190 protein-coding genes, 17 tRNA genes, 3 rRNA genes, 1 pseudogene, 2 riboswitches and 1 other annotated feature (2 of these 214 running past the window's edge) are annotated in these 230,686 nt (G+C 44.1%); of the genes and pseudogenes, 160 read left to right on the top strand and 51 right to left on the bottom strand.

The window, feature by feature from the left end:
- Nucleotides 1-591: the 3' portion of a transglutaminase domain-containing protein gene (locus MKY99_RS26530; RefSeq protein ID WP_339243509.1), read on the top strand. 549 nt of this gene lie to the left of the window's left edge; 591 of the gene's 1,140 nt are visible here — the last part of the coding sequence; the start codon falls outside the window, past its left edge; it ends in the stop codon at nt 589-591.
- A gap of 76 nt (nt 592-667) precedes the next feature.
- Here the strand turns inward: MKY99_RS26530 and MKY99_RS26525 are convergent, their stop codons facing one another.
- Nucleotides 668-2,146, bottom strand: a complete 1,479-nt coding sequence (locus MKY99_RS26525) for an amino acid permease (RefSeq protein ID WP_042131059.1) — start codon at nt 2,144-2,146, stop codon at nt 668-670.
- A 201-nt stretch (nt 2,147-2,347) separates the two neighbouring features.
- Nucleotides 2,348-2,553, bottom strand: a riboswitch (Lysine riboswitch).
- Between the two features lie 103 nt (nt 2,554-2,656).
- On the bottom strand, nt 2,657-3,793 hold the full coding sequence (locus tag MKY99_RS26520; protein WP_076300664.1) for a virulence factor: 1,137 nt from the start codon (nt 3,791-3,793) through the stop codon (nt 2,657-2,659).
- 243 nt (nt 3,794-4,036) lie between these two features.
- Here MKY99_RS26520 and MKY99_RS26515 point away from each other — a divergent pair, with 243 nt between their 5' ends.
- From MKY99_RS26515 to MKY99_RS26505, 3 genes are all read left to right on the top strand, one after another.
- Entirely contained in the window at nt 4,037-5,002 is a 966-nt protein-coding gene (locus MKY99_RS26515; protein ID WP_339267237.1) for an MBL fold metallo-hydrolase, read from the top strand.
- 156 nt (nt 5,003-5,158) lie between these two features.
- Nucleotides 5,159-6,784 carry an ATP-binding cassette domain-containing protein gene (locus tag MKY99_RS26510; RefSeq protein WP_042131056.1) on the top strand — a complete coding sequence of 542 codons (1,626 nt, stop codon included), beginning with the start codon at nt 5,159-5,161 and terminating at the stop codon, nt 6,782-6,784.
- Nucleotides 6,785-6,899: 115 nt separating this feature from the next.
- The gene (locus MKY99_RS26505) at nt 6,900-7,508 is read left to right on the top strand and encodes a histidine phosphatase family protein (RefSeq protein ID WP_339267235.1); all 609 of its coding nucleotides are present in this window, start codon (nt 6,900-6,902) and stop codon (nt 7,506-7,508) included.
- 82 nt (nt 7,509-7,590) lie between these two features.
- On the opposite strand, the gene MKY99_RS26500 is transcribed toward MKY99_RS26505, so the two are convergent.
- Complete coding sequence (locus tag MKY99_RS26500; RefSeq protein ID WP_042191867.1) at nt 7,591-7,776, bottom strand: hypothetical protein; 186 nt, start codon at nt 7,774-7,776, stop codon at nt 7,591-7,593.
- A gap of 124 nt (nt 7,777-7,900) precedes the next feature.
- Between MKY99_RS26500 and MKY99_RS26495 the strand changes: the two genes are divergently transcribed.
- Nucleotides 7,901-8,770: a cation diffusion facilitator family transporter gene (locus tag MKY99_RS26495; protein ID WP_042191865.1), complete on the top strand. Its 870-nt coding sequence runs from the start codon at nt 7,901-7,903 to the stop codon at nt 8,768-8,770.
- A gap of 201 nt (nt 8,771-8,971) precedes the next feature.
- Nucleotides 8,972-10,048 (top strand): SH3 domain-containing C40 family peptidase, encoded by a 1,077-nt coding sequence (locus MKY99_RS26490; RefSeq protein ID WP_076285484.1) that lies wholly within the window; start codon nt 8,972-8,974, stop codon nt 10,046-10,048.
- 236 nt (nt 10,049-10,284) lie between these two features.
- Here the strand turns inward: MKY99_RS26490 and MKY99_RS26485 are convergent, their stop codons facing one another.
- The gene (locus MKY99_RS26485) at nt 10,285-10,659 is read right to left on the bottom strand and encodes a hypothetical protein (protein ID WP_042191861.1); all 375 of its coding nucleotides are present in this window, start codon (nt 10,657-10,659) and stop codon (nt 10,285-10,287) included.
- Nucleotides 10,660-10,785: 126 nt separating this feature from the next.
- On the bottom strand, nt 10,786-10,953 hold the full coding sequence (locus tag MKY99_RS26480; RefSeq protein ID WP_042131050.1) for a DUF1328 family protein: 168 nt from the start codon (nt 10,951-10,953) through the stop codon (nt 10,786-10,788).
- A gap of 188 nt (nt 10,954-11,141) precedes the next feature.
- On the opposite strand from MKY99_RS26480, the gene MKY99_RS26475 reads away from it, so the two are divergent.
- The 9 genes from MKY99_RS26475 to MKY99_RS26435 all read left to right on the top strand — a co-directional run bounded on the left by MKY99_RS26475 (nt 11,142) and on the right by MKY99_RS26435 (nt 21,628).
- Nucleotides 11,142-11,648 (top strand): DUF948 domain-containing protein, encoded by a 507-nt coding sequence (locus MKY99_RS26475; RefSeq protein WP_076285482.1) that lies wholly within the window; start codon nt 11,142-11,144, stop codon nt 11,646-11,648.
- Between the two features lie 60 nt (nt 11,649-11,708).
- The gene (locus tag MKY99_RS26470) at nt 11,709-12,233 is read left to right on the top strand and encodes a hypothetical protein (RefSeq protein WP_076300663.1); all 525 of its coding nucleotides are present in this window, start codon (nt 11,709-11,711) and stop codon (nt 12,231-12,233) included.
- 235 nt (nt 12,234-12,468) lie between these two features.
- Entirely contained in the window at nt 12,469-13,641 is a 1,173-nt protein-coding gene (locus tag MKY99_RS26465; RefSeq protein ID WP_076285480.1) for a fused response regulator/phosphatase, read from the top strand.
- Nucleotides 13,638-17,306, top strand: a complete 3,669-nt coding sequence (locus MKY99_RS26460; protein ID WP_339267232.1) for a response regulator — start codon at nt 13,638-13,640, stop codon at nt 17,304-17,306. The genes MKY99_RS26465 and MKY99_RS26460 overlap by 4 nt, the downstream gene beginning before the upstream one ends.
- An 87-nt stretch (nt 17,307-17,393) precedes the next feature.
- Nucleotides 17,394-18,260, top strand: coding sequence for a protein-glutamate O-methyltransferase CheR (locus tag MKY99_RS26455; protein ID WP_076300661.1), 867 nt, complete (start codon nt 17,394-17,396; stop codon nt 18,258-18,260).
- Nucleotides 18,261-18,281: 21 nt separating this feature from the next.
- Nucleotides 18,282-19,952 carry a response regulator gene (locus tag MKY99_RS26450; RefSeq protein WP_339267230.1) on the top strand — a complete coding sequence of 557 codons (1,671 nt, stop codon included), beginning with the start codon at nt 18,282-18,284 and terminating at the stop codon, nt 19,950-19,952.
- A gap of 99 nt (nt 19,953-20,051) precedes the next feature.
- Nucleotides 20,052-20,390, top strand: a complete 339-nt coding sequence (locus MKY99_RS26445) for an STAS domain-containing protein (RefSeq protein ID WP_042131044.1) — start codon at nt 20,052-20,054, stop codon at nt 20,388-20,390.
- Between the two features lie 18 nt (nt 20,391-20,408).
- Nucleotides 20,409-20,861, top strand: coding sequence for an anti-sigma B factor RsbW (gene rsbW / locus MKY99_RS26440; protein ID WP_042191848.1), 453 nt, complete (start codon nt 20,409-20,411; stop codon nt 20,859-20,861).
- Complete coding sequence (locus MKY99_RS26435) at nt 20,858-21,628, top strand: sigma-70 family RNA polymerase sigma factor (RefSeq protein WP_042131042.1); 771 nt, start codon at nt 20,858-20,860, stop codon at nt 21,626-21,628. The genes rsbW and MKY99_RS26435 overlap by 4 nt, the downstream gene beginning before the upstream one ends.
- Before the next feature lie 208 nt (nt 21,629-21,836).
- Here MKY99_RS26435 and MKY99_RS26430 read toward each other — a convergent pair whose 3' ends face one another.
- From MKY99_RS26430 to MKY99_RS26420, 3 genes are all read right to left on the bottom strand, one after another.
- Nucleotides 21,837-22,169 carry a DUF5665 domain-containing protein gene (locus tag MKY99_RS26430; protein WP_042191847.1) on the bottom strand — a complete coding sequence of 111 codons (333 nt, stop codon included), beginning with the start codon at nt 22,167-22,169 and terminating at the stop codon, nt 21,837-21,839.
- Between the two features lie 149 nt (nt 22,170-22,318).
- Nucleotides 22,319-22,828 (bottom strand): YtxH domain-containing protein, encoded by a 510-nt coding sequence (locus MKY99_RS26425; protein WP_076285477.1) that lies wholly within the window; start codon nt 22,826-22,828, stop codon nt 22,319-22,321.
- 106 nt (nt 22,829-22,934) lie between these two features.
- Nucleotides 22,935-24,695, bottom strand: a complete 1,761-nt coding sequence (locus tag MKY99_RS26420) for a glycoside hydrolase family 13 protein (protein ID WP_339267226.1) — start codon at nt 24,693-24,695, stop codon at nt 22,935-22,937.
- Nucleotides 24,696-25,148: 453 nt separating this feature from the next.
- Here MKY99_RS26420 and MKY99_RS26415 point away from each other — a divergent pair, with 453 nt between their 5' ends.
- The 4 genes from MKY99_RS26415 (at nt 25,149) to MKY99_RS26400 (ending at nt 30,012) form a co-directional block, all read left to right on the top strand.
- On the top strand, nt 25,149-26,483 hold the full coding sequence (locus MKY99_RS26415; protein ID WP_339267224.1) for a maltose ABC transporter substrate-binding protein: 1,335 nt from the start codon (nt 25,149-25,151) through the stop codon (nt 26,481-26,483).
- Nucleotides 26,484-26,502: 19 nt separating this feature from the next.
- The gene (locus MKY99_RS26410; RefSeq protein WP_339267222.1) at nt 26,503-27,810 is read left to right on the top strand and encodes an ABC transporter permease subunit; all 1,308 of its coding nucleotides are present in this window, start codon (nt 26,503-26,505) and stop codon (nt 27,808-27,810) included.
- Nucleotides 27,807-28,643, top strand: coding sequence for a sugar ABC transporter permease (locus MKY99_RS26405; RefSeq protein WP_042131038.1), 837 nt, complete (start codon nt 27,807-27,809; stop codon nt 28,641-28,643). Before MKY99_RS26410 ends, MKY99_RS26405 begins: the two co-directional genes overlap by 4 nt.
- Before the next feature lie 364 nt (nt 28,644-29,007).
- On the top strand, nt 29,008-30,012 hold the full coding sequence (locus MKY99_RS26400; protein ID WP_339267221.1) for an asparaginase: 1,005 nt from the start codon (nt 29,008-29,010) through the stop codon (nt 30,010-30,012).
- A 77-nt stretch (nt 30,013-30,089) separates the two neighbouring features.
- On the opposite strand, the gene MKY99_RS26395 is transcribed toward MKY99_RS26400, so the two are convergent.
- Complete coding sequence (locus tag MKY99_RS26395) at nt 30,090-30,314, bottom strand: DUF1128 domain-containing protein (protein WP_042191840.1); 225 nt, start codon at nt 30,312-30,314, stop codon at nt 30,090-30,092.
- 145 nt (nt 30,315-30,459) lie between these two features.
- Between MKY99_RS26395 and yyaC the strand changes: the two genes are divergently transcribed.
- The 6 genes from yyaC (at nt 30,460) to MKY99_RS26365 (ending at nt 37,376) form a co-directional block, all read left to right on the top strand.
- Nucleotides 30,460-30,987: a spore protease YyaC gene (yyaC, locus tag MKY99_RS26390; protein WP_339267219.1), complete on the top strand. Its 528-nt coding sequence runs from the start codon at nt 30,460-30,462 to the stop codon at nt 30,985-30,987.
- A 90-nt stretch (nt 30,988-31,077) separates the two neighbouring features.
- Complete coding sequence (locus MKY99_RS26385; RefSeq protein WP_042191837.1) at nt 31,078-31,884, top strand: alpha/beta hydrolase; 807 nt, start codon at nt 31,078-31,080, stop codon at nt 31,882-31,884.
- Between the two features lie 302 nt (nt 31,885-32,186).
- Nucleotides 32,187-32,858 (top strand): DUF6483 family protein, encoded by a 672-nt coding sequence (locus MKY99_RS26380; protein WP_339267217.1) that lies wholly within the window; start codon nt 32,187-32,189, stop codon nt 32,856-32,858.
- Nucleotides 32,858-33,664 (top strand): PhzF family phenazine biosynthesis protein, encoded by an 807-nt coding sequence (locus MKY99_RS26375; protein WP_339267215.1) that lies wholly within the window; start codon nt 32,858-32,860, stop codon nt 33,662-33,664. Before MKY99_RS26380 ends, MKY99_RS26375 begins: the two co-directional genes overlap by 1 nt.
- 85 nt (nt 33,665-33,749) lie before the next feature.
- On the top strand, nt 33,750-34,940 hold the full coding sequence (locus MKY99_RS26370) for an SAM-dependent methyltransferase (RefSeq protein ID WP_339267213.1): 1,191 nt from the start codon (nt 33,750-33,752) through the stop codon (nt 34,938-34,940).
- Nucleotides 34,941-35,183: 243 nt separating this feature from the next.
- Nucleotides 35,184-37,376: an O-antigen ligase family protein gene (locus MKY99_RS26365; protein ID WP_339267211.1), complete on the top strand. Its 2,193-nt coding sequence runs from the start codon at nt 35,184-35,186 to the stop codon at nt 37,374-37,376.
- Here MKY99_RS26365 and MKY99_RS26360 read toward each other — a convergent pair.
- Both MKY99_RS26360 and MKY99_RS26355 read right to left on the bottom strand, forming a co-directional pair.
- Nucleotides 37,365-38,018, bottom strand: a complete 654-nt coding sequence (locus MKY99_RS26360; protein ID WP_076285470.1) for an SdpI family protein — start codon at nt 38,016-38,018, stop codon at nt 37,365-37,367. The two genes, MKY99_RS26365 and MKY99_RS26360, sit on opposite strands and share 12 nt — an antisense overlap.
- Before the next feature lie 2 nt (nt 38,019-38,020).
- Nucleotides 38,021-38,356, bottom strand: coding sequence for an autorepressor SdpR family transcription factor (locus MKY99_RS26355; protein ID WP_076285584.1), 336 nt, complete (start codon nt 38,354-38,356; stop codon nt 38,021-38,023).
- Nucleotides 38,357-38,573: 217 nt separating this feature from the next.
- On the opposite strand from MKY99_RS26355, the gene MKY99_RS26350 reads away from it, so the two are divergent.
- The 19 genes from MKY99_RS26350 to MKY99_RS26260 all read left to right on the top strand — a co-directional run bounded on the left by MKY99_RS26350 (nt 38,574) and on the right by MKY99_RS26260 (nt 54,141).
- Nucleotides 38,574-39,332, top strand: coding sequence for an SDR family oxidoreductase (locus MKY99_RS26350; RefSeq protein ID WP_339267209.1), 759 nt, complete (start codon nt 38,574-38,576; stop codon nt 39,330-39,332).
- 357 nt (nt 39,333-39,689) lie between these two features.
- Nucleotides 39,690-40,304, top strand: coding sequence for a DedA family protein (locus tag MKY99_RS26345; RefSeq protein ID WP_042191826.1), 615 nt, complete (start codon nt 39,690-39,692; stop codon nt 40,302-40,304).
- Nucleotides 40,301-40,867 carry a thioredoxin family protein gene (locus tag MKY99_RS26340; protein WP_042191823.1) on the top strand — a complete coding sequence of 189 codons (567 nt, stop codon included), beginning with the start codon at nt 40,301-40,303 and terminating at the stop codon, nt 40,865-40,867. Before MKY99_RS26345 ends, MKY99_RS26340 begins: the two co-directional genes overlap by 4 nt.
- Nucleotide 40,868: 1 nt before the next feature.
- Complete coding sequence (locus MKY99_RS26335; protein WP_060625706.1) at nt 40,869-41,501, top strand: MBL fold metallo-hydrolase; 633 nt, start codon at nt 40,869-40,871, stop codon at nt 41,499-41,501.
- A 186-nt stretch (nt 41,502-41,687) separates the two neighbouring features.
- Nucleotides 41,688-42,011: a hypothetical protein gene (locus MKY99_RS26330; protein WP_339267206.1), complete on the top strand. Its 324-nt coding sequence runs from the start codon at nt 41,688-41,690 to the stop codon at nt 42,009-42,011.
- 75 nt (nt 42,012-42,086) lie between these two features.
- The gene (gene sigY / locus MKY99_RS26325) at nt 42,087-42,632 is read left to right on the top strand and encodes an RNA polymerase sigma factor SigY (RefSeq protein ID WP_339267204.1); all 546 of its coding nucleotides are present in this window, start codon (nt 42,087-42,089) and stop codon (nt 42,630-42,632) included.
- Complete coding sequence (locus MKY99_RS26320; RefSeq protein ID WP_339267202.1) at nt 42,619-42,954, top strand: YxlC family protein; 336 nt, start codon at nt 42,619-42,621, stop codon at nt 42,952-42,954. The genes sigY and MKY99_RS26320 overlap by 14 nt, the downstream gene beginning before the upstream one ends.
- Nucleotides 42,951-43,166, top strand: a complete 216-nt coding sequence (locus tag MKY99_RS26315) for a hypothetical protein (protein ID WP_339267200.1) — start codon at nt 42,951-42,953, stop codon at nt 43,164-43,166. Before MKY99_RS26320 ends, MKY99_RS26315 begins: the two co-directional genes overlap by 4 nt.
- A gap of 52 nt (nt 43,167-43,218) precedes the next feature.
- Entirely contained in the window at nt 43,219-43,410 is a 192-nt protein-coding gene (locus MKY99_RS26310) for a PLDc N-terminal domain-containing protein (protein WP_036680175.1), read from the top strand.
- On the top strand, nt 43,410-44,324 hold the full coding sequence (locus MKY99_RS26305) for an ABC transporter ATP-binding protein (protein WP_339267198.1): 915 nt from the start codon (nt 43,410-43,412) through the stop codon (nt 44,322-44,324). Before MKY99_RS26310 ends, MKY99_RS26305 begins: the two co-directional genes overlap by 1 nt.
- On the top strand, nt 44,321-45,091 hold the full coding sequence (locus MKY99_RS26300; protein ID WP_339267196.1) for an ABC transporter permease subunit: 771 nt from the start codon (nt 44,321-44,323) through the stop codon (nt 45,089-45,091). The genes MKY99_RS26305 and MKY99_RS26300 overlap by 4 nt, the downstream gene beginning before the upstream one ends.
- 243 nt (nt 45,092-45,334) lie before the next feature.
- Nucleotides 45,335-45,718 (top strand): hypothetical protein, encoded by a 384-nt coding sequence (locus MKY99_RS26295; protein WP_042131017.1) that lies wholly within the window; start codon nt 45,335-45,337, stop codon nt 45,716-45,718.
- 122 nt (nt 45,719-45,840) lie between these two features.
- Nucleotides 45,841-46,128 carry an Asp-tRNA(Asn)/Glu-tRNA(Gln) amidotransferase subunit GatC gene (gene gatC, locus MKY99_RS26290; RefSeq protein WP_042131015.1) on the top strand — a complete coding sequence of 96 codons (288 nt, stop codon included), beginning with the start codon at nt 45,841-45,843 and terminating at the stop codon, nt 46,126-46,128.
- 27 nt (nt 46,129-46,155) lie between these two features.
- Nucleotides 46,156-47,613 (top strand): Asp-tRNA(Asn)/Glu-tRNA(Gln) amidotransferase subunit GatA, encoded by a 1,458-nt coding sequence (gene gatA / locus MKY99_RS26285; RefSeq protein ID WP_339267193.1) that lies wholly within the window; start codon nt 46,156-46,158, stop codon nt 47,611-47,613.
- 23 nt (nt 47,614-47,636) lie between these two features.
- Nucleotides 47,637-49,070, top strand: a complete 1,434-nt coding sequence (gatB, locus tag MKY99_RS26280; RefSeq protein ID WP_339267191.1) for an Asp-tRNA(Asn)/Glu-tRNA(Gln) amidotransferase subunit GatB — start codon at nt 47,637-47,639, stop codon at nt 49,068-49,070.
- A gap of 122 nt (nt 49,071-49,192) precedes the next feature.
- On the top strand, nt 49,193-49,663 hold the full coding sequence (locus tag MKY99_RS26275) for a GNAT family N-acetyltransferase (RefSeq protein ID WP_339267189.1): 471 nt from the start codon (nt 49,193-49,195) through the stop codon (nt 49,661-49,663).
- Nucleotides 49,664-49,709: 46 nt separating this feature from the next.
- On the top strand, nt 49,710-51,620 hold the full coding sequence (locus tag MKY99_RS26270) for a DUF4097 family beta strand repeat-containing protein (RefSeq protein ID WP_339267187.1): 1,911 nt from the start codon (nt 49,710-49,712) through the stop codon (nt 51,618-51,620).
- Nucleotides 51,621-51,746: 126 nt separating this feature from the next.
- Complete coding sequence (locus MKY99_RS26265; RefSeq protein WP_042191799.1) at nt 51,747-52,178, top strand: Fur family transcriptional regulator; 432 nt, start codon at nt 51,747-51,749, stop codon at nt 52,176-52,178.
- 241 nt (nt 52,179-52,419) lie between these two features.
- The gene (locus MKY99_RS26260; RefSeq protein ID WP_339267185.1) at nt 52,420-54,141 is read left to right on the top strand and encodes a glycosyl hydrolase family 18 protein; all 1,722 of its coding nucleotides are present in this window, start codon (nt 52,420-52,422) and stop codon (nt 54,139-54,141) included.
- Between the two features lie 115 nt (nt 54,142-54,256).
- Here MKY99_RS26260 and MKY99_RS26255 read toward each other — a convergent pair whose 3' ends face one another.
- Nucleotides 54,257-54,622: a DUF2614 family zinc ribbon-containing protein gene (locus MKY99_RS26255; protein WP_076285462.1), complete on the bottom strand. Its 366-nt coding sequence runs from the start codon at nt 54,620-54,622 to the stop codon at nt 54,257-54,259.
- A 127-nt stretch (nt 54,623-54,749) separates the two neighbouring features.
- On the opposite strand from MKY99_RS26255, the gene MKY99_RS26250 reads away from it, so the two are divergent.
- The 21 genes from MKY99_RS26250 to MKY99_RS26150 all read left to right on the top strand — a co-directional run bounded on the left by MKY99_RS26250 (nt 54,750) and on the right by MKY99_RS26150 (nt 62,584).
- Nucleotides 54,750-55,628 (top strand): nucleotidyltransferase-like protein, encoded by an 879-nt coding sequence (locus MKY99_RS26250; protein WP_042191792.1) that lies wholly within the window; start codon nt 54,750-54,752, stop codon nt 55,626-55,628.
- A gap of 428 nt (nt 55,629-56,056) precedes the next feature.
- Nucleotides 56,057-57,614: ribosomal RNA gene (locus tag MKY99_RS26245) — 16S ribosomal RNA — on the top strand.
- Between the two features lie 233 nt (nt 57,615-57,847).
- Nucleotides 57,848-60,776 (top strand): 23S ribosomal RNA (locus tag MKY99_RS26240).
- A gap of 75 nt (nt 60,777-60,851) precedes the next feature.
- Nucleotides 60,852-60,968 (top strand): 5S ribosomal RNA (gene rrf / locus MKY99_RS26235).
- Together the 16S, 23S and 5S rRNA genes with 17 tRNA genes alongside form the textbook arrangement of a ribosomal RNA operon.
- Before the next feature lie 58 nt (nt 60,969-61,026).
- Nucleotides 61,027-61,103 (top strand) — tRNA-Ile (locus MKY99_RS26230).
- 3 nt (nt 61,104-61,106) lie between these two features.
- Nucleotides 61,107-61,182 (top strand) — tRNA-Asn (locus MKY99_RS26225).
- Between the two features lie 5 nt (nt 61,183-61,187).
- A tRNA-Ser gene (locus MKY99_RS26220) sits at nt 61,188-61,280 on the top strand.
- Nucleotides 61,281-61,296: 16 nt separating this feature from the next.
- Nucleotides 61,297-61,368, top strand: a tRNA-Glu gene (locus tag MKY99_RS26215).
- Between the two features lie 6 nt (nt 61,369-61,374).
- Nucleotides 61,375-61,450 (top strand) — tRNA-Val (locus MKY99_RS26210).
- A gap of 17 nt (nt 61,451-61,467) precedes the next feature.
- Nucleotides 61,468-61,544 (top strand) — tRNA-Met (locus tag MKY99_RS26205).
- Nucleotides 61,545-61,570: 26 nt separating this feature from the next.
- Nucleotides 61,571-61,648: transfer RNA gene (locus MKY99_RS26200), tRNA-Asp, on the top strand.
- 10 nt (nt 61,649-61,658) lie between these two features.
- Nucleotides 61,659-61,734 (top strand) — tRNA-Phe (locus tag MKY99_RS26195).
- Nucleotides 61,735-61,754: 20 nt separating this feature from the next.
- A tRNA-Thr gene (locus MKY99_RS26190) sits at nt 61,755-61,830 on the top strand.
- 5 nt (nt 61,831-61,835) lie between these two features.
- A tRNA-Tyr gene (locus MKY99_RS26185) sits at nt 61,836-61,921 on the top strand.
- An 8-nt stretch (nt 61,922-61,929) separates the two neighbouring features.
- Nucleotides 61,930-62,003 (top strand) — tRNA-Trp (locus MKY99_RS26180).
- Nucleotides 62,004-62,039: 36 nt separating this feature from the next.
- A tRNA-His gene (locus MKY99_RS26175) sits at nt 62,040-62,115 on the top strand.
- A 40-nt stretch (nt 62,116-62,155) separates the two neighbouring features.
- Nucleotides 62,156-62,228, top strand: a tRNA-His gene (locus MKY99_RS26170).
- A 21-nt stretch (nt 62,229-62,249) separates the two neighbouring features.
- A tRNA-Gln gene (locus tag MKY99_RS26165) sits at nt 62,250-62,324 on the top strand.
- A 6-nt stretch (nt 62,325-62,330) separates the two neighbouring features.
- Nucleotides 62,331-62,405: transfer RNA gene (locus MKY99_RS26160), tRNA-Gly, on the top strand.
- A gap of 12 nt (nt 62,406-62,417) precedes the next feature.
- Nucleotides 62,418-62,491: transfer RNA gene (locus MKY99_RS26155), tRNA-Cys, on the top strand.
- Nucleotides 62,492-62,505: 14 nt separating this feature from the next.
- Nucleotides 62,506-62,584: transfer RNA gene (locus MKY99_RS26150), tRNA-Leu, on the top strand.
- Nucleotides 62,585-62,717: 133 nt separating this feature from the next.
- On the opposite strand, the gene MKY99_RS26145 is transcribed toward MKY99_RS26150, so the two are convergent.
- Entirely contained in the window at nt 62,718-63,470 is a 753-nt protein-coding gene (locus tag MKY99_RS26145; protein ID WP_339267183.1) for an AraC family transcriptional regulator, read from the bottom strand.
- A gap of 323 nt (nt 63,471-63,793) precedes the next feature.
- Between MKY99_RS26145 and MKY99_RS26140 the strand changes: the two genes are divergently transcribed.
- From MKY99_RS26140 to MKY99_RS26030, 23 genes are all read left to right on the top strand, one after another.
- On the top strand, nt 63,794-64,933 hold the full coding sequence (locus MKY99_RS26140) for a BMP family ABC transporter substrate-binding protein (protein ID WP_339267182.1): 1,140 nt from the start codon (nt 63,794-63,796) through the stop codon (nt 64,931-64,933).
- A 102-nt stretch (nt 64,934-65,035) separates the two neighbouring features.
- A complete protein-coding gene (locus MKY99_RS26135) occupies nt 65,036-66,598 on the top strand; it encodes an ABC transporter ATP-binding protein (protein ID WP_339267180.1) in 1,563 nt (520 codons plus the stop codon).
- The gene (locus tag MKY99_RS26130) at nt 66,591-67,637 is read left to right on the top strand and encodes an ABC transporter permease (RefSeq protein ID WP_042131006.1); all 1,047 of its coding nucleotides are present in this window, start codon (nt 66,591-66,593) and stop codon (nt 67,635-67,637) included. The genes MKY99_RS26135 and MKY99_RS26130 overlap by 8 nt, the downstream gene beginning before the upstream one ends.
- On the top strand, nt 67,634-68,572 hold the full coding sequence (locus MKY99_RS26125) for an ABC transporter permease (protein ID WP_042131005.1): 939 nt from the start codon (nt 67,634-67,636) through the stop codon (nt 68,570-68,572). The genes MKY99_RS26130 and MKY99_RS26125 overlap by 4 nt, the downstream gene beginning before the upstream one ends.
- A gap of 44 nt (nt 68,573-68,616) precedes the next feature.
- The gene (locus tag MKY99_RS26120) at nt 68,617-69,570 is read left to right on the top strand and encodes a nucleoside hydrolase (RefSeq protein ID WP_076285325.1); all 954 of its coding nucleotides are present in this window, start codon (nt 68,617-68,619) and stop codon (nt 69,568-69,570) included.
- Nucleotides 69,571-69,573: 3 nt separating this feature from the next.
- Entirely contained in the window at nt 69,574-70,971 is a 1,398-nt protein-coding gene (locus tag MKY99_RS26115) for an ADP-ribosylglycohydrolase family protein (RefSeq protein WP_339267176.1), read from the top strand.
- Nucleotides 70,972-71,345: 374 nt separating this feature from the next.
- Nucleotides 71,346-72,107, top strand: a complete 762-nt coding sequence (locus tag MKY99_RS26110) for an ATP-binding cassette domain-containing protein (protein ID WP_076285323.1) — start codon at nt 71,346-71,348, stop codon at nt 72,105-72,107.
- Entirely contained in the window at nt 72,100-72,762 is a 663-nt protein-coding gene (locus MKY99_RS26105) for a methionine ABC transporter permease (RefSeq protein ID WP_339267174.1), read from the top strand. The genes MKY99_RS26110 and MKY99_RS26105 overlap by 8 nt, the downstream gene beginning before the upstream one ends.
- Nucleotides 72,763-72,833: 71 nt before the next feature.
- Nucleotides 72,834-73,661, top strand: a complete 828-nt coding sequence (locus MKY99_RS26100; RefSeq protein WP_042191777.1) for a MetQ/NlpA family ABC transporter substrate-binding protein — start codon at nt 72,834-72,836, stop codon at nt 73,659-73,661.
- A gap of 184 nt (nt 73,662-73,845) precedes the next feature.
- Complete coding sequence (locus MKY99_RS26095) at nt 73,846-74,520, top strand: ABC transporter ATP-binding protein (protein ID WP_042191775.1); 675 nt, start codon at nt 73,846-73,848, stop codon at nt 74,518-74,520.
- Nucleotides 74,520-77,018 (top strand): ABC transporter permease, encoded by a 2,499-nt coding sequence (locus tag MKY99_RS26090; protein ID WP_339267171.1) that lies wholly within the window; start codon nt 74,520-74,522, stop codon nt 77,016-77,018. The genes MKY99_RS26095 and MKY99_RS26090 overlap by 1 nt, the downstream gene beginning before the upstream one ends.
- Nucleotides 77,019-77,083: 65 nt before the next feature.
- A complete protein-coding gene (locus MKY99_RS26085; protein WP_339267169.1) occupies nt 77,084-77,545 on the top strand; it encodes a response regulator transcription factor in 462 nt (153 codons plus the stop codon).
- The gene (locus tag MKY99_RS26080) at nt 77,539-77,958 is read left to right on the top strand and encodes a response regulator transcription factor (RefSeq protein ID WP_339267167.1); all 420 of its coding nucleotides are present in this window, start codon (nt 77,539-77,541) and stop codon (nt 77,956-77,958) included. The genes MKY99_RS26085 and MKY99_RS26080 overlap by 7 nt, the downstream gene beginning before the upstream one ends.
- A 2-nt stretch (nt 77,959-77,960) precedes the next feature.
- Nucleotides 77,961-78,986 carry a HAMP domain-containing sensor histidine kinase gene (locus MKY99_RS26075; protein WP_339267165.1) on the top strand — a complete coding sequence of 342 codons (1,026 nt, stop codon included), beginning with the start codon at nt 77,961-77,963 and terminating at the stop codon, nt 78,984-78,986.
- A gap of 226 nt (nt 78,987-79,212) precedes the next feature.
- Nucleotides 79,213-79,515, top strand: coding sequence for a hypothetical protein (locus tag MKY99_RS26070; RefSeq protein ID WP_042191767.1), 303 nt, complete (start codon nt 79,213-79,215; stop codon nt 79,513-79,515).
- A gap of 44 nt (nt 79,516-79,559) precedes the next feature.
- Nucleotides 79,560-80,237 carry a PspA/IM30 family protein gene (locus MKY99_RS26065; protein WP_042130994.1) on the top strand — a complete coding sequence of 226 codons (678 nt, stop codon included), beginning with the start codon at nt 79,560-79,562 and terminating at the stop codon, nt 80,235-80,237.
- A 4-nt stretch (nt 80,238-80,241) separates the two neighbouring features.
- On the top strand, nt 80,242-80,709 hold the full coding sequence (locus MKY99_RS26060; RefSeq protein ID WP_042194525.1) for a PspC domain-containing protein: 468 nt from the start codon (nt 80,242-80,244) through the stop codon (nt 80,707-80,709).
- Between the two features lie 3 nt (nt 80,710-80,712).
- Nucleotides 80,713-81,417 carry a PspA/IM30 family protein gene (locus tag MKY99_RS26055; RefSeq protein WP_042191765.1) on the top strand — a complete coding sequence of 235 codons (705 nt, stop codon included), beginning with the start codon at nt 80,713-80,715 and terminating at the stop codon, nt 81,415-81,417.
- Between the two features lie 31 nt (nt 81,418-81,448).
- A complete protein-coding gene (locus tag MKY99_RS26050) occupies nt 81,449-81,607 on the top strand; it encodes a hypothetical protein (protein ID WP_339267162.1) in 159 nt (52 codons plus the stop codon).
- Nucleotides 81,586-82,233, top strand: a complete 648-nt coding sequence (liaF, locus tag MKY99_RS26045; RefSeq protein ID WP_042191763.1) for a cell wall-active antibiotics response protein LiaF — start codon at nt 81,586-81,588, stop codon at nt 82,231-82,233. Before MKY99_RS26050 ends, liaF begins: the two co-directional genes overlap by 22 nt.
- Nucleotides 82,234-82,263: 30 nt before the next feature.
- Nucleotides 82,264-83,298 (top strand): sensor histidine kinase, encoded by a 1,035-nt coding sequence (locus tag MKY99_RS26040; RefSeq protein WP_042191761.1) that lies wholly within the window; start codon nt 82,264-82,266, stop codon nt 83,296-83,298.
- 18 nt (nt 83,299-83,316) lie between these two features.
- Nucleotides 83,317-83,970: a response regulator transcription factor gene (locus tag MKY99_RS26035; protein ID WP_179085807.1), complete on the top strand. Its 654-nt coding sequence runs from the start codon at nt 83,317-83,319 to the stop codon at nt 83,968-83,970.
- Between the two features lie 162 nt (nt 83,971-84,132).
- A complete protein-coding gene (locus tag MKY99_RS26030) occupies nt 84,133-84,945 on the top strand; it encodes a YwmB family TATA-box binding protein (RefSeq protein WP_339267159.1) in 813 nt (270 codons plus the stop codon).
- 18 nt (nt 84,946-84,963) lie between these two features.
- Here the strand turns inward: MKY99_RS26030 and MKY99_RS26025 are convergent, their stop codons facing one another.
- Genes MKY99_RS26025 through MKY99_RS26015 form a run of 3 tightly spaced genes read right to left on the bottom strand, consistent with a single transcriptional unit; the run spans nt 84,964 to nt 88,642 of the window.
- On the bottom strand, nt 84,964-86,091 hold the full coding sequence (locus MKY99_RS26025; RefSeq protein WP_339267157.1) for a Ger(x)C family spore germination protein: 1,128 nt from the start codon (nt 86,089-86,091) through the stop codon (nt 84,964-84,966).
- Nucleotides 86,088-87,182 (bottom strand): GerAB/ArcD/ProY family transporter, encoded by a 1,095-nt coding sequence (locus tag MKY99_RS26020; RefSeq protein WP_339267155.1) that lies wholly within the window; start codon nt 87,180-87,182, stop codon nt 86,088-86,090. The genes MKY99_RS26025 and MKY99_RS26020 overlap by 4 nt, the downstream gene beginning before the upstream one ends.
- 32 nt (nt 87,183-87,214) lie before the next feature.
- Nucleotides 87,215-88,642 (bottom strand): spore germination protein, encoded by a 1,428-nt coding sequence (locus MKY99_RS26015; protein WP_042191753.1) that lies wholly within the window; start codon nt 88,640-88,642, stop codon nt 87,215-87,217.
- Between the two features lie 352 nt (nt 88,643-88,994).
- On the opposite strand from MKY99_RS26015, the gene zwf reads away from it, so the two are divergent.
- Nucleotides 88,995-90,545, top strand: a complete 1,551-nt coding sequence (gene zwf, locus MKY99_RS26010) for a glucose-6-phosphate dehydrogenase (protein WP_042191750.1) — start codon at nt 88,995-88,997, stop codon at nt 90,543-90,545.
- Nucleotides 90,546-91,582: 1,037 nt separating this feature from the next.
- Complete coding sequence (locus MKY99_RS26005; protein WP_042191749.1) at nt 91,583-93,181, top strand: peptide chain release factor 3; 1,599 nt, start codon at nt 91,583-91,585, stop codon at nt 93,179-93,181.
- Nucleotides 93,182-93,279: 98 nt separating this feature from the next.
- Here the strand turns inward: MKY99_RS26005 and MKY99_RS26000 are convergent, their stop codons facing one another.
- Nucleotides 93,280-93,516 (bottom strand): small acid-soluble spore protein SspI, encoded by a 237-nt coding sequence (locus tag MKY99_RS26000; RefSeq protein WP_042191747.1) that lies wholly within the window; start codon nt 93,514-93,516, stop codon nt 93,280-93,282.
- Between the two features lie 136 nt (nt 93,517-93,652).
- Here MKY99_RS26000 and MKY99_RS25995 point away from each other — a divergent pair, with 136 nt between their 5' ends.
- Both MKY99_RS25995 and MKY99_RS25990 read left to right on the top strand, forming a co-directional pair.
- Complete coding sequence (locus tag MKY99_RS25995; RefSeq protein ID WP_076285312.1) at nt 93,653-94,312, top strand: TrkA family potassium uptake protein; 660 nt, start codon at nt 93,653-93,655, stop codon at nt 94,310-94,312.
- A gap of 260 nt (nt 94,313-94,572) precedes the next feature.
- Nucleotides 94,573-95,361 carry an RNA methyltransferase gene (locus MKY99_RS25990; RefSeq protein WP_339267151.1) on the top strand — a complete coding sequence of 263 codons (789 nt, stop codon included), beginning with the start codon at nt 94,573-94,575 and terminating at the stop codon, nt 95,359-95,361.
- 71 nt (nt 95,362-95,432) lie between these two features.
- On the opposite strand, the gene MKY99_RS25985 is transcribed toward MKY99_RS25990, so the two are convergent.
- From MKY99_RS25985 to MKY99_RS25960, 6 genes are all read right to left on the bottom strand, one after another.
- The gene (locus MKY99_RS25985; protein ID WP_339267149.1) at nt 95,433-97,193 is read right to left on the bottom strand and encodes an ABC transporter ATP-binding protein; all 1,761 of its coding nucleotides are present in this window, start codon (nt 97,191-97,193) and stop codon (nt 95,433-95,435) included.
- A complete protein-coding gene (locus MKY99_RS25980; RefSeq protein WP_339267148.1) occupies nt 97,193-98,950 on the bottom strand; it encodes an ABC transporter ATP-binding protein in 1,758 nt (585 codons plus the stop codon). The genes MKY99_RS25985 and MKY99_RS25980 overlap by 1 nt, the downstream gene beginning before the upstream one ends.
- 167 nt (nt 98,951-99,117) lie before the next feature.
- A complete protein-coding gene (locus tag MKY99_RS25975; RefSeq protein WP_339267146.1) occupies nt 99,118-99,603 on the bottom strand; it encodes a GNAT family N-acetyltransferase in 486 nt (161 codons plus the stop codon).
- The gene (locus tag MKY99_RS25970; RefSeq protein ID WP_339267144.1) at nt 99,600-100,679 is read right to left on the bottom strand and encodes a HAMP domain-containing sensor histidine kinase; all 1,080 of its coding nucleotides are present in this window, start codon (nt 100,677-100,679) and stop codon (nt 99,600-99,602) included. Before MKY99_RS25970 ends, MKY99_RS25975 begins: the two co-directional genes overlap by 4 nt.
- A complete protein-coding gene (locus MKY99_RS25965; protein ID WP_042191734.1) occupies nt 100,676-101,347 on the bottom strand; it encodes a response regulator transcription factor in 672 nt (223 codons plus the stop codon). Before MKY99_RS25965 ends, MKY99_RS25970 begins: the two co-directional genes overlap by 4 nt.
- Before the next feature lie 94 nt (nt 101,348-101,441).
- Nucleotides 101,442-102,410, bottom strand: coding sequence for a LacI family DNA-binding transcriptional regulator (locus tag MKY99_RS25960; protein ID WP_339267142.1), 969 nt, complete (start codon nt 102,408-102,410; stop codon nt 101,442-101,444).
- A gap of 113 nt (nt 102,411-102,523) precedes the next feature.
- On the opposite strand from MKY99_RS25960, the gene ascB reads away from it, so the two are divergent.
- The 21 genes from ascB to MKY99_RS25855 all read left to right on the top strand — a co-directional run bounded on the left by ascB (nt 102,524) and on the right by MKY99_RS25855 (nt 130,914).
- Complete coding sequence (gene ascB, locus MKY99_RS25955) at nt 102,524-103,936, top strand: 6-phospho-beta-glucosidase (RefSeq protein WP_339267140.1); 1,413 nt, start codon at nt 102,524-102,526, stop codon at nt 103,934-103,936.
- A gap of 312 nt (nt 103,937-104,248) precedes the next feature.
- The gene (locus MKY99_RS25950) at nt 104,249-105,271 is read left to right on the top strand and encodes an iron-siderophore ABC transporter substrate-binding protein (protein ID WP_339267138.1); all 1,023 of its coding nucleotides are present in this window, start codon (nt 104,249-104,251) and stop codon (nt 105,269-105,271) included.
- Nucleotides 105,268-107,337, top strand: a complete 2,070-nt coding sequence (locus MKY99_RS25945; protein ID WP_339267135.1) for an iron ABC transporter permease — start codon at nt 105,268-105,270, stop codon at nt 107,335-107,337. Before MKY99_RS25950 ends, MKY99_RS25945 begins: the two co-directional genes overlap by 4 nt.
- Before the next feature lie 190 nt (nt 107,338-107,527).
- Complete coding sequence (locus tag MKY99_RS25940; RefSeq protein WP_339267133.1) at nt 107,528-110,191, top strand: copper amine oxidase N-terminal domain-containing protein; 2,664 nt, start codon at nt 107,528-107,530, stop codon at nt 110,189-110,191.
- Between the two features lie 243 nt (nt 110,192-110,434).
- Entirely contained in the window at nt 110,435-111,361 is a 927-nt protein-coding gene (locus tag MKY99_RS25935) for a DMT family transporter (protein ID WP_339267131.1), read from the top strand.
- Nucleotides 111,362-111,520: 159 nt separating this feature from the next.
- A complete protein-coding gene (locus MKY99_RS25930; protein WP_339267129.1) occupies nt 111,521-112,309 on the top strand; it encodes an isocitrate lyase/phosphoenolpyruvate mutase family protein in 789 nt (262 codons plus the stop codon).
- Between the two features lie 7 nt (nt 112,310-112,316).
- Entirely contained in the window at nt 112,317-113,381 is a 1,065-nt protein-coding gene (locus MKY99_RS25925; protein WP_339267127.1) for a trifunctional transcriptional activator/DNA repair protein Ada/methylated-DNA--[protein]-cysteine S-methyltransferase, read from the top strand.
- A 193-nt stretch (nt 113,382-113,574) separates the two neighbouring features.
- On the top strand, nt 113,575-115,104 hold the full coding sequence (locus MKY99_RS25920) for a response regulator (RefSeq protein WP_339271799.1): 1,530 nt from the start codon (nt 113,575-113,577) through the stop codon (nt 115,102-115,104).
- 28 nt (nt 115,105-115,132) lie between these two features.
- Complete coding sequence (locus tag MKY99_RS25915; protein ID WP_339267125.1) at nt 115,133-116,938, top strand: histidine kinase; 1,806 nt, start codon at nt 115,133-115,135, stop codon at nt 116,936-116,938.
- Between the two features lie 15 nt (nt 116,939-116,953).
- On the top strand, nt 116,954-118,492 hold the full coding sequence (locus MKY99_RS25910) for a response regulator (protein ID WP_339267123.1): 1,539 nt from the start codon (nt 116,954-116,956) through the stop codon (nt 118,490-118,492).
- A 115-nt stretch (nt 118,493-118,607) separates the two neighbouring features.
- Nucleotides 118,608-120,311 carry a sugar ABC transporter substrate-binding protein gene (locus MKY99_RS25905; protein WP_042191712.1) on the top strand — a complete coding sequence of 568 codons (1,704 nt, stop codon included), beginning with the start codon at nt 118,608-118,610 and terminating at the stop codon, nt 120,309-120,311.
- 84 nt (nt 120,312-120,395) lie between these two features.
- Complete coding sequence (locus tag MKY99_RS25900; RefSeq protein ID WP_042191710.1) at nt 120,396-121,364, top strand: ABC transporter permease subunit; 969 nt, start codon at nt 120,396-120,398, stop codon at nt 121,362-121,364.
- Between the two features lie 59 nt (nt 121,365-121,423).
- Complete coding sequence (locus MKY99_RS25895) at nt 121,424-122,326, top strand: carbohydrate ABC transporter permease (RefSeq protein ID WP_143759544.1); 903 nt, start codon at nt 121,424-121,426, stop codon at nt 122,324-122,326.
- 47 nt (nt 122,327-122,373) lie between these two features.
- A complete protein-coding gene (locus MKY99_RS25890) occupies nt 122,374-123,906 on the top strand; it encodes a glycoside hydrolase family 43 protein (RefSeq protein ID WP_339267120.1) in 1,533 nt (510 codons plus the stop codon).
- 28 nt (nt 123,907-123,934) lie between these two features.
- A complete protein-coding gene (locus MKY99_RS25885) occupies nt 123,935-124,954 on the top strand; it encodes an endo-1,4-beta-xylanase (RefSeq protein WP_339267118.1) in 1,020 nt (339 codons plus the stop codon).
- 111 nt (nt 124,955-125,065) lie between these two features.
- Complete coding sequence (locus MKY99_RS25880; RefSeq protein ID WP_339267117.1) at nt 125,066-125,860, top strand: Nif3-like dinuclear metal center hexameric protein; 795 nt, start codon at nt 125,066-125,068, stop codon at nt 125,858-125,860.
- Nucleotides 125,861-125,944: 84 nt separating this feature from the next.
- Nucleotides 125,945-126,118 (top strand): hypothetical protein, encoded by a 174-nt coding sequence (locus MKY99_RS25875; protein WP_170880375.1) that lies wholly within the window; start codon nt 125,945-125,947, stop codon nt 126,116-126,118.
- A 221-nt stretch (nt 126,119-126,339) separates the two neighbouring features.
- A riboswitch (cyclic di-AMP (ydaO/yuaA leader) is annotated at nt 126,340-126,524 on the top strand.
- 106 nt (nt 126,525-126,630) lie between these two features.
- Nucleotides 126,631-127,440 carry an alpha/beta hydrolase gene (locus MKY99_RS25870; RefSeq protein ID WP_042191701.1) on the top strand — a complete coding sequence of 270 codons (810 nt, stop codon included), beginning with the start codon at nt 126,631-126,633 and terminating at the stop codon, nt 127,438-127,440.
- A gap of 156 nt (nt 127,441-127,596) precedes the next feature.
- Nucleotides 127,597-128,655: a selenide, water dikinase SelD gene (gene selD, locus MKY99_RS25865; protein WP_149645078.1), complete on the top strand. Its 1,059-nt coding sequence runs from the start codon at nt 127,597-127,599 to the stop codon at nt 128,653-128,655.
- Between the two features lie 57 nt (nt 128,656-128,712).
- Nucleotides 128,713-129,750, top strand: coding sequence for a tRNA 2-selenouridine(34) synthase MnmH (gene mnmH / locus MKY99_RS25860; protein ID WP_076285291.1), 1,038 nt, complete (start codon nt 128,713-128,715; stop codon nt 129,748-129,750).
- Between the two features lie 51 nt (nt 129,751-129,801).
- Complete coding sequence (locus MKY99_RS25855; protein ID WP_076285290.1) at nt 129,802-130,914, top strand: cysteine desulfurase family protein; 1,113 nt, start codon at nt 129,802-129,804, stop codon at nt 130,912-130,914.
- Between the two features lie 140 nt (nt 130,915-131,054).
- Here MKY99_RS25855 and MKY99_RS25850 read toward each other — a convergent pair whose 3' ends face one another.
- Both MKY99_RS25850 and MKY99_RS25845 read right to left on the bottom strand, forming a co-directional pair.
- A complete protein-coding gene (locus MKY99_RS25850) occupies nt 131,055-132,965 on the bottom strand; it encodes an exosporium glycoprotein BclB-related protein (RefSeq protein WP_339267112.1) in 1,911 nt (636 codons plus the stop codon).
- A 239-nt stretch (nt 132,966-133,204) separates the two neighbouring features.
- Complete coding sequence (locus MKY99_RS25845) at nt 133,205-135,439, bottom strand: AraC family transcriptional regulator (protein WP_339267110.1); 2,235 nt, start codon at nt 135,437-135,439, stop codon at nt 133,205-133,207.
- Nucleotides 135,440-135,939: 500 nt separating this feature from the next.
- Here MKY99_RS25845 and MKY99_RS25840 point away from each other — a divergent pair, with 500 nt between their 5' ends.
- The 3 genes from MKY99_RS25840 to MKY99_RS25830 all read left to right on the top strand — a co-directional run bounded on the left by MKY99_RS25840 (nt 135,940) and on the right by MKY99_RS25830 (nt 139,400).
- Entirely contained in the window at nt 135,940-136,818 is an 879-nt protein-coding gene (locus MKY99_RS25840) for an ABC transporter permease subunit (protein ID WP_143759548.1), read from the top strand.
- Nucleotides 136,819-136,829: 11 nt separating this feature from the next.
- A complete protein-coding gene (locus MKY99_RS25835) occupies nt 136,830-137,723 on the top strand; it encodes a carbohydrate ABC transporter permease (RefSeq protein WP_042191692.1) in 894 nt (297 codons plus the stop codon).
- A gap of 69 nt (nt 137,724-137,792) precedes the next feature.
- Complete coding sequence (locus MKY99_RS25830) at nt 137,793-139,400, top strand: extracellular solute-binding protein (RefSeq protein ID WP_339271796.1); 1,608 nt, start codon at nt 137,793-137,795, stop codon at nt 139,398-139,400.
- A gap of 71 nt (nt 139,401-139,471) precedes the next feature.
- Here MKY99_RS25830 and MKY99_RS25825 read toward each other — a convergent pair whose 3' ends face one another.
- The gene (locus MKY99_RS25825) at nt 139,472-140,353 is read right to left on the bottom strand and encodes an AraC family transcriptional regulator (protein WP_339267108.1); all 882 of its coding nucleotides are present in this window, start codon (nt 140,351-140,353) and stop codon (nt 139,472-139,474) included.
- Nucleotides 140,354-140,513: 160 nt separating this feature from the next.
- Here MKY99_RS25825 and MKY99_RS25820 point away from each other — a divergent pair, with 160 nt between their 5' ends.
- From MKY99_RS25820 to MKY99_RS25805, 4 genes are all read left to right on the top strand, one after another.
- The gene (locus MKY99_RS25820; RefSeq protein ID WP_042191684.1) at nt 140,514-141,911 is read left to right on the top strand and encodes an MATE family efflux transporter; all 1,398 of its coding nucleotides are present in this window, start codon (nt 140,514-140,516) and stop codon (nt 141,909-141,911) included.
- 522 nt (nt 141,912-142,433) lie between these two features.
- Complete coding sequence (locus tag MKY99_RS25815; RefSeq protein ID WP_339267106.1) at nt 142,434-143,102, top strand: hypothetical protein; 669 nt, start codon at nt 142,434-142,436, stop codon at nt 143,100-143,102.
- Nucleotides 143,103-143,234: 132 nt separating this feature from the next.
- The gene (locus MKY99_RS25810) at nt 143,235-144,245 is read left to right on the top strand and encodes a ketoacyl-ACP synthase III (protein ID WP_339267104.1); all 1,011 of its coding nucleotides are present in this window, start codon (nt 143,235-143,237) and stop codon (nt 144,243-144,245) included.
- A gap of 463 nt (nt 144,246-144,708) precedes the next feature.
- Nucleotides 144,709-152,229, top strand: coding sequence for an S-layer homology domain-containing protein (locus MKY99_RS25805; protein ID WP_339267102.1), 7,521 nt, complete (start codon nt 144,709-144,711; stop codon nt 152,227-152,229).
- Between the two features lie 114 nt (nt 152,230-152,343).
- Here MKY99_RS25805 and MKY99_RS25800 read toward each other — a convergent pair whose 3' ends face one another.
- Entirely contained in the window at nt 152,344-153,360 is a 1,017-nt protein-coding gene (locus MKY99_RS25800; RefSeq protein WP_076285281.1) for a LacI family DNA-binding transcriptional regulator, read from the bottom strand.
- 308 nt (nt 153,361-153,668) lie between these two features.
- Between MKY99_RS25800 and MKY99_RS25795 the strand changes: the two genes are divergently transcribed.
- Complete coding sequence (locus MKY99_RS25795; RefSeq protein ID WP_339267099.1) at nt 153,669-158,564, top strand: carbohydrate binding domain-containing protein; 4,896 nt, start codon at nt 153,669-153,671, stop codon at nt 158,562-158,564.
- Between the two features lie 59 nt (nt 158,565-158,623).
- Here MKY99_RS25795 and MKY99_RS25790 read toward each other — a convergent pair whose 3' ends face one another.
- Nucleotides 158,624-159,184, bottom strand: coding sequence for a transcriptional regulator (locus MKY99_RS25790; RefSeq protein WP_042191677.1), 561 nt, complete (start codon nt 159,182-159,184; stop codon nt 158,624-158,626).
- Between the two features lie 259 nt (nt 159,185-159,443).
- On the opposite strand from MKY99_RS25790, the gene MKY99_RS25785 reads away from it, so the two are divergent.
- The 8 genes from MKY99_RS25785 (at nt 159,444) to MKY99_RS25750 (ending at nt 167,913) form a co-directional block, all read left to right on the top strand.
- Nucleotides 159,444-160,640, top strand: coding sequence for a glycine betaine/L-proline ABC transporter ATP-binding protein (locus MKY99_RS25785; protein ID WP_042191675.1), 1,197 nt, complete (start codon nt 159,444-159,446; stop codon nt 160,638-160,640).
- A complete protein-coding gene (locus MKY99_RS25780) occupies nt 160,640-161,473 on the top strand; it encodes a proline/glycine betaine ABC transporter permease (protein ID WP_042191673.1) in 834 nt (277 codons plus the stop codon). The genes MKY99_RS25785 and MKY99_RS25780 overlap by 1 nt, the downstream gene beginning before the upstream one ends.
- A gap of 15 nt (nt 161,474-161,488) precedes the next feature.
- The gene (locus MKY99_RS25775; protein WP_042191671.1) at nt 161,489-162,358 is read left to right on the top strand and encodes a glycine betaine ABC transporter substrate-binding protein; all 870 of its coding nucleotides are present in this window, start codon (nt 161,489-161,491) and stop codon (nt 162,356-162,358) included.
- A gap of 264 nt (nt 162,359-162,622) precedes the next feature.
- Complete coding sequence (locus MKY99_RS25770; protein ID WP_076285278.1) at nt 162,623-163,234, top strand: VTT domain-containing protein; 612 nt, start codon at nt 162,623-162,625, stop codon at nt 163,232-163,234.
- A 367-nt stretch (nt 163,235-163,601) separates the two neighbouring features.
- Nucleotides 163,602-164,462: a sporulation protein YunB gene (gene yunB / locus MKY99_RS25765; protein ID WP_042191667.1), complete on the top strand. Its 861-nt coding sequence runs from the start codon at nt 163,602-163,604 to the stop codon at nt 164,460-164,462.
- A 69-nt stretch (nt 164,463-164,531) separates the two neighbouring features.
- Nucleotides 164,532-165,986, top strand: coding sequence for a hypothetical protein (locus MKY99_RS25760; RefSeq protein ID WP_339267095.1), 1,455 nt, complete (start codon nt 164,532-164,534; stop codon nt 165,984-165,986).
- Nucleotides 165,983-167,185 (top strand): hypothetical protein, encoded by a 1,203-nt coding sequence (locus tag MKY99_RS25755; protein WP_339267093.1) that lies wholly within the window; start codon nt 165,983-165,985, stop codon nt 167,183-167,185. The genes MKY99_RS25760 and MKY99_RS25755 overlap by 4 nt, the downstream gene beginning before the upstream one ends.
- A complete protein-coding gene (locus tag MKY99_RS25750; protein ID WP_149645025.1) occupies nt 167,182-167,913 on the top strand; it encodes a glycosyltransferase in 732 nt (243 codons plus the stop codon). The genes MKY99_RS25755 and MKY99_RS25750 overlap by 4 nt, the downstream gene beginning before the upstream one ends.
- A gap of 26 nt (nt 167,914-167,939) precedes the next feature.
- On the opposite strand, the gene MKY99_RS25745 is transcribed toward MKY99_RS25750, so the two are convergent.
- The 4 genes from MKY99_RS25745 to MKY99_RS25730 form a co-directional block, all read right to left on the bottom strand.
- Nucleotides 167,940-169,889, bottom strand: coding sequence for a glycosyltransferase (locus MKY99_RS25745; protein WP_339267088.1), 1,950 nt, complete (start codon nt 169,887-169,889; stop codon nt 167,940-167,942).
- Between the two features lie 14 nt (nt 169,890-169,903).
- Entirely contained in the window at nt 169,904-171,325 is a 1,422-nt protein-coding gene (locus MKY99_RS25740; protein ID WP_339267086.1) for a glycosyltransferase, read from the bottom strand.
- Nucleotides 171,322-173,364, bottom strand: a complete 2,043-nt coding sequence (locus tag MKY99_RS25735) for a glycosyltransferase (RefSeq protein WP_339267084.1) — start codon at nt 173,362-173,364, stop codon at nt 171,322-171,324. The genes MKY99_RS25740 and MKY99_RS25735 overlap by 4 nt, the downstream gene beginning before the upstream one ends.
- A 153-nt stretch (nt 173,365-173,517) precedes the next feature.
- Nucleotides 173,518-175,137 (bottom strand): DUF6385 domain-containing protein, encoded by a 1,620-nt coding sequence (locus MKY99_RS25730; protein ID WP_339267082.1) that lies wholly within the window; start codon nt 175,135-175,137, stop codon nt 173,518-173,520.
- Between the two features lie 481 nt (nt 175,138-175,618).
- On the opposite strand from MKY99_RS25730, the gene MKY99_RS25725 reads away from it, so the two are divergent.
- The 4 genes from MKY99_RS25725 to MKY99_RS25710 all read left to right on the top strand — a co-directional run bounded on the left by MKY99_RS25725 (nt 175,619) and on the right by MKY99_RS25710 (nt 180,781).
- The gene (locus MKY99_RS25725; protein ID WP_042191654.1) at nt 175,619-176,155 is read left to right on the top strand and encodes a hypothetical protein; all 537 of its coding nucleotides are present in this window, start codon (nt 175,619-175,621) and stop codon (nt 176,153-176,155) included.
- Between the two features lie 18 nt (nt 176,156-176,173).
- Nucleotides 176,174-176,755 (top strand): hypothetical protein, encoded by a 582-nt coding sequence (locus MKY99_RS25720; RefSeq protein WP_339267080.1) that lies wholly within the window; start codon nt 176,174-176,176, stop codon nt 176,753-176,755.
- Nucleotides 176,756-176,873: 118 nt separating this feature from the next.
- The gene (locus tag MKY99_RS25715; protein ID WP_081383011.1) at nt 176,874-177,572 is read left to right on the top strand and encodes an alpha/beta fold hydrolase; all 699 of its coding nucleotides are present in this window, start codon (nt 176,874-176,876) and stop codon (nt 177,570-177,572) included.
- Nucleotides 177,573-177,835: 263 nt separating this feature from the next.
- Nucleotides 177,836-180,781 (top strand): carbohydrate binding domain-containing protein, encoded by a 2,946-nt coding sequence (locus tag MKY99_RS25710; RefSeq protein WP_339267077.1) that lies wholly within the window; start codon nt 177,836-177,838, stop codon nt 180,779-180,781.
- Between the two features lie 125 nt (nt 180,782-180,906).
- Here MKY99_RS25710 and MKY99_RS25705 read toward each other — a convergent pair whose 3' ends face one another.
- Nucleotides 180,907-181,938, bottom strand: coding sequence for a LacI family DNA-binding transcriptional regulator (locus tag MKY99_RS25705; RefSeq protein WP_076285269.1), 1,032 nt, complete (start codon nt 181,936-181,938; stop codon nt 180,907-180,909).
- Nucleotides 181,939-182,059: 121 nt separating this feature from the next.
- Between MKY99_RS25705 and MKY99_RS25700 the strand changes: the two genes are divergently transcribed.
- The gene (locus MKY99_RS25700; protein WP_339267075.1) at nt 182,060-183,760 is read left to right on the top strand and encodes an alpha amylase N-terminal ig-like domain-containing protein; all 1,701 of its coding nucleotides are present in this window, start codon (nt 182,060-182,062) and stop codon (nt 183,758-183,760) included.
- Nucleotides 183,761-183,929: 169 nt separating this feature from the next.
- Here the strand turns inward: MKY99_RS25700 and MKY99_RS25695 are convergent, their stop codons facing one another.
- On the bottom strand, nt 183,930-185,042 hold the full coding sequence (locus MKY99_RS25695; RefSeq protein ID WP_339267073.1) for a M23 family metallopeptidase: 1,113 nt from the start codon (nt 185,040-185,042) through the stop codon (nt 183,930-183,932).
- 255 nt (nt 185,043-185,297) lie between these two features.
- Here MKY99_RS25695 and lipA point away from each other — a divergent pair, with 255 nt between their 5' ends.
- Both lipA and MKY99_RS25685 read left to right on the top strand, forming a co-directional pair.
- Nucleotides 185,298-186,203 carry a lipoyl synthase gene (lipA, locus tag MKY99_RS25690; protein WP_042191639.1) on the top strand — a complete coding sequence of 302 codons (906 nt, stop codon included), beginning with the start codon at nt 185,298-185,300 and terminating at the stop codon, nt 186,201-186,203.
- 339 nt (nt 186,204-186,542) lie between these two features.
- Entirely contained in the window at nt 186,543-187,193 is a 651-nt protein-coding gene (locus MKY99_RS25685) for a YutD family protein (RefSeq protein WP_149645015.1), read from the top strand.
- A gap of 126 nt (nt 187,194-187,319) precedes the next feature.
- On the opposite strand, the gene MKY99_RS25680 is transcribed toward MKY99_RS25685, so the two are convergent.
- The 4 genes from MKY99_RS25680 to ylbJ form a co-directional block, all read right to left on the bottom strand.
- Nucleotides 187,320-188,759, bottom strand: coding sequence for a S41 family peptidase (locus MKY99_RS25680; RefSeq protein ID WP_339267069.1), 1,440 nt, complete (start codon nt 188,757-188,759; stop codon nt 187,320-187,322).
- Between the two features lie 20 nt (nt 188,760-188,779).
- Nucleotides 188,780-189,964, bottom strand: coding sequence for a stalk domain-containing protein (locus MKY99_RS25675; RefSeq protein ID WP_339267067.1), 1,185 nt, complete (start codon nt 189,962-189,964; stop codon nt 188,780-188,782).
- Between the two features lie 157 nt (nt 189,965-190,121).
- Nucleotides 190,122-190,925, bottom strand: a complete 804-nt coding sequence (locus MKY99_RS25670) for an NAD kinase (RefSeq protein WP_042191633.1) — start codon at nt 190,923-190,925, stop codon at nt 190,122-190,124.
- Between the two features lie 76 nt (nt 190,926-191,001).
- On the bottom strand, nt 191,002-192,264 hold the full coding sequence (gene ylbJ / locus MKY99_RS25665) for a sporulation integral membrane protein YlbJ (RefSeq protein ID WP_339267065.1): 1,263 nt from the start codon (nt 192,262-192,264) through the stop codon (nt 191,002-191,004).
- 412 nt (nt 192,265-192,676) lie between these two features.
- Between ylbJ and MKY99_RS25660 the strand changes: the two genes are divergently transcribed.
- Both MKY99_RS25660 and MKY99_RS25655 read left to right on the top strand, forming a co-directional pair.
- Nucleotides 192,677-193,060, top strand: a complete 384-nt coding sequence (locus MKY99_RS25660) for a globin (protein WP_042191628.1) — start codon at nt 192,677-192,679, stop codon at nt 193,058-193,060.
- A gap of 36 nt (nt 193,061-193,096) precedes the next feature.
- Nucleotides 193,097-193,807 carry a DUF2225 domain-containing protein gene (locus MKY99_RS25655; RefSeq protein ID WP_076285264.1) on the top strand — a complete coding sequence of 237 codons (711 nt, stop codon included), beginning with the start codon at nt 193,097-193,099 and terminating at the stop codon, nt 193,805-193,807.
- Nucleotides 193,808-193,899: 92 nt separating this feature from the next.
- Here the strand turns inward: MKY99_RS25655 and MKY99_RS25650 are convergent, their stop codons facing one another.
- The gene (locus tag MKY99_RS25650; RefSeq protein ID WP_042130921.1) at nt 193,900-194,130 is read right to left on the bottom strand and encodes a hypothetical protein; all 231 of its coding nucleotides are present in this window, start codon (nt 194,128-194,130) and stop codon (nt 193,900-193,902) included.
- Entirely contained in the window at nt 194,127-194,318 is a 192-nt protein-coding gene (locus tag MKY99_RS25645; RefSeq protein WP_042130920.1) for a YycC family protein, read from the bottom strand. Before MKY99_RS25645 ends, MKY99_RS25650 begins: the two co-directional genes overlap by 4 nt.
- Before the next feature lie 118 nt (nt 194,319-194,436).
- On the opposite strand from MKY99_RS25645, the gene MKY99_RS25640 reads away from it, so the two are divergent.
- Complete coding sequence (locus tag MKY99_RS25640) at nt 194,437-196,236, top strand: M3 family oligoendopeptidase (protein WP_339267064.1); 1,800 nt, start codon at nt 194,437-194,439, stop codon at nt 196,234-196,236.
- A gap of 361 nt (nt 196,237-196,597) precedes the next feature.
- On the top strand, nt 196,598-197,008 hold the full coding sequence (locus MKY99_RS25635; protein WP_094873297.1) for an O-methyltransferase: 411 nt from the start codon (nt 196,598-196,600) through the stop codon (nt 197,006-197,008).
- Between the two features lie 148 nt (nt 197,009-197,156).
- Here MKY99_RS25635 and MKY99_RS25630 read toward each other — a convergent pair whose 3' ends face one another.
- Nucleotides 197,157-197,387 (bottom strand): alpha/beta-type small acid-soluble spore protein, encoded by a 231-nt coding sequence (locus tag MKY99_RS25630; protein ID WP_042130917.1) that lies wholly within the window; start codon nt 197,385-197,387, stop codon nt 197,157-197,159.
- Nucleotides 197,388-197,589: 202 nt separating this feature from the next.
- The gene (locus tag MKY99_RS25625) at nt 197,590-198,564 is read right to left on the bottom strand and encodes an aldose 1-epimerase (RefSeq protein ID WP_076300354.1); all 975 of its coding nucleotides are present in this window, start codon (nt 198,562-198,564) and stop codon (nt 197,590-197,592) included.
- A gap of 134 nt (nt 198,565-198,698) precedes the next feature.
- Nucleotides 198,699-198,936 (top strand) — a binding site (T-box leader).
- Nucleotides 198,937-198,997: 61 nt separating this feature from the next.
- Between MKY99_RS25625 and trpS the strand changes: the two genes are divergently transcribed.
- Nucleotides 198,998-199,984, top strand: coding sequence for a tryptophan--tRNA ligase (gene trpS / locus MKY99_RS25620; RefSeq protein WP_339267063.1), 987 nt, complete (start codon nt 198,998-199,000; stop codon nt 199,982-199,984).
- Nucleotide 199,985: 1 nt separating this feature from the next.
- Here trpS and MKY99_RS25615 read toward each other — a convergent pair whose 3' ends face one another.
- Both MKY99_RS25615 and MKY99_RS25610 read right to left on the bottom strand, forming a co-directional pair.
- Nucleotides 199,986-200,174 carry a hypothetical protein gene (locus MKY99_RS25615; protein ID WP_042130914.1) on the bottom strand — a complete coding sequence of 63 codons (189 nt, stop codon included), beginning with the start codon at nt 200,172-200,174 and terminating at the stop codon, nt 199,986-199,988.
- 108 nt (nt 200,175-200,282) lie between these two features.
- Nucleotides 200,283-201,284 (bottom strand): metal-dependent hydrolase, encoded by a 1,002-nt coding sequence (locus tag MKY99_RS25610; protein WP_339267061.1) that lies wholly within the window; start codon nt 201,282-201,284, stop codon nt 200,283-200,285.
- A 242-nt stretch (nt 201,285-201,526) separates the two neighbouring features.
- Here MKY99_RS25610 and cyoE point away from each other — a divergent pair, with 242 nt between their 5' ends.
- Nucleotides 201,527-202,459 carry a heme o synthase gene (gene cyoE / locus MKY99_RS25605; RefSeq protein ID WP_042191612.1) on the top strand — a complete coding sequence of 311 codons (933 nt, stop codon included), beginning with the start codon at nt 201,527-201,529 and terminating at the stop codon, nt 202,457-202,459.
- A gap of 17 nt (nt 202,460-202,476) precedes the next feature.
- Nucleotides 202,477-203,100 carry an SCO family protein gene (locus tag MKY99_RS25600; RefSeq protein ID WP_305953490.1) on the top strand — a complete coding sequence of 208 codons (624 nt, stop codon included), beginning with the start codon at nt 202,477-202,479 and terminating at the stop codon, nt 203,098-203,100.
- A gap of 125 nt (nt 203,101-203,225) precedes the next feature.
- Here MKY99_RS25600 and MKY99_RS25595 read toward each other — a convergent pair whose 3' ends face one another.
- Both MKY99_RS25595 and MKY99_RS25590 read right to left on the bottom strand, forming a co-directional pair.
- Complete coding sequence (locus MKY99_RS25595; protein ID WP_076285257.1) at nt 203,226-203,573, bottom strand: DNA primase; 348 nt, start codon at nt 203,571-203,573, stop codon at nt 203,226-203,228.
- Nucleotides 203,574-203,704: 131 nt separating this feature from the next.
- Nucleotides 203,705-204,892, bottom strand: a complete 1,188-nt coding sequence (locus MKY99_RS25590; protein ID WP_076285256.1) for an MFS transporter — start codon at nt 204,890-204,892, stop codon at nt 203,705-203,707.
- 270 nt (nt 204,893-205,162) lie between these two features.
- On the opposite strand from MKY99_RS25590, the gene MKY99_RS25585 reads away from it, so the two are divergent.
- Entirely contained in the window at nt 205,163-205,600 is a 438-nt protein-coding gene (locus MKY99_RS25585; protein WP_042191604.1) for a hypothetical protein, read from the top strand.
- A 61-nt stretch (nt 205,601-205,661) separates the two neighbouring features.
- The gene (locus MKY99_RS25580; protein ID WP_339267057.1) at nt 205,662-206,819 is read left to right on the top strand and encodes a transglutaminase-like domain-containing protein; all 1,158 of its coding nucleotides are present in this window, start codon (nt 205,662-205,664) and stop codon (nt 206,817-206,819) included.
- Between the two features lie 550 nt (nt 206,820-207,369).
- Here MKY99_RS25580 and MKY99_RS25575 read toward each other — a convergent pair.
- Together MKY99_RS25575 and MKY99_RS25570 are read right to left on the bottom strand one after the other, a co-directional pair.
- Nucleotides 207,370-207,642: an IS3 family transposase gene (locus MKY99_RS25575; RefSeq protein WP_339271793.1), complete on the bottom strand. Its 273-nt coding sequence runs from the start codon at nt 207,640-207,642 to the stop codon at nt 207,370-207,372.
- 1,083 nt (nt 207,643-208,725) lie between these two features.
- Nucleotides 208,726-209,118, bottom strand: a complete 393-nt coding sequence (locus tag MKY99_RS25570; RefSeq protein ID WP_339267056.1) for a hypothetical protein — start codon at nt 209,116-209,118, stop codon at nt 208,726-208,728.
- A gap of 233 nt (nt 209,119-209,351) precedes the next feature.
- Between MKY99_RS25570 and MKY99_RS25565 the strand changes: the two genes are divergently transcribed.
- The 7 genes from MKY99_RS25565 to MKY99_RS25535 all read left to right on the top strand — a co-directional run bounded on the left by MKY99_RS25565 (nt 209,352) and on the right by MKY99_RS25535 (nt 216,940).
- Nucleotides 209,352-209,513, top strand: a complete 162-nt coding sequence (locus MKY99_RS25565; protein WP_339267054.1) for a hypothetical protein — start codon at nt 209,352-209,354, stop codon at nt 209,511-209,513.
- Nucleotides 209,514-210,604: 1,091 nt separating this feature from the next.
- Nucleotides 210,605-210,754: a hypothetical protein gene (locus tag MKY99_RS25560; RefSeq protein ID WP_339267052.1), complete on the top strand. Its 150-nt coding sequence runs from the start codon at nt 210,605-210,607 to the stop codon at nt 210,752-210,754.
- A gap of 840 nt (nt 210,755-211,594) precedes the next feature.
- Nucleotides 211,595-211,735, top strand: a complete 141-nt coding sequence (locus MKY99_RS25555; protein WP_339267050.1) for a hypothetical protein — start codon at nt 211,595-211,597, stop codon at nt 211,733-211,735.
- A 187-nt stretch (nt 211,736-211,922) separates the two neighbouring features.
- Nucleotides 211,923-214,124 (top strand): glycoside hydrolase domain-containing protein, encoded by a 2,202-nt coding sequence (locus MKY99_RS25550; RefSeq protein WP_339267048.1) that lies wholly within the window; start codon nt 211,923-211,925, stop codon nt 214,122-214,124.
- A 21-nt stretch (nt 214,125-214,145) separates the two neighbouring features.
- Nucleotides 214,146-214,490: a hypothetical protein gene (locus MKY99_RS25545; RefSeq protein WP_339267046.1), complete on the top strand. Its 345-nt coding sequence runs from the start codon at nt 214,146-214,148 to the stop codon at nt 214,488-214,490.
- A 1,899-nt stretch (nt 214,491-216,389) separates the two neighbouring features.
- Nucleotides 216,390-216,764 (top strand): hypothetical protein, encoded by a 375-nt coding sequence (locus tag MKY99_RS25540; protein ID WP_339267044.1) that lies wholly within the window; start codon nt 216,390-216,392, stop codon nt 216,762-216,764.
- Nucleotides 216,765-216,766: 2 nt separating this feature from the next.
- A complete protein-coding gene (locus MKY99_RS25535) occupies nt 216,767-216,940 on the top strand; it encodes a hypothetical protein (RefSeq protein WP_339267042.1) in 174 nt (57 codons plus the stop codon).
- On the opposite strand, the gene MKY99_RS25530 is transcribed toward MKY99_RS25535, so the two are convergent.
- The 3 genes and pseudogenes from MKY99_RS25530 to MKY99_RS25520 all read right to left on the bottom strand — a co-directional run bounded on the left by MKY99_RS25530 (nt 216,930) and on the right by MKY99_RS25520 (nt 220,727).
- Nucleotides 216,930-217,238 carry a hypothetical protein gene (locus MKY99_RS25530; protein ID WP_339267040.1) on the bottom strand — a complete coding sequence of 103 codons (309 nt, stop codon included), beginning with the start codon at nt 217,236-217,238 and terminating at the stop codon, nt 216,930-216,932. The genes MKY99_RS25535 and MKY99_RS25530 overlap by 11 nt on opposite strands.
- A 311-nt stretch (nt 217,239-217,549) precedes the next feature.
- A pseudogene (locus MKY99_RS25525) lies at nt 217,550-217,983 on the bottom strand (transposase); the annotation flags it as partial.
- A gap of 1,970 nt (nt 217,984-219,953) precedes the next feature.
- Nucleotides 219,954-220,727 carry a hypothetical protein gene (locus MKY99_RS25520; RefSeq protein ID WP_339267039.1) on the bottom strand — a complete coding sequence of 258 codons (774 nt, stop codon included), beginning with the start codon at nt 220,725-220,727 and terminating at the stop codon, nt 219,954-219,956.
- Nucleotides 220,728-221,780: 1,053 nt separating this feature from the next.
- On the opposite strand from MKY99_RS25520, the gene MKY99_RS25515 reads away from it, so the two are divergent.
- The 8 genes from MKY99_RS25515 to MKY99_RS25480 form a co-directional block, all read left to right on the top strand.
- Nucleotides 221,781-221,972, top strand: coding sequence for a hypothetical protein (locus MKY99_RS25515; protein WP_339267037.1), 192 nt, complete (start codon nt 221,781-221,783; stop codon nt 221,970-221,972).
- Between the two features lie 1,877 nt (nt 221,973-223,849).
- Entirely contained in the window at nt 223,850-225,949 is a 2,100-nt protein-coding gene (locus MKY99_RS25510) for a penicillin-binding transpeptidase domain-containing protein (RefSeq protein ID WP_339271791.1), read from the top strand.
- Between the two features lie 76 nt (nt 225,950-226,025).
- On the top strand, nt 226,026-226,781 hold the full coding sequence (locus MKY99_RS25505; protein ID WP_076285252.1) for a Cof-type HAD-IIB family hydrolase: 756 nt from the start codon (nt 226,026-226,028) through the stop codon (nt 226,779-226,781).
- Nucleotides 226,782-226,817: 36 nt separating this feature from the next.
- Nucleotides 226,818-227,303 (top strand): DUF456 family protein, encoded by a 486-nt coding sequence (locus tag MKY99_RS25500; protein WP_076285251.1) that lies wholly within the window; start codon nt 226,818-226,820, stop codon nt 227,301-227,303.
- 27 nt (nt 227,304-227,330) lie between these two features.
- Nucleotides 227,331-228,959, top strand: coding sequence for a polysaccharide biosynthesis protein (locus MKY99_RS25495; protein ID WP_042191597.1), 1,629 nt, complete (start codon nt 227,331-227,333; stop codon nt 228,957-228,959).
- Nucleotides 228,960-229,037: 78 nt separating this feature from the next.
- On the top strand, nt 229,038-229,382 hold the full coding sequence (locus tag MKY99_RS25490; protein ID WP_042194485.1) for a thioredoxin family protein: 345 nt from the start codon (nt 229,038-229,040) through the stop codon (nt 229,380-229,382).
- Nucleotides 229,383-229,471: 89 nt separating this feature from the next.
- On the top strand, nt 229,472-230,449 hold the full coding sequence (locus MKY99_RS25485) for a heme A synthase (protein WP_042191594.1): 978 nt from the start codon (nt 229,472-229,474) through the stop codon (nt 230,447-230,449).
- A gap of 109 nt (nt 230,450-230,558) precedes the next feature.
- Nucleotides 230,559-230,686, top strand: partial view of a Cthe_2314 family HEPN domain-containing protein gene (locus MKY99_RS25480; protein WP_042191592.1) — the beginning only. The gene runs 607 nt beyond the window's last position; only the first 128 of its 735 coding nucleotides appear in the window; its start codon is at nt 230,559-230,561; its stop codon lies off the right edge, out of view.

Raw genomic sequence — 230,686 nt, 5'->3', positions numbered from 1 at the left:
CAAGGGTATTCGCTGTTGACCTATAAGCTGTTAAAGGAGGCTGGATTCACGAATAAAATCGTTGAGGGTACAGCCAAACAGCCTGGAGGACGTAGCCAGTTGCATGCCTGGAATCTTGTGCTGTTAGATGGACGGTGGTATCATCTCGACACGACTTGGGATGACCCGACACCTGATAAAGCAGGTGTGGTTAGCACTGCATACTACTTGAGAACGGATGCGCAGATGCGTCAGGACCATAGCTGGACGAAGTCTTATCCGGCAGCTTCTGTAGGTTATCATAAGACCTTGTCTGCGCTTGTGGAGCGTGGAGGACAGAATGCGGCTGTCTATAAACAGCTTCAGAAGGATCTCAATTATGAGCTATATGCCGAGGAGCTAATTGTACGTTCGGTAGGAGATCTGACTCGGCTAGCGAATAAGGCAATTGCCTCCGGTGAGGTGTCTATATTATTCCGTTATCAAGGGAGTGGGACCAAGCTTAAGAACGACCTGCAGGAGCTATATAAGCTTGGACTAGAGGATGTATCTTACTCCAGTTCTGCTTTTGACAATACGGGCGATCTCAAAGTGTTTGTGACCTGGGAATAGAAGGATAACAAAAAAGGACATCCCATAAGCCTAAGTGGCTACGGGACGTCCTTTTTTGTTTTTTACCGGGTCTATTTTATTCTGGGTGAGTACTTAGGTCGCATTTATCCAAAGGAATAATATTACTCTTCCGGAACCAGCGATAGCCTACCCAGATCAAGACAAACAGCGGCAAGCTGATATAGGAAACGGCGATACCATACCAGTCGATATTTCCACCTGAGAAGGCGCCCATATTCTGACCGAGGATAGCTACAATACAAAGTCCTAAAGCAAAGATAGGTCCGAATGGGAACCATCTAGCTCGGTAAGGTAGTTCATCTAGCGAATGCCCTTGTGCTATAAAAGCACGTCTGAAACGGTAATGGCAGACCGCAATACCCAACCAGTTAATAAATCCGCACATACCAGAGGCGTTCAGTAGCCAGTTATATACGGCACCGTCACCAAAGAATGAAGCGAGAAAGGCGAGCATTCCGACAGCCGTAGTTACTAGCAAAGCGCCAACAGGGACACCACGGCGATTGAGCTTACCCAGTGCGCGCGGAGCCATGCCATCCTTAGCCATTGCATACAGGACACGGGTGGAAGCATACATTCCAGAGTTCCCTGCCGACAGTACAGAGCTGAGAATGACGGCATTCATTACGGATGCAGCAATTGCAAGCCCGGCTTTATTGAACACGATCGTAAACGGACTGACTCCGATGTCATCGATGCCTCCACGCAGAAGATCTGGATTCGTATAAGGAATCAACATTCCGATTACAAATATAGCAAGGATATAAAAGATTAATATACGCCAGAATACTTGGCGGATTGCAATTGGGACGTTGCGGCGTGGGTTCTCGCTCTCACCAGCAGCAACGCCGATTAGCTCGGTACCCTGGAAGGAGAATCCGGCTGCCATAAAGACCCCGACGAAGGCGAAGAAGCCACCGTGGAAGGAGCTGCCCCCGATTTGGAAGTTACTGAAGCCTACGGCTTCTCCACCCATAATGCCGAATATCATGAGGACACCGACAACGAGGAAGGCGATAACGGTAATGATTTTGATAATGGCAAACCAATATTCTGATTCCCCGTAGCCACGAGCAGATAGGAAATTAAGGCCGAACATCAGCAGTAGGAACACCAGACTCCAGAGAAAGGAAGGGCTGTCCGGGAACCAATATTTAATGATGACGGTAGCCGCTGATAGCTCTGCTGCAATCGTAACCGCCCAGTTATACCAGAAGTTCCAGCCGATGGCGAAGCCAAAGGCGGGGCTGACGAAACGAGTGCCGTAGGTACTGAAGGACCCGGAGTCCGGTAAATAGGTGGCGAGCTCCCCAAGACTAGTCATGAGAAAATAAACCATTACACCCACAGCCGTATAAGCTAGAAGCGCTCCACCAGGTCCTGCTGAAGCGATCGCGCCGCCACTGGCTAGAAACAGACCCGTACCAATAGATCCGCCAAGCGCGATCATGGTCAAATGTCTTGCTTTGAACGATTTTTTTAGCGCAGGCTGATTTATGTTGCCTTGCGCTGGGTTTTGCTGATTGCCCTGCATGAATATGACACTCCTTATGATCTAATCTTACTGTTCATGAACGGGGAGTGCTGAGCTGCTGACTCCCGCAAGGCGGGAGGTATACTTCGTGATTTCCAGAAGGTTATGGATGACTGTACGAAACATACAAATTCTGTAAACGCAAAGAAGCCGCAAACTATGTCTGCGGCTTCCATCTATACAGCTCCGCATCATACTCCCTGTGAAGATAGCGCAACACACTGCAGTCTGCTACTTACGCAGGCTGTACAATGTGACAGTTCCGTGCCTTTCGGCAACGGCCCCAGCCTGCACCGCTGTAAGAGCTACAGCGCAAGCTTCGGCGGATATTCCTTTCGGCGTGATTCATAGACGGCTCTAACGTCTCCACACGCGTACTCTTTATATCCGCGACCTCTACCTCATCTTAGTATGACGAGGCTATCTTTACTTCATTCATTTATAAACAACAGGAATTAGTATAAAGCAAGTTTACTTCTCAAAGCAATGACAAAATCAGGTACTTCCATGTTAATTACGACGGCGTTCTGACATCTGCTGCCATACGGTGCCTGCTGCGGCTTCACCTGAGGCGATACGCTCCAAAGCCATCTTGGCCTGAAGGCCAACCTCGAACTCTGGATCATCCGCTGCAAGTGTGAGCGCATCTTGAGCTTCGGATGTGCCAACTTCATAAAGAAAACGAGCTGCGCGCCAGCGGACAAGCTTGCTCTTATCCGTTAGTGCCGCCGTCATCACTGGCGTGGCGGCAGGATCGCCGATGTCGGACAGCGTATCGCCAGCCGTACGTCTTACGGCTGGCGCGCTGTCTGCCATCGCCTCATAGAGCAGCTCCATCGCTTCGGGCGTGCGAAGGTCGCCCAGATACACGACCGCAAGCCTGCGAATATGCAGCTTGGAATCGTGTAGCGCCGCCTTAAGCTCCGGCAGGAGCTCCGCCGTCGGCGTAAGATCCTCTAGCGCGGCGTAGCGCACGCGCCAATCCTCATGCTTCAGGTCTCGCAGCAGCTCATCCTGTGTGCGAGTTCGTCTCTGCTCGACGAACTCACCTTCGGCTCCGTGCGCAATGGCTTGCTGCACGAGGGAGTCGAGGCGTTCCTGCGGATACGCTGCCTCGATCTCTTGCTCGACCTCGCGCGCAATGTCCGCGGGCTCGCCATAACGCACGCCGTAATCGGTGAGCTTGCGCTCTTTGATCATCACGGCGCTAGCCACATCCATAACCGCTTTAGTAAAGCGGTTAGCTAAGGATATGCGCTCTTCATTCGCGCCCGTTTTGACGCGGATTTGCATCGGAATTCCGCGGAATAATTGGACGAAGACTTGCGCTTCCCCAAAATGAGCACCGGCATTCTCGTCAGCTAGGCTCCAATCTCCAGTTACACCTTCGCTGTTAGCGAAGCGGCTTTGAACTTCTCTTAGAATGGCTGCCCAATCGGCATTGCCTTTGCGCTCAAGTGCTGCGAAGTCAGCAGCATGATAAATGCTAATAACGCCCGGTATCGTTAACATTTCACGTGCCCAAGCAGGTGCGGAACGCTCACTTTCTGGAGTATAGGTTCTGCGAATTCCGGGTTCTAAACTTTCGTCCAAATGTAGCTTCATCGTATTTGGACTTGGAGTCGGTTCAATAAAAGTAATCTTCATACGTAGCTCCCCCTTGAACGGTATATGCACCGCCATACTTTATACACATATTATCTCATTTCTGGTGTGAAACCAAAAGAACTCTTCTATTATTTCGCTAAAGTCTGCAATTGTGAGGAATAAAAGGGCGAACCTTTACCATGCTATTTGTATATTTTGCAAAATACGCTGCTGTTCAATATAGTTGTAGTATATTCGCTAAAGCTAGGGTTGCTCGGTAAACTTCTGTAGAAGAGGTGTTGTATGCCTAAAACTCGTTACCATAACGTCGATAATGTAAGTACCGATAAATCATTAAAGGAATTTCGCCAGTGGCGTGAGGAGCGTCGTCGCAAGAAGAAGGACTATTCATATGTTGTACCGAATACGCCGCCCAGATTATCTTATCTGTCTGAGAATCGATTGGCGTCTACCATTACGTGGATTGGGCATTCAACATTTTTCCTTCAATATGAAGGGATGAATATCATTACAGATCCCATCTGGGCGAGAAGGCTGGGCTTTGAGAAAAGACTGGGACAACCTGGGATTCCACTTAGCGAAGTGCCACCGATTGACCTGATTCTGATTTCGCACTCTCATTATGACCATTTGCATATTGCCTCTATCCGCAAATTATATCGGGCAGGGACAACGCTTGTAGTTCCTGTTGGTCTGAAGCGAAAAATGCTTCGCAAAGGGTTCCACAACTGTGTGGAAATGGAATGGTGGCAGGAGATTAAGCTAGGTAAGATCAAGCTTAGTTTTGTGCCTACCCAGCACTGGACGCGGAGAACGCCATGGGATACGAATACTTCTCATTGGGGTGGGTACATCTTGGAGCCCGCTGATTCCGGAAATCAGAAGTCTTCTCCGAATCTTTATTTCGCTGGGGACAGCGGTTATTTTCCTGGCTTTAAGGAGATCGGAAGTCGTTATAAGATCGATATCGCGCTTATGCCGATTGGGGCCTATGAACCGGAATGGTTCATGACCTCTCAGCATGTAAATCCTGAGGAAGCCATTCAAGCTTTCCTAGATGTAGGGGCGGAGACCATGATTCCGATGCATTACGGTACCTTCAGACTTGCTGATGATACCGCCCGGGAAGCACTGGATCGCATGGAGAACGCCCGAGTTAAACATGCGATTTCGGAGGAAAGAATTCGTACACTCGGTTATGGAGAAACACTGGTTGTACAAAAGGAGAATCGCACATCTGGGGAATAATTGAAAAAATTCCTCCTTAAAAGTTGTCGCCGTAAAACAGTTGGAATAAGTTTCGTAGGAGTGAGATCAGCTTAAATGCCTATTTCACGGGATTTTTGCACTGATTTTATGCTATAATGAGCCGAAACCCTAAAGTGAAAAGGATGGTAATGCGTAATGATTAGCACAAGCGGCGTAACACTCCGCTACGGAAAACGCGCTCTCTTCGAAGATGTAAACATAAAATTCACCCCTGGTAACTGCTATGGTTTGATTGGTGCCAATGGTGCTGGTAAATCAACCTTTCTGAAAATTCTGTCTGGGGAGATTGAAGCGAACACGGGTGATGTTCATATAACACCAGGTGAACGCCTTGCAGTTCTGAAGCAGAATCATTTCGAGTACGATGAATTCCCAGTACTTGAAACAGTAATTATGGGTCACACTCGTCTTTATGAAATCATGAAAGAAAAGGACGCGCTTTATGCGAAGTCTGATTTCACGGAAGCAGATGGTCTGCGTGCCGGTGAGCTTGAAGGCGAATTTGCAGAACTTAATGGCTGGGATGCAGAGCCAGATGCGGCGGCTATGCTGATCGGTCTTGGCATTATGCGTGAACTGCATGATAAGAAAATGGCCGAACTGAGCGGCAATGAGAAGGTACGGGTACTCTTGGCACAAGCCCTGTTTGGCCGTCCAAACAACCTCCTGCTCGATGAGCCTACCAACCACTTGGATCTAGAATCGATTGGCTGGTTAGAGAACTTCCTCATGGATTATGAAGGTACTGTTATCGTCGTATCCCATGACCGTCACTTCCTGAACAAAGTATGTACGCATATTGCGGATATTGATTTTGGCAAAATCCAGATGTACGTTGGTAACTACGACTTCTGGTACGAGTCCAGTCAGCTTGCTCAAGCTTTACAGCGTGATTCGAACAAGAAGAAGGAAGATAAGATCAAGGAACTGCAAGCCTTTATTCAGCGTTTCTCGGCCAATGCTTCCAAGTCTAAACAGGCGACTTCTCGTAAGAAACAACTCGAGAAAATTACGTTGGATGACATTCGTCCATCTAACCGTAAATATCCGTTCCTCAACTTCAAACCTGAACGTGAAGCAGGTAAGCAGCTTCTGACGATCAGCGGATTGACCAAATCGGTTGAAGGTGAGAAGGTTCTTGATGAAATCAGCTTTGTAGTTAACAAAGGTGATAAGATTGCTTTCGTGGGTCCTTACTCCCAGCCTAAATCACTTCTATTTGATGTGATCATGGGTGAGCAGGAAGCGGATGCGGGTGAATATGCGTGGGGCGTCACTACAACTCAAGCTTATTTCCCAAAAGACAACTCCAGCTATTTCGATGGTGTGGACTTGAATCTCGTAGAATGGCTGCGTCAGTATTCTAAAGATCAGGATGAGACGTTCCTGCGTGGATTCCTTGGACGGATGCTGTTCGCTGGAGAAGAAGCACTGAAGAAAGCGAGTGTATTGTCCGGGGGCGAGAAGGTTCGCTGTATGTTGGCGAAGATGATGCTGAACGGTGCGAACGTACTTGTATTCGATGAGCCTACCAATCACTTGGATCTGGAATCCATTACGGCACTGAATAACGGACTGATCGATTTCGACGGGACTATTCTCTTTACTTCCCATGACCATCAGTTCATCCAAACGATAGCTAACCGTATCATCGAGATCACACCTACAGGTGTAATTGATCGCACGATGACTTACGATGAGTATTTAGAGAATCCTGAAATTAAGGAAATGCGCCAACGCATGTATCCTGTAGAAGTATAATATTTACTTTCCGTTATGCGGAAGGAACCCGTTAAGCAGCTACTCTAATCCTAATAGGATTAGGGTAGCTGTCTTTATAATTTCGATTTTGAAAAGGTCACGGTAGGTGGAGCATGTGGACAGAACTATTTTTATTATGAGGCATGGGGAGACCGAGTTTAATACGCAAGGTCGTTACCAAGGCCAATTGGATTCACCTCTGACTGAGCATGGAATGGATCAAGTCAGACAAATGGGTAGGCTGCTTCGTTATTCGGTGGAGCATCCCTCCGAATGGAAGGTGATTTCAAGTCCACTTGGGAGAGCGCTGCAAAGCACACAAATTTTGTGTGAAATCTTAGGTTATGATTTCAATAAAATAGAAACGGATTCTAGGTTAAGTGAAGTTTCCGTTGGTTCTTGGTCAGGGCTAACGCTCAAGGAAATTGAGCAGGGCTGGCCAAATAGTCTTGAAGATACGAGTATGTATGATTGGTATTTTCGTTCACCAGATGGAGAGAGCTATGAAGCGGTTCAGGAGCGTGTCACAGACTGGCTGGATAGCTTGTCCTCCACTCCGCGGGTCATTGCGGTTACACATGGATTAACAAGTAGAATTCTACGGGGAGTATACGCGGGGCTTGCAAGACAGGAAGCCTTATCACTTGAGGTTTCCCAAAGCGCATGTTTTCAGTTGTCTAATTGTACAATAAAGAGAATCAGTTATGAATTTGATGAGTTCTAGCCCATCCTTTAAGGCAGGCGAACGCATAAAAGGCTGCGTTGTCCCTGAGGGATGCGCAGCCTTTTATGTTTATAAAATAGTACTAGGACCCGCCGGTACGACGGCGTTGGTTGTTAGGCTTTTTGTTATTCTGACTTTTTAGTGGTTTAGCGGATCCGGCCTGAAAAGTTGATCCAGGTTTGGAGGAAGATTGTTGTTTCTTCTGCTCCAGCTTTTGCCGGATAGCTTCAGCTAAATTGATTTTTCCTTTTTCATTGTTTTCGCTCATTATGATAACCTCCTTTGAAGCAAGTCCTTCACTTTATTCTAATTGTTTTTAAATGCTGCTACAAGGGCAAGAATAATTGAAAGAATTCTTTTCTAACAAGACTGAAAACGAGGAGATAGCCAAAATGGTTGATATTTACGAAGATATACGTAAAGGCGAGCGGGGCGCTTGGGTTAGCATAGCGGCTTACCTCATTTTATCGACTTTCAAGCTGGTTAGCGGTTATCTATTCGCCTCTAGTGCATTGGTCGCGGACGGAGTCAATAATTTAACTGACATCGTAGCATCTGCAGCCGTGTTGGTTGGTCTAAAGATTTCGCGGAAGCCACCTGACTCTGACCATGCTTATGGACATTTTCGGGCAGAGACAGTAGCTGCATTGTTGGCTTCTTTTATTATGGCGGTAGTAGGTATTCAAGTGATTGTGGAGGCGGTGCGGTCCTTTTTCGATCGTGCAAAGGAAACCCCGCAGCTATGGTCTGCTGGTGTGGCTCTAGTGTGTGCAGTAGCAATGATGGGAGTATACATATACAACAAAAGGCTGGCTAAGCAGATAAATAGTAGTGCACTCATGGCAGCGGCGAAAGATAATTTTTCCGATGCTATGGTTAGTATAGGTGCTGCTGTTGGGATTGTAGGTGCTCAGTTCGGACTGCCATGGATTGATTCTGCGGCGGCAGTAGTTGTCGGACTGATTATCTCTAAGACGGCATGGGATATTTTTCGTGACTCGACCTACCGGCTTACGGATGGCTTTGATGAAGATAGATTGATGGATCTACGTAGTACGATTGCTCGAACACCGGGAGTAGAGGGGATTAAAGATGTGAAGGCACGGGTTCATGGGAATCATGTACACGTGGATGTTGTAGTGGAGGTAGACGCGAATATTACAGTGGTGGAAGGTCATAGGATCAGTGACTCCATTGAAGAGAGAATGAGCAAGCTACATAATATTATGAATGTACAGGTGCATGTGGAACCTAAAGATTAAATTTGAAAAATTCTATTTTAAGGAAAAAACAAACATATTTAAGGAGGATTCAAGACTTTAGTCCTGTATTTTACCATAAAGTGGCATGATTATATGTGCAATTTGGAGCATGTTCCAAATCCCGGGCAAGCCTATAATGAGGGCATAAAGGAATGTAGTTCACACCTTTGTTGAAATCTCATCATGGTATTGGGGGAACGTATGATTAAATCACATAAGCAATTAACAGCATCCTTATTGGTTTCAGCTGCAATTGTTGCAGGTTTAGGAGTATCTGCTCCTGGAAATGCAGCAGCAGCCTCAAGTCCATCAAATTCAGTTATGGCAGCAGCAGCCGGTCAAACAGCGGTCATCGAGGCAAGTGTTCGCCTTCGCAGTACACCTTCTACAAGTGGAGAAGTAGTGAAGTATTTGCAAAAAGGAGATCAAGTGCAGATTGTGGCACAACCGAATAGCTATTGGTATCAGGTGAAAGCAGCGGATGGATCCGTAGGCTATACTAGTACAGATGATAAGTATATCAGCGTAAATTCATCTTCAGTAGGTACACCAACAGCACCATCAGCACAAACGGGAACCATAAAATACGGAGTGAATCTTCGAACTGCGCCTTCTACAAGCGGAAAAGTACTGAGACTTCTGAAGAAGGGGGAACAAGTACAGCTTCTGGCACAGCCGAACAGCTCCTGGTATCAAATTCAAACCTCTGATGGTAGCATTGGATATATAAGTTCAAGTGATCAATATACTTCGTTCGCTAATAATGGGGGGACTGGGACGGTAACGCCGACACCAACGCCGCCAGCACCAGTACCACCTATTTCTACACCTGGGGCTTCTGCCCAAATCGAGAGCGTAATCTCAGCAGGTATGGGCTATCTGGGTACACCTTATGAGTTTGGTTCCAGCAGATATGATACAAGCACCTTCGATTGTTCTGATTTTATCCGGCAAATTTTCATGGATGCTGTGAATTTGAAACTGCCTGCTGATTCCCGTCAACAGGGAGATTGGGTGAAATCGAATAGTACGGTAGTTACGTCTACTTCCGGTTTGAAACGCGGCGATCTAATGTTCTTTATGGATTATAAAGGAAACTCCGCTTCAGCGTATGAAGGGATCGACAAATCTAAGGCAAGAATATCGCATGTTGCTATGTATCTAGGAGATGGACAAGTTCTCCATACGTATTCCGTAGCTTCAGGCGGGGTGAAAGTAGATAAATTAAGCGCTTCTTGGACGAATCGTTTCCTCTTCGGGGGATCGGTCATCCGATAATTATATAGGTATACAGAAGCGGCAGCATCGCATGTTTGTGACGGGTGAACAAAGGCGGCGTAAGCGCAAAAGCTACCCCCTCAGTAGAATGATCTACTGAGGGGGTAGCTTTTTGTAAATATAAGAATTTATATGTTCCGTTCTATAAATTATCCTTATATTTCTCGCTTAAACACTTGCCGTCCTTATAGGGACGCCGAAGACGTTTATGCTTGTTATCATCTTTTCTGTACTAATTACATAATTACATTGGCAGCAACAGGAACCTTTACCCACGCTTTTCCTAGCCAAGTGTAGATTTCTCTCCATTCATTGCCCCAAGTATCCGTAATCACTTCACCTGTGGTATCAAGCGTTTGAGCGCTAAGCCAGCCTGCAGGAATCATACTGCCAACTGAAAAGTGGAAAGCTGTTTTTTCGGTTAGAACAATTTGTGGTGTGGCTGGAGTAATATCCGATGGGGTAATGATCGTTTCAAAAGATGTTGTGTAAGTGCTTCCAGTTCCGGGCGTAGAATCTGTAGTTGTCCCTGTTACCTCAGCGGCTGATGCTGTAGCTGCTATTGAAGCCATAAGTCCCAAGGCAAGTGTAATGCTGGCGAATTTTTTCATGTTAAGTTCCTCCTCATTATGATCTAACTTCAAAACTTTTTCTTATTTTCTCAAGTGACATCTGTGTGGGAATGACCTATACTTTCTGCATGATGAATAAGATATATGGATAGATATGGGAGGAGGCTACATCGATCTACCTCTGCGTCCCGTGAAGAGGGAAACAACAAACAGAACCAAGAATACGAAGAATAGTATCTTTGCAAGACCAGCAGCGGCTGCTACAAGATTGAAGAAACCAAAGATACCAGCGATTACAGCTACAACTAGCAGAATTGCGGACCATTTTAACATTACATATCACCTATCCTTTTTTTGATTTGTAGTCATTGTATAAACGGGGACTTTGATTCTGAAACAAAGGGGAGCAGGGAATTTTGACAACGCTCGACAGATTGTTTCGGCATATGGTAGTAGGGGTAACTATGCAGTATACAAGGCTGATTAGCCACTATTTATGAGATTTGGAAGGGGTTATGAATATGATCATTGAACTTAGTGTAGCTCTCGTTGCTATCGCATTCGCAATACTTGTTTTCTTTCTAATTAAGACTTTGCAGTCAGCGAAGCAATCTCTCGACAAAGTAAGCCAGACCTTGGTGGAAGTGCAGAAGACGATGGATGAACTGACTTATGAAGTGAAGACTACAGTCAGACATGCAAATGAAATTACCGCTGATGTACAGAATAAAATTCAGAAGATTGATCCTGTTATAGATTCTGTGAAAAATTTGGGAGAAGTTATGAATGAGTTAACCTTAACCGTTAAGCAAGTTTCAGTAACTGTGATTGAGAGATATCGTAAATCACATGAACTGAGGGAGAAGCGTAAGGGGGTATCCATAAAAGAAGCTCCGCTGACTCCAGCTGAGGAACGTACGGTAAACTCTTATGATGCTGTTAATAACGAGAAAGCACCGGGGAAAATAGCTACTGTGTTAAAAAGTGTAGATGTAGCTGCAACTCTTTGGAAAAAATTCCGTCATTAAAGTTAAGGCAGCAAGTCCTCTGTAAATGGCGGCTGCAGATAAGAAAGGTGGGATAACAACATGAACATTATCATACTCTTGTTTAGTCTACTTTCCCCATACTTTGATGCGTCTCCACAGTTGACGCCTATCTCGACTTTTAGTGATCAGCCTAAGACAGTTCTTACATTTGAACATTCCTCAGAAACGAGCCCTGCTATAAATCAGTTTGATTCACTGCAAGGTGTTGCTTTATATGCTACGAAGGAAGAATTGCTTCTGGCCAAGGGCAATCCGCTGGCGGTAACAAATGATCCATTGCAAGGGACAGAGGAGTACCAATACGCAGATGTAACAGTGGGTGTTGGTGAGGGGTTTGTACTGTATGTGCATGTCTCACCTTCTCAAGCACAGCAGTTTGGTCTACAGGTAAATGGGGTGGGAATTGATCCCGTGAAGGATAATGTGCAATCGACCTTGGGTAAACCGTATTTTATTGCCGAAGATGGTGATGTATATATGAGAGGAAACAATGCGCTCAAAATATATCGAAATTTGGCAGGTGAATTTGAAGGTATTGATTTATTTGATAGTATTTCTTCTTAATATGTTTCACTTTTGATCATTTTGGTTAATAAACAGAGGCTGTCTTTACCATAGAGTAACCTCCCGAACCACTACATGTAGTGGTTCGGGAGGTTACTTTGCTGAAGGCGTAAATGAACCTATTACTATATTTACATATATTAAAAATAGAAATAACACATTTAAATAGCGTATGATATAGGTAATGAGTCGCAGAATTTTACGTTCGTAATACTATTCGTGTGAGGTGAAGATGATGAGAATCTTAATCGTAGATGACAATCCGACTAATGTTATCATTATCCGTGAAATCCTGAAAAAAGAAGATTACCGAAATTTCGTAACCGCATCCTCTGCAAAAGAGATGCTTACACGGTTGGGTATCGGTTCTGTGAGTGAAGATGGACGTCCTCGGATGTCAGATATCGATCTGATTTTACTGGATATGATGATGCCGGAAATGGATGGAATCGAGGCATGTCGTGTTGTACAGCAATACGAACACCTAAAGGATATTCCAATAATAATGGTTACAGCTGTTGGCGATTCCAAGAAGCTGGCAGAAGCACTGGATGCAGGTGCAGTAGATTATGTTACGAAACCCATTAACAAAGTGGAGCTGATGGCCCGAATTCGGCTCGCGCTGCGGTTGAAGCGAGAGAAAGATTGGCATAAGGAACGAGATCAGCGAATTCAAGAAGAATTGAGACTAGCCGCACTTGTTCAGAATGCTGTGTTGAGCTTGCCTCTTCAGGAAGAGAATTTTGAGGTCAATGCCATCTATCAGCCATCCTCTGAGCTTGCCGGTGATTTATACGCGTGGTACCCCCTTGGTGATGGCCGATATGGCGTGATCCTGCTGGACATTATGGGACACGGAATATCGTCATCTCTTTTTTGTATGTTTCTTGCTTCTGTGTTGAAGGACACGGTAACTACGTATGTAGAGCCGGAAAAGGTAATTCAGGAGCTCAATCGAAGGTTTAATCAGCTCTATATTGAGAAAAAGCTGATCCAATACTACTTTACGACCATTTATCTTGTGATAGATACCCGTATGAAACGTATTGACTACGTCAACGCCGGGCATCCACCTGCGCTGTTTTTTGAAGGAGTGGCTAAGACTCCAGTCATGCTGGAAAGTAACTGTCACCCAGTAGGTTTGTTTGAACGGATTGATATTCAGCCACAGAGCTTAACCTATGAAGATGAAGGGCATCTAGTTCTTTATACAGATGGTCTATTGGAACTGGTTGAGGGCGAACAAGAAGAGCAGCTGAAATTTATGATTCAACATTTAAATGTTGAACATGAGTGGAACGAAGAAGCTATTCGAGCTGCTTTTTTCAATGTTGAGGTTCCTAAAGAGCGTGATGATGATAAGTGTATTGTGTGGATCTCACTGAAGAAGGGAACAGATAGAGAATGAAGATAAAGGCTAAACTCTTAATTGGCTTCAGTGCCATGTTAGCGATTATGCTTGCACTTACGATGATAGGATACGACCGCTTAAATTATATGAATAATCAACTGGAAGGGTATCAGGATAGATATATGAAGGGGCGGTCTTCTTCAGGGATGCGTGGAGAAGTCAATGATATGGCGCGAATATTAACCACGACCATGTTAAGTGCAGATGCATCATCGGTAGAATCTCAAAAGAATGAGATTGATAAAAAGATCACTAAAGCCAATGAGCACTACGAGAAAATAAAAGCGTCGATGACTAGCGCTGAAGAAATGCAAATGGTCAGTCAAATAGATGGCGCGTACACTACTTATTTAAATTATCAGGAAAAGGTATTGAAACTGCTATCGGCTGGTTATTTTCAGAATGCTAGCACGTATTCCAACACAGAGGGACAAGCGATTCAGAATGCCGTGTTAAACGCTCTGAACAGTCTCTCTGATTATAATGCTTTTATTATGAATGAAGAGAGTACGAAGGCCAACGAAGCTTATAAAAGTTCGACTCAGATGGTAGTTCTAATGATGATTATGGGCTTACTTCTCGGACTTGGAGTAGTTCTATGGATCATCCCAAGCATCACTCGGGGGCTTAATGTCGTTTCGATGATGATTACCAGCTTTGGCAACGGTAAAGTGAGGGCTATACGGCGTATAAAGGTTACTACTAAAGATGAAATTGGTGAGGTTGCTCTTGTCTTTAAAAAGATGGCTTTAGATCTTGAACAGAAGCAGCAAATGGAACAGGCCTATGCGCAAGCGCAGAATGACCAATCCTGGCTGAATGCGAATGTTGCTCGGGTGACGGAACTATTGCGAGGTGTTAGCTCCTTGGATCAGGTTTCACAGACCTTCATCAATGAGTTTACCCCTGTGCTGGGAGCACAGTTCGGAGCTGTATATTTAAAAGATGCCAATCGTCCTGATTTTTTACGAAGCAGTGGATATTATGCAGTAGATAATGATAAGAAACCTAAGGACGGGTTTGTGATTGGTGAAGGGCTTGTAGGGCAAAGTGCGCTCGATATGCACCCGATCAGACTGGAGAAAGCTCCTGAAGACTATTCATCCGTTAAGTCCGGATTCGTGGATGCACAACCTGGATATATTTCTATCCATCCGCTTATTTTTGAAGACGAACTGCTAGGCGTAGTAGAATTTGCTTCATTCCAACCTTTTAGCAGTTTGAAAAATGATTTGCTGCAACAACTCGCTAATAATTTAAGTATTATTTTTAATAATATTAGCCGTCGTTTGATCGTGGAGAAGTTGTTGCGTGATTCACAAGCTCTTACGGAAGAGCTGCAGTGTCAGTCGGAGGAATTACAGACTCAGCAAGAGGAATTGCGTCGTTCCAATGAGAACTTAGAAGAGCAGACGGATGCGCTTAAACGTTCGGAAGAACTACTCCAGCGTCAGCAGGAAGAACTGGAGCATTATAATACGGAACTTATTGCCAAGACCCGCGCTTTAGAGGAACAAGTGCAGGAGGTTGAAGAGAAGAAAGACGAAATTGAGCATGCAAAAATTCAATTAGAGAAACAGGCCAAGCAATTATCCGTTACTAGTAAATATAAATCAGAGTTCTTGGCGAATATGTCTCATGAATTGCGAACTCCGCTCAACAGTCTCTTGATCCTATCGCAGCTACTTACGGAGAATAAGGATGGCAACTTGTCAGAGAAACAGGTTGAATTTGCACATACGATTTATATGTCAGGTGCAGACTTGCTTAAGATGATTGATGAGATTTTGGACTTATCCAAGGTTGATGCTGGCAAAATGGAACTGAACCAAGAAGAAATTAAATTAACGGAGCTGAAGAGCTTTGTGAAGCAGAATTTTGCTCCGCAAGCGCTCAAAAAGGGACTTTCTTTAAGAATTACCTTTAACGAGCCGCTGCCAGATAGTGTCATTGCCGATGGTCATCGGTTGAAGCAGGTGCTAAGAAATCTGCTTTCTAATGCCTTTAAATTTACGATGGAAGGATTTATTGAGTTCTCGGTTAGCCAAGCAGATGACAATCTTATTCCGCTAGATCTGCCAAGTGAAGTTGAATATATTGCTATTGCTGTGAAGGATAGCGGAATTGGTATTCCGGCAGATAAAACTGATATTGTGTTCGAAGCCTTCCAACAGGTGGATGGAACTACCAGCCGTAAATTTGGAGGGACAGGATTGGGCTTGTCTATTAGCCGTGAGTTAGCGCGTTTAATGGGTGGAGCTATTGTGCTGGAATCCCGTGAGGGTCAAGGTAGTACCTTTACTATGTATTTGCCGGTTATAGGGAATTATAATAAGCAACCTTCAGTAATAGAAGCTGCTGCTTCTAGAGAGGATGTAACCTTCGAAGAATATATCGGAGATATGACTCCAACCCTTGTACCAACACCAGTCCATGAACCTATTCCACAATTGATGATCGATGATGACCGTGATCATTTGACTGCAAATGATAAGGTTCTGCTAATTATTGAAGACGATGAGAGCTTTGCGAAAATATTGCTGGATATGGCTCATGGCCGCAATTTCAAAGGACTTGTAGCCCTTCAAGGCGATACTGGACTGCAGATGGCGAAGACTTATCTACCTGATGCGATTATTCTAGATATTCAGCTGCCTGTTATGGACGGTTGGACCATCCTTAGAGAGTTAAAAAGTGCATCACAGACCCGCCACATTCCTGTCCATGTCATCTCTGTGAATGATGAAGTGAAGCAGGGACTTATGATGGGGGCTATGGCTTATTTAAGAAAACCATCTTCTAGAGAGGCTCTAGAGCGGGCGTTCTCCCAAATCGAGAATTACACCTCCAGTACGTTGAAATACTTGCTGATTGTTGAGGATGATGAAATTCAACGTCGTTCAATCATGGAATTGATCGGTCACGACGATGTGGCCATAACCGCAGTTTCAACTGGCGGGGAGGCACTGAGTGAGCTACGGAAGCAGAGATATGATTGTATGGTTCTGGATCTGATGCTTGAGGATATGACAGGTTTCGATCTGCTGGATCAAATTCGTGATGATGAGGAATTAAATGATCTACCTATTATTATTTATACGGGTAAGGATTTGGATGGCAAAGAAGAGACGCAGCTGCGCAAATATGCGGAATCAATTATTATCAAGGATGTACGTTCTCCAGAACGGTTATTGGATGAGACTACGCTGTTCTTGCACCGGGTAGAAGCAAATCTTCCGGAAGATAAACGTAAGATTCTGCAGAAGCTTCATAATAAAGAAGAATTGTTCGAAGGAAAGAAAATACTGCTCGTCGATGATGATATTCGCAATGTCTTTGCGCTTTCCAGTGTACTCGAAGAGTATCACATGGAAGTCAAGTTTGCGGAGAATGGACGCGAGGCGCTGGAAATGCTGGTAGAGCAAGAAGATTTTGATCTTGTATTAATGGATATGATGATGCCGGAGATGGACGGATATGAGGCTATGCGCCGGATCCGCGAGATGCCGCAGTATCAGAAACTGCCTATTATTGCGCTCACCGCCAAAGCTATGAAAGAGGATCGTGCCAAATGTATTGAAGCTGGAGCCTCCGACTATATGAAGAAGCCAATCGCAACAGGTCAACTTCTATCTTTAATGCGAGTCTGGCTGTATTCGTAACCTCAATATTGGGGTAATACTTTAAAAGAACTAACAAAAAGCCATTCTTCAAAAGTACGGCGTGTTGATAAGGGAGTCGGGATAACAATGAAAGCAATAGAACACGGATATGAGGAGCAGCCCGTTCTGGCGGGAAGTGACGAACTGGAGCAAATTGAGATTGAGCTGCTTCTTGATGGGGTACACCGTTTATATGGCTATGATTTCCGGAATTATGCGTTGCCTTCATTAAAACGACGCATCTGGCATCATGTTCATGCGGAGAATGTACTCACCATATCCGCGCTGCAAGAGAAGGTTCTGCATGATCGGGCTTGTTTTGAACGATTTGTTTACAGTCTCTCTATTCCTGTTACTGAAATGTTCAGGGATCCAGGATTATTTCTAACTTTTCGCCAGAAGGTAGTTCCTTTGTTAAGAACCTATCCCTATATTCGTATCTGGCATGCCGGATGTTCCACTGGGGAGGAAGTTTATTCTATGGCCATCCTGCTACATGAAGAAGGGCTTTATGATAAAGCTCGAATTTATGCCACAGATATGAATGAGCGTTCTTTACAGCAGGCTAAGGAAGGCGTTTATGATATTAGCAGAATGAAGCAATACACAAAGAATTATTTGGAGGCAGGAGGTACTCGGGCATTTTCCGAATACTACACTGCGAAGTATAACTCAGTCATTTTACAACCGTATTTACGCAAAAATATTATTTTTGCTGAACATAATTTAGCTACTGACACTTCTTTTAATGAATTTAATGTTATTTTCTGCCGAAATGTAATGATTTATTTCAATGATGAGCTTCGTGATCATGTTCACGGGTTGTTTCATGAAAGTCTAAGTCGCTTTGGAATCCTTGTTCTGGGCTCTAAAGAGTCTATTCACTTTACGAAATATAGCGATTGCTATGAATCTTTAGACAGAGTGGAGAAAATTTACCGTAACATAAAATAACGCATGAAGGAGGGTGGTCCTATGGGGTTTCAAGAACCAATTCATATACTACTAGTCGACGACCGTCCTGAAAACTTGCTGGCGCTGGAGGCGGTACTTGAGAGCCAGCATTACGAGCTAGTCAAAGCCACCTCCGGTGAAGAGGCACTGCGGTGTTTGTTAAGGTATGATTTTGCTGTCATCGTACTGGACGTACAGATGCCAGGTATGGATGGGATCGAAACCGCAAAATTGATCAAAGCCAGAGAAAAAACAAAGGATATTCCCATTATTTTTATCTCTGCGAACAGCAAGGAAGCGGAGCACTTATTCGCTGGTTATTCGGCAGGGGCTATTGATTATATGGTCAAGCCGTTCATTCCACAGATTTTGAACTCTAAGATACAAGGCTTTGTCGAAATGTACATCACGAGTAAGAAACATCAGACTCAAACCATGCTGCTGCAGCAAAAGACGAAAGAACTAGAAATTATTAATAGTGAGCTTATTAAGGCAAAAGAAGAGGCGGAGATTGCCTCTAAAGCAAAGTCGGAATTTCTTGCTATGATGAGTCATGAGATTCGTACACCTATGAACGGCGTAGTTGGCATGATCGATCTATTAATGGAGACGGATCTTACTTCTGAGCAAAAGGAATATTCGGAGATCATTCGGAAAAGTGCCGACACGTTGATTACGGTAATTAACGACATTCTTGATTTTACTAAAATGGAATCCGGAAAAATGGAAGTTGAAGAGCACTTATTTGAACTTCGAAATTGTATTCAAGAGGTGTTCAGCCTCTTCTCGATAGAAGCGGGAAAGAAGAACCTGGAGCTCGCTTATTTTATTGATCAGAAATTGCCTCGGCTTTTATATGGGGATATGGCTCGTTTACGCCAAGTTTTAATTAATCTGATCGCTAACGCAGTTAAATTCACAAATCAAGGTGGGGTCTATCTAGTCGCCTCGATCAAGAGCGTTGCGGATCATAAGATGGAAGTTGAGTTCACAATTATGGATACAGGTATTGGTATTTCTCCGGAGAAATGTGACCGATTATTTGAGCCCTTTTCGCAGCTTGATTCTTCCATGACACGAAAATATGGGGGAACAGGTCTGGGACTAGCTATATGTAAATCTCTTGTCGGAATGATGGGCGGAGAAATTCGGGTAGAATCGATGGAGCAAAAAGGAGCCACGTTTATCTTTACGATTCAGGCATCTATGCCAGGAGAAGATTTGATAGGTGGATATCAAGAAGAGGAATCCACGCATCTTGTTCCCAATCAAGAGGGGAGAAGTAGAATCCTTGTTGTGGATGACCATCCGATTAATCAGCGTCTAATGGTCAGCATGCTGGATAAGCTGGGCTATGCGGCCGATATGGCTGAAGATGGTCAACAGGCTGTGGAGATGGCGATTAAACATCCTTATGATTTTATCTTTATGGACCTTCAAATGCCAGTGATGGATGGCTTGGAGGCGACCGCTCAAATTCGTCGAGAGGGTGGTCCTGCTGCCGAGAAGACCGTTATCATTGCAATGACGGCGAACGTCATGGAAGGAATTCAGAATCGCTGTAAGGCCTCTGGAATGGATGATTACATCAGCAAACCGCTGAAGATGAGTAGTATAAAACAAATTATTTCTCGATATTCTAGCAACGACAATGTATTAGTAGAACCTGATATATCTATTTTCCAAGCGTAATCTAGTATTTACCAATCCGTTTTTTTAACGTTATCTGATTCAAAGGTATATCATTAAGGTTATTAATATAGAAAATATTTGTTCAGGAGAGATCGTCTAATGAATACGCATAAAAGTAACAAGTTCCATGCTAAGACAGAAACCAAAGGGAATGTATGCACAGTTTTCCTGAGTGGTGAACTTGATTTATCAGTTGCTTCCGATTTCCGCCTGGTTATGGAGCCACTTGTGGGAGATACCAAACTAGATTTAGTTATTAATCTAAAAGAATTAAAATACATCGATAGCACAGGGATTGGTATTCTACTTTCGATCCTGAAATCAAGACAAGGAATGGACGTTAAGTTTATGGTTGAGGATGTTCCTCCACAAATTCAGAAGCTGTTTGACATGACTGGTATTTCCAAGTTTTTTGCCTCCCAAGAGAATTCCCACTAGGAAAGGATAGAACAAAGAATGAGTGATGATGTGCAAAAAGTAATTCTTCAGTTGCCTGCTAGCGCAGAGTATGTGGATATTGTTAGGTTGAATTTATACGGCATTGCCTCGAAAATGGGTTTCACCTATGAGGATATAGAAGACATGAAAGTGGCAGTGTCAGAGGCGTGTAACAATTCAGTATTATATGCTTATGGCCAAAAAGACGGAGTAGTAGATGTTATTTTTGAGGTAGAGGAAAGCTCCTTATCCATTACAGTCAAAGACGAAGGGGAGAGCTTTGACGGCTTGGACAAGTCTAATGAACGTATGACACTGCACGATAAGGAGTTAAGTGACGTTCAGGTTGGCGGGTTAGGGTTCTACTTAATGCAAGCGTTGATGGATGACGTTAGTGTCGTAAGTGAAGCCGGAAAAGGGACGGTGGTAACTTTGAAGAAGCACCTTAATTTTAGCGAGGAGAAAGTATGAGTGACAAAGTGACTCCCCCCGAGTCCATGAATGAAGCAGTCACCCAAATTTGGGAGTATCAGCAGACCAAGGATAACGATCAGGCGACGTTGCTGATACAGAAATATGAGCCTATGGTGAAAATGGCTGCTGGGAAAATTTCCCGTAATCGCCCCGACTTGTATGAGGATTTATATCAGGTCGGGCAAATGGCGCTCATCCGGTTACTGCAGCAATATGATATCAGTCTCGGAATCCCTTTTGAGCCCTATGCGATGAAAAGCATGATTGGACATATGAAGAATTATTTGCGTGATAAATCTTGGTACATACAGGTTCCTAGACGGATTAAAGAAAAAGGAGCGCTTGTTCAACACGCGATTGATGAACTTACAGTGAAGCTTGAGCGTTCTCCTGCGGTCGATGAGATCGCTCATTATCTTGATCTGTCTGTTGAAGAAACTGTAGAAGTACTGGCAGGCAGAGAATGTTACCATTACGTATCTCTAGATTCACCGCTTTCTCAAGAGGAGACTGGAGCTACGCTAGGGGAGCTTATCAGCTCTGATGCGAACGATTACGAGACTGTAGAGAAACGAATGGATCTGCAGCAAGCACTAGGACAATTGAAGGAGCAAGAGCAGCAAGTGTTGCTGCTAGCCTTCCAAGATGGTCAATCCCAGCGGGCAATTGCTCAGAAGCTGGGGGTTTCACAGATGAGTGTTTCACGGATACAGAAGCGGGCCACTGAGAAGTTAAAGCAGATTATGGCCAACTCATCCTATTGAGCTCCTTTATGTGTAATATACATTACCTGGATTTGAATTCTACTGTTCGACGATAAGGACATGCCTCTCTCCGTGCCTGGAGAATAGCATGTCCTTTATTTGTGTTCCATAACGCCCTTACCCCGCTTGTCCGTCTAATCCTTCAGGGTTAGCCGGACAAGCGGGGTAAGGGGGAGCGGTGATAGATGGGCGATAGATAGCCCAGTTGTTAGCTGTTCGCATCGATGTATTTTTTGATCTCGCCAAGGTACTCACCGATCACGGGAACATCAAGAAATAGGCTAAGAATGTAGCCCAGAACACCAAGGACTACGAACGTTCCGAGAGATAGGCCGAGACCTCGGGATATACCGGCCATCAAGTTTGTGATAATTCTTTTTTTTGGATCTGAGTAGTTATCAAGGATGTCCTTAAATTCTGATTTTTCTAGTGAATCAGCAATCTTGTCCAGACGATTGTTTAAGCGTTTGACCTCATGACGTAATTCGAAAGGATGTTCATCAATTTCATATGCTTTTGTTTGGCTATTTGATTCTCCCATGGAGCACCCCTGCTTTCTGTAGCCCGATCGGGCATTCATTAAGGATCTATTCAATCAGATGAAACTTTATATAGGGTATAACTAAACAACAGCCAGCTGCGGACAGCTGGCTGTTGTCGGATGAAATGATAGCTGTATTATGCCGCAGATTAGTAACTGGATTTATAGGAGGATTTAACATCCTCTTTCGCATCTTTAGCCTCATCGGCGACTTCTTTAGAGGATGCTTTGGCTTCGTCAGCCACTTCTTTAGAAGCGTCTTTAACATCAGAGGCTACATTATTTGAGGCTTCACTTACAGTGTCACCAATTTTGCTGCCTGCGTCTTGAAGGGTAGCGGCAATTTGCTGCTTGCTGTCACTGACAGTAGTGTAGATATCAGAGGCTTTGACTGAAACCGTACTAGCCAGATCGGTTGCTTTTTCACCTACCGTTGTGGCAATGGCTTTGGTCTTGTCAGTTACGACACCAGCAACTTCTTTGGTTTTGTCAGTAGCAAGCGTAAGTTTATCGGACAGATCACTGCGCATTTCACGACCAGGCTTTGGTGCAAATAATAGGGCTGCTGCAGCACCTATTAAGCTACCAATAAAGATGCCTTTGAAAAAGTTGCTTCCGTTTTCTACTTCATGCTCTACTTTATGTTCTACGTTACTCATCACCAATCACTCCTTATAAGTTATCTTACTTCGTATTTAAACTTTGGCGTATAGGCTGAAACAATTGATGAGCAAGGCGTAGATGGCGAGGGGCTCTTGTTATGGACTATTTATTAACAGCTTGGAATACCGCATAGCCAAATTCGGGCAGATTCAGATGTAGTAATGATGTGAATTTTTCTGTTCGCTTCTGCGTCTCTAGGTTTACCCATATAGCGTCCATCCCGGGTACAGGAATGGTGGCGTCGACTAACACCTCTTCATTGTTGAGCACGATTAAGAAGCGGTTATGTTCGTCCCACCGTTCATATACAAGCAGACTTGGGTGGTCCGGGATATCCAGCGATTTAAAGCCGCTACTACGGAACGCAGTATGCGACTTACGAAGACCGATCATCCAGCGATAGTATTCGAACAGTTCCCTGTTCTGTTTCTGGATGTCCCACTCCATACATTTACGATTATCTGGGTCATATTCACCTTCCATACCGATTTCATCGCCATAGTAAATACATGGTGCTCCCTGAAAGGTCATTTGGAACAAAACGGCCAGTTTTAATCTCCGGATGTCACCGCCGCAAAGGGTCAGGAAACGAGTTGTGTCATGGCTGTCTAATAGATTAAAAGTGGCCTCTGTAATTTGCTGCGGGTAATCCGCTAGCATAGTAGCAATCGATAGAGAGAATTGTGAAGCATTAATTTGTCCGTGAGCGAAGAAATTAATCTGAATATTGGTTAGTGGGTAATTCATAACGGCGTCAAATTGATCGCCAAGTAGCCACGGCAAGGAATCATGCATAATTTCGCCTACAAGATAGGCTTCTGGATTAATGCTTTTGATCGTATTACGGAATTGTCGCCAGAACGTATGAGAGACTTCATTCGCGACATCAAGCCGCCAACCGTCTACACCGATTTCCTCAATCCAATAACGACCAACGTTCAACAGATAATCTCTGACTTCAGGATTCTCAGTGTTGAATTTTGGCATGATAGGCTCGAATGCAAATGTGTCATAGGTGGGAATTCCGTCGATGACTTGTGGTGGCCACTCACGCACATGAAACCAATCGGCATAACGGGAAGAGCGCCCGTTGGTGAGCAGATCAACAAATGGCGGAAAGGTATGGCCGCAATGATTAAAGACACCGTCTAGAATGACGCGGATACCTTTGGAATGACAGGCGTCGACAAGTTCTTTTAGCAAAGCGTTGGTTCCCAAATGAGGGTCCACCAAGAAATAATCCTTTATATCATATTTATGATTGGTGGTTGCCTCAAACAGAGGATTGAAATAGATGGCGGTAATGCCCAATTCACAGAGATAATCCAAATGATCTAGTACACCTTGCAAGTCTCCTCCGAAGAAATTCCGGGGACTCGGCGTACCGCCCCAATCTAGCACATCTGCCGGATCGTTAGTAGGATCGCCATTTGCGAAACGCTCCGGAAAAATTTGATAAAATACTGCATCCTTCACCCATGCTGGAGGGGAGTGTACATCTTCACGGTTCAAGAAAGGAAAGTCGAATAAGCCCTCATATATTATGACTGGAGGCTCTGAGAAGAAGCCTTTTTCCAAATAATAAAGGACCTCATCTTTGTTATAAAGTGCAAAATAGTAAGTGAGTCTGCGATAAACAGGACGGACCGCAGCCTGCCAATAATCGAATAAGCTGTCAGAAGCCATGTGCTGCATGGGAATAACCTCATGGGTTTTGTCCCAACCGTATTTATCTCCGCAAAAAAGATCAATCTTTGACACGTTATCCCGTTTAGTTCTTATGCGAATATGCAGTGTAGACTCATCGTAGGCATATGACCAATTCTGCCCCATGCGATGATAAACAGCTTCTTGTTGAATCATAATCAATTTCCATCCCTTCGCGGCATGTAAACGCAAAAAAGGGCCAACCTCATGATAATCAGAGGTTGAACCCTTGGCGGTTTCATTGCCTTTAAATTTTGTCTGAATCTTAACATACCCCTCAAGATTAAAGCAAGAGATTATTTCACATGAATTCACAATATGGAATATTTAGTATGTAGCTAAAAAAAGGAGAAAATATAAGGAAAAACAAGAAAAGTGCTATTAAATCACCCCGTTTGGATCTATACTCTGATTGCAATCCAAATTATGGGTATTATAGAATGAGGGCGAACGAACTTGATTTTTCTTAATACGCAAACAAATTAAAGGCACTGTTACCTAAAAGGTACAACCTCGGCACTTTGTGCAAATGAGGTTGTACCTTTTTTGCATGCTCTTTTTCTATGCGTGTTAGGTCTGATCACTTATGAATAAAGGGGAGATGAGCAAATGAAGAAGAGTAAACGATCTAAAATGCAAGCGGTATCATTTAGTTTGACCCTGAGTCTGCTGTTGGCATTGACGGTTACGGCTTGCGGTTCAGGCAATGGGAACTCTACGGCTCAGCCGAATTCAAGCCCGAATTCCACAGTGAACGAGCCGGGGGGAACTACAAATGAGACGAATCCCGCCGAAGAGGAGCTGAAACCGGAAGCTGGGGCCGAATTAACGGTCTGGGAAGCCAAGGAGCAGGTTGAGTACATGAAGCAGGTAGCCGCTGATTTCGAAAAAGAATACGGCGTTCCTGTCAAGGTTGAGGAAATGGCGGGCGGCGATCAGGGAACAAGGTTGGCGACAGATGGCCCGTCCAAACTAGCCGCTGATGTGTTGACTCTCCCGCATGATCAGATCGGTCAGGCTGTCAAAGCGGGATTGCTTTTGCCAAATGATGTGTTTGAGGAAGAAACGAAATCAACTATGGTGGAGACAGCTATTCAGGCATCGACTTATGACGGTATCCTGTACGGTTATCCTAAATCGGTGGAGACCTATGCGCTGTTCTACAACAAGGATCTGATATCCGAAGCTCCAAAAACCTGGGATGATGTGATCGCTTTTGCCAATACGTACAATAAGCCGAAAGAGAACAAGTTTGCGATCATGTGGGAATTCGTCGGGTATTACAGCTATCCATTCATTGGCAGCTTCGGCGGATACATTTACGGTGACAACAATACGAATGTCAAGGATATCGGCTTGAATAATGAAGGCACCGTCAAAGGATTTACTTTTCTCCAGAGCTTAAAAGGAATTCTGCCATTGAATGCAGGAGATATCACCTATGACGTTAAAACCCAATTGTTTCAGGAAGGCAAGCTGGCAATGAACATCGACGGGCCATGGTCCATAGCGATGTTCAAGGATCATATCAACCTTGGAGTGGCGCCTCTTCCTAAGGGACATGATGGTCAAGACAGCATTTCTTTTTCCGGAGTTAAATCGTATTATGTCAATTCCTATACGGTATATCCGGTCGCAGCTCGCCTGTTCGCACATTTTGCAAGCAACAAGGAGAATCAGCTCAAGAACTTTGAAATGACGGGTGCGATTCCTGCGAACATTGAAGCCGGAGAAGCGCCGGTAATCAAAGATGATCCGATTATAAGTGGATTCTTCGAGCAATTCCAACACTCCGTGCCGATGCCTTCCCTATCGGAAATCAAATCCGTCTGGGAACCGCTAAAGGCAGCATTTGTATCCCTGTGGAACGATCCGGGTCTTGATGTTAAGCAGACGCTCGATAAGACTGTATCAACGATTCAGGCCGATCTGGATTCGAAGTAAAGGACAGGTGATTTGAGCTATGCACAAAAAAACAGGTGCAGCGCTACTCTCGGCTATTATTCCGGGACTGGGCCAGTTCTTCAATCGACAGTGGCTGAAAGGATTAGTATTCCTGCTGGTGGGGTCTGCTGGAATCTATTTTATTGCTCATGATCTAATGGGGTATTTGCGGGGGTTGATCACACTTGGTGAATTTCCAAGCCGTATGGTCAAGGTAGGTAAATTAACCCGGATGGTGGAGGGCGATCACTCCATTTTTATGATGATCAAGGGTCTGATGTCATTGCTGGCGCTGCTGTTTTATACAGCTTTTCATTTACTGAATATCAGGGATGCCTTCTTAGTTGGAGCTGCGCGGGACCGGAATGAGCCCATTCATTCATTCGGTGAATCGCTCAGACATATGGGGCGTAGAAATTTCGCTTATCTTGTACTTGCGATTCCTTTTGTGGCAGTGGTTTTTCTGACGATATTGCCGCTTGTTTTTTCGGTGCTACTGGCGTTTACGAACTATGCCGACCCGATTTTACCGCCTGCGCATCTAGTAGAATGGGTGGGTTTCGGTAATTTTAATAAAATGCTAAGTTTGGATGTATGGAGTTCAACCTTCGGCGGAGTGCTGACTTGGACACTGATCTGGGCGATTATTGCTACTGCGACGACTTACATTGGAGGTGTGCTCATCGCTGTACTTATTCACCAGCCCCGTGTTCGGTGGAAAAAGCTTTGGCGTACACTGCTGATCGTTCCCTTTGCTATTCCTAATATGATTTCTCTGCTCGTCATGCGTAATATGTTCAATAATCAGTTCGGACCGATCAATAGTTATGTAAGAGCTTTGGGATTGGAGGGGGTGGCCTGGCTGACTAATCCTTTCTGGGCAAAGGTCACCGTAATTCTGGCTAATATGTGGATCGGAATTCCGGTTACCATGATTCTGGCTTTTGGGGTACTGACAACGATTCCAAGGGATATGTACGAAGCTGCTGAAGTGGACGGTGCTGGGGCATTCTACAAATTCCGCATGGTTACACTGCCTATGGTACTGTTCGCGACTGCTCCAATCCTGATCATGCAGTTTGCCGGTAACATTAATAGCTTTAACGTCATTTACCTGATGACCAACGGAGAACCGGTTAATCCGGATTACCAGTACGCGGGCCATACCGATCTGCTGGTGACTTGGCTCTACAAACTGGCGCTTAACCAATCGCAATACAGCTTTGCTTCCGTAATCGGGATTGTCATCTTCCTGCTGGTCGCGACCTTCTCCATCTGGAGCTACCGCCGAACGCGATCCTACAAAGAGGAGGATATGATTGCATGAAGCCAAAACTGACAGAAGCGTTTAAAACGATTGGAAGCCATTTGCTACTGATTGTGCTCAGTTTTATTAGTCTTTTTCCAGCGTTTTGGATTATTATGTCTTCATTCAAGACGGGAAACAGTTTGTTCAGCGACTCGTTGATTCCTAAAAATTTCACGTTCATTCATTACAAGGAACTGTTTGAGCAAACTAAATATTTGATTTGGTTCATGAATACACTAAAGGTTGCAGCGCTGTCTACGCTACTTGGCACTTTTCTGCTGCTGTTGACTTCGTATGCCATCTCTCGCTATCGGTTCACGGGCAGAAAAACGACACTGACCGCGCTTCTAGTTCTGCAAATGTTTCCGGGATTCATGGCTATGATTGCAGTTTACGTGCTGCTGAACACGCTTGGGCTACTGAATTCCCATTGGGCACTTGTGCTTGTATACAGCAGTGGCGCCATTATCACCAATGTGTTTGTGGCTAAAGGTTTTTTTGATACTATTCCTAAAAGTCTGGAAGATGCTGCGCGGATGGATGGGGCGAGTCATATGAAAGTTTTTCTATCTATAATGATCCCGCTGTCCAAACCGATGCTTACCTATGCCAGTCTTATGATATTTAATGGCTGCTTTGTGGATTTCATATTCGCTGACCTTGTATTGCGTACGGAAGAGACGAGAACGCTCGCTGTCGGGCTTTTCCGGATGGTGAATCAAAGCAATTCGACTGAATTCACATTGTTCGCCGCCGGAGCGGTGCTGGTTGCTCTCCCGGTCACGCTACTGTTCATTTTCCTTCAGCGATTCCTGGTGGACGGTCTGACCGCGGGTGCAAGTAAGGGGTAGTTCGATTTGCGCTCCCACTCTACAGCAGTACTGAATTCTATAAAAACCACTTCCTTTTCAGAAGAGCAAGAATCTGATGCGGGAGTGGTTTTTTAATTTAAAAGCTTCATTTATGTTCCTGTCATTCAGGATTTATTGCTGATGGAATTGTTTTTGTGTGGTTTCTAAAATCTTCTTGGTGTGGAGAGGATTGAAGAATGATGAAAATAGGAGTAGAATTCCTCATGGAACTAACACTTAAGGGAGTTTGTGATGTACAAAAAATCCCCGGAGCACGGGGTTATTTTCTAGCATTTATTAAATGTAGAATCCTAATAAATCCTTGTGAGTTATAGAGCAGCAAAGAGAAAAGAGGAGAGTTACCATGGAAACAGTATTAGTAAGAGAATATCGGTCAGATTTGCTGGAATGTGTCCATAGCGGACATATTGCAATCGTAGGAGAACACGGGAACGTAAAGGGCTATGCAGGTGATCCTGAGTTTGTATCCTTTACCCGTTCTGCGGCCAAGCCACTTCAGGCTATCCCAGGCATTCGTGGAGGAATCGTGGAGCATTATGGTTTTACACCCGCAGAGGTTGCCCTAATGACTGCTTCTCACCGAGGAGAGAGCTACCATGTTGCCGCGCTAGAGAGTATTTCCTCCAAGATTGGGATCGATGAGCAACAAATGATATGTGCCACTAGCTATCCACTGGATTATACGAGTAGAGAGAATGCCATTCGCGGCATGGGCAAAAGAAAGTTCTATCATAACTGTGCGGGCAAGCACATGGGGATTTTATCGTATAGTAAGCTCAAAGGACTACCACTTGAAGAATACTCTCAGCCGGAGCAAACGGTTCAGCGTGAAATTATAGATACGATTGCTTATATGGCTGGTGTAGCACCAGACAGTATTGGTCTAGGTACGGATGGATGCGGTCTGCCGGTATTTGCCATGCCTTTGACAGCCTTGGCGACTGCGTATTTGAAATTAGCCAATCCTGATTTAATTGCTGACGAGGCAACTCGCAAAGCGGTTACTACGATTACTGCGGCCATGAATGCTCATCCGGAGATGGTTTCTGGGTCTGGTCGCCTTGATTCAATCCTTTTGGAAGATGAAAATATTATTGCTAAGGGTGGATTTAAAGGCGTATATTGCTTTGGGTTGCGCCGCGAGCGACTAGGCATTGCCTTCAAGATTCTGGATGGATCAGAAGAAGAGTGGGGACTTATTGTACAGGGGATTTTAAATCAGATTGGATACAGTCAGAAAAATACTTTGGAAAAGCTGCGTAATACATTTTCAGGTGTGATCTACAATGATGGTGGTACACGGGTAGGTCATGCAGATACAGAATTTCAGCTTCATTTGATGAAATAGGAACTTAAAAAGGAGCCCGTCGCTGCGCATCCATCTCGGATTCGCAGCGACGGGCTCCTTTTGTAAACGAAGAACAATTATTTCTGACGTAGACGGCCGAGTTCGGAGACGAGCGCTTCCACCTGAGAAATACTGAGTCTATCGCTGCCCATGGCTACCTCATAGACATCGAAGATATCTTCATATTTATCTACTGAAAAAGCGGAGGCTTGCATTGCAGCAGCACTTGCCATCTTCAGTTTGTTCTTGATGGCCTCGATCATATATTCAACATTTTCCTGACTAGGTTGTGTTAAATCCATAGGGTTATTAACATCCTTTCTGTACACTGATTCATGTATTTTACCATGATTGTGAGCTTGATCACCATTTTTTTGTCGGGCTCACAGAAATCATGTTAAATTAAAGGCATGAAATCAAAAAATATCATCGAAGGGAGGAAAGGTATTGGCAATTAGAGAACAGGGAAGCGGTAAACGAAGCAAAATGGACGATGTAGGATTGGTGTCCTTTTTTATGGAAATTGCAGCGCTGCATTCAGCTAAGAAAGTTACCTTTCTGTGTATCGGAACGGATCGATCTACAGGTGATGCTCTCGGTCCACTAACAGGCAGCAAACTTCTGGAATATGGCTTTCCGCACGTAATCGGTACGTTGCCATCTCCTTGCGATGCAGATAATCTGGTGACCAGAGTCGCTGAGATTCCATCTGAGCATATCATTATTGCTGTGGATGCTTGCCTAGGACCTCCAATAGCTCTTGGATATTACTTCGTTTCGAATGAGCCGCTTCAGCCAGCACAATCGGTGGGGGTATGCCTTCCCGCAGTGGGGCATTATAGCTTGGCGGCGATTGTAGATATCAACGGTCCCAAGCCCTATCGGACGCTGCAGACGACTCCACTACATAGAGTTATGGTTATGGCTGAACAAATTGCCGCCGCAGCAGCAAAAGGGTTTGGAATTGGGCGTTAAGAATAGGATGCCGGTTTCAAGGAGAGCTGTTTTGCTTAATAATAGATATTAGTTAATATATCTTAGTATTTTGGAAAGAGGGAAGCAGCCATGGAAAGAGTACGTTGTGACGGAAGCAATATTTGCTACAGTGATCAGGGGAAAGGCGAGGTTATTGTATTACTGCATGGCTTTTGCGGAAGTGCTGAATACTGGGAACAAATCATTCCCATCTTAAGCAGCGACTACCGAGTGATTGCTCCCGATTTACGTGGTCATGGAGCTTCAGAGGCTCCACTAGGCCCCTATACTATTGAACAAATGGCAGACGATGTTCTGGGCTTGTTAGATACACTAGAAATTTCTGAATGCACCATGCTGGGACATTCTCTTGGTGGGTATATTACACTTTCGTTCGCGCAGCGGTATGCCTCTCGATTGAAGGGCTTCGGATTAATCCATTCTACTGCATATCCGGATAGTGAAGAAGCTCGGGAGAATCGATTGAAAAGTGTCAGCAGGATTCAAAATGAAGGCATTACTCCTTTTGTGGACAGCTTCGTCCCAGGAATTTTTGCTAAAGCGACCGCTTCTGCATCACCGCAGCTGCTGGAGCGAGCTAAAGAAATTGGTTACAAAACGCCTCCACAAGGAGCAGCGGGAGCTGCGCTGGCGATGCGCGAGCGTCCGGATCGGCGTGATGTGATCACAGCTACCACGTTGCCGGTACTACTTGTTGCTGGCGAGCAGGATGAACTGATTCCTGCGGAGCGCACCTTTACTTCGGATAAACCAAATATAACGCAAGCTACGATTTCTGGAGCGGGCCACATGAGCCTCTTTGAAGCTCCTGAACGGTTAGCTGAGGTTATCAAGGAATTCACCCAAGCTACGGTTAGTATTAACAGCCATTCGTGATCGCTGAAATAATAATTCAAAAAGAGGCAGCTCCGCGTCAAAGTAACTGGCGTGGGCTGCCTCTTTTTTAGGAGACTATTGAAACTTACGGATTCCCAATCCGGCAAAGATAGCTATGGTTGTTACGCCGCCAATGTGGAACGGCATTTCATGTCAATAAGTAGAAGGATTCTAGTCATTATTTTTCCCGTAATTGCTTTAGTGGCATAGCGTAGTGCAATGGTTTAAGATAAATGAATAAAACACATATAATACCTAGATACAAAAGCTTCACAGTTACAGTATGGAAAAGGGGGAAGTTCATGTTCCGAAGAGACTATATTGTCCGAATGATCGAAGATATGACGGCGATGGTTGCCAAGGTTCTAACGCTGAAGCAAGAGCGGAAGACAACGGAAGCCTTATGGGAAATTGATGAGCTATTGAACCGACATTTTCCGCTGAACTCACGTCTTTTAAATTCACTATCTGTAGAAGATATTATAGATATGTTCCGGTTTAACGGTGTATTGGAGTCAGATAAGCTTCAAGGTGTAGCTAAGCTGCTTAAGGAAGAGGGCAGCATTTATGCTGCAAAAGGCGATCATGACGCGGCACTATTCAGAAGTATGAGAGCACTGCATTTATATTTGTACGCAGATTTGCACGGCGCTGATCGAGAAATGCTGCAGATGACAGAGGATATTAATGAACTTCTGGAGGAAGTCAAAGCGTATCGTCTTCCAGCCAAGACGGAACGGCTGCTTCTAGATTATATGGAGTCAATCGGACATTATAGTAAAGCGGAGGACAGTCTGTATCGACTATGGGAGCAGGGAGAAGATGTCTCACTGGAAGGTGATGAATTGTACAGACAGCTGCTGCTTAAATCACCAGAAGAATTGGAACAAGGCTCGCTTCCTATCCATGAAGTGGAACAAGGATGGAAAGAGTGGCGCCGGATCACAGAAGTTCGGAGGGAGTCGGAAGCCTAATGAATACTCCTTTATTTATTATCGATGCCTTTGCAGGAAAAGCATATTCAGGAAACCCGGCAGCAGTATGCTTGCTAAAGCATCCAGTCGACGAGGCATTTATGCTTAAGACAGCAGCAGAAATGAACTTGTCAGAGACGGCATTTCTTTGGCCGGAGAATGCTGGATATCGTCTGCGCTGGTTCACGCCCAAGGCTGAGGTTAATTTATGTGGCCATGCTACTCTAGCGAGTGCACATGTATTGTGGGAGGTGGGATTGCTGGATCCAGATGTGGAAGCTAGATTTTATACACGCAGTGGGATGCTTAGAGCTTCTCGTGCGGATGACCTCATCTCAATGTACTTCCCGCCTTATGAGCTTAAATCTTCTCCTACAATTCCGGCTCTTATAGAAGCACTTGGTATTACTGAAGAAAATGTGGTAGAAACTATGCTATATGCTGACAATGTACTTGTACGACTCGATCAGGAATCCCTAGTTCGCGAGCTTAGCCCAGAATTCGGAGCTTTATCACGGCTTGAAGAGAGAGCCTTTGCGGTTACTGCAGAAAGCTCCACCGAAGGTATTGATTGTGTGTCGCGGTTCTTTGCACCGAAGATGGGGGTAAATGAGGATCCGGTCACAGGCTCAGCGCATACTGCGCTAGCACCTTTCTGGGCTAGTCGACTTAACCGTACGCAGTTGACCGCTTATCAAGCTTCCGAACGAGGAGGCTTGCTTCTACTTGAGGTAAGCAAAGATCAGATTAAGATGTCTGGCCGAGCAATAACTATTGTGAGTGGAGAGCTGCATGTGAAGCCCTGATAGGATAACTCTTGTAGAGCCGTGATATAATGGAACGATGATGGTTAGGAGACAATGATTCTCCATTTTTAATCCCGAAAGTGAGATGTGCGTTGTGGAATCTTTAAAAGCTCTTATTGAACAACTGATTAATGACCGTACCTTGATTATGGCTACCTTAAGCCAAGTACGTAACAAAGGGGAGACCTGTACGAAGGTACAGATTAAACCTGTCGAACTAAAAGGTAAGTTGCATTATCAGTTTGCATCCTATATTGGTACAAAGGTTGAACATCGTAACGTACCGGCAGAATTAGCAGCGGAGGACATGACCCTTTTATTTAGAGAATCATATCGCCAAGGCTTGTTATGCACGGTGGAAGCGGATTATCAGGTGCTGATTAGCAAGAAATTCAAAGTATCCATCCTTACCAAGTCTCCCAGTAAAAAAGAAGAGCCGGATCTGGCACACAACCGCCGCAAGCGTTATGTGCTGGAGGATGGAGAACCTGTGCCATTTCTTGTGGAGCTTGGCATAATGAACAGAGAAGGAAAAGTGCTGGCCAAGCGATACGATAAGTTCCGGCAGATCAACCGTTTCTTGGAGATGGTTGAGGATGTGCTTGCCGATCTGCCAACGGGACGGCCATTAACGATTGTTGATTTTGGCTGTGGTAAATCGTATTTGACCTTTGCTCTTTATCACTATCTGACCGTCCGCAAGAAGCGGCAGCTTAATATTATTGGACTTGATTTGAAAGCGGATGTAATTGAGCATTGTAATGAGCTTGCTGCGAAAATCGGTTATGATCACCTGAAGTTCCTTGTGGGTGACATTGCCGAGTACGATGAGCTGGATCAGGTAGATATGGTTATAACGCTTCATGCTTGTGACACAGCTACAGATGCTGCACTCGAAAAAGCAGTACGTTGGGGCGCCTCCGTCATTTTGTCTGTGCCTTGCTGTCAGCATGAATTGTTCGCGCAGATTGAGAATGAAGTAATGAGTCCGATGCTGTCGCATGGGATACTTAAGGAGCGTTTCTCTGCCTTGGCTACGGATGCTATCCGTGCCAAATTGCTCGATATGATGGGTTATAGCAGCCAGCTGCTGGAATTTATCGACCTGGAGAATACACCGAAGAATATTTTAATCCGCGCCGTTAAAAGCTCGGGTGGTGATAACTCCGTCAAATGGCGTGAATACACCGCATTTCGTGATTTTATAGGGGCGAAACCTTACCTTGAGCGCGTATGTGCTGACCTGCTTCCGAGTGAAATTTCGGTGGAGGGATAGCACGAGCAATTTTCCCCATCCGGCGGAATTCTCGAAAAATAGTTGTACATTATGCAATTACACTAGGATGCAGTAACGAATATCAGAGGTTAGTTGCACTTTTTGCAACTATATAGCTTTTTTGATGAGAATTGGGACGGTACAGCTCCTTCGTGGAGAGGTATCGTCCTTTTTGCATTCTAGTTTTGCGAAGGGGAAATGTGGAAAGGATAGAGATAACTTAACGAATATAGGGGTATCTAAATGGGAAGCGTTAACAGAGAGCGGAGTCTGGATTCAATAATCGTATATTTTAGTGCAGCCTTAGTCATCGCAGCCGGAGTAGGAGCTTGTTTGCTGCGTGGATTTTTTTTTACAGAGGAGATGTATCTCTTTCTGACCCTATGGTTTGTGATATGTTCTGTGGCTTTGCTTTATTTGTACATTGGAGTAGGCAAGTGGAGAAGTAGCGCAGGGGGAGCAAGTGGAGTACGTAGAGCTTTGAAAATAATGTTGACTGCACCTTTAATAGTTCTATCACTCTATCTGATTCATTGGCTAAGAGATCCTCTTTCGGCACAGGGAACAATGAATGAAATATTACGGTGGGGCTTGTATGCTAGCTTTGCATCTTTGGTTTGTTTTTGCGCGTTGAATCGGGTGGGGCGTCAGCTTATCATTGCTGCGTGGTCTATTTTGGGCATATTCTTAAGCATAAGTGCTTTGCTGGCAGTGTGCGGGGTGGTAGAGTTACCTTTCGCTATAGCTTACAGCAATTCATCGGAAGTAAGCATTACAGGTGCCAGATTAGCAGGGGTGATGGAATATCCTAATGCCTTTGGTGCTGTGATGGCTGTTTTTCTACTGGAGCGGCTGTTTGCTGTCGCTGCTTATTATGAAAGACCTCAGAAGAGTGTGGAAGGATGCGATAGATTGGAGCGGCGAGAACCGCGAAGCACGGCCGCGGCGCTGCTGCGCTTGCTGCCGCTGTTTCCGTGCGCCGCCGCGCTGCTCCTCAGCGAGTCGCGCGGCGCGTGGCTGACGGCGGCTTGCGCCTGCGCCGCCGTTTTGCTCTGGAAGCGGCAGCTCATCGCGCCGCTTCTTGCCGCTGGCGCCGCGCCCGTGGTCGCCGCGGCGCTGCTCTACCGCCAACTGGCCCGTGCCGGGTTGGCGGTAGAGCCTTTGCCCGGCCTGCTGTTGCTGGCCGGGCTTTGGGCCGGCGCGTTGCTAGCCGGCCTATGGCTGTGCCGCCGCCAGCGCAGCGCGGCGGGCAGTGCCCGAGCCGCCATGCTGGCATTGGCGGCAGCAGGTTGGACGGCGGCGGGCACCGCCGTCCTCCTGCACGTGCGCGAGCGGATCACCGGACCGTCATCGACGGTATCCGCGCGTGGTCTGTTCTACCGCGACGCCTGGCGGCTGGCGGTAGAGGCACCTTGGCTGGGGCGCGGGGGTGAGACTTGGCGGAGTTCATACCTCGCCGCCCAATCTCGCCCTTATGTTGGCAGCCAAGTGCATAACGGTTATCTCGACATCCTGTTGAACCTAGGATTTGTCGGCCTGGCAGCCATACTGCTTATGCTGCTAGCAGCAGGCTGGCTGCTGGCTAAGAGATCGCCGCATCTGCTGCCGCCATTTTTGGTTATCGTTATGCATAGCGCAGTCGATTTTGACTGGAGCTACGGATTAATCTGGCTGCTGCTTTTTTGGCTGCCAGCACTTGCCCTGTCTGAATATGAGCAGAAACATCAATCTGCGAATACCCGCTTTACGTCCATAAGTTTGCTCACCACTCATTTCGCATCCGCGAACCTCGGCGCCACTATCCCTGCATTCGCGAGCCTGTCACATCCATATCCCCGCCGACTATTTATCACTGTCGCCTGCTGCCTTTGTCTCATGCTATCTGTATTGTCCCTTCAGGCCGCACAAGGAGAGAGGTACTACCGGCAAGCAGTTCAGACGGTTGATCCCTCGGTGAAGGTAGATTTGCTAGAGCAATCACTAGCGTGGAATCCCCAGTCTCCCAAAACAGCTGTAGCATTATCCAGGCTACTTACGGGTGAACAAAGCGTGAGTATACTCCAGCAGAGTTTGCAATATTCTCCGGATAATGCAAGTTTAAACTGGGAAATGGCTAGACGATGGATGTACAGTGATGATCCGGGAGCTGCATTATATTGGATACGTCGAAGTATTCAGCTTGATAAATACAACTCTGTTAAGTGGGTCAAAGGGATTGAAGGCATGCTTATGATGGGCCGGAAAAAGTTAGCGGAAGGGAATCGAATGGAGGCCATAAGCTGTATTGCCTTAGGGAACGAGCTTCTGCGGGAGTATAGAGTGTTGGCAGAATACGAGGGAAGTAAAGGTGAGCAGCATAATGACCGGAAGTTCCAAATAACAGAACAAGCCGACGACCTGAGTCGACGGCTTAGTGTATTGGCTTCACGATTTTAACTGACGTGAAATGATCCAAGAGTATAGAACAGGAACGAGAATAACAAGTACAAGAGCTGTAATAATAAGGGTCTGAGACAAGACGCCGCTCAAAAAGGCTCCCCCAAAAATAAGCAACCCGCCGATCATCCACATTCTTCCGGAAAGACGATGTGTTTTTCGCCACACCTCTGGGCTAGAGAGCGTCCATGCTGTGCGAACACCGAACAAATAATTATCTTTTACCTGTGGCATGTAGTTGCCGAGCGCAATAAACATCACTCCTAGGGCTCCTATAGCAATTTTACCCACATTAATATCTTTACCCAGACCGTAAGCAACCGTGAGCACGAGCATGAGATTAAAAAGCACCCCAATGGCGAGTCTGCTCATAGCATAGGCATTTTCGAACTTCTTATAATTTTCCCGTTTAGGATCGATGCTACGTGTGAATTGCATGATCAGCGGAAGCACAATACCCAGGATTCCGAACATAAAAATAGCTATGTTTTTATCCCAATACCGGTTGACTTTACCCGAAATTCCCCACTGCGCGGGCAGCTCCTGTGGCAGCTTGCCATAATTGATTAAAGCATAAGCTAATGAAGCTAAACCTAATATCACAATCAGTGTATCTTGCCATCTCCATTTAAAATCCTTCATCTTCAATCAGCCTCCTTCTCAGAATCCATACCACGGCTTTGTTTTCCGTCCAGTGATTTGCTTTCCGTCTCCGTTTGCTTTCCCGTACCTGTAAGCTCGAGCAACCAGCCAAGAACCTCTTCGAGAACCGTCGTATTTAATGAATACATAATGAATTGACCTTTTCGTTCATCCTGTACGAGATCGGCATGCTTCAGTGCATTCAGATGGTGAGAAATGCTTGGTTTTGACATGTTGAAAAAATCAGCAATTTCACCTGCGGTTCGGTCCTTCTCCCTTAGTAACCGAATGATTTGGCGACGGGTAGGGTCAGCTAGTGCTTTGAAAGACTCATTCATATTCCACCCACCATTTCGATATTTAGGTAATTGTCTAAATATATAATAACCATTCATATTCTTATCTGTCAATGCGTATTCTCCTCATTTTAATTGAGAAAGAAATTGTCACCGAATCTTTGGATTTACCGCCGTTTGAGGCTATGCCCTTGCTAATACTAACTGTGGGCAAGTACTCGATGAATGGTTCGAAACATAAAAGCGGAGGAGAGGATATATGATGCTGACGAATAAGGTTGCAGTTGTTACAGGTGCGGGTTCTGGGATTGGAGAAGCAATTGCTCTTCTTTTTGCCCAGCAGGGGGCTAAGGTTATTGCAGCGGACATCCATCTGGGGGGTGTTGAAGCGGTGGCCAAGAAGGCAGAACAAGGTCATGGCAACGGGGTGGTGTATCCTGTAAAAGCAGACGTTTCGAAGGAAGAGGACACTCAGCGAATGATTGATGCCGCAAATACACAATTTGGTGGACTTCATATTCTCGTTAATAATGCGGGGATCATGGATAAAATGACCCCGGCTCATGAAATCACAGACGACTTATGGGAGAACGTAATTGCAGTGAACGTCACCGGACCCATGAGAGTCATTCGTAAGGTCTTACCGATTTTCATGGCACAAGAAGGTGGATGTATCATCAATGTAGCATCGATCGGCGGCTTAGAGGGATCACGTGCAGGAGTGGCCTATACTGCCTCCAAGCATGCTGTCATCGGTATGACTAAAAATGTAGGGTATCAGTACTCGAAGCTTGGAATTCGCTGTAATGCTATAGCACCAGGTGGGGTAAAGACGAATATTGATTTGTCTAATCCGAGTGCTTTTGGTAGTCAAAAGGCAGGAGATGGTATGGCGTCAATGCCGCGAACAGGGGAAAGCAGCGAGATCGCATCGATAGCTTTATTCCTGGCTTCAGAAGCTGCGAGCTTCGTGAATGGAACGGTAATAACGGCGGACGCCGGATGGACCGCTTATTAAACAGCTTTTACATTTTAGACAAAGAGGTGTCCATTTCCATCTTCATTGCTGGAAGTGTACACCTTTTCTGGTTATACAGGTTGTTCTAACTCTTTTTAAGAGAGGGTCGATATAGGGTAATGGCCTCGCCGCTGTAAGTAGATGTGATAAGGTTGCTTGTGCTAGAATAGGCTAAGAGAAACTGGAAAATAGAGCAGAGCGGCAGAGCTTTTAAAAATATAAGAAAGTAAAAGTTTAGTATCTATACTTTATGTTCTTATATTTCTTGCTTAAACGCTAAGCGTCTTTATATAGACGCCAAAGATGTTTATGCTAGATACATAGCCATATTCTGCGGAAAAGGGAGGAGGAGTACGGTTGCATGTTATTTCTGATCTGATCTCAACATTGTTTGAATGGATTCAGAGTCTTGGTTATTTTGGGATTATGATCGGACTTATGATTGAAGTTATTCCGAGTGAAATTGTACTGGCTTTCGGTGGCTTTTTAGTATGGAGTGGAGATATTAATTTTTTTGGCGCCGTATTATTCGGTACGATTGGCGGAGTCATTGCACAGATTTTTGTATATTGGATTGGTCGTTATGGTGGCAGACCTGTTTTGGAGAAATACGGGAAATATATTTTCATTCAAAAGAAGCATATTGACCATTCGGAAGAGTGGTTCAATAAATACGGGACTGGCGTAATCTTTACAGCTCGTTTTATTCCGGTTGTTCGTCATGCCATTTCCGTTCCAGCTGGGATATCGAAAATGCCTTTAGGTAAGTTCACTTTGTTGACTACGCTTGCTGTTATTCCATGGAGTGCTCTGTTTGTATATCTGGGTATGACCTTGGGGAATAAATGGGAAGATATTGACAAAGTAGCAGCTAAGTATACCAACGAAATTATACTTGTAGCGATCGCTCTGATCATCATTTACTTTGTGTTTAAATGGTACAAATCCAAGAAAAAGGGGACTACAAAATGAAGCAGAATGTAGCTCAAAAGTTTGGAAAAGGCCTAACACCGCGCCAATTCGTAGAAAGTATGACGAAGAATCAACAGGCTTTTGAATCCTGGTATGAGAAATTTAATTGGGAAGATGAGAGCGATAAGGAATATTTCGAAAGTCTGAACCATCGCGACGATTTGCGGGTACTTATCCTAGCAGCGGATTGGTGTGGAGACGTAGTACGCAATGTTCCTGCTGTATTCCGTATTCTGGAGACGGCGGGAATGAAGACAGAGGTATTTATTTTGGAAGAGAATCCGGAGCTTATGGATGATTTCTTGACCATGGGTGGCAGATCTGTCCCAGTCGTGATTTTTGCAGACACTGGAGGATATGTGCTCGGACATTGGGGTCCTAGACCAGAGCATGTGCAGCGTATAATGAGAGAGTTCAAACGTGAGAATCCTGATCGTGAGGCCGCTGATTACGACAGCAAAATCGCAGAAGCACGTAAGGCTATGGGGCAAGCCTATGGGGAAGGAACGGAATATCAGGCAGTTATCGCAAAAGAACTGCGTAGTCTGATTTCCGGATTCTAAACTGATGCTAAATATACGTTCATTTAATCTGGGTCCGCTTCAAACGAATGCCTACTTACTGACAGGTGCGGATCCTGCGAAGGGTATCATCATAGATCCTGGTATGAATCCTGCTGCATTAGTGCGGAGTATCGAAGGAATGGAAATCGAAGCTATTTTGTTAACACATGCACATTTTGATCATATGGGCGGTGTAGACGAAATTCGTAAAGCTAAGAAATGCCCTGTTTATTTACATCCACTTGAAAGTGAATGGCTAAGCAGCCCCAAGCTGAACGGTTCACTAATGTGGTCGGAGGTGTCACCTCCTCTAGCTACAGATCCTGCGGAATATGATCTGGCAGAAGGGCAAGTTCTGCAGTTCATTGGACACACCTTCCGTGTGTACCATACACCTGGTCACTCTCCAGGCAGTGTAAGCTTCCTTTGTGGAAATGATCTATTCTCCGGAGATGTACTCTTTAAAATGGGAGTTGGGCGCACAGATTTGCCTGGTGGTAGGGAACGGGATCTGTTCGATTCTATTCGTGGCAAGCTATACAAAATGGATGATGAAGTGAAGGTTTATCCAGGACATGGTCCACGGACAACCATTGGATTTGAAAAGATTCGCAACCCTTATGTTCCTCAATAGACGTTGGTTCTAGTAGAACCGACAAAAACCGAGGAAGTTTTAATAGACAAAAGACTACAAAAGGACTAGAATGAGGTTAATTAAATGTAACATTAACCTCGCGAAGCACGCAGACTGCGGAATTAATCCCGGTTTGCGTTCTTTTTTTTGTCTTCATATAGGCTTAAAAGCATGGAGGGAAGTAGAATGGAGAAGAATATATACTACCCGCTGGACTACGGTTGGTATGACTCCAAGGAGAAATGGAACCATTTTTGCAGCAGTAATTGCCGATTTTTTTCGGAGTGTTCAGGAAAGGGTGGCTTTTGTTCATCCATAGAACGTAGAGACATACAATTTGATAATAAGGAACTTCGTAATGGCTTGCTTCAGGAGACCTGTGGGGTTTACGGGGGAGTACCAGTGGTTTCAGGAGGCGAGCTCAGAAGAACGCCTCTTTTTTGGCATTTTCCGGCAAGGAAAGGGATAATTCAGCCCTGGCGGCGTAAGTTGTGGGATCTCAAAAAATAATTATAGAGTGGAATGAACGATTCATAATACATATTCGTACTACAAATAGAAACGAAATCTTGAATGGAGGGGCAGATGAGCGATCAGTCGCTGGAGAGAATCAGACGGGCACAGCAGGGAGATACTTCAGCACTGTCTTCACTGCTGCGGGAACACTATACTTTTTTATTCAAATATTTAATCAAGGTGACCATGGACCCGTTGCTGGCAGAGGATCTTGTACAGGACACCATGGTCAGATGTATGGAGAAGATCAACACCTATAACGGAACTTCTTCCTTTTCCTCTTGGTTAATCACAATTGCTACCAGAATATTTATTGATCGAAAGCGGCGCTGGAAGCGTGAAGCGGAATGGAAACAGCGGGAGCAACAGGAACAGGGGATCCGTTCGATTCGTTGGCGATTTGAGAGCAGGGGGGAAGAGTGGGGTGAAGTGCTGGATTCCCTCTCCAAATTACCTTCTGCGCAAAGAGTGGCTGTGCTACTGAAGCATTACTATGGCTATAGTTATGACGAAATTGGCGAAATCCTGCGAGTTCCTTCAGGTACAGTCAAGTCGCGTGTATCCCTTGGACTTAACCAACTACGAAAGGAGCTGAATGAGGATGGAGAAGGATAAAGATAAGGAGCCTGAGTTGTATTTGCATAAGCTTTCAGATGAGCTTGACCGGTTAGATGCACAATATAATGACATCACACCACCTTCATTACAGGAACTGGAGAGGTTAATGGTTGATGCCTCTGTGCATAGAAAGAGCATGGAACGTAAAGAGCTGCTGTTATTCTGGGGCATATCGTTGATCCTGATCAGCGTATTTCTATCCATTCTCGGTTCTGCACCGATGATCTATTGGATTATTCAAGCGCTTATTCCTATTGCGGGACTTAGTGCTCTAGGAATAGCGAGGATCAGGAGGAACAGAGAAGGTGCGCAAGAATGAATGAGCTGCAGGATGTGCCTCTATGGTTATGGTTTTGCATAGCGATAGCATTATTGCTGCAAGGGACATTGCTGTTCCGGGACGCAAGACGACGCGGAAGAAAAGCTTGGTTCTGGGGACTGTGGGCTATTACTACAGTTCCGTCACCCGCATTAGTCTACTTACTTGTTGTCATTCTTCCTGACCGACGTAGAAGGAAGAAGCAGTTGTAAAGCTTTAGTAAGAAGCTCGTTCCTTTCATCCTATTACAAGGAGTGGTACTTCATGGAAGAGGTAAAATGGGGTTTAATCATGCCGTTAATCATTCTGCAGGCTTTGCTTGCTATTATTGGACTGATATCTCTGGCCAAAGCGGATAACGTTCGTGGTCCAAAATGGATGTGGATTATTATCATTATTTGCGGAAATATATTAGGCAGCGTAGCTTATTTCACAATAGGAAGGAAAGATGTCTGATGTCACTCCTTCAAGTTACGAATTTGCGCAAAAGCTATGGGGCGCATGTTTCCGTAAATGATATAAGCTTTGAAATTGAGAAAGGACGGTGCGTCGCTTTACTTGGGCCTAACGGTGCTGGGAAAACGACCACACTTCGTATGCTGGCAGGGCTGTTAGAACCCACCTCCGGAATGATTTCATTTGAGGGGAGCCGTCCGGGAGCAGGATATCGCAGGGGATTAGGATATGTGCCACAGTCTCCAGCTTTTTATGGGTGGATGACTGGACATGAATATGTTATTTTCGCTGCAAAGCTTAGTGGAATGGGAACTAAAGACGCTACCAGCAGGGCATTGGAATCGCTTGAGCGAGTAGGGCTTAAAGGTGATGCTCGTCGCCGGATTGGTGGATACTCTGGCGGGATGAAGCAGCGGCTGGGTCTGGCTCAGGCGCTTGTGCATCGGCCTCGTCTACTATTGCTTGATGAGCCTGTATCTGCACTTGATCCAATTGGTCGCAGAGAAGTAATGGGACTGATGCGGGAAATACGTGAAGAGACAACTGTAGTTTTTTCTACACATGTGCTGCATGATGCAGAAGAAATTTGTGATGATATTATTTTAATGAATCAGGGCTTGATTGCTGAGAAGGGGTCTTTATCACAGCTTCGTTCACAATACAGCCTTCCTGTTATTCGTGTACGTACGGAGAAGCAAGAAAAAGCTATTCAGTGGCTGCAGTCTCTTGCTGCCAAACCGTTTGTACTAGAGACTCAGTTGTTCGGAGATCAGGCCATTTTTAATGTGAACGATGTAGACATGGCTCGTTGGACGATTCTGCAAGAAGCGGCGCAGCTTGAAATTCCATTGCTGCAATTTGAAGCGGGTTCTTCCACGTTAGAGGATTTATTTATGAAGGTGGTGGGAGTATGAGAAGCGCCTGGGTCCTTTATCGCAAAGAAATGCTCGAAATGACTCGCAGTTATAAGTTAATCTGGATACCTGTCGTTTTTATCATATTAGGCATTATGCAGCCGTTAACTACTTATTATTTGCCGGAAATATTAAAAGCTTCAGGTGATGTTCCCCCAGGACTGCTAGAGGGGTATGAAATACCGAGTGCCGCAGCTGTGATGGCACAATCTCTGGGACAGTACGGAACGATCGGAATGTTAGTATTGGCGCTTGGCGCGATGAATGTTTTAGCTGGTGAGCGCTATAGCGGAACTATGGAATTAATTCTGGTAAGGCCGGTTTCTCCGGCCGCAATAGTGTTCGCTAAATGGGCAGCGCAGCTGACCCTGTTGATCGTTGCTCTTGGATTGGGTGCAGCGGGCGCGGCTTACTACACGGAGCAGTTGATTGGTTCACTATCTTGGGGCGATGTTATCGCAGCTTCTGGAGTATATAGTTTATGGTTATTATGTGCTGTCTCGGCTACGTTGTTGTTTAGTGCCTTTTTAAAACCTCCAGTAGCCGCATTTTTAGCACTGGCGTTAATGGCTGGCTCGTCATTAGGCTTAAGCTTATTGCCTAGATGGTTTGACTGGACACCCGCAGGACTTTCCGGGCTGTCAGCAGGAATTCTTACAGCTGGAGAGGGCTTTAGAGCAGGTCCATATCTTTCTGCCGGTGTATTGATCATAATTTGCCTTGTTGGGGCTTCGCTTTTGACAAGGAAGAATAACTTTCCCGACTGATTATTATCCTGTGCTGTATCGAATATAGTATATTTAAAAATATAAGAAAGTATAAGTTTCACACTATACATTTTCCTTCTATTTCTCGCATAAACGCATATCGTCCTTAGGGGACGCCGAAGGCGTATTGCTTGGTAGAATTCTCAGGATCGTCCGGCCTGCCGCTAGACAGTTCTATCTTTTTTTAGTAGACTGTTGAAATAAGCAAAATCATGATAGATTTTGGGGTCAGGAGGTAGGGCGATGCTGCGTTTAGGAGAAAAGATTGTCATTGTTGCGGACGCTTTTGAGCAGAGTCTTCCTATCGGGGAATACGGCTACCTAATTGCTTACGACCGCAATCCCGATAATGCGTTTGACTATGTTATACGTGTACCGGAAGCCAACAGGAACTTTTATGTTCCGGCTGAAGACATTGAGGCGGAAGAACATTTATTAGTAGCTGAGGCTGAAAGAGCAACGCATGAAGCGTTAATTGATTATGCTTTGTCCACGTACAATGAGAAGCTGTTCCATCATTTGATGAACGGTGAAGATATGGATACAGAAGAGACGGAAACAACGTCAACCGAAAGCATGTCCCAAGCAGATTTCATCAAACAAGTGAATCTTAGAGCTTGGATTTAAGGAAGGCCGGCGAAAGCCGGCTTTTTTGTTATAACCCCATCATTGAATTGTCCAAGCTTCTACAATATAATTAAAAACGTTATCCGGGCGCTTTAGCCCTTTAAACAGGAGGGATTTATCTTATGAGCATTACCGTTAAAGATGTGCAGCATGTGGCCAAGCTGGCTCGTCTGCAATTGAGCCCGGAAGAAGAGGCAACCTTTACAGAACAAATGAATGCTATTTTACAATATGCTGAGAAGTTGAATGAGCTAGATACGGAGAATGTGAAGCCGACCACGCATGTACTGCAGGTCAGTAATGTGATGCGTGATGATGTTGTGAAGGAAAGCCTAACGCAAGAGGAAGCACTTCTTAACGCGCCGGATGATGAAGACGGACATTTCAAGGTTCCAGCTGTTTTGGAATAACTACATAATTAGAAAGGGGGAAGAATCTTGAGCCTGTTTCAAAATCGATTGCCTGAAGTACATCGCATGTTAACTGCTAAAGAAGTATCGGTCAGTGAACTGACTGAAGAATCGCTGGCGATTATCGCTGAGCGGGATAAGAAAGTAAATGCATTTTTGACCTTGAACGAGGAGGGCGCTCGTAGCACCGCACGCGCTTTGGACGACAAACTGGCATCTGGAGCAGCACGTGGATTGCTGTTTGGTCTTCCTGCCGGAATTAAGGATAATATTGTAACTAAGGGACTACGCACGACCTGTGCCAGCCAATTTTTGAAAGATTTCCAGCCGATTTATAACGCTACTGTGGCTTCTAAACTGCAGCAGGCAGATGCCGTAACGATCGGTAAATTGAATATGGATGAATTCGCAATGGGTGGATCTAATGAGAATTCAAGCTTTGGTCCTGTACGCAATCCTTGGGATTTAGAGCGTGTGCCCGGCGGTTCCAGTGGCGGATCTGCTGCAGCAGTAGCTGCAGGCGAAGTGTTCTTCTCACTAGGTTCGGATACTGGGGGTTCCATCCGCCAGCCTGCTTCCTATTGTGGTGTTGTAGGTCTCAAACCTACTTATGGTCTTGTATCACGTTATGGACTGGTAGCCTTTGCTTCCTCACTCGATCAGATTGGACCATTAACACGTAATGTAGAGGATTCTGCATATGTGCTTCAAGCGATTGCTGGTTATGATGCCCAGGACTCTACTTCAGCTAAAGTAGAAATTCCTGATTATTTGAGTTCTCTGACTGGTGATGTTTCCGGACTTCGCATTGCTGTACCTAAGGAATACTTTGGAGCAGGTGTCGATGCTTCTGTGCGTGAGACAGTCTTGTCCGCACTTAAGGTGCTGGAAGGAATGGGTGCTGTCTGGGAGGAAGTTTCGTTACCACATACGGAATACGCAGTAGCAGCTTATTATTTGCTGTCCTCTTCGGAAGCTTCATCTAACCTCGCGCGTTTTGACGGTGTGCGTTATGGTGCACGTGTAGATGAAGGCGGAGGATTGCTTGATCTATATCTTAATTCCCGCAGTCGCGGCTTTGGCCCTGAAGTCAAACGTCGTATTATGCTAGGGACTTATGCGCTTAGCTCCGGGTATTACGATGCTTATTATTTAAAAGCACAAAAAGTGCGTACTTTGATTAAACAGGACTTTGATGACATCTTTAAAAAATATGATGTGGTCATCGGGCCTACAGCGCCTACGACAGCATTCAAATTAGGTTCACAGACGGAGGATCCGCTGACCATGTATCTGAACGATATTCTCACGATTCCTGTGAGCTTGGCGGGTATTCCTGCTGTTAGTGTTCCTTGTGGCTTTGCGGAAGGTATGCCAGTAGGTTTGCAAATTATCGGTAAAGAATTTGACGAGAGTACGATTCTGCGTGTTGCTCACGCTTTTGAACAAAATACTGATCATCACAAGCAGCGTCCACAGCTGTAGTAAAGGAGGGAATGGGATTACTTATGTCTAAATACGAAACGGTCATCGGCTTAGAAGTTCACGTAGAGCTTCATACCAACTCCAAAATCTTTTGCGGATGCTCCACTGAATTTGGAGCCCCGCCTAACACGCATACCTGTCCTGTCTGCCTGGGTCACCCCGGCGTATTGCCAGTTCTTAACAAACAAGCGGTAGATTACGCTATGAAAGCAGCGATGGCGCTAAATTGTACCATTGGTGATGTTAGTAAATTCGACCGCAAGAACTATTTTTACCCGGATTCACCGAAAGCTTATCAGATTTCGCAGTTCGATCAACCTATTGGTTTGAACGGCTGGATCGACATTGAAGTGAATGGAGAAACGAAACGGATTGGTATTACTCGTCTTCATTTGGAAGAGGATGCGGGTAAGCTTACGCACGTAGATGGCGGTTTTGCGTCGCTCGTCGATTTCAACCGGGTGGGAACACCGCTTATCGAAATCGTATCTGAGCCAGACTTGCGCTCGCCAGAGGAAGCTCGTGCTTATCTGGAGAAAATCCGTGCCATTATGCAATACTGCGACGTATCCGATGTCAAGATGGAAGAGGGATCGATGCGCTGTGACGCGAACATCAGTCTACGTCCAGAAGGACAAGAGGAATTCGGTATTAGAGCAGAGCTTAAGAACATGAACTCCTTCCGCGGTGTGCTGCGTGGACTGGAGTATGAACAATATCGTCAGGCTGAGATCCTGGATGATGGTGGAGTAGTTGTACAAGAGACTCGCCGCTGGGATGAAGCCCAAGGTAAAACTTTATCTATGCGTGGAAAAGAAGAAGCGCACGATTATCGTTATTTCCCAGATCCAGATCTGATCGTGCTGCATATTGACGATGCCTGGAAAGAATCCATTCGTTCGACGATCCCGGAACTACCGGATGCAAGGCAAGCTCGCTACAGTGAAGAACTGGGTCTTACAGCTTATGATGCTGGCGTGATCACTTCCTCTAAACCGCTAGCGGACTTTTTCGAAGGATGCCTTACTTATACGCAGGATGCCAAGGCTGTAGCTAACTGGATCATGGGTGATCTGCTTGCTTATTTGAACAGTAATAACCTGGAATTGTCTCAGGTCAAAATTACGCCGCAAGGGCTCGGGGAAATGATCGGCCTCATTGCAGGTGGAACCATCAGCAGCAAGATCGCTAAAACGGTATTTAAAGAAATGCTAGAGAGCGGTAAATTGCCTGCTGCAATCGTTGAGGAAAAAGGTCTGGTACAAATCAGCGATGAAGGTGCCATTAAAGGAATTGTGGAAGCTGTCGTAGCTGCCAATCCACAATCAGTGGAAGATTATAAAGCAGGTAAACAGAAAGCCATCGGTTTCCTCGTAGGACAAGTTATGAAAGAAAGTAAAGGTAAGGCAAATCCAGGTCTTGCGAATAAACTTCTGATCGAGGTATTGAACAATTAAAACGATTATCGTCTTTAGTAGTCGATAACGTTGTTTATACTTGGGGTAATATACTTATGTAATAAGCTAAGGGCTTGTCGGCAACGGCAGGCCCTTAGCGGCATATAAGGGGACTAGTAGGGATGAATACAATTATTAAGCTAAACCTCCAGGATGATAGTACCGTTAATGAACTATGGAGCCTCCAGCATAAGGCCTACCGGCTAGAAGCGGAGTTAATAGGGTTTCGTGAGATCCCACCGCTTATGGAGACGAGAGAGATGCTCAGCCGCTCTAAAGAGGATTTTTACGGCTGCTTTGATGAAGATGAAGAACTGATGGGTGCTATTGCTATAGAAGAAGAATCCCCGGGCAAACTCACGATTACGCGGATGATGGTGGGACCGGACTTTTTTCGCAGAGGTATTGCAAGTTGTCTCTTGGAATATGTATTTGAACATTTTTCAGGGATGGAGCTATACATCGTATCTACGGGGAAGCTAAACCTGCCTGCCGTTTCTTTGTACAGCAAGCATGGTTTTGTACCTATGGGATCGCAGGAAGTTGCTCCCGGTGTGGAATTGATTGATTTTTATCGGAGTGGTTCACTTTGAAGAAGCATATACACAGACCCATGTTTACGAAAGGAGGAGCCGAGATATGACAAATGATTCTGCAATACTCTCAGCGCAGGAAGAGCAGCGGGGTTCAGCCGATCTTGAGACTACGGAGAGTGAGATTCAGAAGAAGATAATCCCTCCACGTCCAAAACGGCGCCGCCGCAAACGCAAATTTATCGCTGGACTATTGGCAGCTCTCATCCCAGGAACTGGGCACTTATACTTTGGGCTTCTCCGCAAAGGAATTACCTTTATCTTCATGATACTATTGGATATCTCAGCTTTAATTTATTTCTCATCCATTGGAATGCAGATTAATGTTCCGTTGCTTATTTTACTTGCACTGATTATTCCGGCGATATATTTCTATAATGTGTATGATGTACTGCAATCAGCGGACAAGATTCTCCGTTACCCTGAAGATCAAGAGCTTGATGATCCTGTGGCAAAAATAACTACACCTCCTAAGCGTCGTAGTATCGTCAGTGAACCTGGCGTATCCTTTGGATTTCTACTTCTTTTAGGGGGAGCGCTTCTCATTCTGTTTCGCCAAAAGCCAGCATGGCTGCAATTTTTTATTGAGCATTACTCCGAAGTGGCCGTGTCTGCAGTTTTATTATGTGGTGGTATATATGTAGGAGCGAGGGAAATCGTCAGAGGAATCGTTTCGCGCAAGAAAAATGAGTCTCAAAACCGGCGTGTAGGAAGATATACGGCATCGGTCTTGCTTATTGCTATTTCCATCCCGTTGTTTCTGGATTGGAGAGATGGGTCGGATTATATGCTTTTACTTTTGAAGTGGTGGCCGGTCATCCCAGTGTTATGGGGGATTGAGTTCCTGTTCATGTATTTCTTCTCTGGTCGTTCAGGCTCTGTACAAAAGGGAACAAGAATCAGATTGGATTTACGCGGCCTTTTATCTGCTATATTGCTCGCTGCGAGTGTGTTTATCGTTGCCGAACAAGAACATTACTTATATCTGTGGAAAAATGTGAGTCTCAACCTTACAGCAGCTGCAGTCGACTATGGCGAGGCGAAGGGAAGTAAATTTCAGAAGGCTCCGCTTATTGTTCCAGTGAAGCTAAATACAGCCAAAATATCCGTTGATGGTATTAATGGAGATATTTTATTGCACCGGGCTCCCGTAGATAATATTCAAATTACTACTACAGTTTGGGTAGATCAATTGGAAGGTCCGATGGCTGAGGCCATTTCGGAACAGTCCTTTGTGGATGTTGTTGAAGGACCAACTATAAAAATCACTTCAAACAGCAAGGCGTACGGAGAATCAGGTAAGCGTCAGCCGCGAATGGATTTGGACATTTCTTTGCCGGAAGACCGCCGTTTTAACCTAGATGTTCGCACTATGAATGGTGGGATCACCCTGCAGAACATAGAGGCGATCGAAGATATTTCGCTGGAAACGGGAAATGGAGAACTTATTCTTCATCGTATCTTTGGTAATGTGAAAGGGAAAACACTGAATGGAGCTGTGCGTGCGAGATCCGTCCAGGGCAGCGTTGATTTATCAACGAGCGGTGGCAATATGAATGCTTGGAATGTCACAGGAGCCTTGAAATTATCAACGGCAGTTGGCAATATCGGTGCAACCGGGAATGAAGCCGAGATCGATATTTCTAGCAAAAATGGTAATTTAGAGATTGATGGAGCCAGATCGAAGCTGCATGCAGAATCCTTGAATGGCATCATTGATGTTCGTTCACATGAAATTGGAGGAGACTGGGACATTTATAGTGCAGTTGGCGATATTCAATTGTATTTGCCGCAGTTAGGGAACTATAAGTTGAATGGCTCAAGTGGATATGGCGATATTATTTCAGATTTACCTACCTTAACCATTGATAAGAAGAAGATATCTGGTGAAGTGGGCACAGGTGAGTTCAAGATTCAGGTTGAGGGAAACAGCAACTTAAATGTGAGAGGTTATTGAAAAAAGTAATTTTTCTTATATAATAATGAATATAATGTATCGACTTCGTTGACAAGATTGAAAACCCAGTCTTACAATTATAAGAAATATTTCTTTTATTTTTAAATTTAAAAGGCGGTGACAGTCATGGGGAGTGGCGTACAACATGCATTGGAACAATTAAAAACAACAGGTGTCCGTATAACGCCCCAGCGTCATGCGATTCTTACGTATTTGATGGAAGCAATGAATCATCCTACAGCTGACGATATATATCGGGCATTAGAGCCTAAATTTCCGAGCATGAGCGTGGCAACCGTATATAATAATCTCAAGATGTTTATGGAAGCTGGCATGGTTCGTGAGTTGACCTATGGGGATAGCTCCAGCCGTTTTGATGCCAATGTGTCTGATCATTATCATGTTATATGTCAGAAATGCGGTAAGATTGAGGATTTCAGTTATCCTTCGCTTAGGGATGTAGAGCTGCATGCTGAGCAAGCTACAGGCTTTAAGATTACAGGATTGCGTATGGAGCTGCATGGATTTTGCAAAAGTTGTAGAGAGAAGCAGCATTAAGACTAGAATAGAACGGTATCAAGGCGATCTACCAAGTTATCACTAAACGTGCGAAATCCGAAAGCGGAGGACTCACGTTTTTATTTTTTACAAATATAAGAACGACAACGTCATTTCTTCTTGAATATAACAATTTGTAGGATAAATGACTATTTTCTACTGGTTATACGAAACCAAGTGGATGTTATAATCGTAATGTTAGACTCTATTAAAAATCATATTATTATCTGGAGGATATATTTTGGACAGAAGACTGGGACAGAGGCGCGTCAAAAAGCGCGGAGGTTTTTTTAGGCGGTTATTTGGACTTTTAATCATTGTAGCAGCAGCATATTGGGTAGTGTTTTATGTATTGCCAAATCGTCAGCACATAGATGTAGATTGGAAAGCTCAAGCGCATCCCATCTTTGTAAAAGGAGAGCATACAGGTTATTCTGCCTCGGGGACTGGGGATAGCATGCTATTACCATTACCATTGTTGCAAGAGTATGTGGATCCTTCCATTCGTTATGAAGAGAAGACGAAGTCGGTCATCCTATCAACGGATAGTGAGCTCCTTTACATGCAGGAGGATAAAACCGATGCTAGTCTGAATAACCGTCCGCTGCAACTGCGGCTAGCGCCTGAAGTAAAGGAGAAAGTGACCTACCTTCCTGCGGATGTATTAGAAGATCTATATGGGTTTGAAATACAGGAGGATACGAATACTGGAGCAATACTACTAATGACGGCAGGAGAATCTGTCTCGTTAGGAAAAGTTAAAGGTGAAAAAGGCGACAAGTCAGTAGCTCTACGAAATGAGGCATCCATCCACGCACCTATAGTTGCGGATATGTCTCCTGGAGCAGTCGTGAATATTTGGAATGAAGAAAATAAGGACTGGCTGTTTATACAATTAAGCAGCGGGTATGCAGGTTATGCCAAGGCAAGTGACATTGTTCGGGATGGTCAAAAGACAGTGGAACCGAAAAAATCCACGCCAACACGCGCTGAACGTAACTGGAAAGGGAAGTCAGTGAATTTGTATTGGGAGGCTGTTTACCAACGCAAACCTAACCCAGAAACCTTCGGTGAGCTACCAGGTGTTAACGTGGCTAGCCCAACATGGTTTAGTATTATAGATGGTGATGGCAATGTGCGCAGTCAGGCCGACAGTGCGTATGTGCAGTGGGCGCATGGGCACGGGTTAGAGGTATGGGGGTTGCTTAGCAATAGCTTCGATCCAGACATGACTACTGAGGCATTGTCCAGCTATGAGAAACGGATGAATGCAATCGTACAGATCTTAGAATATTCGGATTTATACAATTTGGATGGAATTAATATCGATTTTGAGAATGTGTATACGAAAGACGGAGAGAATGTCACTCAATTTATGAGAGAGCTAAAACCGATGGCTCAGGCTAAGAATCTAATCGTCTCGATAGACGTGACACCTAAATCCAATAGCGAGATGTGGTCAGCATTCCTTGATCGTAAGGCTCTTGGGACATTAGTCGATTATCTAATCGTGATGGCTTATGATGAACATTGGGCAGCTAGCCCTATCGCGGGCTCTGTTGCCTCCTTACCTTGGGTAGAGAATTCAATAAGCCGGATCATAGAGGAAGACAATGTGCCGCCTGAGAAGGTGATTTTGGGGATCCCATTGTACACCCGCATCTGGACTGAGGCTCAAGTAGATGGCAAGACAAAGGCAAGCTCCAAATCCGTTAGTATGAATGCCGTTGAAAAAATTATCAAAGAGAAGAAGCTAACTCCTACATTTGATAAGGCTGCTGGGCAGAATTACGTAGAGTACAAGGAAGATGGCGCTCTTAAGAAAATATGGATAGAAGATAAGGTTAGCTTAAAATCAAGAGTTGAGCTTGCTAAGTCCATGGGGCTTGGAGGCATCGGATCATGGAATCGCAGTTTTAGCAATCCATCAGCATGGGAAGCATTACAAGAGATTCATAAGTAATCATAATTTCATTTATAACAAACAAAGAGGCTCCCATATCGGGGGCCTCTTTGTTGTATTAACAGATATTTGAGTGCATTTTATCTAGTTAGTAATGAGCCTCTGTAAGGTGTGTTTAGTGGTTTAGTTGCTGATGCTCAAGCTGATCTGCAGTAATAGTAGCCTCAGCCCGATCCATAGTAAGAATGGTGTGGCAGAACATACAGCGGTCTGTTTTACCGAGCATCTTGGTCAGCTTGTGACACTCAGGGCACTCTAGCTGAACTGCACTCGTTGAGAGCATGCCAGCCCAGAAATAGATCGCAAGACTTGCCATCATGGAAATTAAACCGATTACAAGTCCGATTCCAGCGAATACTTTCCCAGTCGATCCCCAGAATACGATGCCTGCTGTACCCAAAACCATAAGTCCCATTCCGAGCATTGTGAGCAGTAATCCCCATGTGCGAAAAGCGTTGATCTTAGCCGTTTTAAACTTCATGAGTGTTTGCTCCTAACTAAATATAGTTGGGTTGTCCAGAAGGAACTGTCTTTCATATGTAGAATAATTATTATAACTGAATTATAACTGACTGGACGCAAATTCGCCAAATTTAATGGAGGGAAGCATGGAATTATCCAATGTAACTTTGTTGAGTGGAGAAACGTTTGAAGAAAATGTTTTAGGAGCTGTCGCTTTGCGGCAGAAAGGGAGTACTCCTTTTCAAAGCGCGCTACTTCACGATTTTGATATGGTTGTGTTAGTTTTACATGAGGAACAGGATTTAGAACATATTGTTCGCCACACCATTGCCGGTGACACACGGACCCAGTCAGTCCATATTGGCCTTTCCGCTTTGGAGCGGGCTGTCATGGCGGGAGATAATAACGAGCTCCTTACTAGTTTGATGATTGGGGAAGTGATCTGGGATCCCAAAGGAATACTAGGGGATATGCGCCGGGAGATTTTACAATTTGAAGGGCCTCTTAAGGAACGAGTTGAGTTCATGGAGTTTGCACGATTCTTGCATTTGTATGTGAAATCTAAACGGTATATAGAAGCTGGCTACATTATGGATGCATATAACTGTGTATTGATGGCTCTATATCATTGGGCAAGAATAGAAGTGAGTGAATCTGGTTCATTTCCAGAACCGGCTGTTTGGGAGCAGGTTAAAAGTATGAACACTTCGGTCCATAAACTATATGAGGAACTAACCATCAGCACGGAGACCTTAGAGCAAAGAGTAGAGCTTGTTCTTCTAGCATGTGAATTTGGGATCATGTCCAAAATGACGGATTGTTGTGCATTGCTTTTCAATATTCTGAATAGCCGTAAGGAAGCGTGGAGTATAAAAGAATTACTACAGCATTCTGGCCTGTGTCAGTTAGAGGCTGAGTTGCCCCTAGTTTTACGAAAGCTTGTTTCTCGTTCGCTAATCCGTGAGATTACTTTATGGGCTGACGGTCATGGGGGAGAGGGTCATGCGATCCGATATACCTTATAGATAAGAAATTAGATGCAGGATTTGCCGGTAATCTATAGATAAAATAAGTAGGGATAGGGAGAGGCTGAGCACTCTCTTTTTTGTTTGCTCGCTATTATGATGCGCTCATATTTATTCTAATAAATTTATGGTTGACTCTTTCCTAGTTCATGTGTTAAATTATAACTCGTCCCTCTGACACAGAGATGTGCTTTCGAAAACATTCGAAAGACAACCGAAAAAAGAAATTAAAAAAAAGGTTGACTAAAACGAGGACGCTGTGATATATTATAAAGGTCGCTGCTGAACAACACAACGACGAAATAAACAGCTTGATCTTTGAAAACTGAACAACGAGTGAGTAGGAAATCACGAAAGTGAAATCCAAAATTAGAGAATTAATTTTCTCGTCAGATGTTTCAAAATGAGCATATCGCTCTTTTCAATACTAATTGGAGAGTTTGATCCTGGCTCAGGACGAACGCTGGCGGCGTGCCTAATACATGCAAGTCGAGCGGAGTCACTTTGAAAGCTTGCTTTCAAAATAACTTAGCGGCGGACGGGTGAGTAACACGTAGGCAACCTGCCCCTTAGACTGGGATAACTACCGGAAACGGTAGCTAATACCGGATAATTTCTTTTTTCTCCTGAAGAAAGAATGAAAGACGGAGCAATCTGTCACTGAGGGATGGGCCTGCGGCGCATTAGCTAGTTGGTGGGGTAACGGCCCACCAAGGCGACGATGCGTAGCCGACCTGAGAGGGTGAACGGCCACACTGGGACTGAGACACGGCCCAGACTCCTACGGGAGGCAGCAGTAGGGAATCTTCCGCAATGGACGAAAGTCTGACGGAGCAACGCCGCGTGAGTGATGAAGGTTTTCGGATCGTAAAGCTCTGTTGCCAGGGAAGAACGTCCGGTAGAGTAACTGCTATCGGAGTGACGGTACCTGAGAAGAAAGCCCCGGCTAACTACGTGCCAGCAGCCGCGGTAATACGTAGGGGGCAAGCGTTGTCCGGAATTATTGGGCGTAAAGCGCGCGCAGGCGGTCATTTAAGTCTGGTGTTTAAACCTTGGGCTCAACCTGAGGTCGCACTGGAAACTGGGTGACTTGAGTACAGAAGAGGAAAGTGGAATTCCACGTGTAGCGGTGAAATGCGTAGATATGTGGAGGAACACCAGTGGCGAAGGCGACTTTCTGGGCTGTAACTGACGCTGAGGCGCGAAAGCGTGGGGAGCAAACAGGATTAGATACCCTGGTAGTCCACGCCGTAAACGATGAGTGCTAGGTGTTAGGGGTTTCGATACCCTTGGTGCCGAAGTTAACACAGTAAGCACTCCGCCTGGGGAGTACGGTCGCAAGACTGAAACTCAAAGGAATTGACGGGGACCCGCACAAGCAGTGGAGTATGTGGTTTAATTCGAAGCAACGCGAAGAACCTTACCAGGTCTTGACATCCCTCTGAATCCACTAGAGATAGTGGCGGCCTTCGGGACAGAGGAGACAGGTGGTGCATGGTTGTCGTCAGCTCGTGTCGTGAGATGTTGGGTTAAGTCCCGCAACGAGCGCAACCCTTAACTTTAGTTGCCAGCAAGTAATGTTGGGCACTCTAGAGTGACTGCCGGTGACAAACCGGAGGAAGGTGGGGATGACGTCAAATCATCATGCCCCTTATGACCTGGGCTACACACGTACTACAATGGCCGGTACAACGGGAAGCGAAACCGCGAGGTGAAGCCAATCCCATCAAAGCCGGTCTCAGTTCGGATTGCAGGCTGCAACTCGCCTGCATGAAGTCGGAATTGCTAGTAATCGCGGATCAGCATGCCGCGGTGAATACGTTCCCGGGTCTTGTACACACCGCCCGTCACACCACGAGAGTTTACAACACCCGAAGTCGGTGGGGTAACCCGCAAGGGAGCCAGCCGCCGAAGGTGGGGTAGATGATTGGGGTGAAGTCGTAACAAGGTAGCCGTATCGGAAGGTGCGGCTGGATCACCTCCTTTCTATGGAGAATCGTCTTCTGCAATGAAGACATTCAAATCGGAAGTTAAACTTCCAAATCTCAGGTTTAGGCCTGTTACTCACTCGTTGCTCAGTTTTGAGAGTTTAAGCTCTCATTTTTAAACTTGATCCTTGAAAACTGGATACCGAAACGAATTTGCGTTTTAGAACATCTTTTAGCAACTTGTGCAAACAAGTAAATGTTATTAGTGAGATTTTTCTTAGGAAAAATCGAGGTTAAGCTAATAAGAGCACACGGAGGATGCCTAGGCGCCAGGAGCCGACGAAGGACGTGGCGAACAACGAAACTGCCTCGGGGAGCTGTAAGCAAGCTTTGATCCGGGGGTGTCCGAATGGGGAAACCCAGCTGTGGTAATTCGCAGTTACTCATCTCTGAACACATAGGAGATGTAGAGGCAGACCAGGGGAACTGAAACATCTAAGTACCCTGAGGAAGAGAAAACAATAGTGATTCCGTCAGTAGCGGCGAGCGAACGCGGAACAGCCTAAACCTAAGAGCTTGCTCTTAGGGGTTGTGGGACGTCTCACATGGAGTTACAAAGGAATATGGTAGGTGAAGAGGTCTGGAAAGGCCCGCGATAGAGGTAAAAGCCCTGTAACCTAAACTGTGTTCTCTCCGAGACGGATCCCGAGTAGTGCGGGGCACGTGAAACCCCGTATGAATCCAGCAGGACCATCTGCTAAGGCTAAATACTACCTGGCGACCGATAGTGAAACAGTACCGTGAGGGAAAGGTGAAAAGCACCCCGGAAGGGGAGTGAAATAGAACCTGAAACCGTGTGCTTACAAAAAGTCAGAGCCCGATCTATGGGTGATGGCGTGCCTTTTGTAGAATGAACCGGCGAGTTACGTTTAACATGCAAGGTTAAGTCGAGAAGACGGAGCCGCAGCGAAAGCGAGTCTGAATAGGGCGATTGAGTATGTGGACGTAGACCCGAAACCGTGTGATCTACCCCTGTCCAGGGTGAAGGTGCGGTAACACGCACTGGAGGCCCGAACCCACGCATGTTGAAAAATGCGGGGATGAGGTGGGGGTAGCGGAGAAATTCCAATCGAACTCGGAGATAGCTGGTTCTCCCCGAAATAGCTTTAGGGCTAGCCTCGGTATAAGAGTAGTGGAGGTAGAGCACTGATTGGGTGCGGGGTCCGCAAGGATTACCAAGCTCAGTCAAACTCCGAATGCCATATACTTATTGCCGGGAGTCAGACAGTGAGTGCTAAGATCCATTGTCAAAAGGGAAACAGCCCAGACCATCAGCTAAGGTCCCCAAGTGTGTGTTAAGTGGGAAAGGATGTGGAGTTGCACAGACAACCAGGATGTTGGCTTAGAAGCAGCCACCATTGAAAGAGTGCGTAATAGCTCACTGGTCGAGTGACTCTGCGCCGAAAATGTAACGGGGCTAAACACACCACCGAAGCTATGGCTAGATACGTATGTATCTGGGGTAGGGGAGCGTTGTATGTGGGTTGAAGGTGTACCGTAAGGAGCGCTGGACAGCATACAAGTGAGAATGCCGGTATGAGTAACGAAAAGATCAGTGAGAATCTGATCCGCCGAAAGCCCAAGGTTTCCTGAGGAAGGCTCGTCCGCTCAGGGTAAGTCGGGACCTAAGGCGAGGCCGAAAGGCGTAGTCGAAGGACAACAGTTTGAAATTACTGTACCACCGTAATCCGCTATGAGCGATGGGGTGACGCAGGAGGGTAGTGACGCGGACTGATGGATATGTCCGTCTAAGCAGTGAGGCTGATGTGTAGGCAAATCCGCACATCGTTAAGGCTGGGCTGTGATGGGGAGCGAAAATTACAGTAGCGAAGGTCATGATCTCACACTGCCAAGAAAAGCCTCTAGCCAGGAGAAGGTGCCCGTACCGCAAACCGACACAGGTAGGCGAGAAGAGAATTCTAAGGCGCGCGGAAGAACTCTCGTTAAGGAACTCGGCAAAATGACCCCGTAACTTCGGGAGAAGGGGTGCCCCGGTAGTGTGAATAGCACGAGGGGGCCGCAGTGAAAAGGCCCAAGCGACTGTTTAGCAAAAACACAGGTCTGTGCGAAGCCGCAAGGCGAAGTATACGGGCTGACGCCTGCCCGGTGCTGGAAGGTTAAGGGGAGTGGTTAGGGGTAACCCGAAGCTATGAACCGAAGCCCCAGTAAACGGCGGCCGTAACTATAACGGTCCTAAGGTAGCGAAATTCCTTGTCAGGTAAATTCTGACCCGCACGAATGGCGTAACGACTTGGGCGCTGTCTCAACGAGAGATCCGGTGAAATTTTAATACCTGTGAAGATGCAGGTTACCCGCGACAAGACGGAAAGACCCCATGGAGCTTTACTGCAGCTTGATATTGAATTTGGGTACGATCTGTACAGGATAGGTGGGAGCCGTAGAAATCGGAGCGCAAGCTTCGGTGGAGGCGCCGTTGGGATACCACCCTGATCGTATCTAGGTTCTAACCTAGTACCCTTACCGGGTACGGGGACCGTGTCAGGCGGGCAGTTTGACTGGGGCGGTCGCCTCCTAAAGAGTAACGGAGGCGTTCCAAGGTTCCCTCAGAATGGTTGGAAATCATTCGAAGAGTGCAAAGGCATAAGGGAGCTTGACTGCGAGACCTACAAGTCGAGCAGGGACGAAAGTCGGACTTAGTGATCCGGTGGTACCGCATGGAAGGGCCATCGCTCAACGGATAAAAGCTACCCTGGGGATAACAGGCTTATCTCCCCCAAGAGTCCACATCGACGGGGAGGTTTGGCACCTCGATGTCGGCTCATCGCATCCTGGGGCTGAAGTAGGTCCCAAGGGTTGGGCTGTTCGCCCATTAAAGCGGTACGCGAGCTGGGTTCAGAACGTCGTGAGACAGTTCGGTCCCTATCTGTCGTGGGCGCAGGAAATTTGAGAGGAGCTGTCCTTAGTACGAGAGGACCGGGATGGACGTACCGCTGGTGCACCAGTTGTTTCGCCAGAAGCATGGCTGGGTAGCTACGTACGGACGGGATAAGCGCTGAAAGCATCTAAGCGTGAAGCCCCCCTCAAGATGAGATTTCCCAATTAGTAAGACCCCTTGAAGACGACGAGGTAGATAGGTTGGAGGTGGAAGTGCAGTAATGCATGGAGCTGACCAATACTAATCGGTCGAGGGCTTATCCTATACTTAATACGCAAATTCAATTCGGATTCAGTTTTCAGGCGACTCAAGCCTGAGCATTTACGATGTAAATGCCCGTTTGGTGGCGATAGCGGAGGGGTTCCACACGTACCCATCCCGAACACGACCGTTAAGCCCTCCAGCGCCGATGGTACTTGGACCGAAGGGTCCTGGGAGAGTAGGACGTCGCCAAGCGGACAACCACATTACCCGTGGTATTTTTTTTGCCCTTAATATTGATGTGTCTTAAAAAGGGCCTTTAGCTCAGCTGGTTAGAGCGCACCCCTGATAAGGGTGAGGTCGGTGGTTCGAGTCCACTAAGGCCCACCATATTCCCTGATAGCTCAGTTGGTAGAGCACTCGACTGTTAATCGAGTTGTCACAGGTTCGAGTCCTGTTCGGGGAGCCATTTATGGAGAGGTGTCCGAGTTTGGCCGAAGGAGCACGATTGGAAATCGTGTAGGCGCCACAAGCGTCTCGAGGGTTCGAATCCCTCTCTCTCCGCCATAAAGTTTATTAGCATGGCCCGTTGGTCAAGGGGTTAAGACACCTCCCTTTCACGGAGGTAACATGGGTTCGAATCCCATACGGGTCATAACATGGAGGCTTAGCTCAGCTGGGAGAGCATCTGCCTTACAAGCAGAGGGTCGGGGGTTCGATCCCCTCAGCCTCCACCATATTCATTTAAGAACGACGCGGGGTGGAGCAGCCCGGTAGCTCGTCGGGCTCATAACCCGAAGGCCGCAGGTTCAAATCCTGCCCCCGCAACCAATTTTCATTAAGAAATTATATCTTTTGGAACCGTGGTGTAGTTGGCCTAACATGCCTGCCTGTCACGCAGGAGATCGCGAGTTCGAATCTCGTCGGTTCCGCCATTTTTACCTTGGCTCGATAGCTCAGTCGGTAGAGCAGAGGACTGAAAATCCTCGTGTCGGCGGTTCGAATCCGTCTCGAGCCACCATATAGTATACAACTTAATATGCCGGTGTAGCTCAATTGGTAGAGCAACTGACTTGTAATCAGTAGGTTGGGGGTTCAAGTCCTCTCGCCGGCACCATCTTTGGGGGATTAGCGAAGTGGCCAAACGCATCAGACTGTAAATCTGCTCACGTACGTGTTCGGTGGTTCGAATCCATCATCCCCCACCATTTTTTTTAGGGGCATAGTTTAAAGGTAGAACAACGGTCTCCAAAACCGTTGGTGTGGGTTCAATTCCTGCTGCCCCTGCCAATCTTTATCTAAAGTCTTTCTCTAAAGTTTAATATGGCGGTCGTGGCGAAGGGGTTAACGCACCGGTTTGTGGATCCGGCATTCGTGGGTTCAAGTCCCATCGGTCGCCCCATTTACTTTAAGAAGAACAGCAACAATATTAGTTTAATATGGCGATTGTGGCGAAGTGGTTAACGCACCGGATTGTGGTTCCGGCATTCGTGGGTTCGAGACCCATCAGTCGCCCCTTTTATTTTAAAATGTTATTGGGGATTAGCCAAGCGGTAAGGCAACGGACTTTGACTCCGTCACGCATAGGTTCAAATCCTATATCCCCAGCCATTTTATGCGGACGTGGCTCAGCGGTAGAGCATCGCCTTGCCAAGGCGAGGGTCGCGGGTTCGATTCCCGTCGTCCGCTCCAAAGTTTTCGTATGGCGCCATAGCCAAGTGGTAAGGCAAAGCTCTGCAAAAGCTTTATCCCCAGTTCAAATCTGGGTGGCGCCTCCATTAAGTTCATATGTGCCGGCGTGGCGGAATGGCAGACGCGCTCGACTCAAAATCGAGAGGGAAACCGTGGAGGTTCGAGTCCTCTCGCCGGTATATCAAAAAGGTTTGTAAAGTCGCTTATATAAGTAACTTTACAAACCTTTTTTCTTTGTCTTTGAGCTTTTATTCTTAAGCCGTTGAATTAGAGGCGTCTCTAATCAACGGCCTTTTTGTGTGGAGTTTTGTTTTATTGACTGCTTAGTCGGAATGCTCGTGGGGTGAGACCAATTTCACGTTTAAACATATTGCAGAATTGGGCGTCATTCACAAACCCAGCAGCAGCTGATACTTCAGAGATATGCATTTGGGTATGTTGCAAGAGAGACTTTGCATAATCCAGACGTTTCAATAGTAGATAGCGCAGAGGTGAAGAACCGAATCGTTCTTTAAATAAATGGCGGAAACGATCATAGCTGTATCCAGACATCTCAGAAAGTGTTGCGACCGATAGCTTATGGCGGTAATGCTCATTCATATAGTTTAGAACATATTGGACTCTGTCTTCCGTTGGTGATTGAAACCCGGAGGCACTAAGAAGCCGTATCAGATGAACAGTGATTTCGCTCATTTGAAGGTTCAATAGTTCAGAGAATCCATCTTGTTTACGCGTAAACTCTGCTTTCATTCGAAGCAAGATCTGTAGAACAGTATGGTCTTTATCATCTTCATATACGCCTTGCAAATTCTCCATATTTGGGTGATTTGAATGGAAGCCTACAAATAGTATAGTAGCATCCTCGCGATGATTCTCATCATGTTTATGATTGGGTGGTATCAGCGCGAATGAAGAAGAACGAAAATGATAACTTCGCGAACCTACATTGGTAGTTCCTAAGCCGTTTAAATAATAGACTAGTTCATAACATTCATGCTGGTGTGGTGGAATATAGGTATTAACCTCATGTGCTGCATTTACAATATATAGAACACGATCCATCATGATCCTCCAATAATTATGTTTTAGCCGAATCGTACAAAAATATGACCGAAATCATATAATTATTTTCATTAATATTTGATATGATCGTATCAAGAAATCCGAAGATTAGCAACCTGACTGGCCATCTCGTTCGGAAATTAGTCGGATTATTCGTAAAAATTATAATTTTATCTCTTTTTTTGAGTGTATTCGTTAAAATCATTAAAATTTTGACAATGTTACATGAAAAATGAGAGTTTCCATCTAAATCGTGAAATATACAACGGACTAAGAAGGAGAACCTCTCAAATTACTAACCAACTATAAATAGGGGGAATAGAAAAATGAAAAAGAAAGTTCTTTCTTTGTTGTTACTAGTAGTAATGGTAATGGTCACAGCCTGTGGAAATAATACGTCGAGTAATGGATCTTCCGCGAATGCAGGATCTAACGCAGCTGAAGGTGGAGAAACAGGTTCAGGGGATAAACTCAAAGTAGTACTTCTGATTCCAGGAACGCTTGGAGATAAATCTTTCTTTGACTCTGCGAATAGCGGTTTGCAAAAGGTTAAGGATGAACTGGGTGCAGAAACAAAAGTTGTAGAAATGGGTGTCGATAAAACGAAATGGGAGCCTACGTTTAACGATATCGCCGCTGAGGACTGGGATGTTATTATTTCTGGCGGATCAGAAATTACAGAGATGTTTAATGCAACGGCTGAATTGTATCCTGACAAAAAGTTCATTAACTATGATACCGATATAGATGAAGCACCAGAGAATATGTACAACATGTCTTATGCAACAAATGAAGTATCTTTTCTAGCAGGTGCTGTAGCGGCGCTAGCTACACAATCGGATATGGAAAATGCTAATCCTGAGAATGTGATCGGTTTTGTAGGCGGCATGGATATTCCAGGAATTAACGCTTTCTTGGTAGGCTACATTCAGGGCGCTCAATATGTTGATCCTGATGTGAAGGTCGCTGTATCATATGCTGGCGATTTCGTTAACCCGGCTAAGGGCAAGGAGCTTTCGCTGATTCAATATAACTCCGGTGTGGATGTTATTTTTAACGTGGCTGGGGGTACAGGTCTTGGGATCTTTGACGCAGCTAAGGAGAAGAAGAAATATGCTATCGGTGTAGACTCCGATCAGGCGATGTTGCTTAACGATACAGATAGTGAAAAAGCAAACTTGATCGTTACTTCTTCTATTAAAAAGATTGATAGTGCTATTCTGGGTGCAGTGAAGAGATTACAAGACGGTACACTTGAGATGGGTAAACGTGATGTGTTGAGCTTTGTAGATGATGGTGTAGGCATTGCAGAGAATGAAATCTATAAAAATATCTTCCCTGCCGATCTTCAGGCTAAAGTTGAAGAAGTGAAGCAAAAGCTGATCAATAAAGAAATTACAGTAGATAACGCTATGGGAATGGAAACCTCTGAAGTAGAAGCCATTCGTAACGCAGTTAAGCCTTAAGTATAGCTATAAAGTGATAAACCTACAGTTGGAGATTCTTCTTTTAGAAGAATTCCAGCTGTATATTTTTGCAGACCTCCAAGTCGAAAGGCGTTGAGACCTATGAACAAAGCTCTGCTGGAAATGCGGGGAATTACCAAGGTGTATCCCAATGGTGTCGTTGCAAATAAAGACGTGCATTTTTCTTTACGTGAGGGAGAAATTCATGCGATTGCTGGCGAGAACGGCGCTGGTAAATCAACTTTAATGAAGATCATGTTCGGCATGGAAGAGCCTAGTGAAGGTGAAATCTTTATCAAGGGTGAAAAAGTGAAGCTGCAATCTGCTCAGGATGCCATTGATAGAGGGATTGGTATGGTTCACCAGCATTTTATGCTGGTCCCTTCTTTTACGGTAGCAGAGAACATGGTGCTGGGCATGGAACCTCGTAAGGGCGTTGGCATCAATTATGCAGAAGCTGTACGCATGACCGAAGAGACTGCGAAAAAATACAATCTGGCAGTGGATCCAAAAGCAAAAGTGGAGGATCTCACGGTTGGTATGAAGCAAAAGGTTGAAATTCTGAAGGCGCTGCTGCGTGGTGCAAAAATCCTCGTTCTGGATGAGCCGACCGCAGTGTTGACCCCACAGGAAACAGAGGAATTGTTCCGGGAGCTTAAGCAGTTAAGAGAGCAGGGTCATACGATTGTTTTTATTTCACACAAGTTGAAAGAAGTTAAAGCGATCTGTGACAGAATTACGATCATGCGTAGTGGACGTAGTGAAGGTGTCTTCCAAACGAAGGATGTCACGGAGCAAGAAATCTCACGCCTTATGGTGGGCAGAGACGTCGTGTTGAAATATGACAAGGAGATTCTGTCTATTGGCGAGCCGGTACTCATAGTGCAAGGTCTAGGTGTAAATGATGCACACGGCAAAGCGTTGCTATCAGATATCAACTTTGCGGTACGCGGGGGACAAATTATCGGGATTGCTGGTGTAGAAGGAAACGGGCAGACACAGCTCATTGAGGCTCTTACGGGTAGCCTAAGAGGGGTCTCAAGCCAAGGCTCTGTGCTAGTGAAGGGAAAAGATATTCGTGAATCGGATATTTTAAATATTCGTAAGCTTGGCGTTTCCTATATCCCAGAGGATCGGATGCATCAAGGGATAGCCAGTGATGCGAGCATAGCGGATAATCTGCTGTCCACTCAGTATCGTACAAAAGCTATGAATAAAGGCCCCTTTTTAAATGGATCACGAATTGCCAAGCTTGCAGTATCACTTGTAGAAGAATTTAAAGTCCGCTGTTCGGGACCTTCTCAGCCAATAGGTATGTTATCAGGTGGTAACATGCAGAAGGTTGTCGTAGCTAGAGAGTGTTCTACAGAACCGCAACTGCTTATTGCAGAGCAGCCGACACGGGGCGTGGATATAGGCGCGGCGCAGTTCATACATCAAAAGCTGTTGGAGCTGCGCTCAGACGATTGCGCTATTTTGCTAGTGTCAGCAGACTTAAATGAGATCTTGGAGATCAGCGATAGTCTACTAGTGATGTATGAAGGAAAGATTGTTGCCTTTTTCGAGGAGCCTTCCAAGGTTAGTGAAGAAGAATTAGGGCTTTATATGCTAGGGATTCATCGACAGGACGAGGAGCAAATCAGGAGGGCCGTAAATCATGTTTAAAGTAAAATATTTTGAATACATTCGAACATCGGCAGTAATCGTAATTGCACTCGCTATTGCTTTTCTGATCATCTCATTGGTCAGCAATCAGCCGGTGAAGACGATTGGGATATTCCTATTTGAGCCGCTATCCAGTAAAGGTCATATCGGTAATGTGATTGAGATGGCCATTCCGCTCATGTTCACTGGGCTAGCAGTTTCCTTGTTGTTCCGGGCAAATATGTTCAATTTGGGAGCTGAAGGGATTTTCTATTTCTCCGGTGTTGTAACTTCCGTGTTGGCTATTCATTTAACGCTGGACGGGTGGCTTCATCCGATCGTAGCTATTGCTGCGGGTTCTATTGTTGGTGCGTTGCTCTCGGCAATACCCGGGATCCTCAAAGCCAAATGGAATGCTAATGAGCTCGTTACATCCTTGATGTTCAATAATATTTTGTTTGGAGTAGGTTTATATCTACTGAACTATCACTTACGTGATGCAAAAGCATTTGCCAATGTATCCTACAAATTCGAGAAAACGGCACTGCTGAGTAAAATGGTACCTGGCACCCGTATTCATACCGGACTTATTATCGTTATCGTGCTTATTATTGCAGCGCATTTATTCCTATACAAGACTAAATGGGGATATGAGCTGCGAATGACAGGCATCAACCGGAACTTTGCACGTTATTCAGGCATGAAGACCGCGAAGGTTATTATACTGGTTCACTTGATTGCTGGTTTTATCGCGGGAATGGGTGGTTCCGTAGAAGTGCTAGGGATGTACAATCGATTCCAATGGACATCGTTACCAGGTTATGGCTTAGATGGTGCTCTTGTAGCGATGTTAGCCAAGAATAATCCGCTATCCGTAATCGGCGCTGCATTGTTCCTTGCATATATCCGGATCGGAGCCGACATGATGGCACGTCTATCGGATGTACCTTCAGAGATGATTTCTATTATACAGGCGATTATCATTCTTCTGATTTCGGCTGAACAATTTCTGAAGTTCTGGAAAAATCGGATGCTCTTGAAGGAGGCGAAGGAAGCGTGAATAGCTTGTTTGATGTAATTTTTACGACTGACTTTGCGTTTTCTGTTCTTCGAGTGACGACACCGATTCTATTCGCCGCATTGGGAGCGTTAATCTCTAATAGGGCTGGCATCATCAACATTGGTATGGAAGGCATCATGCTTGTCGCGGCGTTAGCCGGTGTCATTGTAAGCAGCTACACGCATAGTGCGTGGGTAGGTTTACTTGGGGCTGTGATGTCCGGAACACTGATCGCTGGAATATTAGCTTTTTTCACACTGAAATTTAAAACACATATCATTCTCGGCGGTGTAGCTATTAATATGTTCGCTTCAGGAGGAACCGTGTTTATTCTTTATCTGCTGAGTGGAGACAAGGGTTCTTCTACTTCTCTGGCGAGTAAAGTGCTACCTAGTGTAGAGATTCCTTTACTGAAGGACATTCCGGTGCTGGGGCCTATTCTATCAGGACATCACATTTTGACGTATGTATCTATTATTGCTGTGTTTGTTGTCTACTATCTCTTAAACCGTACACCGCTTGGTCTGCGCATTCGTTCAGTGGGTGAAAATCCACATGCGGCTCAATCTGTGGGAGTAAGTGTTGTGAAAATACAGTATATGGCTTTGCTGCTTAGTGGATTTTTCGCTGGTTTGGGTGGAGCTTACATGTCGATGGGTTACCTGTCACTGTTCACTCGCGATATGATCGCTGGTCGGGGCTGGATTGCGATTGCCGCAGAGTCTATGGGGAGAAGTACGACAGTGGGTACGGCGCTGACCTCTCTATTATTTGGTACGGCAGACGCCTTGTCGAATGCGCTACAGGTCTTGAAGATTCCTGCAGAACTGATCGCGACGCTTCCTTATGTAGCAACGGTAATTGGACTAGTGATCTATGCCGTATCTGAGACACGGAAAAAGAATAAAAAACTTAAAAGCCCGCTAGTAAAATAGCGATAAGAGTAACGAGGATTTATACAACTAGGGAGTGAATGACTATGCGAACACCTATTATTATTGACTGCGATCCAGGGCATGATGACGCAATCGCTATCCTGCTTGCAATAGCAAATTCGGAGAAGCTGGATCTGCGCGGGATTACAACGGTTGGTGGAAACCAGATCCTCGATAAAATCACAGAAAACGCACTTAAAGTGATCAGCTTTGTGAATGCTGATATTCCTGTAGCCAAAGGGGCTGCGGGTCCGCTGTTCGGCAAGCTTGTTACAGGTGAGGAAGCGCATGGTGAATCTGGCATGGACGGGCCACTATTGCCACCAAGTAAATTCCGGCCTGTAGAAGAAGGCGCTGTGGAATTCATGCTGAATATTATCCGTTCTTCGGAGGAGAAGATTACGCTCGTACCGATGGCTCCTTTAACAAATATCGCCCTGCTAATCACTGCTTATCCAGAGATTAAGGAAAGAATTGAAAAGATTTCACTGATGGGCGGAGGAATTTCTTATGGAAATGTAACCTCTACTGCGGAGTTTAACATCTATGTAGATCCTGAAGCTGCACGTATCGTGTTTGAATCGGGTATTCCGATTACGATGAGTGGTCTGGATGTGACCGATAAGGCAGCCATTTTCGAAGATGAGATCGTAGCATTGAAAGAGCGTGGGCCAGTGTCCACTATGGTCGGAGAACTGTTAGATTTCTATTCGATCTTCGGAAAGAAAATGGGCTATGTCGGTAGTGCACTGCATGATCCATGCGCCGTAGCTTGGCTCTTGCACCCAGAACTGTTTGAATCCGAGCATCTATATGTAACGGTAGAGACAGAAGGTAAGCTGACGCGGGGAATGACGGTTGCAGACAAACGAAAGAAGACGGATCGCCCAGCGAATGTAGAAGTCCTGGTGGGAGTAGACCGGGAAGCATTTATGAAGTTGATTTTTGATTCACTGGAAAAGCTAGATCAAGAGCTGCTTGCGGCTGAAGGGAACTAACCTATGGCAGGATGGGAGAGACTTCAGGAGACGGTTCAGTTTGAATTGGTTCAGCGTGGAGAAGAAGGCTGCAGGATTGACGGCTTCGCGGATAAACTAGCAGCTGCAGGTGCCGATGAGATCAAGCTGATGCAAGTATACAACGAGTTGATGGAGCTTACGGTTGCTGAGGACTTTCCTTATGAAGAGCCGTCTTCACTGGAGGAGATTCGTCGTCTTCGTCCAGAAGGTCCACGTAAGCTTGAGGCTGACTGGAGCGAAGCAGAATGGAGAGATAAGTTCTACGGAGCTTGGCTAGGTAGAAGCGTCGGTTGCGCACTTGGCAAACCATTGGAGTATTGGGACTACCTCTACGGTAAAGATGGACGTCCGGGTTGGGAGAATATTGAGCTGTGGTTCCGTGGTGCCGATGCATGGCCAATTACTGGATATACCCCTGGGCATTCACGGGCAGAGGCAGAATATGGTCTTGGCTTAAGTGATTGGACGTATGCGAGTACCAGCGAGACTATTAAGTTTATGGAGAGCGATGATGATATTCGTTACACGTTACTGGGCCTTATGCTGCTGGAGCAGAAGGGGCTGGACTGGGATTCTTGGGATATCGGGAAGCTCTGGCATAAACATCTGACATATGCTCAGGTATGTACGGCAGAGACACAGTCGTATATGAATTTTGCGCAGGAAACGTCTCATCTGCATGGTGAGAAGCCTGCGGATTGGCTGGCGCGGCAGGAAAGAGTGCGGATGCACTTAAATCCATACCGGGAGTGGATCGGTGCGGCTATACGCGCAGACGGACTGGCGTATGGTGCAGCAGGCCATCCTGAGCTTGCGGCGGAGCTAGGCTGGCGTGATGCTTCTTTTTCACATGTGAAGAACGGGATCTATGGAGAGATGTTTAATGCGGCGATGATTTCGGCTGCTTTTGCTGAAAAAGATAACGAGCGTATTCTTAAGATTGGTCTTAGTGAGATCCCTAGTACTAGTCGTCTGGCAAATGACGTTCTACGAGGTATAGATATTGCGCAGAAGGCCAAAAGTGAGCGGGAGTTGGTAAGTAAGATTTGGGATACATTCAGCCACTATGATGCGGTGCACACCAATAATAATGCTGCTCTTGTAGCTGCTTCGCTGGTCTATGGCGGGAATGATTTTGAAAAAGTGGTCGTTACATCCGTTTACGGAGGAATGGATACAGACTGTAATGGTGCTACAGTGGGTTCTATTATGGGAGCGAAGCTTGGAGCAAATGTGTTGCCGGCTTCGTGGGTTGAACCGCTCCATGATACGCTATATGCGGATCTACCCGGGTTTCATCCGATAGCGATTTCGGAATGCGCAGAGCGCAGCTATCAGGTCTTCTTGAAGATTCGAGGAGAGCTTGCCGAAAAGTCTTAGATCAAGGATTACGAAAAGAATGAAAGGATGTCTTAAGCTATCGAGCTTAGACATCCTTTTTTTCGTGGCGATCTAGTTCTTGAAATAGATGTAACAGCGGGTTTAGGAGTTAGGTAACAGGAGAATCCTGATTTGAAGAGGGATTAAGCTCAGTCATTTATTGGGAGATAAGCACGTGAAAATAGTCCGATATAATGGGCTTTTATTCTTTAATCCTTTTAATCTGATATATTACTAAAATAAAAATGATGACACAGAACATAAAATGCCTTATTATTTAAAGAGATTTTTAGTAAAACAGTTTTTAAATAATTATAGTACAAACCTTGGCTTAGAAGGTTTCAGAATAAACGGAAAGGAAGGGGGAGTTTGCAATCCTATCGCTGAGTCGGGTGAGTAAAGGTTTCAAGCTGAAGGACGGCACATATCAGGCGGTAGATGATGTATCGCTTGATGTGAAGAAGGGATCGATTCACGGGATTATTGGTGAAAGCGGGGCAGGGAAATCCACGCTGCTACGATTGATTAATCTGCTGGAAAAGCCGGATCAAGGGACAGTTACCGTAGAAGGGCATAATTTAACCGAAATGCCGAGTAAACAGCTACGGAAAGCTAGGGAAAAGATTGGGATGATTTTTCAGCAATTTAATCTGGTCAATAACGTCACGGTAAGCCGCAACATTTCGATCCCTCTGGAACTGGCGGGGGTGCCGAAGCGTGAACGGATGAAGCGGGTGAAGGAATGTCTCGATTTTGTCGGATTGGCTGATAAAGCAGAGCAATATCCCGCACAGCTAAGTGGAGGACAGCGACAACGTGTGGCGATCGCCCGGGCGCTTTCGAACAGTCCAGGACTATTGCTATGTGACGAACCAACATCCTCACTAGATCCAGGAACAACTGCGGATATTCTAGATGTCCTGAAGCATATTAATGGGGGCCTTGGGGTTACGGTAGTGATTGTTACGCATGAGATGGATGTTGTCAAAAGCATATGCACTCACGTATCGGTGATGGAAAATGGTCGAATCGTAGATTCATTCTCACGCCAAGATGGTGATTTCCGGCCTGCTGCAGTCCGTACTGGCTCTTACCGGGATCAAATTCTGGGTAAAGCGGGGGAAACGCATGTTTGATAGTGTACTTCAATATCAGGCACAAATGTGGGAATCTATCGGAGAAACTTTTATAATGGTCGGTATTTCTGTTGGTGCCGCACTGCTGCTGGGGCTTCCGCTCGGGACGTTATTGTTTTTTTGCCGAAAAGGGCAGCTCTATGAGAATAAAACATTGTCACTGGTACTCAACAGCATCGTAAATATTATCCGTTCATTTCCATTCCTGCTGCTTGTGGTTGCACTCATTCCGGTCACTCGTTTCCTCGTCGGAACTGCGATTGGAACAATGGCTGCCACGGTTCCGTTATCCATTGTTGCCATTGCTTATTACTCTCGTCTGGTGGAGCAGTCTTTGCTGGAGGTTCCTAAAGGAGTCATAGAAGCGGCGTTGTCTATGGGAGCCTCGAAGCTGGGGTTGATCTTTAAGTTTCTGTATGTAGAGGCTCGTTCGGGTCTAGTGCTCGGACTTACTACCTCCACCATAAGTTTTATCTCTTACTCGACCGTAATGGGGGTTGTTGGAGGGGGCGGGGTTGGTGATTTTGCGATCCGTTACGGATATCAGCGTTTTGAGACTGAAGTGATGATCTATGCGATTGTTGTGATGATTGTATTGGTTCAGTTGGTTCAATTCACAGGAGCTACGATCTCACGGCTGTTAGATAAACGTTAATCGTTCAACCCGTACATCAAATTTTGTAATACAAAATGGTTAAACATATAAACTGGGGGTTAGTTGTAGTAATGAAAAAATCAATGATAGTTGTGCTTATGTTAATGGTATTGGTCGTAGCGGGTTGTGGCTCTAATAAAGCAGCCGAGAACAATTCTGCAAAAGGTAGCGATGAGCTAACGAAATTAAAGATTGCTACATTGATTCCACCAATGACGGAAATTCTGGATATTGTGAAGCCACTTCTGAAGGAAGATGGCATTGATCTTGAAATCGTTGTGCTGTCTGACAATGTGCAGCCTAATGAGGCTTTGGCGAATAAAGAGGTAGACGCTAACTTTTTCCAACATGTTCCTTATATGAAGCAATTTAATGAAAGCAAAGGCTCCAATCTAGTAGAGGTACAGCCTGTCTATGACGCTATTTACGGTGGATACTCCAAGCGTTACAAGAATGTTGCGGATCTGCCGGAAGGCGCAACACTAGTAATGGCTAATGACCCTTCAAATATCGGCCGTTCTTTACAAATGTTCGCTGCAGCTGATTTGATTAAGCTAAAAGAAGGTGTAGGCATTAAGGCTACACAAGCAGACATTACTGAGAATCCAAAAAACTTTAAGTTTGAGGAAGTGGATCTGTTGATGTTGGCCCGTATGCTGGATGATGGAGATCTAGTGGCAATGACTCCGGCTTATGCCAGCCCGCTTGGATTGACACCAAAGAAAGATGCACTGATTACTGAAGGCGCGGATTCTGAATTCACGATCACCTTGGTTGCGCGTGAAGACAACAAGGACTCTGATGCGATTCAGAAGCTAGCTAAACGGATTAGCGGACCAGAAGTGAAGAAATTCCTTGAAGATAACTATGCGGATATCGCGTTGCCTGCTTTTAAATAAGCTTAGATAGTTAGATTAGTAATTCAACGAGACTTGTCCATTATGGGCAAGTCTTTTTTTACATATCAGAAAGTATGTATTGGGAGGCCCCGCTTTGTGGGGATATTTTGGTGTGTCACTAGAATGTAAGAACTGCTCTATATAATGGGTTGTAGAATAACAAAGCGGAATGGAGATGGGAAATATGTCTGTACTCAGCGCAATTAATCTCACAAAACATTACGGTAAGGGGACTAACCTGGTCAAGGCACTGGATGGTATTAATGTAGAGGTACACAACGGTGAATTTATAGCGATTGTCGGGACTTCAGGAAGTGGCAAATCAACGCTCTTACATATGCTAGGCGGGCTTGATCGGGCGACAGAAGGTCAGGTGATCATAGATGGTAAAAATATTTTTGGGATGAAGGATGATGAGTTGACGGTATTTAGAAGAAGAAAGATCGGATTTGTGTTTCAGAACTATAATCTAGTGCCGATTCTTAATGTATACGAGAATATTGTGTTGCCCATAGAGCTGGATGGAAACAAAATAGACAAGGATTTCGTAGATCATATTGTGAATACGTTAGGTCTTTCGCAAAAATTGGACAACCTCCCTGGTCAGCTTTCAGGCGGTCAGCAGCAAAGGGTAGCCATCGCACGGGCCTTGGCAGCTAAACCTTCCATTATCCTAGCAGATGAACCTACAGGGAACTTGGACAGCATCACTAGCCAGGAGGTTATTGGATTACTCAAAGTAACAAGCAGACAGTTTAATCAGACGATTCTAATGATTACTCATAATGAAGAGATTGCTCAGCTTGCAGACCGGACCATCCGGATAGAGGACGGTAAAATTACTGGAGGGGCATTGTGATGATGTTTCCAAACAGTAATAAGCCCGTTGTTAAAAAGCTGACGAGCAGAAGCCTGAAAGCCAATCGGACCCGAAATCGTTTTGTGATTCTGGCCATCGTGCTTACTACCTGGCTCATTACTTCTTTTTTTAGTATTGGACTGAGCAACTATAAGACCTTCGAAATGCAGCAATTGAAAATAAACGGAACCATGGCTGATGTCTACTTAACCTCCCCGTCAGAACAACAAATGAACAAGTTAAAGGAACTCTCCTATATTAAGACCATCGGACTCCAGTCCAGAGTAGGTAATGTGATCAATACGCCAGAAATAGGAGATCTTAATTTAGCTCTGCTCTGGTATGACTCTACAGAATGGACAGAGATGCGTAAGCCAGTGATCGATGGTCTAAAGGGAACTTATCCAGATAAGGAAAATGAAATCGCCGTTCCTTTATGGATATTACAGTCAATGGGGATGGATGATCCACAGATTGGTATGAGCTTGCCGTTAACTTACTCTTTTACCCGTGATGGGGTGAAATCTCAGCAAAGTAGCAATTTCGTACTAAGTGGATGGTTTACCGATTACAGTCATGTTCGTACCGGAAATTCTGGAGCTATGCTGGTATCGGGGGCTTTTGCTACAGCTCATGGCGTAGATCTTAAGAATCCCAAAAATGCCACTATTCTATTTAATGAGAAAAATACGGATGGACTTATCTCACGTTTGCAACAGGATATTCCTTTGGGAAAAAATCAAAAGCTTGAACCTGTCTCTAACCAATCGTCTACCTCTTCGGATAGAACAGCAACTTTGATTGGTTACGCTGGAATTATATTATTTGTTATGTTGAGCGGATATTTATTGATTTATAATGTGCTTTATATTTCTGTCTCACGGGATACAAGGTTCTACGGTCTGCTTAGAACGCTAGGAACTACACAACGGCAGATTAAAAAAATAGTTAGGGCACAAGCTTCACGGTTAGCACTTATCGCTATCCCACTGGGACTTGCCGCAGGAGCTGTGACTTCCTTCGTAATGGTGCCGCTTGCTATGAGTACAATGGATTTGGATACGGGCGTGGTGATTTCTTTTCACCCGTTAATCTTTATTGGAGCTGCGTTGTTTGCTTGGTTGACCACCATGTTTAGCGCTATCAAACCTGCCTCTATCGCTGGCAAAGTTTCTCCAATAGAAGCGGTGAGATATACAGGGACGATGGTTAAAGCTAAGACGAAGCGGGGAACTGGCGGATCTAAGGTGCACCGACTGGCTTGGCGTAATATTTTTAGAGTGAAAAAACGGGCGATGGTTGTGTTTCTCTCTTTATTTCTGGGACTGACAACTTTTCTGGTGATCAATACACTTGTGCTTAGTATGAGTACAGATCATTTTATTGCTGAATACATGGATAACGATTTCACGCTGTCTAATCAAACGATGTCCTTTGGATTTGAGGGGGAAGAGAAAGCCAAGATTACAGCGGATATGATCAAGGAAATTCAGGATATAAAGGGAGTAAAAGAGGTCTTCAAAGCTTATAGTGGGATAGGTCAGATCAAGTATGATCCTGAGGTATTCAGTAAGTATGTGGATGAATTCGCAAAATCATATCACACAGATCGCCCTACCGATGATCAATTGGCTGAGCCTCAAAGCATGTTCTCAATGACCCATGTTATTGGGGTAGATGCAGATCAGGTTAAGAAGATGGAAGAAAAATTAGGAATCACTGTGGATAAGGAACGTTTTGAAAAGGGTGAGATTGCCTTGCTGGACAATTTTAGTCTCGCTGGTATTAAGATTGGAGATAACTTTCAAATTAGTCCTATAAACAGCGATGCAGCACAATCTTTCGAAATTGGAGGGCTTGCTGATTTCAGCTCTCTAGGGTCGTCACACTTTGTAGCTCCGAATGTATACATTAGCCATACTGCTATGGAGAAACTCATGAATGACCCACTTATAAGTAAAGTATATATTAATGCAGACCCAAAAGACTGGAAGCCGATTACCGATCAATTGGAAGGACTCATCGGCGGAGATGGTGAGCTGAAGCTGGAGTCGAAGCTGTATATGGAAAAGTTCATGGAATCGGCTAAGCTAACCTTTTACATTATGGGTGGCGGAATTGCGCTCATTCTAGCGCTGATTGGAATTTTGAATTACGTTAATATTATGTATACAGGGGTTGTAGCTCGGAAGCTGGAGTTCGCAGTGATGGAGAGCATCGGGATGACCTCTAAGCAGATGAGAAAGCTGTTGCTGTTTGAAGGGGCAGGTTATGCGATCATATCGACACTGCTAATCTCAACAATAGGCACATTAATCAGTTACGGTGCTTATAGCCTGTTCAGCCAAGAGGCTACTTATGCAGTATTTAGCTTCCCAACCCTTCCGCTTTCTATTGCGATTGTACTCGTTTTTGCGGTTTGCCTGAGTGTTCCGCTTATTGCTTATAAGCAAATCAAAAAGGACAGCATTGTGGAACGTCTGCGGCAAATGGAATAGAGCTAATTAATTAACAGCGTAGCCTTCCTCTGCTTGTTACAATGATAAGTATAGAGGTGAGTTTAATGACAACCATTCTAATTGTAGAGGATGACCGTCTCTTAAACGAGGGGCTGAAGTTCATGCTTGAAAAAGAAAACTATAATATTATTCAGGCCTATTCTTTTCAGGAGGCGGCTTCTAGAATTCAGGATCAGACCATCAGTCTGGTCCTTTTGGACATTAACCTCCCAGATGGGAGTGGTCTTGCACTGTGCCAGGAAATTCGGCGAACGAGTTCCATTCCGGTTATATTTCTAACTGCCAACGATACTGAGCAGGATATGGTAGCTGGATTTGGGCTAGGAGCTGATGATTATATTGCGAAGCCATTTAGCATGGTCGTACTTTTGCAGCGTGTTAAGGCTGTTCTTCGACGAACAGGCACTGATGGTGGCTCAGAGCTGTTTCAATACAAGGATATTACAATTAACTCAGCCAAAATGAAGGTTTACAAATTGCCAACGATACTGAGCAGGATATGGTAGCTGGATTTGGGCTAGGAGCTGATGATTATATTGCGAAGCCATTTAGCATGGTCGTACTTTTGCAGCGTGTTAAGGCTGTTCTTCGACGAACAGGCACTGATGGTGGCTCAGAGCTGTTTCAATACAAGGATATTACAATTAACTCAGCCAAAATGAAGGTTTACAAATATGGACAAGAGATAAAACTAACCACCAATGAGCATCGTCTCCTTGCTATCTTAACCGAGAATAGCGGTCAGGTTCTAACTCGGAGGTTAATGCTGGAGAAGCTATGGGATATAGAAGGTAATTTCGTGGATGAGAATACGCTAAGCGTAAATATTCGTAGGTTACGGGCCAAAATTGAGGATGACCCTAAAGATTGTCAATACATTAAAACTGTATTCGGTATTGGCTACACATGGGGAGAGTAAGGATGAAGAACCCTTTTAGAAAAATTATTTGGAGCTCGTTCACCCTTTTGGCAGTAGTCGTTGCGTTGTTTGTATCTATACTTATCTATTATAAGCCTGAGAAGCATGTAGTTATTGGATGCGTGGTGTTTATTAGCGTGATGGCTCTGCTGTTTATAAGTTTTGTGCTCGCGCTTCGTAAAGAAATGCTAAACACGCTATCTTCATTGTCGGGATTGATTCAAGATCTTATCAATGGACAAATGACTCAGATGTTCCCGGTGCAGGAGGATACACTCCTCTCTAAATTACAGCATCAGGTTATTCAATTATCTGAGCTGTTGTCTTCGCAGAAGCAGCGCTACCGTGAAGAGAGTCATGAAGTCAAAACATTGATCTCTGATATCTCTCATCAACTGAAGACCCCTTTAGCCAATTTAGGGATGTATAACAGTCTTCTTATGGATGAAGGGCTCCCCGCTGAAACACGCAGTGAATTTACTCGCCATATGGGTAGTCAGATTGAGAAGCTGTCTTGGCTTATGGAGAATCTGATCAAGTTATCACGGCTCGAATCCGGTATTATAGAGCTTCATGCTGCGGAGAAGCATAATCTTGAGAATACTGTGCTGTCAGCCATCAAACAGGCATTTCCAGCAGCCGAGCAAAAGAATATAGAGATCTTACTGGAAACGGATCAGGAGATTACGCTGCAACATGATCCCAAGTGGACGGGAGAAGCTATCTATAACATCATCGATAATGCTCTGAAATATACGCTCGGGTCCTGCAGTGTTAGAATTACGATTCGCAGATATGATCTTTTTGCAAGGATTGATATTGCTGATGGTGGAATAGGAATTCCTGTCGCTGAGATGAATGACATTTTCAAACGATTTTACCGAGGAACGGGTTGTAATGGAACAGAAGGTGTTGGCATAGGCCTTTATTTAGCCCGTAAAATTGTGACCGAGCAGGGTGGATATATAAAAGTGAGATCAGAGTTAAGTAAAGGAAGTGTTTTTTCTATATTTTTGCCGTTACGCTGATTCTGAAGGTACTCGAAGCTTAGCCCCTAAATTGGGGGTTTTTCTCATTAAAGTCGCTATTTCATTGAGGAAAAGTGCTTTGCTAGCCCTATAGTGGTCTGCAGTCGCACAGCTACCTCGACTTAGGTCCAGTAACAAAAACCGTCGTTGGTCTGTTTTGAAAGTCTGCGAATTGCTCTAGAATAAGGCTATAAGGTTAAGGACAACGAAAGGCGGTGAGAAAATAATGCAAAGAAGACAAGGAAACGGATTGGCGGTTGTGCTGATTGTGATTGGTGCGGTAATGCTACTCGGTTTAGCGCTTCCTCTGATTCACGGTATTTTCAGACTACTGTTCCCAGTATTGCTGGTTGTTCTCGGGTACTATGGGATTAAGAGTGGACGCAAGGTTATCGGTTGGGTACTAATGTTCATTGGTGTCATGACCTTAATCGCGAAGCTTTCCTGGATCATCGGACCACTTCTAGGTGTGGCGTTGATCGTATGGGGAGTGTCAGCTTTAAAGGGTAGAAGAAATGGTACTTATTAAGAAGAATTGTACTTAAACAAGAAGCAGGGAGGGAGCAGGAGATTATGAGTGTTTTTCGTCGCATGAGGGATATTACAGTAGCTAATCTAAATGAACGTCTAGAGCAAAGTCAAGATCCTGTGAAGCTAATTGATCAATTTCTACATTCAACTCGCGAGGAAATCAGTGAAGCTGAAAGACTGTATCAGCAATACGCTTCCCATACGAAGCAATTGCAGCAGCAAGTGAATCAAGCGACTGCCATGAGAAATAAACGTGAGGAACAGGCGTTACTCGCATTAAAAGCGGGCGAAGATCATCTGGCAAAGCTGGCTTTGCAAGAAAAGATCATTCACGAGGAAAAGTTGGAGCAGTACAGCGGGCTACTTGAACAAAGTAAGCAATCCTTGTTTGAACTTGAAGGACAGCTGAATGAGCTGAAAATAGAGTATCAGACAGTGTACAGCAAACGTCAGTATTACGCGGCACGGATGGAGTCGCTGAGACTACAGCAACGTATGAATCAAAGAGCAAGTGCTTATGGTAACGGCGGTGATGTTCCCAAAATGTTCGGACGTCTGGAAGATCGGATGTCAGATTGGGAATTAGAAGCGAAGAGCTTGCGCGATGTGCGTCGCATGGGACAGGAATATGCGGTGCAAGCAGGTGAGACTGTAGCAACCGTACTCGAAAGAGAAATGGCTCGCTTAAAGGAGAAACTGAACAATGGTGGAAAGGAGTAGCGCTATGAGTCGATTATATCGTTCAACTAGAGATAAAGTGATGACGGGTCTTGCAGGTGGATTATCTGAGACACTCGGTATTGATTCCACGCTATTCCGGATTCTGTTACTGGTCAGCATTCCATTTACAGGAGGTGCCGTGATTCCAGTGTACTTCATTGCAGCGCTGGTCATTCCGAAGGAGCCTACGCATTATAATCCTTTCGGACCAGGCCCTGGTGCACCGGGTGGCCCATTCGATGGTCCTTACTCAGGTAGACCGGAACATGGACACGGACCGCATGCTAATGGCGGACATGGACCTTATGGACGCCAACCTAACTACAATCCCAATTTTGAGAAGAACAACGCATATTCAGCTCCGGATTCCGGTTTGGATGCGATGATGAAGGATATCGAGAAGAAGGCTTTGCAAAAAGAAGTAGAAGAACTCAAACAAAAACTGTCTAAATATGAGAAAGGGGAATTGTAAATCATGGGAGTATTTCAAAGAATTAAAGATATGACTAAGGCGTCGGTAAATGACTTGTTGGATAAGGTAGAGGACCCAATCGTAATGCTTAACCAATATCTGCGCGATATGGAGGCTGAAATCCACGAAGCAGAAGTTACAGTTGCCAAGCAAATGGCGAACGAACGCCGCATGAAACAACGCGTGGAAGAAGCAGCAAAAATGTCCGCACAACGTGGAGCACAAGCTGAATTGGCACTGAAAAACGGCCAAGAAGAAGTGACTCGTAAGCTGTTGGAAGAAAAAATCTACTTCGATCAAAAACAAGCGGAATACAGCGATCTTCATGCTCAAGCTGAAGTGCAAGCGAAGGAATTGGTTGGGCAGCTGCATGATATGAAGGATGAATTCTACAAGCTACGCAACAAGCGTAACGAGCTCGTATCCCGTGCTCAAATGGCTAAAGCGAAGAAACAAATGACGCAAATCAGCAGCGTACATTCCATCGAAAGTGGCAGTGCGTCACTCGGATTCCACCGGATGGAAGAGAAGATTATGCAGCTTGAAGCAGAAGCAGATGTAATGCGTGCACCTTACAGCCCATCCGCTGCCTACACAAAACCAGTCGATGTTGAGAAGCAACTGAAAGTGGATGAGCAACTGGCTGCACTGAGAAGCAAGCTGAATGATACACCGGCTGCTCCTTCTTTAAACAAAAAAGAAGAATAAATCCTGTTCCTAAAACTTAAGTAGATATGATATGCTGGACAAGAAGAAGCCATACGGTATGGATCTCCATACCGATATGGCTTTTGTAGCGGCTGGCTATAATATATTGATGGTTGTAGTTTTGCTTACGAAGTTAGTTTTGCTACGCAAAACTTTAGGAGGTGCGAAATGGATAAACGAAACCGTTTGATTGCCATCGGACTGATCGGTGTTGGCTGCATGATGATTTTTGGTAGATGGCTCGGCTTTTTCTCCATTGTCGCGCTTCTATTCCTGTTCCTAGGAGTCTACCGCACGACGTCAGGAAAAGTGAAGCAGGGTTATAAGCTGCTCGGGATTGGCGCTATATTACTTTTGCTGGATCATTTGGTGCTCGTGCTGGGGATTTGTTTGATTTCATTGGGGATGTTTTTTACTAAATCCAAAAGAGTTCAGCGTAAGGAAGGGTTTATGCAGAAGCAAAACTTTTCGTCTAGATTTGACTGGGATCGCTCACCCTGGGTGATGCATAGCCTCAGCTCATGGCATATCCTTGGAGAGGCCGATCTTGATCTTTCACTGGCTATGGCGGAGCAAAAGGAAACGGTTATGCTGTTTCAAGGAATCTTTGGTGATATGGACATTCAATTGTCAGATGATTATGGTGTGGAAATAGAAGCCTTTGTGCTTTTTGGATCGATTGAATTCGGTAATGGGCGCGATACTGGTATGCTAAACCGTCTGAATTGGAAGTCCCCTAACTATGAGAGCAGTGAATATAAGGTAAAGTTTAGTGTGTCTTATTTGATGGGAGATTTGGATGTGCGATTATCCTGATTAGTCTGATACAGAAGGGAGGGTCCCCGTATGGATAAAAAGAACAAAAATATGATGTCACGCAGTATGGGTGAGGGGGCTCTGTTCTCTTTTGTCATGCTGCTTGTGATATTGTACACCATGTATACATATGGCTATTTAAAGCCTTTTGAAAGCTGGATGATTGGATTACGCACGGCATTTACTCTAATTCTGCTGCCCATGGGGTTCGGGGTTGGCTTTGGTTTCTATCAGAGCTTCCGAGTAAAGCGAAAGTTGGAACGCCTGAGAGAAACTCTCGTATTGTGGGAGAAGGGAAACTTAACGCTATCTATGCCTGACTTGGGTGACGATGAGCTGGGAAGGCTCGGAGAACAATTAGGCCGAATTAGTGGAAAATGGGAAAACCAAGTGACAACACTGCAGCGATTGTCTACAAATAACGCGAAGCTCGCGGAGCAAGCACGAGTATCTGCTATTATGGAAGAGCGCCAGCGGCTTGCGCGTGAATTGCATGATGCAGTCTCACAGCAGTTGTTCGCGATCTCTATGACCGCCACGGCTGTAGGCCGGACGCTGGAGAAGGATTTTGACAAGGCGCAACGGCAAATTGCACTTATCGAAGAAATGTCTGCTGTAGCCCAATCAGAGATGAGAGCACTATTGCTTCATTTAAGACCTGTTTATTTGGAAGGTAAGGGATTAGAGCAGGGGCTGCAGGAGTTGATCAAGGAACTTAAGGTTAAGGTTCCGATTGAAATCGTGTTCGAGATGGACCCTGATGTACAATTGCTAAAAGGGGTAGAGAATCACTTATTCCGTATTGTGCAGGAGGCAATCTCCAATACGCTTCGTCATGCGAAAGCAGAAAAGATGGAAATCAGGCTGCATCGGCGAGGAGATACAGTTCGTTTGACGCTCCGTGATGATGGGATTGGTTTTGAATTGGATGATAGTAAACAAACTTCCTACGGTTTGTCGAATATGCAGGAGCGGATGAATGAAATCGGAGGTTCCATTCAGTTTATTACCGCTCCGGGTAAAGGAATGCGGATTGAAATTACCGTTCCGTTAGTCAATGAATAATAGGAGGAAAGAGTGACCATGGAGATGGAGGAAGCCATTAAGGTATTGCTTGTAGATGATCATGAAATGGTGCGGATCGGACTAGCTGCTGTTCTAGGTACTGAAGACGGAATTGAAGTCGTAGGGGAAGCTGGAAGTGGGGAAGAAGGTATCCGCCTGGCACAAGAGTACAATCCGGATGTAGTCCTGATGGATCTCGTAATGGATGGGATGGATGGGATTGAAACGACCAAACACTTAATGAAGCAGTATCCCGAAATCAAAGTTATTGTGTTGACAAGCTATCTGGATGATGAAAAAATGTATCCGGTGATTGAAGCAGGTGCGTTCAGTTATCTACTAAAGACCTCACGAGCTAGTGAAGTGGCAGATGCCATACGCGCTGCGGCAAGAGGCCAGTCTGTACTGGAGTCACAGGTCGCCTCTAAAATGATGAATCGTTTTCGAAACAATGCAAAGGGTGAATCCCCTGCTTATAAAGAGCTTACGGAGCGCGAGATGGAAGTATTACGCCTGCTGGCGCAAGGTAAATCGAATCAGGATATCGCGGACCAACTAATTATTGGGATCAAGACTGTGAAATTTCATGTAACGAATATTCTCGCGAAGCTGGGTGTGGAAGACCGGACCCAAGCAGCAATTTATGCATATAAAAATGGACTAGCTGAATAATTGGATATCCCAATTGGTGTGAGTACAAGAACTGGCCAGAGTAAGAAGGGCTGGTTTTTTTGTGTGCACGAGTATAAGAAAATACTTGTCTCCGTATAAAATCTTGTAAAGCGGACATCCTGTTTAGTAGATTAATAGACCGGATTGAGAGGGTGTTGGATTGTGGGGTATGTAGAAGAAAGTAAAGGAAAGAGACACGGTGCAGGCCGAAAAAGCGGTATTAAAGGAATGTTGCTGGTATTGATTCTATGCTGTACTGCGTTACTTTTGGCAGGTTTTCGGGGCGAAGGTGAAAAAGAGAGCAGTCAGATCGCCCAATTGAAAAAGTCACTTCCTCTCCTGACCTCCCTTGGTAAAAGTGTTACAGTACCCGGCTCCCCTCTTCGTTTAGTTTTAAAATGGCAGGGAGAATTCAATGGTGATGGTCTAGAGGCTGGTGTCACTGCAACTAACCTATCCGATGATCTTGGGTTGGGAGAAACAAGCCGGGAAGACGAGGGTGAACATCTTACTTATCGTTCGGCTGCCGACAAAGCCGGTTTTCAAACCACCATGTTCTGGAGTGAGCTTGGAAACGGACGTAGTTATGTGATTGTAACCCTGGAGACACCCGATTTGTTAAATGCTCCCGATCTGCAAGCTGAAGCAGAAGAAGCTGGCGCGAAACTTCGGAAGATCGGAATCGCAGCGGAATGGAACACCTCACTTCAGGGTGCTGCGAAGGAGCAGGAGGACCCTCAGAAGGCTCTATTGTTAACGGAGCAGAATATGTACGCACAACTGCCCGATCTTAAAGTACAGGAAAGCTACGAAGACGAAACAACAGCCAGCCATACTTATAGTACATCAGCATTGTTGCATTCTGTAATCAGCGGAAACCACGAGGTAGTTCTACAGACAGCTATTCATCAGGATACAAAAGAGGGAAGCAGCCGCGTTACGATTGGATCACCATTAATAACAATAGAATATTGAAAAAGACCAATCAAGGATCTATTGTAGAATACCCGTACTTACAATTTTAACATCAACCTTGGTATGGAATTTTACTTTCCGGTAATCCTCAGACCAATTTTTGTTGCTCCAGACATTGTGATGATAAGCAATAAGTTTTCTTCCTACACCAAAGATATCACAGTTTGCCTTTTGGATTTCATTAACAACTGTCTTGGCTTCCTTTGTAAGCAAATCCGAAAGATCTTGATTGACTTTTTTAAGTTCTTTTTCGTCGAGTACATCCGTAAACTCTTCTACGACGGCTTGCAGCTCTAAGCCCAAATTCACATCAATGCTTTCATCAGCAGAAACGGATACCTTGAATTGCCGCTTTATTTTTTTTGAACCCACATTAATAGTAATGAAATTCCGAATATCATCGGAATGTCCCAAATCAAGTTTCTTAGTGAAGCGGGCATTTTTCCCCTGTTGTCCCATCAGCAGAACCATCATGATTGACTGATCGGGGTTCAACATTCCGCTGTAATTCTGGTCATGAAAGAGAGCTACCCCTTTCGTGATTATTTCGCCCCCATCTCTGCCTAGATATGGAAGAGCAAAGTCATGCCCTGGATCCATCAGGGATCGGAACACGGTATCTGCCGTTTCTTTTGGAAAAATACTCATTTCTTCCAGACTATCGATCTTTTGCTTAATGAATTCACCGATCTTTAATTCCCCAACCTTTTTTTGTTCAAGAATTTGGGCAGCTTCTCCTTCCGTAATAATTAGCCGAACGTTGGATGTTGGATTGCTTGGATCCCTATAATTCACATCCAGAATAGGGTACAGGCCACGCTCAGCCGTAGTCCTTCCCATAAGCTCAAACCCATATTTAATAAATCTAATGTTTCCCCTAACTTTATTTCGCAATTGATTGCTTGCATTGCGCACAGTCGATCCGATACTTGAATGGATTTCATTCTTGGTAGCTTTCTGCTCAATATCGGGGGGAATGATTAATTCGATGGTTTCTTTGATCTCTCCGTTCTCTGTATAATCAATTGCAGCACAATAAGCCAGATGCAGGTCTTTCAAATATTCCCGGTCCCAACATCCAGTAAGACAGATGGAAACAAGGGCAATTAAAAGTAAATGCGACTTGAATTTCATGTCAAACTTCATGCAAGACCACCTGGCTTTCTCTTCATAAATAGGGAAATCATCAGCAATACCATCGATAATCCGGCAATAAACACATAGGCCGCATAGTTAGCGGCTGTATCAAAAAGATGTACACCTGCAGGAGTTACAGGTGCAAGTGCGATCATAAAAGAAATGATTTTTACAAACGGAGCAAAATGTTTATGGCTTTTTCGACTAAATAAAACACTGAGTCCAATGGATGCTGCATAGCAATAGCTAACAATAGAACAAACAAGCGTGATGGCCCAAATCGGCAGAAACAGGATATCTGCACGATCCACGATATAAAAGTTAAGAGATTTTACTAAGTAGATGACGGGTTCGGGCATGATTTTGATTTGCTCAGAGTTAAATACCATCAGACAGGTGGATACCACGAAGACATAGAGCAGGGTTACGAACCAACTGGCTAGACTAATGGTCATTAATTTTTGTTTATTTGTACCTTCGGAAAGCGGATAGACGATCATCATCATTTCGAAACCATACATTGATTTAGTTGATTCCTGTGCTCCCTTCACAACATTCCAGAATCCGTTCTCCAAAAGGGGGAGCATAAATTCAAAATGAGCTTGAGTTAAACCATAGCTGACAAATAGTATAAGCGGGACAAAAAGAACTGTTGCCAATGTATAGAATCTGGCCAACACTGTAAGCTTTTCCCTTGCCAAATAGAGTGTCATGATCGAAAAGAGGGTTAATATAGCCCATCTTGGTGTGGATTGCAGAATCCACCTCTGCAGCACCTCTACCGCACTGAACATAATATTGGAGCCAAGCAGAACAAAGTAACTGATGTAAGCGATTATAAGTATTCTACCGATAATTGGACCTCCGAGCTTTAAACATATAGAAAATAAGTTGAGTCCGGGGAAATTTTTCAGCAGAACCCATAGAAGAATGATAACAAGTTGGGTAATGATGCCCGCAATCAAAACAGAGAGCGCTCCTCCACCCTTGGCCACTTCGTTAAGCTTGAAGGGAAGAGACAGAATGCCAACCCCGATTTGAGCTTGAATCATAAAGCAGAAAAGTTGCCCCCTCGTTATCATTTTTTCTTTTTGAGTCATTCTTATAACTCCTGTCAGTTCAGATTAAATGATTATTCTTCTTCTGCCCCTGATTTGCTTGTATTCTTGCGGATGGACCATATCGGAAGGCGCAAAAAGGTGTCTTTCAAGCCTTGAATATTTATCGGGCTTAGCGGTGTAAGGTAAGGTTGTCCAAAAGATTCAAGCTTACACAAATGTACAAAAATAAGTGTCAACCCAAATGATATCCCAATATATCCGAACAAAGAGGCCGCAACCATAAGTGGAAACCGCATAAATCGGATCGCGGAGCTCATCTCGTTGGAAGGGATGAGAAAGGATGATATGGCAGTCAATGCAACAACGATGATCATTGTGTAAGAGACCAATCCAGCTTTAACAATGGCATCCCCGATGACCAAACCGCCTACAATCCCAATGGTTTGACCTACACGGCTGGGCAGACGGAGCCCTGCCTCCCGCAGCAATTCGAATATGAGTTCAAGCAGCATTGCTTCAACCAACGGAGGAAATGGGATCCGGGTCAGTGAACCTTGAATCGTAAAAAACAATTGCAAGGGAAGGACACTGGAGTGAAAAGAAACGGTGGCAATATAGAGCGCGGGCAGTTGGAATGCTGTTACAAAACCAATCAGACGGATAAAACGGACAAAGGAAGCAATCAGCCATCGATTGCTATAATCATCCGGCGTCTGATAGAAGGTGAAGAAGCTGGCAGGTACAATCAGAGCTGTGGGATCTCCATCCAGCAGGATTGTGACGTATCCTTTCAGTAAGTAGAAGGAGGTATGGTCTGGGCGCTCAGTATTGATATGTTGTGGAAATATAGAGTAGGAATTATCCTCCGTTAATTCCTGAATAAATCCGGTGGAGAGCACCGAATCAAGAGTGATTTTTTTTATTCTAGATTCTACTTTTTTTACTAATTCAGGTTTGGCAAGGTTCTCCATATAGATTAAAGCTACCTTTTTGGGAGCGATTTTCCCAAGGGTGAAGTAGCGAACAGTAAGGTTTGGAGTGGTGATTTGTTTACGGATCAGGTATAAGTTAACCGTCATATCTTCAATAAAACCGTTATGCGGCCCCCGAATAACTGCTTCATTCAGAGGTTCGGTTATGGTTCGTTCGTGTTTGGCAGGAGTAGAGAGGATATAAAATTCAGATATTCCTTCAACAAAGTAGAGGCAGCCTCCGTTAATAAGTCCCTGAATACCTTTATTTAGTTCTGTTTCCACACCGAAGCTGAGCGTTGTAAATAGTTTGGAAAGCTCTTTGTTTTTGCTATTGTGAAAAGGAGCAATCACATTCTGCTCAACCAGTTCCATGTCTGCCATGGACTCTAGATAAAAGAGAATTCCTTCAGTTCCGTTAAAGGATATTCTTCTTTTTTTGAGATCATTTGAATAGAACAAGGCTGCTTCGATGAAATCGGCGTTTTGATCTACAGTAGTGAATGAGATCTGTGTTTGGTCAGTCATTAAGGGCGCTCGACTTTCGAGTTATTTTCCTTTAACGTTCCCGAATGATTTGCAGAATATTCCTGAATGAAAGTAACTAATTGGTATAGGCGTTTGTCTGCACAGCTTGAGAAACAAAACGATTCACTTATATTAATGGATAAAGTGACAAACACTTCGTCAATATAGATAGTTTTATAAGGTGAAGTATAATTAGTAATAAGAAATTTTAATTGAAATTTGCGAAATCCCGAGAGTATTTGTCAGTAATCTGATAGCATCCTTTTTAGGAATATGCTAAAATGACATAACGTCGTTTTCTCGACGCTGAGAATGTCAATAAACTATATTACATACAGAAAGATGAGGAGCCATGGCTGAAAATCAAACCCTTGATGCACTGCACACACCCGGTGCTGTCTTTTTTATCTTTGGGGCAACCGGAGATTTAGCCCGGCGTAAGCTTTTCCCGGCGATTTACAGCTTGTACCGTGAAGGTAAGCTGGCACATGATTTTGCGGTAATTGGCGTGGCGCGGCGCCCGCGTACTCAGGAAGAATTTAGAAGTGATGTGAAGGAATCCATCCTTGAATTCTGCCGTTATAAAGCGGGAGAAGAGAATGAATGGAATGAGTTTGTACAGCATTTTGAATACAAATCTCTGGACATCAACGATATTGATGGCTTCCGTGAATTAAGAGCTCAAACAGAAGCTCTTGAAGAGAAGTTCAGAATTCCGGGCAATCGGATGTTCTATCTTGCGCTGGCACCTGAATTATTCGGCAGTGTCTCGTTCAACCTTAAGGCTGGCGGCATGCTGGATAGCACAGGTTGGAATCGCCTCGTCATCGAGAAGCCTTTTGGATATAATCTGGAATCAGCTGAGCAGCTGAACGAGCAGATCCGAGAGGTGTTCAAGGAAGAGGAGATCTACCGGATCGATCATTATCTTGGTAAAGAAATGGTTCAAAATATTGAAGTCATTCGTTTTGCAAATGCTTTTTTCGAGCCGCTTTGGAATAATAAGCATATTGCCAATATTCAAATTACACTTGGCGAAACCGTAGGTGTTGAAGAGCGTGGTGGTTATTATGACCATGCTGGAGCGTTACGGGATATGGGCCAGAATCATATATTGCAACTGCTGACTATGATTGCAATGGAACCACCAAGCCGTCTGCTTGCAGAAGATATTCGTGACGAGAAGGTGAAGGTACTTCGTTCACTTCGTCCTTATGGTACATCTGACGAGGTTCGTGAGAACGTCGTGAGAGCACAGTATATTCAAGGCTTGCATAATGGAAAGACCCTTCCTGCTTATCGTCAGGAAGATAAGGTTGATCCTGAATCGAGTACTGAGACGTATTTTGCTGCCCGTGTGTTTGTAGATAACTTCCGCTGGGCTGGAGTTCCTTTCTATATTCGTACAGGTAAACGTCTACCGGTGAAGACAACGGAAGTGGTAGTTGAGTTCAAGGGAATGCCAACCAATGTTTATTTGGGACAAAAGCATACGCTGGAGCCTAACCTGCTTGTTATCCGTGTGAACCCAATGGAAGGCATTTATGTAAAGATTAATGCCAAGAAGCCGGGTTCCGAGTCTGAAATTCAACCACTAGCTATGGACTTCTGTCAGAGCTGCTTGGTTGGAATCAATTCCCCGGAAGCTTACGAGCGTTTGCTTCATGACGCGGCACGTGGAGATTCCACTTATTTCACTCGTTGGGATGAGGTATCGTCGGCATGGTCGTTCGTGGATCGTATTGCGAAGGCTTGGAAGGAAGAGTCGAGTGATCTATCTGCTTATCCTGCTGGCACTTGGGGTCCGGTTGAAGCGGATCAATTGCTTGCTCAGGATGGCTTCCATTGGTGGCCGGTAAACGGTCAGGAAGAAGATAATGTAGTATGGCTGAAGAATAACTAAACTTTGCTTCAATGCTATCTCCCTGCAGAGGATGCAGGGAGATTTTTTGTAATGCTGAGATTAGAGAACACTCAGCCTCCCCAGGCCACTCTGGCTCCAAATGCCGCTCGGGCGACAGGAGCATTTTTTAAATAACTGCACTTTGTACAATTAAAATCACATATTGGGTGGAAATTAGTCTTTTAAGTGTATTCTCTGCAACTATTTTCTCCGCATAAGGCCGAAAAGCTAGCACATTGAATTTTTAATTGCATCAAATACAACTAAAGGCGATTGGAAATGCTAATACTTCTTATAAGTGTAGGAAATACAACTATTTTACTATAAGAGACTGCGGAGAAATGTGGAAACGAAATCAAGGGAGGGGCCTATATTCAGCGGGGGGCCATGGGGAGCTCTGTTTTCAATTAACACACACCTCTTTGAGACGATCGAACGGACCTTATCCTCCCAAATGCATGTTTTAGTCGAGCTTACGGACAAATGTATGCGAAAAACCGAATATAATGTGCCGCCGGTAACGTAAACGAGCCGATTGTATGCGAAAAACCGAATATAATGTGCCGCCGGTAACGTAAACGAGCCAAATGTATGCGAAAAACCGAATACAATGTGCCGCCAGTAACGTAAACGAGCCAAATGTATGCGAAAAACCGAATATAGTGTGCCTCCGGTAACGTAAACGAGCTAGCGCTGTTATCTGCCCTGAATCACCCGTGAATGGGCTTGTTATTAGGGAATAAGTGCAATAAGGTCGCAGTCAGGCGTTTTTCTTCTTGAACTATGGGAACTGGTGAACAGGATATAGACCTGATTTGGGAGATATTTTGCTGCAAAAGCTTTTTAGTAGATAATGTCTGCCGGATTTTGATATACTTTAGAGGATGCTTTCACTTGAAGCGGACTGGAGCTAGACCTAAGATAGCTATTCATTCAGAAATGAAGGGGTATGAACGATGAGCAGAGCACCGATTTGAAGATAACCCCAGTGTAATTGAAGCAGAAGCAGGAATTTTATATATGAAGGGATATGTGTAATGAACAAAGCAATAGATCAGAAGCTGCAAAAGGAAGTGGACAGACGCAGAACCTTTGCGATCATTTCCCACCCGGATGCGGGTAAAACAACTTTAACGGAAAAACTACTGTTATTCGGTGGTGCTATCCGTCTGGCGGGAACGGTTAAGGCCCGTAAGGCGAACAAGCATGCAACGAGTGACTGGATGGAAATTGAAAAGCAACGGGGGATTTCTGTTACTTCCTCTGTGATGCAATTTGATTATTTGAATCACCGCGTGAATATTTTGGATACACCGGGTCACCAAGACTTTAGTGAGGACACCTACCGTACACTAACAGCAGCGGATAGTGCGGTCATGCTTATCGACGTGGCAAAAGGTGTGGAAACCCAAACGACCAAGCTGTTTCAGGTATGTGCTAAACGTGGGATTCCAATCTTTACTTTTATCAATAAGCTGGACCGTGAAGGACGCAGTCCGTTTGATCTAATGGAAGAGCTGGAGCAGGTACTGGGTATTCGCTCTGTGCCTATGAACTGGCCGATTGGTAGTGGACGTGAGCTATGCGGCGTATATGACCGGATGAAGAATCAGGTGGAGCTGTTCCAAGGTGACGATCACTCCGTAATCAAGGTGCAAAAGGTTGACGGATATCGTGATCCAATCATTCGTGAAATGGCTGGGGAATATCTGCATGATCAACTGTGTCAGGATCTGGAGCTGCTGGATGTAGCAGGCGATGCTTTTGACTATGAAAAAGTACTAAGTGGTGAACTCACACCTGTGTTCTTTGGTAGTGCGATCAATAATTTCGGCGTACAGACTTTCCTCGATAATTTCTTGGATCTGGCACCGAAGCCTGAACCACGCCGTAGTACTACAGGTTTGGTAGAACCAATGAACGAGAAGTTTACTGGCTATGTGTTCAAAATCCAAGCCAATATGAACCCGGCTCACCGTGACCGGATTGCTTTTCTACGTATTGTGTCCGGGAAGTTCGAACGAGGTATGAGCGTGAAGCATGTACGTGCGGGTAAGGACATTAAGCTGGCCCAGCCGCAACAATTCTTAGCGCAAGACCGTGATATCGTAGAGGAAGCTTATCCGGGAGATATTATCGGGTTGTTTGATCCAGGTATTTTTAGAATTGGAGATACACTGAGTCAGGCCGGAGATTTGGAATTCGATGAGCTGCCAACATTCTCACCAGAGATTTTTGCTAAAGTGAGTATTAAAAATGCTTTGAAATCGAAGCAGTTCCAAAAGGGTGTCGATCAGCTGACTGAAGAGGGTATGATTCAAGTATTCCGTACGGTTAACTTTGACGATATTCTGCTCGGTGTAGTTGGACAACTGCAGTTTGAAGTGTTCGAGTACCGTATGAAGGGTGAATATGGTGTGGATGTTCAGTTGCAGCGTATGCCATACCAGTTCGCGCGTTGGATCGTAGATGAGGCTAAACCGGATGCGAGTAAGTTCCGTATTAACTCTACGCTCGTTACAGATAAGAAGGGCAATTTTGTCGTGTTGTTCGAGAATGAATATGCTATGCGGACAGCGATGGATAAGAACCCGACAGCTACGTTCCTAGAGATGGCTCCAAAAGCATTGCTATAGTAAGGAAGCTAAAACTTTCTGATTGTTAATAAAAACCTCCGCCTTCAGCGTGCAATTGCACAATGAGGAAGCGGAGGTTTTTGACTAGTTGCGGCTATCTATGACGTGATATTCCCGGGAGTAATCGTCTCCAGGTGATCATGCAGCATAGAAACCAAATTGTCTTGCTTAGCGGTGTCTAAGTCCTTCCATATCATTTCAAACACGGCGCCAAGTCCCGGGAGTGCTGCTTCCGGTCCGTCTACCGAGCCTTCAATCATATGCCGCAAATCTTCTTCAGATTGACCATGCACTTTATGAATAATCGCCTGGCGTAAGTCAATAGTAACCGACATAAAGTACCTCCTTTTTGAAATATAGTGATATTCAATTCGTTTTAATGTACCCTGTATAGGTGCTGGAAATTCAAGTTTTTGTTCGTGTATGCTATACTGTTTTAGATATAGAAATGCTACGGGAGGTACATAAGACATGGCCAAAAAACAATATGCCATCATTGGCATGGGGCGTTTCGGATCCAGTGTTGCGAGAGCACTCAGCGGTATGGGGTTTGACGTACTTGCGATTGATGCGGACGAGCAGCGGACACAGGAGATTTCAAATATAGTAACACACGCCGTATCTGCAGATTCAACGGATGAAGAAGCGCTACGCGCACTTGGTATTCGCAATTTTGATGTGGTGGTTGTGGCTATTGGTGAGGACATTCAAGCAAGTATTCTTACAACTTTAATCCTGAAGGACCTTGGTGTACCAGCAATTATCGCAAAAGCAAAAAGTGAGCTGCACGGCAAAGTATTAGGAAAAATTGGTGCAGACAAGGTGATTTATCCTGAACGGGATATGGGAATGCGGGTTGCGCATCATTTGGCTTCGCCTAATATATTAGATTATATCGAGCTGTCGCCTGATTATAGTATTTTGGACATGAAGGTATCCGGATCGATGCTCGGGAAAAATCTACAAGAGCTCGATATCCGTGCAAAATATGGCTGTAACGTAATGGCTATTCGCCAAGGTGAAGAGATGAACATCTCCCCTCGCGCGGAGGATCGCTTGATCGATGGGGATATCCTTGTAATCGTTGGGCATAAAGATAACCTGACGAAGCTGGAGATCGCGTATCAGTAGGTGAGTGTCCTGATAGAGTACGTTATTCCGAGGAAAGTTGGACTTCCGGTCGCTGTTGTCTCCAGATTTTTTGATTTGAACCGCTTGCTGCGGATAAAATCCCGAGACAAAGGCGAGCGCTACGCTCCTACAGTTCCAAATTTCCTCTCCATAACGTAATCATCAGGTTTATAGGGGAGTAGAAGTGAAGAAGAATAAAGATAAAGAGCAAAAAATATAAGAGCAAGAATAAATGGCAAGGCATAAGAAAGGAAGACTTTATGGAAATCATGTCTCCGCAAAATACGCGGGTTAAAGAGTGGGCCGGGCTGCAGGAGAAAAAGCACCGTGACAAGGCTCGTAAATATATCGTAGAAGGCGTTCATCTGGTACAGGAAGCGCTGCTGGCTGAAGCAGATGTGGAATGCCTTGCTTATGACCTGGACAAGGGAATGCCCGCTGAACTCAAGGGGCTTCTTCAGTCCGTTCAGGGCATGGATGTGATCGGCGTAACAGCGGCGATCATCTCGAAATGCAGCAGCACTAATACACCGCAGCCGGTGTTCGCCATCGTGCGGAAGGAACAGCAGGCGGTAGAGGCTATCCTAGCGAAGAAGGATAGTCTGGTGGTTGTCCTGGACGGTGTCCAGGACCCCGGTAATGTCGGCACCATCATCCGTAGTGCGGATGCAGCGGGAGCAGACGGAGTGATCCTCGGACAAGGCTGTGCTGACCTCTATAATCCTAAGACCATCCGTTCTACGATGGGCTCGATGTTCCATCTCCCGGTGGTGGAGGGAGATCTAAGTGAGATTTTGCCACAAGCACGGGAAGGCGGGGCATTGCTGGTAAGTACTTCGCTGCAAGGAGAAGAATCTTGCTATCAGCATGATTTTCACGGCAGTCAGTGGCTTCTGATTGGCAGCGAGGGTAAAGGTATTTCGCCCGAAACTGCTCGACTCGTGGATAAGAGTATCATCATCCCGATGGCAGGCCGTGCGGAATCGCTGAATGCGGCGATGGCGGCGACGATTTTGCTGTTTGAGGGAATGAGACAGCGAGAGGCATAAGCTGCTTCTAAAAAGGAACGGACGATAAAAAACTGCAAGCTCATGATTGAGTTGCAGTTTTTTTGTCGTTTTTAAGAAGCCTGCTCAAATTGGCTGTTGTACAGCTCTGCATAGAATCCGTTCTGAGACAGCAATTCCGCGTGGCTGCCGCTTTCCAAGATATCGCCGTCCTTCAGGACCAGAATCACATCAGCATTCTTGATCGTTGAGAGTCGGTGTGCGATAACGAAAGAGGTTCTGCCTTCCATAAGCTTATCCATCGCCTGCTGAATCAGCAGCTCTGTACGGGTATCCACCGAGCTTGTAGCTTCATCAAGAATGAGCATCGGCGCATCCTTTAGCATCGCGCGGGCGATGGTCATCTGCTGCTTTTGGCCGGCGGACAGATTAACTTTATCGTTCAGTACGGTGTTGTATCCGTCACTTAAGGATTTAATGAAGCGGTGCAGGCCAACGGACTTGCAAGCCTCTATAAGCTTCTCGTCTGTAATGTTCTGCTGATTGTAAATCAGGTTCTCTTTGATGGTACCCTCAAACAGCCAGGTATCCTGCAGGACCATACAGAACAGATCATGAATGTTCTTTCTCGTAAGGCTGCTGATCGGCGTATCATCGATGTAGATTTCTCCGCCCGTTAATTCGTTGAACCGGATGAGCAGATTGACCAGCGTAGTTTTGCCTGCGCCGGTAGGACCAACGATCGCCACTTTTTGCCCAGGTTTTACATCTGTCGAGAAGTTATTGATAATCAGTTTTTCTGAAGTCTCATACGCAAATTGTACTTGGTCAAATTTTACTTTACCTTTAGCAGTTGGCAGTGTGTTCTCTTTGTGGCTCTCGTCTTCCATTTCCTCAGCCTCCAGAAATTCGAACACGCGTCCGCCAGCTGCAGATGCAGCTTGCAGGCTCTGCGCGGCCTGGGCAATCTGGGACAACGGCTGGGTAAAGTAACGTACATACATAATGAAGGCGACGATAACCCCAAATGAAATCGTACCGTTCATGGCGAGTACACCTCCAACGATACAGACGGCAACGAATCCTAGATTACCAATAAAGCCCATCAGGGGTGGCATCAGCCCAGAGAGGAATTGCGCTTTAAAGGCGCTGTTCTTCAGTCCCTGATTTAATTCCTGGAAGGTAGTGCGCATCTGCGCTTCGCCATTATACGCTTTAACTACATTATGTCCTGTGTACACTTCTTCGACATGACCGTTGATTTTACCTAAATACTCCTGCTGGCTAGCAAAATATTTCTGCGATTTCTTCATAATGACCACCATAAGGCCAAAGCCGATGATCGTTGCCACGATAGCGGTAAGGGTCATAATTACATTGGTCTTCAGCATCATGACGATCGAACCGACGAACATAGCTAAGGCGGTTACGACATTACCAATACTCTGATTCATCGATTGCCCGATGGTATCTACATCATTCGTTACCCGGGATAAAATATCACCTGTGGCCGATTTATTATAGTAGGAGATTGGAAGTTTGTTCATTTTATGAGCCAGATCAGTTCTTAATTTCTTCGAGACCTTCTGGGTAATAATCGACATGATCAAGCCTTGTGAGAGTGACAACAACGCACCGACGCCGTAAATTACGACGAGGGTAATACCAATGGTAGTAATGCCGTCCATATCGATGCTGCCGGCAAGACCAGCTGTAATTTTGTCGGTGATCTCGGAGAGTTTGTCCGGACCGAATAACGTGAGCACCGTTCCAGCTGCCGCGCAGATTAGCGCAATCACAATAACCGGAACATATTTACGGCAGTAGCGGAGCAGCTTGCTCCATGTATTCTGGCCTTTATTTTTGGTTTTCATTATGCAAGCTCCTCCTTCGTAAGCTGAGAATAAGCAATTTCCTGATAGACGTCGCAGGACTGCATTAGTTCGTCATGCGTTCCCATGCCTGCGATTCGTCCGGCTTCCAGCACAATGATCTTGTCGGCATCTTTTATCGTACCAATGCGCTGTGCAACGATCAGCATCGTTGAATCATGCGCGTCTTTCCTAAGCTCACTGCGCAGTTTGCGGTCAGTCTTATAGTCAAGCGCGGAGAAAGAATCGTCAAAGATTAATATTTCTGGACGCCGGGCAATCGCTCTGGCAATCGACAGCCGCTGTTTTTGCCCGCCAGACAGATTCGTTCCGCCTTGGGCGATATGGGCATCATAGTTCCCCTCTAGCTTTTCTACAAATTCAGAGGATTGGGAAGTGTACACCGCATCTACAATATCTGAACTGAGGACCTGACCGGATCCGTTCTCACCAAATGCAATATTGGAGGACACTGTTCCACCAAATAGAACAGCCTTCTGAGAGACATAGCCCATTTTATTCCGAAGCGCTTGCTGGTCGTATTCTCTGACATTGATACCATTTACCAGCACTTCGCCTTCTGTAGCATCATAGAAACGGGGAATGAGGTTAACAAGTGTACTTTTCCCGCAGCCTGTAGATCCGATAAAAGCAACCGTCTCCCCCTGCTTGGCCGTGAAGCTGATGTTCTCCAACACATATTCCTCTGCATCTGGATATTTGAAGCTAACCCCCCTGAATTCAATTTCATCTTCTCGCTTCACAGGGAATTGAGTTACTGATCCATTCTTCAAGCTAGGTACTGTTTCTAGCACTTCATTGATACGTTTAGCCGATACTTGAGCACGGGGCAGTAGAATAAAGATCATAATCAGCATCATAAAGGCCATAACCACTTGCATGGCATAAGATGAGAATACGATCATATCTGAGAACAAGCCCATCTTGGCAGTACCCTCGGCTGCTTGAATGAGCACTGCACCCACCCAATAGATGGAGAGACTGAGTCCACTCATAATCAAAGTAATACTCGGCATCAATAGGGTCATTACATTGTTGGCAAATAGGTTGGTACTGGTAAGCTCGTTGTTAGCTACAGCGAACTTCTGTTCTTGATATTCCTCGGCATTATACGCCCGGATGACACGAAGACCATTAAGATTCTCTCTGGATACACGATTCAGATTATCTGTAAGCAGCTGCAGCTTTTTAAATTTAGGCAGGACGAGCACGATACAGACTGCGACAATAACTACTAGCAATGCGACCGCGGCACCTGTCGTAAGAGTCCACTCCCAGCTTTTGCCCGAAATCTTGAGTATCGCCCACACTGCGAGGATGGGTGCTTTCACAAGTAGCTGTAAGCCGATCACAATCAGCATTTGTACTTGCGTGATGTCATTCGTGGAACGGGTAATTAGACTGGCTGTTGAGAAGTTACTGATCTCCTCCATCGAAAAGGATTGTACCTTATCGAACAATTTGGAACGCAATCTTGCAGACAAATCGGCTGCTATTCTTGCAGCAATGCCCGCTACAACAACCGAGGTCGCCAGACTGCCAAGAGCACAGAGCAGCATCCAACCGCCTGCGACAAGGATTTCATTCATTTCGCTCCCTGGTGTCTGGATCAGCCGGGTAATATCACTCATGTAGTCAGGCAGTTCTAAATCCAGCCAGACTTGAGCGATAATGAACATGAGACTGATACCGAATAAGAACCATTCTTTGGGTTCCAGATTCTTGAGTAATTTCAACATAAGAATGACTCCTTTGCATTATCGTTGCTATGATCTTAACGGAGAATGATAAACTGAAAGTTAACTTTTGCTATGAAAAGAAAGAAGAGACCGTCCCTTAAGCCATAGAATGACTGCTTGGGGTGGTCTCTTCTGTTTGAGCAGATATACGTGAACACATTAGCATTTTATAAAAAATACACATAATCTATGAATTCTTCAATAAAGTCTGCGCCAGTTTCACTTTTCCTTTTTTGATACATTGTGAATCCAACACTTTCGTACATCCGTTGAGCAGGGATTAAATCGTCATTCGTGGTTACAATAATTTTTGTTACATCATTCTGGGTGATTCTATTAATTGCCTCTTGAAGCTGGATTTTACCATAGCCATTGCCTTTATGTTTTGAAGCAATGCAATTATGCCCAATTTCTGCATACTCAGGCATGTTTCTCGGGTCCCACACCACAAATCCGATGGGTTCATCATTTACAGTTGTGATAAAAGCATATTTATCTGCAATTTGTAAATGGTCAAAGAAAAAGTTGTCAAAATCCTGCCAATCAGAAATAGAGCTTTGTTCATATCTGCGATCAAATGAATACGCATCTGTCAATAATTCAAGGAGAATTCCCCGGTTAAAGCCGCTCAGTTTTTTGAATTGTACACTCATTTACTGGTAACCCCCAATTCTTTAGTTACCTTTTTAAAATCGGGGAGCAGCACGGTGAAAGTGGTTCCTTGCATTGGAACACTGGCGCAGGTGACGGTTCCGCCGTGCAGCTCAATGATTTTTCGGACAATCGTAAGCCCCAAGCCATTACCGGCAGTAGAGTGAGAGGTATCTTGCTGATAGAACTTGTCGAAGACCTTGGGAAGTGCACTTGGACTGATGCCTGCTCCATTATCACGGAACGTAATTTCAACCTGATCTTTCAACTGCCTCATAGTAACTTCGATTTCGCCGTGCTCGGGAGTGAATTTAATCGCATTGTCCAATAAATTCAGCCAGACCTGGTTCAGCATCTCTTTATTCCCAGGTACCATATAGTCCTGTACGTTGGCTTTGAAGGAAATATGCTTTTTCGTAAGTTTAGTATGCAGTAGCAGGACACATTGGCGAATTTGTTCTCCGACATTGAAGGGCTGCCGGTCGGTTAATATGGCCTGTGCTTCCACTTTGGAGAGGTTCAATACATTGGAGGCCAGTGTAGCCAGACGGGTAGATTCCTCGATAACAATATCCAGATATTCATTCCGTTCATCCTTACTCAGCTCGTCATCCTTCAGGATTTCAGCGAACCCTTTAATCGACACAATCGGAGTACGGAATTCATGGGAGAAATTGTTTATAAAGTCTGTTCGCAGAATTTCAATGCCACCCAGTTCCTCGGCCATCCGGTTAATATTCTCGGAAAGAATCTTGAACTCCGGAGGGTGCTTGAGCTGCAGACGCATGGAGAAATCGCCTCCGGCCAGTTGGTCAATAGCATCAATAAATGTGCGGATTGATTTCAGCATTCTGCGACTGGTAATTACTGATGTGACGGTGCCGATAATAATGCAGGCAATCAATATAATCAAGGTGAGAATTTTTTTGTCCTGAAGAATCCGCTCATCAAGTAGGCCGAAGGCCAAGGACAAGTAGGTCAGAATTCCGGTGATTAACACTGTAATGAGGAAAATAATGAATACAGCAAGCGAGAAGTAGATTGGCAGACTGATTTTGCTGCTTAGCTTTTTGATCATTTTCTCACCGCCTTGTATCCGAGACCGCGGACGGACACAAGTTCGAATTCCGGATAGTTTTCAAACCGTTTCCGCAATCGGTTGATATGTACATTAACCGTAGTGTCCGTAGTCTCACTGTCCATCCCCCAGATTTCGTCCATCAGCTGGATTCGAGTGAAAATGCGCTCCGGATAGGATAAAAGCTTATAAAGGAGGTGGAATTCCTTCTGGGGAAGTGTCTGTTTTTCATTGTCTCGAGTTACTGTTAACGTATCGAAATCAAGAATAATTTTACCGACTACAAGCTTACGGGCGCTTACAATCTGCGAGCGGCGCAGAAGGGCTTGTATTCTCAACAGCATTTCTTCTGTATCTACAGGTTTGGTCATATAATCGTCGGTTCCGAGGCGAAAGCCTTTTTTCTTATCTTCTGGAAGCTGTTTGGCCGTGGCCATGAGGATCGGGATCATATTGTTCGCATTCCTTAGCTCCTCGGCAAATTCATAACCATCCATCCCCGGCATCATGATATCGAGAATAATTAGATCAATATGCTGGATTTCAAGAACTTCCAGTGCCTGGATTCCATTCTCGGCTGTTAACACTTCATAACCTTCCCGTTTCAGGACAGCGTTCATCAACTTTCTGACATGCTTATCGTCTTCCACAACGAGGATCTTAATCATGGTTTCACTCCAATAGGTTCTGGTTTTGACCGCTTGTTCCCATAATTCTAATTGATAAAAGTGCTAAAGACAAAGTCTTTAGCGGTTGGGCAAACTAAGTAGTCTCCCGTTCCACCAATGTAAACGAAAGTGGCTGCAGCTCCATATCCCGCTCAAGCAGCACTGGAGCTAGAAGAAGAAAAGCGTTCTCCGCTTGTCCCGCAATCGGATTCAGAATGGTCGTGATTCCAAGAGTTCGCGACAGCTCAGAATTGTCAAACCCAACGATGGCCAGATCGCCGGGCACATTAAACTGCTGCCTGCGTGCTTCGCTAAGGACGCCTACGGCAACCAAATCATTGGCGCACAGAATAGCATCCGGCTGATCAGGTTGTCCCATTAGGGTCTGCACCAATTGCTCTCCATCTCGGATTCCATAGATCGTGGAGTAATACCATTTCTCCATAATGGGAAGATTATATTTGGTCATGATTTGCTCATAGGCCAGGCGTCTACTGTGGGTATTAATGCTGCTGGGACGGCCAAAAGCATTGGCGATGCGCTTATACCCTCGCTCTATCAAATGCTCCAAAGCGAGTGTGTATCCATCATATTGGTTCATGGCAACGGACGGTATTTCAGGATGGTCCATACGCTGCCAGGATACGATGGGTCCGTATTTGCAGTAAGAAGAGATAACATTCTGTTCGTTTACGGAGGTCAGGATGAGCAGGGCGTCGACCCGTTTCATTTTGAGATCTTCAAAAGCCTGAAGCTCCTTCTGCTTATCCCCGCCGGTAGTATAAATAATCGTCTGATAACCATAATGATCGGAGATTTCGACGAAGCTGTTCATAAAGCTCAGAATAAGCTCGTTTAGGTCCATGGTGATCATGCCGATTTGCTGCGTTTGACCTTTGGATAAAGAAATGGCATTGCGGTTAGGGACATAGTCCGTCTCCTTCATGATGGCGAGAATTTTCTCACGAGTCTCCTTACTAACATGGGGCGATTCGTTTAGGACGCGGGACACCGTGGCTTTGGAAAAGCCCGACAGCTTAGCGATTTCGTCAAGAGTGGACATCGGTTTGTTCTCCTTCACATGATTAGTACTTGACATGTAACGCGTTCCAAGGTTTAGGATTCGAATTAGAGCAGTAATCCTATACTATCACAATAGCAAAGGCGGGAAAAAATATGGAATTGCAATTTCCAAAAGGATTCTTATGGGGCGGTGCTGTAGCAGCCAATCAGCTTGAAGGGGCGTATCAGGAGGATGGTAAAGGATGGTCCACCCAAGATGTTATGCCGAAGGGGATTAAGTCTGCGCCTACAGAGGTTCCTACCGACGATAATATGAAGCTGGTGGGAGTCGATTTCTATCACCGATATAAAGAAGATATTAAGCTGTTCGCGGAAATGGGCTTTAAAGTGTTTCGGACGTCTATTGCCTGGTCCCGGATTTTTCCGAAAGGGGACGAGCTGGAGCCCAATGAAAAAGGTCTGCAGTTTTACGACGACCTATTCGATGAGTGTCATAAATACGGCATCGAGCCACTGGTGACTATCTCCCATTATGAAACTCCGCTGCATCTGGCAAGAGAATATGATGGATGGGTTAACCGTAAGATGGTGGGTTTTTATGAGCGCTATGTGAGAACGATATATAATCGTTACAAGAACAAGGTTAAATATTGGCTGACCTTTAACGAGATTAACTCCATTCTTGAGTTCCCATTTATGAGTGGCGGGATCAATACGCCGTTAGAGAAATTGAGTAAGCAGGATCTGTATCAAGCTATTCATCATGAGTTCGTAGCAAGTGCTCTGGCTGTGAAGATCGGACATGAGATTAATCCAGACTTCCAAATCGGGTGTATGGTGCTTAGCATGCCGATTTATCCGCTCACTCCGCATCCGGACGATTTGATCAAGGCGATGCAAAGTGATCACAAAAATATGTTCTTTGCGGATGTTCATGCTAGAGGGTATTACCCCGGCTATATGAAGCGGTTCTTCAAAGAAAATGGGATTCACATTCATTTTGAGCCAGGGGACGAAGAGATTCTGAAGTATACTGTGGATTTCATATCGTTCAGTTACTATATGAGCACTTGTGAAACGGCTGATCCAGAGAAACAGATCAGAGGAGAAGGGAACCTGCTGGGTGGGGTGCCTAATCCGTATCTGGAAGCGAGCGAATGGGGCTGGCAGATCGACCCGCAAGGCTTGCGTTATGTTATGAATATGTTCTACGACCGATATCAGAAACCGCTGTTTATCGTGGAAAATGGTCTTGGCGCTGTCGATCAGCTGGTATTAGATGGGAAAGGCGAAAAGGTAATAAACGACGACTATCGGATCAATTATTTACGAGATCATCTGGTTCAGGTCGCGGAGGCTATTGCCGATGGAGTGGAAGTCATGGGCTATACAAGCTGGGGCTGCATCGACTTGGTTAGCGCAACGAGCGCCGAACTAAAGAAACGTTATGGCTTCATTTATGTGGACCGTCATGACGATGGCTCGGGCACTCTTGAGAGATTCCGGAAAAAGTCCTTCCACTGGTACAAAGAAGTGATTGAATCAAATGGACAGAACCTGCTCTAGTTTAATGGTTGGTATCGGATAGGATTGCTACTGTATAGTTGGCTGGTAAAACCTAATTTTCATTTATGTTACGGGAGATTCTCTCTTATACATAGATGGGATTTAGGTTTTTTTGTGTTCATTCGGTTTTGATTGATTAATTCAGCTTGATATTTCAGAAAAATGCACTTCTATATTAAATTTTAACTTTGACTTTCGCTGGAATCACGTATAAGATAACTATTATGTTATCTATGATAATCATTATCAATAGAATGATAACAATTATCATAGAATATAACTTCGAGCGTTATATACAGGGGGATAAAGAGAATGCACAAAAGGTTAATTAGTTTATTTATGGTTATTGCTATCATATTGGTAGTATCGGGCTGTGGTACTAACCAAAAGAATAATTCAACATCAAACACGGGAGCAAATGACAAACCAGCTTCTGAAAACGCAAGTAGTGAATCTACAAGCGGTCCGATCGTATTAAAAGATTCTAAAGGCGAGGTTAAGCTGGATAAACCTGCGCAAAAGGTTGTAGTTCTGGAGTGGACATTTACGGAAGATATTATTGCGCTCGGAATGCAGCCGGTAGGGAATGCTGATAACGAAAATTACAAGTTATATGTAACTTCTGAAGTGCCACTCGATGCAAGCGTAACGGATGTTGGTTCACGTGATGAGCCGGATCTAGAGACCATTGCTTCATTAAAGCCGGATTTGATTATTGCGAATACGGGTGGACACGAAGGAATTTATGATCAATTAAAAGGCATCGCTCCAACACTGATTTTCGGTCTGTATCCGGAAGAAGGACAAGGCAATCAGTATACGTTGATGGAAGATACTTTCAAAACGATTGCAGCGGCTGTAGGTAAAACTGCGGAAGGCGACAAGGTTCTTGCTGAGCTGGATGCACATTATGCGGAAGCGAAGGCAAAGCTGGCTGAAGCAGGTAAAGAAGGCTTGAATTACGTGCTGACGCAAGCTTACAGCTATCAGAATGCAGCAACATTACGTCTCTTTACAGACAACTCACTGGCTGTTCAAACGTTGGATCGAATTGGTCTAAAGAACGACTGGAAACCCGAAAAATTCGAAGTTTACGGCTTCACTACATCAACAGTTGAAGCATTGCCGGCTGTTCAGGATACTAACCTGATGTATATCGTTCAGAAGGATGATAATATTTTCACGAAAGAACTGAAGGATAACTCCGTGTGGAACGGCCTTAACTTTGTGAAAGAAAATCGTACCTTCGGATTGAGCAGTACTACTTGGGTGTTTGGCGGTCCGATTTCCTCCAAAGTTATCGTGGATGAAGTAGTAAATACATTAACGAAATGAGTGCTTTTATGAACGGGAAGAGCAGCAAAGAAGCCTCAAGTGGAATGACTTGGCGAATCATTGGAATATTTGGGGGCGGCCTTGCCGTCCTCTTTGTTCTGTCCATTCTAAGCCTAGGCTTCGGCGAAGCCAAAATTCCTGCAGCTACGGTATTGGAGGGATTGCTAAATCGCCAGGATGTGATGGAACATAATCTGCTCTGGGATATCCGGATGCCGCGTACGGTAATTGGCCTACTGGCTGGGGCCGCTCTAGCTGCGGCTGGAGCATTATTGCAAACGATAACGAAGAATCCGCTTGCTTCTTCAGATACATTGGGGATTAATGCCGGAGCTTATTTTATGGTTGTCCTTGGAATGGTTACTTTTCCAGCTTTGCAGCATGAGTTCCCATTTTTGCTTGCAGTAGCAGGGGGGCTGCTTGCTGCACTGGCTGCCTATTTGTTGAGTGGTGGTAAGGGGGCCACGCCTGTCCGATTAGCTTTGTCAGGTATGATCGTGTCTATGGTTCTCGGCGCGTTTACATCGGCCCTACATATTTTTAACAAGAACGAAACGCAAAACCTATTTTTATGGGGCTCCGGCTCACTGATTCAGCTAGATTGGGACGGTGTTAAGTATGCCTGGCCTTTTGTTATTCCATTGCTAATAGCAGCTATGCTCGCAGGTAGGCAGTTTGACGCGTTGGAGCTTGATGAGTCCACTGCTCGTTCACTCGGGCAACGTGTTGGATTGGCACGGGGGTTAGGTCTAGGTTTATCTGTATTGTTGGCTGCGGTCGTGGTCAGCGTGGTCGGTCCGATCGGATTTGTGGGTCTGGTGGCTCCTCATCTGGTTCGGCTTAGCGGTATTCGAAAGCATCACCTGCTCATTCCTGCAAGTGCGCTGTGGGGAGCACTGCTCATTACGGCAGCGGATACGCTTGCGCGTATGGTTCGTAGCAGTGTAGGTGAGATGCCAGTTGGGGCGGTTATGGCGATTATTGGAGCGCCTTGGCTCATATGGCTGGTGCTCACCAAGATGAAAAATATATCGGGTTCAGGCTCAGGTCAGTCATCTATGAATATAGGTGGAACTGCGCTTCGGATGCGCTTTGTTCCGGCGGTGATAACCATGACCGTACTGCTCGTTGCGGTTATCCTTGTGAGTTTGTCACTTGGGGGAACGAGAATACCGATTAGCGAGCTACTGAGCAGTCTTATCCACAGCGGAGATGGATCTTATTCCGTCCTGCTGAATTTACGGCTTCCGCGTACACTCGTTGCGGCTGGAGGCGGTATCGCGCTTGCCATTAGCGGTGTCTTGATTCAAAGCGCTGTCCGAAATCCGCTGGCTGACGCCTCCATTATTGGTGTGACCTCGGGTGCTGGATTGGGGGCGTTAACCGTAATGGTCGCTTTTCCGGCATTGACGGTATTAGCAGTCCCTATTGCAGCAATTGCGGGTGGTGCTTTGGCTGCAGCCTTTGTGTTTGTTATGGCATGGCGTAGAGCCTTGAATCCATCTGTCCTTATCCTGCTTGGAATTGCAGTATCAGCAATTGCTTCTGCGGGAATACAGGTCATGATCGTCAAGGGCAGTTTATGGAGCAGCAGCTCCTTAATTTGGTTAACGGGTTCGACTTACGGACGAAGCTGGAATCAATTTAATAGCTTGTTTATCTTCCTGATTGTACTCGTTCCTTTTGCTTATTATTTAGGACGTAGATTCGATTTACTAGCATTTGGCGATGAGAGTTCAACAGGTCTGGGCTTGCCCGTTCGCGGAACTCGGCTTTGGGCGATGATTATCGGTGTGATGCTTGCAGCGGGGGCCGTAGCGAGTGTAGGAACGATTGGTTTTCTCGGACTTATGGCGCCCCATGCAGTACGGATGATGATTGGGCATCATACGAGACGATCCATTGTTCTGTCAGGATTACTTGGCGGATTGATGCTCGTGATTGCGGATACGCTGGGTAGAACCATTATGGCGCCGAAAGAAATTCCATCGGGTCTTATAATAATGTTGATCGGAGCTCCGTATTTCTTGTTCTTAATGTACCGGTCTCAGGTTAGAAAGGTGTAAACCTTGGGGAGAGAGTGGAAATACTGCTCTCTCTTTTTTATTTCTCTGAGTGCTTAGCTCGTCTTTCATCATGGGGTGATGGGTATCAAGATTATTTTTTTGTAACCTATAAATCATGAAACTTTTATATACTTAGAAGCGTCAAATGAGTAGGTAAAAAATGTATTCGTCATTCCAGGAGGGTGGATTTGTGAAGAAGTTATGGATTTCAATTTTAGTAGTTTTAGTAGCCATTCCGATGATGTTTCAATCTTCAGTGAAGGCTGCAACTCCGATCAGTATTATTATTGACGGCGTTCGGTTGTCTACAGATCAAGCACCAGTGATGGTCAATGGGCGGACGATGGTGCCGCTGCGGGCTATTTTTGAAGCCTTTAATGCCACCATCAAGTGGAATCAAAAAGCACAAACTGTAACGGCAACTAAAGATGATACAACGATTATGTTAAAGATTGGCTCAAAGACAGCAACCATTAACAATAAGGCTGTAACGCTAGACGTGCCTGGTTTGAATCTGAAGGGCAGAACGATGGTTCCAACAAGATTCGTCAGTGAAGCACTGGGCCATGAAGTGGGCTGGAACCCCAAGACGCAGGTTGTAACGATAACGACTTCAGCCTCGAACGTTGGAAATGCTGGTCCAGTATCGAACGTAATAGCGCAGGATGTAAGTGATTTCGGGGATGGTCGTGATCTTCAGGTTAGCTTTACTCGAGCGGCAAATGAGTCACTAGTGGATCATTACCGTGTTCTAATTGTGAAATCAGGGAATATTCTCAACTTGTCATCTGCACAAACGATAACTTCTTATAATTATTCTACTGTATTACCAACAGGTACGAATCCTTCGGTCAAGTTGACGTCTGGCACGAGGACTATCGATGGTGATTCAATTAAGAATAATCAAGCATATGTGGCGTATGTCTTGACGGTTGGCAAAGGAAGTAATACCAGTGCACTTTCTATTGGGTCCTCCTCTATAACACTAGTGAATAAGACTGTAACAGCAATAAATAATGTACAAGTAAATGATATAAGTGATTATGGGGATGGAAGAGATTTATCGGTCAGCTTCAATAAGCTGTCAGATGAGTCGAAGATAAGTTCTTATCGGTTATTCGTTGTTAAAGGTAATAATTATTCGAATTTTAATTTAAGCACAGCCAATAATGTATCTAGTGCGAACAGCACGCTAGTCAGTAAGACAGGGAAAAATATCACTCAAATTTTATCTTCAGCATCCAGAGATACAGACGGAGCACTTCTTAAAACAGGCGTAAGCTATAGAGTGTTTGTTATGGCGATTGATAACAGTAATGCAGCTAATAATGTATTGTCTTCTGTTTCCTCTGCAATAACACTGACCAACATAGGTGTCTCTAACTTAACTGTCAGCGACGTCAGCAACTATAATGATGGCCGAGATTTAAGGGTGTCATTTACTCATGCGACGGATGAAACCTATATCAGCCAGTACCGGATCATGGTGGTTCCAACGTCATATTACAGTAGCTTTAGTTTAGCCGAAGCCAATAATGTAACAAATGCCAACTATACAGCGGCTAGTACAAATGGTACTTCAACCAGCCTAACCTTGAGCTCGTCAGCCAGAGATGTACGTGGAGCTTTGATAAAGAATGGAGTCAGCTACAAAGTATATATCTTATCTATTGGAAGCGGAAGTAATTCAGGAGGGAATGTTCTTTCGAATGCTTCATCAGTAATTACATTAATTTATGATTCCAGTGTGAGCACAGTCTTTAACTTGAGTGTCAGTGATGTTTATGATTATGGAGATGGCCGAGATTTGAGAGTGTCATTTACTCATGCAACGGACGAAACCTATATCAGTCAGTACCGAATTATGGTAGTTCCGACGTCATATTATGGCAGTTTTGATTTATACGCAGCTAATAATGTAGTAAGTGGCAACTATACAGCTGTTAGTACAAGTGGGTCTTCTACAAATCAGGTTTTGTATTCGTCAACTAGAGATGTTCTCGGTGATCTGATTAAGAGTGGTAGTAGCTATAGAGTGTATGTGTTATCTGTTGGAAGCGGAGGTTATTCGGATTCTAATGAGCTCTCTTCCGCTTCACCGATAGTTACATTGTTTAATAATTCCAGCCTAAAGGCTGTTACAAACTTGAATGTTAGCGATGTTAATGACTACGGCGACGGCCGGGATTTGCAGGTATCGTTTAACCACGCCACAGATGAAACTTACATCAACCAATACCGGATTATGGTGGTACCTACGTCTGATTTCAGCAGCTTTAGCCTGTCTGATGCAAATAATGTATCCAGTGCTAATTACACCTCGGTAAGTACATCAGGCAGCAGTACCAGTCAAGTATTAGATTCTTCCGTCAGAGACGTACGTGGTAATTTAATAAAGGCTGGAATTAGTTATAAAGTGTATGTATTATCTGTCGGCAACGGAAATTATGCGGGTCCAAATGCAATTTCTGGGGAATCATCAGCCATTACGTTATCTACGAATAAAAGTCCGGTGATCTCTGTAACAAATGTAACGTATAGAGAGGACAATGGTAGAATCCTGATCAGTTTCGACAAATCCGCCAATGAGAGCAATATTTCGGAATACCGAGTATTGGTGGTTCCGTCTAAACAAGGGTTTGGTACGGCGGATGCTCTTGCGGTGAATTCCTCTTATTATTCGTCGGTAATCCCTAACGGGACGAATCCTTCAACATTCACTGCGACAAGGGATGTTAACGGCAATTCAATTGTTAAAGGTATTAAGTATAAGGTGTATGTTCTTGCTGTAGCCAACAATAGCGGTATGCAGAATGGCGGTCTTTCAAATTCAACAGAAGAATTTGAAATATAACCGAAATTAAGTTATTGTAAACATTTCAAGTTGACACCCTGTGTGATTTATCATATTATAATTCGTATTGTTATAAGTAAATAAACCAAACTCTATCCAGTGGATGGAGTGGCGGAATTTTGTCAAAGATGTATTCTTTGGTTTCAGTCGCCCCTTGTCATTTCGATGACAAGGGGCTTTATTATGTGATTTGGACGGTTCAATAGGATGGTTCAACAGAAAGGAAAGAAGATTACGATGAATATGAAGTTACTCAAATATGCTTTACTAGTATTTATAGGAGCATGTAGTTATGGATCGCTGTCAACGATCGTCAAGCTTGGAATGAACGATGGATTTAGAATGCAGCAACTGGTCGGGGCGCAATACTTTTTTGGATGGTGCATGCTGCTCTTGTTAGTTGTATTATTTTCCCGAAAAAAACTCGGGTTAAAAGTAGGTGCTTCGTTATTAGGCGCGGGGATTACCATTAGTATGACGGGTATTTTCTATGGGTTTGCCGTTGAACAATTACCTGCTTCGATTGCGATCGTTCTCTTATTCCAATTTACTTGGATTGGTGTGATTCTGGAGGCTGTTGTAGATAGAAAATGGCCTAGTCGAGAGAAAATAATTTCAATGGTTATCCTTCTGATAGGAACCATATTAGCTGGGGGGATTCTAGAACCTAGTGTAGGCGAAATGACTACGAGTGGTATTGTTTTCGGTTTGATGTCTGCGGTGTCGTTTGCCTTTTATATTTTTGTCAGTGGGAGAGTGGCTACGCAGGTACCTGCTGTGAATAAAAGCTTGTATATGACAACAAGTGCAATGATTATTATTATGGTTGTTTTTTCCCCTTCCTTTATTTATGACGGAGCACTTACAGATGGACTTTGGAAGTATGGTCTTCCTTTAGGGTTGCTTGGTATAGTTATTCCTGTGCTTTTCTTTTCTATTGGTGTTCCGAAACTGGGATCCGGTCTGGGAACGATTCTTGGTGCGGCGGAGTTGCCGGCAGCTGTTGTAGCCTCCGTGTTAGTCCTGCAAGAAGAAGTATCCCTACTTCGCTGGGTTGGAATTTTCGTTGTTCTGATCGGAATTGCTGCACCACAAATCATACCGATGCGAACAGGGAAAAAGTCACCTAAACCTTCCTCCAAACCATCACTCCGTAAGGTAGAACTTTAAACTGTATACTAACATCGATGGTATGATCAGGTCCTTATAGGATGAGATCATCAATCGGTGTTTTTTTTTGCGAAAAAAGATTGGTGTTAATTTTTCTGGTATGGCGAATCATTGTCTATTATATAGTGGTGCTATTCTATTTAATGGAGATGACCACTGATGAACAGAAATGACTATGACTATTTTAAGTCTTTGCACGATCAAGAAAATCCGCTAATGCTATATAACTGCTGGGATGTAGCTTCGGCTAAAACGATAGAAAAAGCCGGTTCAAAGGCTATAGCCACAAGCAGCTTCGCTATGGCGGATGCATGGGGGTATTCGGATGGTGAACAGCTCTCATTTGAGCAGCTACTGTGGGCTGTTACGAGAATAGCAGAACATGTATCTGTGCCATTGACGGTAGATATTGAAGGTGGGTATGCTGTAGATGTAGAGTCCTTAGCCAATAACATAGAACAATTATTCCAATTAGATATATGTGGGATCAATTTCGAGGATCAAAAGGTAAATCATCCGAATGATGAATTATGGGCAATCGAGGAACAAAGTCATCGTATTCGAACTATACAGCAAGTAGCAGCCAAGCTTCAGAAGAACGTGTTTATTAACGCCAGGACCGATCTCTTTTTCAAAAAAACGAAGCATTCGCTGGGTCTAGTAAATGAAGCTATAGAACGTACCTATGCTTATGCTGAGGCTGGGGCAGACGGGATTTTTATTCCGGGGTTGACTGAGCAAAGTTTGATAGAACAATTTGTGCAAAAGTCACCACTGCCTGTAAATGTTATGGTAATGGATGGTATGATTTCAAATGTTGAATTGCAGGAGCTTGGCGTAAAAAGAATTAGCTATGGACCGTATAGTTACTTTCAAGCACAGCATAATCTTCAAGAAGATGCTCGGGCCATTCTGCAGCTACCTGCACATTATTCAGAAATGAGCTAACAACACTATGATTACTAATAAACAGCAAATCGATAAATATTATGAGATGTTAGTCGAAAAAAACTCCAATTATGAAGGTGTATTTTTTGTCGGCGTAAAAACAACAGGCATCATGTGCAGGCCAACTTGTCCGGCTAAAAAGCCATATAAAGAAAACTGTGAGTTTTTCGCAACAGCCAAAGAAGCCTTATTAGCTTCATATCGACCGTGTAAAAGATGCCAGCCTTTGTCCAATCCCACGAAAATGTCCTCAGAAGTAAAGCTTCTTGTTGAAGCTATAGAGCGTAATCCGGAAAGGAAATGGACAGATAAAGATTTTGATGAGCTGTCGATTAGTGCAAATACTGCACGCAGACAATTTAAGAAGCAATTCGGAATGACCTTTATTGAATATGCACGTTCTAGACGTTTAGGGCTGGCATTCAAGCACATCAGGAATGGGGATTCTATCATAAACGTACAACTGGACAGCGGGTATGATTCGAGTAATGGGTTTAGGGATGCTTTTTCAAGAACGATGGGAACGGTCCCGAATCACTCTAAGCAGATTAAAGTGCTGTACTGTACCTGGATAGAAACGATATTAGGGTCTATGCTTGCGATCTCAGATGAAGAGTGCCTTTTACTGCTGGAATTTGTGGATCGAAAGGGACTTGAGAACGAAATTAAGAAATTACGTACTCGCTTGAATGCAACTGTTTTGCCTGAAAAGGTACCGGTGCTAGAGCAAATTGAAGAGGAATTAACTCTTTATTTCGCAGGGCAACTTACAGAATTCAGAACGCCGATTCGTTATCTTGGATCTGATTTTCAGCAAAAGGTATGGAATGAACTTCGAAGAATTCCTGTAGGCCAGACGGTCTCTTACAAGGAGCTTGCAGAGAATATAAACTACCCTTCGGCTTGCCGCGCTGTAGCAAGGGCTAATGGAGCGAATCAATTATCGATCTTGGTTCCGTGTCATCGAGTGATCAATAGTAACGGTGAATTAGGAGGCTATGGCGGCGGTATTGCAAGAAAAGAATGGTTAATCAATCACGAGAACAACCTTAGTTCGAAGGTAGCTTATTAACTAAAAACATACTGAACTCGATGTATCTGAAAGTCTGGATACGTCGTTTTTTTATGCTTTTACCAGATTTAAAAGTACTGTTTCAAGCAAAAGAAGGGAAAATTATGAATTCACAACAATATCCAATTGTGTTAGCATAATATATATTTTCATAAGAAAGCGAGCCTTATCTTAGGAGATTGGAGTGAACATCATGCTGAAGGTTCTGATCGTGGATGATGAGCCCTGGGTGCTTGAAGGGCTGAGAACGATGATTGACTGGGAAAAATATGGCTTTGAAGTGTGCGCGGAAGCCCATAATGGCTCAGAAGCATTGAGACTTATACAAGAATATAAACCGGAATTGGTCCTAACGGACATTAATATGCCGGTTATTAACGGTCTCGAGCTTATCGCAAAATTGAATGAAGTGATGACAAAGCCTCCGAAATTTGTGGTATTGACTGGGTATGATGACTTTAAATATGCACATACGGCATTGCAGCAACGAGTGAATGACTATTTATTAAAACCTATTGATGATGAAGAAATAGAGTCCTTATTAAGCAGGATTACGCCTATGATCCAAAATGAAATCGCTTCCAATGAGGAGCTTGATAAGAAGCAATTCTTTGTCGTAAATAATATCGTCAACCGCCTAATACAAGGCGAGTATAACGAAAATTTAGAGCTTCTAACCCAGAGCGCGTTGAAGCTTCAAGCGAATGCAGAGTTAATGTGTATTCTTATCGAACCAGGCATGTCTATCAATCCATTGTATCCACGGATCGTCGATTATTTCCCCAAGGAATGTACCCGTTTCTTTCAGGATCGGTCGGGAAGAACAGGGATCATTCTTGAGTCTGCTTCTATTGGGAATGAGAGTCTGGACGCTATCGTCAACCAGATTCGTTCGGATTTCGCTGAACAATCACATGAGCCGGTACTCCTGGCGATTAGTACTAGAATGGTAGGCGTATGCTCGGTTCGAGAAATCTATATGCAGGCACTTGATGTATGGAAACGAAAGACACATCAGCAGAAGAGGGGGATCTTTTATTATAGCGAGCTTAGGGTTCTAAAGAAGAAGGAACACCATGAGGATCACTTCAAGCAGCTGCTGGATAAGGTCCTGGCAAATGATTTAGAACAGATACAACCTTGTGTAAAAGAAGCGTTCGCCTCTTTCGTAGAAAATCTGTTGACGATTGAGGTCGTGCAAGCCCAGGTGGCTCATTTAGAGCTTACGATATGTACACTGATAGCCCAAATGAATGGTATCCCGGATACGATGATGATAAAGCTTCAGCAAGAGTATGGAAATCTAGGTGAACTAAATGATTATTTTGTATTAAGCCGTTATGTTCAAAGTCTGTGTATGCTGGCGACGGTCTATCTATCTGAATTAGAGCAGCAGAATGAACAAAATACGATTTACAAGGTGATTCAGTATGTGGATCGTGAATTTCGGAATAAATTAAAGCTTCAGGATTTAGCTAGGCAATTTCATATCAATTCTACCTATTTGGGACAGCTATTCAGGAAACAAACGGGTCAGGGCTTTAGTGAATATTTAAATGCCAAAAGGATTGAGGAAGCCAAAAGTCTGCTTAAGCGAACGCAGCTGAAAATATCGGATATTGCGGTGCAGGTGGGATTCTCAAACACAGACTATTTTATTGATAAGTTCAAGCTGATTGTAGGGGTAGTCCCATCGGTTTATAAAAATGAAAATAAAAACTAATAGCTCTAGGGGAAGCAAGGTGTTTCGTATGGAGAGAAAAAAATTCAGATTTAGAAAAGTAGTGAATGACATTCCACTGAACTACAAATTTTCCCTCATTTACGTTATAGGCGTTCTACTCCCTATTATTATTATTAACCTTGTTTTTTTGGATCGGATTTCCGATTTGATCAAATCCAGAGAACAGCAAAACTTAGAAATCTCTTTAGAGAGGGCCAGAAAGGATATTCAAGATTTCATTGAGGGTGGAGTAGCAGTTAGTTATACGCTGTCCTCGGATAAGAATCTGTATGAATTGCTAGAGCGGAGGTATGGGAACTTGATTGAATTTTATGACACCTTCGACGAACAGCTTCGAGATCGGATGAACAGTTATATGCCAGTTAACAATCAACTTGAACGAATTACTGTATTTACGAATAATGACTCCATTGTTTCCGGTAGTAACTATCAGGTCATCACGGACAAGGTAAGGGAGAGTGAGTGGTATAAGCAGTTCAGTGCTGCGAATAAACATATGTTTCTTGCTGCTTATCAAATGAGCGCAGCGCCTAATGTGGCTTCTAATGCCCCGTATTTAAGTGTAATTGAGCGAATGGATGTATACAGCTCACTGAATACCTATGAGAAGCTGCTTAGAATTGACCTGGATCTCAGTAAAATATATGACATTATAATTAGAGAAAAGGATTATTTGAGTCTTTACCTGGTTAACGGGCAGGATGAAATCATTATGTCTGCTCAGAGCGGGTATCAGAGGGGTACGAAGGATCCTTATCCTGTGTTCGAGCTTCAGGATGATGAGCACAAGGAAGACATACATATTGTACCCGTTGGCGGGGCTAGTTATATAAAAAGCTGGCGAATTATAGGGGTTACGCAAGGGGAGCGTATTGCTCAGGCGATTATGGAGATTCGAGTTTATGCGGGTATTTTGGCATCCATTGTCACCTTGCTCACAACCGCCTTTTTATATGTGATGTTAAGATCGTACAATTATCGGGTGAAACGGTTGTCTAGGCATATGCAGAAAGTAACGAATGAGAAATTCGATCTTATTCAAATCGATGAAGGACAAGATGAGATTGGTGACTTGATTCACAACTTTAATAGAATGACCACTAAAATTAATTCTCTAATTAACGATGTATACAAACTAGAGATTCAAAAGAATAACCTGGAGATGGAAAGAGTAAGGGCTGAACTGAATTTTTTGCAAAGTCAGATGAATCCCCATTTTCTCTTCAATACTTTAAATGCCATTTTAGTGGTCTGTACCAAAAATAATTATTCGGACGTTACAGACATCATTAAGAGTTTATCCAAGTTGCTCAGAAGACTACTTAGCTGGAAAGAAGATCTCGTTACATTGGAAGAAGAAATGACGTTCATTGAGATGTATCTGAAAATAGAAAAATTCCGGTTCAGAGATAAATTTGACTATCAATTTGAGATCGATGAGCAGTCGCTGCAATATAAAATTCCAAAGCTAAGCATGCAGCCGTTAGTGGAAAATTCCTGTAAGCATGGTCTGCAGGCTATAGAAGGACTCGGTATCATTAAAGTAAAGACGGAAATCGAGGATAGTCGTTTACAAGTTACGATTTCAGATAACGGTAAAGGGATCGAACCAAGCCAGCTTAAAGAAATTTTATTTAATGTTCAAAATGAAGAAGCCTCCTCAGGAACGAATATCGGAATCCGCAACGTGTATCGCAGACTGGAGCTATATTATGAAGATCAGGTTCGCTTTGAAATCAGCAGTGTCCCGAATGAAGGGACTGTTGTCACGTTTGGCATTCCGCTAAAGCTCCTGGAACGAAAAAATAGCTAGAAGGTGAGGGAGCCTATGAAATACAAAGTATTGTTGATCGATGATGAGCCTAGTGCTCTTGAGGGGATGCAGCTATGGATAGACTGGCAGGCGCTTGGCTTTGAAGTATGTGGAACCTCCAGTAATGGCAAAGAGGGCTTACAGTTAATAAAGCAGCTACTGCCGGATCTTGTCATTACAGATGTAAATATGCCGCTAATGAATGGTCTGGAAATGGTTTCCGCCTGGCAGCAAGAGGAGACTAAACCGATTAAGTTTGCCATACTAAGCGGTTATAGTGAGTTTGAATATGCTAAGACAGCTATACGTTATGGCATTAACCATTATCTGATGAAACCGCTTTTCGAAGAAGAGGCGTCAGAAGAATTGAAGGAGATATATCGGGAATTAGAACAGGAAACTCAGAAGCGAAGCTTAAATCAAATGGCAAACTCAGAGGAAGTTGTCTCTCTTCTTAAGAGCATTCTGAATGAGAAGGCAGAAGATAAGTCAGACTTTACAGTACTTACACGTCTATCGGAAGGCAAAAGCCTTTGGAATATTTGTTTACTACAGACAGACCCGGCGATGTATACGGAAATCAGAGAGAAAGCAGTAGCTCTCCTAACGAATACGGAATTGATGTTTCTGATCGATCTGGAGGCTTTTTGCTTTGGAATCGTATACGGCTATCCTTCGGAGTCTGATGAGGGTGCCGCAATATATCCTGCAGTAGCTCCCTTGCTGAATGAACACCCTAAGCAAGCCATGTATATTGCAGTAGGGGATAGCGAGGGCTCTTTGCTTCAAATTGCGAATAGCTACCGAACGGCGAAAGAAGCGTTAATGTATTATTTTTATAATTCGGATCATTCGGGGTTCTTGACCTATCAGGGAACCAAAGATAGTCCCTTCAGCTATCACTATGATCAAATTCAACTGATGGATGATTTAATGAGACCCATTAACACACTGGACATAAAAGGCTTTAAACAAGCTGTAGGCTTGGCTTCTCGCAGTTTTCGTGAGATGCGCATCGCTCCAGAGGTTGTGAAGAAGATCGTTATTCATATTATGTATAAGATCGTTGAGTTTACTTCAAAAGCTAGTGAAGTTCAAGTATCCTCCCTGTTAACCCAAATAACAATCCCCGAAATACGGGACTCGATGATGAAGTTGAACGATTTAATGCGTAATCTTTTATCATGTGGTGAGGCGAGTATTGATATTCTTCTAAAAGAACAAATCCAAAAATCACAGGGGATTGTACAGGAAATCAACAACTATATTGAAGCGCATTATCACGAAAATCTTACAATTAAAAAGCTGTCGGAGGTATTCTTCCTGCATCCAGTGTATCTGGGACAATTATTGATCAAGAAGAATGGCATTCATTTTAATGAGCAGCTGCATGACCTCCGGATTAAGGAATCTGCGCGTTTACTTCAACACAATAAGCTGAAAAACTGTGAGATCGCCGAGAAAGTAGGGTATTCCAATTATAGTCAGTTTCTCAAACAATTTGAAAAGAAGATGAAGATGAGCCCTAATGAATTTAAACATACGAATACCTAAACTTTTTGGGGGTACACCTTTAGTTCTGGCGTATTATCAGTGGCATCATCACCTCTATAATTTAACTTGTAAGGGCTTACAATATGGTTACACCAACAAAATATGGAGGTGCTTTATGGGGGGCAAGTCAATATCAAAGTTCAAACTTAGTCTGATTGCTGTGTTATCCCTAAGTTTTGCTCTAGCAGGGTGCGGTGGAAATAACAGCGGTAATACTGCTAAGGGGGAAAACAAACCGGCAGAAACAACAGCTGCAACTGCAGCTGGAACCGATGACAAGAAGGTAGAGCCTTTTGAAGTTAGTATCTTTCTTGGAGAAGCAGGTCAGCAACCCACACCAGATAACAAAATTTACAAGATGATCAAAGAAAAAACAGGCGCATCATTCAATTTCGAATTCTTGGCTGGAGACCTTAAACAGAAGCTTGGCGTTATGATTGCCGGTTCGGATTATCCAGATCTGATGAGTTCCAATACCCAACTGACGGCAGCAGGTGCATTTATTCCTCTCGAGGACTTAATTGAAGAACACGCTCCGAATTTGAAAGCGCATTACGCAGCTTACTGGAACATGATGAAGGATCCCAATGATGGACACATTTATACACTTCCAAACTATGGTGCGTACAATGGTGAGATGAATACAACCTATTACTCTGGCCCAGCTTTCTGGATTCAGAAAGCTGTACTTAAAGATGCCGGTTATCCAACGGTTAAAACTTTGGACGAGTATTTCGATCTTATCGTGAAATATAAAGAGAAAAATCCAACCATTGATGGTCAACCAACAATTGGGTTTGAGATTCATAACAAAGACTGGAGAAACTGGGGATTGTTTAACGCTCCTCAGCATCTGATCGGTCATCCTAATGATGGCGGAGTAGTAGTTAAGGATAACGTAGCAGAAATCTTTGCGGATAAAGACTATGCAAAGCAGTACTATAAAAAACTTAATGATATGAATGCGTTGGGTATTATTGATAAAGAAGCATTTGTAATGGATTATGACCAATATTTAGCTAAATTGTCTAGCGGAGCCGTACTGGGAATGTTTGATCAGCACTGGAACTTTGGTAAAGCAGAAGATTCACTCAAGACACAAGGGAAAGATATGAGCACTTATGTAGGTCTGCCTCTTGTGTATGATACTAACACCAAAGATTATTATCTGGATCGTCCTGCTCTTAACTTGAATAATGGATTCGGGATTACTGTCAATGCTAAGGATCCAGTGAGAATCCTTAAACTTATGGACACATTGATTCAAGAAGATTGGCAAAGAACCCTCACTTGGGGTATTGAAGGCGAAGATTATCAAGTGGTAGACGGTCGCTTTATAAGAAACCAGGAGCAACGGGATAACGCAGTTGATGCTACATGGAAGCTAAGTAACAAAGCAGAAGCTTGGTATGCTACCGCTCCGAAAATGCAAGGGTACTTTGCAGATGGTAACTCAACGGATGCGGCAGCCCAACCAGAAGAATATAAAGCAGGGTTGGAAGCGTATGACAAGGAAGTTCTTGACGCATATGGATTCAACAGTTATGTAGATTTCTTCAGTAAGCCTGGACCGAACCCAGTGGCTTATCCTGCTTGGTCGATAGATCTTGTTGAAAATTCTCCAGCAAAAATTGCCGATACGAAGATGGGAGAAGTTAAGACCAAGTACCTGCCAAAAGCAATCTTGGCTAGCCCTTCCGATTTCGATAAAGTTTGGACTGAATTTGTTGGAGAACTTCATAAAGCGGATATTAAAGCTTACGAAGACAGAATCAATGAACAGCTTAAATGGAGATTTGATACTTGGAGTGTTAAATAGTTAGAGCTTGCTTAAAAATCAGAAAGTGGTGGCTTATTAGCCAACCACTTTCTGAAATATATGGATGATGTGGGGAGAAAATATATGGATGAGATTTTAACGGGAAAAAAAGTTAACCGGCATCCTAAAAGAAAAAAGAAGCAACCGATTACTCTGACCTTGATTAAGAATCAGAAACAGCTGATTTGGATGTCAGTTCCATTGCTGCTGTATATTGTACTATTTGCGTACGTACCTGTTTGGGGATGGACAATGGCTTTTCAGGATTATAAACCAGCTAAGGCATTTGGCGAACAGACATGGGTCGGCTTGAAACACTTCAAGTTTCTATTTACGGATGATACCTTTTTAAGGGTACTACGAAACACACTGGCTATGGGATTAATTAATTTCTTTTTAGGATTTATAACCGCGATAACATTGGCCTTACTTCTTAATGAAATCAAAAATGTATTTTGGAAAAGAACCGTGCAGACCATATCCTACCTACCTCACTTTCTTTCCTGGATTATTGTAACAGGGATTGTAGGTGTCTCCCTCTCGGTTAACGACGGGATTATCAACATCGTGCTCATGAAATTACATCTTATCGATTCACCAATCCTTTGGTTGAGTGAAGGGAAGTATTTCTGGGGTATTGTGGGTGCTTCAACCGTCTGGAAAGAGGTTGGATGGAGTACAATCATCTACTTGGCTGCTATGGCTTCTATAGATCCAGCTTTATATGAGGCTGCTGAGATTGATGGGGCTAACCGGTACAAAAAAATGTTCAATGTAACATTGCCGGGAATTAAACCAACCATTGTAATCCTGATGATAATGTCCATAGGACATGTATTGGATGTCGGATTTGAGGTTCCGTACTTGTTAGGGAACGGGCTTACGGTAGACTGGTCGGATACGATTGATATATTTGTATTGAAATACGGGATTGGGCAAGGGAATTATTCCTTAGCCACTGCGGGAGGCATATTTAAAACAGTCGTAAGTGTAACGTTACTGCTTTTAGCTAACTGGACGTCGAAGCGGCTAGGGGAAGAGAGGCTGTTATAATCATGGAAAAAACTCAATTAATACCTCAGAAATCTCCAAAAAGTAATAGTAGAAAACGTATGAGAATTATAGGGATCGAACCAGTAGTGTTCGGTACCTTCAATACTATCTTTATGATATGTCTAGTCATTGTTACCTTGTATCCATTCTTGAATACTATAGCAGTTTCCTTAAATGAGGGGAATGATACCATCCGCGGCGGCATTTATCTATTGCCTAGGGAGTGGACTATACAGAACTACAAAGCTGTTTTTGCCTCTGGTACAATTATTCCTGCTTTTTGGATTTCGGTAGCACGAACAGTGATATCTACGATCCTGAATCTATTTTTAACCACAATGCTTGCTTATACTTTAAGCCGGAAAGAATATGTTTTCCGCAAGCAGATTACCTTTGTTTTCGTCCTAACCATGTATTTTAATGCGGGTCTGATTCCAAATTATTTCCTAATTAAGGATCTTCATTTGCTTAATACATTTTGGGTATATGTAATACCGACTATGATAAGTGCATTTAATATGATCGTCATCCGTACTTATATTGGTAGCATACATGAAAGTCTTATGGAATCCGCGAGAATCGACGGTGCCGGGGAATTTAAGATTTTCATGAAAGTAGTCTTCCCTTTATGTAAACCTGTTCTTGCTACCATTGCCCTTTTTGTCGCGGTAGGTGCATGGAACTCATGGTTTGATGCTTTTATCTACACCTCTTCCCGCCAGCACTTGAGTACATTGCAGTATGAATTAATGAAACTAATACAATCTAGTATGAATGCGAACAGTAGCGCAAGTGTAGCTAACGGGGCAGGGGTAACTGCGGAGTCAGCGGGGTCAATGGTAACTCCAAAGTCCATTCGTGCAGCCGTTACTATCGTTGCTTCGGTCCCGATTCTGCTAGTCTATCCATTCATGCAAAAGTACTTTGTAGTTGGAATGAACGTAGGAAGCGTGAAGGAATAAGTAGCTTGCACCCACTATTAAATAATAGGAAGGTTGTTTGTTGAATTATGACTCCATCTCCAATCACATACACGAACCCAATACTTCCAGGTTTTTATCCAGATCCTAGCATCACTCGAGCAGGGGATGATTTCTACTTGGTGTGTAGCTCCTTCGAATATTTTCCTGGGGTGCCTATCTTTCACAGCCAGGACTTGATTCACTGGACACAAATTGGTCATGTATTAGATCGTGTAAGTCAGCTAGATACACGTAAGAGCAAAAGCTCTGGAGGTATATTTGCTCCAACCATCCGGTATCATGAAGGAACGTTTTACATGATAACGACCGAAATACACGGGAAGGGGAATTTCTATGTTACGGCTACGGACCCAGCGGGTCCGTGGTCAGACCCGATTAGTATTCCTTATGGAGGAATTGACCCTTCCCTAATGTTTGATGAGGATGGAAAGGTATATGTAACCACCCAGCAGGGAGCAGATTATGATTCCCACGCTATTCAATATGAGATAGACATTGCTACAGGAGCAGCATTAACAGAACCTGTTGTCATCTGGACTGGGGATGGTGGACCTTGGACGGAAGGACCACATTTGTACAAAATTAATGGAATGTATTATATCATGTCTGCTTCAGGCGGCACGGCAAAGGAACACCGAGAAATTATCGGTCGTTCTTCCTCCCCTTACGGTCCTTTTGAAAGATTAGAGCAACCGATATTGACCCATCGCGGGACTGATAGTCCCATTCAGTATCTAGGACATGCTGATCTGATCGAAGATCGTAACGGGGATTGGTGGGCCGTATTCCTTGGAGTACGTCTAGTAGATTCCAAGTATACAGTGCTAGGAAGAGAGACCTTTCTTGCCCCTGTAACGTGGAATGAAGACGGATGGCCGATGATTGATAATAATGAGGACACTGTCGGGCTGGAGATGAAGGTTCCGCGTGTACCGGGTCATTCGCCAAAACCTGAGACTAGCGGAAGATATGATTTTGATGACCCTGTATTGCCGTTGGAATTATCCTTTCTGCGGAATCCGGCAGAGGGAAGCTGGTCACTAAGCCAACGTCCGGGTTTTCTAGCTCTTCGAGGGCAATCGAAAGACCTTAATGAAGTGGGTCAGGTAGCCTTTATAGGCAGAAGACAGCAGCATACTTCAGCTGAATGGAGTACATTACTAGATTTTAACCCTACCGTGGACGGTGAAGAGGCTGGACTCTGTGCTAGATTGGACGAGAATGCACATTATGAGGTTGGCTTGGTGCAAAAAGTTGGCCACAGAGTCATTGCAGCACAATTAACTATTGATGGAATAACCCGTGTAGAAGCAGAAGTACCAATTACAGCTGAGCGAATTTATCTGAAAATACAGGCGGAGCTTACCGAATACACCTTATTGTTCTCCTTGGATGGGCAGCAATGGAATAAGCTATCTACAGCGGCAGCATACCCATTATCCCCACAGGCCGTAAAAGGAAATGGATTTACAGGTGTTCTTATCGGTTTATATGCGACAGGTCATGGTAAAGTAGCTGAGGTACCTGCCCACTTTGATTGGTTCGATTATCGGTCATAATGAATAGCGTTTGTTAGGAGGGAACTTGTTGAGACAAGCTAGTGATTTTACAGAGCCTGCACTAAAGACAGTGTTCGCAGAGGATTTCAAGATTGGCGCAGCCGTCAACCCATTAACTATCCAATCACAGGAGCATTTGCTTGCTTATCATTTCAACAGTATTACCGCTGAGAACGAGATGAAATTTGAAAGTCTGCATCCACTTGAGGACACTTATAACTTTAGGGCAGCAGACCAGCTGGTTGCCTTCGCCAGGGAACATCATATGGCGATGCGCGGACATACCTTGATTTGGCACAACCAGACAACGGACTGGCTGTTTGAGGATAAGGGCGGAGGACCTGTAAGCAAAGAGATTCTGCTTGCACGAGTCAAATCACATATTCAGACCGTTGTAGGACGTTATAAGGATGATATTTATGCTTGGGATGTTGTCAATGAAGTTATAGCCGATGAAGGAGAAGAGCTTCTTCGCCATTCGAAGTGGCTCGACATTGTTGGCCCGGATTTTATCGCCAAAGCGTTTGAATTCGCCAATGAAGCTGACCCTAAGGCATTATTATTCTACAATGACTATAACGAATCCCATCCATTAAAGCGTGACAAAATCTATAAACTGGTGAAGTCGCTATTGGAACAAGGCGTGCCGATCCATGGCGTCGGATTGCAGGCACACTGGAATTTATACGATCCTAGTCTGGATGAAATTCGTGCAGCGATCGAAAAATATGCATCGTTAGGACTTCAGCTCCAACTGACAGAGCTGGATGTATCCATGTTCCGTTTCGATGACAAACGAATGGACTTAAAGACAGTACCTGCTGAGCTGCTCGAGCTTCAAGCAGATCGATATGAAGCGATGTTCGCACTGCTGAGAGAATACCGGGACGTGATTAGTTCGGTTACGTTCTGGGGAGCAGCGGATGACTATACCTGGCTGGATGATTTCCCTGTTCGTGGGCGGAAGAACTGGCCGTTCCTATTCGATGAAGGGCATAAGCCGAAGCCAGCTTTCCATCAAATTATCACCTCTGCCACGAAATCATAGAGTGGGCAAGCTGCTCAAATAATGAACTGTGAACCCGTCCTTATATCGATTAAGGGTGGGTTATTTATACGTTGATAGATTAGTAGAATAGATCTCAGAGGGCGGATTAAAGTGAGCGTGACAATTAGAAGGATTCTGGAAGATTTAATAGGAGCCATGGAACAGATAGATGGGACTGTGGATACTCTTAAGCCGGGAAATCCGGAAATGGTGATTACAGGGATGGTTACGGCATTTTGCGCTACGCAATATGTTGTGGAGCGAGCGGTTGCTATGAACGCCAATTTGTTGATCACACATGAAGGTGTGTTTTACAGTCATCATGAGACGAGTGAGTGGTTAGAGGATGACCCTATTTATCTTGCGAAACTGAGTTTAATCGAGCGTTCTGAACTGGCTATTTTTCGTTATCATGATTATTGGCATAGGCATCAACCAGACGGGATCATGGTGGGCTTGCTACGAGAGCTTGAATGGTCAGCCTATGTGGTTGAGCAGCAATCGACTGCTACAATCCTATCGATTCCAGCTATGACGGTAAGTGAAGCGGCACAGTATATAAAAAGAAAGCTAGGCATCTCCTATTTACGTGCTGCCGGAGACGTATCCCAGATATGCAGACATGTGGGGATATTAGTAGGTTACAGAGGAGGTGGGACGATGGCTATTCCTCTTTTTAATCAGCATAATCTTGATTTAATTATTGCTGGCGAGGGCCCCGAATGGGAAACTCCAGAATATGTGAGGGATGCTGTCCACCAAGGCAGATCAAAAGCACTGATTATGTTAGGACATGCGGAAAGTGAAGCTCCAGGAATGAAATATTTAGCTGAAGTTCTGGCACAGAAATACCCAATGATTCCTACTTATTTTATTGCTGAACAACCGGTCTATCAGCTGGTTTAATTCGTATAAACCGAAATGAAGAATAAATTTGCATATTATGGAGAAAATGATTGGAAACCAGGTCACTGAGAAAGGAGTGTTTCAATGGAAATTCCTTTGGAGGCTGATGAAGTGTTAAGTCGTATCAAAAAGCTTCAAACCGATGGAAGCTCGATCAGCAAAAAACAAGTGAAGCAAAGCGATCCTGATCTTATGAGAAGTGCGCTGTTCTTTTTTCCGAGCTGGGAGCATGCATTGAAAAACGCCGATCTGTTGTAGCCATATGATTGTATAACGAAGCCGAGTAGTTCAGGGATTGATCTCTGATGGCCGCTCGGCTTTTTTTAGATATATTGAGTAAACAAGAGCAAAAGAAAGAGAAAACGAAGTGTATGCTCAATATGAAATGAAAAGCATGGCTTTCAACATTATTTTGCCCACGGCTCAACTTTACAAGAAACCTTACACGGAGTATGATTCATCACATAACTGACAATTACATAAGAAGTCCGCTTAATTTCCGTTAAGGAAAGCGGGGGAACCAACAACTGGGAACCAGTGTAACAATCGGTACTAGTTATGGGGTGAATCCTGTTCCAGATGCATAAATGCATCCATGCAGGTAGGGCAACTCTCACTGCCCGAATCCGACAGCTAACCTCGTAAGCGTATGGAGAGAGGATGAATGGCGTATTTGATGATGAATAGCCACAGAGAATCCCTCTGTGGTTTTTTGCTGCGTTAAAAAGCAGATATAGTTGTAGAACCTATCTATGAAAGAGGTGTTAACTTTGCCTATTGCTAAACTGAATGGAACTTCGCTCTATTACGAAATCAATGGAACAGGGGCTCCGGTTGTGTTTATCCATGGACATGGATTAACACATAGTATGTTCAAGCCACAATTAGAGTATTTTTCTGATAAATATAAAGTGATTCTGTGTGATTTACGGGGGAATGGCAAATCAGGTGAATTACTGCAGGCCCCAAACGAGATTATTGAAACCCAATGTCTAGATATAATAATGCTATTAAATGATTTGGGTATTCGTGAGGCTGTTTTTGTTGGGAGTGCCTATGGGGGGCTTGTCGTTCAACATATTGCGAAACAATATCCAGAGCGAGTAAAAGCGATTGTTGTCGCGGATAGCTTTTGTAGAAGTCAGGCGTCAACGATAATCGGTAAAATCCAGCTTATGGCTGCTTATTGTAGCTGGTTAATGTATTACGCTCCAAGTGAGCTTGTACTTCCTTCGATTCGTATGATGTACCGGGAACGCTGGAATCTGGCTTATAACGAGATTAGAAGAGGACTTCTCGATAAACGTCCACGGGAATTGTATCGGCAAAGGCTGGCTACGAGCCATGTGGATTACACTAGATGCTTAAAGTCTTTTAAGCGTCCCGCCTTATGTATTGTAGGTGACTTTAGTGAATTTGGAGTTAATTGTATGAAGGATATGGTGTCTCAGCTGCCACATGCTCAGTTAGTGATCATCCCTAACGCATTAGATCCTAGTAATCTGTGTCAGCCGGAGAAATTTAATGCTATACTTCAGCGGTTTTTGGAGAAACAGCAGGAAACTCAGCAGATTAGTTGATCTTAGTGGTAAGTGAGAAATGAGAGGCGTCCCATAGCCGGGGAGTATGTACTGGCTACGGGGCGTTCTTCTGTATGTCTGTATTTTGTACAATGCTGTCTACTGATGTAAGATTAAAGATATTCGATATTAACTATCTAAAGGAGCTGAGTCATGATGTCTCAAGCCGAAACCATAAAATTGACCTCATTATCTTCAAAAGGGGGCTGCGGCTGCAAAATCGGTCCCGCCGATCTCATGCAGGTTATTCGCAGTCTACCACCAACCGTTCCTAATCCGGATCTACTTGTAGGTCTGGATACCAGTGATGACGCTGGGGTATATCGATTAAGTGATGATCTAGCGTTAGTGCAAACTGTTGATTTTTTCACGCCGATCGTGGACGACCCTTATTCCTTTGGGCAAATTGCAGCAGCTAATGCGTTAAGTGATATTTATGCTATGGGCGGCAAGCCGCTTACAGTGCTTAATATTGTGGCCTTCCCTATTTCTGTTTTGGACAAAAGCATTCTCGGTGACATTTTGCGCGGTGCAGCAGATAAAGTGCAGGAAGCAGGAGCAACGCTTGTGGGCGGACATTCCATCGACGATAAAGAGCCTAAATTTGGATTGGCCGTTACGGGCCTTGTGCATCCGGACAAAGTAAGAACGAATGCAGGTGCGCAGGCAGGAGACAAGCTGATTTTGACTAAACCTATCGGTGTGGGCATCTTAACGACTTCTATTAAAAAGGATCAGCTATCCCCAGAAGAAACTACACGCCTTACGACAGTCATGTCTACATTGAATAAAAAAGCGGCTGAAATCATGGAGCCCTATGATGTACATGCTTGTACAGATGTTACCGGATTCGGGTTGCTTGGACATGCCTCGGAAATGGCAAAAGGGAGCAATCACGGACTGATTATTCGTCAAGGCGATGTACCGATGCTGCCAAGAGTAAGAGAGCTCGCGGAGCAGGGCTTTGTTCCAGGCGGCACTAAGAATAACTTTGCCCATTTGGAGGGCAGTATTCTTTATCCGGAAGAGATGGACCAATTAAGCCGCTATATTCTGTGTGATGCTGTGACTTCCGGTGGATTGCTGATCTCTGTTGCTCCTGAACAAAGTGAGGATTTGCTAAAAGAGTTAGTAGATGCAGGTGTAGAAGCAGCATTGATCGGAGAGGTAACGGAAGAGCATCCGGGTCAGATTGCAGTTATAGCTGCGCAATAACGCTGGAGTTCAGCTTAGAGGCGACCTAAGAAGTTAGCCACCAGAGGAGAGAGCGCATTGTTTCAGGATATTACATTGGAAGAACTAAGAGTGTTAAAGAATAAGAAGCAGATCACCGTTATCGACGTTCGATCTCCTTCTGAATATAAAGATGCAACGCTGCCGGATAGCTTGAATATTCCCTTTTTTGATGATGAGGAACGGGCTGAAGTAGGTACATTGTATAAACAGACAAGTGTGCAGGCTGCGAAAGAACGCGGTTTGGAGATTGCTGCTGCGAAGCTACCTTCCTTTGTCAAAGAATTTGCTGCGATTCAAGGGGACAAGGCTGTATTCTGCTGGAGGGGAGGTATGCGCAGCCGTACAACTGCGACCGTACTTTCTTTAATGGATATTCACGCTTACCGATTGATTGGCGGCTATAAAGCTTACCGTAAATGGGTACTCGATGAACTGGAGTCCTATGAATTCAAGGCGAAGCCTTATGTCATTCATGGAAATACGGGTACAGGTAAAACAAACCTGCTGCACCGCCTGAAGGCACAGAGCTATCCTGTTTTGGATTTGGAAGGAATGGCAGGTCACCGCGGTTCTATCTTTGGCGAGATCGGACTTCATGCAAACAATCAAAAAACGTTCGATAGTCTTCTTATGGAGGAATTAATTAAGCTTGGGGATGCTCCTTATGTACTGTTTGAAGCGGAGAGCAAAAAGATTGGGAAGGTCGTAATGCCCCCATTCATGGCCGAGCAGAAAGAGATTGGAACACAAATTTGGATTGAGATGCCACTACAAGCCAGAGTGCAGCAAATCCTTGAGGATTATCGACCAGAAGAATATAAAGAACAGTGCATTTCAGCATTTCGAAGTATCAAATCACGAATTCATATCCCCATTGCGGCGGAAATCGAGCGTTGCTTGCAAGCTGATATGTTCGGAGAGGCTGTTGCGCTGCTGTTAGAATACTACTATGATCCTAAATACGATTATACGTCTACTCAGTATGAAGGCATTGAGAGAGTTACCTTTAAGGTGAACAATTTGGATGAAGCTGAGGCTGCGGTAATCTCTTTTTTGAGTAATCAGAAGGTATAAGCTTTAGGTATCGTAAAGTATGAGGGGTTTAGAGGAGGCTCGGCTTAACAAATGATCTATTTAGACTATAACGCTACAACACCTGTAGATAAGGAAGTAGCAGAGGTTATGATTCCTTATCTTTATGGTCATTTTGGCAATCCTTCAAGCAGTCATTCTTTGGGACAAAAAGCTAAAGTCGGAATCGAGCGAGCAAGAACACAGGTGGCTAATTTCCTGAATTGTACGCCGGGTGAGGTGCTTTTTACAAGCGGGGGCAGCGAGTCGAATAATACCGTTATCAAGGGCGTCGCCCAAACGTATCGACATAAAGGCAATCACATTATTGTGTCTGCTGTGGAGCATCCTGCGGTAATTAAACCGTGTCAGTATCTGGAGCAGTTGGGCTACACGATTACTTATGTACCTGTTGACGCGTATGGAACGGTGCAGGTAGATGATGTGAAAAATCAGCTTACAGACCAAACTATACTAGTCTCCATTATGCACTCTAATAACGAAACGGGCACGATTCAGCCGATCAAAGAAATAGCTGAGGTCTGCCATGAACGGGGTGTCCTTGTACATACCGATGCTTCGCAGTCCGCTGGAAAAGTAGAGCTTGATGTGGCTGAGTTAGGGGTGGATTTTCTAACGCTGGCAGGCCATAAATTATATGCGCCAAAAGGGATTGGAGCATTGTACATCCGAGAGGGCATTCACATCGAGCCATTAATTCACGGAGCAGGGCATGAGCAGGGGAGACGTGCCGGAACGGAAAACACCCCTTATATTATTGGATTAGGAAAAGCCTGTGAGCTTGCTTCGGACTCTGCATCCAGAGAGCGTGTGAAAGAAGTAGCGGATTATTTCTACGATAGATTGCAGAAGGCATTTGGCGACAGAATTCACCTGAATGGTCATAGGCATAAGCGATTGCCCAACACGCTTAACGTTAGTTTTCTTGGAGCGGTGGGTCACGAAGTGATTGCTTCGCTGGAAGATGTGGCTGCCTCAACAGGCTCAGCTTGTCATTCTGGAGAAACATTGATTTCACCTGTTCTAAAGGCAATGAATGTCTCAGCAAGTATTGGGCAGGGAGCGGTTCGTTTTAGTGTGGGACGGTATACGACTAAAGCGGAGATCGATGAGGTTATCGGTAAGCTGAAAGAGTATTTGTTGTGAGTGGATTGCCAGGGATAGCTAAGTTTGCTCAATATCGTCTCTCCGGATCGAAAGATTAAGAAATTTTAATCGAATATTATAACAAAAGCATCTGTTACTCCTTTAGTGGGGAGGGCAGATGCTTTTGTTTGTGTTAGTGATTATACAATAGTAAAGCCTGCGCTTGCATAACCAGTGACTGTATTTACAAGGGTAAGACCTGTAGCAGTGGCTGAGAATACCATAAGAAGACGTGTCTGCGGTGTTACAGCAAAATTGATACCATTCGTAATTCCGCTGACAAAAGTTCCTAAATTAATAGTACCAGTGATAGATGGAAGTGGTACTATTGCACCTGGAATAGGAGTAAATGTGTTATTTGGTGTGGCCGATTGGTACAATTGCGCTGTTACATTTATCGTAGTACCAAGAAGCGATAAAGCAATGGTATTACTGAAGTATGCAGCAATAGATGTTATCACTCCTGAACGAGGAACGGACATTGCAAAGTTGATAAGAGGTCCAAGAACAGTACCTGTCAAATCTATATTTCCACCAACAAGAGAAATGCCTGTGGCTGAACTTCCGAAGCCTATAAGGCTTGTTGTTCCCACCAAACCACCTAAAACCGTGGTCATAATAATTGGTCCACCAGATGCCAGTGGAATGATTGCGCCATCACCGGTTGCCCCAGTAACTCCTGTAACTCCGGTAGCCCCCGTCGGTCCAGCAAGCCCGGCAGTACCCGTAGCCCCCGTCGGTCCAGCAAGTCCGGCAGTACCCGTAACCCCCGTAGCTCCAACAAGCCCGGCAGTACCTGTCGCACCCGTCGGCCCAGCAATTCCAGCAGTACCTGTCGCACCCGTCGCGCCAGCCAGCCCCGCAGTACCTGTAGCGCCTGTCGGTCCAGCGATTCCAGCTGTACCTGTAGCGCCTGTCGGTCCAGCGATTCCAGCTGTACCTGTAGCGCCTGTCGGTCCAGCAATTCCAGCAGTACCTGTAGCGCCTGTCGGTCCAGCAAGTCCGGCAGTACCCGTAACCCCCGTAGCTCCAGCCAGCCCGGCAGTACCTGTCGCACCCGTCGGCCCAGCAATTCCAGCTGTACCTGTAGCGCCCGTTGCGCCAGCCAGCCCGGCAGTACCTGTCGCGCCTGTCGCTCCAGTTGCCCCTGCTCCAGGACCTGGAGGTCCCTGTATACCTTGCGCCCCAGTCGCACCCGTCGCGCCTGTCCCGCCAACACCATATTCTCCTTGAGGACCTTGAGGACCTTGAGGACCTTGAGGACCTTGAGGACCTTGAAGACCTTGAAGACCTTGAAGACCTTGAGGACCCTGAGGACCCTGCGCCCCTTGAGGTCCTTGCGGACCAGTCGCACCTGTTGCTCCACCAGCAATTAGTAAATAATCTGATGAACTACCTGGTGTTCCTTTGGGTCCGGCAACAGTAGCTATATAAGTGCTGCCATTAAAGGTTACTACTTGACCCGCTGGATACAATGGGCTTTGTGCCGGATTAAAGACTACAATACCTTGCAGCCCTGCACCAGTGGCTCCTTGTGGACCCTGAGGTCCTTGAGGCCCTTGGGGTCCCTGAGGACCTTGTGGCCCCGTCGCACCCTTAATAGGTAAGCCGAGCGCTTGTGAAATAGAAGCTTGAATATGTCTGATTTGAATTACCAACTGATCTTTGCAATGAGGGTCAATCTTCGTGGCGAGGATAAAAGATAATAACTCGGCTAATAGCTGTTGAAGATTAGTACCCACGCTCACGACGGAGAAGGGACTGACCTCAGTAGATACAATAGTTATTTCTACTACAGAAAGAAGCTCCGTTCTAAAAGGGCTGCATATCCTAGCCTCATGCAAGAATTCCATGAGCTCTCTTAACACTCTTTGAAGATTGGAAATATGAAGTGTAGTGGGATTCGTAAGTGCGGGAGGTACCACTGTAGCAAGCTCTGTGACTATTTTTAATAGTGCAGCACACTCTCTCTTTCTAACAGGACTGCTTATTCTTCCTTGTTTGTTTAGGATAGCGTCACCTTTGAATGGTCTATGATAATGATCCGACATGCTTCTGTATCTCCTCCTTGAGCTTCTCCTTTTCATACCTTTAAAAATTGGGAACCTGCCCAATCAGCATATTCAGAGAAGCTGAAGTTGTTACAGTAATCGCTCTGGAAGTCAATACACATGAACCTACATTAAAAAGGCAAGCCACCGCTAATACAGTAGCCTGCCTTTTTTTGATAGAGTAGTTTAGTAGTGTTATTGATCTGTACTCCGTTCGCATTCTCACTCAGCCTTCAGTTTTATGAACGAGTATTAGAACGCCTGTATTCCATCGGCGTGATGCTGAAGTTGCGTTTGAACATCCGATGGAGATAAGAACTGCTCGTGAAACCGGTCATTTCAGCAATATCCGATACGGACAGATCGCTCTCTTTCAAGAGGCGACATACTTCCTGCATTCGTACATCCATGATGACATCCACAATAGCTGTCATTGTTTGCTGCTTATAAAGACGGCTGACATATATAGGTGACAGGTTAAGCTCATCAGCAATCTGGTTCAGGCCCAGGCTGGGGTCCGTGTAAGATTGATTGATTTTTTGGTTAATTTGACGGATCAGATCACTTTGCTTAGAGCTACGTTTATCGACCTGTAATTCCTGAATATCATCGAAGAGTTGGTAAAAAGCTTCTTCAAGCTCCTTCATCGTCTCGTAATTCTCAAGTGAAGGTATCTTGAGGATATCTTCCATAGATGTAGAGCTGAGCTTTTTGATATTATCGATGATTCTCTTAATCGTTAGCGTCACCCTGGATAGCGTTAGTTCTAGTACATGGTAGGGGTATTGGTCCAATTCGCGCACGATGTCAGAGAAATGGCTACGGGCTTCGTCTGTTCTACCACTGGTGAGGGCATCGACCAGCTTTTTCTCGTTATCCGCAGGGTAAGAGTATAGGTTATTCTGCAATTCGTTAATCTTCTCCGCGTTGATTAGGCAACCATGCCCATAAAAAAGTCTATGTTTAGAAGCTTCTTTGGCCTGGTTATATAGGCGGTTCAATCGATCTGGATTATCACTAACGGGACTGTACACTAGCGATAATCCTATTTTCAGATAATCGCAGCAAGCCACACGGATTTGCCTTAGCAACACTTCGATTAATTCCGAATCGAGATGTTCAGTGGACGTCATACTGCTAAGCAGCATAACAACACTATCATCGTTCATATCTACGCTTTCCACTTGATAAGTCTGACCGCAAATTTCCGAAGCGATATTCATGATCGCGAACTTGTATGCTAGTAGATAAGCACCTCGCACTTGTCGCAGGGTATTGTATTCATCAATACGCAGCAATACAAGCCGATAACCTTCGTTTAAGTTGAAAGCAATACTTAGTTGCTCGAAATCACTAGGCCGACTGCTGTGGGGGGCTTTTATACCGAGCACAAGATTACGTAATGAATTCTGTCTAATCGTAAACATACTGTTGCGCTTGTCAGCTTCAAGGCTATTCATTCGGCTTACAATGGAATCAATAGGAAGGTAGAGGCGTTTGGACAGCATTCTAGAAATGATAAGTCCGAATATTAAAATAATCAAAGAAATCAGTAGTGTTGTATTACGGATTTGCTTAGTCTGTTCTGTGATTACATCATAAGGAGTGATGCGAACATACTGCCAACCAAGAGAATCTGGTGAAGTATAGGACACTAATGATTTCTGGCCTTTAAAAGGAGCTGTGAAATAACCTGCGGAGCGGGTTTTAACTTTATTCTCTATCCAACTGCTTTCATCCCCCGAGAGCTTCTCCAATGTCAGCTTGTTCCCCGATAGAAACCGATCTTGGTCATCAAGAAGATAAGTATTACCACTACCGGCGGTATTGCTGTTAGCCAACTCCTTGTTTATCCAAGCTGCTGATATATTAACAATAACTGCAGAATTGATGGCGCGGTCCCAGTTGATCGCATCATAGCAGAGATAAGTATAGACAGCGATAGCTTCTGATTTGGGTTCGCCGATGGAATAGGTGCGTGGGATCGGAGTGAATGTTTTGTAATCCTGATAATGATTCAACATTTGTATGATTTCAGTGTCCTCTAACTCTCCTGTGGAGTACACACCATTCTGCCCTTGCGCCGCTGAGATATATATAGTGTCATTATTCGGATTATAAACATAGATGGATTCAATGTATGGCATGGAGTTCAGATAGTTTCCGAGATCCGACATTGCAGCCGTAACCTCGTAAATGGAAGGTTTGTTGTAGAACAACAGATGGGAAATAGTGGAGGTCCTGTATAGCTGAAATGAAAGCGTTTGAGCTACTTCAGCCATGTTGACTACTTTTTTGCCAGTCTGAGTTAGATCTTTTAGATCGGAACGGAAGGTCTGAGTCTTTTCGACGCCGATGTAGTATGTATAGTACACGATTGTAGAGACCAGAAGAGTTAACGAAATACATAGTGTAATCGTTGTTAGCAGCTTGCCATACAGCAGTCTTTTTCTCCGTATATCATTATTCTTCATAATAGCCCTCCCCCGAAATATATGCGGCTTATTGGATAAGGCTCTGGATGAACTCTAGATATGAAGTCCTCTTATTATAATTGCCCTAGAGTGAACAGAACAGTGGAGTAACACTAGAATGTTGTATTTTACCAATATATAGCTGTGAAGAAAATAAATATTTGTGCACTTATCATCATTATTTTCGGGATATTCGAGTGCATTCCCCTATGTACACTGGCATTAACACTATTCATCGTTTCTTCATAAACATCCTTATTGTTCAACAGCGATTTCTCCAGTTTGTGCAGGAAAGCTATGAAGCTTCACTTCTGTGTTCAAAAGAACCACCCTATAGTGGAATTATGCAGTTTCTACATTAAAGGGAGTGAGAGACCTTGAGCCAAACCTCATCCAAAGGAATCTCAACCGTCGAACTTGGCATCCAGGCCGATGGAAGAGCACGCTTACGGACGACAAGAAAGAAGAAGGGATTTATTTATGAACTGATACACAATCGGATGATGTTTCTGATGCTGCTGCCCACCTTGATCTTTTTCTTAGTGAATTCTTATTTTCCAATGGTAGGTATCTATTATGCGTTCACTCAATTTGACTTCAACAGCAGTATGTTTAATTCCAAGTTCGTCGGCTTGCAGAATTTCGAGTTTCTCTGGAGATCCGGCACACTGGTGAAGCTGACGATGAACACGATAGGTTACAACATCGCTTTTATTGTACTTGGGAATGTGCTGGCGATTGCTTGTGCGATTCTCTTAAGTGAACTGAATGGGAAATGGTTTAAAAAGATTAGCCAATCGATAATGTTTCTACCATATTTCGTATCCTTCGTCATTCTAAGTGTTATTGTCTACAACCTGTTCAATTATGACAGCGGTTTCTTAAATACAATGCTTACACAATTTGGGCTTGATCCGGTGGACGTTTACAGCAAACCCTGGGCTTGGATTTTTCTAATTATTATCTTCTATCTATGGAAGAATCTCGGTTATAGCATGGTTATCTATCTAGCAGCGATTACGGGGATCAGCGATGAATATTATGAAGCGGCTAAGATCGATGGCGCTAATATTTTTCAGCGGATTTGGTATATTACAGTGCCAATGCTGAAATCAACCTTTGTGGTGCTGCTGCTCTTTGCGCTCGGAAGTATTATGAAAGGGCAGTTTGATCTGTTCTATCAATTAATAGGAAACAACGGGCTTCTCTATAATACGACGGATATTCTCGATACCTACGTCTATCGCTCGCTTAAAGTAACGTTTGATGTGGGCATGGCTACTGCTGCCGGGGTCTATCAGTCCTTGTTCGGTTTTGTCCTCATCATGACGGTTAACTATATTATTCGCAAAATAAATGATGACTACGCCCTGTTCTAGGAGGACAAGAAATGAAAATTCAAAAGGATAAATATACACGGATGCTTCATGCAATCGCCTATGTGGTCATCATTGGACTGTCGGTTGCTTGCCTGCTGCCCTTTTTGCTAATTATATCCGCATCATTAACCAGCAATGAATCTATTATCCGGGATGGCTATCATCTGATTCCGGGGCAGTTCTCTCTTGAAGGCTACAAGACGGTGTTCATTTTCCCGGATGAAGTACTGCGTGCTTACACGGTCACCATCGTCACCACTGTAGTGGGAACGACATTAGGACTCTTCTTCATGACGATGGCTGGTTATGTGCTGGCCCGCAAGGATTTCAAATACCGCAATACCTTTTCCTTCTATATATACTTTACGACCTTGTTTGGTGGAGGACTTGTTCCTTGGTACATCATGATTACTAAATACCTCGGTCTGCTGGATTCCTATGCTGTATTGGTGCTACCAGGCCTGATGACACCGTTCTTAATTATTTTAATGAAGAATTTCGTTAAATCAGCAGTCCCTGAGGAGCTATTTGATTCTGGGAAAATCGATGGGGCCGGTGATTTCAGAATCTACTGGCAGATCGTCCTCAAGCTCTCCATGCCAGGGATTGCTACAGTCGGATTGTTCCTTGCATTGTATTACTGGAATGACTGGTTCACATCTTCACTGTTCATCAATGATACCCATAAATATCAACTGCAGTTCTATCTGTACAATGTTATCAATTCAGCGCAGTTCATTGCACAGATGGGCGCTGGAACTGGGGTGTCTCTGGCTACAGAAGTCCCTGCTGAGTCTACCAAAATGGCCATGGCGATTGTTGTGACTGGACCGATTCTATTTCTGTATCCATTCGTTCAGCGTTACTTCGTCAAAGGGTTGACTATCGGAGCTGTAAAAGGTTAGAACCGTAACCTTACCCCTACCCGGGTTTAGGTAAAGTCGGCTAACATAGAAGCATAGTGAAAAGGGAGGATTCAGATGAATAAGCTACGGGGCAAAAGCATGTCTATTCTGCTCACGTCAGTACTGAGCTTGGCTCTACTGGCAGGCTGTGGGGGGAATTCTAGTTCCACGAACGGGGAAAATGTAGCGGTAAAAGAGAGTAATAGCGGCGGGAATACGGCTCAGAGCACCAATGCTGAGACTGAGGAGAAGTCGGGGCTGGATACATCGAAGAAGGTAGAGCTGCAGTTTTATATGCTGGGCGATGCCCCGAAAGATCTTTCAAGTATTGAATCGCAAATTAACAAGATGGCTGAAGAAGATCTGAATGCAACCGTTAAATTCAACTATACGACTTGGACAGACTGGGATCAGAAGTACAAATTGCTACTATCTTCTGGACAATCGATTGATTTGATTTTTACTGCGGATTGGACACAGTATCAAGCTTATGCTAAAAAAGGAGCTTTTTTGGCTATAGATGATTTGCTGCCGACGGCTGCTCCAGCGCTCCAGCAATTTGTACCGCAGGATATGTGGGATGCAGTTAAGATTGATGGCAAGATTTACACTGTACCCGCGACCTATAAGGAATATGTAACTAACGGTTTCGTATGGCGTGAGGATCTGCGTAAGAAATACAATTTGCCTGAGCCAACAGATCTGGCCAGCTATGAGGCTTATATGGAAGGGATCAAGAAGAATGAACCGAAGATGTCGCCGGCATCCTTTAACAGTGATGTGAGGGGCAATCTGCACGATGTCTACACTACACTTACCGCTATGGTCGGAAGTCCGCTTCCTTATGGTATCGGAATCAAGTACAGCGATCCTTCGAAGGCTTATCTTTACTGGGGCTCGGAGGAACATAAAGAAGAACTGCTGACCATGAGACGTTGGCAGGAAAAAGGCTTGATCTCCAAAAACGTATTGAACGTGAAGGACACTCTTCAGGCTCCGGTTATTGCGGGTAAAGCGGCATCCATCTTCGGTGATAACCCGACTCGCTTTAACGATACGCTGATGAAAGTTAAAGCAGCTCATCCAGATTGGGAGTTGGGTTACTATCCTTATGGTCAAACGATCGGTTACGCAACACCGGTGCATCCTATTCATAATGGATTTGCTATTCCGAAGGGCAGCAAGAACCCGGAACGTGCATTAGCCTTTTATGAGAAGATGGTTTTGGATAAACGTTATAACCAGCTGACACAATACGGTGTTGAGGGAAAAAATTATAAGGTTGATGCAAACGGCTATTATGAGCTTATTGGAGATGCTTCTACGAACGGCTTCACTCGTGAAGGGATGAACGGCTGGGCATGGCGGAACCCGGAATTTATGTTATTCGACAAATCCTATGATGGCGTCAAAGAGATTTTCGCTGAGCTTGATAAGATTCAGAAGCCGGATATCTTCACAGGATTTGCTGAAGATTACACCTCTTATCAGGCTGAAAAAGCGGCGCTGGAACAGGTAGAAAAGCAATACCTGTATCCGCTGCAAGCCGGATTGGTAGAGGATGTTGATGCGGGTCTAGCTACCTTCATGGAGAAGGCTAAGCAAGCCGGCCTTGAGAAAATTCAGGCGGAATATATCAAGCAATGGAATGCTTACGTACAGGAGAAGGGGTTGTAATAAAGAAGAGCAAGGGATGTTCCTTAAGCCAAAAAGGCGGGGGAACATCCCTTTTTTTGTATTCTAGGAGACTACGAGAAGCGCTGGCGGAATTCCCGCGGAGTGGTTCCCTCAATGCGGATGAAGCTGGAGCTGAAGTAAGGCGCTTGATTGAAGCCGACCTCCTCGGCGATCCGGGCAATCGTGTAACTGGTCTGCATCAGCAATAGCTTACTCTGCTGAATTCGGTAGTGCAGCAGGTAATCCATAGGTGCACAGCCGTATTCCTTTTTCATGCAACGAGCGATATATACAGGATGAAAGTTCAGGTTCTCCCCTAGCTGCTGTGCTGTAATGCGCTCACGGAAATGACTGCGCAAATAGGAGGCAGCTTGCTCTGCACATATTTTGGAGGGAGAGGGACGCTCATGGCGCAGAGAGGCAGATAATTGCTGGAGAACCTCTTGGAATAGCAGCTGCTGCTGAAATGGAGTATCGCTCAAATGGGAATTAGGCGCTAGTTGATTCAGCTGCGAGAGCAGTTCCTCCATCTTGGACGGTTGCAGCAGAGAGGTATATTGGGGCAGCTGTAAGGTAAAAGTGCGTATATTAAATTCGTCTGAATGAAGAGGATGCTCCACTCTGGTGTGTTCTGTCTCTGGTGTTGAAGCTGTAGCCTCGGAAATATTCCAATCGCCCACTGTCTGAAAATGCAGCCAATAATAAGAGGTGTGTTCCTTGCAGCTGTCCGTACTGAAATGATGGCTATCTGGACGAAGAAGCAGTGCCTGACCTGCACGTACCTGAAAGGTGAGACCTCCTTCATTCATATATAGGCAGCCCTGCTTGACTACAAGTAAGTCAAAAACCTTGATATTGTGGCGGCTCATGTGGTAATGCCCTGGTGAGAAGGTGTGCAATCCACTTACGATATAATAGGGCATTGGCGGGACGGTAAAATTAATAATGTTCATGGAGAGATCTCCTTTTATGAGGTTGAAATAATGAAATTATTGGTTTGAAATCTGTACCATCACCAAAAGTATATCATCTATAATTTAGTCTGACCTAAAGAAAAAATATGCTGTTTCTTAGGTCCAGTATGCATGTTTGGTTTAAGGGGAGGTTTATTTAGTGAAAAAAGAAAGACAGGGCTTTGGACTATGGGTATTGGCTTGGCCTATATTTATAGAGGTGTTTCTACAGACCCTGCTAGGTACGGTGGATACGCTCATGGTCAGCCGTATTTCAGACGATGCAGTCGCCGTAGTCGGCATTTCCAATCAATTGTTCGGTGCGTTGACCACACTTTTTACCACCTTTGCGGGCGGAGCGGGGATCCTGATCGCGCAAAGAATGGGTTCAAAACGTTTCAGCGAAGCGCGTACGATTGCAATTATGGGCGTATCGGTTAGTCTCATTCTTGGTATCGTCGTGAGTATCATCCTGTTCTTCTATGCGGGTCCAATAGCGGGGATTCTAAATATATCGCCTGAGCTATTATCACTGTCCAATATCTATATCTCGTATGTCGGTGGCGGTCTGTTTTTGGTGGGGATGATTGCTTCCCTTGGAACAGCGATTCGTAATACAGGGAACACCAGAGGACCAATGTACACAGGGGTCATCATAAATGTCATTCACATTATTCTGAACTATACTTTTATATTCGGGATGTTCGGTCTGCCACAGCTAGGGCTTGCGGGAATCGCAATCTCAAGTATTATCAGTAGACTGGTCGGTGTGATCATGCTGTATACCATGTTTAGAGGTTCCTTCGAGATTAAGATTAGACTTAGGGATTTCCGTATATTCAACGGCAAGCTATTCAAGGAAATTATAAGGATTGCTTGGCCTCTAGGGATTAATTCTTCCTGCTGGGTGTTCTCGCAGTTGATTGTCTATTCCTTTCTAGCCGCACTGGGGGCTGAAGCGTTAGCCGCACGGACTTATCTCAATACCTTAGAGTCCTTTTGCTTCACGTTAGGGTATGCAATCGCGCTGGCTGGACAGATACAGATCGCGCATTTGTTCGGGGCAGGGAAGCTGAAAGAGGCTTATCGTAGTGCATATCGCACGCTGTATATCGGCTTGGCTATTGTATCAGCGAACATGTTACTGCTATTTCTTTTCGGCAGGAATCTACTAGGTTATTTTACTTCCGACCCGCGGATTATTGCGATTGGGATTTCCCTACTGGCCCTAAATCTCCTACTGCAACCTTGCAAAATGTTGAATATGGGCATGGGTAATGCGCTGAACGCCATCGGCGATACCCGTTATACGATGTATACTTCCATCGTGTCTATGTCCATTATTGGAGTGGGATGTTCTTACTGGTTTGGAATCAGCTTAGGCTGGGGGCTCACAGGGATCTACTGCTGTATGATTGCTGATGAATTTGTGCGGGGGATGCTTGTTCTAATGCGCTGGAGAGGGAGGAAAGTTATCCGTCAGGCGGATATCGGTTTGAGTGAAGGGAATGCCTCACTACATGGAGCCGGGAAAAGAAGTACTTCGTTAACTATATGAGCGGGACTCTATAAGCCGACCATGGTGGGCAATGGAGTGTAATGATGTCTTTTTGCACCAATAGCAATAGTGTCTCTGGGGTCCGATAGTTGCCCAAAAGAGCCATTTTTTCGAAAATAGCGACTCTGGAGTCCAATAGAAAGTTTGAGAACTGCAAGTAACATCGAGCGACAACAAACATCAAGCATTCCAAGCACCACTGAGCACCTTAAGTGCGCCCAGCACCAATCCCCATCTGCTGCGCAATCGCCCACCGAGCTGTGGGTGTTGGGGGATGTTTTTGGAGAGAGGCTACCCATGAGTAAATAATTACTTAAGGGTTAGCCTCTTTTTTGTGCGAGTATAAAATTTAAGTTTGATGGTTCTGAAATTTGATTATTCATTCATATAGAATTTGATTCTATGATATAAATGAGTTAGCCTTTAGAGCATAGGTACCTGTTTTATGAATACATACTACTGAAGGGTTTGAGGAAAATGCCGTTAAAATGGAGAGGCTTGACGATCCTAACACTGCTCTTAATGATGATACTAATATCGGGATGTTCTAATGGTACCGTTCACGTCACGGTGAATAAGAATCAAAGCGTAGATTTAGCAATGAATGTGAAATTGGATTCCCGAACAGAAGCATTGATCAGCGATAAAATGGAGAAGAGTCTGACAGATAAATTGAAGGAGGAAGGGATTCAGCTAGAAAAACGACAAGAAGGTAAGTCTACAGTCTATGAAATCCAGAAAAATTACGCTTCATTTGAGGATATAGGTTCAACCTCTATGGGGCTGGATATTGTGGATCTACAGCTCGTTACTAAAAAGAATTTGTTATATACCACGTATGATGTTGAGGCACAGCCTCAATTTAATAGTTATATGGATACCATTATGGATAACATGGGGACATTGAGTTTATCAAAGCCGATTATTCGGGCGGTGCTGAAAAACTTGGCATTTGATTTTATACTAACGTTGCCAATAGATCTAATTGGTGATAATAATGCAGCTGTTGATGAAGGCAGAACACTTACCTGGAATGTTTCCCTGGGGGATACGGAGCCGATCAAAATGCAGCTTTATGTGCCAAATGTATGGAATATAGTGATTGTGTTAATCATCCTAGTGGTGGTGATCATTGCTGCGATTCTATTTTTCGTCAGAAAAAGAAAACACCGTAAAGTAAATCGTGCTTAAGTGGTTCGAGATATGTATTGATAGTGCCGGGAAGCCATGCTGCTTTACCGGCTTTCTTTACTTTATAGCAGGTGTAGAGTTATAATTAGTACCAAGTACTAATATCAGATACTAAATGAAGAGGTGATTGGAATGACAGGTGCAAAAATTACAGCTATCGGAACTTATGTCCCGGAAAAAAGACTGACGAATGCCGATCTTGAGCAGATGGTGGATACTGATAATGAGTGGATTGTGGGGCGGACTGGAATTCGTGAACGCAGAATTAGTCGGCAGGATGAATACACAAGCGATTTATGTGTATCAGCAGTACAGGATCTAATGAAACGTTATGGAAAAAACGTTGAGGACGTGGATATGGTCCTAGTAGCTACTAGTACACCTGATTTTTCCTTTCCCTCAGTAGCTTCTTTGATTCAAGATCGCTTAAATATTCCGCAGACTGCTGGAGCTATGGATTTGAGTGCAGCCTGTGCGGGTTTTGTATATGCACTTCATACGGCTCATAGCTATGTTGCTTCAGGGATGCACCGTAAGGTTCTAGTGATTGGTGCGGATACGATCTCCAAGATTACAGATTACACTGATCGCAGTACATGTATCCTTTTTGGTGATGGGGCCGGTGCAGTGCTTGTGGAGAGTGATAAGCAATCGACGGGATTTTTAGGTTTTCAGCTAGCTAGTGATGGCAGCGGCGCGCATCATGTGTATCGCACGGGTCTAGCCCATACGGTGAATAATATTGAACTGGTAGATACACAGATGCTCGTACAGAACGGACGCGAGGTATTTCGTTGGGCGATCAGAACCGTTCCTCTCGGTGTACAGCAGCTGCTTGAAAAAGCAGAAGTGGGTCTGGAGCAAATCGATTGGTTTATTCCACACAGCGCAAATATGAGAATGATTGAGCCGATTTGCGAGCGTATGAACTATCCGATGGAGCAAGTGCTGCATAGTCTTGTGAATTTTGGCAATACTTCTGCCGCGACAATTCCCTTAGCTCTTGATTTGGGCATTCGTGAAGGCAAAGTAAAGAACGGGCACAAGATTCTGATGTATGGCTTTGGTGCGGGGCTGACGCAGGCCGGTCAACTGGTAGAGCTGAACTTGGATGAGCAAGTAGGGGAGCCAACTTTATTGTGAGTTGTTCAGGTAAACATAAATAATAAAACATTGTTAAAGCAACGACCGTTTCTCGGTATTTTTTCGAGGAACGGTCGTTTTTGTTTCATTACTAAAAGTATTTTTGGGCATATATTATGCATGTATTAGGCTACTGTTGTGATCATATTCGGCTAATGATATGCAGATGTTATTCGTTTATTAGGCATCTTTTGGTATTGAGTTAGGCGTTTTGACCCATATCACAGCCTTTGGATGCATCTTTTGAAGTTTACAGATATTTAATGCTAGGCAAATAATCCATACCTACAATAAACACAGCAGACCCCAGTCTACCAAAAAAAATAGTATGGTATGTACTTTGAATAGGATGAAGAAAGGAGGAGTTATCGAATATATCCGAGATAAGGGTAGTTAGCTCTTTTGTCGATGGAGAGTTCTCATGGGATTCAAAACTATAAAATAATGCTTGGGAGAGATGATTTTGTTCAGAAAAGGTAGGAAATTTGTTGCATTATTACTGGCACTTACAGTGATTGGTTCCACGATGCCGAATATCACCCCTGTGTTTGCAGCTGAAGAATCTGAGATTCTATCTGTAGATCAACCAACGACTTCTGTACCCACCGGCCGATATGAAGAAGCGCAGACGATCCACCTCACAACTGCAACGCAGAATGCTGACATTTACTATACACTCGACGGCACACTTCCGGATGTTCATAGTTTAAAATATAACGCGCCGATCTCGATTTCCAAAACAACGAATTTGTCTGCCATTACGATCAAAGATGGTGTAGCTAGTAAAGGAGTAACCTTCTCTTATATCATCAAGACCAAAGAAAAGCCATTACTCCAGTTTGTAGCGATGTCAGACGTACATGTGGGCTCGCATGCTTCAGCAGATGCACGTTATACCCAATTCTTTGATACGATAGGGTCGATTTTTCCGAACCCGGATGCGATACTCGTCGTTGGCGATATGATTAATGATAATGGGAACGACAAGCCTAATGACCATGTGATGGTTCGGGAAATTTTTGAGCGAAATTTAGCTAGAAAGCAGTGGAATAACACCCAGATCCGAATGGCTATAGGTAACCACGATTCCACCGTTGCTAAAGTCAACGAACATTATCCCACGGACTGGTTTACAAACCAGCCGAATGGCTATTATGAATCTGAAATCGGTGGCTATCATTTCTTATTTTTAAACGGGAACAACTACAACTCAGATACAGGTCAGCGTAATTGGCTAAAGGGTAGACTTGCAGAGCTCACAGCTGATCCGAAGAATCAGAATACCCCCATCTTCGTGAATGTGCACCAACCTATATCGAATACGGTAATGGATGGGCAACAGGCATCGAATCCTAATCTATATACGGATCTCAAAGACTATCCTCAAGTGATTACCTTCTCCGGACATTCCCATCTGAATATTAGTGATGATCGCTCCATTTACCAGAAGGATTTCACTTCAGTTAACCTTGGCTCCATGTCTTACATTGAATCCGATCGCGGTTACTCCCAAGTGACTAAGAAGGGACTTGAAGGACGTTTTGAATTTCCTGTCAGTCAGGCCGACTTCGTTGAGGTATATGCGGATCGGGTTGAAGTGGATCGGATTGCGTTTAACGCAGATCCTGGAGATATCTACACAGACGGTAAATGGACGGCTGAGCCGCAGCCCCCATTCAACAGTGCGGGTACAGTTGCGGGAGACAAGTGGGTCATTCAGCTAAAAGGCTCTACGAATGAAGCAATTAAGAGCAATTTCAAGTACACTACGGCTAACCGTAATAAGGTTGCTCCTGTATTCAATAGTGAACTCGACATAACGAATCAGGATACGGTACCTTTACTTTCCTTTAAGCAAGCGAAAGATGATCAATCTATGCATCATTATGAGATTAATGTCATCGATAAAAGATCTGGAGTCAGCAGCAAATCAGTAAATGTATTCTCTGACTACTATTTTTCCCCGATTCCGAATGTTATGAATATTCCACTCGAAGGACTTGCACCTCAAACTTCATACATTGTTCAAGTGACAGCTGTTGATGCCTACGGGAATCGCTCTGCAACGCTAGAGCAATCGTTCACAGCCGGCAATGAAGCACCTGAACTGACGCCAATTGATCCATCGACCATGTGGAAGGATCTAGTGGTCGATATGAAATTGGATGGTAACCTATCCGATGAAGCTAAAGACGTGACAGGGCTTGCAAGTCTAGCAGGCAATGTAACGTATGTCGATGGTAAATCCAATAAAGCTGCGCTCATTGCAGCGGGTAATAGTAATTATATTGATTTGGGCAAGCGTGATGATTTGAAATTCGGAGCAGGAAGCTTCACCGTGTCTTTCTGGCACAAAGGCAATCTTTCCGGGGATCAGACTCTCCTCTCCAATAAAAACTGGAATAGTGGCGGTAACCTAGGCTGGTATATTGGACCTGCCTCCACCAATGGTATGACCTTAAATATCAGTGATGGAACGAAAAGAGCGGATATTACAGCATCAAGTGTAGGAACGGAGTGGCATCTCTTTACCATTACAGCGGACAGAACAAACAACTTAGCAAAAGTTTATGTAGATGGGACGGAGAAAGCATCGGGGAGTATTGCCTCGCTTGGCACTCAAAGTGTAGACACAACCTTTAACACGCTGATTGGTGTGGATGGCAACAAAGGAAATGGCGGAGCAACGATTACCATAGATGATCTGAGAATCTGGAAGAGATCGCTCACTGCCACGGAAAATAAAGCATTGTCGGATTCCTATAAGGGTGTTCAGCTCTTTACCTTTGAACAGCTCACCACATTAATTCATGACGCTGCATCCTTCCAAATGAACAGCGATAAAGTCAGTGGTGTATCTTACCCGAAAGAACAGCTAGACGAGCTTGCGAAGCAAATTCAGAAAGCCAGACAACTGACGGCAAGTAATAGCCCAACCGAAATTGACCTTGCTTATGTCGAGCTTCAGTGGGTCTATAAAAAAATACAACAGGCAGCAATATATTCCTTTATTCCTAAGAACGTATTCACTATCAACTCCTTTAGTTCTTATGCGGACAATGAAAATGCCAATGCTGCGAACATCCTAGATAACGATACGGCTACGATTTGGCATTCAAAATGGCAGGAGCCTGTCGCTTCATTTCCACATTGGGTGATAATCGACATGAAGGGCAGTAAGAACTTAACTGGTATTGGGCGCACTAGCCGCTTAAGTCAGACGGCTCTGGAATTTCCAAAGGATTTTGAACTCTACGCCTCGGATCAATTATCGGATTTGACCGATCCGGCGTACCTGAGCAATCCGGCGAATAAAGCGATCGGCATATTCCAGAAAACCTGGAAAGGCACGAGCTATCAAGACTTCAATATTCTGGATAAAGCGATACAAGGTAGATATGTGAAATTTGTTGTCACGAGCACCTATAACCCAACCGCTTTATTCACCAGTATGAGTGAAATCGATTTTACTGGTAGCTCAGTGCTCTCTGCGGATACACTTCTACAGATGTCCTTCGAGAATAATTTGGAGGATCAATCTGTAAATGCTATACCGGCAACACCGGTTAAAGATCCACAGTTCGTGAAAGGTCGCGTCGGACAAGCCTTGAGTATCGATTCCAAGAGCTCAGCGCTGCAATATGTTGATCTTGGCAAGTCAACAAGTCTGCAATTCGGCAAGGACAAGAACTTCTCGTTCGCATTTTGGGTTAAATCGCCTTCTGTCTCAGGAGACCCTGCGATTCTATCCAACAAAGATTGGGATTCCGGTGCAAATGTAGGTTATGCCTTAGCGCTGAAGGGAAGTGCACTCCAATGGAACTTTAATACATCCGGCGAATCGCGTGCAGATGCCCAAATTCCAAATGTTGTAGACGGCACCTGGCATCATATCGCCATATCGCATGATCGTGCTTCAGGGCGAGTTGATTTTTATAAAGATGGTGTTCCTGTAAATGTGACCAAAGTTAATGGCACGAACTATCAGGGTATAGCAAGCACCATGACCATTGCAGGTCGAACGGGTACGCTGGATACAGGATTGTCAACCATGATCGGAAATGATGGTACAGGCAATTATAGCAATGCGCTGCAAGTACAGCTTGATGAGCTTCATATGTATGGAAGAACATTAACCGCGCAGGAAGTTTCTAATATGTATAACAGTGCTCCACCGCTTGCTTCCATTGAGGATTTTTCAGGTTCATTAAATCTGATTGGAGCTAAGCACACGGTTCAAGGTACGCAATTCCGATATAATCTAGATTTGCGTACACCTGATATGACGACTAAAGTGGAGAAAGCTGTCGTTGAGATAGCCTATGATCCAGAACAGTTCGAATTTGTCAGCGCATCTCGCGCAACGAAGACAGACGCTTTGATCCCTGGTATCGTTAGACTAGAACTGCCAGGAGGTAATGTCTATAACATCGAGAATCCGCTGGAGTATGCAAAGTCCAGAATCTCGGAGCTCAAATTCAATACGCTTGGTGCTTCCGGCCAAGGCATCATTGAAGTTAAGCATGCGGATTTCTATACTGGATCAACAAAACTAACGATTAAGGCATTTGATTCGGCGCCTGCCGTTATTCAGATCCATGCTAAAGCTTCCGAAGATCTTAATGCAGATGGTTATGTTACGATAGGTGATCTTGCACTTGCGAAAGGCATTTCGGATGAAGAGCTGGCAGATATGGCAGCCCAAGCCCAATACCAGCCCTATAAACGTGTAGTTGTCATCGGGATTGATGGTGGGGGTGTAGCGGTCTCCAAGGATGCTCCTTATTGGGAGACGCCTAGCTCCAAGAAAGAAAAGGTAGGCGATCGCCTGCAAATTCCAGCCATTCGGAACATTATCGAGCATGGAGCTATTAGCTATACGGCTAAAACTACTTTACCTTCCAGCTCATCCCCAAACTGGGGTTCGATGATTAATGGTGTTGGTTATGAGAAGCATGGTCTATATAATGACGATACCGCAGCCTACACATACAGTGAATCATGGGACTACCCAACGGTATTCAAAAAAATTAGGGAGGCATTGCCTGCTACTAAACAAACGGTATTCTCCACCTGGAGCAACATTGTTCAGGGGCATATTGAACCTTCTGTTGGTGTCGAAGGTTATTCCCTAGGAGATGAAGCTGATGTAGCGGCGTTCACGCAATACGCAGCTAGCGGCAAAGCGAAAGATACCTCGTTAATTTTCTTCCAATTGGATGATATGGATGGGGCGGGCCACGGTGATGGATTCTATACGAAGTCGTATTATGAGCAAATAAAGAAGACGGATAAGAACATCCAGACCATCTATGATGCTTTAAAGAACAATAATTTGTTGGAAGATACGCTCATCCTCATGCTGCCTGACCATGGTGGGGGTAAAGAGAATGCAGACGGAACTTTGGGCATGGCAACAAGTCATGGGCAAGACGAGCCCCTTGCCACCACAATCTTCTTCGCGGCGAATGGTAGAACAGTAGCCACCGAAGACGGGAAGGAAAAATTATTGCAAGGTGGGAATACAAGAGACTTGGCTGCAACAGTTCTAACTGCACTTGGCCTGAACCCATCCATTGGAGATTCTCATGTCATTGACGGTATGTTCATACCTCAAACCGAACAGAAACAATCGGGTGCTGCAGATTTGCGATTCACAAAATTAGTTGATGCTGCTACACAAAAGGTTAACGGTTATGAAGTATCAATCAACAATGCGACTTCAGATGTGACAGCCATCGATTTGAATGTAGACTCCAGCAGTCTCATCTTCTCATCGATTGAACCGGCTCAACCTGGCGTTAAGATTGTGCGCAAAGAGACGGTTAATGGAATGACAAGAATCATTCTAACCTCAACGAATGGCATTCAAGCAGATGCTCCGATTCTTAAGCTACGAGTATCACCACAAGAAAAGGCTACTGCAGTACAAATTACGCAAGCGATGATTGCAGATGCGAAAGGGCATGAAACGATGCCGAATTTGACCACTGCAACTAAAGAAGTACAGATCTCTCAGGCAACACTAGTAGATCTTCAGGTAAACGGTCAATCGTTGATCGGCTTCACACCGGATCAAATGAACTATGCGATTCGTGTACCGAATAATGTTTCGGTCGCAGAGGTCACTTATAAGGTAGCAGATCCTTTACTAAGCGTTCATGTCATAGGTGGTAAATCTCTGCAAGTAGGCGAGAATCTGGTGGAAGTGCATGTCCAAGCTCCAGACGGCAGCTCGAATGTGTATACCATTATCGTCATCCGTGAGTCAGAATCCTTACCTAACCAAATTTTGCTGTCCGATCTACGAATGAATGGGGAAACTCTGCCAGCTTTTGCACCTAGTACGTTGAACTATAACGTAACGGTTCCCTATAGTACGTCGGTAACGGATATTACCTATACGGCATACGATCCGACTAGCGTAGTTAAGATTACGGGTAGTGGAGCTCTTGAGGTTGGTAGGAACGTCGTGAAGGTTACCGTGACAGCTCAAGACGGATTACTAAATATTTATACGATCATCATTACGCGTCAGCCTGAAGCGGAGTCTTCAAGCAATGCAGATCTGGTAGATCTTCGCGTTAATGGAACTACGATTCGTGGATTTGCCTCTGGGCAATACAACTACGAACTGACAGTACCTTACTCAACAACCGTTACGCGAGTAACCTATACAGCAGCGGATCCTATGGCTACTGTATCGATAACAGGCAGTGGAGATTTACATGTCGGCACTAATATGATCACCGTAACTGTGACAGCTCAAGATGGAACCAGACAGATTTACACTATTTCTGTTATGCGCGAAAATGATACCTCGACAACACCACCAACGGGTGGGGGGAACCCAGGATCAAGCGTTACGCCGCCAGTAGTGGTGAAGCCGGAGCTGCCTGCAGGGGCGGTTGTTATCCCAGATGAACTCTTAACGAAGAGTGCTGAAGGAAACATCATTTTGCAGCTTCAAGCGGATAAGAATCAAGTTATGATTCCGATCGATCAACTCGATCAGATCGGCAATAGGGATCTAGAGATTCAAGTGAATGGGGTTCGTGCCGTTATGTCCTCCAAAGTATTGAACGAGCTTCGTAAGCTTCTGCCATCAACTGCGAAGACAGCAACAATACTTTTGAAGATGGAAGCCATTCAATCGAGTCAACTTGCAATAACTCCACCGTATTCACGGGTTAGTGACATCATGGACTTCTCATTAATCATGTCAGATGAGTCTGGTAATAAATATTCACTGAAGCAATTCCCAGTACCCGTGAAGATAACACTACCGATTCTAAATGGAACCAATCCAGCTCTAGCGGGTATTTATCGTATTGAGGAAAATGGTAGCTTTACCTATCTAGGGGGGACGATGAATCCATCCAAAACCAGTCTTACCGTAGATTTGAATCATTTTAGCCAATACGTTGTTCTTTCGTTCCAAAGCAGCTATCGAGATGTACCTGAAAGTCACTGGGCATACAAGACTATTCAGGAACTATCTGCTAAACAAATTGTGAAGGGACAATCTGACTCTATGTTTAACCCATCAGGTTCCATCACAAGAGCAGAATATGCAGCTCTCCTCAGCAGAGCGCTTTCCTTAACTGCGAGTCGTCCGACTTCATTCCAAGATGTAGCCGCTGGATCGTGGTACGAAGAGGCGGTCAATGCAACCTTTGAAGCAGGTATTATTCAAGGCGTATCCGAGGATCGTTTTGACCCGAATCAACAGATTACCCGCGAGGAAATGGCAGCTATGCTGGTAAGAGCCTATGCATATCGTACGGGCGTTAAGCCGGAAGCAAGCTCATTCCATGCGACTAATGACAGCTCTAAAGTTAGTTCTTGGGCAGTAACCTATGTACAAGGTGCGCTAGAAGCTAAGCTTCTGATGGGTCATCAGGATGGTAACTTCCTTCCGCAATCGATGACAACCCGTGCCGAGGCAGCTCAGAGTATTTCAAATCTACTTGCGAAATTCTAAAATGAAATTGTAAGTTCCCTACATGAAAAATCCCCTCAAGTTAGACAATGCCTTAGACATCTTATCGAGGTCTGAGACGTTGTAAACTTTGAGGGGATTTATTTATGTTATACCTTAAAATTTCAATTGGCTTCCGCAGGACTCGCGCACAACAAGCACTGGCTCCACAACAAATGAACCGCCACCTGACTGATTGTTAATCAAGTCATAGAGCATATGGGCAGCGAGGATACCAAGGCGTTGTTTGTTTTGACGGATGGTAGACAGTCTTGGTGTAGTATATTTGCAGGCTTCGATGTCATCACAGCCGATGATGGCGATATCCTCAGGGACCCGGAGGTCATGTTCTTTTAATGCACGGATGGCTCCTAAAGCCAGCAAATCAGAGGCAGCAAAAATGGCCTTTGGTAAACTGCCGCTTTGAATTAATTGTTGCATAGCCGTATACCCGCTGGACTCAAAGAAATCGTCGCCATGTACAAACCAACGCCGGTTCAGAGGGAGACCGAAACTTTCGATAGCTTTGGTATATCCTGCTTCCCGTAGATTGGATATTTCTGAATCCGCGGCACTTCCTATAAAACCAAGCTCCCTATAACCAAGAAGGTAAAAATGCTCTACGACCTTAGAGGATATTTGGAAGTTATCTGACATAACAAAGCCTGACTTTTTCCCTTTTAGTTCGAGATCTACCCCGATACAAGGGATACTGCTCATGTCCAGATCGTGGATCGTTGGCTCCATCTTCTGTCCAGATATAATGACACAGCCATCCACATTAAAATGAACAGCGCGCGCGAAGTAATCTCCGCTGCTAATAAATTTTTCGTTCGAAAAGAAGATGAGATCGTATCCCAGTACACCCATTTGTTTCTTGAAGGAGTTTAATACCTCAACGAAAAAAGGGTGCGTAAATTCTACATTAAGCTCACCCGCAAAAATCACACCGATCAGATTCGATTTTTTGGTTGCAAGTGTCTTGGCGGAGTTGGATGGTGAATATCCAGTTTGCTCGATGATCTCTAGGACTCTTTTCTTGGTCTTTTCCGAAACATCGCTGTAATTATTCATAATTTTCGAAACGGTCGAGACAGAAACGCCTGCCATTTCGGCAATCATTTTGATATTCATATGTTGTATAAGCCACCCTCCGCTTAATAGTTGGAATATGGGGGAAAGACTGTAGTAGAGCGGTTATTTATGAGTTTTTTTGAATGGAGTGAAGAGTAAAACAGTTGTTTTAAGTCTATTCTTATTGCCGAAACAAGTCAAACGGATATTTTAATACTGAGATATATTCCGAAAAAAAATAATGTAAAAAAATTCAAAATTATATCTTTACAAATATGGAAATCTAAGCAACAATAACATTGTCGAAACCGATTTCGATTCTTCGCTTGAATTACGAATATTACGAAATTCGAGGAGTGATGTTTAGGATGAAGAGGAATTTCACGGCAGCAATAGCTGCTATGCTCCTTGTCACCGGGCTGCTATCACCGGTTGGGAGCATGAATGCTTCAGCGGCAGAGCCATTAAAGGGAAACTCACCTGATTCAGCGGCAACGAAAGTGGAAAATGAAACAATCGATGTATTGAAAGCGTTTACGGATGTATCTCCAAGCCATTGGGCTGCAGGTCCATTACAGCGTTGGAGCGCAAATGGGATTATAAGTGGATATGACGATGGGTCGTTTCGACCGGGTAAGGAAGTCACAAAGGCAGAGTTCGCGGCTATTATGAATCGTATATTTAATTATCAGGAGCAATCGGATAAGCTTCCAGCGGATGTGCTGGCTACAGACTGGTATAAGAGTGATATTGCCAAAGGGATTACAGCTGGATATTTAAGCAGTGATAAGAATAACAATATTTATCCTTCACATGCTCTTTCGCGTGCTGAGGCGGCATTATCCTTGGAGAAAGTGTTTCGTTTCAATACGGACAAAAGTAGCGCAGCAGCATTCACTGATTTGAACGGAGTCAGTGATGAAACTGCGAAAGCGATAGCAGCCCTATCGGGTGCTGGCTTTATTAAAGGTTATCCTGGAGGTTTGTTTAAGCCTGAGGGCGGAATTACACGTGCAGAGCTTGCTCAGCTTGCTGATCGAATGGTTTCGGGACTCATCTTAAAATCTGGAGAGACTTCGCTTGGAACAGTAAAGGGCAATGTAATCATTAATCATGCCGATGTGGTTCTTAAAGATACTGTCATCCAAGGCAATCTTTATTTAACGGAGGGGATTGCCGAAGGGAATGCGAAGCTTGAAGGTGTAAAGGTAACAGGGACTACGTTTGTACGAGGTGGCGGTGAGCAGAGTATTGGCTTACACAATACTTCTCTTGGGCTGCTTCAAGTAGCCAAACCTAACGGTAAGGTTCGAATTTATGCCAGCGGGTCAACAGCTGTGGGTACTGTACAGCTGCAATCCGGAGCTATCTTGGAAGAGAGTAGCGATCTTACGGGAGCAGGCTTTGGGGATGTTGAGATGAACGTCGTTCCTCATATTATCTCACTTCGAGGGATATTTGCAGCGGTTCGCTCCGCAGACTCAGCAGTCAGCGGTTCTTTGCTAAGAATCTCAGGAACTGTTGCCAGTCTTACGGTGGGCAGCTCAACGCAATTGACGCTGGAGAACAATGCACAGGTGGCCGCGTTAATCCTGACTGCGAGCGCTGGAGGCACAGCGATTCAAGGCAGCGGAAGCGTAATCTCAATAGATAACAAAGCCGATGGAGTAACGATTGGCGGCTCGCCAGTGAAAAAAGGAAACACCGGTAAAACGACACTGCCAGTAGCAACTTCAGCCTCAAGCAGTTCTGGTAATGGAGGTCCAACACCAACCAACGATCCGTGGACGCTGGTTTGGGGAGATGAATTCAATGAAGGAAGCATTGATCCTACGAAATGGACCTATGACCTTGGAGATGGTTCGCAATTTAACAATCCAGGTTGGGGCAACAACGAGAAGCAATGGTATACAAGTGATGAGAAGAACGCAAAGGTACAGGATGGTAATCTAGTGATTACCGCGCGTAAAGAAGCAGTAAGTGGCAAGGAGTACACTTCTTCGCGACTTAAAACGAAAGGTCTGTTTAGCAAGAAATATGGGAAATTCGAGATTCGGGCTAAAGCGCCTACCGGAAAAGGGTACTGGCCAGCGATCTGGATGCTGCCGGAGAACTACGAGTACGGAAATTGGGCTTCCTCTGGTGAGCTTGATATTATGGAGGGCTGGGGCAGCCGTCCTAATACGGTAGCGGGTACCATTCATTACGGCGGCGAATGGCCTAACAATGTATACTCTGGCAAAGAGTACGTGTTCCCGGAAGGCTCCACGATAGAACAATTCCATACGTACTCCATTGAGTGGGAACCGGGAGAAATTCGCTGGTATGTAGATGGTGAGCTGTTCTTGACCAAAAATGACTGGTACAGCATCAGCAATGGCCAGCCTGCGAATAATGCTTATCCAGCACCGTTCAATCAGGAGTTCCACCTGCTGTTAAATCTGGCTGTTGGCGGCAACTTTGATGGTGATCCAACACCAGAAACCGTGTTTCCAAAATCAATGCAGGTTGATTATGTCAGAGTCTATGAACTGACAGGCCGTGAGTATCGTGAGCCGGTACCAGTTACGCTGGATAAGGAGCCTTACTTGGAAGGCTCAAAGCTAGCACTTCCTGACGGAAACCTTGTCTATAACAATAACTTCACGGAGCAGGTTCCGGGAGATGATGGAATGGGCATACCAAATACTTCACACTGGGTTTTGTTTAAAGAACCAGGAGCTGATGCTACAGTTTCCACTGTACCGATTGGAGGACACAACTTCCTAAAGGTAAATATCAGTAATGCTGGAGGCAATGCCTATTCCGTTCAACCTCAAGCGATTGTATCCGTTGCTAAAGGTAGATTCTATAGGCTCAGCTTCGATGCCAAAACAGATGTGTCACGTAATATTAGTGTTAAATTAACGGGGGGAGAATCACGTGGCTTTGCGGCTTATTCTCCAGCACTTAAGGCAGAGCTGACTTCCGAGATGTCCCATTACGAAACGATGTTTCAAATGAAGGACAACTCTGATATTGCAGCACGGATAGAGTTCAATATGGGAACTAACGCTTCACCAGCTTGGTTAGGTAATGTCCGTCTGGAAGAGATAGATAGTATTCCTTTTGATCATGATGGAATAAAAACACCGCTCGGTAGCGGTAATCATCTGTACAATGGCACTTTCGATCTTGGTGAGCCCAATCGGATGAGCTATTGGCACGTAGAAACAGCCAATGGTACAACGTCCACTGCCAATGTAGATGATACAGGAAAGCTGAATCTGCAGATTGGCGGCAGCGAAAGTAGCGAAGTTCGATTGCTTCAGAAGGGAATTCAGCTCATACAGGGCCAAGATTATGAGCTTACCTTTAATACTGCAGTATCCTCTGCACGTACTGCCACAGTTCAGCTTCTTGGAAAAGACGGCAGCGTACATGCGCAGCAGTCGGTTAACTTAGCCCAAGGTGAACAACAAATAAAAGCAGTCTTCACCAACCTTGCAGGTGCAACGGATCATGAGGGACAATTTGTATTACTTCTGAACGGTGCTGCCGATACAGTCATCTTGGATAACTTCAAGTTGCTGCGCACGAGCTTTTATTATGATCCATCACTTGTTTACTACCCGCTGGTGAATGGTGAATTCAACACTGAATTTCATGCCTGGGATCGGCTGTTGACGGAGCAGGGCGGACAGAGCACTGCTACTGCTACAGATGGAACAGCGAAGTTTAACATTATGAATACGGGTAGTCAGCCATATTCCGTGATGTTGTTTCAAAATAACTTGAAAGCTGCAAGCGGAATAGATTATGTGCTGGAGTTTGATGCCAGTTCAACCATAGCCCGAAAAATCGGTGTGAATGTTGAAAATGCGTCTTATCAGGCTTCGTTCACAAATATTGTAGAGATTACACCAACAACTAATCATTACAAATACGAATTCCGTCAAGGCAGCAAGGACACACTGTCTCTAAAATTCCTGCTTGGTAAAGTGGAGGGTGTTAGTATTGCCCAAAGCCATGATATTATCATCGATAACGTGAAATTTGAAATCAAAAATGCACCAGCCAAACCGCAGGAACTGATAAGCGATAGTACAAATAACAGAGTTTCGCAGCCGATTGAGCTAACCTTCATAGACCATGAGGATTGGAGAAATAAAATTGTTGCAGTGAAGGTTAATGGTATAGCTCTTGAAACCGAACAATACACCATTGAACCTGGAAAAATCACTATCGATGCAGCATTATTTCCATCCGAAGGCAGCTATACCATCACAGTAGAAGCTGACCATTACGCAAATGGGTCTGTGCTTCAGACGATACTTGCTAACGATAACAATCTAGTCATAAATGGCTCGTTCGGCAGTGGGAAGACGGGTTGGTCTACATGGTCTGGAGAAGGTGGTGTTTCTGCGTTTGATGTGAAGGATGGCGTGGCAGAAATCTTGATTACGTCGGCAGGATGGGAGGCGTGGCATACACAATTCTACCAAGAGGGTATCCCACTGGAAGGCGGAAAAACGTATGAGGTGAGCTTTAAGGCGAAATCAACGGTTCCGCGGCAGATCATCCTAGAATACTCCAATACCTCTGCAGCTTCCGCTCAAGCTAAGGTTGATATTACTGCCGATTGGGCAACGTATGGCGCACAATTTACGGTGTCTAACAGCAATCCGCTGAAGCTGAATTATCTGATCGGCAAATCGCTGGGCGCTGATCCTAGGGCTAACAGTACGCCACATACGATTTCTTTTGACGATATTGTGGTCCGGGAGGTACAAGGTGGTCCGCCAGTGACACCACCAAGCGGCACGCTGGATAATGGAACCTTTGATGTGGATTCCAAGGGGTGGAGCCAGTATTTTGATAGAATTGGATCTGCTGCTGTAAAAGATGGGGAATTTGCGATAGACCTGACGGGCACAGGGCAAGCTGCCTACAGCGCACAAGTGGATTACGAAAACCTGAAGCTTGTTCAGGGAAAGACGTACACCTTGAAGTTTAAGGCCCGTTCTACGGTAAACCGTAATATTCAGGTAGCTGTGGAGCATAAAGGCGGGGACTACACCAAATATTTAGAAGCTGAGCTTATAGCTTTGACCCAGAATATGAAAGAATTCAGCTACACATTTACCATGAACGGTGCGACAGACGCAGGGGCTCATCTGGTATTTTTAGTAGGGCTTATTGATGGGAACAGTACGGAAACGAATAATGAAATTAGTGCGGGAAGCACGATTTATTTGGATGATGTAAGCTTAATCGAAAGTTAAACGAAAAAACGGCAGTGGTTTCCTTTTTCCAGGAGCACTGTCGTTTTTTTGTTTTGGAATTAAGATTCTTCTTTAGGGATAAATTCGAAGATCTTACCATTCTCAAAGGATTCTATTAATTTTAGCAACCAGCGGTAGTAATTAATGGATTCGGTAATCTTCTCTTCATCTGTATTTAAGAGCTGCATAAGTTTACTATCGTCACTATACTCTTTTTTCATATCGTTAATTTCTGCAAGTGATTTCGCTAGTGAGATCATATTTCCTTCGACGGCTTTTCTCCATTTAATAGAGAAGTAATCACTGAAGTTCTGATGCCAGTCAGGCACAGTGGTAAACAGGTCTTTGCGAGTCCCTCTCCCCCAAACTTTATCGATCATTTTCAGATCTAGGAGGGTACGGACTCCCGTACTCATGGACGTTTTGCTCATTCCCATTGTTTTGCTAAGCTCGTCCAGTGTCACTGGACCTTGATTGAAATACATATAACCGTATAAATGCCCAATGGATAAAGTGATGCCGTATAGGTCCATATTTTTACCGATAGAGTCTATCACGCGTTCACGGGCCTTACTAATCTTCTCTATTTGTTCGGGTGTTAACCCTTCTAAATCGTTCATGATGTCCCTCCTGAGGAATAGGTCGATAGACTGCTGCAACCTTATACAATGTATTGTAATCAAATCCCCCTCCATAAGTAAAGAAATCATGAAGAAAGGAATTTGGTGTAAAACAGAGTATTCTATACATAAAGTACGTAAAGTTAAAACTGTACACTAAATTTTATCCGTATATGGTGTTTGCATGAATTTTCAATAGTCCGGTACACTACTATAAGTGAACTAAACCCGGGTATATCTTCGGGAGAAGGAGGACGGCATGGCTATTATAGAGGTGAAAAAGCTAACCAAAGTATTCGGTCATGATGCGGGAAAGGCGATTCCATTATTAGAGCAAGGGTGGTCGAAGGAAAAGATCGCTCAGGAATTAAAGTTGACGGTCGGAGTCAACAAAGCCGAATTCAGCATTGAAGAAGGAGAAATATTCGTCATTATGGGATTGTCCGGCAGCGGTAAGTCAACGTTGGTTCGTTTGTTGAACCGTTTGATTGAGCCTACAGGGGGACAAGTCCTTTTTAAAGGAAAAGACGTTGTTAAAATGAACCCGGAGGAGCTTCGGCAATTTCGGCGCAAGAACATCGGCATGGTGTTTCAGAAGTTCGCATTGTTTCCACACCGGACGGTATTGGAGAATGCGGAATACGGACTTGAGGTTCAGGGCGTAGATAAAAAGAAGAGAACTGAACGGGCCATGGAGGCATTGCATCTAGTGGGTCTAAAGGGATGGGAGAACCATCGCCCGGATCAACTCAGCGGAGGGATGCAGCAGCGTGTAGGACTAGCAAGAGGACTTGCTAATGACCCTGATATCCTGCTCATGGACGAAGCCTTTAGTGCACTGGATCCGCTGATCCGTAAAGACATGCAGCAGGAGCTGCTGGAATTGCAGTCCAGAGTGAAGAAGACGATTGTGTTCATCACTCATGATCTAGACGAAGCCCTGCGGATTGGTGATCGGATTGCACTGATGAAAGACGGTGTTATCGTGCAGATTGGTACACCGGAAGAGATTCTCATTCAACCTGCCAATAAATATGTAGAGCGGTTCGTGGAGGATGTGGACTTGTCCAAGGTGCTAACAGCAGCTCATGTGATGCGGCAACCGGAAACGGTTAGACCTGAGCGTGGACCTCGGGTAGCACTTCAATTAATGCGTGATAGCGGCATATTCAGTTTGTATGTGGTAGACAAAGAAAACAAGCTCTTGGGTGTTATTACAGCTGAGGACGCAGCGCAGGCACTAAAGGATAATAAATCCATCCTAGAGGTTACACGGCGGGAGATCCCTCGTGTATATCCAGAAACACTGCTCAATGATTTCTTTGAACTAATATCTGAGACACATTTGCCTGTAGCCGTCGTAGATGAAGCGGATAAATTAAAAGGCATTGTGATTAAGGGAGCCGTTCTTTCCGCACTCGCGGGTAACGCGGTACCGGAAGGAGAAGGATCTTAATGGACATTCCAAAACTGCCTTTAGGAAAGGCCCTCGAGTGGTTGGAAAACTGGCTAACTACGTATTGTGGCCCCTTGTTTGACTTTATCGCTACAATAATCGGTGGAATGGTTTCTGCAATTGAAGGTGCGCTGACCTTCCTGCCTGCATTAGTGCTTATCGTACTTATTGCAGCCTTGTCTTATTGGATTGGGAAATGGCGCATGGCTTTATTTGCGGTAATCGGACTGCTCTTAATCGATAATCTCGGATTATGGGGACCTTCGATGCAATCTTTAGCCCTTGTTCTAACCGCCTCGATATTGGCTGTAGTAATCGGCGTACCGATTGGTATTTTGTGTGCGCAGAGAAATGCGGTTAGAAATACAGTTACGCCTATTTTGGACTTTATGCAGACGATGCCGGCATTTGTGTATTTATTGCCAGCGGTATCTTTTTTCTCACTTGGGGTTGTTCCAGGTGTAATTGCATCGATCATCTTTGCGATTCCACCGACAATTCGTTTGACCAATCTCGGTATTCGTCAAGTTTCAGAGGAGTTAGTTGAAGCAGCCGATGCTTTCGGTTCAACACCAACTCAGAAGCTGGTTAAATTGCAGCTGCCGATCGCACTGCCAACGATTATGGCAGGCGTCAATCAGACGATTATGTTATCACTCTCGATGGTTGTCATCTCATCTATGATCGGTGCGCAAGGTGTAGGTGCCTATGTATACCGCGCGGTATCGCAGGCTAAGACAGGAGATGGGTTCGAGGCGGGGATTGCTATCGTTATTATAGCTATTCTACTCGACCGTTTAACGCAGAACGCACTAAAACCAAAACAGAGATAGGGGTTTTAAATAGATATGAAGAAAAAAAATATAGGTATATTCCTGTTAGTGATTATGATGATTACTGTTATTGCCGGATGTTCATCCACTAGTAAAGAAAAAGTGAAATTGGCATATGTGGCATGGGATTCCGAAATTGCGAGTACTTATGTTGTTAAAGAAGTACTTGAAACTAAGCTTGGAGCTACCGTTGAAATGCTACAGGTAGATGCAGGCCCAATGTGGGCAGGGGTTGCTGATGGTAGTGCGGATGCTATGGTCGCAGCTTGGCTACCAAGCACGCATGCAGCTTATTTAGAGAAGTATGGTTCGAAAATCGAAGATTTAGGTGCTAATTTGAACGGAACTAAAGTTGGTTTAGCGGTTCCAGCGTACATGGATATTAATTCTATTGAAGACTTGAAGAACAGTGACCTGGCAGGTAAATTGAGCAATCGAATTATCGGAATTGAGCCTGGTGCTGGTATTATGACGACGACTGAAAAGGCTATTGCGGAATATGGTCTTAGTGAATATACGCTTCTAGAAAGTTCATCGGCAGCGATGGCTCAGGAGCTGCAAAAAGCCTATGACAACAACGAGCCTATCGTTGTAACGGGTTGGACACCACACTGGATGTTCGCCAATATGGACCTGAAATATCTGGAAGATCCAAAAGGTGTATATGGTGCGGATGAGCAAATCCATACGATGGTTCGTCAAGGTCTGAAAGAAGACATGCCGAATGTCTATAAGTTCTTGGATCAATTCGAGTGGACAGCAGAAGACATGGCGAAAGTAATGGTTGAGGTTCAAGGTGGGAAGTCACCAGAAGAAGCCGCTAAAACTTGGGTAGAAAACAACCCGGATAAAGTGAATGCGTGGATTCAAGGTGTAGAATTGTAAGTAGATAGAATTCTGTGGTATGATGTGAAGAATCAATGGATTACAAAAGTGTAACTTGTACGCTAACCACTGTTCTTTACAAATGCACTTCATAAGCAAAATCATTCAATAAAACACCCCGGAAGGGGTGTTTTTCTTGGGAATATAAGCAAAGTATTCAAAGGAATATCTATACTTTGCTTATATTTTAATGCTCACACTTATGCTTTAGCGAAGTAAATCAGGAGGCAGCTGCTGCAAGGAGTCAAGAGAGGAGACTGCTTCATGACAGAGACCATAAATACCTGGATAGATTGGCTGCTGCAAACGCTTGGCCTTAGTGGACCCTCTATTTTATTTGTGACGATTCCATTGGCGCTGTTGCAGAGTATATTAGGATTTTTTCCGTTCGTAATTTTGATTGTCCTCCATGTGTCAGTATTTAACGTTATTGGAGGTATGATAATTAGTTGGCTGGCTTGTAATCTGGGTGGAATACTGATGTACTTCCTCATTCGACGATACCTTTACAATTGGTTTGATCGAAAATGGAGGTCCAAGCTGAAAAGGTATGACAAATGGCAGCGTTACTTGGACCGATATGGAATTTGGACGCTGGTCCTTCTACGTACGATTCCCATTATTCCGAACAATGTAATCAATTTTATGTCCGCTGTTTCACCGATAAAAGCATCATCTTTTATTTGGGGAACCGTGCTTGGGAATCTGTCTTACATTTGGCTATTCGGTACGATCGGCTCAAGTCTAATTGTCCCTAGGGAAGAATGGAATGGATATATTACTTGGTATGCCGTGTTTATCGCTATTCTAATCGGTATCTTTATACGGCGGCACTGGGACCATCTACAGGAAGATAAACGGAGTAGAATGCACTAATATTAATTGATCATCAAATAAATGAAGAACGTTTCTTTGGCATTATCCGCCGGAGGGAACGTTCTTCTTTTTTGTCTTCTTTCCGAATACCTTAAACTAAGTGGAGGTGGCTTGACCTCTACGTAAGGTGGGAGGGACTATCGCAATGGGGAGATTAAGAAAATGGGGGAACCGAGGGCTAAGATTACCTGATCTAGGTCAGCTTCGGCTGCCAAAAATAAATGGTGGCGGGACGCCGAGGTTCTCTGGAAGAAGCTCCGCGTTCAAGTCAAAACCTAGTAGGGCAGCTGCAAGACCACAGAGTGCACGCTTTGAAGCTAAGCGAAGTAGAAGTCATATGAGATCATCCAGTAGGGCAGAGAGAAAGATGACCGTTTCCGGCGGAAACACGCGTAAGCCAAGAAGCCGGCGCAAATTTTGGTTGATTGCATCCTTGGTATTAATTGTGCTTGTGCTACAAGCACTGCGATACGTGGAGCTGCATATGAAGCCACCTATCTTGCATTTAGCGCAAATTCGTGTGAAGCAAATCGCAACAGAGTCGATAAATAAAGCGATTACTTCACAAGTTGCGAACGGAGGAAATGCGGAGGAACTGATTGATTGGAAGACCGATAAGAACGGGAAAATATCAGGCTTTATGTTGAACTATGCGGAGCATATGCGTATTACTTCGCAAGCAGCAGAGGTAATCCAGACCACGTTGCAGGATTTGCATAATCAGACAGAATATATTCCGCTCGGTCAGGCACTAGGTAGTCCTCTCATCGCCTCTTATGGACCTGATATCCCGATCAAGATTGAACCGCAAGGTGCTGTTAAGGTTGAACTCAGCACTCGCCAGCAAAATGCCGGAATTAATATGATTTTAGTTGAGGTCTATATCCATATTGTTACGGAGGTAGCGGTGGTTATTCCTTTTGACATGGAACCCCAAGTAGTGGATACGGAAATTCCTGTGTCGTATTTGATGGTCGTCGGAGACGTGCCTATGTATTACTACGATAATCAGGGTCAGCCTGTCGGAGCTAATGGCAGCAGTGCCCCGGGAATTGCTATTCCTGCACCATCTGTAAGTGGAGATAAAAATGGAGTATCAGATCAGAGCAAGGATACCCCTGGGAATAGCCAAGAGGATAGCAATTCATCACCAGCTGCACCCAATTCTTCGAATACAGGCGCAGCTCATACAGAAGAAGGCGGCAAAGGTGTAAATGGAGGGAATTAAGGGATATCGTGCTTAACCGCTCATAGACTATAGGTAGAGTTGCTTTAAATAAATGGAGCGTGAGTCCAAATGTCACATGAATCGCTGAATATGGAACGCTTGGCAGGGAGATATGGTTTTCTTGAACGTGCCGGACTTTTACCCTTGCCAAGTGAAGATGGGATTTCTATTGTAGTTGAGCTTAGCCGTATGGAATGTGCCAGGGTCTGTTTACCCCTGCTGCTGCGCCACTCAGGAGTGGCTGTGCGCATTATTGCTGTTTCAATGACGCCCGATTTCCCCATGGAGGTATTAGCAAGACAGTTCTCGCCAGAGGAACCAGTGCTCTTCCTACCCTATGAGAAGGAGGAGTATATGCCCAACCTAGCTCTGGCCCATATCGAGACCACCTTTGCTGTTCTGCTTGAAGATTCGATTATGGTATCGCCTGGCTGGTTAAGCGAGTTAATGTGGGCTTCCTTTGATGATGCTTCCGTTAGAGTCATTGCTCCGCGTTCTTCTACCGAGAGAGGGGAAGGGAAGAAACGGCTTCACTTTGGTACTCATCATGAATTAGCTGAGCATGTAAGCTACAGTCTTGGGCGGTATCAAGGCGAATGGCGCGAGGTGGAAGTGCTAACCGGATCTTGTCTTCTATTCACTAAGGAATTGATTCAGCGAATTGGCGGCTTTGACACCTCGCTTCAAGCGCGGCATCTCATGATAGCTGACTGGTGTCTCCGAGCGCGGCAGATTGGAGCGAAACTGGCACTGAGTGAAGCTGTGTATGTTCATGCTATCCAGTCACTGGATAGATACCTGAGAACGAAGGACGAATCCAAACAGACGAATGGCTGGCAGACATACTACAAGAAATGGGCACTTGAAAGCGGGATAGAGAACGAAGGACTTTTAGTACCGCCTACTGAATTCTTAAAATTTCCACAGCCGGTTATACCATTGGGCAGGATACCCTTAGCTTCTCCGTTGGTAACGGCCATAGTGTATTGTGATGAAGCTTGGGATTGTGATGAGCTGAAGGAGCAATGGATAGCTGCACGCGAGCAGCAGAGCTACAAGTATATTCGCTGGATTTGGATCAGAGATACTTTGCTGGACGCTGCTCCTGGGTTTCCGGTTAGCGAACATGATGTAGTGATAACGGTTCATGGTGAGGATGTATGGCTACGGGCGTTAAAGAACGCATCTGCATTATATGAGAGTGAGATCATTCTGTATTTGTCCACTTCTATCCAATATGAGAAACATTATATTGAGCGGGTGGTGAAGGCCATAACCCAAGGCTCCGCTGATCTGATCGTAAGTTTATCGACTGAAATGGAGGAAGCGGGGGTTCATTTACTTGAAGGGGGAGATTCAGCGCTCACGCTACCTCTTGAACGTGTTGCTTACAAAGGAGGGATCGTGCCTGGGATGATTAGCAATAGGAAGCTTACTTCCCGTCAATTGCTGCTTCACCCTAATGCTTCTCTGGTAATAGGCTATATTGGGGATTTGTCCGATTCCAAGGAGGCACACCCATGAAATATTTAATTCTAAGCGGAGGTTCTTGGGAGGACTACGAATATAAAAGATTGCTAGAGCTTCTTCCCGACCGGGAAGGGGTCTGCTTTGCTGGACGAATGACCAGTGAGCAGCAGACTAACAATCAGATTAGGGCAGTTGCGGCTGCAGATATTTATTCTTTGAACATGAAGCAATACACGATTCTTGTCTCTTCTCCTTATTGGCTCTCAGAGGTTCTCTCCTTGCAGGCAGCTTATGTAGTGGCTCTGCTAGAACGTTGTCCGGAAGAAGAAAAGAAGTGGTTATGGGATAAATATAGCGGTTTGCTTGGCGCAAAGGCTGATCTTGTAGCCACCCGATCTGAACGGATATATCTAGAGCAGAGCTTACGCAGGGAAGGTGTGCTCTATCTCGGCGGAGATCAGCAGGAATCCTATGGAGCTACCTTTCAGGGAGATCGGCTGTATTTTCTTACGGATTATGAGGTACTGTGGAGGAAGGCCATAGTGAACTTGTGGCAGGATTCAACGATATCACCTGCTGATTGGGTTACTATACAGCTTGAGTTGCGGGCGGACTATTACATTTCCATGTGTGCTAAGCTGCCCAGTCAACCTGTTGTACATTACTTGGCAGCTTCCTATCTGTACTTGTTGGGGGATTCCGTAGCAAACCGCTATCTGGCGCAATCCTTTGAGCTCATGGTGCTGTATGAATATTTAGATTGCCTTCATTCACATTTTCGCTTTTTTTCGGCTATAGAGGGTAAGACTGGGGATTTGGAAACAGCTGTTCAACAATATACGATTACGGCATTTACAGCTGAGGAGAAGCGGGATGCGGAGAGGCTGCGGGGCTGGCTTCACTCCGGGCAGTACGAGCTTGTCCGGGCAGAGCTGTTTCGCTTGAATGAGGATGAAGCTGCGGCAGTACGGATTCTGAGTTCGCTCACTACCTCAGAGGCGAAGCTGTTATTGATTCAGAATTATATTCGGACCTTCCAATGGGAAAAAGCGCTAGAGCTTCAGCAAGATTTGGAGGGAAGTGTAGATGGGGTTATAGAAGGCACAATACACTTGCTACATGGCAGACGGCATGAGGCTATACGCAGCTTCTTGAATGCGGCAGGGCAAGACAATCAGGCGTGGCCGCTTTTATCAGAGATGGCAGATCTAGAAGAGGCGGTAAAACGATTGAAAAGGAGAGTGGAGGGATGAGTAGTCATAGATGGCCTCTCCGCAAAACAGCAGGTAACCGCTTGACCGCTATGATGCAGGTTCGAAACGAAGCTGGAAGGTATCTGGAGCAGGTACTTGAAGAACTGAGTGAGTTTGTGGATGATATTGTAGTTGTTGATGATGGAAGTACAGATCATACGGCACAGTTATGTCGTTCTTTTGCCAAGGTTACGAAGCTTGTGACACTGGAGACCTCCTTGTTTAATCGGGAGTGGGAGCTAAGGCAGATATTATGGGATTTGGCGGTATCTACGAATCCGGATTGGCTCCTGTCTGTAGACGCTGATGAGTTCTATGAAGAGGCAGCTAAACGGGAGATGAGACGGCTGATTGATCAGGATGTGTATGACTGGGTATCTTTCCGGCTATTTGATTTCTGGGGGGGCACCACCCATTATCGTGAAGATGAACATTGGAATATCCATACGAAGCATACTCGTACACTTGTCCGATATTTGCCGAATTTTCATTATTTCTTCCCGAAAATGGATCATCATGTTCCTAGGCTGCCGCTTTCTTACTCTGTATTGCCGGGTTTTCTTGCCGAACTGCGGGTGAAGCATTATGGATGGGCGGTTCCCCCGGAAGAGCTTCGACTTAAATACTCACGTTATATGGAGCTTGATCCAGAGGGGCGCTGGGGGAGTCTGGAGCAGTACCAGTCCATTCTAGATGAGCAGCCCCATTTGATCGAATGGAAAGAATAGCTCTGAAATCCGAATCTGCCAGTCGGTTAGGTCTGACTGGCAGATCTGACGAGCAGCCCCCATGGGATTTGACCTGAGGAAATCCCATGGGGATAAGCTTTTGCCGCGAGTATGAGCTTGTAGTATGAGAGACCGACTGCAGCGGTAGTTCCCCCGATTCTGCGCAAAGCCATTTCATCTGATTGAGCGATCTTTGGAGTTTCCCCACAGGAGCAAGCTATTGCCACATATAATAGCCATTCGGCGCAGTCCGTCGAGGCATTATAATGAGGGGTTTGACTGAGATAGATGGAACACCACTGTTTCTTTACGGGGATAGGAGCCTCAAGCAATCCATAGTATAAGGGCTGCGGCAGCTTGCACCACTGGAATAAAGAGCCCTCTGATTGTCGATAAAGCGATAATACACTATCCCAAGCACCGACCTGAAGCAGTAATTGCATAGCGTAGCTCAGATCAGGAAGAGCAGGCTTAATGTCAGAACGGCTTGTTATGATATGATGAATTGTTAGCATCCCCGGTCTGTATGGCGATATGGAGATAAGCCACTTCATGGCTGATTCAGTATCTCCAGCACGGCAAGACAAAGCCCAGAGATAACCGAGTATAGATGAATGTTCGGAAAGAACAGATGGATTATGAAGCAGCTGCTCAAGCGGTGCGAGAGTGTGTGCCCCCTCTTGCTGCTGAGTACAAGCAAGGAAAGCCTGCACAATGGTTTGAACGGCTAGCGGTAGCTGCGAGGCAAAAGAGAGAGTGACCAGCCATTCAAAGTCACGAGCATTGAGCGCCGCAGGCACAAGATAGCCTAAGGTAATTGGTGAGAGAGCGTGGATATGGCAGCGGGTCAATACGATCATACTTAACCTCTCTCCGGATAGCAGGCTTAGTGGGACAAGCTGTTTCCACGCATCCGTATAATCTGGTTTGAATTGTATAGCAGCCTCGTAGTGTTCCCGCGCGTTTGGATATAGAAATAACTTCTCGCATACTCTGCCCGCTAGTAGTTCTGTTCGATACGTTCCACTTCCCGAAGAAGATGGATATGGATGTGCTGTATCTCCGCTCTTCAGTGCTTGCTGCAAGAAGTGTCTAGCTTGTCTAAGCTGTCCTTGTTCGAGCAACAAAGCAGCATAGCCCTCTAATAAATCAGTGAAATCAGGAAACAATAAGCTCCCCGCATGAAAGACTTCCTCAGATTCCTGCTGCCTGTTACATCGTTGTAAGGCATAGGCAGTCTTTAGATAAATATCGGAGGCATACCCGGATTGGGTTGGAACATCAGCGAGTAATGGAAGAAGTACATCTGCCGCTGCATGATATTGTTCCTGTTGATAATGCTCTACCCCTAGTGCATAACGAAGGATGAGATGGTTCGGTTGAAGCTGCAGACCTCTATTGATGAGAGCTAAATTGCGCTGGTATTTATTTTTGTGCTGTAGTTCATCCTCTAAATAACCGTAGTGATAAATACGCAATTCAGCGTAAGCAATTTCCCCCGCAGGAAGCTCCCAAATGCTGCTGGCCGTCTCCTCATGAATGATTCCACGAAAGATGATTCTTTCATCGTTTCTGAACAAGCGGCAGACATGATCGGTAACAAAATCCGCTTTAGGGGCGTCACCGATATAGTGGATAATGGGTAGCCAATATCCATGAATATGCGTTGCGTCCAGCAGGTGCTGGAGCTGCTCCCTCCTCCAATGATCTACAGCCTCATCGGCATCAAGTACTAGAATCCAAGGGGAAGTTGCATGCTTCAGGCTTAGATTTCGTGCTTTCGAGAAATCATTCTCCCAAGTCATATCGATGATCTTTGCACCGAACTTAGTTGCTATGTCTATGCTATTATCCTCAGACCCGGTATCCACAATGATGATTTCTGATACGATTCCTTGCACAGAGGACAGGCATTTCTCCAGGTGGTTCGCCTCATTCTTAATGATCATACAAAGTGTGATATCGGGTGTGGTCATAGGAAACGTCCCTCCTATTCTGAAACTTTGGGAAGCGGAAGAGCTAGGCGTACTCTTTTGACCGCTGGTGAATAGGTAGCAGAAGAGGATAATGAAGCAAGCAGACGATCCGCTAACACAATCTGTGAACGCCCCTGCTCAGATGCTTGATTAAATGCCACTTCCATAGAAATGGGCTGCTGTGTGGCATTTATCAGCTGTGCGGCTGCTTCATTACATCCCTCACTCTGTAATAATTCTAGGAGAATCCTGTTCTTAGTCACTGTGTAGTCTGGCAGATGAGCGTGGAACCAACCGTAAATCTCACTCTCGCGACCTGCACATTTCAGGGCTCGTAGTAGCCGGGCAATGACGGGAGTCGGTTCGGGATGAAGCTGTGCGGTTTTGGTGTAACAAGCCATGGCTTCGGTCTCATCACCCATCTCTTCACATAATTGACCCAGCATATAATAGGTTAAATATGAACCGAATCCAGCCTCAGTATGGTAGCCGGGAGGAGCAGCTCCGATGACCAGCGCTTGTAGCAACGCTACTTTGGCTTCTGCAAAGGCACCTAATTGTAAGAGTAGAGCCCCTTTGATATGAGCTAAGTCTGGGTAATCCGGATGTGAGCTAATCCCACGGTCACAAGCTGCAAGCGCCCCAGGGTAATCTTTTAATTCTGCAAGCGAGCGAATTTCGTATTTGTGCAGCAGGTGGATGTAACTTGTATCAGGCGGTGCCTCTTCTAGTGATTGTTGGATATGTTTTAGAGCAGGTTGATACTCCCCCAAACGCATATACTCAACAGCCATGTTAAAATGGTGGAAAGGATCTTTAGGATTTAACCTTAGCTGCTCTTTCAGCAGCTCAACATTTCGTTTGATTTTATCTTTCTTGACGACTACCCCTTCTGCGTAACCATAATGATGGATGACTACAGTGGTCAAATGCATCGGTGCCTGGGGTGTAGCTGTTATGATAGCCTCAGCGATCTGTTCGTGAATAATACCGCTAAACCGGTACTTAGGGCGATTACGAAACATCCGAATAATCGGATTGACGGTGATCGTCTGTGAAGCGGGGGTTAGCCCTTTATGATTATGAATGCGTAGGAAAAATGCCTCGTACTCCATATGCTCGGCACATAGCAGTAATTCTCCCTTGCTCTCCTCACTTAATTCCTCATCTCCATCTAGAACAAGAATCCATTGTCCATGGGCCTGCTGGAGACCTGCGTTGCGGGCAGCAGCAAAGTCGCCGCTCCAAGGGTGTTGTATGATTTTGGCCCCGAAGCTTAGGGCAATTTGAACTGAAGCGTCGGTGGATCCAGTATCGACTACAATGATCTCATCGACGACTCCGCGTACGCTTTTTAAACATTGGCTCAAGCTATCTCCTTCGTTCTTAACGATCATGCATAAGGAAATTAGTGGCTTTCTTCTTGAGTGGTTCATAGGGATGACCTCCCTTCACTCTGACGGAAGCTCCACTGAGTGTGCCAAGGTGTACGATTCAGCAAGGTAATGGATTTACGGATAGCTCCGATATTCTCCTGCAATGGGCTATGAGCATGGGCATCCTTTAAACTTTGTAGAGCGTCTTCCATACTCAGCTTCGCTTGCTGAAGATAACAGAGGGATAAGCCGATCTTTGCGGATTCATGCTCTGGCTCTTGTTCCAGCGCTTGCTGAAACCATTCACTGGCTTCGGAATAATGCCCTTTGTCAAAGATCATCTCACCAATATAAAAAAGCACGCTTGCATCGGCGATCTTATCACGAACAAGTACAATAAATTCCTCTCCTGCGGCCTGCCAATTCCCTTCTTTATATAATGCTGTGGCAAATTCAGATCGATAAGCAGGGAACAGGTCCACTAAAGTATGACTAAGTGTGAGCTGATGCAGCTTTACGGATTGCCCGATGAGGTCGGAAAGGAATGAGGAATATAAGTGATCTACCTCTATTTCTACCGGACATGCCACTTGTTGGCGTTGGGATCGCTCAATGTATTCCAGTCCAGAACGAAGTTCACCTGATGTATGGTTGAGCAAGTCCTTTTTAAATTCTCCATATCGTTCCCATTGGCAAATGGCCCAAAGAGTATACCACTGCTTTTGATGCTCTAAACCAAGGTGATCTTGGGAAGCTAGTAAGGTCATCTGCCCTATAGCTGTACTCGCGTCTTCTAGCTTGCCGGTGATGATGAGTGATGAGATGATTCTATATGCAGTATCCAATTCCAATGGAAAAATATCTCGGGATAAGGTAGTTATGGTCTCATAAGCATTTATCTCATATAAACTGTCAATGATCGCGGATCTACTGATTGAGGTAGTTGGGGGAACGAGTTGGATCAGTAAAGTGGCGATTTCCTCATCGGGTACAGCTAATCGTTGAAAAGCAGCAGCAATCCCCTGCAAGGCGGGCGTATATAAAGAATGGTGTTGAAGTGCACGATGAAAAAATCTCGCAGCATCCTCAAGAAGACCAAGCCGCTGTGAGATTAAACCCATCCGGTATAGGGGGCGAAAGGTACTCATTCCTTGTTCACATACATATTTTCCGCTAAGCACCTCATGCTCAGGAATGGACTCTGCATGTTGATAAGCTAATAGCGCACGTTCCAAAAGGCCTTGGCTCTCCAAAGATTGCCCTAACAAAAAATGCAAATCAGGATAGTCGCCATAACGCTCCAGTTCAATCATCAGTAGGGGGTCAATCGCATTCATTTTTCCTTGAGCATGATAAATTTTACAGAGATCCCTAATCATCGTAGGACGATAGAAGGCTTCGAGTGCTACATGGTGAAGGCCTTGACGAAGCAACGTCTCAGCTTCCAGAAGACGACCGTCCTGACAGAAGTTTACTGCCAAATTATAGGAGTGGAAAGGATCATCCGGATATTCTGTTAAAGCGAGGAGCAGCAGGTGTCTATTTCGATTGATTTTATCTTTTCGTGTCATGATTTCAGGTAAATATCCAAAGTGTATAATCTCAAGTTGACTGTGCTCAATCGCCGAGAGTTTATGTTTGCTAAGGATTGAAGTGTCAATTCCCTCATGAATTCTTCCACTATATTGATAACCCTGTCCATTTCGGAATAAGCGGACTGCACTGTGTTTTACCCTATCTTCAGGTCGTTCGCCAACCCAGTTATCAATGTTTACAGTAAAAGCCTGAGCTTGTGTGTTCTGCAGAAGGCTGCGGAGTTCTGTCAGTGGGGTCTGCAAGCACTCATCGGCATCAAGGATAAGAATCCAATTTGTTGAGGCATGAACGAGCCCTTCATTACGAGCTGCCGCGAAATCGTCTGTCCATTCCCGTTGGAAGACTCTAGCCCCGTGCGCTTCGGCAATAGCTATGGATTCGTCGGTAGAGCCCGTATCGATCATCACAATTTCGTCAGCACCAGCTACGCTTGCGAGACAGTGAGGCAGGAGATCAGCTTCATCTTTTACGATGAGGTGGACGCCAAGCGTAATATTATTCACGGTTGTTCCTCCTTGAAAAGCATTATGTGTTTGTTGCACATATGTATAGCTGCTGACACAAGCATAAACGCTTTCGGCATCCTTATAGTTAAAGAAAAAGCACATGGATATCCATGTACTCTTTCTTGTTACAACATATGATGGTCATCTGGATTACGTGCCCTGAGCATTGAAACTTACATTGATCGTGGATGCAGAGCCTGAATTGGCTGATTGATAGGATAGGCGGGTATATTTCAGGAATCTGGCTGGCACTATGACATCGATAGAGCCTGCTGCTAAAGGATTATCTCCTGTGGTATCGACGAAATAGTTCGTTCCATCAGCACTGATTTCCACACGTGTGTTGACCGGATTTGCCCCAGTATTGTTAATGAAGAAGGAATACGTTCCCAGTACGCTCGTAGTAACGGCTGGTAGAGGTGTATAGGTATTAGCAGTCGCAATACCTGTAGTGGTCTGTTCTATAAAGCTGCGTTGTGAAATAGAAGTGACACTACTTAGAGTACCAGCTGTGATCGTAGCTCCGAGCACACTAGTGATGGTCCCGTTAAGGATGTTGGTGACTGTACCTGCGGAAGACAAAGTACCGGCAGTAATCGTAGCTCCGAGCACACTAGTGATGGTGCCGTTAAGAATGTTGGTGACTGTACCTGCGGAAGACAAAGTACCAGCTGTGATGGTGGCTCCTAGTACGCTGGTGATGGTGCCGTTTAAGATGTTGGTGACTGTACCTGCTGAGGACAAAGTACCAGCTGTGATGGTGGCTCCGAGTACGCTGGTGATAGTCCCGTTAAGGATGTTGGTGACTGTACCTGCGGAAGATAGAGTACCAGCTGTGATGGTAGCGCCGAGCACGTTAGTGATGGTGCCCTCAAGGATGTTAGTAATAGTACCTGCGGAGGACAAAGTACCCGCGGTGATCGTAGCGCCGAGCACGCTAGTAATGGTGCCGTTAAGGATGTTTGTAACTGTTCCGGCGGAGGATAACGTACCTGCTGTTATGGTTGCCCCAAGCACACTAGTGATTGTACCCGCAGTAATCGTAGCGCCGAGCACGCTGGTAATGGTGCCCTCAAGGATGTTAGTAATAGTACCTGCGGAGGACAAAGTACCGGCAGTAATTGTAGCGCCAAGCACACTAGTAATGGTGCCGTTAAGGATGTTTGTAATGGTACCTGCTGAGGACAAAGTACCCGCAGTAATGGTAGCGCCGAGCACGCTAGTAATAGTCCCGTCAAGGATATTAGTAATAGTACCTGCGGAGGACAAGGTACCGGCAGTAATTGTAGCGCCGAGCACGCTAGTAATGGTGCCGTTAAGGATGTTTGTAACTGTTCCTGCGGAGGACAAGGTACCGGCAGTAATCGTAGCGCCGAGCACGCTAGTAATGGTGCCGTTAAGGATGTTTGTAACTGTTCCTGCGGAGGACAAGGTACCGGCAGTAATCGTAGCACCAAGCACACTAGTAATGGTGCCGTTAAGGATGTTGGTAACTGTACCTGCGGAGGACAAAGTACCCGCAGTAATCGTAGCGCCGAGCACGCTAGTAATGGTGCCGTTAAGGATATTGGTAACTGTTCCTGCGGAGGACAAAGTACCGGCAGTAATTGTAGCGCCGAGCACGCTGGAAATTGTACCATCAAGAATAATCGTTGTTAGATTTCCGCTTGGATCTGTAGTGAGCGGATGATCAATCAGCGAGGCATCTCGGCCGAATATAAGCGTTCTTAGATTATCAGGATTCGCTTGAAAAGAGCTATAGTTAGGCAAAGTTCCTCGTCCTTTCCTTATAAATGATTGAGTTATACCAAAAGACTGGGCTTGGACGTATACACATTCTTGCTTGCCAATACCCTTTGAATGTAGCGTGGAGGCGGAGACTAACAGGGTGATCTCCCTGATTCTTAATGTGTAAGAGATCATCGTTTTAGCTCTGCTTTTTTTGTTTTATTTTGCTGCGCTTTTTAAGCTCCAGGCCGTTATGGATTTCATTCTCTTCCTACGGGCTTTCTGGAACTCAATCCATGAAAAGGCCCAAACCGTCGTTTGAGCCCTGAGCCTAAAAATAAACCGCAGTCCAATAAGCCGCAAACCGATAGGGACAATCCTTAGCCATTCGAATGGTGTGATATTAATATATGGTGGGAAATAGGGGGTGATTGGGCAGAAAAAGTAATATACGCACATTCCCACAACCAGTTACTGAGTGTGGCATAAAATAGAATAAGCTTAAGTACGGGGAGGATAACTCATGCCGAACGACTCAGTATTCAATCAAAGTAGCCAGCCACTTTTTACAGAACAAGTCAATACGTATGTTGCACCTGGTATAGATTCAGCTCCTGAGGGGGGAGCAGCTAAGGCGGGGTTATTGTTTGGAATCCCATTTACTTCTACGGTAACGACGGCTGCCCCGTTAGTTATTCAGATTAGTAATCCGGGAGGAAGCGGGCGTACCTTATATGTATCCCGTGTTACTGCCAGCTCAGCGACGGCGGCGGTTACTTTATCACTACTTCGGAATGCTACGGTCACCGGAACTACCGTCACACCGATTAATTATAATTTTGGCAGTGCGTTAACCAGTGTTATGACAGCAAGAACCTCGACGGCTGCGCCTACTGGAGGTCCGGCTACTCTAGTATCTCTATTGCTGGCGGTCGGTCCGGTCATTGTTGATTTTACAGGACAAATCGTTGTTCCTCCCGGAAATTCCATCACTACCTCCGTAACGATTGCATCGGGGTCATCAGCGGCGACAACGTCTATCAGCTGGTGGGAATATTAGAAACAGGAGGGGATAAATATGCCTAATCAATTTGTATTTAACGACAACGATCAACCGCTTTATGTGGATATGGTGAACACCTTCCAAGCGCCAGATATTAGCGCGCCGCCTGAAATAAGCGCTTCGCAGGCTGCAGTCTTGTATTCAACTAACACATCTGCGTCTAGTTTGGTCGTACTTAGTCTAATCTCCGCAATCGCTTCTATTCGGATTAGTAATGCTTCAGGCAGTGGAAAAACTGTTTATATCTCACGTATAAGCGGCAGTATTGGCGGTTCTTCTCTACTATCCGCAATGTCGGGTAGCTTTACAATTGTAAAAGGAGGGACGCTAACTTCACCAGCAACCTTAACGCCAACGAATAATAATTTGGGCAGCTCGGCGACGAGTGCGATGACCGTTCAGTCTTCCACAGCAGCCATTAGCGGGGGAACGACGCTTTTCAATTATCAATTGGCACCGGGGGCTTTCACACAGAACTTTACGGGCAGCATCATTGTCCCGCCTGGGACTGCTATTTGTGCTAACGTAATCTCATCCAGCTCCGCCGTAGGTTTAACGATTACCTCAGCGTTGGGTCTTCTTTGGTGGGAACAATAGCGTTCTTGCTGCGAACCATTCACAGAGCTGAACCTTGACATCACTTGGGTTGAGGTTTTACATAAAAGGGTGGAATGTATAGAAAATAAAGGGGATTGGCATTATACAATAAAGTTGCATGTCAGATTGGAATGTGAAAAGAGGGACAATTATGGAAAGTTGTTTATTTATTCATGGCTTTACCGGAGGTGAGCATGAGATCTCTCCCTTGTCCCAGTTTATGGAGCAGCATAATTACCGTTCCAGAACGTTTACCCTGAAAGGGCATGGGGGGAGCAGGAATGATTTATTGCATTCGGATCGACATGATTGGCAACAGAGTGCTGAAGATGAATTGACAGAGCTGTTAAAGACGGATGAAGGCGTTCATCTGATCGGCTTTTCTACCGGTGCCCTTATTGCTTCACATCTTTCTGTACGGTATAAACCCTGGATCAAATCCCTTACTTTATTGTCCACTCCCGTATTTCCGCTGAATCCTGTGGAGATTCTTAAGACTCTTGGGAGCTTTTCCATGCTAAAAACGTATATTAATAAATTCACTTCAACGCCCCCAAGGGCGACGAGAGAGTTTCAACGATTGGTCCGGGAGAGTTTTTCAATCTATCCGCATATTGAGACTCCAACCTTGATCGTGCAGGGTAAGCGAGATCATCTGGTGAAGACTCGAAGCGCTGACTTTCTGCAGCATACGATTCCTACAGCCCAAAAACAGGTGATAATGGTGGATAACAGTGGTCATATGGTTTGTCATTGTGAAGATAAGGACCGGATTATGAATGAAGTACTGCATTTTATTCAGAGTGTAGGAAGCTAAGCATATAAGGTGAATAATGAACCCCAAAGAGCCCCCAATAAGGAGGCTCTTTTTCTTGGGAATTTTAAATTTTATAGCTTGACAACGCATTCACAATCATGGTAATTTTTAGTTGGGAAACCGGTTTCCCTAAAATTATTTGTTTTTTGTGTTAAAGACGTTAAAAACATTAGAGACATCACTGGGCGGGCTTGTTTTTTAATCAAGGAAGTAGGCTTTAGAGTGTTATGAATACGCTTTAATAAGAGAGGGAGATGCACGCAATGAAACGTAGGTTATGGTATGTACCCGTTCTAATTACATCTATTCTTCTTTCTACCGTGATTAATTTGTTTGTCTTAACACCGCAAAAAGCTGAAGCGGCAAGCATCGGCACGATTAATGAGAACGACACTATTTATCAGATTATGGTTGACCGATTTAATGATGGAGATACTTCCAACAATGCTACTGGTGCGGCAATTCGCTATGGAGAAAACTCTGAGGAAGATTTCCGTTATATGAAAGGCGGAGACTGGCAGGGGATTATCGATAAGCTATCATATATTAAAAATATGGGCTATACCGCGATTTGGATTTCCCCAGTGGCTGAGCCACAAATGACTAACCGGGAAAACAACGGTACCGGTAAAAATACAGCCTATCACGGATACAACGTTAAGAACCCGAACGCTGCCAATCCATACTTCGGAACGAAGGAGAAGCTGAAAGAGCTTGTGGATTCCGCACATGCGCTTGGCATCAAAGTAGTGATTGACGTTGTGCCAAACCACGTCGGTGATTATATGCTAGGTTCCCAAGCTTATTATGATATCCCATCATTGCAGCCAGTGGCTCCGTTCAATAATCCAGCATGGTACCACCATAATGGAGATATTAACTGGTCTCTAGCGGATGGAAGATATGATCAGTGGGCGCAGGATTACTTAGAGAATCATGATTTGGGCGGGCTAGATGACATTGATTTCGATGTTCCTGCGGCTAAGCAGGCGATCTTCGATTCCATCAAAGGCTGGTTTGATTATACAGGCGCTGACGGTGCGCGTGTGGATGCTGCCAAGCTGATGAAGCCAACAGATATTGGTGAGCTACAAAATTATCTGGGCGTTAATACATTTGGCGAGAATTTCGACGGAAATGCTGAATTTGTCTCACGTTGGGTCGGAAACAATAAGGAATGGGGCATGCTCGATTTCCCAATGTTCTTCTCCGTACTTAACAGCTTTGCTTATGGGCAGTCTTTTGAGTCCAATATCAAAAGCACCTTGGCACAGGATTCCTACTACAACGGGAATGCCAATCACATGGTTACCTTTATCGACAATCATGACCGCAACCGTTTTCTAACGGAAGCCGGGGGAAACGTTGATAAGCTGCAGAATGCTTTAACCTTTATTTTTACAGTTCGTGGAACACCGGTTGTCTTCCAAGGAACAGAGCAGAACAAAGGCAATGGCAACAGTCAGATCATGACAGGAGGTATTGCGGATACTTGGAACCGTTGGTCTATGGTGAAACGGGATGCAAGCGGAAACGTGATTGAGAACTATTTTAATGAAAATGCCAGCACCTACAAGCACGTAGCCAAACTTAATGAAATTCGTAAAAATAACCCAGCACTGCGTACAGGTACTCAACGTGAAATGTGGGCTGCACAGAACTTATATGCCTTCTCACGTCGTATCGACACTGGAACTAATCAAGGTCAAGAAGCTATCTCTGTATTTAGTAATCAATCTAATGGTTCGCAAACGGTAACCATCCCGCTACGTGCCGAGAGTAGTTTGACCGCAGGAACAGTTTTGTATAATCAGCTGAATACTGCAGATACAGTGACTGTACAATCAGGCGGAGTAACTGGAAAGCAAATTACTGTAACTGTAGGTGCGAATTCAGCCAAAATCTATGCGAAACAACAACAACCATCAGAAACAGTTCCTCCAACTACTCCGACTAATGTAACGGCAACTGTTCAGAATGCATCTAGCGCTTTGATCAGCTGGACGGCTTCTACCGACAACGTAGGCGTAACTGGATATGAAGTTTATCGTAATGGTGTCAAGGTAGGCACAACGGCAACTACTTCCTATACGGACAATGGTTTATCCGCTAGCACTACCTATAACTACACGGTAAAAGCATTTGATGCCGCAGGCAATCTATCTCTTCTTAGTGCGATTGCGTCTATTACAACACCAGCAGGGAACAGTGTCACGATTTACTATAAGCAAGGTTATACCTCGCCTTATATTCATTATCGCCCAGTAGGAGGTACATGGACGACATCTCCGGGTGTGGCTATACCTGTATCTGAAGTAGCCGGATACAACAAAATAACGATTAATATCGGTTCCGCCAGCCAGCTTGAAGCATGCTTTAACAACGGCAGTGGCACATGGGACAGTAACGGGGGGAGCAACTATCTATTCGGTACTGGAACCTGGACTTATACGCCAACAGGAAGTATTACATCGGGTGGACCAGTGACACCAACGCCAACGCCGACACCAACACCAACACCGACACCAACACCAACACCAACACCAACAGTAACACCGACACCAACGCCGACAGTAACCCCAACGCCAACACCAACGACTACACCGACTGGCAACACTGCAACGATATATTATAAGAATACGGCTTACAGCAGCTCTTACATTCATTACAAGCTGGATGGGGCAACAGTCTGGACGACGGCTCCTGGTGAACAGCTTCAAGCTTCTTCTTTCCCAGGATATAAGTCGATCACAATTCAGCTGGGCACTGCAGCCGGACTGACCGCAGCCTTTAATAATGGCAGTGGTACATGGGATAACAACGGCAGCAGTAATTACCATTTTGATGCTGGAACCTGGAGTCTAGTGAACGGAAGTATCAGCGCAGGGGAACCTCAAGCAGACAGTGTGACGTTTCGTGTAAATGTTCCAGCGTCTACTCCGGCGAGCGGACCTGTGTATCTTACCGGTACCTTCAACAGCTGGAATGCAGCGGATCCGGCCTATCAACTGACTAAAGGTAGTGATGGGGTGTATTCCATCACACTGAGCTTACCAGCAGGAACAGCGGTGCAATATAAAGTTACGCGGGGCGCTTGGACTAATGTAGAGGTAAACTCGAACGGATCGGACATTTCCAATCGAACGCTTACTCCAGCAGGAGGCGCACAAACAGTGAACCTGACCGTGCAGCGTTGGAAAGATCTATAAGTTACTATAAGAGTGGATCAAAATACCTTTCACATGACAAGGAGCGGCCCCCCGTGTGGGGCCGCTCCTTGGTAAGTAGTACGAAGCTTTTTCATTGTAGAAGATACAATAGAAAAGTAGTCCAATTATGAAGTTGCTCCAGAGAATTTAGCTCTCATCGTGGATTCACGAGGAATTAGTTCTGGCTCTAGTAGCAAATGCTTGTGGGGCGCATCATTGCCACGAATGCGCTCCATCAGCAGCTGCCCTGAAGATACACCCAGCTTAAACGTATCGATATTAAGCGAAGTTAAAGGAGGTGTTGTATAACGGGACAGCGGATATTCATCGAAAGCGGCGATGCCGAGTTCAGATGGAACATCAATTCCGAGTGCTTTTGCGGCTTGAAGCACCCCAAAGGCTACATAACTGTTCATACACACCACAGAGTCTGGCCGTTCTTCACGCTGCAAAAGCTCAAGGGCAGCATGATAGCTATCATGTTCATCAGCCTTGCAGTTAATGATCCATTGCTGAGGAACGGTAAGGTCAGCCTGCTGTAATGCGCTTAAGTATCCACCTAGGCGATGTGTATAAATTTTTTCCTGCTGCTGCCCGCCTATGAAGGCTATCTTTGAATAACCTTGTTCGATGAGATGCTCGGTCAGCATGTTTCCGCCTGCTTCATTATCGAAATCAACCCAACTTCCGGGGGTCATAATCTCTCCAATGGAGATGTAAGGAAACTCCAGTTGATTCAGTTCTTCAGATAGCTCTTCAGTCAGCACGGAGTTGTTGGCAATAATACCGTCGACACGTTTGCTAAACACAAGCCTATTTAGAAAATGGCCTTCTGGACTGCTATGTTGCACATTGGAAATGGTCAGCTCGTATTTTAAAGGTGCAATTACGCTCTCGATTCCACCAATAATGTTGTAGAAGAATTGGTTCAGAAACTCACTTTCTTTAGACATATCGACCAGTAAACCAATATTGCAGCTGCTTTGTCTAGCTAACCCAGTAGCAATACTGCTTGGCGTGTAGTTCATTTGCTTCATAATCTCTCGAACCTTTTGTTTCGTTTCCTGTGATATTTTTGGGGAATCATTTAGTACTTTAGATACAGTAGATTTAGCCACATTGGCTGCTTTAGCAATATCAGAAATCGTTACTTTCATCGTCGTCCCTCATAACTTGAAAACGGTATTTGTAACCATAATAACACAAATTTAGCAGTCTCTCTAATGATGTATGAACAGATAGATAGAACGATAAAAGTATAGAAGGAGTCCATAAGTTATGCCTCAATCATGGTTTGTATATCATACAAGTGAAGATCCATTTGCCTATCCTGTAGGTACAGGGACCCTGAAACTCAGATTATTTACACAAGCTGGACAGCAATTATCCTGTACCGTAATCCACTCGGATCGTTATGATTCTCCGGGGCAAGAAGTTCCTTTGCAGATGGAGCGGATTGGGTCGGCCGGTATTTATGAGATTCATGAAGCAATTATTCAGACCAGCACTAGAAGAAGCAGATATCTATTCCATATAGCGAATGCTGCGGGGCAGTATATCTGGTATGGAGAGAGGGGCGCGTCGGAGAATCGGGAGCGTGCAGGTTCTTTTCAATATGCATATCTTCACCATTCTGAGGCTTTGAAGTTACCGTTATGGAGCCAGGATGCGGTGACCTATCAAATTTATCCTAGCAGCTACAATGGTGGAACTCTAGAAGGCATTACGGACAAAATACCTTATCTACAGCAGCTTGGTGTGAATACTATTTACATGACGCCTGTATTTGAGTCTCCTTCCGAGCATAAATATAACACCTCCGATTATTATAAGATCGACCCTGCATTTGGCGATGTAGATGGATTGAAGACGCTAGTCAGTGAGGCACATCGCCATGGAATTAGGGTCATTTTGGATGCCGTGTTTAATCATTCGGGAGATCAATTCTTTGCTTTTAAAGATGTGATGGAAAAAGGCGAACAGTCTCCATATAAAGATTGGTTCTTTATTCGTTCTTTTCCCGTAACACAGACGCCTGCCCCGAATTATGAGACATTCGCTAAAGCTGAAGCGCATATGCCTAAGCTGAATATGGATCATCCCGAGACGGCAGATTATATGATTGGAGTTGCCAAGTATTGGATTCGTGAAACAGAAATAGACGGCTGGCGTCTTGATGTAGCGAATGAGGTCAACCCGGCTTTTTGGTCCCGGTTTCGGCAAGAGCTCAAGTCTGAATTTCCTGAAATTCTACTCATTGGAGAGATAATGCATGCTTCTGGGCCTTGGCTTAGAGGGGATCAATTCGATGGTGGCATGAATTATGTGCTTCGGGATGCCGTGCTGGAATTTTTTGCAGAGCAGTCAACAGGGCCTGATCGCTTTATGGAGCAAGTACTCCATCAGGAGGCGTTGTATAATGACCAGGCGAATTCGGCTATGTTTCAATTGATTGGCAGCCATGATACGTTGCGTTTTCTTACAGCGTGTAAGGAGGGGGGACGTGGCTGGGACCGCGAGAGTACGGCAATACAGCGCATGAGGTTGGCAGTTTTTTTTCAGATGACTTATATCGGTATTCCGATGATCTATTATGGGGATGAGGTTGGGATGGAAGGAGCTACGGACCCTCACTGTAGAAAAGCTATGGTATGGCAAGAGCAAGCTCAAAATACAGCACTGCTGAAGTGGTATCAAGAGCTAATTTTCCTAAGAAAAAGCTGTGATATTCTACGAAAAGGTAAGTTTCGTCCTTGGTTCACGGATGAAGTCCGTAATGTCTTCGGTTATACACGGGGAATGGATCAAGAGAAGATAGGTTTAATTATCAATAATTCTCCGAACGCGTACGAGCTTGAGCTTAATGTATATCGTTCGGATAAGAATTTGCTTACCGATTTACTGTCAGGAGCTACTTTTAAAAATAATAACAAGCTTATAGTGAGCATTGAACCGTTTGGATGTTTAATGTTGTACTAAAATAGTATAAGGCCTCTCTTCAAAAGAAGGGGCCTTATTCATCAAGAAACGGGTGTCATCTCAAAAGATGGCGAAGCCGTTTCCTTTTAAAAATATAAGAAAGTATAAGTTTCACTTTATACATTATCCTTATATTTCTTGCATAAACGCTGACCGGCCTTTAGGGACGCTAAAGGCGTTTTTCCTTGTTTGTAGCACTTTTTTTATTTTTGTTCTTTAAGTCTCTATACTCCTGATTTTCCCATTGTTTTAGCAACGGAAAAGGGTCAAAAGCCCATTCAGTAATCCCTCGGTCACGGTAGATGCCAAAATGTAGATGTGGCGGGAATTTCCCTTGTGTTCCTGGATTTCCGTAACCTGAGCTACCAACCCAGCCAATGATTTCACCTGGTGAGACGATATCTCCACGAGAAATGGATTTGTTATACCCGGATAAATGGGCGTAATAATGGTAACGGTTCTCGATATCACGAATTCCAATTCTCCAGCCACCGTAGCGGTTCCAGCCTTTAGTTTCCACTAAGCCAAAGCAGGTGCTGCGTACCGGCATACCTTGCGGTGCAAAGAGGTCAGTCCCTTCGTGAATACGTGCCCCACCCCAGCTTCTGCCGGTTCCCCAAGTGCTACGATAAGAATAAGAATTACTTAAGGGTAGTGGAAAAGCATTACCTGACAGGTCAAGCCGACCAAAATGTTCATATAGCTTAGCGAACTGAGCTATGCGCTGAGAGGCACGACCATTGTGATAATACTCCCAAATGCCAATGCTGAAATCATTAGCTGAATCACCATATTTCTGCAAGTGTCTAGCCATACTATATAGAACATCAGCATCATTCTCTGGATCGGCGATTCCATCACCTGAGCCATCACGGCCGAAGCCGTTAAAGAAAGTGATGGATTCAGGAGAAGTATCCTCCTGATCCGGGTTGAGTGGACCGGACCATACGGGTGCTGGAATCATGATTCCAGTAAGACGGTTGGTGACGGGTTTGTCTGAGGAACCTTTTTTGGCGATGGTGCGTTCATATTGATCAATGGCTGCGAATCTAAACCAAGGAATTCCAGTGGCTGCACTCAGTTGATCATAAATCCCCCTACGGGCAGACCATATGGATTCTTTGCTAGCATTAACAGAATTGCCGCTGCTTTCCACCGGTTGGACTGTAGCCTGTACTGCAGCTGCTGGAACGGGAAGGCCTAAACCACCCCAAAGGATAGCGGCCGCGGACAGACATAACATAGTTCTCCGGTTATTAGTATTCTTAAATAGGGCCAGCAAGATAACAGCCTCCTTTTGTCCGGGCGTAGAATTGAATGTAGGCACTTCGGATAAAGCTTTTATTATAGATTGAAGCAAAAGGCTACTTTTTATCCGTTCTTGTCTAAAGGTACCAGTAAATTCTTCGCCGGAATCGAAGTTGAGATGCCCTGCATATTTCACAAAAACAGGCAATTGTAAAGCGCACATGGTATAATATGAGGCAGCATCTTTCATCTGCAGCATCACATTCAGGAGGAAGCGGGGTTTATTATTTTGACGAATAAAACAGCAAAGCAGCCTAAGCCGGATTGGATTAGAATCAAGCTAACTACCGGTGATAACTATCAGGAAATCAAGAGCATGATGCGTTCTAAAACTTTACATACCGTATGTGAAGAAGCTAGGTGTCCGAATATTTATGAATGCTGGGCAAATCGAACGGCTACCTTTATGATTCTTGGTGATATATGTACTCGCGCATGCCGTTTCTGCGCTGTGAATACAGGGTTGCCGACAGAGCTGGACCTGCAGGAGCCTGAACGTGTAGCAGAAGCTGCAGAGGGAATGAACCTTCGCCATTGCGTGGTGACCAGTGTGGCCCGTGATGATCTTGCGGATGGTGGCGCTCAGATTTTTGCTGAGACGGTAGCGGCAATTCGTAAACGCCTTCCGTTATGTAGTGTTGAAGTATTGATTCCAGATTTCCTGGGAGAACGGAATAGTCTAGAGATTGTTATGAACAGTAATCCAGACATTCTTAACCATAATATTGAGACGGTGGAACGGATGTCAGACCGTGTACGGGCTAAAGCGAAGTATCGCCGTTCGATGGAACTGCTGCGCAGAGCTAAGGAAATGAAGCCGGATATTCCTACCAAATCAAGCATTATGCTTGGAGTCGGTGAAGAGTGGGATGAGATTTTACAAGCAATGGATGATTTACGAGCCGTAAATTGTGATATATTGACTTTAGGACAATACTTACAGCCTTCTCCAAAGCATTTGAATGTGGAGAAATATTATCCACCAGAGGAATTTGCGCTGCTTAAGGAAGAGGGATTGAAGCGTGGCTTTAGCCATGTGGAATCAGCTCCGCTTGTTCGCAGCTCTTATCGTGCGCATGAGCAGGTGAAATCTGCCGCTCAAGCTCGTGAGGAGCGCACGGTTTCTTCTAGTTAATTTTTTTGAAATAGTGACAAAGTCACAAAAAGGTTTTATTAAGGAGAGGGTTGAAGGAGCGATAGCGTTCTGAAACACTCAGCCCATAGGTTACACATAAAAAAACGTTGATTTGAGTCATTGGAGAGAAATGTTGGAGCTGTAGGAGCGTAGCGTTCGCCTGAAAGCTTTCCGAAGGAAAGCTAGCATCGTAAGCATACACTGTTGATTAATTTCACCGCTGATGCGGTTCAAATAGAAGAAATTAATCAACAACAGCGACCGAAAGCCCAATATTTCTCGGAAATGACGGCATAATCAACGAAAATACTTTCCTTCGAAAGGCAGGCGACAAAAGGTTTGATCGTTATAGGCGGAAAAGGCTACGAACTAATGTTAGATCATAAGGATGGTTGGAATCCGGAGGCGTTTCGCGGAAGATATAGCGAAGTGCTGGAAAGATACGACTACATTATTGGTGACTGGGGTTACAGTCAGCTGCGTTTGAAAGGTTTTTATCGGGACAACCACCCAAAGGTGAATCGGGATACAGCGATTTCTGGCATGGTCGATTATATTAATGAATATTGCAATTTTGGCTGCGCATATTTTGTGTTGCATAAGTTAAAAGAGGTACCACAAGAGGGTTTGTTCAAGGATATTCTGATCAAAGAAATACCAGAGCCGAGTGAGGAAGAAGATTCGGAGCTAGAAGCTGAAGATAATGATGGAGCGGCTATAGATAAAGAGCTCTCCTCTAAAGAAACATCATCTAAGCAAGGTTCGAATTCATCTGCTGCATTTAAAGAGATGACTTCTGCTAAGGATAGACCTCTGAGAGAACATCAAAGCCGAAATCACCGGGGTAAAGATTCGCAAGGGAAGAAATCCAAAAAGGAATTTCAAAGCAGACCACCACAAGGTCAATCCCAAAAACCCCAAAACACACAAAAGCCTCAAAATAATCAAAACACACAAAACACACAAAACATAGAAAATCCACAATCTTAACGATGAAAGCTGACCATAAGTAGAGTCCTTCTACGAATGAGACAGCTTTTTTCTTTTGAATAGATATGTACAAATAATAAAGGCAGCAAACCCCATCTCTGGAGAATTGCTGCCTTTTCATATGGATTATTTTATAGATAATTTCAATTGCTTTTGTGTAGCATTGTAACTCCATACGAGTGCCGGAAACTTCTTCTTAAAGGCATTTAATTCAATGTAGGTCTCACCATTCTGAGATAGCGCCTCTTTGGAGGAAAGCGTAAAGCCGGTAGATATGCCTGTTCCGCTCTTTACGATGACCTTCTTGTTCTTGGCATCCCAGGTGATCTCGCCCTCGACAAGCGCAGCCAGCACCAGCGATGAAGCATAAGTTTTATCGCCCTGCTTCACAAGACCAACATTACCAGCAAAAGGAACCCCGTTGATATTTAAGATATGATGATCTCCGGTGACTTCTAAAGTCTTCATTCCAGCAAGCTGCAGGGCGGTAATCAACTGTGCAGTTTTCCCTTTTACCTCAATATCCGGTGCGAGACCGATGTGATTAAAGTCTTCTTTTTTAGGTGTTAGATATTTCTGCGTGGTCAATTTCAGCATGTCGCCATTAGACACTGGAAGTAGGCTTTGAATACGCGCTTTGCCGTAAGAACGAGTGCCTACAACAGTAGCCAGCTTGTTGTCGCGCAGGGCGCCCGTAAGAGCTTCTGACGCACTTGCAGTGTATTCGTTGGTTAGAATTACGACGGGCACACCGATTTTGCTGCCACTAGTAATCGTTACAGGAGTTAACGCGCCACTTTGATCAGAGGTATACATCATGATGCCTTTATCCATAAAACTAGAGGCAATGTTGTATGCCGAATCCATGTATCCACCCAAGTTATCACGTAAATCAAGCACCATGGATTTCATTCCCGCTGTACGCATCTTCTTCAGCATAGCGGCGAATTCTTCATCAGAATTCTGTGTGAAACCACTTAGCGAAATATAGGCAATTTTCGGACCAATGAGGGTTCCAAAAACGGAAGTCGAGTTCAGTTCATTTCGGGTGACAACATAAGATTTTGTGACACCATTTCTGAGGATCAGCAGGGTGACCTTAGTGCCCGCGGCTCCACTTAGTTCCGAATCATCCGTTTCGTCAACAGGTATTCCGTTGATTTTGAGAATCGTATCGCCGCGTTTCAAGCCTGCCTTTTCAGAAGGAGAACCTGGAGAGATTTCTTCGATGTAGAGCTCTGTTGGCGTATATTGAAGTTTAACACCGATGCCAACGTATTCGAGATCAACCGCATGTTCAAATTGCGCCGCTTCCTCGGAATTGAAGTATTGGCTGTATGGATCATCCAGTGTGTTCACCATGCCGTCAATTGCTCCGCGAATCAAAATATCTTTATCTACATCTGAAAGATTATAGTTCTCCAATAGCTTCATTACTTCATTAATAAGATCACTGTTGTCTGTGGAAGCTTTAGCGGCATCTGCAGCGGAAGCCAGTGGAGCAAATGTAATAGATAAAGCTAGACAGCTGGTTAACAGTGCACTTATTATTTTTTTTGATTTCATGGAATCAAACACCCTTTTTATTAGGATTTCACAAGTTTATTGTAGATGCTATATGTGTCATCGATTGTCCATACACCAGTATCCGACTTGGATAGAATATAGATAAGGCCTTGCTCATAAGTCTCCTCTTCACTAGCTTCCTTGTCTTTGCTTTCTACATATATAGCAGCTTCTTTGGCACTGTAATAATAAATATTTGAAATGCCTGGAGTATAGGTAATATCATACGAAGCAAAGAAATCATCCAAATCTGCCTTGAGAGAGGAATCATATTCTTCTCCATATGAAGTCATCGTGGAAAGAACTGCTGTAGGATTCTGTTCGTTCATTGCTTGATAATACTTGCTAATAGTACCTTTGATGGCATCCGCATCGTTTTGAGGGATGTTGGCTGCTGGTTTTATACCTTGTTCATGAGTAAGGAGAACGGTCGAGCTTTGGGATTCCACGGATGAAATCTTCCAGCTTCCGTTCTTGCGGACCAGGGTATATACGTATTCATTCTCTGTATCTGGAGTATAAGTCCCACCTATTCTGCGTGAACTTTCAAGCGTATACACAGTGGCTTCGTCAGCTGTAATGTCGAGGATTTCCAAGCTATCAATAGTATTCTTTATGTCAAAAGCTTTAAAAGATTCATTGAGTTCGGCCACTGATTCCGTGTAAGAGTACTCCGGATCCATAAGGGAGTAGAAGCTAGTCGCTTTTTCTTCATTGAAATATTGATTAGACAAACGGATTAATGCTGTAATGGCTGCTTCGTCCTTACCTTTGGAGACAGGAGTAGTAATTTGTACACTTCTACTGGTAGAATTCCAGACAGCTGTGCCCCCGGTTGCCTCTGCGATAAAACGCAAAGGGATGTATGTAGTGCCGGCTGAGGAAACTGGTGCAGTGGTTAGTTTTTTAACGGTTCCGTTAACAGTAGCGCGGTTACTGCCAATTTTGAGGGTAATCGCAAGATTTGAACTTTTTCCTGTTACCGTTCCAGTTTTGGCATCCCAGAGAACTTGAAGTCCAAGCTTCTCAAAGACAACCCGGAAAGGTACAAGTACAGAATTGTTCGCTAAGTATGGGGATCCAGCGGTGAAGGAAACCTTACTTCCGTTAATATAAACATCAATTGGTTTCGATGCTGCAAAAGCCGGGACCGCAAGTATGAGGGCCAGTAGACTTATGCTTAAGAGGGATAAAAATCTTTTCAACAGTACTCTCTCCTTTTATGTAACTCTTTGTAAAATAGCCTCATTATACCATTTGGCTTCTCTCTCAGTCTATCAGTTGGTGTTAGTTTTGTCACACAAAAAAGCCGGAGAAATGGATATCTCCAGCCACTGAAAATCGTTGGATCGAAGGTTAATCTTAAACTAAAAAAGCTTCACGTACACGGTTCCAGAACGGAAAAGGACGGTACCTGGCGAAACTGACCTTCTTGTCCGATACTTGGCAGCGTACTGAAATCAGATCATCTACTGGGATATTGTTATGATCTATCGTGAGTAGTAAGCGCTGATCCTTACATGAAAGAATATCGCAATGGTGATGCTTCGGCAGTAGTAATGGCGACCCCATTGTTCGAAATACGCGGTTGTTAATTGAGGCGATTTCGGCAATCTGCAGCGCTTCTATAGATGGGTGAACCATGGCTCCCCCAAGGCTTTTGTTATAGGCCGTGCTACCAGAAGGAGTAGAAATACAAAGCCCATCACCCCGGAACATTTCGAAGGTAACATCATTGATGTCAACTTGAATCATTATAGTTCCATCTACCCCTTTAAGGGTAAATTCATTTAGGGCAATGTGGGACGAAGAACCGGATTTCTTGTGAATTTCCAGCTCAAGCAACGGATATTTCACGATACGAGGTTTCTGAGGCTCAGAATCCTCGGTTCCGCACATGTAGTCGATTAAGGTGGGTAGCTCTTCCGCTTGCCAGTCCGCATAGAAGCCTAAGTGTCCTGTGTGCACACCTACGAAGGCTAGATTGGGGATTTGATCGATAAAGGTATGAAAAGCGTGCAGCATTGTGCCGTCTCCGCCAATAGAGATGACGATTTCGGGAGACTCGGCATCCAGTTGCAGGTCCCGCTCCGCCGCCAGCTTGTGAAACTGCTCGGCAAGTTTGATTGATAGTTCATCACCGCGGTCCAGAACATAATATCTCAAGATGTACAGGCTCCTTTTGTATAATTCAGTCATACACCGATCATAATCAATCTTGACCCGGAACACAATATGTTAATCAACTTCGCCGTACCCATCGAATCATTGTCATGAATACAGGGATAAGCAGTGAGACTAGAATTGCAGCAGTTAATAATAGACTCAGCAGGGCGAGGCTTGCCGTGATCCCTGAGGCAGAAGGAGTAAAGGCAGCAGAGGCTGGTAATGATACCCATGTGGTAGACAGCCCTGTGTTCATCACAGGGTTCCAGAGCAGCAAGACCAATCCTGATGCGAGTATGGCGTGAATTAGCCGTGCAGTCAAAAATGGCAGATACCGCAGCCCGGTACCGTTCAGAATACTTGCCACCTGGGCATGTACAGATAATCCGCCCCAAGAGAGAATGAAGGCAGCTGCCGCTACCTTGAACTGAAGCGGGATGGAAGCTGCGGCTTCACCTGCTGAACGGGCACCGATTGTCACCTCAAAGAATCCGCTAATGAGAGCCTGAGCTAGTTCTGGAGGACCACCTACAAGGGACACAAGATGTCCGGTCATGTTAAAAAGGGAGGATAGGATACCGGCACGGGCTAGCAGTTCCATTAGCACATTGAAGAATACAACCAAACCGCCTACGACAATAATAAGCTTTAGCGAGGACTGGATTGCTCCCTTTAATAGCTCCCCAAAGCTCCGTCCATCTTTGCGCCGAGCCTCCTCCATGGCAAGAAGTGCTGCATGGATTCTTCCAAAACCTTTTTTGGCTGGAAAAGAGGGGGCAGTAGAACTAGTTATGGATGGGTCTTGGGAGGGGGAGCTCTGTTCTTTGCGTCCATGGAACGACATTAGCAAGCCAACAATCAAACCGCTCCCATAGTGGGCGAGGGCTAGGATAAGCCCCAACGATGCGTCTCGAAAGAAACCAACGGATACTGCACCTAACAGAAAGATTGGGTCAGAGGAGGTTGTGAAAGCGACTAATCGTTCGCCCTCTACTCTGCTAATCAGATTCTGTTCCCGCAGCTTAGCGGTTAATTTAGCGCCAACAGGATATCCTGATACATATCCCATCGCAGCGACAAACCCGCCGCTACCTGGTATACCAAAAAGAGGGCGCATCAATGGATCGAGCAGTGCACCGAAGAGATGAACGATCCCTAGGCCTAGCATGATTTCGGATATGACGAAGAATGGAAATAGGGAGGGGAATAACACATCCCACCAGATGGCCAGGCCTCGTAAGGCTGCGCCAAGGGATGCCTCCGGATGAAGCAACATCAGCAGCATACAGCCTGCCAATGTTAATCCCAGCAGTGGGCCGCCAATCTTTTTAAAAGTCATAATTAACGCCTCCTGATCTATGGTTAGATGTATGCGAAAAGAAGGACAAACAGCACAAAAAAAATAAAGGAAGCGGTTACATAATTCGGTGCTTTTTCGTTCGAAATATGATATTATGTAAATAAGAAATGCACCCTCTGTTACAAGAATAAATGGGATGGAGTGATGGCGATGAGCGTTGTAGCCGGAGTTCTCGTTTGTGCTTTTGTATATGTGATCCGGGTCTCTCTCGTCCCTTCAGGTGATGAAGAATTTCGGACCTACTGACAATAACCTCCAGGCGCTAAACTATAGTTTAGCGTCTTTTTTCTGCCGTTTAGGGGCACTTTCGACGGATATCCGAGCCGTGCTTTTTTTTGGTATAATAAAGTAAGAAACGTTTCATTAATATGGAAGAGAGCTGGTAACCTCAATGAATCCAAATGAGAGTATATATGAGAACCTAGGAGGAGCTGAGGCGCTACATCGATTGGTGGAAGTGTTCTATGCCAAAGTGCAGCTTCATCCGCAGCTGGGTCCGTTATTTCCTGAAGACATTTCTCCTGTTCTGGAGAAGCAGTATCAATTCCTGACACAGTTTTTTGGCGGTGGCCCATTGTATTCAGAACTGCATGGACATCCCATGATGAGAGCAAGGCACATGCATATTCCCATTACTCCAGAACGTGCTGAAGAATGGTTGCAGTGTATGAAAGAGGCGCTTGAGGAGACCGGCGTAGAAGAGCCGCTACGTTCGTTCGTGCTTAGCCGTCTTGCAGGTCCCGCACATCATTTTGTTAACATGCCCCAGGAATAATAAGGGACAGGTTGATCCTGAAAGGAATGAGAGTACTTGCCAGAGTTAATACCCTTATATTCTATTAAGGTCAAATGTTGCAATTGTGAACATGAATTTTCAACCTCTCGCGTACGCCCTAGCCTAAAAAAGGCTATCCGCCGCGATGCTGATTTTTGCGCATATTACAAAAACGAGAATCCGGATTATTATGTTGTACGTGTCTGCCCGAGTTGTGGGTTTGCCTCTACAGAAAATTCAGCGGACAAGCTGACGGATCTGCAGCGAAAAGCATTTAATGAACAGGTAGGAAAACGATGGAAGAGCCGTGACTTTGGGGATAAACGAAGCTGGGAAACTGCACTTGAGACCTATAAACTGGCGCTTTTATGCGCTCAAAGTATTAACGATAAGGATCGAATTATTGCAAGTCTGCTTCATCACATTGCCTGGTTGTATCGATATCAAGGGAATACGGAACAGGAACAACGCTTTTTGCGCTATTCATTAGCTGAATATGTGAAGGTATACGAAAAAGACGGAATAGCTGGCAATGATGCCCGGCTCATGTATCTTATCGGCGAACTTAACCGGCGCATCGGAGAGTTCTCTGTGGCTGTAATGTGGTTCTCACGCCTGATTAATGATCAGAAGATTATGGATGCTGCGATGATTCGAGCTGCCAGGGAGCAGTGGGTTGTGCTAAGAGAGCAAATGCGCGGCGAAGCTGTAGATATTGATGCCGATGGATTGCCTTCAGGTTCTTAAAGCTTCACGAACAACAAAAAGCGCAGAAGAGAGTAATGCTCTCGTCTGCGCTTTATAAAAATGGTAAGATTGGGATTTAGATTACCTTCTATTTATCGGACTGCCCGATCGAATAGGAGGTAATCTCCGTCGTTATCTACAACTGTGGGACTGGCGCTGCAACATGGGAAGACAAGTAGTTTTTTCTTGCCGTCACGAACGATTTGCAATTCTTTTGGCTTCATAGGGAGAAGAACATTCTCCGAGTTGCAGAACGGGCAATACTGCACATACATATCGCCTAAAATAATGTCATAAGGCCAGGTATGACTAAAAGGAATCATTGTGAATCCTTCCCAGAAGGAGACTCTTCATTTCCATCCTCAGCTTGCGGTGAATTCTGCTTTTTGGATAGCTCAGCTATTTTTTGTAGCAAAATATGTTGGGGCATATGCATCAAGTGTTCCAGTGGAACGCCTAGTTGCTTGGATAACGTTATGGCTGTTTCCGGTGAAATTTGTAGTGGCTTCATATGGATGCCCTCCTAAAGTTTATCGGCTATGAATGTTCTGGTATCGTTATTCACTTTACCATGGTGTTAAGTCAAATACAAAGAAAACCAAATGAGAGCAAAGGAATGGTGAGAAGACATGAAACAACCATTATCACTGACTTGGAAACTTGATTCCATATTTCCTGGAGGATCGTCCTCTACTGAGTTAGAAAGCTATTTAAAGAATCTTGAACAAGATATTGCAGCCTTACAGGGTCTGGTGAAGAATGCTGTAGCTCCAACGGATGTTGAGTCTACAAAGGCGCTGGACGAGGTTATAGAACTGCTTCAGAGCTGTTCAGGAAGACTTGTGGAGGTCTCTTCCTTCGCAGACTGTCTGGGCGCTCAGAATCAAATGGACAAAGGTGCGGTAAGACTGGCGGCTCGAGTGACAAGTATGCGTGCCGGATTCGAAGGCATTAGCTCACAATTCAGTAACGTGCTTCGTCAGACTACAGACAAGGTATGGGCAGAGTGGATGGCACGTCCGGAGATTGCTCCATTAACGTTCGTGCTTAGCGAGAGCCGTGACTTGGCCCGTGAGAAGATGAGCCCAGAGTTGGAAAGCTTAGCGCTAGAACTAGCCGTTGACGGATATCATGGATGGAGCGGGCACTATGATACGATTGTAAGCTCGATTAAGATCCCATTTGAGGATGAAGAAGGAACAAAGCTCCTCTCCGCAGGTCAAGCTTTTAACAAGCTGGATGATCCAGATCCGAAAGTACGTCAATCCATGTTCCATAAATGGGAAGAAGCATGGACCGAAGCAGCAGATAACTGTGCGGATACCTTGAATCACTTAGCGGGCTTCCGTCTGAAGCTCTATAAAGGAAGAGGTTGGGAAGATATTCTGAAAGATCCGCTGAGCATCAATCGCATGTCACAAGATACTTTGAATGCGATGTGGGACGTGATTACGAATAGCAAGCCTGCACTCGTGACCTATCTTCAGCGTAAAGCTAAGCTGCTTGGACTGGATGCTCTTTCTTGGGTAGATGTCGAAGCGCCAGTGGGTAAATCTTCAGGTAAAATCCCATATGATCAGGCCGCTAAAGATATCGTTACCCAGTTCCGCAAATTTAGTCCGAAGATGGCAGAGTTTGCAGAGCGTGCTTTTGATAATAACTGGATTGAGGTTGAGGATCGTCCGGGAAAACGTCCTGGAGGTTTCTGTACATCCTTCCCTGAGAGTAAGGAATCGCGGATTTTCATGACTTATAGCGGTACAACTTCCAATGTTTCAACCTTGGCACATGAGCTGGGACATGCTTATCATTCTTACTTGCTGGATGATCAACCTGTATTTAATCAGAACTACGCTATGAACGTTGCAGAGACTGCTTCAACCTTCGCAGAGGTCATTGTATCTGACGCTCAGGTTAAAGCCGCTGGCAACGCTGAAGAGAAACTGGCGTTGCTTGAAACGAAAATTCAAAACAGCGTAGCCTTCTTTATGAACATTCACGCTCGGTTCTTATTCGAGACTCGTTTTTATGAGAAACGTAAGGAAGGCCTTGTAAATGCTGAAGAGCTGTCTGAATTGATGGTGGAAGCACAGAAGGAAGCCTTCTGTGGGGTGCTTTCGGAATACCATCCTCATTTCTGGGCTTCTAAACTGCATTTTTATATCACAGATGTGCCGTTCTATAACTTCCCTTACACCGTTGGCTACATGTTCAGCACAGGCTTGTATCGACTGGCTCTGCAAGAAGGAGCGTCCTTTGCAGACAAATACGATAGCTTGTTGCAAGATACTGGTGTGATGACTTTAGAGGATTTGGTACTTAAGCATCTGGGTGTGGATCTTACGAAGCCGGACTTCTGGCAAGGCGCTACAGATCTGATTGTAGCTGACATTAATGAGTTCTTGGAGATGACGGAGCAATTAGTTTGAAAAAGTCTAAACTAAGACAAATTTAGCGGTAGAAAAAACAACAATTTTTCAGCATGAACACGCAAAAGCCCCTGATACAGGGGCTTTTTTTAATGATAAAATGTCGAAAAATCACGATTTATAAAAAGAAATATGCGATTAATCTATGGATTTCGCGCATCTATAGGGATAATAACCCAATTTTGCCGAATAATGTTGTTTGCCATTTGTTAGTAACCTATAATGAGTCTTAAGCCTTATATAAGGCACGCTAGAGTACCACTTGGCTGAACTCACAAAAATAAGCAAGCGCTTACGAAGTCGGTTCTGCGAAGTGCACTCAAATCAAGCTATGCTCACAAAACTTTTAGGAGGAGAAGTAATGCTTAAGACGGAACAACTATCATTAGCGAGACAGATGGATATGGTGTTTAAGGAGCTGCAGGAAGAATTATCGGGATTAACTTCTGGTACGGTTTTTGTGCAAATACGAAATAACATGATCGGAAAATTCGGGATACGACATAATCCTCTTTCTGGGCGAAGCGGGGGATTCACTGATGCAAAAGAAGGGATGACAGATGGACAACAGTCTTCTTTTCGACTAATGGCGCTGGAAAGCCTGAAATACAAGCGGCGTTGGACGCATGGTGAGATTTCTTATGAATTCGCCATTAGACAGGGAATGGTGATTGTAGATGCTACGTTGGAGTCCAATTATAATATGGCGAATCTAATGATTCGATCGCCTCGTAATGCCTATGCTGAAAGTTCCGAACAGTTTTTTGGTTAAGCGTTGTTTACATAAAATTTCAATAATTGTGAAAATCAAAAACCCTCCCACAGCTTCAGAAAGAAGTGTGAGAGGGCTCAAAAGCTACTCGGCTTTAGGCTTTATGCTTGATATGCCCTAGCCGGATAAAACACTTAAGATAACGTTGTTACTGACGACCAGACAGTTGTTGTTCTGCCAGTTGTACTAGACGTTTAGTGATGTAACCGCCCAGAGAACCAGTTTCGCGAGAAGTGTAGTTCCCGTAATAACCGTCAGCTGGGATCGTTACTCCAAGCTCCTGTGCTGCTTCATATTTCAACTGTTGCAATGCCGCAGTTGCTTGAGGAACGACCAGGTTATTGGAACGGCTGCTACGACCTTGACCTGCTTGACCCATGTGTGTCACCTCCTTCGCCCGTTGTGAAGATAGTATGAGCGCTAAGAGGTTAATTCATGCATCACTTCGAAAGGTTTTAAGGATGGTAATTATTAGTGAAATAAAAGTGAGGATAGAAATCCTTTATTACTAGGGATTACACAAAAAAATCGGTCTTCCCTTACGTAATCGCAAGGCAAGACCGATATAATGTATATCTGCTTTAAATCTCAGGATAGATCATTTCCAGCACGGTGGATAGATTCTGACTTTGACCGGGTTCTACCGTTAAAAGACCTGTGAAGGAAGCATCCTCGGATACATTCGGTGCATTCGCGAGCCAGGTATAGGGCTCAATACACAGAAATTGATCAGCCGGTCCTTTGGTATATAGCACCCAGTGACGGAATAGATTCTCGTCAGCAGTATAACGAAGGCCATAACCATCATCACGTAATAATAAGGCTTCTACAGGCTGTTTTTCTCCAATACGTAGAGCAGTATCAAAATTAGTTCCCTGCATGTTCATTCCGGTGTTCAAGGCTTCCAGATCACCAAGTGGAATCAGATTGCCGCTAGGGAGCAATTCATCGTTCAGTTCATAAATACTATTTACTGGGAGCTTAAGATTCCAGCGCTCAGGTTCTCCATCAATCATAAACCAGGTGTGATAACCGATCCCAAAAGGAATTCGATGATCTCCAAGATTTGTAACCTTTAAAGTTTGGGTAAATCGGGCTTCCTGAAGCCTAAACGTCATTTCGAATTTAAGTGGGATAGGGAATTGCTCCATCCAGTGTGGATCATCTTCCGTTCGGAATTCAGTAGTGACCGCGCAACCATCCTCATCTTCTTCAATATCGCTGACACACCAGGCCTGAGTTCGGTGTAGACCATGAATATGATTGTCATTAGCGGTATTCTGGTCAAATTGATAACTTGTACCCTCGAATTGAAATTGGCCCTTACGAATTCTTCCGGGTGGAATTAATAGCGGCATGCCAAAATGGTAAGGTTTTTGCATAAAGAAAGCTTGATCGCTTTCATCAGGCCGCCGTAGAATTTCCCGTTGTTTCTTGACATCAAACAATGAAATCACGTTATTTCCTAGTCGCGGCAAAAGCGTGACTTCCAGTTCACGGCTGTGCAAAATATAAGTATCATAACCGCCCCACTGCCCTTTGGTCACCTGTTTCATGAGATATGCTCCTTTATCGTAACTGTAATCGAATAGAACATGGATAACCTTATCATAACAGATTTATACGGTAGTGGTTAAGTGATTTGACAACTTCTCTTTATGGTTCTATGATGAAGGCATTAATTCATGATGATAATGTGATGACGGGGACAAGTAGGCAGGCATTGCACCTTCAGAAAGCCGGTGGTTGATGCGAACCGGTAGGACAAACCTGATGAATGGACCCCTGAGCGCCGAGCTTGAACGGGAGCTAGATACCCTAGTAGACCGGCCGGATCTTCCCCGTTAACGGAAGACTAAGGCTGTTTTTTCTTGTCCAACAAGATTAAGCAGCGAATAAGGGTGGCACCACGGTCTCACGTCCCTTGCGGATGAGGCTTTTTTTGCGTTCTCGGAAACTTAGAAATGACATCAAACGGAGGTCTATATTATGAAAAAAGTAATGTCAGGCATTCAGCCAAGCGGTTCACTTACATTGGGGAACTACATTGGAGCACTGAAAAATTTTGTGAAGCTGCAAGATGATCATCAATGTTTCTTTATGGTTGTCGATATGCATGCAATCACTGTAGCACAAGATCCTGCGGCACTGCGTGAACAGTCAGAATCCGTAGCGGCCCTCTTTATTGCAGCAGGAATTGATCCTGAACGTTCTAATGTCTATATGCAGTCGCATGTGCCACAACACGCTGAACTGGGTTGGATCATGACGACACTTACAGCAATGGGCGAGCTGGAGCGTATGACCCAGTTTAAAGATAAATCATCAGGTAAAGATTCTGTTGGCGCTGGTTTATTCGTCTATCCTTCCTTGATGGCAGCAGATATTCTTGTTTATAATGCGGATCTTGTGCCAGTTGGAGAAGATCAAAAACAACATTTGGAGCTGACTCGTGATTTAGCTGGTCGCTTCAATAATCGTTTTGGCGAATTCTTTACCATTCCGGAGCCGTACATTCCAGGGGTGGGTGCACGTATTATGTCTCTGGATGATGGCACCAAAAAAATGAGCAAGAGCAATCCTAACGCAGGCAGCTACATTGCTCTGTTAGATTCACCGGACGTGATCCGTAAAAAAATCAGCCGTGCAACGACTGATTCAGGACGTGAAGTAATTTTTGATCCAGCTAATAAGCCAGAGATCAGTAATTTGATGAGTATTTATTCCGAATGTTCTGGAATGACACTCCAGCAAATTGCCGATCGTTATGAAGGGCAAATGTATGGCGGCTTTAAGAAAGATCTTGCTGAAGTGGTTGTATCTACGCTTGAGCCTTTACAACAAAGATATAATGAAATTCGTAGCTCGGGTGCGATTACAGATATTCTTGCTGAAGGTGCTGGTCGTGCACGTATTGTTGCAACTGAGACGTTGAATGGAGTTAAAGAGCGGATGGGATTTCTGCCAGCTCGTTAATCTAATCAGCGCTTAGGCTTTCCTGTTTGCGTCTGATCTTGGCCTTGAGGATAAATCCCCAGCCAATATTCATGACACAGAGAAACCCGAGCAGAAGTGCCAACCAAAAGCTATAACTGATCGCGATTGAAGCGGCAGTAAGAATAAGAATAGAAGAACAAGCGAACCAAAGTGAAAGTCCTTTACCCATTAAGAGAGCCTTCCTTTCTATGTCTGCTAAAATGAATCCCGGAGTATGATAATAATACTCCGGGATTTTTTGTGATTATAGAATAGATCTCTGCGTAAGTCTACAGTTTCATCGTAAAGAACCAGGGTCAATGGAAAATCGTTTGTCGAGCTTCTCGCTGCTAAGCCAACCTACATAAGTATTTAAAGGTCGATATTGATTGTCCATCACTAATACAGCCACAAACGGGTATTGTTTGCGATGTAAATAACGTACGTCCCCCCAGCGCACCATATATCCTGAAGGGAGTTCCTCGACTTCGGCTACTGCATAAGAGGTGAAGTATAGAAAGGACTGAATATCAGGGTGCGACTTGGAAATCTCCACAGCAGGATGAGTCGAGCATACAGCATGTTTGAACCATTCCAGTCGGTTATTGACTAACTGCCCAACATCATAGCTACCATCTTTTTTCACTTTTACTACGTTCCAGCGCTTTAGTGAAATTGTAGGGATTACAATATAACGTTCGCCGGCATTATGATGTAAATCCTTGAGTTTGATATTACGCGTAAGGCGTGCGTGAACGACGGTTCTCCAAATATAATAAAGAATAGTACAGGCATACAGCGTAATAAATAAAGGTTGCGGTGGAACGATACCGGTGATCCAGAGAAGGATGGCTGCGATATGGCTACCAAATATAAACGGATCAAAAATGTGGATGATGTTCCATGCAATCCATTTCTCCGTGAATGGACGTGCAGCCTGAGTGCCATAGGTATTAAATAGATCAGAAAATACGTGAACACCTACACCAATGAAGCTCCAGAGCGCAATATGGCTTAGAGCTTGTAAATCAGTAAAACCAAATAAGGGCCCTAACACGAAGGAAATCAGCGCGGGCCACAGAATTAGAAAGGGTAGGGAATGTGTGATTCCTCGGTGATTTCGAATATACATTGCATTGTCCTTCAGTCGTAGCGCAGTATCGGCATCAGGAGCCTGAGAGGCGAGCACTGTTGCCAGCATAACAGCCCCGGCCAGTTTCGGATCAGAAGCAACGATGGGATCAACGAAGGAAAGCCCAGCTAAGCCTAGGCCCATAACTAAATGTGTAGCAGTATCCATTGGTCAGTTCTCCTTTGTTGTTCGGAAGTTCTCTATTAATAATTACCCAAATACAGCTCTGGTTATTAAGGGGATTGAAAAAAAATATTAAATAAATATTGTCACGTAATTGTCGAATTCATGAACTTACTGCCCCATGACTGTCAAAGTCTTCACGGGTTTGTTATGATAAAGTTAACAGCGAAGTTTTAAATACTTCGGTTAGAACGTTAGATTTTCGTTTAGAAGGAGGATCATTAGGTGTGGACAATCATATAACATTTCAAGCTTCTTCCGATTCTGCAGCCATGTCTGCAAAATCTCCACCGGAAGGTGCTAGCTGGCGTGATTTCATTGCTGTAACAAAACCCGGTATTATCCGATCTAACCTTATTGCGGCCTTTGCAGGATATTGGTTGGCCTCGGGTTGGGATGTTCATTACGGCAGATTAGTTCTGACTCTGCTCGGTACAATGCTGGTTATGGCTTCGGCCTGCGTTTTTAATAACTATTTCGACCGGGATCTGGACATGAAGATGGAAAGAACCCGTGAACGGGGGCTTCCTACAGGACGACTGAAACCAAACACTGTATTATTATACGCCATTGGGCTTGGTATTGCAGGTTTGATCGTGCTGTTTGCTTTTTCAGGTATGCTTGCCGGTCTGTTTGGAATTGTTGGTATGTTCGTTTACGTAGTAGTATACACGCTTTGGTTGAAGCGGACATCAACATGGAGCACCTCCGTAGGTGCGATTTCTGGAGCAATGCCCCCGGTAATTGGTTATGTTGCGGTTTCAGGAACGGTTGATCTAGGCGCTTGGCTGATCTTTGCCATGTTGTTTCTATGGCAACCCCCTCACTTCTGGGCGTTGGGCATTAGACGTAAAGAAGAATATAGAGCGGCAGGATTTCCATTGTTACCTGTAGTTAAAGGGACGCGACGTACGAAATTTCAGATGATTCCTTATGTAGCCCTTTTGCTGCCTATTCCAGTGTTAATGTACGCCTACGATTACGCAGGCATATTTTTTCTAATCATTTCATCAGCGTTGTCCTTGGCTTGGTTAGTATTGACCTTGATGGGCTTTAAGGCTAAAGATGATGAAGTCTGGGCGAAGAAGAATTTCCTCTTCTCCATTAACTACCTGACAGTTAGTTTGATCGTACTTGTATTGAATACGATTCACGGTTAAGAAGAGGGAGGGTATACGTGTCCGTGCAAACCTTTAAGCGTTACAAATGGACTTGGCTTCTGCTAATACTTGCTTTGATTATGGCTGGTTATCTGGCAATTAACTCTTTGAATTTAGGAAAAGAAAAATTGCCAGTAATCGGAGAAGTGCAGGACTTTTCTCTTGAAAATGTGAATGGAGACCAGGTTACTCTGGCTGATACACAAGGTAAAGCACGGCTGGTATACTTCTTTTTTACACAGTGTCCGGATGTATGTCCTATAACTACGTTTTTGTTATCTCAGACACAGAAGATTCTGGTCGAGGATGGCAGTTTTGGTAAAGATACGGGTTTTGTCTCTATCTCTTTTGATCCGAAGAATGATACTCGGGAAGCTATTAAGGCTTTTGCAGACCGGTTTCAGGCGAATTATGATGGATGGTATTTCTTGCGGGGGGATCAGGAAGAAGTTCGTAAGTTAGCGACGGATTCTTTTAAAGTACTAATCGCAGGGAATTCCAAAGAAAATTTCGTACATGCCAACCGTATAGCGTTAGTTGACCGAGACAATCAACTTCGTGCATTGTATGACGCAGGAGATACGGAGAACGTAACTCCTGAATTTCTTGCCGATCAGCTGACGAAATTGGCTCGGGAATAAAATATCAAACATTAAAAACGCCTTTTTCGAATCCCTCTTTATTGAGCGGATAACGAAAAAGGCGTTTTTTTAAATATACGATAGTATAAGTTTCATGCTATACATTATCCTTATACTTGTTTCAGCTAAAATGGAAGTGGTTCAGGGTAGATGATGAAATCTTCTAATCCGGCTTTTTCGAGCTGAGTGATGTTGTATTCATCAGGCGTACCCTCCACACCAGCATATCCGCGACGAGTATAAATATGATCGGCATCAGGGAAGGCATCCCGGAGCACACTGCGTATTTTTTTGCCAGAGCTATCGTTATCCAAATAAAGGTATACTTCTCCATCTCCTACTTGTTGCCGGAGGGATTCTAATTTTAGTGTATTTAATGTACCAAATGTACATAGGATTTCTACTTCCGGTACCAGCACGCGCCGTAATCTGCTGCGATCGTTCTTACCTTCGACAATAATCGTTATGGACATTAGCTGACAATCACCTCCGGGAATGGGTCTAAGCTTCAGGCTCATTATAGTTTACCGAAGGATCGTCATTTTTAACAACTGTTTCTGCAAGAAAGTCTTCATTCCCCGGGAAATGTCGTAAAAGCAAAGAATCATGCGGCTCGCCCGTTCCATTTGGAAGTGAGGTTCGATAGTTTACCAGTGTTTTTAGGTGGAAGAAGAAGCAATGCTACCATTAATAGTAGAAAGGCTATGAAGTAAGGAGAAACGAAGGACCTTAGCTGTCCAGCAGCCACGGGCCCAGCGAATGCACCAAGTGACATGGCTATCGACTGCATGGAGAAAGTCCGACCCATTCGCCCAGGGCCACCGAGACTAATAAAGAGTGATGCCATTGCAGGAAACAACACTCCTTTGGCTGCGCCGAGCATAAAAAGAATCGCAGCAGTCGGAATCCTGTGAAATGAAGCGAGTGCAAAGAAGCTGATGGCCATTCCCAGTAATGCCGCTGCTATTCTTCCCCCCGGAGAAAGACGGTTCAGGAAGAGCATGCTGAGCGTTACCAAAGCACCTAAACTGAGGAGTGACAGTAGTATACCAGTGGAAAGAATACTGTTGCTCCCTGTTTGAGATAGTGGGAGCTCGAAAAAGAGAACGCCTTGTGAACAGGAAACGAAAAAAGGTAAAAGGTAATACCGTTTGGATACCAGATCATCATCTTTCGTTGGTATAGAAGGTTTATCTGGAACTTTTAATGCTGATGGCGCTGAGCTTAGCGGCTTTAATATATGTCTCGAAGGCGCAGGTACACTAAAAAAAGCCATGATTCCTGTTGCGATAAGGAGCCATCCAAGTGTGGTGAAGGTGCCAGAGTAGCCGGCTTTTGCTACGATAAAAGCTCCCGCAGCAGGCGATACAACTGAAGCTAACGTATGAACGATACCATGTCCGGACATATATTTACCCTGCTCTGTGGCATCGGATGACAAAGAAGCGAGTAACGTCATACAGGCTGGAGAGAGGAAAGCGAGCACGAATCCACTTGCTGCTCTTAGCATTAGCAGATGCCATGGAAGCTGTACATGAGCTTGCAGCAGTAGGATAGCTCCCGCTGCGACAAGGCTGAAGACGATGTAGCGGCGGGAGCCATTACGATCGACGAGTACGCCTGCAAGCAGATTGCCGGGAAGGTGGGTCAACGAGTACATGCCCATCATCCAGCCAATAAAGGTGGGTCCCGCACCAAGAGAGATGGCAAAGGGCGTAAGGACGGGATACTGAGCATGTAAATCGAAGAACGCCAAAAAGAGAAATAAGTATAGCCACAGCGCAGTTTTCACAGGGAAACACCTCCGAGAGCCACCTACAGCACAAGTGAATGCAGGACGGCGTAATAATGAAGAACCAATTCTTAAGCACTACTTGTACTTTACGTGGGACAGAGAGGGCTTATACCGCTTTTTTAATTCCGCTGGTAGGTATACCTTTTACGGAGGGTGGAACCATGAATTATGATGGGTATTCATGTATAATAATTAATATTGGCGTTATGTCTATGGGAAGAGAGAATCCTTGGGACGAAACTAGGCGATAGGGGTGTTGTGAGATTGATGGATCCAGAGGTATGGTCACAGTTTATAAGGGAAAATTGGCTAGTTATTGTAATTGCGCTTGTCCTGCTGTTTGCGGTTGTTAATTTGGTTAAAACCGTTCTGAAATGGGCGATTGTCATCGTGATCGTTGTAGGTTTGTTCATCTATAGTGGTGTTACAATGGACCAAATTGGTAACGCTGTGAATAAGGTGGCAGATGGAACGGTAAGCACGCTGAAGAAGGAAGCGCAAGAGGTTATGCTTAAAGAAGCGCAGGATGCGAAGTACACTTCAAATGGAGACGGGACCTTTACGATTACAACGCCGAATATTGAAGTGAAGGGCGCAGCGGGTGAAGATAAAGTAGAGGTTACTTTCCGTGGTGTGAGTCTTGGAAAGTGGAGTGTTACAGATACGACAAAAACATTTATCGAGGAAGCCCGAAAACATCAATAACAGGCTTGGACTCAAAAATATAACAAGCGAGCAAGCACGCGACTGAAAGGAGAGAGCGGATATGATAAACGGATGGATGACTAGTGTGAGTGATGCTAATATCATCTCCATTGCCCTCCTGCTGGTTGTAGTCTTCTCTCTATTGCAAGGCTGGAGCAGAGGTTTCTCAAGCGCTACCGGAAGATTATTTGGGCTGCTGGGAACAGGGTTATTTACTATAGCATCTTTGGTATTAGCTATCCCAGCTGCGGCCTACCTCAATCCCTATGTAGAGACTTGGGCATCGGGGATTAGTCTTCCTGATACTAAGCTTACACAGTGGCAGCAAATTTATTATACGGCGGTGTCTGTGTTATCAGAATCACCGCTGGTTCGATTTCTATTGTTACTCCTGATTTCTTATCTGTTAATTCGTATGCTCTTAGGACTGTTATCCATGTTGCTACCTTTTCCACAATTGCGGCGTACTAAGAAGTTTAAAGACAGAAAGATTACGCAGGTAAGCCGTATGGGAGGAGCAATGGTTGGATTAATTATCGGCTTAATGCGTAGTCTGGTAATTGTTCTTGCTCTTTTCATCTGTGTTGGATTAAATCCGGAGAGTGGATTTAGTCGTTATGTGGAGTCCTCTCCAATCTATAGTCAGAGCGCTGCTGCTGTATTTGAACCTATTGTTGGTGAGACTGTGCAGAAGAAACTTCCAATTCTGACGAAGACCGTTGCAGCAGAGATGAATGATATCCTTCGCAGAAAATATGAGGTTATCGATCATGAAATTCCTCAGGATATTATAGGAGCAGCAGAAGACATTGTTGGACAAGCGCAAGAAGAAGAGAAAAAAGCGAGACTTCTCTATGATTGGGTAGGTACACGCGTGACTTACGATTATGCTAAGGCTGACAATTATTTGCAAAACAGGGTCTGGCATGAACAGACACCACAGGATACATTCGACACTCGGCAAGGGGTGTGTATAGACTATGCCCGACTGTACGCTGTGATGGCTCGTTCACAGGGCTTGCAGGTACGGGTTGTAACAGGTCAGGGTTATGATGGGCGTGGCGGATATGGTGCACATGCTTGGAATGAAGTATATATAAGTGATCGGCAAGCTTGGATTCCGCTGGATCCGACTTGGGCTAGCAGTGGAGATTGGTTCAATCCGAAGGATTTTGATGAAACGCATATTAGGGAGAACAATGAAAGTCTATATCGCTAAAAAAATACGCCTCATCGGTTTGAAGCGCTCCCTGTCAGGTGGACAATGTAAAAAATAAAAATAGTTAGTTTAGATACCTCAGCTCGTATTACCAGAGCTGAGGTATCTTCGTTATGCAGCTCGTCGGTATTCGTTAGGTGACAAGCCATTCAGGCATTCTGTGTAGCGGTAATTATTGTAGTAGTGAATATATTTGCTAACCTCTGTGAGGAATTTTTCATAGGTGTCATACTCTGTAAGTAATAGCTATCGGACTTGTAGGTTCCCCAATATCGCTCAATAAGTTGGTTGTCCAAACATCGGCTCACACTTTTCTTAAATCCATATTTTTCATGTAGTCGGTTATACTCATGAGATGTGTACTGAAAGCCTCTGTCGCTTTATAGAAGAGGGGATAAGGCAGGATTCTTCGCGTAAGCCCTTTTCAGCGTATCCATCACGAGTCTATTGTTGTTGGAATGGCTTAATACCCATGAGACAATGGAATTATCATATACATCAATAATGACGCTCAAATAGGTTTTTCGCCCATTCCCATACTTCAATTCTGTCACATCTGTACACCATTTTGAATTAGGTAATTGGTATTAAAGTTACGGTTCATTACATTTTCAGCTACATGGATCTCTGCAGCTTTCACATAACTTGCTCGTTTTCTTCGAAAGACCGCTTTGAGTCCAAGAGCACTCATGATTCGGTAATGACGCTTTTTGTTGTACTTCTTTTTGAGCTTTCGGTTTAATTGCTTGCGCATTTGACGATAGTCAAGTATCCCCTTTCGCTTGTTATAACGATGCTTTACTTGTTTGGCTAACGCACGAATTTAAAATCCATGCTAGAGGTTTTCCATTCTAACCACTTGTAATAGGCAGATCGAGCAACCCCAACTAATGCACACAATTTCGTAATTGTGTAGCCTATTTCCTTGTTCAGTTCTTGAATCGTTTGATACAAGTTTACTTGTCGAACGAGGGTTAGCGTTGTTTTTTCAACTGCCTACTATAAATGGGAGCATATCAATTCGCACACTTTCTTTTAAAAGGGTTAATGTTTTCAAACTTTTGGTACTTGTGCGTTCCCCGATTCTATCTCAATAAAGATAACGAGTTTTTGGCAATACTCAATCTCGACTTCAAGTCGTACGTGTTCTTTGCAGGCATTATTACTTTGATCGATTCATCCATAACAACCTTTTGCAGTTTTCGTGCATTATCTTGCGGCGAATTTTGGTTATAGCTGGCTTTTTTTGTGGAGTATCTACGAGAATAGAGGTCCTATTCAGGATGCTCTGTTCGTTGGCAATGGCGATTGTCTTGCTAACGAGCATGTCCAATAATTTAATGTCTTTCAACCGCAGTTTGCGGAATTTCGTTAAAGAGCTAGTGTCAATAACAAGATTCTCTGGCGCCATAAAGAAATTACTTGAATGACAGATCGAACTCAGGACCCTCGATAAGGTCTACAGCAGATAAAATATTTAAATATGCGAATGGAATTATTTGAGTTACGCCCATTGTCCAAGCAATATTTTCCTTAAAGTTCCTCATTTATGAAGGGGATATCAACTAGTTCATTGATTTGACGAAGCATAATGTCTTAGGAATGACGATGTCATACAAAGCTGCGAGAGGACTTAGAACCAATGATTGTTGTTTTTGAATTATCCGAGTTCACTTACTTCTTGTAATTAATACTTTAATTACACGTCAAAAAAAGGTACAGCCTTCTTAATATTCTTGAAGGACAGTACCTTTAAAATTAGACGGACTTTTTTAGTAACCTCGTCGAGCACCGGAAACAACTTATAGCAAAGGGTCGTTTTTCAACATCTAAAAACTAAGTGATTGACCGACTTTGGTTAGCGTTTGCCTTTAAGATTAATATGAATTAAAAATTAGAGTAGTGTTTAACGAATTGATCCTGTTACCGAAGCGTTTGAAGCAGCAAGTATGTTGACATCTACTTGAAGGATATAGGTTGCATTAAGATCAAGCCATACATCTGTTGATTGAGTTCTATTATTAGGTGTTACATCTATATTAGCTATGGTTTGCACTTGATTAGTGCCGATTACTTTATATAAAATAGCATCTCCACCATAATTACCATCCGGACCAAGACTTCCTGAGTAAGTGACAGTCAATTTCATATACTTACCAGAACCCGTTATTTGAATGCTTTTTGCAGAATTATCAGCCCTTGTAGATGTGACGCTTCCTGTAGTAGCTGCGCTTGCACTAGAAGTGAAGATTGTAAAGATGAACAAAAATGACAATAATATTGATGAAAACTTTTTCATAGTAAAACCTCCTGTTATTTAGTATTTTCAGGAACATTATACCAATTAATATCTTACTTGTAAACATACTGATTTTTTGTAATATTCTTGAGTCTATTGAATTTCACCTGATGAAGGCCAAAAAGGGCAGACCCGCAGTATGAGTGGTCATTCCGCGATTAGGCAGACAGCTTGAGAGCTGGAGAATGTCGAAAAGATGATTTTTCTCGAGGGACTGTTGATATACAAATACGATGATCTGTCTAAAATACTTCTCTCGAAGCAGTGCATCATATCATCGAGCTCCAACTCATCTTGCTGCTACATCCATTCCTGCCGCTACGATTAAAGGAAGTTCTGTGTCAGGAACTGGAATCCTTGAAGTAGGTGTACCCCATCTCATTGTTCTAGCGTAAGGGATAGTAACCTCTGAATTGAAACAGATCTAAAGACAAATCCGTAAACAAGAGACAAACCTGAGCCTTGCTCTAAGCAGTGTATTCATCTTTCCAGGACAGCAAGAGCTTGACGTTTTCGATATCGCTGACTGGTTCCTCGTAAGGGCAAACCCAGTACCTCTCCTGCCCCTCCACGGTATCGGAGTTAGGGCTGACTTTCGGATGTACAGTTCAGCAAAATCATTTAGGGAAGGCAGACTCCTGCCGAACGAATCAGGCGGTTGGTTTTCACCAAGGCAATCACATGCAATCCCTTGCGGTTAGCCCATGTACCAGCTGTTCATAAGAACATTGTCCTGTTCATCCTTTTGGGTTGGAAAGGCTTCGATGCAAGTCATTGTTGCTTTTGAAAAGCAACAATGACTTGGCAATACGCTTCCTGATGGTAAAGGTAATCCCATGCATAGGAGCAACCTCTTGCTACCACATGAGCCGTAACTAGGCAATGACACCAAACGGACTTACGGGCTTCACAGGGATATTGGAAGCGTGAGGCCTCTATATTCACGGTAGACTTGTCATTTTTGCAGCACGTGTCATCGACGATGAAAAACACTACCTTCCGGTTTTCCACGGGTCTCATCTGTTAGGCTCGAATTCGATTCATCATCGTGTCCATGCGACTGCGCTGCATGGGATTAACGCACCAAGGGGAATGATTCAATAAGTTTGTGGTGTTGCTCAGATGACCCAACTGCGACTTGGAAAACTCTAAATCCAGAGCGAAAATGAACTTGATGATGGGCAGGTAGAGGGATACCATAGTAGTAGGACATCTCCTTTATCTTAAAAATTGTGGTTTGTGGTAAACAACAAATTCTTCAAAAAGGCTAAATGTTCTTCTTTTTTTCTGTTATATTAACGCTTTTTTTAAAATCTTTTACATATTTGATAATTTTCCTAAATAAAATATTGCGTATTGTTACGTTATATAATACTATATTCATATAGATACAATTTCTTTTCTGCAATGAAGTGCCAGATACACATCATTGCTAGAATATCTGAGCAAATTAAGTATTTATAAATTAAAAAACAAGGAGCAATGAATGACTATTAGTGTAAACAAGTCAGGTGTGGCACATAACGTGGTCGATACTAATCTTAATGCAACGGGTAGCGAAATTTTGCCACAGGAGGTATACATTATGACAGGTCAACTTCCAACATCCAACATCGTTGCAATGGTCACATATTAAATATCGGAATTTTTTCGGCAATATCGTGAGAGTATACTTGTTCACAGATTCAACAAATATTTTTGATCCAGATGGGCAAACAGTTCAAATCGTAATAAATTCTGGAGGTCAGGTTGCTGGATAGCAGAAGGACAAGCTGATAGTTCTCATAAGGATTGGCTGCTTGTTAAATATTTTAAACAGCCAAATGGAACTAGGACCTTAATGTACACACAAACTAATGCGACTAAAACCAATGGTTTCGCTCCAATTGCTCTAGAGTGTGGATTACACAAAAGTACACTTTCCGTTAATGGTGGTTGGTAATCTTATATTTTTTTACTAATTAATATTTCGTAATATAACGTTACGTAATATTATAAGACATCTTGTTTTATATAACTAGATGACCACTTTTGAGAATATTTTCTCGGATTAGGCGAGGGTTTTCGGGGGCGGTGGAGGAAAAAGTGGGAAATAGTGCTGGAAATTAACGAAAATGAAAATCGTTTTCAAAAACGGACATAGTCCACCAATTTTCAGAATCACATTTTTGAAAAAAAAATGGCTGAGGAGCAAATCATGGGCTTCAGGTTCTTATCTACAGCAGACCAAATTCGGCTGAAGAAGTCGTAGAATGTGCCAATGCTGGCTGCTAAGAATGGCATGGATCGGCGTGTGCTTCATCTCCTTGATCCATTTTGTGGTTCTCATTTTGGGATTGGTCCGTGAGACAGATGAGGCAAGAACGAAATAGGGATGCAGGGTCACCTGCTTCAGGGTCTTAATTTCTAGTAATTGTCACTAAGCAGCGTTGTGATCGGAGGGGGATTGGTCAATCTTTATGGAGGAAAACGACAAATGGCCCGTAAGAAGTACGAAGCTGATGGAGAACAAAAGCATGGTAATCAGAATGATCAACAAGAACAGGTTCAAGTGCAACACGCTCCAATCGTGAGTAGTAGGCTCACCCCCTTTACGCAATTTTGGATAAATTTGTAATCTATTAAGCGTTTTTTGTGTAAATAGCTATATTCAGTAAATATTTCTTCCAATTTGAAATGGTATTGAAATAAAAAATTACCCTACGGATTGTAGGAGGAAGCTGAAGTTGATGGTGCGAGGAAACCCTTGTCCCATCTGCCTCGGCGAAGTCGAGAGACTACGAAAATATGAGGAGGATAATAAAATGGATGCAATGGTAAAAGAGGTACAAATTTGGTTGAATATCACATACCAAAGACATTATGATCTCCCAATTCTTGATGAAGATGGGATTACGGGTTGGGGTACAGTTAGAAAATTGATACAAGCCTTACAGATTGAAATTGGATTAACGCCAGATGGTAATTTCGGTCCTTCCACACAGGCAGCTTGTCCGATCTTATCTACAAGTACTTTGAAAGGAAACTTGATTTTTATTCTTCAAGGTGCGCTCTATTGTAAAGGCTATAATCCTAACGGATTCGATGGTGGTTATGGTAACGGAGTATCAAAAGCCATTACAAATTTCAAAACGGACGCAGGATTGTTAGCTCCGGATGGTACTACAACGCCTATGATTTTAAAAGCTTTGCTAAATATGGATGGTTATGTACTAGGAAATGGTGATCCTCAAGTTCGTGTAATTCAGCAGATGTTGAATCGTAACTATTCCAGCAAAATTGGGCTTATTCCAACCGATGGAAACTACACAAAAGATACAAATAAAGCAATTATTCAAGCCATACAGATTGAACAAGGCCAGACTACTCCAGATGGTGTGTTAGGTCCAACAAGTCTTTCTCTATTGCCAACGATACAAACTGGGAGCACGCTGACACCATTTATTTTATTGCTTCAATTTTCTCTATATGTTAACGGATATAGTCCAAACGGATTCGATGGTAAGTATGGAACTGGTGCGAAGAAAGCTGTTACTGATTTTCAAGCTTTTGTTAAATTAACGGCTGATGGAGTTGCTGGAAAACAGACTTGGGCATCGCTACTGGTAAGTACCGGAGATAAAACACGAAAGGGAACCGCATGTGATTGTGTTACTACGATAACACCGCAAAAAGCTCAAACTCTAAAACAGAATGGATACAAAGCAATTGGTAGATATCTCGTCCGCGATTGGAAAAGGATTAAAGATGGTGAACTTGATATCATATTTAATGCAGGAATTAATGTTTATCCTATTTATCAACGATCTGGAGATGGTTTAGCACACTTCAATGTAGCTCAAGGGACTCAAGATGCGCGGGATGCTTATGTCGCTGCCAGTAAATATGGTTTTGAAAAAGATACTATTATCTACTTTGCTGTAGATTTTGATGCTGTAGATGGCGAAGTAACAAGCCATATTATTCCTTATTTCCGAGCAGTGAATAATAAAATGAGGGCTTTGGGTAATAAATATAAGATCGGTATCTATGGACCTAGAAATGTTTGTAGTCGTGTATATACTGATAATAGTGCTGTCTCCAGTTTTGTTAGTGATATGTCTACAAAATTTAGTGGGAATCTTGGATATCCTCTTCCTGTTAACTGGGCCTTTGATCAAATTTCTACCATTACAATAGGTAGTGGGGATGGAGCTATTGAAATTGATAACAATATCCAATCTGGAAAGGATCTGGGTGTCTCTAGAATTATTAGACCAAATACCAATGAGGAAGGCTACTTATTAAGCGATTATCTGGTGCCCGTTAAAGACGAAGTTACAGCACTAGTTAAAGAACATCTGAGTTTGTTTCAGGATTTAAAAGCTAAGAGGTCGCCAGAGGCAGCTATGGAAATTGTCATTGAATATGATGAACTATTCACAGAATTAAGCCAAACCTATGGCTTTAGAAAGGCTTTAATTCAGTCAGTTCTTATGAGGGAATTGAGTTATGAAGATTGGAATCTTGATTTAGCGGCTGATACTGCGGTAACTAATTATTATAATTACAAAGTAGCACTTGAAGCTTGGGAAGCACTACCTCCATTGGTTCAGGCTGTGACTCCGATTCCAACCATGCCTTTAATAGTAACGACCGACAGTAGTACAGGATATGCACAAATATTCGCTCAGACAGCTATTAAAGCCATTAATTATGCAGTAAGTCAAGGAATTCTCACAGGTGGTTCAACATATGATCTGGGTAACTGGAAACATATGATGTTTATCTGGAATGAGTTACACAATAATATTAATTTTAACCTAAGGAATTCAGCATTTGTTTTACTACATGCCGCCAATCTAGTAGGACTAGACACTGATTACTACGGATATACTGAGTCAGAAACTAAAAAGGTTCTATCTAGATATAATGGAACCAGTGATGCTGCAACAGTATATGGAAATCAGGTATATCAGTACTATCAAGTTTTTGAAAAATATAATAAACTTGTAAGAGAGCATTAAAACTAGCATAGGAGTGAACTTATGAAGAAAACTAAATTATTAATATTTAGTGGATTAGTTCATTCAATTTTAGCATACTATTTCCATTGGGTTCTATTTCTATTAGTATCAATCTTTTACTATACAGGCGCTTTATTGGGTATTAACAGATTTGACGAAGGTGAGGAGCAATTTTTCATTGTTTTACTCTTGGTCACCATATTAGCTTGCGCCACATATTTTTTAATCATTATTTCTGTAAACCGCCTACTGATTAACGGTGCATATATGAGTAAACGAAGTTGTTTATTCTTTAATGGTTCCATTTTTGTGACCGTCGCTCTGATTAGGAGCATTGTCTTTATTAAAGAACAACTTTATCGCTAAACAGGAGCCGCGATCCGTATTATTAGGATTGCGGCTCTACTTTGTTGCAAAATATAATCAGTGAGTTGGCAATTGTAGTAAATATATAGGTGTGGGAATGCTAAAAAGCAGGAAAAAACATCTTTCTAATGCAGATTAATTGCTTCATCGCTATTTTCAATGAACTAGCCCTCGTTAATACTGTGATTAATATTACAGTGGATGGGGTATTTTCATATGTTTCTAAACCAGATTGAAGAAGACCATCTCAGAGAATCACTTTATATTCCAGAAACTTGGTACATTTATCGAGTTGAGTTTAGCTTGAAAAACAAACAATTGGACGTGTATGTCGTCTACAAAAGCGCGGTTTACTTACTTGTTCTGGATGTGGCACTGCTCATCAACCGATCTAATCGCAGATGGCACACATCTCAACTTCTTTGAACAACATTGTTATATCCATGCAGAGTTGCCCAGAACAAGATGCAACACCTGTTAAAATATCCTGCCTGTCAATGTCCCTTGAGCGATTAAGTCACGATCTAACTTCACGATTCATTTCGATGCATTAACCATGTCTCTTGCCAAAGGGCATTCTGATGAACGCGATTAGCCGACTGATTCAAGAACATGATACGCGGTTGTAGAGAATTCTGCATTATTACGTTGAACATGCCATTGCCGCACAAGATCGCTCGCATTTCACAAAAATCAGAATGGATGAAAACTAATCCAAACGCGGCAAATCTATGTCACCTTTTCATGAATACCGAGAAAAAGTATGTCATCTGCGCTACAAAAGGCAAAGATTCGATTACCTTATTTATCTGTAGGGAGCATCTGGAAAACCCATAGCGGTGATGTCTCCCGCATATAGGAACTATGTATGGATATGTCACCAGTAATTATTAATGGGACTACGCAATATTTTTCACATGCATCCATTACCTTCGATAAATTTCATGTGTTAAATTAGCTAATGATGTAGTCCGCAGTAGCGAGCGGAAATCGTGTGCAGATCTATAAGATACACGATACATGTGGCTCTAAAACGAAGAGAATCTGAATAACGAGCAAAAGCCTACCGAATGAAAATTTGCTTGCGAGGAATTTCTCGTTACCTTGTTGCAATTGCTCCTCTGGTACTAAAAGTCTGAATTAACTGGGGACTACATTACCATTTAGAGGCGATGGTTGAAGTCACCAAGACGTTCGAGAAATATTACGATCGTTACTTCCAAACTCAAAAACGGGTTACTGGAGGGTGTAAATACCCTCATTCAAGCGGACAAATGAAAGGCACGTGGTTCCCCTTGGTTGCTTGCTGGACTTTTGTTTTATTCTTCCGAGCAGCACAGAGTATGATGCCATGGACCAGGGTAAACTGATGACCCAACTGCGGCTTGGGAAAACTTTTAATTCAGGGCTAAAATGAACTTGACGATGGGTAGGTAGAGGATACTAGAGGACATCTCCTTTATCTTGGAATTTGTGGGCGTGATAAGCGACAACTTCTTCAAAAGGTAGATGTCCTTCTTTTATTGTTCAATCGATGAAACTTCTACATTCACGATTCTAACTTTGATAACTCGACAGCAAGTTTTTCGCAATAATCTAGTAAGATACAATAATTAAAAAGGAGAACTGATATGAAAACAATTAAGTTATGAATAATTATGAGAAGAATAGATGGTTTTTGATCTCTAATAACGGTACAGCTTTGTAAGTGAATGATTTTGATGAAACTAATGTATTTAAGAAGCAGCTATGGGTCAAATTTGAATATGAACAGATAAGATGTTTTATGTAAAACCACATGGATCGAATTCGATTTTAAAAGGATATTTAAAATAGAATACATATTGTATGGCGTAACGAATCACTATATAATAACTAAAGGTGATAAGGAGGGCAAAGATGAAATATTCCATTAATTTTTTTGGGTACAATGTTGATTGTAAACTTAGAATTGAAGATGAAGTTTTGCACGTTGATATTCCTGAAGAAATCCAAAGATCATTGAAGCAATATCTCATTCGGGTATTACCTAAGTACGGTAGAGAGGTCTCTAGTGAATCTTCGTTAGAAACGTTAGTGGGACTTGCTTTAGAGGCAGAAAAAACTCTAGATGGCCGTATGGCGGAACCAAAACTGAAATTACCTTATGAGTTTCAGCCGGAAATAAAGGAAAAGTTAATTAAAGCGGCTGCTCTACAGGAAATTTCAGCTACACAGCTACTGATACGTATTATTGAAAAAAAATATCAAGAAGTTATCAGATTGGAGGAGTAACATTGGCATACGGTAATAAGGTGAAATTTCATTATGATGTGCCGGCATACATTAAAAAACAACTTGCGGAAGCCGCGAAAAAGTTAAATATGACGGCTACCGAATTGTTATCGCAAACCATAGAAGAAGAATACGAACGCATAGAAAAAGAAAAAGAAGAGACACTTAAACAATAGATAAATTCGAAATAAATTCTCCAAGGAAATGTATCTGCTCCAAGGTAAGATTCTGGTATAGGTAATCCTTCCCGATTTGATCGTACGAAAAAAAATGACATACCGTGTACAATTCGGCATCATTTTGTTCAACTAGATAAATATTATAGGTTGGGGCCTTGTCTTCGATTTTAAAATGAAATGTAGATGTTGGACTTGCTTCCAAAAACATTTTAATATGCTGATATACATCAATTGGGAATTGATTCTCTAGTAAAGTGAAGGGGAAATTGGAAATTTGGTTTTCATAGATCAACATGTTTTGGTGATCCTCCTTTTTTTAGTGATACCGGATCTGACTAGGTCTGTTCATTATACCAAACATAAGTTCGTATGTTAAGGGGTATTTCCTTTTTTAGTATATTTTTCACTGATTAAAACGACTCAAAACAAAAAGCAGTGTTTGACAAAATGAGTTAAGGGTATCTATGAAAAAATATCTGCAGTTTCTATAATGTTGTAAGTTCGACCAAACAACAAAGGAATGTTCAGATGTCAAACCAGTATTACGTATTTTCTCAGATCTGTTGTTACTTTATAAACTTTTTGACATAGGGAGTCATGAGCCTAGGGACAGCTATCACATTATTTCGGTCTGACGTATTTAAGCGCTTCATATTTTGGATCGCAACTGTCGTAGCGGTAAGAATGTTCCCGTAGGTGTGAAATGCACTTCAAAGCCTTCCATCTCAGGTTCACGCCTACGGTTGTATGCAGTGATGGCATGAGCTTTCGACTTGCGAACTTCTTCGTAAATCGACTCGTATCCTGTATCCGTCGTTGCGTAGCTTAAATTGTAGGTCGGATGGTGCTTGTAGCCCCTTTAACGGAAGAATTGCAGCCTTTGCGTCATTCACGCATCCAGATGAAAGCAGCGCACCAAGAATATATTGGCTTTGTGTTGCCACTACGAGGTTACCTTTGTAGCCATACCAATTCAAATTTTTACCTTCACTGTTTCATTTCACATCCCACTCAGGTGAGATCGGCATCTGTTGTCGTAAGGTTTCGTAAGGTACAACGAGTTGGTCGGCAATATTCTTTTTGTAGCAGCCAGGCTTCTCGCTCTATTGTGTCTTCCAGAGATTGAACTCATAAAGAATATCCCGGGAATCGGGGATAAGTTTTTTATTTCCAATATTATACACTTAAAGAGCTAATTAAAACTTATTGGACTCTAACAAGTTTTATATGCAAGTACTCTAAATGCAACTCTCTTTTTATAGCAGGTAGTTCTAATATATAGATCTCTCTGTAAATAATTAGATGAGATATGATAAATATCAACATTTTTTTTGATTATTAAAAAAGAAAGTATTGCAAAATTATATCGGAAAAAGTGTAGTGCAGGTTTCAGAAAAATTAAGACGTTATATTCGATTCCTACAGATATGCTTTTGCTGATTAAGTTGGGTGATTGAGCAAGGGGAAGATGTAGAGAATTAGAAAAACAAGTTCCTGAACGATCAGAGGCTAAAATTTCATTTCGAATTTGTTGTTGAGCGGCGATATTTCTGTTATTGATAAGTATGTAATCTTTATTGAACAACGAAAAGAAGAGAGGATGACTGGACTCTTATATATTTTGAAAGTAGCCAATAAATATAATATAAATGTTGATGAGATCATTCATAACTTTAAGAGAAAATTGAAATAAGTTTTTTTATATTTTAACGAATACCAACTATTTTCGAAAATTAGCCTTAAATCGACAAAAAATCTAATTTTTAAACTTATGCAGTACTAATAAAACTAAGAAGAATTAAGCAATGAGTTCGAATTTTTATTAATGTGATGAACAACTATCAAAAATGAGAAATATCTAATATAAATCATTACAATATTTTAAAAGTAAAGGTAATGTATCAATGATGAAGAAGAAAATAATTATAGTTTAACAATTGCTAGTTTACTAATAGCTCCTATTGTCTTCGTTTTGTATATTGTTAGTCACGTTAAAATAACACCTTTAATCATGGTGAGGATTAGGCCTTCGTTAGAAGAAATGGGCGGTTATTTGTCTACTTCTTTTTGATACCATTTAATGGTATATTGAATAAAAAACGAGTAGAAGAGAGATAGTATATTCCCCCTTCTACTCGTTTTTTTATTTTAAGGATATAATTGAGATGCACAATTGCATATAAGTTTTCAATAGTTACCACCATTGACCGATATCAATCAGACTTAGAGTTTGTTACTTTATATTGGGGAATTAAAATGATTACTGATCCAATATTGTTAGATGAAGTAAATGTTCCGTTTGAGTCAGATTAACGTATAGCGGAACTAAAAGTAGATGGTTTACCGGCATCAAAATGAAATAATTTAATGATTTGTGGAGATAACAGAGGGTGTTATAGCTGCAATTGATAGTGAGGCCATATTGGATTGAGAGATCGTTGTGTGTTTTGTCTGAGGCGATCACTTGAATAAGCAGTTGCGCTTACTCCCGGTCCATCGGAAGAAAATTAGACGGGTCACCAAGAGACTCAACTTTGAAATGCGGGTGGACAAGATAATCGTGCAAGCTCTTCTCAAAACACCTGGTGCACAAACTCTTATTGTTTGGGCGAGGCCTCCATATCGTAGAGACTCACGGCATTATGGCAGATAATCAACTGCCGGCAAAATCGGGAAATCTCACTATGGATTTAACAGCGGTCATAAGGCTCTCCTCCTGTCGTCGGGTACTCTCTCATTTCGGTTTAGTTCTTCCGATTTAAGAAGTCCAGTACTAGTCGCAGTGATTTATGCTGACACCTAAGAGTTCAGCGCAGCTAGTCGACTGTGGTTATGAAGTGACTTCGTTTTTTTTCTCCCGATGCATTCCTAGAAAAGAGCGTCAACTGTATGCCCGTGACTAATAGGCGCACAATGGCTTACGTTCATGAGTTCACCCTGAAGATAACGCCATGGGGGAAAGAACACAATCAGATTAACTGATTGTGCTCATTTACTTAATATATGAGTCTTAATAGGATACCATATAATATCCTGGTACACTAACAGTAGGAACTGCGTTGAAGAAATAATAACCATGTAACAACTGAGAAAAAGTGGCATAATTGCTTCCTGTTCGAGCTGGGTTAACATATTCAACATCTGAGTACAGTGGATATTCACTTGACACTCCATAAATTGTTATAACCACATCTACATCGGATGGAGAAGGAAAGACATAAACAGTACCTGAACCAGCTAGCCAGATGTGAGTTGAGTATTCATTGAAACTGTATGACAAAGTTCCTCGAGCAGCTAATTCTTCGCTATTATTATCGTTTCTTTGAACTATAAATGAATCATTTTCACTAAAGATTGCATCCGATGAAATTCCTTCAGAATTAACTTTAGGAGTTACTAAAAAAGAGTTAGTATTAATTTTCCATAGACCATCTTGCTCAAGTTGAACTTCATAAGGGAATAAAGGATACGAAGTCCCGTTTTTTTCAACAAGAATATTTGCTATATACTTTGTTTCTGCTATTTTTTCTAAATTTATAATCGTGTAATTAATTTGAGTAGGCACTAAATGATCAGCAGCGTAAATAAATTCAGGTTTAGAAGAATTGGCGATAACAGTCAAATAGAGTTCTTTGTCTTGTGTATTTAAACTTGTGTAAAAATTTTCAATTGTTCGGGAAATCTGTTCTTCTGGGGACTTTGTAGCAGCAAAAGTTGAACTAGGAGAGATTAAAGAAATCAAAATTAGCAAGGATAAAGTTAAAAAAGAATAGTTTTTTTTCATAATTATTTGCCGCCTTTCCGTCTTCATAGATTTTTTGTAAGTATGAAAAATCAAATGATTTATTATGGCGCAGAAGGTTTCGTTCTAACGTAGCGAATATCAATATTCACGAATTGTGGCTTAAGAATAATTATAATTATTCGATTTAATCCTAAACACAGTTTTAAAGACTCATACTACCAATATCATAATTTAAATAGATGACATAAACATTGGTTGGAAATTGGATAAATGTGAGGAGAACTTTGTCTCCTAAGTAAATTCTATTAATTTTAGCCTTCTCATTAGCGAGTTATTATTTTATTTTTATAGAGTCACAAAGAGACTAATAATAAAATTTTTAAAGCTGTTAAATAGATATTATCATCTCTCATCTCCTTTTATGTTTATTGTAAAAAATGAATATTTTTCTCTTCTGATCCATAATATTACTTTTTTGTTTAAAAAACAACATTTTTTCTAGGTATTCTTTTTCTTCTAACAAATGTAATTAAATTTTACTTCAGGATAATAAAAGGTAAGGAAGGAAGAGGTAGATATACCTTCAACAAAGAACCGGATTACCCCAAAAAAGAGGCTGTATCTTCATAGTAAACTGCGGCAATGTCTGCACTGTGGAACAAAACTGAAGCGACATCATACGGCTTGGCATAAATATGTAGACACCCTTAAAGGAAACTTCGAGGTTTGGAATATGGCCTATGCCAGTCCTCATTCTGATTGCTCCTATCCTAAGCCGTATTACCGTTCTGTCGAAGATGATGCGCTTGGCATGAAATATACTTCCTATGGGTTTGACATACTTGCTCTCGTTGGTGAACTCCGCTTTAAACGATATTACACGCTTTCCGAACTCCATTAGGAACTGAATAGCCGGGGAGTCGTTACCTCCGAGAGAAACTGCGAACGGCTATATGAGCGATATTTGGCATTACATCGTGCTTCAATGACGACCATTTTGGTGAGACATTAGTCGAAGTGGTTCGGAAGCACTGAGGATTATTGCTTTCCATGGATGGCGTAGAACCCTAAAAAGGAAATGAAACGTTGTACTTGGTACGCGAAAGATTTAGCGGTAGCATTCTCGCTGCGCAAAACCTCAAAAGTGGGAGTGCTGAGGAGCTAAAACGTCTATTAAAGCCCATTGAACAGTTCGGCTTTCCAATTATCGGTCTGCTCAGTGATGGGCAGCATTCTATCCGTCTGGCCATGTCAGAACTCTGGTCAGATATTCCTTACCAGTAATGTCAGTACCATTATCTTAAAGATATGCTAAGCCTGTCGTAAATTTGAACCGGAAGCTAAAGACAGGAATTAAGTTGGAATCGGTATATCTGGTGAGGAGGCGAATTTGTCGTTCGGGTTAGAGGAAACATTGAAACAAGACGACCTGTTGACACGGCTGAGCCGTGTGGACTATGAAGATTACCCCCAGTAACGTAAAGGATGGGAGTCCCGGCTTCATGGGAATATTGGAAGCTTGAAGCCTCCATCTTCTGGGTAGACTTGTCCTTCTTGTAGCACGTGTTATCGACGATGAAAAAAACGTTTCCGGTTTTCCCGCGTTTAATATGTTTGGCCCGAAATGGTTTCATCATCTGTGCATACGATTAACGCACTAAGGGGAGTGATTCGAAAAATTGGTGGTGTTGCTTAGGTTAGGCTTCCCCTTAGTCGCTTGTTGGATTTTTGTGATATTCTTACGACCGGTGTAGAGTATGATGCCATATACACGGGTAAACAGTTGACCCAACTAAAGCTTGGAAAACTCTATATTCAGAGCTAAAATGAACTTGATGATAGGCAGGTAGAGGATACCATAGTAGTAGGACAGCGCCTTTATCTTTGAAATTATGGTTTGTGGTAAACAATAATTTCTTCAAAAAGGTTTATTTATTCATTCGACGAAACTTATACAAACACGACTCTAACTTTGATAACTCGACAGCAATGATTTCGAAATAATTAAGTTAATGGTTTCTCTTGCGAATAGAGGGGGGATAGAACCGTTTGAACCAAATAAGATTATAATATTTGTATGAAGATGGACATGTTCAACATGGGATGCTTTGATCCTATTCTATGTTACAATAAATCAGGATCAAAGCCATAATCATCTCTTGACAAAATAAAGATGGGAATAGAGAATTTTGTAATTCCTGTATTGTTATAAGACTCACATAACAACAAAAAGGAATACAGATTGAACTAAATCTATGAAATGCTTAGCCTACCTAAGTTAGAGATTCAAAACATTTATTCCATCTCTGTTGAAGAACTTTATATGGAAGCCATTTCGCTTAGTTAACAAAAAAATGCTACTCCACGTGCGAGTCGAATCGAAATTTGTCGGACCCAATAGGCTACTGGTCTCTGATTCACAAATTGTCGAACAAGTACATGGTTGACCGCCGTACGTAGTGCTCGGATACAGCAACCACCTGGTGCACTTTAGAGAGCTTGGATAAAGATGTTGTTCCGTTCGAGAAGCATATTTGGTACAAAGTCAAAAATGATCGATCTAGCATTAGGGTTTTAAATGTTTTGCTATCAAAGAAGGACATGATTATAATATTGGCAACCAAAATCTAAAAAGGTGAATCAATGTTAGATCTGCTCAAGATGAGGTATTATAGATTTAGCACAGCATTTCATACCCCGGATCAGCAAATGCTTTCAAATTGTGATTCGCATTGCGGATAGGTTTTATATTCGCGGTTACGTAATAAACAAGTCTGCAGGATATTCGAAAAAGGATCTAGGATCCTACTCATCTTGGAATGACTATTCAATTAACTATAAAGTAGCCATAGTGGGTTGGATGTTGGTATAAATAAACCTGTTAAATGACACAGCACCTCGCTTTATATAGCACCTTGAAGCGATGAGAAAGGACTATAAATCGGAAAAAGGAAATTATAAACCACTATAAATACTGAGGGACTGACGAAAAATAGAAGGTCCCATTATCGAATAAAACGTTTCAGCGCCACCATCGTAAACATTATAAAGCAGGTGTTTTTATTGAATATATTTATGATGGAAACAGGATATCGGTATGGTAGTGGAACATTGAAATTGAAATTGATTTTTTGAACGAAAGGGGTTCATATTAATTGAGAATGTTTCGTAAGCAAAGCTCGTCTTCTGACGATAGTTATAGTAAAAGCTCCATAGGCCTGCGACTCAATGTGTTTTTCTTTAGCACGTTTGTTATATTTTGCATAATTATTATACGCCTGGCTGTGTTGCAATTCGTGGAAGGACCAACTTTAACTGAAGTGGAAACAAGCAGAGATACCAAAAATGTACCCCTTGCATCCATGAGAGGTGTAATTTATGCTGCTGAAGGTGAGAAGTTAGCGTACTCTACGCCGGTTCAATCGCTGTATATTACGCTCAATAAGGAGTATACCGCTAAGCAAACAGATAAAATGACCGGTAAAACTACCCTGACTCCAGAGGCTAAAGCCAAGTCAGATGCATTGGCAGCCAAGCTGGTAGCTGATTTCAATAAATATGGTGATCCAAAAGCTGAGAAGATGACAGAAGAAGAAGTGATAGAGGCACTGGATTTATATTTCCGTAAATCACTTGGCTTTATGGCACGGCGAATTAAGGCTGACCTGACTACTCAGGAAGTAGCCTATTTCATGGAACATAAGGGTGACTACCCAGGCCTTGAAATTGTCGAGGAAAGCATTCGTCATTACGATAAAGATACGGTTGCCGTACAGACGATAGGTTATATCAAGCCATTTAAATCAGCAAACAGTCTTAATATTTATAAGAATATCTTAAATGCTATGAAGAACAATCCGGAGCCAGGACTAACTTACAAAGACGACGAATTTGTCGGATTTGATGGCCTGGAGCTGCAGTACCAGAGAGAGCTTCGGGGACAAAATGGCTATCAGGAAATCTCCGTCAATCCGCAGAACATGGCAGAGAAAGTCGAACGTGTAGTCCCTCCTGTGAAAGGCAATGACGTCTGGACAACCATTAATAAGAATATTCAGATGAAGACTGAGCAGGCGATTATGGATCAGATTAAGTGGCTGCATTCCAATCCTGTACAGGGAAAAACGCATCCTAATGCTTTAACTGGTTACGCTGTAGCAATGGAAGTCGACACGGGGAATATCGTTAGCATGGCGAGTATGCCGGACTACGATACGAATATATGGACATCTGGCTCCTTGTCCACAGATGTCTGGAACAGTATTATGGACAACTATCAGAACGGTACTATTAATCCGATTTCTTCAGGAACTTCTGGGAATGGATTAAGATCTGTGCTGCTTCTTGGTTCAACGATTAAACCTTTGAGTGTACTCGTGGGTCTAAATGAAGGATTATTCTCACCATCAACCAACTATCCGGATAGAGGGTTTGCAACTTTTGGTAAAACAGGTCATGAAACTAAGGTAAGAAACTCTGGAGGACATGTGTATGGACCTTTGTATCCAGCAGATGCGATTGAGGTATCCTCTAATGCGTTCATGGTTGATATGGTCGGTAAAAGATTGTATGAGAAGTATAAAAGCAAGGGGATAGATGTCTGGGATAAGTATATGAAAGAGTTTGGCCTTGGTGTATCCACGGGAAGTGGTCTGCCAAATGAATTCTTAGGACAGATTAACTATACCAATATAGAGGCTGCGGGTAGTGCCCAAGCGGCGCTTGTGTATGCTTCTTTCGGCCAACAAGGTAGCTATACGGTGTTGCAGCTTGCGCAATACGTAGCTACACTTGCTAATGAGGGAGAGCGTATTAAACCTCAGCTGGTTAGTAAGATTACAGATTCTGACGGAAAAGTAGTCAAGGAGTTCGGTCGTGAAGTGCTAAATAAAGTAACATCCTTCGATAAATCCTACTGGAAAGCAATACAACGTGGTATGAATAGTAAAGTTTCGGCTTTTTCTGATTTCCCTTATGATTTTGCTCGTAAGACGGGAACATCTCAACAAGTGGCAAAAGGTCAAATTCGCGATAACGGTGTATTTATTGCCTATGCCCCACGAAATAATCCTAAGCTGGCAGTAGCCGTAGTTATTCCAGAAGGAGGCTTTGGTTCCCAGAGTGCCGCGCCGGTCGCACGTAAAATTTTTGATGCTTATGATTGGGAATATGGACTTGATGGCGTTCCGAAGAAGAGTCTACAGTCAGGTAATAATACGAATGATCCTGCGAATGAAGGAACGACTACAGGTACTCAGTAACTTGACTCTAAGGTGAATAATGATTAAAAAATAAACAGCTGCTCTATTGAGAGCATAAAAGAATGGAGGGGTGGCAATGACTGCCAAATACCGCCTGCTTGCTTTGGATATGGATGGAACCCTACTGAATGATGAACAGATTATTACACCTACAACGGTGAAATGGCTTCAAAAGGCGGTCGACGCAGGCGTTCATGTCTGTCTGTCGACAGGCCGAGCTTTTACAAGTGCATTTCCATATGCAGAGCAGCTTGGACTAGAAACACCTATGATTACTGTGAACGGTAGTGAGATATGGCGAGCACCACATGAAATTTATCGGCGATCACTGATGGATCCTATGCTGGTACAACAAATGTATGAACTTGCTAAAGAAGATGACATCTGGTTCTGGGCCTATTCTACGGAAAAAGTCCACAAACAGGATAACTGGGATGGGGATGTAACGGGCAGAGAATGGCTTAAATTCGGTTATCACACTGAAGATGATGAGCTTCGTCATAAGCTGCTGCTTCGTCTTCAAGATATGGGTGGATTGGAGATTACGAACTCCTCTCCACATAACCTGGAGATTAACCCTCTAGGAGTGAATAAAGCAGCCGGAATCATGGAAGTCTGTAAGCTGCTAGGACTAGACATGTCCCAAGTTATAGCGGTTGGTGACAGCCTCAATGACCTTGCAGCGATTCAGCAGTCAGGGCTTGGGGTTGCCATGGGCAACGCTCAGGAGACGGTTAAAGAAGAGGCTGACGTTGTGGTGGCTTCTAATAATAATGATGGAATTGCAGAAGTCATTCAAAAATACATTTTTAATGAAGCAATTGCGAAGTGAATCCATAGAGCATATTTGCTATTAGGAGGTTAAGTGTTGACGATCCTGGGTTGGATTCTTATTATTGCTTTATTTGCCGTAGGGCTAGCGGGGGCTGTGTACCCTATACTGCCGGGTGCGCTTGCGATTTATCTTGCCTTTTTCGTATATGGCTGGTTCTTTTCTTTCGAGCCTTTTGGTGTCTGGTTCTGGATCATTCAAACGCTGATCGTTGTAGTTTTATTTATTGCTGATTACGTTGTAGGGGCGTGGGGCGTTAAGAAATTTGGCGGCTCACGTTCATCGATTATCGGGAGTACAATTGGGCTAATCATTGGTCCTTTTGTAATCCCAGCCTTTGGACTTATTATTGGTCCGTTTCTGGGTGCCTTTATAGGAGAATTGATCGTAGGTTCTTCACCAGCTAAAGCTGCCAAAGTAAGTGTAGGATCAATACTTGGGTTGTTTAGTAGTACTGTTGTCAAAATTGTGCTACAAATTATTATGGTCGTCCTCTTTTTTATATGGGTCGTCCGGTTTTAATTTTAACAGTGAAGAAGGGGAAATGGTTTGTCCAAGAAAGAGTCTTTCGTAAAAGGCACGCTTATCCTTGCTGCTGCAGCTTTGGTGGCAAGGGTACTCGGGCTTGTTCAGCGGGTGCCGCTGGATCATATTTTTGATGATGTGGGGAGAGCATCATTTGGGGTATCGAACAATATCTATTTAATGCTGCTCACCGTGGCTACAGCAGGTATTCCAAGTACGCTCAGTAAAATGGTCTCCGAGCGGTACGCTCTGAATCGTCCTGAAGAGGCGAGACAAGTGTATCATGCAGCATTGCTATTTTCAGTAGCAGCAGGGGTAATCATGACGGCCTTGCTGTACATAGGCGCTCCGTTCTATGCGACACATATTGCTGATGTACCTGAATCAGCGATGGCAGTTAGGGCTATTGCACCTGCGCTTTTACTTTTTCCGGCAATTGCCATGATGCGTGGATATTTTCAAGGACGCAACAACATGATGGCTGGTGGTATTTCACAGATTGTAGAGCAGTTCGCTCGCGTACTAGTCGCTATTTTACTAGCTTATATTCTATTACAGCAGGGGTATAACAATACAACTATAGCTGCGGGAGCATCCTTCGGTAGCGTAATTGGTAGTATTGCAGCATTTGGTGTCATGATTTATTTTGCAATCAAGCTGCGCCGAGAGGATAAACAGCAAGGATTAAATTACAATACCACTCAAAAATTGCCGATTTGGGGAATTTACAAAGATATTTTCACACTATCAATTCCGATCGTGCTCTCTTCACTTACGATTCCCGTAGTGAATGTGATTGATACTTCTTTGGCTGTTCCACTGCTTATTGATCAGATGGGTAGAGAGAGTGCAACAGCAGCTTTGGGTATACTAACCACGCGTGCTCAAAGTGTGGCCGGAATTCCGCCGGTACTAGCCATTGCGCTAGGTACCTCGCTGATTCCGATCATTTCAGCTGCCTATGCCCGTCGTGATGAGGGACACTTGAAGAAGCAAATTACACTTGCTTTGCGGATTTCTATCCTAACAGGGATGCCAATTGTGTTGGCACTTGTGGCAGCAGCCTATTCTGTAAACGGGTTATTGTTCAGCAGCTTGGACGGAAGCGGAATTGTGGCGATGCTTACGATTGGAACGATCTTTCAGATCACCATGATGACAACGAACTCCATCTTGCTCGGTATGGGCAAATCACGCATTTCAATGTATTATGTCCTAGTGGGTATTATTGTTAAATTAGTCGCAAGCTTCTTACTAAGTAAGATATTTGGGATCTACGGGATTATCGGCGCAACAGCACTTTGTTTCGTAGTTATTACTATTCTTAACTTACGGATGCTGAAATCCATTGTACCTTTCGAAATTATGGGTAAACGGTGGGGCGGCTTCGCAATTGCGGTTCTGGTGTCCGGTGGTATTGGTTTTGGACTTAACCAAGCTGGAATTCTGTTAACAGATCTAATGCCTGCACGTCTGGCATTTCTGATCACTTGTCTTGTTGTAGGGGCCGCAGTTGTTGTTATTTATCTGGTCATGCTAATTGTACTGGGTGTGCTTACTAAACAGGAAATCTCCAGTTATCCGCGTGCATTGCAAAAATTGCTCCATCCGCTGATGAAATTGCAGCCTGCGCGTGTTCGTATGAGAGAATAAGTTTGACTTCTGCATGACATTTTGCTTCACTTAAAGAATAGAAATTTGACAGATATGGAAGAAAGGACTGAACAAGCTATGGACAAAATTAGTTCTCCTGCTGAATTTCAGGTAGCCATTCAATCTCCTCGATTAACTGTAGCCATCTTCAAGGCGGACTGGTGCTCGGATTGTAAATTTATCGATCCTTTTATTCCTGAGGTAGAGCAAGCCTATGCAGATCGTCTAACGCTGGTTGAGGTTGACGTTGATGCTGTGGGTGACGTTAGTCAGGAACAAAATATTATGGGTATTCCAAGCTTTGTCGCGTATTCCGATGGACGTGAATTGGTTAGATTCGTTAATAAATTACGTAAATCCCGCGAGGAAATTGAGAATTTCCTGGATAAAGCGGTTCAAGTGCATCAAAGCCTTCAACAGTAATTCCGGAAAACCACCGCTTTCGCCTGTTCGAGCAAAAGCGGTGGTTTTTTAAGATGCTTCTTCATTACTAAAAACTGCGGGTGATATTTTTGTCGACAAATCAGTTGAAATGGCTTAGTTATCTTACTTGCCTTATCATGTTCCTCGCTGTACTAGGGGGAGCGGTTGTAACGAAGACTGGATCGGGATTGGAATGTGGAAATGAATGGCCGCTCTGTCATGGGAAATTGATTCCGGCCTATACTGTAGGTTCGATGATTGAATACACCCATCGCTTGTTTAGCGGATTGGCAGGGTTATTGTCACTTGCCTCGATGATTGCCTTTTGGCGTTATGCTCGAAATCGGCGGGACTTGTTAGTATATGCATTCATGACGTTGCTGTTTGTAATTGTTCAAGGTGGTATGGGAGCGCTTGCAGTGATTAAATCCCAATCTGCTGCTGTAATGGCACTACATATGGGCTTTTCTTTGATCGCTTTTTCAAGTTCTCTAATGCTGGCTCTAGGAACTAAAAGGCGACATGAAGCAGGTGAGTACGATCCTAAGATGGAGCTTCAGAAGCAACCCGTCAGTAAGGCTTTCCGCAATTTAACCTGCTTTACGGCCTTTTATTCCTATGTTGTTGTTTATATTGGAGCCTTTGTTAGTCATACGGATTCGCGCGGTGGATGTTCTGGCTGGCCGCTCTGTAACGGTGAATGGGTTCCCGAGCTTTCCGGGGGAGTAGGTATTGTTTTTACGCACCGGATTGCGGCTTTGATCTTATTCATTCTTACTGCGGTGCTTGGACATTTAGCTTTTTGGAAACATAAGGATTACCCAGAGCTAAGAGCTCTTGGCGTAGCGGCTGTTCTGCTGTGCTTGATGCAGGTATTTAGTGGTGCTGCTGTTGTTTACACACTTGATAATGAAAGATTGTACATATTTGCCGCTTTGGCTCATATTTTGTTGATCGCTAGTTTGTTTGGTGTCTTATGTTATATGAGTGTAAGAGTCTGGCAGCTGAATCGTGCGAGAAATGTCGTTGTTGAAAAAAATCCAACGAATCCAATGACACCGTTGTAACAACCTTGGTAGAAAGTTCCCACCGTGGATAGAGTCGCTTTACCTGCGGAATAATAAAGTGGAAATCGGTATATCGTGGTGCTGGACAAAACTTTAGGAGGACTGGGATATGCTGCGGGTTATACTTGGAGAGCCGCCTCGAAAGAACAGCGGTGTATTGGCTGACGCGATGGAGAACATGGCCACATTTGCAGCCTTACTGCGCAAGGAAATGAACGCTCATGAGGATAATGACCA

Source organism: Paenibacillus sp. FSL R5-0470 (genome assembly GCF_037975205.1).
Lineage (GTDB): Bacteria > Bacillota > Bacilli > Paenibacillales > Paenibacillaceae > Paenibacillus_AQ.
The sequence above is the reverse complement of the archived record's forward strand: the minus strand, read 5'-3'. Positions and strand labels throughout refer to the sequence as shown.

Bases quoted from the DNA above. Each gene is read 5' to 3' on its own strand.
- MKY99_RS25490 (WP_042194485.1), top strand. From the start codon at position 229,038: ATGGACAAAATTAGTTCTCCTGCTGAATTTCAGGTAGCCATTCAATCT.
- MKY99_RS25790 (WP_042191677.1), bottom strand. From the start codon at position 159,184: ATGAACGATTTAGAAGGGTTAACACCCGAACAAATAGAGAAGATTAGT.
- MKY99_RS26025 (WP_339267157.1), bottom strand. From the start codon at position 86,091: ATGAAGTTTGACATGAAATTCAAGTCGCATTTACTTTTAATTGCCCTT.
- MKY99_RS26300 (WP_339267196.1), top strand. From the start codon at position 44,321: ATGAGAAGCGCCTGGGTCCTTTATCGCAAAGAAATGCTCGAAATGACT.
- MKY99_RS26040 (WP_042191761.1), top strand. From the start codon at position 82,264: ATGGATAAAAAGAACAAAAATATGATGTCACGCAGTATGGGTGAGGGG.
- MKY99_RS25970 (WP_339267144.1), bottom strand. From the start codon at position 100,679: ATGATCAAAAAGCTAAGCAGCAAAATCAGTCTGCCAATCTACTTCTCG.
- MKY99_RS26015 (WP_042191753.1), bottom strand. From the start codon at position 88,642: ATGACTGACCAAACACAGATCTCATTCACTACTGTAGATCAAAACGCC.
- MKY99_RS25550 (WP_339267048.1), top strand. From the start codon at position 211,923: ATGGATGCAATGGTAAAAGAGGTACAAATTTGGTTGAATATCACATAC.
- MKY99_RS25740 (WP_339267086.1), bottom strand. From the start codon at position 171,325: ATGAACCACTCAAGAAGAAAGCCACTAATTTCCTTATGCATGATCGTT.
- MKY99_RS25520 (WP_339267039.1), bottom strand. From the start codon at position 220,727: ATGAAAAAAAACTATTCTTTTTTAACTTTATCCTTGCTAATTTTGATT.
- MKY99_RS26130 (WP_042131006.1), top strand. From the start codon at position 66,591: ATGTTTAAAGTAAAATATTTTGAATACATTCGAACATCGGCAGTAATC.
- MKY99_RS26400 (WP_339267221.1), top strand. From the start codon at position 29,008: ATGGAAACAGTATTAGTAAGAGAATATCGGTCAGATTTGCTGGAATGT.
- yunB (WP_042191667.1), top strand. From the start codon at position 163,602: ATGACCGTTTCCGGCGGAAACACGCGTAAGCCAAGAAGCCGGCGCAAA.
- MKY99_RS25580 (WP_339267057.1), top strand. From the start codon at position 205,662: ATGATAAACGGATGGATGACTAGTGTGAGTGATGCTAATATCATCTCC.
- MKY99_RS25595 (WP_076285257.1), bottom strand. From the start codon at position 203,573: ATGTCCATAACGATTATTGTCGAAGGTAAGAACGATCGCAGCAGATTA.
- MKY99_RS26445 (WP_042131044.1), top strand. From the start codon at position 20,052: ATGAATACGCATAAAAGTAACAAGTTCCATGCTAAGACAGAAACCAAA.
- MKY99_RS26275 (WP_339267189.1), top strand. From the start codon at position 49,193: ATGAATACAATTATTAAGCTAAACCTCCAGGATGATAGTACCGTTAAT.
- MKY99_RS25700 (WP_339267075.1), top strand. From the start codon at position 182,060: ATGCCTCAATCATGGTTTGTATATCATACAAGTGAAGATCCATTTGCC.
- MKY99_RS26510 (WP_042131056.1), top strand. From the start codon at position 5,159: ATGATTAGCACAAGCGGCGTAACACTCCGCTACGGAAAACGCGCTCTC.
- MKY99_RS25625 (WP_076300354.1), bottom strand. From the start codon at position 198,564: ATGAAACAGGTGACCAAAGGGCAGTGGGGCGGTTATGATACTTATATT.
- MKY99_RS25780 (WP_042191673.1), top strand. From the start codon at position 160,640: ATGGACATTCCAAAACTGCCTTTAGGAAAGGCCCTCGAGTGGTTGGAA.
- MKY99_RS25630 (WP_042130917.1), bottom strand. From the start codon at position 197,387: ATGGGTCAAGCAGGTCAAGGTCGTAGCAGCCGTTCCAATAACCTGGTC.
- MKY99_RS26395 (WP_042191840.1), bottom strand. From the start codon at position 30,314: ATGGATTTAACACAACCTAGTCAGGAAAATGTTGAATATATGATCGAG.
- MKY99_RS26295 (WP_042131017.1), top strand. From the start codon at position 45,335: ATGCTGCGTTTAGGAGAAAAGATTGTCATTGTTGCGGACGCTTTTGAG.
- MKY99_RS25980 (WP_339267148.1), bottom strand. From the start codon at position 98,950: ATGTTGAAATTACTCAAGAATCTGGAACCCAAAGAATGGTTCTTATTC.
- MKY99_RS26470 (WP_076300663.1), top strand. From the start codon at position 11,709: ATGAACATTATCATACTCTTGTTTAGTCTACTTTCCCCATACTTTGAT.
- MKY99_RS25905 (WP_042191712.1), top strand. From the start codon at position 118,608: ATGGGGGGCAAGTCAATATCAAAGTTCAAACTTAGTCTGATTGCTGTG.
- MKY99_RS25975 (WP_339267146.1), bottom strand. From the start codon at position 99,603: ATGAGTGTACAATTCAAAAAACTGAGCGGCTTTAACCGGGGAATTCTC.
- MKY99_RS25640 (WP_339267064.1), top strand. From the start codon at position 194,437: ATGAAACAACCATTATCACTGACTTGGAAACTTGATTCCATATTTCCT.
- MKY99_RS25890 (WP_339267120.1), top strand. From the start codon at position 122,374: ATGACTCCATCTCCAATCACATACACGAACCCAATACTTCCAGGTTTT.
- MKY99_RS26095 (WP_042191775.1), top strand. From the start codon at position 73,846: ATGTCTGTACTCAGCGCAATTAATCTCACAAAACATTACGGTAAGGGG.
- gatC (WP_042131015.1), top strand. From the start codon at position 45,841: ATGAGCATTACCGTTAAAGATGTGCAGCATGTGGCCAAGCTGGCTCGT.
- MKY99_RS26055 (WP_042191765.1), top strand. From the start codon at position 80,713: ATGGGAGTATTTCAAAGAATTAAAGATATGACTAAGGCGTCGGTAAAT.
- MKY99_RS25930 (WP_339267129.1), top strand. From the start codon at position 111,521: ATGAACAGAAATGACTATGACTATTTTAAGTCTTTGCACGATCAAGAA.
- MKY99_RS25555 (WP_339267050.1), top strand. From the start codon at position 211,595: ATGGCCCGTAAGAAGTACGAAGCTGATGGAGAACAAAAGCATGGTAAT.
- MKY99_RS26435 (WP_042131042.1), top strand. From the start codon at position 20,858: ATGAGTGACAAAGTGACTCCCCCCGAGTCCATGAATGAAGCAGTCACC.
- MKY99_RS26000 (WP_042191747.1), bottom strand. From the start codon at position 93,516: ATGTCGGTTACTATTGACTTACGCCAGGCGATTATTCATAAAGTGCAT.
- MKY99_RS25825 (WP_339267108.1), bottom strand. From the start codon at position 140,353: ATGAACATTATTAATTTTACCGTCCCGCCAATGCCCTATTATATCGTA.
- MKY99_RS25505 (WP_076285252.1), top strand. From the start codon at position 226,026: ATGACTGCCAAATACCGCCTGCTTGCTTTGGATATGGATGGAACCCTA.
- MKY99_RS26485 (WP_042191861.1), bottom strand. From the start codon at position 10,659: ATGAAAAAATTCGCCAGCATTACACTTGCCTTGGGACTTATGGCTTCA.
- MKY99_RS26380 (WP_339267217.1), top strand. From the start codon at position 32,187: ATGTTCCGAAGAGACTATATTGTCCGAATGATCGAAGATATGACGGCG.
- MKY99_RS26385 (WP_042191837.1), top strand. From the start codon at position 31,078: ATGGAAAGAGTACGTTGTGACGGAAGCAATATTTGCTACAGTGATCAG.
- MKY99_RS26135 (WP_339267180.1), top strand. From the start codon at position 65,036: ATGAACAAAGCTCTGCTGGAAATGCGGGGAATTACCAAGGTGTATCCC.
- MKY99_RS25585 (WP_042191604.1), top strand. From the start codon at position 205,163: ATGGATCCAGAGGTATGGTCACAGTTTATAAGGGAAAATTGGCTAGTT.
- MKY99_RS25895 (WP_143759544.1), top strand. From the start codon at position 121,424: ATGAGAATTATAGGGATCGAACCAGTAGTGTTCGGTACCTTCAATACT.
- MKY99_RS25950 (WP_339267138.1), top strand. From the start codon at position 104,249: ATGCACAAAAGGTTAATTAGTTTATTTATGGTTATTGCTATCATATTG.
- MKY99_RS26075 (WP_339267165.1), top strand. From the start codon at position 77,961: ATGAAGAACCCTTTTAGAAAAATTATTTGGAGCTCGTTCACCCTTTTG.
- MKY99_RS25645 (WP_042130920.1), bottom strand. From the start codon at position 194,318: ATGAAGCCACTACAAATTTCACCGGAAACAGCCATAACGTTATCCAAG.
- MKY99_RS25850 (WP_339267112.1), bottom strand. From the start codon at position 132,965: ATGTCGGATCATTATCATAGACCATTCAAAGGTGACGCTATCCTAAAC.
- MKY99_RS25530 (WP_339267040.1), bottom strand. From the start codon at position 217,238: ATGTTGATCTATGAAAACCAAATTTCCAATTTCCCCTTCACTTTACTA.
- MKY99_RS25560 (WP_339267052.1), top strand. From the start codon at position 210,605: ATGACTATTAGTGTAAACAAGTCAGGTGTGGCACATAACGTGGTCGAT.
- MKY99_RS26065 (WP_042130994.1), top strand. From the start codon at position 79,560: ATGAGTGTTTTTCGTCGCATGAGGGATATTACAGTAGCTAATCTAAAT.
- MKY99_RS26060 (WP_042194525.1), top strand. From the start codon at position 80,242: ATGAGTCGATTATATCGTTCAACTAGAGATAAAGTGATGACGGGTCTT.
- MKY99_RS26355 (WP_076285584.1), bottom strand. From the start codon at position 38,356: ATGAATGAGTCTTTCAAAGCACTAGCTGACCCTACCCGTCGCCAAATC.
- MKY99_RS25795 (WP_339267099.1), top strand. From the start codon at position 153,669: ATGAAGAGGAATTTCACGGCAGCAATAGCTGCTATGCTCCTTGTCACC.
- MKY99_RS26515 (WP_339267237.1), top strand. From the start codon at position 4,037: ATGCCTAAAACTCGTTACCATAACGTCGATAATGTAAGTACCGATAAA.
- MKY99_RS25925 (WP_339267127.1), top strand. From the start codon at position 112,317: ATGATTACTAATAAACAGCAAATCGATAAATATTATGAGATGTTAGTC.
- MKY99_RS26465 (WP_076285480.1), top strand. From the start codon at position 12,469: ATGAGAATCTTAATCGTAGATGACAATCCGACTAATGTTATCATTATC.
- MKY99_RS25845 (WP_339267110.1), bottom strand. From the start codon at position 135,439: ATGAAGAATAATGATATACGGAGAAAAAGACTGCTGTATGGCAAGCTG.
- MKY99_RS25705 (WP_076285269.1), bottom strand. From the start codon at position 181,938: ATGAAAGTAACGATTTCTGATATTGCTAAAGCAGCCAATGTGGCTAAA.
- MKY99_RS26415 (WP_339267224.1), top strand. From the start codon at position 25,149: ATGAAGAAGAGTAAACGATCTAAAATGCAAGCGGTATCATTTAGTTTG.
- MKY99_RS26070 (WP_042191767.1), top strand. From the start codon at position 79,213: ATGCAAAGAAGACAAGGAAACGGATTGGCGGTTGTGCTGATTGTGATT.
- MKY99_RS26480 (WP_042131050.1), bottom strand. From the start codon at position 10,953: ATGTTAAAATGGTCCGCAATTCTGCTAGTTGTAGCTGTAATCGCTGGT.
- MKY99_RS25920 (WP_339271799.1), top strand. From the start codon at position 113,575: ATGCTGAAGGTTCTGATCGTGGATGATGAGCCCTGGGTGCTTGAAGGG.
- selD (WP_149645078.1), top strand. From the start codon at position 127,597: ATGTCTCAAGCCGAAACCATAAAATTGACCTCATTATCTTCAAAAGGG.
- MKY99_RS26360 (WP_076285470.1), bottom strand. From the start codon at position 38,018: ATGAAGGATTTTAAATGGAGATGGCAAGATACACTGATTGTGATATTA.
- MKY99_RS25615 (WP_042130914.1), bottom strand. From the start codon at position 200,174: ATGGGTAAAGGACTTTCACTTTGGTTCGCTTGTTCTTCTATTCTTATT.
- liaF (WP_042191763.1), top strand. From the start codon at position 81,586: ATGGATAAACGAAACCGTTTGATTGCCATCGGACTGATCGGTGTTGGC.
- MKY99_RS26460 (WP_339267232.1), top strand. From the start codon at position 13,638: ATGAAGATAAAGGCTAAACTCTTAATTGGCTTCAGTGCCATGTTAGCG.
- MKY99_RS25540 (WP_339267044.1), top strand. From the start codon at position 216,390: ATGAAATATTCCATTAATTTTTTTGGGTACAATGTTGATTGTAAACTT.
- MKY99_RS26375 (WP_339267215.1), top strand. From the start codon at position 32,858: ATGAATACTCCTTTATTTATTATCGATGCCTTTGCAGGAAAAGCATAT.
- MKY99_RS26365 (WP_339267211.1), top strand. From the start codon at position 35,184: ATGGGAAGCGTTAACAGAGAGCGGAGTCTGGATTCAATAATCGTATAT.
- MKY99_RS26450 (WP_339267230.1), top strand. From the start codon at position 18,282: ATGGGGTTTCAAGAACCAATTCATATACTACTAGTCGACGACCGTCCT.
- sigY (WP_339267204.1), top strand. From the start codon at position 42,087: ATGAGCGATCAGTCGCTGGAGAGAATCAGACGGGCACAGCAGGGAGAT.
- MKY99_RS25570 (WP_339267056.1), bottom strand. From the start codon at position 209,118: ATGAAAAAGTTTTCATCAATATTATTGTCATTTTTGTTCATCTTTACA.
- MKY99_RS26370 (WP_339267213.1), top strand. From the start codon at position 33,750: ATGTGCGTTGTGGAATCTTTAAAAGCTCTTATTGAACAACTGATTAAT.
- MKY99_RS25565 (WP_339267054.1), top strand. From the start codon at position 209,352: ATGATCTGTCTAAAATACTTCTCTCGAAGCAGTGCATCATATCATCGA.
- MKY99_RS25635 (WP_094873297.1), top strand. From the start codon at position 196,598: ATGCTTAAGACGGAACAACTATCATTAGCGAGACAGATGGATATGGTG.
- MKY99_RS26020 (WP_339267155.1), bottom strand. From the start codon at position 87,182: ATGACTCAAAAAGAAAAAATGATAACGAGGGGGCAACTTTTCTGCTTT.
- MKY99_RS25710 (WP_339267077.1), top strand. From the start codon at position 177,836: ATGAAACGTAGGTTATGGTATGTACCCGTTCTAATTACATCTATTCTT.
- MKY99_RS25755 (WP_339267093.1), top strand. From the start codon at position 165,983: ATGAAATATTTAATTCTAAGCGGAGGTTCTTGGGAGGACTACGAATAT.
- MKY99_RS25935 (WP_339267131.1), top strand. From the start codon at position 110,435: ATGAAGTTACTCAAATATGCTTTACTAGTATTTATAGGAGCATGTAGT.
- MKY99_RS25945 (WP_339267135.1), top strand. From the start codon at position 105,268: ATGAGTGCTTTTATGAACGGGAAGAGCAGCAAAGAAGCCTCAAGTGGA.
- MKY99_RS26320 (WP_339267202.1), top strand. From the start codon at position 42,619: ATGGAGAAGGATAAAGATAAGGAGCCTGAGTTGTATTTGCATAAGCTT.
- MKY99_RS26490 (WP_076285484.1), top strand. From the start codon at position 8,972: ATGATTAAATCACATAAGCAATTAACAGCATCCTTATTGGTTTCAGCT.
- MKY99_RS25995 (WP_076285312.1), top strand. From the start codon at position 93,653: ATGGCCAAAAAACAATATGCCATCATTGGCATGGGGCGTTTCGGATCC.
- ascB (WP_339267140.1), top strand. From the start codon at position 102,524: ATGGAATTGCAATTTCCAAAAGGATTCTTATGGGGCGGTGCTGTAGCA.
- MKY99_RS25725 (WP_042191654.1), top strand. From the start codon at position 175,619: ATGCCGAACGACTCAGTATTCAATCAAAGTAGCCAGCCACTTTTTACA.
- MKY99_RS25855 (WP_076285290.1), top strand. From the start codon at position 129,802: ATGATCTATTTAGACTATAACGCTACAACACCTGTAGATAAGGAAGTA.
- MKY99_RS25785 (WP_042191675.1), top strand. From the start codon at position 159,444: ATGGCTATTATAGAGGTGAAAAAGCTAACCAAAGTATTCGGTCATGAT.
- MKY99_RS26270 (WP_339267187.1), top strand. From the start codon at position 49,710: ATGACAAATGATTCTGCAATACTCTCAGCGCAGGAAGAGCAGCGGGGT.
- MKY99_RS26500 (WP_042191867.1), bottom strand. From the start codon at position 7,776: ATGAGCGAAAACAATGAAAAAGGAAAAATCAATTTAGCTGAAGCTATC.
- rsbW (WP_042191848.1), top strand. From the start codon at position 20,409: ATGAGTGATGATGTGCAAAAAGTAATTCTTCAGTTGCCTGCTAGCGCA.
- MKY99_RS26410 (WP_339267222.1), top strand. From the start codon at position 26,503: ATGCACAAAAAAACAGGTGCAGCGCTACTCTCGGCTATTATTCCGGGA.
- MKY99_RS25840 (WP_143759548.1), top strand. From the start codon at position 135,940: ATGATGTTTCTGATGCTGCTGCCCACCTTGATCTTTTTCTTAGTGAAT.
- MKY99_RS25965 (WP_042191734.1), bottom strand. From the start codon at position 101,347: ATGATTAAGATCCTCGTTGTGGAAGACGATAAGCATGTCAGAAAGTTG.
- MKY99_RS25810 (WP_339267104.1), top strand. From the start codon at position 143,235: ATGACAGGTGCAAAAATTACAGCTATCGGAACTTATGTCCCGGAAAAA.
- gatB (WP_339267191.1), top strand. From the start codon at position 47,637: ATGTCTAAATACGAAACGGTCATCGGCTTAGAAGTTCACGTAGAGCTT.
- MKY99_RS25985 (WP_339267149.1), bottom strand. From the start codon at position 97,193: ATGAAAACCAAAAATAAAGGCCAGAATACATGGAGCAAGCTGCTCCGC.
- MKY99_RS26145 (WP_339267183.1), bottom strand. From the start codon at position 63,470: ATGATGGATCGTGTTCTATATATTGTAAATGCAGCACATGAGGTTAAT.
- MKY99_RS26520 (WP_076300664.1), bottom strand. From the start codon at position 3,793: ATGAAGATTACTTTTATTGAACCGACTCCAAGTCCAAATACGATGAAG.
- MKY99_RS25900 (WP_042191710.1), top strand. From the start codon at position 120,396: ATGGATGAGATTTTAACGGGAAAAAAAGTTAACCGGCATCCTAAAAGA.
- MKY99_RS26255 (WP_076285462.1), bottom strand. From the start codon at position 54,622: ATGAAGTTTAAAACGGCTAAGATCAACGCTTTTCGCACATGGGGATTA.
- MKY99_RS25775 (WP_042191671.1), top strand. From the start codon at position 161,489: ATGAAGAAAAAAAATATAGGTATATTCCTGTTAGTGATTATGATGATT.
- MKY99_RS25960 (WP_339267142.1), bottom strand. From the start codon at position 102,410: ATGTCCACTCTTGACGAAATCGCTAAGCTGTCGGGCTTTTCCAAAGCC.
- MKY99_RS26105 (WP_339267174.1), top strand. From the start codon at position 72,100: ATGTTTGATAGTGTACTTCAATATCAGGCACAAATGTGGGAATCTATC.
- MKY99_RS26475 (WP_076285482.1), top strand. From the start codon at position 11,142: ATGATCATTGAACTTAGTGTAGCTCTCGTTGCTATCGCATTCGCAATA.
- MKY99_RS26455 (WP_076300661.1), top strand. From the start codon at position 17,394: ATGAAAGCAATAGAACACGGATATGAGGAGCAGCCCGTTCTGGCGGGA.
- MKY99_RS26005 (WP_042191749.1), top strand. From the start codon at position 91,583: ATGAACAAAGCAATAGATCAGAAGCTGCAAAAGGAAGTGGACAGACGC.
- MKY99_RS25915 (WP_339267125.1), top strand. From the start codon at position 115,133: ATGGAGAGAAAAAAATTCAGATTTAGAAAAGTAGTGAATGACATTCCA.
- MKY99_RS26340 (WP_042191823.1), top strand. From the start codon at position 40,301: ATGAAGCAGAATGTAGCTCAAAAGTTTGGAAAAGGCCTAACACCGCGC.
- trpS (WP_339267063.1), top strand. From the start codon at position 198,998: ATGAAAAAAGTAATGTCAGGCATTCAGCCAAGCGGTTCACTTACATTG.
- MKY99_RS26090 (WP_339267171.1), top strand. From the start codon at position 74,520: ATGATGTTTCCAAACAGTAATAAGCCCGTTGTTAAAAAGCTGACGAGC.
- MKY99_RS26140 (WP_339267182.1), top strand. From the start codon at position 63,794: ATGAAAAAGAAAGTTCTTTCTTTGTTGTTACTAGTAGTAATGGTAATG.
- MKY99_RS26420 (WP_339267226.1), bottom strand. From the start codon at position 24,695: ATGATTCAACAAGAAGCTGTTTATCATCGCATGGGGCAGAATTGGTCA.
- MKY99_RS25990 (WP_339267151.1), top strand. From the start codon at position 94,573: ATGGAAATCATGTCTCCGCAAAATACGCGGGTTAAAGAGTGGGCCGGG.
- MKY99_RS26310 (WP_036680175.1), top strand. From the start codon at position 43,219: ATGGAAGAGGTAAAATGGGGTTTAATCATGCCGTTAATCATTCTGCAG.
- MKY99_RS25745 (WP_339267088.1), bottom strand. From the start codon at position 169,889: ATGACCACACCCGATATCACACTTTGTATGATCATTAAGAATGAGGCG.
- ylbJ (WP_339267065.1), bottom strand. From the start codon at position 192,264: ATGACTTTTAAAAAGATTGGCGGCCCACTGCTGGGATTAACATTGGCA.
- MKY99_RS25750 (WP_149645025.1), top strand. From the start codon at position 167,182: ATGAGTAGTCATAGATGGCCTCTCCGCAAAACAGCAGGTAACCGCTTG.
- MKY99_RS26405 (WP_042131038.1), top strand. From the start codon at position 27,807: ATGAAGCCAAAACTGACAGAAGCGTTTAAAACGATTGGAAGCCATTTG.
- MKY99_RS25835 (WP_042191692.1), top strand. From the start codon at position 136,830: ATGAAAATTCAAAAGGATAAATATACACGGATGCTTCATGCAATCGCC.
- MKY99_RS25660 (WP_042191628.1), top strand. From the start codon at position 192,677: ATGAATCCAAATGAGAGTATATATGAGAACCTAGGAGGAGCTGAGGCG.
- MKY99_RS25800 (WP_076285281.1), bottom strand. From the start codon at position 153,360: ATGAATATCAAAATGATTGCCGAAATGGCAGGCGTTTCTGTCTCGACC.
- MKY99_RS26080 (WP_339267167.1), top strand. From the start codon at position 77,539: ATGGTAGCTGGATTTGGGCTAGGAGCTGATGATTATATTGCGAAGCCA.
- MKY99_RS26425 (WP_076285477.1), bottom strand. From the start codon at position 22,828: ATGAGTAACGTAGAACATAAAGTAGAGCATGAAGTAGAAAACGGAAGC.
- MKY99_RS26330 (WP_339267206.1), top strand. From the start codon at position 41,688: ATGGAGAAGAATATATACTACCCGCTGGACTACGGTTGGTATGACTCC.
- MKY99_RS26430 (WP_042191847.1), bottom strand. From the start codon at position 22,169: ATGGGAGAATCAAATAGCCAAACAAAAGCATATGAAATTGATGAACAT.
- MKY99_RS25760 (WP_339267095.1), top strand. From the start codon at position 164,532: ATGTCACATGAATCGCTGAATATGGAACGCTTGGCAGGGAGATATGGT.
- MKY99_RS26085 (WP_339267169.1), top strand. From the start codon at position 77,084: ATGACAACCATTCTAATTGTAGAGGATGACCGTCTCTTAAACGAGGGG.
- MKY99_RS25720 (WP_339267080.1), top strand. From the start codon at position 176,174: ATGCCTAATCAATTTGTATTTAACGACAACGATCAACCGCTTTATGTG.
- MKY99_RS26350 (WP_339267209.1), top strand. From the start codon at position 38,574: ATGATGCTGACGAATAAGGTTGCAGTTGTTACAGGTGCGGGTTCTGGG.
- MKY99_RS26265 (WP_042191799.1), top strand. From the start codon at position 51,747: ATGGGGAGTGGCGTACAACATGCATTGGAACAATTAAAAACAACAGGT.
- MKY99_RS26305 (WP_339267198.1), top strand. From the start codon at position 43,410: ATGTCACTCCTTCAAGTTACGAATTTGCGCAAAAGCTATGGGGCGCAT.
- MKY99_RS25510 (WP_339271791.1), top strand. From the start codon at position 223,850: ATGTTTCGTAAGCAAAGCTCGTCTTCTGACGATAGTTATAGTAAAAGC.
- MKY99_RS26120 (WP_076285325.1), top strand. From the start codon at position 68,617: ATGCGAACACCTATTATTATTGACTGCGATCCAGGGCATGATGACGCA.
- MKY99_RS25910 (WP_339267123.1), top strand. From the start codon at position 116,954: ATGAAATACAAAGTATTGTTGATCGATGATGAGCCTAGTGCTCTTGAG.
- MKY99_RS25715 (WP_081383011.1), top strand. From the start codon at position 176,874: ATGTCAGATTGGAATGTGAAAAGAGGGACAATTATGGAAAGTTGTTTA.
- MKY99_RS25650 (WP_042130921.1), bottom strand. From the start codon at position 194,130: ATGATTCCTTTTAGTCATACCTGGCCTTATGACATTATTTTAGGCGAT.
- MKY99_RS26495 (WP_042191865.1), top strand. From the start codon at position 7,901: ATGGTTGATATTTACGAAGATATACGTAAAGGCGAGCGGGGCGCTTGG.
- MKY99_RS26050 (WP_339267162.1), top strand. From the start codon at position 81,449: ATGCTGGACAAGAAGAAGCCATACGGTATGGATCTCCATACCGATATG.
- MKY99_RS25875 (WP_170880375.1), top strand. From the start codon at position 125,945: ATGGAAATTCCTTTGGAGGCTGATGAAGTGTTAAGTCGTATCAAAAAG.
- MKY99_RS26115 (WP_339267176.1), top strand. From the start codon at position 69,574: ATGGCAGGATGGGAGAGACTTCAGGAGACGGTTCAGTTTGAATTGGTT.
- MKY99_RS26315 (WP_339267200.1), top strand. From the start codon at position 42,951: ATGAATGAGCTGCAGGATGTGCCTCTATGGTTATGGTTTTGCATAGCG.
- MKY99_RS25815 (WP_339267106.1), top strand. From the start codon at position 142,434: ATGATGATACTAATATCGGGATGTTCTAATGGTACCGTTCACGTCACG.
- MKY99_RS25770 (WP_076285278.1), top strand. From the start codon at position 162,623: ATGACAGAGACCATAAATACCTGGATAGATTGGCTGCTGCAAACGCTT.
- MKY99_RS25545 (WP_339267046.1), top strand. From the start codon at position 214,146: ATGAAGAAAACTAAATTATTAATATTTAGTGGATTAGTTCATTCAATT.
- MKY99_RS25610 (WP_339267061.1), bottom strand. From the start codon at position 201,284: ATGGATACTGCTACACATTTAGTTATGGGCCTAGGCTTAGCTGGGCTT.
- MKY99_RS26100 (WP_042191777.1), top strand. From the start codon at position 72,834: ATGAAAAAATCAATGATAGTTGTGCTTATGTTAATGGTATTGGTCGTA.
- zwf (WP_042191750.1), top strand. From the start codon at position 88,995: ATGGCTGAAAATCAAACCCTTGATGCACTGCACACACCCGGTGCTGTC.
- MKY99_RS26525 (WP_042131059.1), bottom strand. From the start codon at position 2,146: ATGCAGGGCAATCAGCAAAACCCAGCGCAAGGCAACATAAATCAGCCT.
- MKY99_RS25680 (WP_339267069.1), bottom strand. From the start codon at position 188,759: ATGAAATCAAAAAAAATAATAAGTGCACTGTTAACCAGCTGTCTAGCT.
- MKY99_RS26035 (WP_179085807.1), top strand. From the start codon at position 83,317: ATGGAGATGGAGGAAGCCATTAAGGTATTGCTTGTAGATGATCATGAA.
- MKY99_RS26250 (WP_042191792.1), top strand. From the start codon at position 54,750: ATGGAATTATCCAATGTAACTTTGTTGAGTGGAGAAACGTTTGAAGAA.